Annotated in this window: 161 protein-coding genes, 1 pseudogene, 2 riboswitches and 1 other annotated feature; of the genes and pseudogenes, 37 read left to right on the forward strand and 125 right to left on the reverse strand. The window is 34.9% G+C overall.

The genetic code is table 11. The annotated features are described in order from the left end of the window. Window positions 1-663 (reverse strand): HAD-IC family P-type ATPase (locus ACTQ5K_RS03305; protein WP_441993699.1); only part of this gene is annotated, 663 nt, incomplete at its 3' end. Between the two features lie 332 nt (window positions 664-995). Between ACTQ5K_RS03305 and ACTQ5K_RS03310 the strand changes: the two genes are divergently transcribed. Then, window positions 996-2,708 carry an Rqc2 family fibronectin-binding protein gene (locus tag ACTQ5K_RS03310; protein ID WP_441993701.1) on the forward strand — a complete coding sequence of 571 codons (1,713 nt, stop codon included), beginning with the start codon at window positions 996-998 and terminating at the stop codon, window positions 2,706-2,708. A 281-nt stretch (window positions 2,709-2,989) separates the two neighbouring features. Here the strand turns inward: ACTQ5K_RS03310 and pyrE are convergent, their stop codons facing one another. From pyrE to ACTQ5K_RS03555, 49 genes are all read right to left on the reverse strand, one after another. Continuing rightward, complete coding sequence (gene pyrE, locus ACTQ5K_RS03315; protein ID WP_441993703.1) at window positions 2,990-3,607, reverse strand: orotate phosphoribosyltransferase; 618 nt, start codon at window positions 3,605-3,607, stop codon at window positions 2,990-2,992. After that, window positions 3,604-4,320 (reverse strand): orotidine-5'-phosphate decarboxylase, encoded by a 717-nt coding sequence (gene pyrF, locus ACTQ5K_RS03320; protein ID WP_235251046.1) that lies wholly within the window; start codon window positions 4,318-4,320, stop codon window positions 3,604-3,606. The genes pyrE and pyrF overlap by 4 nt, the downstream gene beginning before the upstream one ends. Further along, window positions 4,292-5,233 (reverse strand): dihydroorotate dehydrogenase, encoded by a 942-nt coding sequence (locus ACTQ5K_RS03325; RefSeq protein ID WP_235251055.1) that lies wholly within the window; start codon window positions 5,231-5,233, stop codon window positions 4,292-4,294. The genes pyrF and ACTQ5K_RS03325 overlap by 29 nt, the downstream gene beginning before the upstream one ends. After that, on the reverse strand, window positions 5,230-6,009 hold the full coding sequence (locus tag ACTQ5K_RS03330; RefSeq protein WP_031534348.1) for a dihydroorotate dehydrogenase electron transfer subunit: 780 nt from the start codon (window positions 6,007-6,009) through the stop codon (window positions 5,230-5,232). The genes ACTQ5K_RS03325 and ACTQ5K_RS03330 overlap by 4 nt, the downstream gene beginning before the upstream one ends. Next, window positions 6,006-9,218 (reverse strand): carbamoyl-phosphate synthase large subunit, encoded by a 3,213-nt coding sequence (carB, locus tag ACTQ5K_RS03335; protein WP_235251061.1) that lies wholly within the window; start codon window positions 9,216-9,218, stop codon window positions 6,006-6,008. The genes ACTQ5K_RS03330 and carB overlap by 4 nt, the downstream gene beginning before the upstream one ends. Then, entirely contained in the window at window positions 9,205-10,302 is a 1,098-nt protein-coding gene (locus ACTQ5K_RS03340; protein WP_285846349.1) for a carbamoyl phosphate synthase small subunit, read from the reverse strand. The genes carB and ACTQ5K_RS03340 overlap by 14 nt, the downstream gene beginning before the upstream one ends. After that, a complete protein-coding gene (locus ACTQ5K_RS03345; protein WP_235251215.1) occupies window positions 10,299-11,585 on the reverse strand; it encodes a dihydroorotase in 1,287 nt (428 codons plus the stop codon). Before ACTQ5K_RS03345 ends, ACTQ5K_RS03340 begins: the two co-directional genes overlap by 4 nt. Further along, window positions 11,551-12,489, reverse strand: a complete 939-nt coding sequence (locus tag ACTQ5K_RS03350; RefSeq protein WP_235251064.1) for an aspartate carbamoyltransferase catalytic subunit — start codon at window positions 12,487-12,489, stop codon at window positions 11,551-11,553. The genes ACTQ5K_RS03345 and ACTQ5K_RS03350 overlap by 35 nt, the downstream gene beginning before the upstream one ends. 264 nt (window positions 12,490-12,753) lie before the next feature. Next, a complete protein-coding gene (locus ACTQ5K_RS03355) occupies window positions 12,754-14,079 on the reverse strand; it encodes a solute carrier family 23 protein (RefSeq protein ID WP_031534338.1) in 1,326 nt (441 codons plus the stop codon). Between the two features lie 179 nt (window positions 14,080-14,258). Continuing rightward, window positions 14,259-14,801 carry a bifunctional pyr operon transcriptional regulator/uracil phosphoribosyltransferase PyrR gene (gene pyrR, locus ACTQ5K_RS03360; RefSeq protein WP_031534336.1) on the reverse strand — a complete coding sequence of 181 codons (543 nt, stop codon included), beginning with the start codon at window positions 14,799-14,801 and terminating at the stop codon, window positions 14,259-14,261. 195 nt (window positions 14,802-14,996) lie between these two features. Continuing rightward, window positions 14,997-15,908 carry an RluA family pseudouridine synthase gene (locus ACTQ5K_RS03365; RefSeq protein ID WP_235251066.1) on the reverse strand — a complete coding sequence of 304 codons (912 nt, stop codon included), beginning with the start codon at window positions 15,906-15,908 and terminating at the stop codon, window positions 14,997-14,999. Then, complete coding sequence (gene lspA, locus ACTQ5K_RS03370) at window positions 15,877-16,410, reverse strand: signal peptidase II (RefSeq protein ID WP_081836525.1); 534 nt, start codon at window positions 16,408-16,410, stop codon at window positions 15,877-15,879. The genes ACTQ5K_RS03365 and lspA overlap by 32 nt, the downstream gene beginning before the upstream one ends. A gap of 92 nt (window positions 16,411-16,502) precedes the next feature. Then, on the reverse strand, window positions 16,503-16,784 hold the full coding sequence (locus tag ACTQ5K_RS03375; protein WP_031534331.1) for a hypothetical protein: 282 nt from the start codon (window positions 16,782-16,784) through the stop codon (window positions 16,503-16,505). Between the two features lie 314 nt (window positions 16,785-17,098). Then, window positions 17,099-19,858, reverse strand: coding sequence for an isoleucine--tRNA ligase (gene ileS, locus ACTQ5K_RS03380; RefSeq protein ID WP_441993710.1), 2,760 nt, complete (start codon window positions 19,856-19,858; stop codon window positions 17,099-17,101). A gap of 125 nt (window positions 19,859-19,983) precedes the next feature. After that, window positions 19,984-20,213, reverse strand: a binding site (T-box leader). Window positions 20,214-20,271: 58 nt separating this feature from the next. Further along, on the reverse strand, window positions 20,272-20,769 hold the full coding sequence (locus ACTQ5K_RS03385) for a DivIVA domain-containing protein (RefSeq protein ID WP_016201026.1): 498 nt from the start codon (window positions 20,767-20,769) through the stop codon (window positions 20,272-20,274). 203 nt (window positions 20,770-20,972) lie between these two features. Next, a complete protein-coding gene (locus ACTQ5K_RS03390; protein ID WP_441993713.1) occupies window positions 20,973-21,746 on the reverse strand; it encodes an RNA-binding protein in 774 nt (257 codons plus the stop codon). 54 nt (window positions 21,747-21,800) lie between these two features. Then, complete coding sequence (locus ACTQ5K_RS03395; protein WP_349204081.1) at window positions 21,801-22,064, reverse strand: YggT family protein; 264 nt, start codon at window positions 22,062-22,064, stop codon at window positions 21,801-21,803. 6 nt (window positions 22,065-22,070) lie between these two features. Continuing rightward, on the reverse strand, window positions 22,071-22,562 hold the full coding sequence (locus ACTQ5K_RS03400; RefSeq protein WP_251627343.1) for a cell division protein SepF: 492 nt from the start codon (window positions 22,560-22,562) through the stop codon (window positions 22,071-22,073). A 12-nt stretch (window positions 22,563-22,574) separates the two neighbouring features. Then, window positions 22,575-23,252, reverse strand: coding sequence for a YggS family pyridoxal phosphate-dependent enzyme (locus ACTQ5K_RS03405; protein ID WP_031534322.1), 678 nt, complete (start codon window positions 23,250-23,252; stop codon window positions 22,575-22,577). Then, window positions 23,236-24,078 carry a peptidoglycan editing factor PgeF gene (gene pgeF, locus ACTQ5K_RS03410; RefSeq protein WP_441993716.1) on the reverse strand — a complete coding sequence of 281 codons (843 nt, stop codon included), beginning with the start codon at window positions 24,076-24,078 and terminating at the stop codon, window positions 23,236-23,238. The genes ACTQ5K_RS03405 and pgeF overlap by 17 nt, the downstream gene beginning before the upstream one ends. A 337-nt stretch (window positions 24,079-24,415) precedes the next feature. Continuing rightward, a complete protein-coding gene (sigG, locus tag ACTQ5K_RS03415; RefSeq protein WP_031534317.1) occupies window positions 24,416-25,195 on the reverse strand; it encodes an RNA polymerase sporulation sigma factor SigG in 780 nt (259 codons plus the stop codon). A 149-nt stretch (window positions 25,196-25,344) separates the two neighbouring features. Beyond that, on the reverse strand, window positions 25,345-26,064 hold the full coding sequence (gene sigE, locus ACTQ5K_RS03420) for an RNA polymerase sporulation sigma factor SigE (protein WP_016201019.1): 720 nt from the start codon (window positions 26,062-26,064) through the stop codon (window positions 25,345-25,347). A 45-nt stretch (window positions 26,065-26,109) separates the two neighbouring features. Further along, complete coding sequence (gene spoIIGA, locus ACTQ5K_RS03425; protein WP_031534315.1) at window positions 26,110-27,042, reverse strand: sigma-E processing peptidase SpoIIGA; 933 nt, start codon at window positions 27,040-27,042, stop codon at window positions 26,110-26,112. 478 nt (window positions 27,043-27,520) lie between these two features. Further along, a complete protein-coding gene (ftsZ, locus tag ACTQ5K_RS03430) occupies window positions 27,521-28,687 on the reverse strand; it encodes a cell division protein FtsZ (protein WP_031534313.1) in 1,167 nt (388 codons plus the stop codon). 173 nt (window positions 28,688-28,860) lie between these two features. Then, a complete protein-coding gene (gene ftsA, locus ACTQ5K_RS03435) occupies window positions 28,861-30,144 on the reverse strand; it encodes a cell division protein FtsA (RefSeq protein WP_235251091.1) in 1,284 nt (427 codons plus the stop codon). Window positions 30,145-30,488: 344 nt separating this feature from the next. Continuing rightward, complete coding sequence (locus tag ACTQ5K_RS03440; protein WP_031534310.1) at window positions 30,489-30,854, reverse strand: small basic family protein; 366 nt, start codon at window positions 30,852-30,854, stop codon at window positions 30,489-30,491. Next, window positions 30,854-31,561 carry a DUF881 domain-containing protein gene (locus ACTQ5K_RS03445; RefSeq protein ID WP_031534308.1) on the reverse strand — a complete coding sequence of 236 codons (708 nt, stop codon included), beginning with the start codon at window positions 31,559-31,561 and terminating at the stop codon, window positions 30,854-30,856. The genes ACTQ5K_RS03440 and ACTQ5K_RS03445 overlap by 1 nt, the downstream gene beginning before the upstream one ends. Window positions 31,562-31,616: 55 nt before the next feature. Further along, window positions 31,617-32,315, reverse strand: a complete 699-nt coding sequence (locus ACTQ5K_RS03450) for a DUF881 domain-containing protein (protein ID WP_284561008.1) — start codon at window positions 32,313-32,315, stop codon at window positions 31,617-31,619. After that, complete coding sequence (locus tag ACTQ5K_RS03455) at window positions 32,305-33,084, reverse strand: cell division protein FtsQ/DivIB (RefSeq protein ID WP_284561007.1); 780 nt, start codon at window positions 33,082-33,084, stop codon at window positions 32,305-32,307. Before ACTQ5K_RS03455 ends, ACTQ5K_RS03450 begins: the two co-directional genes overlap by 11 nt. Window positions 33,085-33,201: 117 nt before the next feature. Continuing rightward, entirely contained in the window at window positions 33,202-34,305 is a 1,104-nt protein-coding gene (murG, locus tag ACTQ5K_RS03460) for an undecaprenyldiphospho-muramoylpentapeptide beta-N-acetylglucosaminyltransferase (protein WP_284561006.1), read from the reverse strand. Between the two features lie 505 nt (window positions 34,306-34,810). After that, a complete protein-coding gene (gene spoVE, locus ACTQ5K_RS03465; RefSeq protein WP_031534299.1) occupies window positions 34,811-35,911 on the reverse strand; it encodes a stage V sporulation protein E in 1,101 nt (366 codons plus the stop codon). Window positions 35,912-36,220: 309 nt separating this feature from the next. Then, window positions 36,221-37,573: a UDP-N-acetylmuramoyl-L-alanine--D-glutamate ligase gene (gene murD, locus ACTQ5K_RS03470; RefSeq protein WP_235251121.1), complete on the reverse strand. Its 1,353-nt coding sequence runs from the start codon at window positions 37,571-37,573 to the stop codon at window positions 36,221-36,223. Next, window positions 37,573-38,547 (reverse strand): phospho-N-acetylmuramoyl-pentapeptide-transferase, encoded by a 975-nt coding sequence (gene mraY / locus ACTQ5K_RS03475; RefSeq protein ID WP_031534297.1) that lies wholly within the window; start codon window positions 38,545-38,547, stop codon window positions 37,573-37,575. The genes murD and mraY overlap by 1 nt, the downstream gene beginning before the upstream one ends. Before the next feature lies 1 nt (window position 38,548). Then, window positions 38,549-38,989 (reverse strand): hypothetical protein, encoded by a 441-nt coding sequence (locus tag ACTQ5K_RS03480; protein WP_048719127.1) that lies wholly within the window; start codon window positions 38,987-38,989, stop codon window positions 38,549-38,551. Next, window positions 38,973-40,454 (reverse strand): UDP-N-acetylmuramoyl-L-alanyl-D-glutamate--2,6-diaminopimelate ligase, encoded by a 1,482-nt coding sequence (locus ACTQ5K_RS03485; RefSeq protein ID WP_441993723.1) that lies wholly within the window; start codon window positions 40,452-40,454, stop codon window positions 38,973-38,975. Before ACTQ5K_RS03485 ends, ACTQ5K_RS03480 begins: the two co-directional genes overlap by 17 nt. Before the next feature lie 326 nt (window positions 40,455-40,780). Then, on the reverse strand, window positions 40,781-42,691 hold the full coding sequence (locus tag ACTQ5K_RS03490; RefSeq protein ID WP_031534292.1) for a stage V sporulation protein D: 1,911 nt from the start codon (window positions 42,689-42,691) through the stop codon (window positions 40,781-40,783). Window positions 42,692-43,060: 369 nt separating this feature from the next. Continuing rightward, the gene (locus ACTQ5K_RS03495) at window positions 43,061-43,966 is read right to left on the reverse strand and encodes a nuclease-related domain-containing protein (protein WP_441993725.1); all 906 of its coding nucleotides are present in this window, start codon (window positions 43,964-43,966) and stop codon (window positions 43,061-43,063) included. A 126-nt stretch (window positions 43,967-44,092) separates the two neighbouring features. Beyond that, on the reverse strand, window positions 44,093-46,216 hold the full coding sequence (locus ACTQ5K_RS03500; RefSeq protein WP_441993727.1) for a penicillin-binding transpeptidase domain-containing protein: 2,124 nt from the start codon (window positions 46,214-46,216) through the stop codon (window positions 44,093-44,095). A 3-nt stretch (window positions 46,217-46,219) separates the two neighbouring features. After that, window positions 46,220-46,579, reverse strand: a complete 360-nt coding sequence (ftsL, locus tag ACTQ5K_RS03505) for a cell division protein FtsL (protein ID WP_235251148.1) — start codon at window positions 46,577-46,579, stop codon at window positions 46,220-46,222. A gap of 24 nt (window positions 46,580-46,603) precedes the next feature. Next, on the reverse strand, window positions 46,604-47,536 hold the full coding sequence (rsmH, locus tag ACTQ5K_RS03510; protein WP_441993730.1) for a 16S rRNA (cytosine(1402)-N(4))-methyltransferase RsmH: 933 nt from the start codon (window positions 47,534-47,536) through the stop codon (window positions 46,604-46,606). A 63-nt stretch (window positions 47,537-47,599) separates the two neighbouring features. Beyond that, complete coding sequence (gene mraZ, locus ACTQ5K_RS03515) at window positions 47,600-48,031, reverse strand: division/cell wall cluster transcriptional repressor MraZ (RefSeq protein WP_031534283.1); 432 nt, start codon at window positions 48,029-48,031, stop codon at window positions 47,600-47,602. Between the two features lie 249 nt (window positions 48,032-48,280). Next, complete coding sequence (locus ACTQ5K_RS03520; RefSeq protein WP_441993732.1) at window positions 48,281-48,580, reverse strand: TIGR04104 family putative zinc finger protein; 300 nt, start codon at window positions 48,578-48,580, stop codon at window positions 48,281-48,283. Between the two features lie 326 nt (window positions 48,581-48,906). Then, window positions 48,907-50,541: a bacillithiol biosynthesis cysteine-adding enzyme BshC gene (gene bshC / locus ACTQ5K_RS03525; RefSeq protein ID WP_235251173.1), complete on the reverse strand. Its 1,635-nt coding sequence runs from the start codon at window positions 50,539-50,541 to the stop codon at window positions 48,907-48,909. Between the two features lie 337 nt (window positions 50,542-50,878). Then, window positions 50,879-51,274 (reverse strand): DUF3397 domain-containing protein, encoded by a 396-nt coding sequence (locus tag ACTQ5K_RS03530; protein WP_031534276.1) that lies wholly within the window; start codon window positions 51,272-51,274, stop codon window positions 50,879-50,881. After that, window positions 51,267-52,184 carry a 2-dehydropantoate 2-reductase gene (locus ACTQ5K_RS03535; RefSeq protein WP_235251182.1) on the reverse strand — a complete coding sequence of 306 codons (918 nt, stop codon included), beginning with the start codon at window positions 52,182-52,184 and terminating at the stop codon, window positions 51,267-51,269. The genes ACTQ5K_RS03530 and ACTQ5K_RS03535 overlap by 8 nt, the downstream gene beginning before the upstream one ends. Before the next feature lie 340 nt (window positions 52,185-52,524). Continuing rightward, window positions 52,525-53,091 (reverse strand): RsfA family transcriptional regulator, encoded by a 567-nt coding sequence (locus ACTQ5K_RS03540; protein ID WP_031534273.1) that lies wholly within the window; start codon window positions 53,089-53,091, stop codon window positions 52,525-52,527. A 152-nt stretch (window positions 53,092-53,243) separates the two neighbouring features. Further along, window positions 53,244-53,693, reverse strand: coding sequence for a DUF523 domain-containing protein (locus ACTQ5K_RS03545; RefSeq protein WP_235251184.1), 450 nt, complete (start codon window positions 53,691-53,693; stop codon window positions 53,244-53,246). Between the two features lie 173 nt (window positions 53,694-53,866). Then, window positions 53,867-54,040 (reverse strand): 50S ribosomal protein L32, encoded by a 174-nt coding sequence (gene rpmF / locus ACTQ5K_RS03550; protein ID WP_016200993.1) that lies wholly within the window; start codon window positions 54,038-54,040, stop codon window positions 53,867-53,869. A gap of 93 nt (window positions 54,041-54,133) precedes the next feature. Continuing rightward, the gene (locus tag ACTQ5K_RS03555; protein ID WP_441993735.1) at window positions 54,134-54,646 is read right to left on the reverse strand and encodes a YceD family protein; all 513 of its coding nucleotides are present in this window, start codon (window positions 54,644-54,646) and stop codon (window positions 54,134-54,136) included. A 475-nt stretch (window positions 54,647-55,121) separates the two neighbouring features. On the opposite strand from ACTQ5K_RS03555, the gene ACTQ5K_RS03560 reads away from it, so the two are divergent. Beyond that, the gene (locus tag ACTQ5K_RS03560) at window positions 55,122-56,336 is read left to right on the forward strand and encodes a nucleotidyltransferase (protein ID WP_031534266.1); all 1,215 of its coding nucleotides are present in this window, start codon (window positions 55,122-55,124) and stop codon (window positions 56,334-56,336) included. Window positions 56,337-56,417: 81 nt separating this feature from the next. Here the strand turns inward: ACTQ5K_RS03560 and ACTQ5K_RS03565 are convergent, their stop codons facing one another. After that, a complete protein-coding gene (locus tag ACTQ5K_RS03565; protein WP_031534264.1) occupies window positions 56,418-57,209 on the reverse strand; it encodes a patatin-like phospholipase family protein in 792 nt (263 codons plus the stop codon). Window positions 57,210-57,417: 208 nt separating this feature from the next. Here ACTQ5K_RS03565 and ylbJ point away from each other — a divergent pair, with 208 nt between their 5' ends. Beyond that, complete coding sequence (gene ylbJ / locus ACTQ5K_RS03570) at window positions 57,418-58,638, forward strand: sporulation integral membrane protein YlbJ (protein ID WP_031534261.1); 1,221 nt, start codon at window positions 57,418-57,420, stop codon at window positions 58,636-58,638. A gap of 161 nt (window positions 58,639-58,799) precedes the next feature. On the opposite strand, the gene coaD is transcribed toward ylbJ, so the two are convergent. From coaD to ACTQ5K_RS03630, 12 genes are all read right to left on the reverse strand, one after another. Then, complete coding sequence (coaD, locus tag ACTQ5K_RS03575) at window positions 58,800-59,291, reverse strand: pantetheine-phosphate adenylyltransferase (RefSeq protein ID WP_031534259.1); 492 nt, start codon at window positions 59,289-59,291, stop codon at window positions 58,800-58,802. A 4-nt stretch (window positions 59,292-59,295) separates the two neighbouring features. Continuing rightward, window positions 59,296-59,862, reverse strand: coding sequence for a 16S rRNA (guanine(966)-N(2))-methyltransferase RsmD (gene rsmD, locus ACTQ5K_RS03580; protein ID WP_031534257.1), 567 nt, complete (start codon window positions 59,860-59,862; stop codon window positions 59,296-59,298). A gap of 557 nt (window positions 59,863-60,419) precedes the next feature. Further along, window positions 60,420-60,695, reverse strand: a complete 276-nt coding sequence (locus ACTQ5K_RS03585; protein WP_031534255.1) for a YlbG family protein — start codon at window positions 60,693-60,695, stop codon at window positions 60,420-60,422. Between the two features lie 154 nt (window positions 60,696-60,849). Further along, window positions 60,850-61,296, reverse strand: coding sequence for a YlbF family regulator (locus ACTQ5K_RS03590; protein WP_031534253.1), 447 nt, complete (start codon window positions 61,294-61,296; stop codon window positions 60,850-60,852). Window positions 61,297-61,372: 76 nt separating this feature from the next. Further along, window positions 61,373-61,801, reverse strand: a complete 429-nt coding sequence (locus ACTQ5K_RS03595; protein WP_048717759.1) for a hypothetical protein — start codon at window positions 61,799-61,801, stop codon at window positions 61,373-61,375. A gap of 94 nt (window positions 61,802-61,895) precedes the next feature. Continuing rightward, window positions 61,896-62,135, reverse strand: coding sequence for a YlbE-like family protein (locus ACTQ5K_RS03600; protein WP_031534251.1), 240 nt, complete (start codon window positions 62,133-62,135; stop codon window positions 61,896-61,898). Between the two features lie 14 nt (window positions 62,136-62,149). Continuing rightward, on the reverse strand, window positions 62,150-62,572 hold the full coding sequence (locus ACTQ5K_RS03605) for a YlbD family protein (RefSeq protein WP_235252613.1): 423 nt from the start codon (window positions 62,570-62,572) through the stop codon (window positions 62,150-62,152). A 224-nt stretch (window positions 62,573-62,796) separates the two neighbouring features. Then, a complete protein-coding gene (locus ACTQ5K_RS03610) occupies window positions 62,797-63,855 on the reverse strand; it encodes a CAP domain-containing protein (protein ID WP_031534247.1) in 1,059 nt (352 codons plus the stop codon). A gap of 203 nt (window positions 63,856-64,058) precedes the next feature. Next, window positions 64,059-64,526, reverse strand: a complete 468-nt coding sequence (locus ACTQ5K_RS03615) for a DUF420 domain-containing protein (RefSeq protein ID WP_031534245.1) — start codon at window positions 64,524-64,526, stop codon at window positions 64,059-64,061. A 123-nt stretch (window positions 64,527-64,649) separates the two neighbouring features. Further along, complete coding sequence (gene cyoE, locus ACTQ5K_RS03620) at window positions 64,650-65,567, reverse strand: heme o synthase (RefSeq protein ID WP_031534243.1); 918 nt, start codon at window positions 65,565-65,567, stop codon at window positions 64,650-64,652. A gap of 410 nt (window positions 65,568-65,977) precedes the next feature. Then, the gene (locus ACTQ5K_RS03625) at window positions 65,978-67,216 is read right to left on the reverse strand and encodes an FtsW/RodA/SpoVE family cell cycle protein (protein ID WP_031534241.1); all 1,239 of its coding nucleotides are present in this window, start codon (window positions 67,214-67,216) and stop codon (window positions 65,978-65,980) included. 225 nt (window positions 67,217-67,441) lie between these two features. Next, window positions 67,442-67,723 (reverse strand): YlaN family protein, encoded by a 282-nt coding sequence (locus ACTQ5K_RS03630; protein WP_031534239.1) that lies wholly within the window; start codon window positions 67,721-67,723, stop codon window positions 67,442-67,444. Between the two features lie 249 nt (window positions 67,724-67,972). Here ACTQ5K_RS03630 and ACTQ5K_RS03635 point away from each other — a divergent pair, with 249 nt between their 5' ends. Further along, the gene (locus tag ACTQ5K_RS03635) at window positions 67,973-68,461 is read left to right on the forward strand and encodes a hypothetical protein (protein WP_031534237.1); all 489 of its coding nucleotides are present in this window, start codon (window positions 67,973-67,975) and stop codon (window positions 68,459-68,461) included. A 62-nt stretch (window positions 68,462-68,523) separates the two neighbouring features. Here the strand turns inward: ACTQ5K_RS03635 and ACTQ5K_RS03640 are convergent, their stop codons facing one another. Then, window positions 68,524-69,852, reverse strand: coding sequence for a PhoH family protein (locus ACTQ5K_RS03640; RefSeq protein ID WP_035415906.1), 1,329 nt, complete (start codon window positions 69,850-69,852; stop codon window positions 68,524-68,526). Between the two features lie 223 nt (window positions 69,853-70,075). On the opposite strand from ACTQ5K_RS03640, the gene ACTQ5K_RS03645 reads away from it, so the two are divergent. Together ACTQ5K_RS03645 and ACTQ5K_RS03650 are read left to right on the forward strand one after the other, a co-directional pair. Further along, window positions 70,076-70,684 carry a YhcN/YlaJ family sporulation lipoprotein gene (locus tag ACTQ5K_RS03645; RefSeq protein WP_031534233.1) on the forward strand — a complete coding sequence of 203 codons (609 nt, stop codon included), beginning with the start codon at window positions 70,076-70,078 and terminating at the stop codon, window positions 70,682-70,684. Between the two features lie 81 nt (window positions 70,685-70,765). After that, window positions 70,766-70,966 carry a YlaI family protein gene (locus tag ACTQ5K_RS03650; protein WP_031534230.1) on the forward strand — a complete coding sequence of 67 codons (201 nt, stop codon included), beginning with the start codon at window positions 70,766-70,768 and terminating at the stop codon, window positions 70,964-70,966. 394 nt (window positions 70,967-71,360) lie between these two features. Here ACTQ5K_RS03650 and typA read toward each other — a convergent pair whose 3' ends face one another. Further along, a complete protein-coding gene (gene typA / locus ACTQ5K_RS03655) occupies window positions 71,361-73,193 on the reverse strand; it encodes a translational GTPase TypA (protein ID WP_031534229.1) in 1,833 nt (610 codons plus the stop codon). A gap of 340 nt (window positions 73,194-73,533) precedes the next feature. On the opposite strand from typA, the gene ACTQ5K_RS03660 reads away from it, so the two are divergent. Further along, entirely contained in the window at window positions 73,534-73,728 is a 195-nt protein-coding gene (locus tag ACTQ5K_RS03660; RefSeq protein WP_031534228.1) for a DUF5325 family protein, read from the forward strand. Window positions 73,729-73,732: 4 nt separating this feature from the next. Here ACTQ5K_RS03660 and ACTQ5K_RS03665 read toward each other — a convergent pair whose 3' ends face one another. Then, window positions 73,733-74,533, reverse strand: coding sequence for an inositol monophosphatase family protein (locus ACTQ5K_RS03665; RefSeq protein WP_031534226.1), 801 nt, complete (start codon window positions 74,531-74,533; stop codon window positions 73,733-73,735). A 290-nt stretch (window positions 74,534-74,823) separates the two neighbouring features. Further along, window positions 74,824-75,018, reverse strand: a complete 195-nt coding sequence (locus ACTQ5K_RS03670) for a hypothetical protein (protein ID WP_031534224.1) — start codon at window positions 75,016-75,018, stop codon at window positions 74,824-74,826. A 260-nt stretch (window positions 75,019-75,278) separates the two neighbouring features. Between ACTQ5K_RS03670 and ACTQ5K_RS03675 the strand changes: the two genes are divergently transcribed. Then, window positions 75,279-75,899, forward strand: coding sequence for a DUF1054 domain-containing protein (locus ACTQ5K_RS03675; protein ID WP_031534223.1), 621 nt, complete (start codon window positions 75,279-75,281; stop codon window positions 75,897-75,899). 158 nt (window positions 75,900-76,057) lie between these two features. Here ACTQ5K_RS03675 and ACTQ5K_RS03680 read toward each other — a convergent pair whose 3' ends face one another. After that, entirely contained in the window at window positions 76,058-76,330 is a 273-nt protein-coding gene (locus tag ACTQ5K_RS03680; protein ID WP_031534221.1) for a UPF0223 family protein, read from the reverse strand. A gap of 380 nt (window positions 76,331-76,710) precedes the next feature. Here ACTQ5K_RS03680 and ACTQ5K_RS03685 point away from each other — a divergent pair, with 380 nt between their 5' ends. Both ACTQ5K_RS03685 and ACTQ5K_RS03690 read left to right on the forward strand, forming a co-directional pair. Further along, window positions 76,711-78,180, forward strand: a complete 1,470-nt coding sequence (locus ACTQ5K_RS03685) for an aminotransferase class I/II-fold pyridoxal phosphate-dependent enzyme (protein ID WP_441993736.1) — start codon at window positions 76,711-76,713, stop codon at window positions 78,178-78,180. A 111-nt stretch (window positions 78,181-78,291) separates the two neighbouring features. Continuing rightward, window positions 78,292-78,627 carry a hypothetical protein gene (locus ACTQ5K_RS03690; protein WP_441993737.1) on the forward strand — a complete coding sequence of 112 codons (336 nt, stop codon included), beginning with the start codon at window positions 78,292-78,294 and terminating at the stop codon, window positions 78,625-78,627. A gap of 190 nt (window positions 78,628-78,817) precedes the next feature. Here ACTQ5K_RS03690 and ACTQ5K_RS03695 read toward each other — a convergent pair whose 3' ends face one another. The 6 genes from ACTQ5K_RS03695 to ACTQ5K_RS03720 all read right to left on the reverse strand — a co-directional run bounded on the left by ACTQ5K_RS03695 (window position 78,818) and on the right by ACTQ5K_RS03720 (window position 85,571). Further along, window positions 78,818-79,063, reverse strand: coding sequence for a hypothetical protein (locus tag ACTQ5K_RS03695; protein WP_441993738.1), 246 nt, complete (start codon window positions 79,061-79,063; stop codon window positions 78,818-78,820). Between the two features lie 217 nt (window positions 79,064-79,280). Beyond that, window positions 79,281-80,690, reverse strand: a complete 1,410-nt coding sequence (gene lpdA, locus ACTQ5K_RS03700) for a dihydrolipoyl dehydrogenase (protein WP_441993739.1) — start codon at window positions 80,688-80,690, stop codon at window positions 79,281-79,283. Window positions 80,691-80,693: 3 nt separating this feature from the next. After that, entirely contained in the window at window positions 80,694-81,974 is a 1,281-nt protein-coding gene (locus ACTQ5K_RS03705; RefSeq protein ID WP_251627358.1) for a dihydrolipoamide acetyltransferase family protein, read from the reverse strand. A gap of 90 nt (window positions 81,975-82,064) precedes the next feature. Continuing rightward, on the reverse strand, window positions 82,065-83,042 hold the full coding sequence (locus ACTQ5K_RS03710) for an alpha-ketoacid dehydrogenase subunit beta (protein WP_031534209.1): 978 nt from the start codon (window positions 83,040-83,042) through the stop codon (window positions 82,065-82,067). Between the two features lie 3 nt (window positions 83,043-83,045). Continuing rightward, entirely contained in the window at window positions 83,046-84,161 is a 1,116-nt protein-coding gene (pdhA, locus tag ACTQ5K_RS03715; RefSeq protein WP_031534208.1) for a pyruvate dehydrogenase (acetyl-transferring) E1 component subunit alpha, read from the reverse strand. Between the two features lie 726 nt (window positions 84,162-84,887). Continuing rightward, window positions 84,888-85,571, reverse strand: a complete 684-nt coding sequence (locus ACTQ5K_RS03720; protein WP_251627360.1) for a YkyA family protein — start codon at window positions 85,569-85,571, stop codon at window positions 84,888-84,890. Window positions 85,572-85,866: 295 nt separating this feature from the next. On the opposite strand from ACTQ5K_RS03720, the gene def reads away from it, so the two are divergent. The 3 genes from def to rnjA all read left to right on the forward strand — a co-directional run bounded on the left by def (window position 85,867) and on the right by rnjA (window position 89,117). Beyond that, the gene (gene def, locus ACTQ5K_RS03725) at window positions 85,867-86,421 is read left to right on the forward strand and encodes a peptide deformylase (protein WP_031534205.1); all 555 of its coding nucleotides are present in this window, start codon (window positions 85,867-85,869) and stop codon (window positions 86,419-86,421) included. 816 nt (window positions 86,422-87,237) lie between these two features. Then, complete coding sequence (locus ACTQ5K_RS03730; protein WP_031534203.1) at window positions 87,238-87,450, forward strand: DNA-dependent RNA polymerase subunit epsilon; 213 nt, start codon at window positions 87,238-87,240, stop codon at window positions 87,448-87,450. Continuing rightward, window positions 87,450-89,117: a ribonuclease J1 gene (gene rnjA / locus ACTQ5K_RS03735; protein ID WP_251627362.1), complete on the forward strand. Its 1,668-nt coding sequence runs from the start codon at window positions 87,450-87,452 to the stop codon at window positions 89,115-89,117. Before ACTQ5K_RS03730 ends, rnjA begins: the two co-directional genes overlap by 1 nt. A gap of 172 nt (window positions 89,118-89,289) precedes the next feature. On the opposite strand, the gene ACTQ5K_RS03740 is transcribed toward rnjA, so the two are convergent. Together ACTQ5K_RS03740 and ACTQ5K_RS03745 are read right to left on the reverse strand one after the other, a co-directional pair. After that, window positions 89,290-89,949 (reverse strand): potassium channel family protein, encoded by a 660-nt coding sequence (locus tag ACTQ5K_RS03740; RefSeq protein WP_031534199.1) that lies wholly within the window; start codon window positions 89,947-89,949, stop codon window positions 89,290-89,292. A gap of 228 nt (window positions 89,950-90,177) precedes the next feature. After that, window positions 90,178-90,633 (reverse strand): TlpA family protein disulfide reductase, encoded by a 456-nt coding sequence (locus ACTQ5K_RS03745; RefSeq protein WP_031534197.1) that lies wholly within the window; start codon window positions 90,631-90,633, stop codon window positions 90,178-90,180. A gap of 130 nt (window positions 90,634-90,763) precedes the next feature. Between ACTQ5K_RS03745 and ACTQ5K_RS03750 the strand changes: the two genes are divergently transcribed. Further along, a complete protein-coding gene (locus ACTQ5K_RS03750) occupies window positions 90,764-91,615 on the forward strand; it encodes a mechanosensitive ion channel family protein (RefSeq protein ID WP_251627364.1) in 852 nt (283 codons plus the stop codon). Window positions 91,616-91,695: 80 nt separating this feature from the next. Here the strand turns inward: ACTQ5K_RS03750 and ACTQ5K_RS03755 are convergent, their stop codons facing one another. The 5 genes from ACTQ5K_RS03755 to ACTQ5K_RS03775 all read right to left on the reverse strand — a co-directional run bounded on the left by ACTQ5K_RS03755 (window position 91,696) and on the right by ACTQ5K_RS03775 (window position 95,744). After that, complete coding sequence (locus tag ACTQ5K_RS03755; RefSeq protein ID WP_031534193.1) at window positions 91,696-92,823, reverse strand: N-acetyldiaminopimelate deacetylase; 1,128 nt, start codon at window positions 92,821-92,823, stop codon at window positions 91,696-91,698. A 97-nt stretch (window positions 92,824-92,920) separates the two neighbouring features. Beyond that, entirely contained in the window at window positions 92,921-93,631 is a 711-nt protein-coding gene (dapD, locus tag ACTQ5K_RS03760) for a 2,3,4,5-tetrahydropyridine-2,6-dicarboxylate N-acetyltransferase (protein ID WP_031534191.1), read from the reverse strand. A 99-nt stretch (window positions 93,632-93,730) separates the two neighbouring features. Further along, the gene (locus ACTQ5K_RS03765) at window positions 93,731-94,624 is read right to left on the reverse strand and encodes a LysR family transcriptional regulator (protein ID WP_031534189.1); all 894 of its coding nucleotides are present in this window, start codon (window positions 94,622-94,624) and stop codon (window positions 93,731-93,733) included. Between the two features lie 107 nt (window positions 94,625-94,731). After that, window positions 94,732-95,178 (reverse strand): cyclic-di-AMP-binding protein CbpB, encoded by a 447-nt coding sequence (gene cbpB, locus ACTQ5K_RS03770; protein ID WP_031534187.1) that lies wholly within the window; start codon window positions 95,176-95,178, stop codon window positions 94,732-94,734. Window positions 95,179-95,507: 329 nt separating this feature from the next. Further along, window positions 95,508-95,744, reverse strand: coding sequence for a YkuJ family protein (locus ACTQ5K_RS03775; protein WP_016200943.1), 237 nt, complete (start codon window positions 95,742-95,744; stop codon window positions 95,508-95,510). A 412-nt stretch (window positions 95,745-96,156) separates the two neighbouring features. Here ACTQ5K_RS03775 and ACTQ5K_RS03780 point away from each other — a divergent pair, with 412 nt between their 5' ends. Continuing rightward, the gene (locus ACTQ5K_RS03780) at window positions 96,157-96,390 is read left to right on the forward strand and encodes a glutaredoxin domain-containing protein (protein WP_031534183.1); all 234 of its coding nucleotides are present in this window, start codon (window positions 96,157-96,159) and stop codon (window positions 96,388-96,390) included. 97 nt (window positions 96,391-96,487) lie between these two features. On the opposite strand, the gene ACTQ5K_RS03785 is transcribed toward ACTQ5K_RS03780, so the two are convergent. Further along, window positions 96,488-97,090, reverse strand: a complete 603-nt coding sequence (locus ACTQ5K_RS03785; RefSeq protein WP_048717754.1) for a DUF3993 domain-containing protein — start codon at window positions 97,088-97,090, stop codon at window positions 96,488-96,490. 92 nt (window positions 97,091-97,182) lie between these two features. Then, complete coding sequence (locus tag ACTQ5K_RS03790; protein ID WP_031534180.1) at window positions 97,183-98,400, reverse strand: EAL domain-containing protein; 1,218 nt, start codon at window positions 98,398-98,400, stop codon at window positions 97,183-97,185. A 353-nt stretch (window positions 98,401-98,753) separates the two neighbouring features. Between ACTQ5K_RS03790 and ACTQ5K_RS03795 the strand changes: the two genes are divergently transcribed. Next, complete coding sequence (locus ACTQ5K_RS03795) at window positions 98,754-99,473, forward strand: C39 family peptidase (RefSeq protein ID WP_031534178.1); 720 nt, start codon at window positions 98,754-98,756, stop codon at window positions 99,471-99,473. A 320-nt stretch (window positions 99,474-99,793) separates the two neighbouring features. On the opposite strand, the gene ACTQ5K_RS03800 is transcribed toward ACTQ5K_RS03795, so the two are convergent. Next, window positions 99,794-101,893 carry a sensor domain-containing protein gene (locus ACTQ5K_RS03800; protein ID WP_031534176.1) on the reverse strand — a complete coding sequence of 700 codons (2,100 nt, stop codon included), beginning with the start codon at window positions 101,891-101,893 and terminating at the stop codon, window positions 99,794-99,796. Window positions 101,894-102,183: 290 nt separating this feature from the next. Here ACTQ5K_RS03800 and ACTQ5K_RS03805 point away from each other — a divergent pair, with 290 nt between their 5' ends. Then, entirely contained in the window at window positions 102,184-102,651 is a 468-nt protein-coding gene (locus ACTQ5K_RS03805) for a YkyB family protein (RefSeq protein WP_031534174.1), read from the forward strand. 154 nt (window positions 102,652-102,805) lie between these two features. On the opposite strand, the gene ACTQ5K_RS03810 is transcribed toward ACTQ5K_RS03805, so the two are convergent. The 3 genes from ACTQ5K_RS03810 to ACTQ5K_RS03820 form a co-directional block, all read right to left on the reverse strand. Then, the gene (locus ACTQ5K_RS03810) at window positions 102,806-103,711 is read right to left on the reverse strand and encodes a chemotaxis protein (RefSeq protein ID WP_031534172.1); all 906 of its coding nucleotides are present in this window, start codon (window positions 103,709-103,711) and stop codon (window positions 102,806-102,808) included. Between the two features lie 309 nt (window positions 103,712-104,020). Then, complete coding sequence (locus ACTQ5K_RS03815; RefSeq protein ID WP_031534170.1) at window positions 104,021-105,325, reverse strand: MFS transporter; 1,305 nt, start codon at window positions 105,323-105,325, stop codon at window positions 104,021-104,023. 78 nt (window positions 105,326-105,403) lie between these two features. Next, window positions 105,404-105,928 (reverse strand): RDD family protein, encoded by a 525-nt coding sequence (locus ACTQ5K_RS03820; RefSeq protein ID WP_031534169.1) that lies wholly within the window; start codon window positions 105,926-105,928, stop codon window positions 105,404-105,406. A gap of 287 nt (window positions 105,929-106,215) precedes the next feature. On the opposite strand from ACTQ5K_RS03820, the gene ACTQ5K_RS03825 reads away from it, so the two are divergent. Together ACTQ5K_RS03825 and ACTQ5K_RS03830 are read left to right on the forward strand one after the other, a co-directional pair. Beyond that, window positions 106,216-106,389 (forward strand): hypothetical protein, encoded by a 174-nt coding sequence (locus ACTQ5K_RS03825; RefSeq protein ID WP_155986730.1) that lies wholly within the window; start codon window positions 106,216-106,218, stop codon window positions 106,387-106,389. 125 nt (window positions 106,390-106,514) lie between these two features. After that, window positions 106,515-107,669: an aminotransferase A gene (locus tag ACTQ5K_RS03830; protein WP_031534168.1), complete on the forward strand. Its 1,155-nt coding sequence runs from the start codon at window positions 106,515-106,517 to the stop codon at window positions 107,667-107,669. Window positions 107,670-107,707: 38 nt separating this feature from the next. Here ACTQ5K_RS03830 and ACTQ5K_RS03835 read toward each other — a convergent pair whose 3' ends face one another. The 4 genes from ACTQ5K_RS03835 to ACTQ5K_RS03850 form a co-directional block, all read right to left on the reverse strand. Then, on the reverse strand, window positions 107,708-108,583 hold the full coding sequence (locus ACTQ5K_RS03835; RefSeq protein WP_031534167.1) for an NAD(P)-dependent oxidoreductase: 876 nt from the start codon (window positions 108,581-108,583) through the stop codon (window positions 107,708-107,710). A 180-nt stretch (window positions 108,584-108,763) separates the two neighbouring features. Next, window positions 108,764-111,409, reverse strand: coding sequence for a cation-translocating P-type ATPase (locus ACTQ5K_RS03840; RefSeq protein WP_031534165.1), 2,646 nt, complete (start codon window positions 111,407-111,409; stop codon window positions 108,764-108,766). 688 nt (window positions 111,410-112,097) lie between these two features. Continuing rightward, window positions 112,098-113,819, reverse strand: a complete 1,722-nt coding sequence (gene ptsP / locus ACTQ5K_RS03845; protein WP_031534163.1) for a phosphoenolpyruvate--protein phosphotransferase — start codon at window positions 113,817-113,819, stop codon at window positions 112,098-112,100. After that, window positions 113,819-114,085: a phosphocarrier protein HPr gene (locus tag ACTQ5K_RS03850; RefSeq protein ID WP_031534161.1), complete on the reverse strand. Its 267-nt coding sequence runs from the start codon at window positions 114,083-114,085 to the stop codon at window positions 113,819-113,821. Before ACTQ5K_RS03850 ends, ptsP begins: the two co-directional genes overlap by 1 nt. Window positions 114,086-114,954: 869 nt before the next feature. On the opposite strand from ACTQ5K_RS03850, the gene ACTQ5K_RS03855 reads away from it, so the two are divergent. Then, window positions 114,955-115,323, forward strand: a complete 369-nt coding sequence (locus tag ACTQ5K_RS03855) for a PilZ domain-containing protein (RefSeq protein ID WP_251627367.1) — start codon at window positions 114,955-114,957, stop codon at window positions 115,321-115,323. A 328-nt stretch (window positions 115,324-115,651) separates the two neighbouring features. Here the strand turns inward: ACTQ5K_RS03855 and ACTQ5K_RS03860 are convergent, their stop codons facing one another. After that, window positions 115,652-115,846 carry a hypothetical protein gene (locus tag ACTQ5K_RS03860; protein ID WP_251627368.1) on the reverse strand — a complete coding sequence of 65 codons (195 nt, stop codon included), beginning with the start codon at window positions 115,844-115,846 and terminating at the stop codon, window positions 115,652-115,654. Between the two features lie 479 nt (window positions 115,847-116,325). Between ACTQ5K_RS03860 and ACTQ5K_RS03865 the strand changes: the two genes are divergently transcribed. Beyond that, the gene (locus ACTQ5K_RS03865) at window positions 116,326-116,499 is read left to right on the forward strand and encodes a YkvS family protein (RefSeq protein WP_065429081.1); all 174 of its coding nucleotides are present in this window, start codon (window positions 116,326-116,328) and stop codon (window positions 116,497-116,499) included. Between the two features lie 91 nt (window positions 116,500-116,590). On the opposite strand, the gene ACTQ5K_RS03870 is transcribed toward ACTQ5K_RS03865, so the two are convergent. Next, on the reverse strand, window positions 116,591-116,695 hold the full coding sequence (locus ACTQ5K_RS03870; protein ID WP_231512488.1) for a DUF6254 family protein: 105 nt from the start codon (window positions 116,693-116,695) through the stop codon (window positions 116,591-116,593). A gap of 220 nt (window positions 116,696-116,915) precedes the next feature. After that, window positions 116,916-116,999, forward strand: a riboswitch (glycine riboswitch). Between the two features lie 136 nt (window positions 117,000-117,135). Between ACTQ5K_RS03870 and ACTQ5K_RS03875 the strand changes: the two genes are divergently transcribed. Then, complete coding sequence (locus ACTQ5K_RS03875; RefSeq protein ID WP_441993740.1) at window positions 117,136-117,414, forward strand: ACT domain-containing protein; 279 nt, start codon at window positions 117,136-117,138, stop codon at window positions 117,412-117,414. Between the two features lie 17 nt (window positions 117,415-117,431). Next, the gene (locus ACTQ5K_RS03880; protein WP_031534153.1) at window positions 117,432-118,793 is read left to right on the forward strand and encodes a PFL family protein; all 1,362 of its coding nucleotides are present in this window, start codon (window positions 117,432-117,434) and stop codon (window positions 118,791-118,793) included. Window positions 118,794-119,200: 407 nt separating this feature from the next. Here the strand turns inward: ACTQ5K_RS03880 and ACTQ5K_RS03885 are convergent, their stop codons facing one another. Then, complete coding sequence (locus ACTQ5K_RS03885) at window positions 119,201-120,232, reverse strand: YkvI family membrane protein (RefSeq protein WP_031534151.1); 1,032 nt, start codon at window positions 120,230-120,232, stop codon at window positions 119,201-119,203. Between the two features lie 315 nt (window positions 120,233-120,547). Here ACTQ5K_RS03885 and ACTQ5K_RS03890 point away from each other — a divergent pair, with 315 nt between their 5' ends. Beyond that, a complete protein-coding gene (locus ACTQ5K_RS03890; protein ID WP_441993751.1) occupies window positions 120,548-122,707 on the forward strand; it encodes an AAA family ATPase in 2,160 nt (719 codons plus the stop codon). 38 nt (window positions 122,708-122,745) lie between these two features. Here the strand turns inward: ACTQ5K_RS03890 and ACTQ5K_RS03895 are convergent, their stop codons facing one another. Next, window positions 122,746-124,440 carry a M3 family oligoendopeptidase gene (locus ACTQ5K_RS03895; protein WP_031534147.1) on the reverse strand — a complete coding sequence of 565 codons (1,695 nt, stop codon included), beginning with the start codon at window positions 124,438-124,440 and terminating at the stop codon, window positions 122,746-122,748. Between the two features lie 164 nt (window positions 124,441-124,604). Beyond that, window positions 124,605-125,042 (reverse strand): MarR family winged helix-turn-helix transcriptional regulator, encoded by a 438-nt coding sequence (locus ACTQ5K_RS03900; RefSeq protein WP_031534145.1) that lies wholly within the window; start codon window positions 125,040-125,042, stop codon window positions 124,605-124,607. Between the two features lie 167 nt (window positions 125,043-125,209). Between ACTQ5K_RS03900 and ACTQ5K_RS03905 the strand changes: the two genes are divergently transcribed. Together ACTQ5K_RS03905 and ACTQ5K_RS03910 are read left to right on the forward strand one after the other, a co-directional pair. Further along, complete coding sequence (locus ACTQ5K_RS03905) at window positions 125,210-125,683, forward strand: hypothetical protein (protein ID WP_441993741.1); 474 nt, start codon at window positions 125,210-125,212, stop codon at window positions 125,681-125,683. Next, window positions 125,671-126,696: an ATP-binding protein gene (locus tag ACTQ5K_RS03910; RefSeq protein ID WP_441993742.1), complete on the forward strand. Its 1,026-nt coding sequence runs from the start codon at window positions 125,671-125,673 to the stop codon at window positions 126,694-126,696. The genes ACTQ5K_RS03905 and ACTQ5K_RS03910 overlap by 13 nt, the downstream gene beginning before the upstream one ends. 224 nt (window positions 126,697-126,920) lie before the next feature. Here the strand turns inward: ACTQ5K_RS03910 and ACTQ5K_RS03915 are convergent, their stop codons facing one another. Next, on the reverse strand, window positions 126,921-127,190 hold the full coding sequence (locus tag ACTQ5K_RS03915) for an aspartyl-phosphate phosphatase Spo0E family protein (protein WP_051640897.1): 270 nt from the start codon (window positions 127,188-127,190) through the stop codon (window positions 126,921-126,923). 353 nt (window positions 127,191-127,543) lie between these two features. Then, window positions 127,544-128,719 carry a pyridoxal phosphate-dependent aminotransferase gene (locus ACTQ5K_RS03920; protein WP_441993743.1) on the reverse strand — a complete coding sequence of 392 codons (1,176 nt, stop codon included), beginning with the start codon at window positions 128,717-128,719 and terminating at the stop codon, window positions 127,544-127,546. 324 nt (window positions 128,720-129,043) lie between these two features. Between ACTQ5K_RS03920 and ACTQ5K_RS03925 the strand changes: the two genes are divergently transcribed. Next, a complete protein-coding gene (locus ACTQ5K_RS03925) occupies window positions 129,044-129,829 on the forward strand; it encodes a carbon-nitrogen family hydrolase (protein ID WP_031534138.1) in 786 nt (261 codons plus the stop codon). 501 nt (window positions 129,830-130,330) lie between these two features. Here the strand turns inward: ACTQ5K_RS03925 and ACTQ5K_RS03930 are convergent. Both ACTQ5K_RS03930 and ACTQ5K_RS03935 read right to left on the reverse strand, forming a co-directional pair. Continuing rightward, window positions 130,331-130,903: a metalloregulator ArsR/SmtB family transcription factor gene (locus tag ACTQ5K_RS03930; RefSeq protein ID WP_251627372.1), complete on the reverse strand. Its 573-nt coding sequence runs from the start codon at window positions 130,901-130,903 to the stop codon at window positions 130,331-130,333. 215 nt (window positions 130,904-131,118) lie between these two features. Further along, complete coding sequence (locus tag ACTQ5K_RS03935; protein WP_031534133.1) at window positions 131,119-132,999, reverse strand: PAS domain S-box protein; 1,881 nt, start codon at window positions 132,997-132,999, stop codon at window positions 131,119-131,121. 406 nt (window positions 133,000-133,405) lie between these two features. Between ACTQ5K_RS03935 and ACTQ5K_RS03940 the strand changes: the two genes are divergently transcribed. Further along, the gene (locus ACTQ5K_RS03940; protein WP_441130672.1) at window positions 133,406-134,428 is read left to right on the forward strand and encodes an acyltransferase family protein; all 1,023 of its coding nucleotides are present in this window, start codon (window positions 133,406-133,408) and stop codon (window positions 134,426-134,428) included. Between the two features lie 51 nt (window positions 134,429-134,479). On the opposite strand, the gene ACTQ5K_RS03945 is transcribed toward ACTQ5K_RS03940, so the two are convergent. From ACTQ5K_RS03945 to ACTQ5K_RS03955, 3 genes are all read right to left on the reverse strand, one after another. Then, window positions 134,480-134,626: a hypothetical protein gene (locus ACTQ5K_RS03945; RefSeq protein WP_192840939.1), complete on the reverse strand. Its 147-nt coding sequence runs from the start codon at window positions 134,624-134,626 to the stop codon at window positions 134,480-134,482. Next, window positions 134,627-134,785, reverse strand: a complete 159-nt coding sequence (locus tag ACTQ5K_RS03950; protein ID WP_441993744.1) for a hypothetical protein — start codon at window positions 134,783-134,785, stop codon at window positions 134,627-134,629. 186 nt (window positions 134,786-134,971) lie between these two features. After that, entirely contained in the window at window positions 134,972-136,327 is a 1,356-nt protein-coding gene (locus tag ACTQ5K_RS03955; RefSeq protein ID WP_235250193.1) for a TrkH family potassium uptake protein, read from the reverse strand. 420 nt (window positions 136,328-136,747) lie between these two features. Between ACTQ5K_RS03955 and ACTQ5K_RS03960 the strand changes: the two genes are divergently transcribed. After that, window positions 136,748-136,942, forward strand: a complete 195-nt coding sequence (locus ACTQ5K_RS03960) for an alpha/beta-type small acid-soluble spore protein (RefSeq protein WP_235250218.1) — start codon at window positions 136,748-136,750, stop codon at window positions 136,940-136,942. 79 nt (window positions 136,943-137,021) lie between these two features. On the opposite strand, the gene ACTQ5K_RS03965 is transcribed toward ACTQ5K_RS03960, so the two are convergent. The 8 genes from ACTQ5K_RS03965 to ACTQ5K_RS04000 form a co-directional block, all read right to left on the reverse strand. Beyond that, window positions 137,022-137,795, reverse strand: coding sequence for a TerC family protein (locus ACTQ5K_RS03965; protein WP_031534127.1), 774 nt, complete (start codon window positions 137,793-137,795; stop codon window positions 137,022-137,024). A gap of 122 nt (window positions 137,796-137,917) precedes the next feature. Next, window positions 137,918-138,013: riboswitch (yybP-ykoY riboswitch) on the reverse strand. A 146-nt stretch (window positions 138,014-138,159) separates the two neighbouring features. Then, window positions 138,160-138,633 (reverse strand): hypothetical protein, encoded by a 474-nt coding sequence (locus ACTQ5K_RS03970; protein ID WP_441130669.1) that lies wholly within the window; start codon window positions 138,631-138,633, stop codon window positions 138,160-138,162. Between the two features lie 233 nt (window positions 138,634-138,866). Further along, entirely contained in the window at window positions 138,867-139,646 is a 780-nt protein-coding gene (locus ACTQ5K_RS03975; RefSeq protein WP_031534123.1) for an amino acid ABC transporter ATP-binding protein, read from the reverse strand. An 18-nt stretch (window positions 139,647-139,664) separates the two neighbouring features. Next, a complete protein-coding gene (locus ACTQ5K_RS03980) occupies window positions 139,665-140,864 on the reverse strand; it encodes an amino acid ABC transporter permease (protein WP_031534120.1) in 1,200 nt (399 codons plus the stop codon). 9 nt (window positions 140,865-140,873) lie between these two features. Then, window positions 140,874-142,046 carry an amino acid ABC transporter permease gene (locus ACTQ5K_RS03985; RefSeq protein WP_031534118.1) on the reverse strand — a complete coding sequence of 391 codons (1,173 nt, stop codon included), beginning with the start codon at window positions 142,044-142,046 and terminating at the stop codon, window positions 140,874-140,876. 91 nt (window positions 142,047-142,137) lie between these two features. Next, a complete protein-coding gene (locus ACTQ5K_RS03990; protein ID WP_031534116.1) occupies window positions 142,138-143,208 on the reverse strand; it encodes an amino acid ABC transporter substrate-binding protein in 1,071 nt (356 codons plus the stop codon). Window positions 143,209-143,896: 688 nt separating this feature from the next. Further along, complete coding sequence (locus ACTQ5K_RS03995) at window positions 143,897-145,477, reverse strand: peptide chain release factor 3 (protein WP_031534114.1); 1,581 nt, start codon at window positions 145,475-145,477, stop codon at window positions 143,897-143,899. A 171-nt stretch (window positions 145,478-145,648) separates the two neighbouring features. Continuing rightward, window positions 145,649-146,362, reverse strand: a complete 714-nt coding sequence (locus ACTQ5K_RS04000; RefSeq protein WP_441993745.1) for an NAD-dependent deacylase — start codon at window positions 146,360-146,362, stop codon at window positions 145,649-145,651. A 193-nt stretch (window positions 146,363-146,555) separates the two neighbouring features. Between ACTQ5K_RS04000 and ACTQ5K_RS04005 the strand changes: the two genes are divergently transcribed. Further along, window positions 146,556-147,323: a TatD family hydrolase gene (locus ACTQ5K_RS04005; RefSeq protein WP_031534110.1), complete on the forward strand. Its 768-nt coding sequence runs from the start codon at window positions 146,556-146,558 to the stop codon at window positions 147,321-147,323. A 67-nt stretch (window positions 147,324-147,390) separates the two neighbouring features. Here the strand turns inward: ACTQ5K_RS04005 and ACTQ5K_RS04010 are convergent. From ACTQ5K_RS04010 to ACTQ5K_RS04020, 3 genes and pseudogenes are all read right to left on the reverse strand, one after another. Further along, window positions 147,391-147,474: pseudogene (locus ACTQ5K_RS04010) on the reverse strand (YjcZ family sporulation protein); the annotation flags it as partial. Window positions 147,475-147,561: 87 nt separating this feature from the next. Beyond that, window positions 147,562-147,666, reverse strand: a complete 105-nt coding sequence (locus tag ACTQ5K_RS04015; RefSeq protein ID WP_081836530.1) for a YjcZ family sporulation protein — start codon at window positions 147,664-147,666, stop codon at window positions 147,562-147,564. 262 nt (window positions 147,667-147,928) lie between these two features. Further along, window positions 147,929-148,471 carry a GbsR/MarR family transcriptional regulator gene (locus ACTQ5K_RS04020; protein WP_031534108.1) on the reverse strand — a complete coding sequence of 181 codons (543 nt, stop codon included), beginning with the start codon at window positions 148,469-148,471 and terminating at the stop codon, window positions 147,929-147,931. Window positions 148,472-148,804: 333 nt separating this feature from the next. Between ACTQ5K_RS04020 and proV the strand changes: the two genes are divergently transcribed. Genes proV through ACTQ5K_RS04035 form a run of 3 tightly spaced genes read left to right on the forward strand, consistent with a single transcriptional unit; the run spans window position 148,805 to window position 151,770 of the window. Beyond that, window positions 148,805-150,049: a glycine betaine/L-proline ABC transporter ATP-binding protein ProV gene (gene proV, locus ACTQ5K_RS04025; protein ID WP_031534106.1), complete on the forward strand. Its 1,245-nt coding sequence runs from the start codon at window positions 148,805-148,807 to the stop codon at window positions 150,047-150,049. Next, window positions 150,042-150,887 carry an ABC transporter permease gene (locus tag ACTQ5K_RS04030; RefSeq protein WP_031534103.1) on the forward strand — a complete coding sequence of 282 codons (846 nt, stop codon included), beginning with the start codon at window positions 150,042-150,044 and terminating at the stop codon, window positions 150,885-150,887. Before proV ends, ACTQ5K_RS04030 begins: the two co-directional genes overlap by 8 nt. Before the next feature lies 1 nt (window position 150,888). Further along, window positions 150,889-151,770 carry a glycine betaine ABC transporter substrate-binding protein gene (locus tag ACTQ5K_RS04035; protein ID WP_284561291.1) on the forward strand — a complete coding sequence of 294 codons (882 nt, stop codon included), beginning with the start codon at window positions 150,889-150,891 and terminating at the stop codon, window positions 151,768-151,770. A 48-nt stretch (window positions 151,771-151,818) separates the two neighbouring features. Here the strand turns inward: ACTQ5K_RS04035 and ACTQ5K_RS04040 are convergent, their stop codons facing one another. Then, the gene (locus ACTQ5K_RS04040; protein WP_031534099.1) at window positions 151,819-153,333 is read right to left on the reverse strand and encodes a flotillin family protein; all 1,515 of its coding nucleotides are present in this window, start codon (window positions 153,331-153,333) and stop codon (window positions 151,819-151,821) included. A 27-nt stretch (window positions 153,334-153,360) separates the two neighbouring features. After that, window positions 153,361-153,882, reverse strand: a complete 522-nt coding sequence (locus ACTQ5K_RS04045) for a hypothetical protein (RefSeq protein ID WP_048717690.1) — start codon at window positions 153,880-153,882, stop codon at window positions 153,361-153,363. A 472-nt stretch (window positions 153,883-154,354) separates the two neighbouring features. On the opposite strand from ACTQ5K_RS04045, the gene ACTQ5K_RS04050 reads away from it, so the two are divergent. Then, window positions 154,355-154,669: a hypothetical protein gene (locus ACTQ5K_RS04050; protein ID WP_031534095.1), complete on the forward strand. Its 315-nt coding sequence runs from the start codon at window positions 154,355-154,357 to the stop codon at window positions 154,667-154,669. 85 nt (window positions 154,670-154,754) lie between these two features. Here the strand turns inward: ACTQ5K_RS04050 and ACTQ5K_RS04055 are convergent, their stop codons facing one another. The 5 genes from ACTQ5K_RS04055 to ACTQ5K_RS04075 form a co-directional block, all read right to left on the reverse strand. Continuing rightward, window positions 154,755-155,528 (reverse strand): Cof-type HAD-IIB family hydrolase, encoded by a 774-nt coding sequence (locus tag ACTQ5K_RS04055; protein WP_441993746.1) that lies wholly within the window; start codon window positions 155,526-155,528, stop codon window positions 154,755-154,757. Between the two features lie 17 nt (window positions 155,529-155,545). Further along, the gene (locus ACTQ5K_RS04060; protein WP_441993747.1) at window positions 155,546-156,337 is read right to left on the reverse strand and encodes an ABC transporter ATP-binding protein; all 792 of its coding nucleotides are present in this window, start codon (window positions 156,335-156,337) and stop codon (window positions 155,546-155,548) included. Window positions 156,338-156,608: 271 nt separating this feature from the next. After that, window positions 156,609-156,875 carry a phosphocarrier protein HPr gene (locus ACTQ5K_RS04065; protein WP_031534089.1) on the reverse strand — a complete coding sequence of 89 codons (267 nt, stop codon included), beginning with the start codon at window positions 156,873-156,875 and terminating at the stop codon, window positions 156,609-156,611. A 122-nt stretch (window positions 156,876-156,997) separates the two neighbouring features. Next, a complete protein-coding gene (locus ACTQ5K_RS04070; protein ID WP_441130658.1) occupies window positions 156,998-157,750 on the reverse strand; it encodes a gamma-glutamyl-gamma-aminobutyrate hydrolase family protein in 753 nt (250 codons plus the stop codon). 184 nt (window positions 157,751-157,934) lie between these two features. Then, complete coding sequence (locus tag ACTQ5K_RS04075) at window positions 157,935-159,491, reverse strand: bifunctional metallophosphatase/5'-nucleotidase (RefSeq protein ID WP_235250344.1); 1,557 nt, start codon at window positions 159,489-159,491, stop codon at window positions 157,935-157,937. A 256-nt stretch (window positions 159,492-159,747) separates the two neighbouring features. Between ACTQ5K_RS04075 and ACTQ5K_RS04080 the strand changes: the two genes are divergently transcribed. Beyond that, window positions 159,748-160,710, forward strand: a complete 963-nt coding sequence (locus ACTQ5K_RS04080) for a D-2-hydroxyacid dehydrogenase (protein WP_441993748.1) — start codon at window positions 159,748-159,750, stop codon at window positions 160,708-160,710. A gap of 52 nt (window positions 160,711-160,762) precedes the next feature. On the opposite strand, the gene ACTQ5K_RS04085 is transcribed toward ACTQ5K_RS04080, so the two are convergent. From ACTQ5K_RS04085 to ACTQ5K_RS04095, 3 genes are all read right to left on the reverse strand, one after another. Beyond that, window positions 160,763-161,611: a metal ABC transporter permease gene (locus tag ACTQ5K_RS04085; protein ID WP_031539913.1), complete on the reverse strand. Its 849-nt coding sequence runs from the start codon at window positions 161,609-161,611 to the stop codon at window positions 160,763-160,765. Beyond that, window positions 161,548-162,264, reverse strand: a complete 717-nt coding sequence (locus ACTQ5K_RS04090) for a metal ABC transporter ATP-binding protein (protein WP_235250365.1) — start codon at window positions 162,262-162,264, stop codon at window positions 161,548-161,550. Before ACTQ5K_RS04090 ends, ACTQ5K_RS04085 begins: the two co-directional genes overlap by 64 nt. Before the next feature lie 863 nt (window positions 162,265-163,127). Next, the gene (locus tag ACTQ5K_RS04095; RefSeq protein ID WP_441993749.1) at window positions 163,128-164,354 is read right to left on the reverse strand and encodes a coiled-coil domain-containing protein; all 1,227 of its coding nucleotides are present in this window, start codon (window positions 164,352-164,354) and stop codon (window positions 163,128-163,130) included. A 672-nt stretch (window positions 164,355-165,026) separates the two neighbouring features. On the opposite strand from ACTQ5K_RS04095, the gene ACTQ5K_RS04100 reads away from it, so the two are divergent. Further along, window positions 165,027-166,151, forward strand: a complete 1,125-nt coding sequence (locus ACTQ5K_RS04100) for an NAD(P)/FAD-dependent oxidoreductase (protein ID WP_251627381.1) — start codon at window positions 165,027-165,029, stop codon at window positions 166,149-166,151. A gap of 560 nt (window positions 166,152-166,711) precedes the next feature. After that, the gene (gene minD / locus ACTQ5K_RS04105; protein WP_048717691.1) at window positions 166,712-167,485 is read left to right on the forward strand and encodes a septum site-determining protein MinD; all 774 of its coding nucleotides are present in this window, start codon (window positions 166,712-166,714) and stop codon (window positions 167,483-167,485) included. A gap of 32 nt (window positions 167,486-167,517) precedes the next feature. Here minD and ACTQ5K_RS04110 read toward each other — a convergent pair. Next, window positions 167,518-169,082 (reverse strand): SH3 domain-containing protein (locus ACTQ5K_RS04110; RefSeq protein WP_441993750.1); only part of this gene is annotated, 1,565 nt, incomplete at its 5' end.

Here is a 169,082-nt window from a genome sequence, read left to right on the forward strand (position 1 = left end):
TGCGATTTGTCCCATCGCCGTCTTCATTCCCGTACCGATTACGACACCAACACCACTTCCACGCGAAACCATCGTACCCATAAAGCCCATATTCTCCATATCACCGAGCGCTAAATTATTATTCTTAATGGCTGATACGATTTTAGGAACAGGTACAGATTCACCTGTTAACGCTGATTCTTCGACCTCTAAACTTCTTGATTCTATTATTCTTACATCTGCACCGATTCGGTCCCCGCTAGCAAATTTAATGACATCCCCAGGAACTAATTCCTTTGATAAAATATTTATCCATTCCCCGTTGCGAAGGGCATGAACATGGGGCTGTGATAACTCCTTTAAAGCAGACAAGGATTTCTCTGCACGAATTTCTTGAAAAAATCCAAGAAAACTATTGAGAATGATGATTGCAATAATGGCAATCGCATCAATATATTCACCCAATAAACCTGAAACAAGCGTAGCAGCTAAAAGAACAAGTACCATAAAATCCTTAAATTGACTGAAGAAAATAAGCAATAGTGATTGCTTTTCTCCTTCCTCTAATTCATTAAATCCAAAATTCTTTCGTCGCTTTTCCGCCTCTTCATCCGTTAATCCAGCCGAAAAATCAGTATTCAATGTTTGTTCTACTTCTTTTTCGTTCATTTCATGATAGTTCATCCGGCCATCTCACTTCCCCCTTTTTCATTCACCGTTCGCGAATAGCACTTTTGCGAAATAATTACGTAGTAGTTCTGAACAAAGGTTAGCAATTCTAACTAACATACATAGTTGTCCCAACACCACTCTATGGAAATCATATTCAGGCTTGGCCGAAAAAATGCTATCAAGGTTAGATTTTTATTTCGTTTTAAAACTAAAAATAATTTTTTGGCCATTTCTTCTTATCACAAGATGCTAATTTTTCTTCATTAAGGCTACCAAATCCTTGTATTTCTTTGTAATTAAAGATAGAGTAAAGAGGGAAATTATTATAAATGAGGTTGTTAGTTATGTCATTTGATGGTTTATTTACAAGAGCAATGTCCCTGGAATTAAAAGAGCTGTTACTAGGAGGCAGAATTAATAAAGTTCAGCAGCCTTTTACAAATGAAATTATTTTATCTGTTCGTGCAAATGGAAAAAATCAAAAGTTGCTTTTATCTGCACATCCGAGCTATGCACGAGTTCAAATTACCGAGGAAACATATGAAAATCCGAAAGAGGCACCAATGTTTTGCATGCTTTTACGCAAGCATTTAGAAGGTTACTTTATAGAAGACATTTATCAGATAGACAATGAACGAATCATTGTTTTTGAGATTAGAGGAAGAAATGAAATTGGCGATACTTCCTATAAAAAACTGATGATTGAAATAATGGGACGACACAGCAATATTATTTTGATCGATCGCGACAAAAATACGATTTTAGATAGCATTAAACATATTTCCTATGCTGTTAATAGCCATAGAGCCATACTACCTGGCTATGAGTATAAGGCTCCACCAAAACAAGAAAAACAAGATCCTTATACAGCTACAGAGGAAGATGTTTTAAGAGCAATTGATTTTAATAGCGGAAAGTTGGACAAGCAGCTTGTACAGCAGTTCGCTGGATTCTCCCCTTTAGTTGCCAAAGAAATTTTCTATCATGCTGGTCTTGCGAACCGCGATACACTGCCAAAGGCTTTTCTGGCTATAATGGATCCAATAAAAAAAGGCAGCTATGCTCCTTCTATTATGGATACTCCCGAAAAAGAATATTTTTACTTTCTGCCAATAGAGCATGTGAAAGGTGAAATTAAAGCTTTCCCTACTTTAAGCAAAATGCTTGATCGATATTATTTCGGAAAAGCAGAACGGGATCGAGTAAAGCAACAAAGCAATGATTTAGAACGTTTCATTGTGAATGAACGGGATAAAAATAGCAAAAAGATTAAAAAGCTAGAACGTTCATTAATGGAAGCAGAGAACGCAGAGGAATATCAATTGCTTGGCGAACTCTTAACAGCAAATTTATATGCAGTTAAAAAAGGCATGTCAGAGGTAGAAGTTCTAAATTACTACGAAGAAGATGGGGTAATGATTAAGATTCCCCTTAATCCAAGACTATCTCCTTCTGAAAATGCGCAAAAATATTTTACGAAATATCAAAAGGCGAAAAACTCTATTGACATTATTAAGGAACAAATTCAACTAGCAGAACAAGAATACGAGTATTTTGAAACATTATACCAGCAAATTCTTGCTGCCTCACCGAAGGATATTCAAGAAATTCGTGAAGAGCTAGTAGAAGAAGGATACTTAAGAGAAAGGCAAAAAAAACAAACGAAAAAACAACAAAATGTAAAGCCAGTACTAGATTATTATTTATCTGATGATCAAACAGAGATTATCGTTGGCAAAAACAATAAACAAAATGATTATTTAACCAATCGTGTAGCTGCCAGGGATGAGATTTGGCTGCATACGAAGGATATCCCTGGATCCCATGTCGTTATCCGGAGCAAGGAACCTTCGGAGGAAACAATTCTACAAGCTGCCAAATTAGCCGCTTATTTCAGTAAAGCTCGCCAATCAAGTTCTGTTCCAGTGGATTATACCCTAGTCCGTCATGTGAAAAAGCCAAGTGGCGCAAAACCCGGTTTTGTTATCTATGATAATCAGCAAACAGTTTATGTAACCCCAGATGAGGAAACTGTGATTCGGTTGAAAGCGAAATAAAAAGCAAATCGCGAGAGGCAATGCTGCCTCTCGCGATTTGTTTTATTGGTTACACTGGTTTTAGTTTATGCATAAGGAAAATTCAGCTTGAAGGGTTGGCTTTTTGAGACTCTCATGCCTTTGATGAAGACCAGTTTTGTGTCTCCTCCTCTTCTTTTTGGTTTTCATCCACCTTATGAACACCATTTACCAACTAGTTATTTTCATTTATAGACTTTTATCCAAGCCCCAAAAAAAACAACACTTTATTTAACTGAAATGTCGTTATAAACATCATCCACTTACCACTTCTCCGGATTTTCCTTCCAAGCATTCAAGCTCGCTAAATCTCTTTCTTCAATATAGCCATTTTTCTGTGCTACTTCTAATAAGCTCGTATAATCTGTTAATGAGTATGCTGTAATTTCAGCCTCAGCAAGCAATTCTTTCCCCTTTGGCAATTCGTATGTAAAAATCGCAACAACCCCAAGTACATCACAGCCTGCTTCTCTTAAACTATTAACTGCTGTAATGACACTTCCCCCTGTTGAGATAAGATCTTCCACCACTACTACTTTTTGCCCTTTATCTACCTTGCCTTCAATCTGATTCCCTTTACCGTGGGCTTTTGCTTTGGAACGTACATAGGCCATCGGCAAATCAAGAAGGTCACTTACCCAAGCTGCATGAGGAATACCTGCTGTTGCTGTCCCTGCCACTACTTCTGTTTCTGGAAATTTATCTTTGATTAAACTAGCTAATCCTGTTGCGATATTTTTACGCACCTTCGGATAGGACAAGGTTAAGCGATTATCACAATAGATTGGCGACTTTAATCCTGAAGACCAAGTAAACGGATCATTTGGCTGTAAAAAAACTGCTTTAATATCTAGTAATTGTTCGGCAATTTCATGTTTCATAACGTGATGCCCTCCCACTCGGATTTAAATAATGAATAGCTTTCATATGGATTTGCTGCTCTTGTAATCGAGCGACCAACAACAATTGCTGATACCCCATTTTCTCTCGCAATCTTAGGTGTTGCTACCCGAACTTGATCCTGTACTTCATCTGTTTTTAAACGAATGCCAGGTGTTACAGTTAAAAAGGTATCCCCTAATCTTTCACGAATTGCGAAAGCTTCTAAAGTGGAGCACACGACTCCATCCAGTCCAGCCTCTTTTGTTATCGTTGCATAGTGTAATACCGATTCATGTAAAGGAACTTGAATTAATTGCTCTTTTTGCATGCTCGCTTCAGAAGTACTTGTTAACTGAGTCACACCAATACATTTCGCTCGTTTCATGCCAGATGGTGTACCTGCTTCAAGCCCCTCCACTGCACGAGCCATCATGTCGATTCCACCAGCTGCATGAACATTCACTAAATCAACGCCTAAGCTAGCAATATTTTTCATCGCACTTCCAACTGTATTTGGAATATCATGTAGCTTTAAGTCTAGGAAAATTTGGTGATTTTGTTCCTTTAATTCCTGAATGATGCTTGGTCCTTCTTTATAAAATAGTTCCATACCTACTTTTAAAAACAACGATTCTCCGTTAAATCCTTTTAAAAAAGAATGTACCTCGTCCTTACTTGCAAAATCAAGCGCGATGATAAGCGAATTGTTCATGCTTTCCCCAGCTCCTTCCCGTTACTTCTGAAATATGTTCAAATCCGTATTTGTCTAATAGCTCAGGTAATTCATCTATTATTTTCGGGCAAATAAATGGATCTACGAAGTTTGCTGTACCAACTGCTACTGCACTTGCGCCTGCATAGAAAAACTCTAATACATCTTCAGCAGTGGATACTCCCCCCATTCCGATAATCGGTAGGTTTACTGCTTGACTTACTTCATAAATCATTCGGATTGCTACAGGCTTTACTGCAGGACCAGATAATCCTCCCGTTTTGTTGGCTAGGATTGGCTTGCCTGTTTTTAAATCAAGACGCATGCCAACAAGGGTGTTAATCATGGTAATCCCATCTGCTCCTCCAGCTTCTACCGCTTTTGCCATCTCGACAATATTCGTTACATTTGGTGAGAGCTTTACATATACAGGAACTTCTGACACTTCCTTCACCTTTTTCGTTAATTCCTTAGCAACTTCTGGAATTGTTCCAAAAGCAATGCCTCCTGTTTTTACATTCGGACAAGAAATGTTTAATTCTAGTGCCTTAACATTCGATGCTTTTGATATCTCTTTTGCAACAGCAACATAGTCCTCTTCCACCGATCCAGCAACATTTGCAATAATTGGTACATCGAATTGGCTAAGCCAAGGTAATTCTTCGCCAACCACTTTTTTTAGTCCAGGGTTTTGAAGACCAATGGCATTTAGCATCCCAGAAGTAGTCTCAGCTACTCTTGGTGTTGGGTTACCAAAGCGTGGTTCTACCGTAGTTGCTTTTATCATGATGGCACCGAGCTTGCTTAAATCATATAAGTTACTGTATTCCCGTCCAAATCCAAAACAGCCAGAAGCAGGCATGATTGGGTTTTTAAGCTCTAATCCAGGAAGCTTTACTTGAAGTCGGTTCATAGGACAACCTCCCCTGTTCTAAATACTGGTCCATCTGTACATACCTTTTTATAGCTGAATCCTGTCGGATCATCTGCTGTGTGACATACACATGCAAAGCATGCACCAATCCCACATCCCATTCTTTCTTCTAGAGAAATAAACACCTTTTTAGTAGGAAATGTTTTTTCTAGATTTTTAAGCATTGGCGTTGGTCCACAGGAGTACAATACGTCAAACTCCAGATTTTCTTGAAAAATAACGTCTGTGACAAAGCCTTGTGTACCATGACTACCATCTACTGTAGCGATATACGTATCCCCAAATGAGGCAAACTTTTCTTCATAAAATGCAACGGATTCTGTTTGAAAGCCTAATACAGCAACAACCTTTACCCCTTTTGCAACTAGTCGATTTGCTAATTCATATAAAGGTGGCACACCAATTCCTCCGCCTACTAATAAGGCTGTTTGCCCTGACTTGCTTGCTTCAACGGGGAATCCATTTCCTAATGGACCAAGAATATCAACTGCTTCCCCAGCTGTTTTTTGGGCAAGAAGCTTTGTGCCCGCTCCTTCAGCGCGGTAAATCATCGTAAATGTTTTACTTTCCTGATCAATCCGGCAAATACTAATGGGACGTCTTAATAAAGGTGTAGCATTATCACTTACTTTTATATGAACAAATTGACCTGGCTCGTTCATTTCAGAGACAAGCTCACCTGTTAAGGTGAGCTCCATAATATTTTCAGCTATTTCTTTCTGTTCGACTACTGTACAGATTTCGTTTTTGATCATACTAACACTGCCTCCGGTTGCGTTTTGCTTGGCTCCATTGCATCTGTAGAGAATGTCATCGATTCTACTACTCGAAGGATAGCCTCTGCTGTATCTAATGAAGTTAAGCATGGAATGCCATTTTCAACGGATTCACGTCTAATTCGGAATCCATCTCTTGCTGGCTGGCTTCCTTTGGAGAAAGTATTAATGACAAATTGTGCTTCCCCATTGCGGATTACATCTATTAATGTATGTCCTTCTCCACCGATTTTACCGACTACTTTTACTGGAATGTTATTGCTTTCAAGGTACTCTGCTGTTCCACTTGTTGCCATCAAGCTATAGCCGATATTCGTAAATCTTTTTGCAAGCTGTAAAGCCTCTTCCTTATCTTTATCCCCAATTGTCAAAAGAACCGTTCCAAATGTTTTTATCTTCATTCCTGAAGCAATTAAACCTTTATACAGTGCTTTTTCTAGAGTAATGTCTTTCCCCATTACTTCTCCCGTTGATTTCATCTCAGGGCCTAATGTGATATCGACTCTACGTAATTTTGCAAAAGAGAATACTGGGACCTTCACATACACACCAGACTTCTCTGCTACTAAGCCCGATTGATATCCCTGCTCTTTTAAGGAAGTACCCAAAATTACTTTTGTAGCGATTTTCGCCATTGGCACATTCGTAATTTTGCTTAAGAAAGGTACTGTTCTACTAGAGCGTGGATTTACCTCTAGTACGAATACTTCACCTTTGGAAACAACATATTGGATATTTAGTAAACCTACGATTTTTAAACCTTTTGCAAGTCTCGTTGTATAATCTACTAACGTTTGCTTAATTTCAGCAGACAAGCTTTGTGGTGGATAGACAGCGATCGAATCGCCTGAGTGTACTCCTGCACGTTCGATATGCTCCATAATTCCTGGAATGACAACATCAGTTCCATCACAGATTGCATCCACTTCAATTTCTTTCCCTGTTAAATAACGGTCAATTAAGATTGGTTGACCTGGACTTGCCTTAACCGCGTTTTCCATATATGGAATCAGCTCTTCTTCTTTATATACGATTTGCATTGCTCTTCCACCAAGTACGTAAGATGGTCTTACAAGTACTGGGTAGCCAATTGATTTTGCTACAACAATTGCATCTTCAACTGTTAATGCTGTTTTTCCGTCTGGCTGTGGAATTCCTAATTCTTGCAGACTTTGTTCAAACTTATCACGGTCCTCTGCGCGATCTAAGTCTTCAAGTGATGTTCCTAAAATTTTGACCCCACGCTCTGCTAGTGGGCCTGCTAGGTTAATGGCTGTTTGCCCCCCAAACTGAACCACTACTCCTTCAGGTTTCTCTAAATCGATGATATGCATTACATCTTCAATCGTCAGTGGTTCAAAGTAAAGTTTATCTGAAATACTAAAGTCTGTTGAAACCGTCTCTGGATTGTTATTAATGATAATTGCTTCATATCCAGCTTCTTTAATCGCCCATACAGAATGAACGGTTGCATAGTCAAACTCTATTCCTTGGCCAATGCGAATTGGTCCAGATCCAAGCACAACAATGCTTTTCTTCTCTGTTACAATCGATTCATTTTCCTCTTCATATGTTCCATAATAGTAAGGTGTTTCAGATTCAAACTCAGCCGCACAAGTATCAACCATTTTATAAACGGGCACAATGCCTTTTTCTTTTCTCCAGTTATATACTTCAAGCTCTGTTGTATTCCAAAGCTTTGCAAGTTGAATATCAGCAAATCCCTTTTCTTTCGCTTCTTTTACATATTCCTCATCAAATGGATGATTGATTAACTCTTTTTCGAACTTTATGATGCCTTCAAGTTTGAAAAGGAAGAATAGGTCAATCTTGCTCCACTCATGAATCGTTTCAATACTCACGCCACGATTAAGTGCTTCTGCTATATAAAATAATCTTTCGTCTCCGGCAACTCTTATTCGCTTTTCGAGTAATTCGTCGCTTGTTTCATCTGCTGCATTTAAGGAGAAATGATATACTTTTGCTTCAAGAGAGCGAATCGCTTTTAGTAAAGATTCTTCAAAAGTACGACCAATTGCCATTACTTCTCCCGTTGCTTTCATTTGTGTTCCTAAGTTACGTTTTGCTGATTCAAACTTATCGAAAGGAAAGCGTGGAATCTTACTTACTACATAATCAAGTGCTGGTTCAAAGCTTGCATAAGTTTTTCCTGTAACAGGATTCATCATCTCATCTAATGTTAAACCTACTGCGATTTTTGCCGCTAGCTTTGCAATCGGATAGCCAGTTGCTTTACTTGCAAGGGCAGATGAGCGACTCACTCTTGGGTTAACTTCAATAATATAATATTGGAAGCTATCTGGGTCTAATGCTAGCTGTACGTTACAGCCACCTTCAATTTTTAGTGCACGGATAATTTTTAAAGATGTATTTCTTAATAATTGATATTCACGGTCACTTAACGTCTGACTTGGTGCGACAACGATACTGTCACCTGTATGAATCCCAACTGGATCGATATTTTCCATGTTACATACTACAATCGCGTTATCATTGCTATCACGCATTACTTCATATTCGATTTCTTTAAAGCCTGCGATACTTTTCTCTAATAAACATTGCGTTACTGGGCTATTTTTCAAACCACTTGTTACAATTTCTTCTAACTCCTGATCATTATGGCAAATACCGCCGCCTGTTCCACCTAGTGTGAAAGCAGGACGAACGATTACTGGATATCCGATTCTCTCTACAAATGCTCTTGCTTCCTCCATATTATGGATGATATCACTATCTGGAACAGGTTCTCCTAATTCATTCATCAAGTTACGGAAAAGATCTCTATCTTCCGCTTGCTGAATCGCGGAGAGCTTCGTTCCAAGTACTTCTACTCCGCATTCTTCTAACACGCCTGCCTCTGATAGCTCGACTGCAAGATTTAAGCCAGTTTGCCCTCCTAATGTTGGCAAGATAGCATCTGGTCTTTCTTTGCGAATAATTCTGCTGACAAATTCAAGTGTTAATGGTTCAATGTACACTTTATCGGCCATTTCTGTATCTGTCATAATCGTTGCAGGGTTCGAGTTTACTAAGATAACACGATAGCCTTCTTCCTTTAAAGCGATACATGCTTGCGCTCCTGCATAGTCAAATTCTGCTGCCTGCCCAATGATGATTGGTCCTGATCCGATTACTAATATACTTTTAATACTTTTAAGCTTTGACATATGCGGCACCTTCCTGTTTGTGAGATTGTATCATTTCCATAAAACGATCGAATAAATAGTTAGCATCCTCTGGTCCTGGTGAAGCTTCTGGATGGTATTGCACGGTAAATGCTGGGTATTCTTTATGCTGCAAGCCTTCGATTGTTCCATCATTTAAAGCAATATGTGTAACTTCTAAGTTTGTGTGATTAATAGATTCTTCTTCTACTGTATAGCCATGGTTTTGAGAAGTCAGACAAACCTTCCCTGTTAATAAATCCTTTACTGGGTGGTTTGATCCTCTATGACCAAACTTCATTTTCTCTGTGTTTGCCCCACTTGCAAGTGCGAACAATTGATGACCTAAGCAGATTCCAAACAGCGGCACTTGCCCAATAATTCCTTTAATTGCTTCAATAGACTCGGGCACATCCTTTGGATCCCCAGGTCCGTTCGATAGCATCACGCCATCTGGACTTAAATTTAGAATATCTTCTGCCGTTGTATTATATGGAACGACGATTACATCACAATCTCGTTTATTTAATTCTCGTAAAATTCCATGCTTCATTCCATAGTCTACTAACACAACGCGACTTCCACGGCCAGGACTTGGATAAGGTTTTCTTGTAGAAACTTGCTTTACTTGATCTGTACTTAACGTAATCCCTTTTAATTTTGCAATTACTTCCTCTGCATTTTCCTCGATGCTGCAAATCGCACCCTTTAAAGTTCCATATTGGCGGATAATGCGCGTTAATTTTCTTGTATCAATTCCCGCTATTCCTGGGATATTCTTTTGTTTGAAATATTTGTCTAATGAAAGCTCGTTACGCCAGTTTGAAGGAAAATCACACACTTCTTTTACAATAAATCCATGAATGGCTGGCGTTATCGATTCAAAATCATCTCGATTGATGCCATAATTTCCTACTAACGGATACGTAAGTGTGACAATTTGTCCACAGTAGGATGGATCGGATAGAATTTCCTGATAGCCTGTCATTCCTGTGTTAAATACTACTTCACCAAATTTTTCTGTATCGGCACCGAAGCCTTTTCCGATAAATACCGTGCCATCTTCTAGAATTAATTGTTTTTTCATGCGTGTACACTTTCCTTTCTCCAAGCAATCTTCCCACCAACAATTGTTGCAGCCGGCCAGCCCTGACATTCCCAACCAGCAAACGGGGTATTTCTTCCTTTTGATAAAAATGTTTCTGGGTCAATTTTATTTGTATCTTCTAAATCAAGAATGACGATATCTGCAGTTTTTCCTGCTTCTAAAGTTCCAGCATCCAATTTAAAGCTTTGAGCTGGTTTTATTGTTAGATAATCTATTAATTGTTGTAATGTCATCACCCCTGTTTTTACAAAGTTCGTATAAAGAAGAGGAAATGCTGTTTCTAAACCGACAATTCCAAATGGTGCAAGCTGCATCGACTGCGCCTTTTCTTCTGCTGTATGCGGTGCATGGTCTGTTGCAATAAAATCAATTGTTCCATCTAACAATCCTTCAAGTAAGCTTTTTCGATCCTCTGTTCCTCTTAAAGGAGGATTCATTTTATAATTCGTATCAAGAGAAGGAATATCTGTATCTGCTAATAGTAAGTGATGTGGCGACACCTCTGCTGTAACTCTAATTCCAGCTTTTTTTGCATCTCTTACAACGCGCACTGATTCTTTTGTACTGATATGGCATACATGATAATGACAGCCTGTCGCTTCTGCTAAAAGAACGTCTCTTGCTATTTGGACTGATTCACAAACACTTGGAATTCCATTTAAACCTTTCGCCTTTGAAAATTCTCCTTCGTGCACACAGCCTTTATTGATAAGGCTATTATCTTCACAGTGAGCGACAATTGCCATATCTAATGCAGCCGCTTGCTTCATCGCCTCGAGCATTTGACCTGCTTCTTGGATTCCTACACCATCATCTGTAAAAGCAAATGCTCCTAATTCTTTTAGTGCTTTAAAATCAGTAAGTTCAGTCCCTAATTGTCTAATTGTAATGGATGCATACGGTAAGACATTTACATTTGCCGTATTTCGAATTCTTTCATTTAAATTATGTAAATTTTCAACTGTGTCAGGAACAGGTCTTGTGTTTGGCATATTGGCAATCGTTGTAAATCCACCTCGTGCTGCTGCCATCGTCCCTGTTGCAATCGTTTCTTTCTTTTCGCCGCCTGGCTCTCTTAAATGAACATGTAGGTCAATAAATCCTGGCGCCACAACTTTTCCAGCAGCATCAATCACTTCATCTGCATTTGAAGTTATTTCCTTTGCAATCGTCTTAATTGCTCCATTTTCAATCAAGATGTCCTTCTGTTCTAATTCCCCTGTAGTATTAAGCAACTGGCCATTTTTGATAAGTATTGACATGTTCATTTCTCCCTCCGATATTTTCTAATGATCTTTTTAGCACACTCATGCGAATAAACACACCATTTTCCATTTGCTTAAAAATTCTCGAGCGTTCGCATTCAACCAATTCATCAGCAATTTCTACATCTCTGTTTACAGGTGCAGGGTGCATGATGATGCTTCCTGGCTTCATTTTTCTTTCTCTTTCTACTGTTAATCCATATAGTCTGTGGTAGCTTTCTTTGTCAAAAGCAGCTCTTTCATCTCCATGTCTTTCATGTTGGACACGTAGCAGCATGACAACATCGGATGTTTCAATCGCTGTATCAATATCTTCATAATTTGCATCTTGTAGGACTGTTTCATCAAACCATTCTCTTGGTCCAGAGAAAACGACATCTGCCCCCAGTCGTGTTAGGGCATCTGCATTTGATCTTGCTACTCGGCTGTGGCTGATATCACCAATAATACTTACTTTTAAGCCATTGAAGCGTTGGAATTCCTGCTGTATCGTCAGAAGGTCTAGTAGAGATTGTGTAGGATGATGACCACAGCCATCTCCTGCATTAATGACTGGTATGTTTACCTTCCCTACTAATTCATCAAAGTAATGATCCTTTTCATGTCTTATGACAATAGCATTTACTCCTACTGATTCCAGCGTTCGAACAGTATCATATAATGTTTCTCCTTTAACAACACTTGAGGTTGTCGTTTCAAATGGGATTACCTCAAGTCCTAACTTTCTCTCCGCTACTTCAAAGCTGCATTTTGTTCTTGTGCTAGCTTCGAAAAAAAGGTTTGCCACAAAGCTTTGATTTGCCGGTCTCCAAGTTTCTCCATTAGCAAATCTTTGTGCATCTCTTAAGATTTCTTTAATCTCTGTAACGGTTAACTCAGTCGTAGTTAATAAGTTTTCCATGATACTACCTCCCGTTATTTGCTGCTTTTAACTTAGCCCGCAGGCTAAAATACACTTCGCTTTCCGTGGGGCGAGCGGTGTCTACGTGTATTTTAGACTGCTCAGTAATTCTTTAATCCCCTAAAAAAACCACCCTAACAACTCGTTAGGGCGGCAAAAATCATGATTTTCCATAGATTTAGGCAAAGTGAACCTAGCACATACAATCTATGCATCATTTTTGACACCCTTATAAGTCTCTCTGTACTTGTTTAAAAGGTGTTATTATTTAGTTTCGTCTACTGCGATTGGTTCTTCGAATAAATCGTCCTTTGCTTTTTCTCTACCTGGCAATACTAAATTTAAGATAATGCCTAGGATTGCGGCAAAAGCCATTCCTTCTAGTTTAAAATTTTCTCCCATATGAATGGAGAAGCCTCCAATTCCTGTTACAAGGATAACGGATGCAATCACTAAATTGCGATTTTTATTAAAATCAATCTTTGCTTCTACAATAATTCTTAATCCAGAGGAAGCGATAATTCCGAATAGAAGGATGGAAACTCCCCCCATTACCGGCGTGGGGATGGATTGAATCAATGCTGCGATTTTTCCAATAAATCCAAACCCTATTGCAAGTACTGCCGCTCCTGCTAATACATAAACGCTGTATACTCTTGTGATTGCTAATACTCCAATATTTTCGCCATATGTTGTTTTTGCAGGACCTCCCATTAAAGCGGAAAGAATAGTTGCTGTTCCATCTCCCAAAATACTTCTATGCAATCCAGGATCTTTAATATAATCTTTACCAACAACTTTACTTAACACTAGCTGATGACCGATATGCTCTGTTAATGTAACAATTGCGACCGGTACAAAAATAGTTAGTAGCGCAAGATTAATTGTTACAGGATAATCTACAAACGGGAAGATAAAATCTGGCATTGCAAACCATTTTGCATCTAGCACTTCTTGGAAGTTAACAACACCTACTAGCAAGGCATATACGTAACCTACAACGATTCCTGCTAAGATTGGGATAAAGCTAAATACTCCCTTGCCAAACATGGTGAAAAGTATTGTTGCTAGTAAGGTTACTAGCGCAACAGAGATATAAAGCAAACTATATTCTTGATTCTCACTGCCATTATTTACATACATTGCTTGCCCTACTGCTGTGGAAGCTAATGCTAGCCCGATAACCATGATTACTGGTCCAACAACAATCGGCGGTAGGATATTCATAATCCAACGATAACCAGCTTTTTTGATGATTAAGGAAACGATGCCGTATACAATCCCGGCTATAAATGTTCCAATCATGGCTGCCCCTATACCTCCACCAGGCATTGTCTTTGCTGCAATTACCGGTGCGATAAAGGCGAAGGATGATCCTAAGTAGGCCGGAACCTTAAATTGCGTAATGATTAAGAATGCGAGTGTACCTACACCACTTGAGACTAAAGCAACCGCAGGGCTCATTTCTATTAAGAATGGTACTAACACTGTTGCACCAAACATAGCGAATAAATGCTGTAAGCTTAACGTTACCCACTGAAGGGCACTTGGTTTATCTTTAATTCCTAATAAGGGTTTTGATTCGTTCATTGCTGTCTCCTCTTTCTGTTTAAAAAAATTACTTGTATAATTGCTATTAATATCCCCTATTACATAAATAAAACCCCTTTTCAGTGCAGCTGAAAAGGGGTTTTATACAGGCTTAAAGAAACCTGACGAAAAAAACTCCCCTTCTCAGCCTCACAGGACTGCTATTAAAAGGGCTCTATTTAATTTTCAAAAATATTCACTTCATCATATCCATCCACTTCAGTAAGTTCTACCACAATTTTCTCCGAGCTGGAGGTAGGAATGTTTTTCCCGACATAATCTGCTCTTATTGGCAGTTCTCTATGTCCTCTGTCTACTAGGACCGCAAGCTGTATGGATGCTGGTCTTCCCATATCCATTAGTGCATCCATGCCGGCACGAACAGTTCTTCCTGTATACAAGACATCATCTACTAGGATGACCTTTAATCCCTGTATATCTTTCGGGATATCTGAGCCTTTTACTAATGGCTCCTCATTTTTCGTCTTTTTTGATAAATCATCTCGGTATAAAGTAATATCCAATTCACCAACTTCAATTGGCTTTCCTTCAATTTGAGCAATTTTCTCTGCAAGGCGATTTGCGATGTATATACCTCTTGTTCTTATTCCAACAAGAATACAATTCTCAATCCCTTTATTTTTCTCGATGATTTCATGAGCAATTCTTGTTAATGCTCGTCTTATTGCTTGATCGTCTAGTACAAGTGCCTTTTGTGACATCTCGCTCACCATCCATGCTGTGATTCAATCATATTTTCTAAAAAAAATCCTCTCACCCTTTTGGATGAGAGGATAGACGTATACCAATATAGCTATTGCTTAAAATAGCTAGGATCCGTTTCCTTCTCAACCTCACGGGATCGATTTAAAGGACTTATTCAACTAACGTTATCTTAATATAAAATTAAAAGCGTGTCAACGATTATTTCGTAATGTATCTAGAAGATTCTCATAGTCTTTAGGAAGTGGTGCTTCAAACTCTAAATATTCCCCTGTGCGCGGATGTTCAAATCCTAGAATTCCTGCATGCAGTGCCTGACCGCCGATATCCAATGTTTTTCTTGGGCCATATTTAGGATCTCCTACAAGTGGATAGCCAATATACTTCATATGCACGCGGATTTGATGGGTGCGTCCTGTCTCTAATTGGCATTCGATAAACGTGTATCCATCCATTCTTTCTAACACACGGAAATGAGTAACAGCATGCTTGCCCTTATCTATAACCGTCATACTTTGTCTATCTTTCGTATCACGGCCAATCGGGGCCTCAACCGTTCCATAATCATGGGGGATAGAACCATGTACCAATGCTTTATATTTTCTCGTTACTGTTTTTGCTACTAATTGATTAACAAGGCTCTCATGTGCAGCATCATTTTTTGCAACCATTAATAGTCCAGATGTATCTTTATCGATTCGATGAACAATTCCTGGTCTCATCACGCCATTTATACCGGAAAGATCTTTACAATGAGCCATCAAGCCATTTACTAATGTACCTGTCACATGTCCAGGAGCTGGGTGCACAACCATTCCTTTTGGTTTATTCACTACGATGACATCACTATCTTCATAATAAATATCTAAATCCATTTCCTCTGCTTCTACATCTAGTTCGATTGCTTCTGGTACTTCAATTGTAACTAAATCATTTAAAACACCTTTATACTTTGTTTTAACCGTTTGCCCATTAACTGTAACATGACCGTCTTTTATCCACGCTTGAACCTGTGTTCTCGACCAATCACTGTTAATCATTGAAACGATTTTGTCGATCCGTTCATTTACTTGCTCACTTTGAATGATATGTTCCTTTTTTTCCATGTTTCTTCTCCTTCTTTGCGTCTCTATCCTCCTTCAGCATAACTAGGATTAATAAAATAACGCCAATTACTAAAGATGAGTCTGCAATATTAAATATTGGGAAATCATAATTAAAGATATACGTATTGATAAAGTCTACTACATATTGATGGCGCGCGCGGTCAATAAAATTGCCGATTGCCCCCCCTAAAATAAGACCAAGAGAAACACCATAAAGAATTTTCCCTTTCGTACCTGTCTGAATTAAATAAATCAATCCAATTACAACGATAACAGTGATAATATAGAAGAACACCATTTGATTCTCAAGCATTCCCCAAGCTGCACCACTATTACGATGGGATGTCAGATAGAAAAAATCTTTTATTACTTCGATACTTTCTCCTAGTTCCATATTTTTTACAACTAACCATTTCGTCCATTGATCAAGAATAATAATTATAGCTGCAATTATGTAATAAAACACTAAAGTTTCCTCCAATTCTCGAGTCTCCTTTAGCATTTTAGCATAAACCAGTTGAAAACGATAGCTTGGTTCATTATTTTAAATGGCTGTTTTCGTAAAGTACCCCTTTTTGAATAAAAGCTATTCTCTTAATGAATGGACTTTCTATAATAGGATTGAATGCTATTTATATCCTCTTTCGTTCGAATCGTTGGAATCATTTCCAGCAAATCAACAGGAAGTAACTCTCCTGACATTTCGCACATTCCGAAATTGCCATTTTCTAGTTTTTGCATGGTTTCTTCTACATCTTTTAATTCCTCTTCAATATATTTATTAATTTTCGAGTCTCTTTTAACCCTTAATGTCGTTGCTAATTCGATTTGTGTTATACGGAGTTCTGTATAAAGCTTTTCAATAGTTGAATTCAATTCCATTACCTCCGTTTCTTTAATTATCTTTAGCATTTCCATTGAAGAATACAAAAACCGATTAAAGATTTAACAGCCATAACAACTATTAACGGAGGTGGAAGTATTTCTCTTTCTTACCTATGTATAAAAAACTCCACCAGCATCAAGATAATAGACAGACATAACTTTCTCACTATGTAATTATATATTCTTCTTTTCCTTTCCCAATAAAAGGCTTTTACAAAACTTTTTTCCTTGCATTTTTTCTTTGTTTTAAATTATCTTTTAAACACAAAAAAACCGACAAACTATTGAAAGTTTATCGGTTTCTCTTAATAATTTTCTTCTACTACATGTGCACATCTTTCACATAATGTTGGATGAGCTTCGACTGTGCCAATGTCTGTTGTAACAGTCCAGCATCTTTCACATGTTTCACCGTCTGCTTTTGATACAACTATTGCAGCATTTTCTAGCTTTAGTGCCTCTTCTGGTGCATTATCATATTTCCCAGCAATTTCAAAACCTGATACGATAAATAATTGGTGTAAGTTTTCTTGAATAGAATTTAGTAGTGTATCTACTTCTTCATTCACATACAGTGTTACTTTCGCAGCAAGGGATTTACCGATGACTTTTTGGTTACGTGCTTCTTCTAATGCTTTAAGCACATCGTCACGTACAACCAAGAATTTATTCCACTTTTCTTCTACTGCATCACTATTTTCATACACGGTAGATTCAGGGAAATCAGTCAACTGGACACTTTCTTCCTTTACAGAAGAAATATGATCCCAAACTTCGTCAGCAGTATGTGGTAAGATTGGCGCAACTAACTTTGTTAAGCTGATTAAACTTTCATAAAGAACTGTTTGAATAGCTCTTCTTTCTTTGTTATTTGTTGCTTCAATATAAAGGACATCTTTTGAGAAATCAAGATAGAATGCACTTAAATCCAATGTACAGAAATTATTAATATTATGATAAATAGTAGAGAATTCATATTTATCATAGGATTCTGTCACCGTTTTAATGAGCTTATTTAGCTTGATCATCATAAATTGATCCACTTCACGTAATTCCTCATAAGAAAGAGCATCTGTTTCTGGGTTAAAATCAGCAAGGTTTCCTAATAAGAAACGGAAAGTATTTCTGATTTTACGATATCCTTCTGTTACTTGTTTTAAAATAGCATCAGATACACGTACATCTGCTTGGAAGTCTACAGATGCTACCCATAAGCGTAAAATATCTGCACCTAATTGGTTCATTACTTTTGCAGGTATCATGACATTCCCTAATGATTTACTCATTTTTCGTCCTTCTCCATCTAATACGAACCCATGGCTTAAAACAGCCTTATAAGGCGCCTTTCCAGTTACTGCAACACTTGTAGATAGGGAAGAGTTAAACCAACCACGATATTGGTCAGAACCTTCTAGATATAAATCAGCAGGACGTTGCAGATCCTCTCTTTCTAACAATACAGCTTGATGAGAAGAACCAGAATCAAACCAAACATCCATAATATCTGTTTCTTTCGTAAATTCCCCATTTGGGCTGCCTGGATGTGTAAATCCTTCAGGCAATAATTCCTTAGCTGACTTTTCAAACCAAATATTGGAACCATTTTCTCTAAATAAATTCGAGATATGCTCAATTGTTTCATCAGTAATAATACTGTCACCATTTTCTGCATAGAATACAGGAATTGGCACACCCCAAGCACGTTGTCGAGAAATACACCAGTCCCCGCGATCACGAACCATATTATACAATCTAGTTTCGCCCCATGCAGGTACCCACTGTGTTTCTTTAATTGCATCTAATAGATCATTTCTAAAGTCTTTAATAGAAGCAAACCATTGTGCTGTCGCTCGGAAAATAACTGGTTTTTTCGTTCTCCAGTCATGTGGATAAGAGTGTGTGATAAATTGAAGCTTTAATAATGCGCCAACTTCTTCAAGCTTTTCTGTAATTGGCTTATTTGCTTTATCATAGAATAACCCTTCAAATCCAGGTGCCTCTTCTGTCATAACCCCTTTATCATCGACAGGACAAAGAACTTCTAATCCATATTTTTGACCAACTAGGAAGTCATCTTCCCCGTGTCCTGGTGCTGTATGAACACATCCAGTACCAGCATCTGTTGTTACATGCTCCCCTAGCATTACTAAAGAATCACGTCCATAAATTGGATGAGCTGCTAAAATGTTCTCGAGCTCTGCACCTTTTACTTCTTGAACAACATTCGCCTCTTCCCAACCAATCTCTGTTTTAACGCTTTCTAATAAATCTTGTGCAACAAGATACTTGCTTCCTTTTTCCTCGACGACTACATACGTCAAAGTAGGATGAACAGAAATACCTAAGTTTGCAGGAATAGTCCAAGGTGTAGTTGTCCAAATAACAATTTGTACATCACTTGCCAATACTCCTTTTCCATCCTTCACTTTGAATCCAACATATATGGATGGAGACTTTTTGTCTTTATATTCAATTTCTGCTTCTGCAAGAGCTGATTCACTTGTTGGAGACCAATAAACTGGTTTTTTGCCTTTATAGATATAGCCTTTTTTCGCCATTTCTCCAAACACTTTTATTTGTTGTGCTTCATAGGCAGGCTTTAGCGTTATATATGGGTTCTCCCAATCACCACGAACACCTAAGCGCTTAAACTGTTCTCTTTGACTGTCAATTTGTTCTAAAGCATATTCTTCACATAACTTACGGAATTCTGCAACGGTCATTTCTTTACGTTTAACGCCTTTATTCGTTAAAGCTTGTTCAATAGGAAGTCCATGTGTATCCCAACCAGGCACATATGGTGCTTGAAAGCCTGTCATGGATTTATAACGAACAATAAAGTCTTTTAAAATTTTATTCAGCGCATGTCCAATATGTATATCACCGTTTGCATATGGTGGGCCATCATGAAGAACAAACATTGGACGTCCTTTTGTACGGTCTTGAACTTTTTCGTAAATATTCATTTCTTTCCATTTCGCTTGCATATCAGGCTCGCGATTTGGTAAATTCCCTCTCATCGGAAAGGCTGTTTTTGGCATCAGCAACGTATCTTTATATTCCATTTTCTTCCTCCAGCATTATTATCTTTTTTTCATCATGTATGCAAGCAATATATTCCGTATTCTATTATAGACATTTCTGCTTTTTTAGAATCAGTATACACAGCAAAAAACCTTCTCATCCCCATGAAAGGGACGAGAAGGTTTTTAAAGGTTCCCGCGGTACCACCCTTATAGATAAAAAGAACTCTTATCCACTTAGACATTTTTTAACGGCAATGAACCGCCTTTTCTTACTTCTATTTCAGAAAAGGACTCAAGGGTGATTTTCAACTTCCAACTTATATCAGGCTTACACCGCCCCTGATTCGCTACTTTAAGTTTCACGGAAATCTACTATCCCTATCAACGCTACATGAATATCTATTTGTGAAAAATTATATTTCATCAATCCATCATTCGTCAAGACTTGGGAATTATTTTGTTGAATTTAATTCAGATGCATCTAATTCATATTCTAATAAATGATCCCAATCATCATTATTAAGCATATCTAATTGTGCTTCAATTAGCATTTTGAATCGAGTACGGAATACTTTTGATTGCTTTTTCAATTCTTCAATTTCAAGAGCAATCTTTCTAGCTTTCGATAGCGATTCATTGACAATGCGATCAGCATTTTTTTCTGCTTCTTTAATAATTAGTTTTGCCTCTTTTTGTGCATTTCGCTTAACTTCTTCGGCAGCTTCTTGTGCTACTACAATGGATTTATTTAACGTTTCTTCAATGTTATTATAGTGGCCGATACGGTCCGTTAACTCATTTAATCTTTCTTCTAGTTCTTTTTTCTCACGGATAATATTTTCATAATCTTTAATTACCTGGTCAAGAAATTCATTTACTTCATCTTCATCATAACCACGGAAGCCTTTGGCAAATTCCTTGTTATGAATATCTAACGGCGTTAATGGCATAAAGCCACCTCCCAAACTTCGATTTCTTTATGTATCATCCTAATTTCGACAGTATTACCGGATTTCCTGCATTATTTTTAAAAAATAAGAAGAAACGTGAAAAATAATGCTACTAAAAAATATTGTAACATATATAGACAATAAAAAAACTATGTTTTTTGTTTGCAGGAAAAATTATGGGACCTTATCTTCCTTCTTATTATCTATTTCAATTTACCTACCACTACCCTCCATTTATCTTTTTTCGTTTTTCCTTCAATGGATTTAATGGTAGCTCGTCCTTCTCCCCGAACAGAAAACACATCTCCTTCTTCACATATAAATGCAACATTTTCTATTAAAGTAAAATTCACTTTTACAAGTCCTTGTGCAATGTAAGTCTTTGCTTTTTCTCTTGAAAAATTATAGATTGCTGCAATTAGTGTGTCGAGGCGAAGGGAGGAAACAGTCGTCGTCATTTCTGTCCAATGTTCTTCTTTGAAAATTATTTTATCTAATGAAACTTCTGTTAGACTTATCTTCGCTTTCCCAATCGATTCAAGCTGAAGCCTTACATAATCCTCGACTTCTCCTGCAACAATGAATTGAATTTCCTCATCTACAACCAAAATATCACCGAATTTATTACGATTTAACCCAAGCGACATTAAGCTACCTAAAATATGGGGATGCTCAATAGTGACAAATTTCTTTGGATAATTCACTTCTAATAAAGTCAAGTTAAAATCCTTTATGTCTACCTCGTAATATTCAGGGTATAGAAGTGCCCGTTTTCTTTCTGCCTGATCATGTCCTCCAAAAAATTGAAACTTTACCTCATGATGCTCACCAATAATCATACCGAGGACTTTTTGTTCTCTTGGATCTAAAAAATCGGTTAATTTCGGGGCATAGGTATTCTCGACATAGCTTCGCCAATTTTCTACTTGATCGATAAAGTCTCTTTCTTCAGGACGAAAATGTTGATAGATTGACATGTTTTTAGCTCCTTTTTTGCATAGAAAAAGGGCTATATTAGCCCTCTTAAATACTTATATAAACCACATTCCTAATTGCTGAATTCCCATTCCAGCAAGGTTTAAAACAAAGATAGCAACAATCGGTGAAATATCTAGCATACCAATTGGCGGAATAACTCTCCGGAAAACTTCTAAGTAGGGCTCACAGACTTTTGCAAGAAAAACACCAATAGATGTTTCGCGTGCACTTGGAATCCAAGACATTAGAATGTAAATAATTAAAGCATAGGAGTAATACTGTAATAATCTAGCTAAAACTAAAATAATAAATGTCATTCGTTGTTACCACCTCGTATTTTCGTATTCTGCATCCTGCAGGATTTGCGATATATTTCCTGATACTTCCACATTATCTGGCGTACATAAAAATATATCTGTACCAATTTTTTGAATATCTCCACCAATCGCATAAACAGTCCCACTAAGGAAATCTACTATTCGTTTACCTTGGTCCTTTTCAATCCGCTGTAGATTGACAACGACAGCCCGACGGTTTTTCAACTGATCTGCAATATCCTGTGCTTCTGCATATACCCGTGGCTCCACCAAAAATACCTTTGATGATTTTTGGATACTTTGTAGGCTAACTACATTTTGGTTATTAGTTTTCGGCTGTTGAACATGTTGATTTTGCTGATTATGATAATTTTGCTGAACAGGCTGTTTATAATGTCTAGCAGGCTCGCTTGGCTCGTCTTGATAGTTAGCTTGCTCTTCTTCGTAATCTTCATCTTCTAAAAAAAAGAACGTTTTTATTTTCGATTTTATACTCATTTCACTTGCCTCCTATTTCTCGCTTCCTACTAAAGCAGTTCCAATTCTTATCATCGTTGCTCCCTCTTCGATCGCAATGGAATAATCATTCGACATGCCCATAGAAAGCTCTGTGCATGGAGCATATGGTAATTGTAATCCTTTTACATCTTCTTGAATGCTTTTTAATTTTTGAAAGCATTGACGAAGTAATAATTTATCTTCTGTAAATGGTGCCATTGTCATTAATCCAACTACTTGAACATTTGGATAGTTGGATAATTGTTTCACAAAATCAATTACTTCTTCTGGTTCCATTCCATGCTTCGATTCTTCTTTCGAAACATTAACCTGTACAAAACACTTTATGGTACGATTCGCTCTTTTATGTATTTCTTTTGCCAAAGATAGTCGATCCAAAGAGTGAATATAGTCTACATAATCTATAATACCTTTTACTTTTCTAGTCTGCAATGATCCAATAAAATGCCAAATTGGCTTGTCCTGAAGAACTTCATACTTTGCCAGTAAGCCTTCTTCACGATTTTCACCTAGATGAACAATTCCAGCATCTAACGCTTCTTGTGCTCGCTCTATTGTAACATACTTTGTCACAGCAATAAGTGTTATCTCTTCTGGATTCCGATTTACTTTTTCACACGCATGCGCAATTTCCTGCTTTATAACACTAAGATTATCTTTCACTAACATTTTCGTTTCCTTCTTCCTCTCTCCATCCAATATAACTCATCATTCTTCCTGTTTTCCCCTTATCCCTTCTATGAGAGAAAAAATAAGCGTCATCTTCATAGGTACAATAATTAGTTAGATGAATATTGCTTTCCAGCACTCCTGTTTCTAATAAAATCTGCTTATTTGCTTCTTGTAAATTCAGTCTGTATTGCCCCGGAGAAACAGTCGTATATGACTTCGCTTGAGAATGTAACACCATATCTATTTCATTGATGACTCGGTCATCCACTATATAATGACGATCTGTAATGGAAGGACCAATAACAGTAAGCACCTCATCAACAGGTATACCGTGTGAAGCAAATACATTGATCATTTCCCTAGCAATGCCTTTAACCGTCCCTTGCCAGCCTGCATGTGCAATCCCAATTGCCTTTGTAACGGGATGAATAAAATATAACGGAACACAATCTGCAAAACATAGAGTTAATAATATATTTTTTTCTAAAGTAAAAAAACCATCTGTATCCTTTAACGCACTTTCATAATCTTTAGCACCCATACCTAAATGATCATTTGTCACTTTGGCAATATGGACTTTATGCGTTTGTTCTGCACCAACCCATCGTTCCAAAGGAAACATTAACTTTCGCGCTATCTCATCGCGGTTAGCTATAACCGTTTCCTTCTGATCATTCACATGAAACGCCATATTTAAACTAGCATAATCGCCTTTACTTTTCCCATCATTTTTTGTTGTGAAACCAGCTAATAAATTTGGGAACTGCTGCTCCCATAAATCAAGATTGAAAAACTGTTTATTTTGTAAAGTAAAAGGTTCCATTATCTAACCCCATCTTTTTGTTTTAGTTTACCATATGGACCTATAATTGGTCACAGAAAAACATGATTTTCTTTGGAAATAAGATTGCATTTTATAAAATGGGGGTTATTTTTTCTAATCCGAGAATCTTCTAAATTAGCTATGCTAATTGGTGGCGTCTTTTTTAGTTACCTAATGGATAGCAAAGTCACTATTAGTTAAACTAGCACTCAAAACTCGCATGATCCATTTCTATAATTATTTATGCATTTTATTAAAAATAGCATTTTTCCAATAGAAAAGGTTAGACAATCATTAAAGTATCATACTTTAAGAAGTCTAACCCGCTATTCCTATTTTAGCTCTGAATATTTTTATTCATTTGTTTGATAGCAGCTTTTTCCAATCTTGAGACTTGCGCTTGTGAGATGCCGATTTCATCTGCAACTTCCATTTGTGTTTTGCCTTGGAAAAATCGCTTTCGCAAAATCATTTTTTCTCGATCATTTAATCGGCGCATTCCTTCTTTTAATGCCAATTCTTCCACCCATTGTATGTCCTTATTTTTTTCGTCACTTAATTGGTCCATTACATAAATCGGATCTCCACCATCATTATATATTGGTTCAAAAAGAGACACTGGATCTTGAATAGCATCTAACGCAAAAACAATATCCTCATGGGGAATGTCTAACTCTTTGGCAATTTCCTCAGCTGTCGGTTCTTTTGATGTTTTATTCATCAACCTTTCTCTGACCTGTAGTGCCTTATAAGCAATGTCTCTCAGAGATCTGGAAACCCTAATTGGATTATTATCGCGGAGATACCTGCGAATTTCACCAATAATCATCGGGACAGCATAGGTGGAAAACTTTACGTTTTGACTTAAATCAAAATTATCGATAGATTTCATTAGACCAATACAACCCACTTGAAATAAGTCATCCACGAATTCTCCTCGATTATTAAATCGTTGAATCACACTTAATACGAGGCGGAGATTTCCATTTACGAGACTTTCTCTTGCGGATATATCTCCCTCATGCATTTGCTTGAAGAGCAATCTCATTTCTTCGTTTTTTAACACTGGAAGCTTTGATGTATCAACACCGCAAATTTCTACTTTATTTCGAGTCAATCTATTTCCCTCCTCACAGGAGCTGCTGTACAAAAAACAGTATCTCCCCGAGAAGGAAAAATATGCATGAGAAGAATTTTTGTTAAATTTCCAATTTACGCTAATTTCAGTTGGAATTATGTGGGACAAGGATTTCTAAACAAAATTTTTTAAACCATTTTATTAAATTCTTTTTGAAGTCTCTTAATAATTCTCTTTTCTAATCTGGAAATATACGATTGAGAAATGCCTAGCATGTCTGCTACATCTTTTTGGGTTTTTTCTTCTCCTGTTCCTAAACCAAACCGTAATTCCATGATTTGTTTTTCTCTTTTAGAAAGTTGATGTAATGCTTTTACCAAGAGCTTTTTATCCACACTTGCATCTAAATCCTTCGTAATAATATCATCTTCTGTTCCCATCACATCTGATAGAAGTAGTTCATTTCCATCCCAATCAATATTCAACGGCTCATCAAATGAAACTTCTGAGCGAATTTTATTATTTCTCCGCAAATACATTAATATTTCGTTTTCAATACATCTGGAGGCATATGTGGCAAGTTTAATTTTTTTCTCTGGATTAAATGTATTAACCGCCTTAATTAATCCAATGGTGCCAATACTAATTAGGTCTTCAATATTAATACCCGTGTTTTCGAACTTCCTCGCAATATAAACAACAAGACGCAAATTTCTCTCAATAAGCATCGAGCGAGCTGCTTGATCCCCTTTTGGAAGTTTTTCCAAAAGCATTTCTTCTTCTTCTTTCGTTAACGGAGGAGGCAGTGCTTCACTTCCACCAATATAAAATACTTCGTCTGTTTTCAATCCAATTTTAATTAAAAATTTGTACCAATAATAAGATAAGCGAAGCTTCCATTTCTTCATGTGCATTTCCTCCTTCTAAACGATGTTTTTCGTGAGTATAGTATATTAACTAACCTTTTCCTCCACTGATTTTTTCCCTAATAGCATTTTCGGATGAACAATACAATCAAATGCATCCTCAGCAGAGAGAACTTGGTTTGTAAACGAAATCAATCCTTTTTCAACAATAGTTACTTCCTGCTCTTTTTTCAACAGCAAAACATCTGGTTTCACTGCTATAATTAGTTGGTGATCCTTGCCGACTACTTTATATGGAATAATGCGCATCTTACTTTCCCACTCTGGAGCAATTGGCTCACTTCCATAAATAACCTGTTCTGGCTGCTCTGATAAACGAATTAATTCTGCCGGCATATCATTTCCGATATTCTTCAAGGAAACAAACATAACCGGAAGACGAGAGATTGGATCATATACTTGATTTCCGCTATCCACCAATCCCTTTACCGAAAACTCTTTTCCACCAATTTGAAAAATCACATCAATTATTTGCTCATATTGAATCTTTGTAACTTCAATCCCTTCCACATTTCTGCGTGAAAAGTACCAGGCAACAGGAAAGCCAAGAAGGACAAATAGCCAACTAATAGGATCACCAAATCCTTTTACACTTGCAAGAAGGACGGAAGAAGACAGTTGAAAATCAAACTGTATAAAATAATGGGCGCCTATCAATGTTCCTCCAATTAAAAAGGTAGCTAAGTAAAAAATCATCAACGCTTGAAGATAGGTGCGAAATCGCTTATATCCAAAAGCAGTTGCTACCATGATGATCGAAAATAGTAGCTTTGATACAGGATGACTTGTATAGGGACTAAGCGATGTGATGGATAACAAAATAATTAGGGAACCAATGAATCCTCCAAGCAAAATTCTCCAATGAATGATTTTTTTCTTTAAAAGAATTCCAGTTAAATATAGTAATAAACTGTCAAATAGAAAATTTAATAGCCATATTACATCTAGATAAATGGCCAAACATGTAACTCCTCCTCTCCTTCATCGAAGCTTTGTAAATGACTGACCTTATCCTTATTCATCTGCATTATAACTAGAAAGCAATCAAGATCCTCACAGTTCTTGCAAATGAAAAAGGGATCATCGCCAAAGCCACAAAAGAAGTAAATCTTCTCTCTATTAATCTGTTACGAAAAAGTATAACGTACTTGTTCTTGAAATTCTGTCACTTTCTGTAATCAAAAAATCAGAAATTTCCTCTATTTCTAACGGTTTTTGTCACTATATCTCCTAACTGAATATTTTTTAGTTCTAGCGAAATATTATCAGTTTTTTTAATAATTCTAAGCAATATTAAATGGAAAATGAGAAAAAGGGATAATGGATGAATGCAATTAAAAAGGGGATTTTTATAGCTAGCTTAAAAAATCTAGCCTGCAAAATAAAAAACCTCTCCATTATTGTAAAAATAACAGAAAGGTTTTTGCTACAGAAGTAATTATCTTCTGCGGTTTCTATTTCTTAAGAAGGTTGGGATATCTAAAGTATCCTCTGTTTGTTGTACGTTTGTACTTCTCGGTTGTTCTTTTTGAACATTTGGTTCTTCTCTTTTAGGTTCTCTAGTATTAGCTTGATTGCTGTTTTGGCTTGCATTATTGGCATTTGGCTTTAACCCTCCAAATCCAGGTCTGCCTTGCTGTGGTTGAGATAAGTCTTGGTTGAAGCCTGTAGCAATTACAGTAACAACTATTTCATCTTTTAAATTATCATTGATAACAGAACCAAAAATCATATTTACATCTTGATCTGAAGCTGATGCAACAATATCTGCTGCCTCTTGTACTTCATACAAGCTTAAATTCGATCCGCCAGTGATATTCATTAATACCCCTTGTGCTCCGTCAATAGAAGTCTCAAGAAGTGGAGAAGAAATTGCTTTTTTCGCTGCTTCAGCTGCACGATTTTCTCCAGAAGCAACCCCTATACCCATAAGAGCTGAACCTTTGTTTACCATAATAGTTTTTACATCAGCGAAGTCTAAGTTAATTAGACCTGGTGTTGCAATTAAGTCAGAAATACCTTGTACACCTTGACGCAATACATTATCTGCTTCTCTAAACGCTTCAAGCATTGGAGTTGATTTATCTACAATTTCAAGTAAGCGGTCATTTGGAATTACAATTAACGTATCCACTGCGTCTTTTAGTGACGTAATACCACTTGCAGCGTGGGTAGATCTTTTTCTTCCTTCAAAAGTGAATGGTCTTGTTACCACTCCGACTGTTAAAGCACCTAAGTCATGAGCGATTTGAGCGATAACTGGTGCAGCACCTGTACCAGTTCCTCCACCCATTCCAGCCGTTACAAAGACCATATCTGCTCCCTTTAAAGCCTCTTCAATTTGTTCTTTGCTTTCCTCAGCAGCCTTCTTTCCTACTTCAGGATTGGCACCTGCACCAAGGCCTCTCGTCAACTTGCCGCCAATTTGCATTTTTATTTCTGCTTTCGATAAATTTAATGCTTGTGCATCTGTATTCACAGCAATAAACTCTACCCCTTGAACACCATGTTCAATCATTCGGTTAACAGCGTTATTACCACCGCCACCTACTCCTATTACCTTTATTACAGCTAGTGAATCTATATTTGTATCAAATTCCAACATGACAAATCCTCCTAATTCGTCGATATTCAGCAGTATCGAACTGTCCGCATCTCAAGTCTTGGTGATATGGAGTAACATACCATTTAAAAATATACCTAGACTGACCCTAAACGACTCTCAGCCTTCTCGAAGTTCTTTTTATTAAAACATGTCCATCCTATTAAAGCCATTCATTAATCGAAGAAATAACCCATAAATTTCTTAAACTTTGAAGGTTCCTTCTCAACTTGTTTTTTCTCATATGCTGGTTTTTGGGTTGCTTGTTTTTGAACTTTTTCCCTATTTTCAGCAGGAACGGTGACAGGATTATGGATATTTCCACCTTGAAGTTTACTATTTTTATAGGAGAATTTAATTAACCCAACAGCAGTAGTATATTGTGGCTCTCTTACTCCAATATAATCAGGAATAGCAATTCTAACACGGCTTTGGAAAACATCTTGTGCCAATTCTAAAATTCCTTTTGTACTAGCAACCCCACCAGTTAATACGAATCCTCCTGGAAGATCGTATACACTGTGTCTCACTAGTTCGTGACCAACCAGTTCAAAGATTTCTTCTAATCTAGCTTCTATGATATCAGAAATCTCTAATTGATTAAATTGTTGATGCTGATCGCTTCCTATAATAGGAACACTAAATACCTCCTCTTCAGAAGCATGATCATAAAAGGCATATCCATACTTTATCTTGATTTTTTCTGCATCTTCTGTCGTAGTACGAAGACCAATCGATAAATCTTTTGTGATGTGGTCTCCTCCTATAGGAATTACACTAGTTGCTTTAAGAAAACCATTTTCAAATACAGCAATTGTGGTGGAACCACCGCCAATATCTATTAAAGCAACCCCTAAGTTTTTTTCATCTTTTGAAAGTGCGAAGGAGCCTGAAGCAAGTGGCTGCAAGGAAATATCCTGAATTTCAAGTCCGGCTCTTTCCACACATCTTAAGGTGTTATGTAGTATGGTTTTACTCCCTGTTATTATGGTACCTTCCATTTCCAGTCGTACACCTATCATTCCTCTTGGATCGGTAATTTCGTCTAATCCATCAACAATAAATTGCTTAGGAATAATATCAATAATTTCTTTTTCTGGGGGAATGGAGACTACTTGTGCTGCATCCTTTACCCTAATTACATCCTCAATTGTAATTTCGCGATTTTCACTAGAAACTGCAACTACCCCACGTGAAGTTTGCAGATTTACATGATTTCCCGAAACGCCAACAATTACTTGTTTTATTTCCATCCCAACCATTCTTTCGGCTTGCTCTATTGCCTGTCGAATAGAATGAACGGTTTCATCTATATCCACAATTGAACCTTTTTTTAAACCTTCTGATGGAACGATGCCTACACCAATAATATTTAAAGATTCGTTAATCATCTCGCCAATGATAACTTTTATGCTGGATGTACCGATGTCTAGACTTACATAAAGTTCATTGCTGTTCATTCTCGGGCACCTCCTTTTGCATTTTAAATAAAGTGAACAACAAATTATGTCATACAGTAGAAAAATAAAATTTTAACATTTTTATTAAGAAGTAACGTCTTCTATTTTCATCGTTTTTTGATATACATAAGATATAAGATAAATTTCATCTTTAACTATTCTATTGTATACCAGGCAACACCATATTTTCACTAAGTTTTCACTTAGTGTCAATAAGATTTTAGACTTTTTTACTATAAATAGGACTAATTACTTATTCATTAAAGGAATTTCATCATTCACTTTGACATTTCTATTAATATTTAAATTATTCGCCAAAACTAATATATTCCCTTTTTTCTCTGTCAACTTTTTTCAATTTTTTCGGGAGAATTAGTATTTGATTTCTTTAAAATAATACTTCTAATTACAGCAATGTTTTGAAATAGTCTCACACCAAATGCAAAAATCGCCGCTAAGTATAAGTCTACACCAAGATGAACACCTAGAAAAGCTAAACTTGCTGCAAGGACAATATTAAAAAAGAAGCCTGTTACAAACACCTTTTCATCAAAAATATTTTGCAGATGTGCTCGAATCCCACCGAATAAGGTGTCCAATGCTGCTAAAACTGCAATCGATAAATAATTCGCATATTCTTCTGGTACTTTTATATCGGTTAATAGTCCAAAGACAAGCCCAACAATCAACCCAAATATAGGAAGCCACATTATGAATCGCCTCCTTCATTTGTATTTGCAGGCTCCATATTATGGATAGTAACAGCCTTACTGTATGCTGGAATCGTGATTGCCTTCTCTGGCTTTTCTACATTTAATAAAAGATTGGAAACAAAAAATTCATCTGCTGATTTAGAAACCTTCATGTAGTTAAACAATTTTTCTGCAGTACTAGCATCTTTCGCTATTACCTTTATTTCAATCGGCAGCTGATTAAGGGGATTTCCATCCATTTTCAACACATTATTTATTTCACGGATAACAGTTGTATTCACATAGCGATTATCATTGATCGCTATCTCCTCTGCCCCATATAAATTCAACTCATTTACCAATCGCTGTAATAATTCAGATGTCACTTCTCCAGGTTCTTCCCCTAATAGAATTTCTGTATTAACAGATGCAATTTTTAAGATGATTCCATTTCCTGTTACTTCTGTTAAACCAGCTTCCTGCTTTAATTCTTTTAGCGTATCTTTCAATACCTCTGCTTTACTTTCAGAGGTTTCATTTTCATACTCATCTAATTTTGCGTTTATCGATCGAATTTCATTAATAAGCTGCAATTCTAATTTTTTTTCATTTATTAAATCTTCTCTTAGTTCCCATGTATCTCTTGTATCCCGTACTACCGGTTCTTTTATTGTCTGAAATTGTACTGCAATCATAAATCCGACAATAAGCGTTATTCCAGTCATTGTTATAAAATTCTTATTCAAAGCGCATCATACTTTCTACTCATCATACTTACTGTTAATTTACTTTCAAAGGTTCCATTTGAATCGACCGTTTTTTTTCCAGGCTAAATCTAACATTATCATTTACTAACAAATCTTTTACACCACCATTAATATTGATTGCACCTTCTAATACATCGCTATCACCGATTGCCGTAATAACAAATGGTGCAGGGTGTTGGTAACCATCCACTTCAATTACCGGTCCATTACAGAGAATATATGAATTATGTGATAGTCTTTGCCCGTTGATACTAATTGCTTGTGCACCTGAAACATATAGCTCATTAATCACTTTAAACACATGATGTTCATGGACCAAGTAATTATTCACACTATCTTCCTTTGGATTATATTCTCCATCTTCTAAGGTAATTTGCACCCCTTCTCCTTTTACAGCAACTTTTCCTAAATAGATACGATACTTTTGGGCATCTTCTGCTAAGTTAGAATAGGTTTCTGCTTCATTCGAAAGATTCTTCTCTAATTGAACAAGTTTCTTTTGGGATTCCTTTAATTCCTTATAAAGATCGTTATTTTTTTCTTCCTGCTCTATTAATTCGTTCCGCAATTCCAAATCTCTTTCAAATTGGCTCTCACTAATTTCTTGCTTTTCGTCCTTTTTTGTATTTTGATACGAAAAGGAAATCATAAATCCAAGTACGAGAAAAACCAAGGAGAAGATAACATTTCTTCTTCTTTTATTAGTCTTCACTCTTCTTTTCCCCTTCCGAATCGAAAGCTTTGAAATAAGAACCTACTTCTAAATCAATTACTCCCTTTTTGTCTGTATTTAGCTGTGCAATAATGGATGGATAATGCTCCATTTTATCCGAAAAAGAAGCTAAAGAAGCTAATACTTGATTTCCGTCATTCATATAAACGGTAACATGCCACTTATCGGTATCTTTAGGAGTATACCTTATTTCAGAAATCGCATTATACACACTTGCTGGAAGTTTACTTAATTCCTCCCCTATTTTCGTTATGACAGTGTCATTTTCGCTCTTTATATCTTTGATAATAGGAGCATCGTAGGGACTGTTTGTCATCGCTCTATCATGTAGCATATCACCATTTTCTAGAAGCGGAATAAATTCATTCTCCACTTCAAAGTAAGCAATCTTCCTATATTCTTTTACGTCAATTTGAACAGTATTTGGAATAGAGATGGAAACTTTTGCAGACTTCATTCCACCAGCATCTTTCAGTTTTGATGCTAACTGATCTTTTTTGATTGTCCAAATATTTGTTTCGGTTGTAATTCCACTCATTTTCTCTAAGTCTTCATAAGTATATAAATGATTCCCAGTAATTTCGATTTTTTTTACATGACTTAAAGGTGATTGGAAATAGATAACGCAAACGATGATAAGGAAGAATAGAAGGAGAAGGAAAATAAGTCGACGATTCGCCTTTTTTCGTCTCTGTTCTTTTAATTTTGGAATTCGATCTTCTAAAGAAACAACCTTCCCATTTTCCAAAAAATCACCCCGGTATTTTTAAATAAGGAAATAGTAAAAAACCATTCAAAGGTTGTCCACCTTTTTATTCGCAAACCGAAAATTTGCTTTCTAATCAAATTTCCGATTTGCAATTTCCTACTTTTTCTTGTTATCGATAACTTCCTTCATTACATTATATAACCTCATTGCCGCATCAGGAATCCCTAGTTTTTTGGATGCCTCCTTCATACCTTTTAACACATTAGGATTCAGCATAATGGCATCCATTTCTTCCACTAATTTTTGTCCATTCATATCCTTTTCTAGAAGCATTTTTGCTGCTCCATTGCTTGTTAGTGCAGTCGCATTTTTTTCCTGATGATTGTTCGTCACATAGGGACTCGGCACAAGAATACTTGGAATGCCGAGCGAGGTTAGCTCGCTTAGCGTTGTTGCGCCTGCTCTCGCAACAGTCAGGTCAATGCTTGTTAATACTTCTGGCATATTATGAACAAATGGCTTGATAATTACATTTTTAGGATTTCCTACTAACTCTACTTCTTTTTTTACCGCTTCATAATGCACTTCTCCGGTTACATAAAGTACTTGATATGGTTTATCCCCTAATTGGGGTAACGCTGTAATAACAGCATCGTTTATCGGTCTAGCACCTCTGCTTCCACCAACAATAAGAACAGCTGGGGTTTTCAATTGTAAGCCAACCGATAATCTTCCTTTAATGCCATCCTGATTTAACACTTCTGAAGCTCTAGGATTCCCTGTCATCACAACTTTTTCTTCTGGAAAATAAGAATCCGCTTCTTCAAAGCAAGTAGCTACTTTATCAACATATTTGCTTAAAAATTTATTCGTTAATCCTGGAACACTATTTTGTTCATGAATGATGGTTGGTATCCCAAGCTTAGCAGCTGCATAAACAACCGGACCACAAACATATCCGCCTGTTCCTATTACCACATCTGCCTTAAACTCTTTTAATATCGCCTTACTTTTTTGTACACCAGCAATAAATCTCCAAACTGTTTTTAAATTTTCTGGAGACAGTTTCCGTTTAAAGCCTGTAATATGTATTGTTTTAAAGGGAATATTTTCCCTTCTGACTAATTTATTTTCTAGTCCTTGCTCTGTTCCAACATAAAGAAACTCAGCATCTTTCACTTCTTTTTTTATTTCGCGAATCAATGCTAATGCAGGGTATATATGTCCCCCTGTTCCTCCACCACTTACAACTATCTTCATTCTTTCCACCTCAAAATACTTCTCTTCTCTACTTTGAAAAATATGTTATTTTTCTTTTCTTTTTACATTATAGCTTCAATTAATGAAAAACAGAAATAATCTTCTGCTATTTTCTAAGAATTTTTTTACTTTCCGGTCAACCCCCAACTAATAGATACCTTATTGTACTATATTTTAAACACCCTTTATGAATATCTTGAAATTGATAATGAAATGTAACACATTCCCCTTTTCAGCACCATTTTTGTCATGATTGCAAAAAGTTTATCATATGTGCGAAAAAAATAAATTTTTGATATTCTCAGCTTTTTTAATGATGTTTTTCAGGTAAACAAGCTATTTATTAGCTATGGGAAGTATTTATATTAATCCCTTATGGCTTATGTGTGCCCCAAGGGAAGAGAATGGAATTACCTGCAAGTTCTTCCTTTTTAAAAAGGCAATAAAAAGAACCTAGTGATGGGAATAAGCACCCTACACTAGGTTTCAAAATTTTAAATAACGTTTAATACCTTGAAAATCTGCTGACATTTAAAAGAATACCAATCGCGATTAACATGAGGGTTAAAGAAGATCCTCCATAGCTTAGAAATGGAAGGGTAATCCCTGTTACAGGCATTAGTCCTGTTACAACTCCGATGTTAATCATAACTTGAATCGCAACCATAGAAATAATTCCAACCGCTACAAAACTACCAAACAAATCTTGTGCGCCTAGAGCGATTCTTATTCCTCTCCAAAGCAAGAGGGCGAATAATAATAAAATCAGCGAGCCACCAATAAATCCTAATTCTTCTGATAGAATCGCAAAAATGAAGTCTGTTTGTGGCTCCGGCAGGTAGAAAAACTTTTGCCGACTCTCCCCAAGACCTAAACCAAATAATCCACCTGGACCAATTGCATACAAGGACTGAATGATTTGAAACCCGCTTCCTAATGGATCAGACCAAGGATCAAGGAAGGAAGTAATCCTTTTAATCCGGTAAGGAGCACTCGCAACCAATCCTACAAACCCTGCAACACCAATAAGACCTAATATCACAAAGTGACGAATTCTAGCACCAGCAATAAAAATCATGACAATACTTGTACCAACCATAACCGTACCAGTACCTAAATCTGGCTGAAGCATTATCATTCCAAACGCCAGGAATACTAGCCCTAATGAAGGGAGCAAGCCTTTTTTAAATGAAGTAATATGCTTTTGATTTTCTGACAGAAACTTCCCCAGGAAAATAATCATTGCTATTTTCATAAATTCAGAGGGCTGAATAGAAAATGCACCGACTCCAATCCAGCTTTGTGAACCATTCCGAACTAAACCAACGCCAGGAATTAAAACGACTATAAGCAATACAAAACAAACAATAATAATCTGTTTAGCCCAAGAACGCCATATCCAGTAATCAAGATTCATTATAAATAGCATTGCTGCAATTCCGACGCCCGCAAAAAGCATCTGTCTTTTGGCAAAGAAGAAAGAATCACCTAAATTTCGTTCGGCCATTACCGCGCTAGCACTATACACCATGATTAACCCTATTGCCAGTAACGTAAATGTGAGAATCATTAGAATTATATCTGGAGTCGTTTTTTTTGATGGCACCATTAACACCTCGAATTGCAAGATTTGGGCTTGAAGAAAAGAAAAGCGCGTGGTATCCAAATTTCATGTGTTCTCGAAATCGATTCAAAAAAAGAAAGCTCTGTAAATTAACGGTTGAGAAGTAGCAAAAAGTTCAAAAGTCATTTCATTCCCGCATGGCATAAAATAAACTTTCTCCTTTTCTCTACTACCCTTGTTATCATTTACAGAGCTTACTTCAGGTAAGAACGTTTTATCCTGTTAGATCATTGATGTGTTTGTTCATACAAATCAAATTTTTTCTTTCAACGCCTACTTACAGACAAGCCCTTATTTAAGCATATGCACCGCATTAATAAAAATGTCTCCTCTGACCTCAAAAGTTTTGTATTGATCCCAGCTTGCACATGCTGGGGAAAGGAGAATTACATCTCCACTTTCTGATAAGTCATAAGCAACAGGTACTGCTTTGTCCACATTATCGACGCGTTTAATTGTTTTTATTCCTGCAAGTCTACCTGCCTTCTCCACTTTTTCAGCAGTTTGTCCAAAAGTAATCATGGCCTTCACATTTTTAAGCGATGGAATTAGTTCATCAAATTCATTTCCTCGATCCAAGCCACCTGCCAGTAAAATAACTGGCTCATTAAAGGCTGCAAGGGCATTTTGTGTTGCTAAAATATTGGTTGCTTTCGAGTCATTATAAAATTTTCGCCCATGTAATTCTTTAATAAATTGCAGACGATGTTTAACCCCTTTAAATGTACTTAGTACTTCAAAAATACTTTCATTTGACACTCCAGAAAGCTTAGCCGCAGCAACGGACGAAAGGATATTTTCTAAATTTAAGGCACTTAAGTATGTAATATCAGAAAGTTTCATTATTTTTTCCTCATTAAAATAGATGACATTATCTTTCACATATGCACCAAACTCTAATTCCCGTTTTGCAGAAAAAGGAATAATTGTCGCATTACTGTTTTTCGCGATATTCATTACTACCTCTTGCTCCACATTTGCAATTAAATAGTCATTTGCATCCTGATTCTTCGTGATATTCCCTTTTGCCTTTGCATATTCGTCTTTTGTTCCATGATAATCCAAATGCGCCTCATAAATATTCGTAATGATTGCAATATGTGGCTTGAATTTCTCAATACCCATTAATTGAAAAGATGATAATTCGATAACAATTTTATTATCTTCCTCTGCAACTTGAGCCACATTCGAAGCAACTGTACCAATATTTCCGGCAATGAGTGGCTTTTTCTTATCTGCTTCTAACATATCAAATAATAATGTCGTTGTTGTCGTTTTCCCATTTGATCCAGTGATGGCAAAAAACGGAGCTTCAGAAACTCTGTATGCAAGCTCTACCTCTGTAATAACGGGAATATCGCGTTCTATTGCCCCTTTAATCATTGGATTAAAATAAGGAATCCCTGGATTTTTTACAATAAGCTGGAATCCTTCTTCTAATAATTCAATGGGGTGGCTACCGCATATTACTGTTATCCCTTGCTCCAATAATCCTTGCGCCTCCGGATTCTCATCTAAAGGTTTACTATCATTTACTGTTACGAAGGCACCTAAATTATGTAGTAATTGAGCTGCGCTTACTCCACTTTTGGCAAGACCTAATACAAGTATTTTTTTATGATGATAATCGTTAATCTGTTTCATTATAACCACACCTCAATATAAATTCCTAAAGCGGCAAATAATAATCCAACCGTCCAAAATGTGACAACTACTCTCCATTCTGACCATCCAACCAATTCATAATGATGATGCAGTGGACTCATTCGGAAAATTCTTCTTCCTGTTGATTTAAAGGAAATAACTTGAAGAATAACGGAAAGCGTTTCGATAACAAATACTCCACCAATTAGTATCAGTAGAATCTCTAGTTTTGTCAAAATTGCAATGGCAGCAATCGCGCCACCTAGTGCAAGAGAACCTGTATCTCCCATAAATACTTTAGCTGGATGGGCATTAAAAACTAAGAATCCTAATACTGCTCCAACAATCGCTACAGAAAAAATACTAATTTCAAACTGAGATTGGCTCCAAGCAAGAACAGCAAATGCACCAAAAGCAACAGCAGATGTACCGGAAACTAAACCGTCCAAGCCATCTGTTAAATTAACAGCATTTGAAAATCCAACTAACCAGAAAATAATAAACAATGCATAAAACCAGCCTAATTCCAATGGTTTATCAACAAATGGAATCGAAATAGCGGTCGAGAATTCATTTTCACGTAATACAAAGTAAAAAATAAGGGAAATGATAATCTGACCTAGCAGCTTTTGTCGAGATGTCAATCCTAAGTTACGCTTCATCACTACTTTTATAAAGTCATCTAAAAACCCTAATAAACCAAAACCAACTAAAACTAATAATAATAAATATGTCTTAATTGTTGGCTCTGAGAATTTATTAATCATTACTAAAGTTGTTACAACAATAGAAAAGATAATCATTAACCCACCCATTGTTGGTGTTCCCGTTTTTTTCTGATGGGATTTCGGTCCTTCTTCCCTAATGCTTTGTCCGAATTTCAATCTTCGCAAGAAGGGAATAAAAAAGGGAGAAATCAATACGGTTATTAAAAAGCCTAAAAGAATCGTAAAAAAGATTACTTTCTCCTGCATTTTAGTTCCCTCCTTTCATTTGCGTGCTCGTTTTTAATACATGCTCTCTAATTACCGGTATATCATATGATTCCATCATGGAATGCAGACTGTTTTCTTTCAAAAAAATAAATTTTGTTGTACTTTCTTGTGTTTGCAATTGTTTCTCATAAATTTCAATCATTTTTAATATGCCTTCCTTTAAATCTTTTGTATAAAAAATAGGGAAATGATTAGGTGTATAAGATGGGAGATCCACCCCTTCTTCCCAAATCGCTCCTATTGCTCCATTCGCTATTGCAATGCTCAAATCACCAGAATTCTCCTCATAAAAAGGAATAAATAGCCCTTTCGACTGCTTCGTGTCTGCTATAAATGTCACGGTTTGAAAAAGTAAATCTTCCTTCACAAACCCTTTTGCTTTCGGTATTGCCTGAAGGATTACATTATAGGACAGTGTCATTTTTTCTCTCTCCTATCGCTTCTTTTGCAACTAAACGGTCATCAAAATCTAACACATCAGAACCAATAATTTGATATGTTTCATGTCCCTTTCCTGCAATTAAGATAACATCGCCATGCTGTGCTTGATTTACCGTTAAAGTAATAGCCTCTTTTCGATCAGGAATTATCGTATAATTTTGTTCTTCCTCCACTCCTGCTTCCATATCTTTTAATATGGCAATTGGATCTTCACTCCTAGGATTATCAGAAGTAAGAATAGCATAGCTCGCTTCCTGACAAGCAATTTTTGCCATTAAAGGGCGTTTTGTTTTGTCTCTGTCTCCCCCACAGCCTACAATGACATAAACTTTATTCTCGGCAAATTCCTTCACCGTCTGCAGGGCATTTTGTAAACTATCAGGTGTATGGGAATAATCAACAATCACTGAAAAGTCTTGCCCAGCATTCACCGTTTCAAATCTTCCTGCAACTCCTTCTACCTTTTCTAACGCTTTAATTGTTACTTCTAATGGAATATTGCTTGCAATCGCTGCACCAATGCTTGCTAACGAATTATACACATTGAATTTGCCAACCATTTTCAGTTGGACAGTTTGCGTTCCAAGCGGAGTATGTAAATCAAACGATGTACCAGCAGCTGTTATTTTTATATTTTTCGCCATAATATCCGCATCTTTATCAATTCCATATGTAAGTATATGAGCAGCTGTAATGGTTTCATACTCGTTCGCTGCTGCATCATCTTTATTTAGGATAGCAAACTTCGGCTTTTCCCCTTGAAAGGCATTTCCTAATCTTGTAAACAACAGCCCTTTTGCTTTTTTATATTCCTCCATCGTACCATGATAATCTAAATGATCCTGACTTAGATTTGTAAATACAGCAATATCATAATCACAGCCAAATACTCTGCCTTCTACAAGGGCATGTGAAGATACTTCCATTACAGCTGTATCCACTTTTTGTTCCACCATTTGATGGAACACCTTCTGAAGTGTCACGGCTTCTGGAGTAGTATTTTTTGTTTCTTGAATTTCCTCACCGATTTTTGTATACATGGTACCGATGATTCCTGTTTTTTTATGCGCCTCTTTTAAAATAGCATCTATTAAATGGCTCGTTGTCGTCTTTCCATTTGTTCCTGTTATCCCAATAAGCTTGAGCTTTTGTGTTGGATTTTGATAAAACACATCTGCAAGCACACTACTAGCCCTTTTGGTATCTTTTACTACGATAACTGGAATAGGCAAGGACAGTTTTCTTTCAGCAATGACAGCGACTGCGCCAGATTCATATGCATTCTGGGCAAAATCATGTCCATCGACTGTATATCCATTTATACAAATAAAAAGACTGCCTTCTGTTACTTTGCGATTATCATTCTCTATTGATTTTATTTCCACATCTTCTCCAACATAAGGAGTGTATGGCTGTAAACTCTCAATAAGTTTTTTTAATTGCATCGCTTTTTGATTCCTCTTTTCTCTAGCTCTATATGTACTCTAAATCACTCATAAATATTAATTATATACTAAATAATGAAGCAACCATATAGATTATACAATTTTCTTAGCGTATTTTATTTTACATGATTAAATAAAAATTATCTATGTTGTACCTTATTGTTGGAGAATTTATATTAGAAGAATAATTTTTTAATGGAGGGTATTTTTATATTTAATTTGCTCTCCCCTTTTCCTTTTAGAAAAAGCGCATAAGGGGGTCTACTTTCATTCCTGTCTGATAAAAAGAGAAGCGGCACGAAAGATACCGGCCGCATTCTATCCAATTAATTAAATTGAAGCAATATGGTTGATCCATCCTTTACTTTTGTACCTGGTTCTGGAGATTGTTTAATAACGGTATCCCCACTACCACTTGAATCAATTTTAAGATTAATAAACAATTCACTAATGTCTTTTTTCGTATAACCAACTAAATCCGGCACTTCGATTAATGGATTTTCCGGATATTTATATATTTTATCAATCTGGTCTTCACGAGGTTCTACGCCAAGGGCTCTTAAACTATCTCCCATAATCGCCCCAACGATTGGCGCTGCAACAGCACTACCAAATTGCACCGTTCCTTTTGGATTATCTACTGCAACATAGACGACTAATTCTGGGTCATCAGCAGGTGCAAAGCCGATAAAGGAAAGGATATAGTTATTTTCTAAATATTTTCCTCCTGATGCTTTTTGGGCAGTTCCTGTTTTCCCGCCAACTCGATATCCTTCCACAAAAGCTTTACCTCCAGAACCTTTTGCAACAACGTTTTCTAATGCTCTTCTCACTTCTTTTGACGTTTCCTCTGAAATAACCTTTCTTTTTGCAACAGGCTCTTTCTCCATAATGACGTCCCCTGTAGCTGGATCAATTAACTCCTTTGCTACATATGGAGTATACAAAGTTCCGCCATTAATTGCTGCTGATAACGCTGTTACTTGCTGAATTGGCGTTACAGCAACCCCTTGCCCAAACGCTGTAGTTGCTTGCTCAACTGGCCCTACCCTATCCATGTTAAACAAGATTCCTTTTGACTCTCCTTGTAAATCAATGCCCGTTTTCTGTCCGAATCCAAAATCGCGAATATATTGAAAAAGTGTATCTTTTCCAAGACGTTCCCCTAATTCCACAAAGCCAGGGTTACAGGAATTTTGAACGACTTCTAAGAATGTTTGCGAACCGTGACCACCTCGCTTCCAGCATTTCAACTTCGCTCCACCAACTTCTGCGTAGCCTTTATCATAAAAAGTATCCTTGTCTAAATCTACTTTTCCTTCTTCAAGTGCAGCTGCCAGTGTAATAATCTTGAATGTGGATCCTGGTTCATACGAACTCCAAATAGGTAAATTTCGATTATAGACAGTAGAATCTACGTTTTGGAAGTCTGCAGGGTCAAATCCAGGGCGACTAGACATCGCCAATACCTCTCCGGTTTTCGGATTCATCGCAAGTGCAATAATCGATTCAGGAGAATACGTTTGCTCAGCAATATCCAATTCCCTTTCTACAATCGTTTGGATCCTTGTATCAATTGTAAGCACTAAATCATTTCCATTGACTGGTGCCTCATAAGCATCCGCCATATCATTCATTCTTTGTCCTTTTGCATCAGAGTAATATTGAACAGATCCTTTTTTTCCCTTTAACTCATCATCATATTCTAGTTCCAAACCAATTAGCCCCTGATTATCAATACCCGCAAACCCCAACACATGGGATAAGTAATTTCCGAACGGGTATGATCGCTTGGAATCCTCTCCAATATAGACACCATCTATATCAAGCGCTCGAACTTTTTTCGCTTTTTCATGCGTAATTTTCCTTCCTTCTTTTAAACGAACACTCATCTCCTTTTGAATAATCTGCTTATAGACAGATTCCTTATCCGCTTCCAATACTGCCGCAAGCTTATCCGCTGTGCCCGCTGGATCTTTAATTTGGCGTGGTACTATATAAACCGTTGGCGCACTGACATTTGTTGCAAGCGCTATTCCATTGCGATCCAAAATTTCTCCCCGCTGTGGCTCAAAAGCAATTTGTCGACTCCATAAATTTTTCGCTTTCGTTGTAAGCTCGTCCCCCAGAAAAAATTGAACATACGCTAATCTTGCATCAATAATAAGAAAAATTATTATCCCAGCAACTAATGCTATCAATAATCGTTTCCGAACGGTTACGTTTGAAACCCGCATACAGATGGAACCCCCTTTATACTAGCTCGATTAAAATATATGCTTGTACGAAAAGGAATAGAACGTAGAGTATTTGTTGGGGGATAGGGGTGTTGAGTGGGGTGGAGATGTTTTAGGATATCTTGACTTAATTAGGGGTTTGCTTTTTTTGATGAACGCTGGTTTCTTTTGCGCTTTTAGGAATTTTGGTTTTCATTTCATTGATGAACGCCACTTTCTCTATGCTTCTATCGATTTTTGGTACTCATCCCCCTAATGAACGCCACTTTCTCTTGCGCTTCTGTCCATTTTGGTTTTCATCCCGATAATGAACGCCACTTCTCACATCTTCTTTGAATAACGGTTTTCACACCTTTTATAAAGAATCCTTCACTCATAATACGCCCATTGATGCACTCCAATAAGTGTATATTGCTTATCTAATATTCTCTTAATTCTTCGCATCTCTCCTAAAATCAGGCACCATTCATGCATTTCTTTTGTCGTTATCTTTCTTTCTGGAAAAAGCAGCTTAAACTCTTCTACACTTCGTAAAACCGCTTCCTCCAAGCTTTCTGTATATCCACATGCATCACATTTTATGATCGATCGTTCTGTTGAAACGGTCAATGAGTTACATTTATCACAAAGGATTCCTTTCTTAAGTTCATCAAAATTATAACTTGGAAGTCTTCGGTAAGGTGATTCATCCATATGGAGAGCAATCAGCTTTTCCGCTAAGTCAATATGCTGTTTTTTTACTTTTGTTATATTTTTTTCTAATGATTTAATGTAACGATTTAATGGAGTAGGGTAAAGACAAGGCAAATAAAGAGGAGCTTGATGTAAGGTGAATTCGGGGTTTACAAATACAACATGAGGTATAATTGGAATGGAGTAGCCAAGCTGATGAATTAGTTGTCTTAAGGAAGACTCTGTTCGTTTTAATTGAGTAATAGGATTATTCATTTCCATTTTATTATAACGCTTATAGAATCGATCCTTTTCATAGTAAAAATCTCCCTCATAGTTCTTAATTTCATATAGATGAAGTGCTTCTCCTTCGATCAGTATAGTATCAACTTGAAATGTTGTTTGGTTCGATTGCAGTAATAAATCATTTAATATAACATAATCTTCCGTGAATTTTCCGAGTAATGTATCAAATTTTCGCTCTCCTTCCCAGCCTTTTATTTGATTAGTGTATTTCCGCTTCCTTTCCTCTGATAATTCCATCCCGCTATTCAATGATTTTAACATAGCTAATTCTGGCGGTTTCTGTCTCTGCTTGTACAAATTTTATCCCTCCTGTTATTCTTTAGAGTGTAAAAACAACTCTTGTTTTTTAGTATACTATACCTTTTCCTACTCTACTAAAAAAAGCCCCACCACATCCCAAAAAATGTAGTGAAGCTTCCTCTCTTATTCCGGTTCCTTTAACTTAACCGTTAACGTATCATTTTCTTTTACCTTTGAACCTGCCTTTATGCTTTGGGAAGATACGTACCCGCTTCCTGAGCTTTCCAGCTTTAATTTATTTAGGTCTGCTACTTTTAAAACATCTCGTAAAGACCAGCCCTTCATATTAGGGACTGTTTCATTACCATTTGTTTTTAAGATTACCTTTTCCCCTTTTAGATAGGTTTCGCCTTTATCAGGAAGCTGTCCTTCAACTGTTTTACCTTCTCCGATAATAATAGCATTTAGGCCTTTATCTTTCAGGACTTTCTTTGCTTCTTCTGCAGTCATTCCACTTAAATTTGGAATTTCAATCGGATCAGAAACTTTTTCTTCCGTTGGAACAATATCCATATATTGAAGACTACTCTTCATAACAGAAGTAAAAATTTCTGCAACAGGCTCAGAACCCACTTCTGTATCTTTAAGTTCTGGCTGCTGTACAGCTACATACATAATCAATTCTGGATCATCTTTCGGAGCCATTCCTAAAAAGGAAAAAATATAATTTTCCTTGCCAGTTAGATAACCGCCACCGCTTTTTGGAATTTGTGCCGTTCCAGTTTTACCAGCAACAGAATATCCATCAATATCGAATTTTTTGTATCCTGTTCCCTTAGGACTAGTTATTACCGTTTCAAGAATATCACGCACCTCTTTTGCCGTTTCAGCAGAAATAGGAGTTCCCGTCACTTCTGTCTTGCCTTTTTTAATAATCTCGCCTGTATTTGGATCTTTGATTTGCTCGATTACGTACGGCCTCACCATTTTCCCATCGTTAGCAACAGCAGTGGCTGCTTGAATTTGTTGAATCGGTGTTAATGCTGTTCCTTGCCCAAAAGCCGTCGTGATTTTTTCAATTGGCCAGTTAAAAACAATGGAACTATTCGCTTCTCTTGGTAAATCAATACCTGTCGGCTGATCTAAACCAAATTTCGTCAAATATTCCCTAAACGTATCAAACCCTATTTTTTCTTTAGCAAGTTTTGCGAAGGCTACATTGGAAGATCGTTGAACCCCTTCCAAATAAGAAATAGGGCCCCAACCAACACCACCATTATGATCGCCAATTCCCTCATATCTACCTGACTTGTATTCTTCATTAGGTTTAAATACTCCTTCTTCCACAGCAGCTGCCAAAGTAAATATTTTCATTGTAGAACCTGGTTCATAATTGGTTTCAATTGCTTCATTATGCCAAGAATCTGTAATTCCATCCCTTGTTTCAGGATCAAAAGATGGTCTTTGACTCATCGCTAAAATTTCTCCTGTTTTCGGATTAGCTACAATTGCAATCATTTTCGCAGGATTATATTGATCATCCACTTTATTCATTGTATCTTCTAAAAAGGATTGAATTTTCTTATCAAGGGTCAAATAAACATCATCCCCATTTTTTGCAGGCTCAATTTTGTCCTTACTGTTTGGTAAAATATATCCCCAAATATCTTTGCTATACTCCATGCTGCCATCCGTACCTGTTAACAAATTGTTTAGACTTTCTTCAATGCCAAGCCTACCGGTTTCTTTGCCATCTGATTCTTCTAAATAGCCAATTACATGGGAAGCAAAAATCCCATTCGGATAAAATCGTTTTTTGCCTTCAACGATTTGTATGCCAGGGAGGTTCAAATCTTCAATTTTCTTTTTGGTTTCATAGGAGAGGTCTTTACCAGCATTCCCAAATTCCACTTGCTTGGCGTCCTCTTTTGTTAAAATTCTATAAATCTCTGATTCTTCTAAATCAATATATTTAGCTAGCTCTCTAGCCGTCTTTTCTGGATCATCCACATGAACCTTTTTGTCTAAATTCTTACTTAATGAGGCGTCTGTTACAGCCACTAGCTTATAGGAAACAGCATCTTCTGCAATCACTTCGCCATTACGGTCTAAAATACTGCCTCTTGATGCTCCTAACACACGAGATGTATTATGTTTTTTTTCTGCTTGAGCAGCTAGCTCAACTCCTGATACTTCTCCTGTTGCCTGAATATAAACAAAACGAATAACTAAAACAAAAAAGAGCAGACAAAATAAAATAAATAGGATGGCTGCTCCAAAATTAATATTAGGCTGCTTTCGAATCATTGCTTAATGCACAACCTTTACATTATCTTTACTAAAATCAAGTCCTAATTTACTAGCTACTTCGCGTAAACGCTCAAAGCTGCTTAATTCCTTTACTTGTGTGTCTAATTCCTTATTGGACTTTTCAATAGAATTAATGGAGCTTTGTGTCACTTGAATTTCTTTATTCACTTGATAAATTTCACTTTGATTGCTGACAATTTTCACACCGCCAAAACAAATAATCGCTATAAAGGCAATTCCTAAAACTTTCTCTCCAGGAGATAATAATGATTTTGTTTGTTTAATGACCTTTTTAACCGACTGTTTTTCCTCTTGATGCTGATACTGATCCTGTTGAATTTTTCTAGCTAAATTACTCATTTAATTACCTCCTGCATACATGGATTATTGTTTTTCAGCAACACGTAATTTTGCTGATCTCGCTCTGTTATTAAATTCCAATTCTTCCTCTGATGGAGTAATTGGCTTTCTCGTAATTAATTTCAATTCTGGTTTAAATTCATCTGGAATAATTGGAAGTCCTGGCGGCAATGGCGGCAGGTCGCTCGCTTTTTTTAATGTCGACTTACAGATTCTGTCTTCAAGGGAATGAAAAGTGATAACACTAATTCTTCCGCCTGGATTTAATAACTTCATTGCTTGCTCTAATGATGATTCAAATACACCTAGTTCATCATTAACCGCAATCCGTATTGCTTGGAATACTCTTTTTGCAGGATGTCCACCTTTTCTTCTTGCAGGTGCTGGAATTGCCTCTTTTATTAATTCAACCAGCTCTCCTGTCGTTTCGATTGGCTTACTTTCTCTTGCTGCCTCAATTTTTCTTGCAATTTGCTTAGAGAATTTCTCCTCGCCATAACGAAAGAATATTTTAACTAACGATTCATACGACCATGAATTAACCACATCATATGCAGTAACATCTGCTTCATTATCCATGCGCATATCAAGTGGCGCATCATGATGATAGCTGAACCCACGCTCAGGAGTATCCAATTGAGGAGAAGAAACACCTAGATCATATAGAACGCCATCAACATGGGTAATTCCTAAATGATGAATCTCTTCTTCCAAATAGCGAAAATTACTTTTGACAATTGTTAACCTGTCCTTGTAAGGAGCTAATTTCTCTTCTGCATTTTTTATAGCTACTTCATCTTGATCGAACGCTATTAATCTTCCACTCCCTGATAATCTCGAAAGAATTAACTCGCTATGCCCAGCTCCACCTAATGTACAATCTACATAGATTCCATCCGGCTTAATGTTAAGGGCATCGACCGCTTCATTGAGTAAAACTGTTGTATGATTAAACATGAATCCACACCTGTCTATAAATTTTCTTGTAAGTAATAATTAGTATGTACATGATGATAAAAATTAAATATCGAATCCAATCATATTCTCTGCAATTTCTCCAAAAGAATCCTCTGATTCTGAAAAATAATTTCCCCACTCTTGTTTGTCCCATATTTCAATACGATTAGAAACACCTAAAATAACACATTCCTTCTCTAACTGTGCATATTGAAACAGGGGCGTTGCAATATTTATGCGTCCTTGTTTGTCAATTTCGCATTCTGTTGCTCCGGAAAAGAAAAAACGGGTAAATGCTCTAGCATCTTTTTTCGTTAATGGTAATTGCTTGAGCTTTTCTTCTATAATCTCCCATTCGCTAAGGGGGTAACCAAAAAGGCATCGATCGAGGCCACGGGTTAGGATAAAGGTTTCACCTAAGTTATCTCTGAATTTAGCAGGCACAATAATACGTCCTTTTGCATCGACATTATGATGATATTCCCCCATAAACATACCCTTGTCCCCCACTTTCTAACCTCAATGTACCACAATCCCCCACTTTCCTCCACTATTAAATTTAATTCTAGCTATTTTGTTTATTTCCTGCAACAAAATTAATAATTTTGAAAAGACCGACAAAGCTTATTTCTACTGTTAAGAGTACATAAAAAGCTTGGCTAGAAAAAATTCTAACCAAGCTTTTTTGTATTTATCTACATTTTATTATTCTTAATCCATGGAGGCTTTATAGAAAAGGATCATTTACTTCCATAATGCTTCCTCTTCATTAGATAATTCCATTAGAAAAGGAAGTAGAACCATTACGATGATAAAGTAAGCAAGATAAATTCCAATTATTTGGTATGCTGAAATATTAAATAAACGGAGGAAAATAAGAAAGAGAGATAAAAAGGATACAACAACAGTTTTCTTCCGTGCTTTTTTAGAATAATACTGTTTTTGGCCACATTGAGGACAGTCTATAGCGGGATTTAAAGTAAACATCTTTTTAATGGTTTGTTTCCAGCTCCAATCTTTGCCGCATTTTTGACAAGTTGGCATTTAATTATCACTCCTTTTTCATTCATTTTCATCATAATAAAAATAGTATACCAATCCTTCTACTATTTGGCATACTATTTTCTCTTGTTTATTTAGGCTGTTTTCGTAAAGTTTGTTGCGATTACTCGCAGCCGGAATACACTTCGCTTTCCGTGTGGCGAAGCTTAAGCCTCCTCAGCTTCGCCTCCGGGGTCTCAGACTGTCTCGCTAATCCCACAGGAGTCTTCGTGTATTCCGGCTGCTAATTGTTTCCAACTAATTCTTTTTCCTATTGAAAAAACAACAATCCTTTAGAAAACAGCCTTTATATAAAAGGAAAAACTGCATTATAATTTAATTACTTTATGGGTTCCATCAAAATCCATCGGTAATTTCATGACATCTTCAAGAAAATCAAGACCATACTTGTTTAAGAAATAAGTAATGTTCCAGACTCTCTCTTGAGGAGAACCTTCTGGTTTTAAATTTTGCTCAATGCGGCTAAACTTATTTACAATGACTTCATGCTTTAATTTAACCGAATCATTCACTTTATTCTGTAGAAACTCGATTTGACTCCTTAAAAAGTCTTCATTTTTCTCCATAAGTGGGAGTAAACCTTTATACTCGGATGTCATTTCCTGTTCAAGCAAATCGTATTTGGTTTCAATAACACCTTTTAACTCATTCAGTAATTGAGCTATCTTTTCATTTGAAACAGACTGTAAAAATTGCTCACACTTTTCTGATGTTCCATTTATCAGAATATCCTTCATCGATAATTCTAATTCTGTGATATCAGCTTCTACACTTCTCTCTAATAAAGTAATATTTAGACGAGGTACGATAGGTGGCATTTTGATCCCTAAATGCTCAAACGCTCCTTTAAGTTCCGCCCAATAAGCTATCTCTCCTGGTCCGCCTATAAACGCTAGTGTTGGAAAGAGAAGATCTTGTGTTATTGGCCTGGTAACGACATTATTGCTTAGCTTCTGAGGAAATTCACTTGCCATTTCCCTTAATTCCTCGAATGTAAAAGATACGGTTTTATCTTTTCCGATAAAACGTCCTTCTGCTTTATCGTATTGCAATAATATTCTTTCTTGCTCCCCCTCATCATAATAAAACAAGTTAGCTGGATTTTCCGCCATTTCAATAACAAGAGAATAACCGCTATCCTGCACTAGTTTTTGCTGTTCTGAAACGGCATCCGCCAACTTGTGAAATTCATTGATTTGCTTTAGAAAAATTTCTTTCTCTAGCTTACGAATTTCTTTATCACCAGAATCAACCAAAAGTAGGCCGTAATCTTTAAATAAACTCATTGTCATATAGCTAAAAAAGTCAACAATTGTCTTGGATTCGTGAACAGCTGACTGTAAAAGCTGCAATAACGGCTTAGAATGCTCTGTTTCCCCATACGATTCCACCACTGTTTCCAGCCAGTCTATACAGACCTGTTTTTCTAGTGCTATATCGGAAGCCATTCTTTTATCCAATACTCTTTGCGGAAATACAACCTTTTTCATTTTTTCCTTATCAGGTGTATAAATATGATTAATTTCCAAGTAATCATGATCCTCTCCCGCTACCCAGAAAACAGGTACAACTGGAATGCCCAATTCTTTTTCTTTCTGTTGAGCTAAAAGAATAATGCTGATAACCTTATGAATGGAATATAACGGACCTGTTAAGACACCTGCCTGTTGCCCACCAATCACAACGACACTATTTTCCTGTCTCAATTTAGCAATTGATTGCCTCACTTTTTCACTTTGAGGAAAATTTTCCATATACACTTCAATATAGTTAGCAAGATCATTTCTCATAAAAGATCTTGTTTCCAACTCTTTCAATCTTTCCTCATAGCAACCGTTGTCAAGATAAGAATAATGAAAAAATTCCTTTGTGCTATTTTTTTGTTCTAAATAATCTGTTACAAACTTATTTGCCACAGGCAAAGAGAGATTTATCATCTCCATCTATGTACTTCCTTTCTCCAATTCGAGTTTTCCCTTTTATGTATTTTTCCCTTTATAATAAAGACTCTTTCATTAGTGGGAGCCCTGCCACAAGTTTTCCCTAGGCTACTTACTCTCTAAAAACATCTATTCATCCCTTTTATTTCGTTACATAGAAAAGTATAGCATCCCTTTTAAATAAAAGAAAAAAAGTTGCTTATGCACTTTTTTCTAGCTGGTATTTTTGCTAATTACAACTTGCTTCTAGCATCTACTAGTTAATTGCCCCCTATACATTTCAAGAAGGTCTTTGCTTAGAGGTTTTTGGAGATTCTCCAATGCTACACTATCTATAACTTTAAACCGTTCCCATTGCCTTTAGGATAGAAAGTACAAGGCCATAAATGACTAACACAACATACAAGGTGAAAAAGCATAGAAATGTTACACGCCAAATTCCTTTAAACACTTTTTTATACTCAATTTCCTCTTTCCATTTCCAATGAATAATAACAAATAACATTCCAATCAACAAAATAAAAATCACGATATATAATAATAGAGATGTATTCCAAATAGACCGAATAAGAAAATGCACGGAAAGGATAAAAAAGAAGGTGCTAATATCTAGTGCTAGATGTACTGAAAACCGCTGTTTTTTTGTCAACGACTTGCTTATGACAAATACAATAAACAACGTAAAGATTGGAAATACAACGAGAAAACTAATGAGCTGTGAAGTTAAATTAAGCATTTAAACACTCCTCTCTTCCTCGTTCTTTTCCTTTAATCATTAAATAAACAGTTGCAGCAATAGGCGAAGAGATTTTTTTCCTTTTCGCTTTTTCTACTATGTATCCTAAAATAGCGTCTATTTCTGTTGGTCTCCCAGCCTCTATATCCTTTAGCATGGAAGATTTATTCAAAGCAGTATTACGAATAACCTCTATACAATAATCTCGATAAAGTATTCTATTTTCTTTCGTTATCGATAAAATTTCCAACACTTCTTCTAAAAATAAACTCATTACTTGATAATAATAAGCATTTTGCAATAATTGGCCATTTTTGACCTGCAATATACTTGTTAAACTATTTACAACGCTATTTACCACTAATTTTTTTTGCATCATTGTCACATAATCGGGTTCATTGATGAATGGAAAAGCTTGATTATTTTCTGTTGTTAGGGAGAGTAAAATCTCTGCCACCTTTCCTTTGACACAAGCTAGTTTAATAGCTCCTATCCCCGTGTGAACAACTGTTTGCTCATCTTCCTTCATTGCACCGTGCTCTACTATGCCAATCATTAAATTGGGAATATTAGATTCCAAAATCGTCTCTATGTGACTCATTCCGTTTTGTAGAAAGCACATTGCTTTTATGCGACTCCCAAGTATCTCCATTTTTTCATAAATTGGTGCTAATTGATATTGCTTTACTGTTACAATTGTAAGGTCTTCTGCCCCATCCCACTCTGCAAAATAACGAACTTCCACCGTGCGAGACTGCTTATCCTCATTCACTTTATAATAAATACCTTTGTTCTTAATCAACTCATATTGCTTTGGGGACCGAACGTATAAAGTTACATCATGCTTTTCCTTTAACTGGTATGCACATAATAAGCCAATTGCACCAGCTCCTATAATTCCAATTTTCATCCGAAGCTCCTTTACCGTTTCAATTATTGTTAGTTCTATCTTAACATTTTCTGAAAAGTTTGTTAGTACGAAAAGCATAGGAAAAGGAATAAATTTATCAAAAAAACTTTTGATTTTTTTATATAGAGAATAGAATAAGGTGAGAAATGGTTAGAATAATAAATTGTAGAAGAGGAATAGAACGGTGAGATGTGATTAATTCTGTTTTTGCTAAAACCAGAAAATTTCAAAATATAGTTAAAGCAGGAGTCGAGCGAATACCTTTCGGAAACTATAGGCTCCCTCCTGCGTAAAACCAATTTATTTCTTGCTTATTTGAATTTTAAAAACTTTGGAGTAATTATACTTTGGGTAATTTATCTTCATCTTTAAACACGACCATTTGTCTTGCTTTTTCCATTAGCTCCACTAATGCCTTATAGGCACCTTCCATGGAGTCTAATTCACTTTGTAACTCTTCATTTTCTTTCTTCAATATAGTCAGTTTTTCTTCTAGTTCCTTCGTTTTCACTTTTACGGTGGATGAATCTATATTTTCTTGCTCCCACTTACTCGCTTTATCATATAAGTCTTTTAAATACAAAAGCATCTCATCAAATTGGTTTTGAACTGGGATGGGAGAAGCGGAAGGGCTGACGATCACTTCGTCTGTAGAATATTCCTCTGTTCCAGTTGACTTTTTTAATTGCTTTCTTTGTTTCTTGGCAAGCTCAATACCTGATTTATATTGTTTGCGTACATATGAATTCCACCGAAACCCACATGCTGCACTTGTTCTTGATAATAGCTTTCCCACTTCTTCAAACGCTTGAAGTTGTGTACCGCCTTCTCTAATATGACGAAGAACGATTTCTGCTAGCAGAATATCTTCATCCTTTGACCAAGCATCTTGTCTTGTTGTTGTCATCAGTAAACCCTCCTAGTGTTTTTTATTCATACATATGCATCTACTAGAAAAGATAGACTGATTATTCCTCATTGAAAAAAGAAAATTGACAGAATGCTTTTTAGGAATAGATAAACCTTTATAAAATCTGCACACACTTTAAAGATAGCGGATCACTGAAATAATTCGTTCTCTGAAATCACTTTAATGCCATTTCTTCTTAACATAGCTGTGGTAACACCCACCCCGTCCTTTTTTGTTCCATCAAAACAGCCTGTGTAAATAAAACTACTTCCACAAGAAGGACTATTTTCTTTTAAGACTACCATTTCTGCGTTCAAACTTTTAATAAATTCTAATGTTTTATAAGCTCCATCCATATACATTTGGGTAACATTATTTCCTGTACGATCCTGTACAACCGCTTTACCATCGAGAACATCATAACCATCCCCACCAATTATCTCTGCAGGTTCTCTTGGTGTAGAGAATCCATCCATTAACTCTGGACAAACCGTTCTTACCTTATTATCAGTTGAAAGCTTTTCTATCGTATCATCTAAACAATCGGTTCCATTATACCGAACTTTCAATCCTGCTAAACAAGAACTAACGACAATCATATGTCCTCTCCTTATCTTAGTAGTATTTACTCCTATTATTGTACAGGTATATTGTCTTTTTCTATTTATTCTACTCTCTCTATTTTAACGCATCTGTTTTTATAAAAGTAGCCATATATGGAAAAAAGCACAAGAACCTAAGTTCTTGTGCTTTTAATCAAACAAAAAAGATATTAGTTGCTTACAACTTCTTTCCCTTTGTATGTTCCGCAAGCGCTGCATACACGGTGAGCAAGTTTCATTTCACCACAGTTAGGGCATTCTACCATACCAGGCACTTGTAATTTAAAATGTGTACGACGTTTTCTCTTTGCAGTTTTAGATGTTCTTCTAAAAGGTACAGCCATTCGTCCCACCTCCTTAAAGAGTATTAAGAAAGTAATGAGAAAAGATAATTCCAATCTCACGTTTTTCTTTTGCATAATTAAGTATGAGTTTAATTACTCATTTTCAAAAAACTTAGCAAGCCCAGCAAGACGAGGATCTACTTTCTTTTCCTGTAAATCTTGCTCTTGGATAACTTCCCAATCATTACCTGATTGAGGAGCACCTTCTTCTTTAGTATCTTCACAGAAGACTTGCATCGGTACCTCAAGTAAAAGTATTTCAGCAATAATTGGCTTTAAGTCAATTACATCCCCTTTTACTTGATGAACTTCCTCTTCGTCTGTTTCATATTCTGAAACTTTTAATAGGAAGGTTTCTGTTGTTTCAACATTAATTGGATAATCCACGTCTACTAAAGTACGAGAGCAAGGTAGCACGAGAGACCCTTTTATATTTAAATGAAAAGTCACTTTCGTTGAATCAATATCTGTACGTCCTGTTATATGAATAGGAGATACTCTTCTTATGGTTGGATCTGTTTCTTTGATCTCATCCAAATTTATTGTTTCATCAATTGGCAATCCCTTACTTCGAAATTTTTGTAACTGGCTTAACGTCCATTTCATATATATCACCCCAAGGCAACAAAGGTAATTATAGCTTTCATATAATTATTTGTCAATATTTTTTCTTTACAGTAAATAATAAGCAATAAGTGAGTTAATCCCTTATTATTCGATTTCTTTTTTATTCTACCCATATTCAACAGAATTGCAACCAAAAGTTCAATAGAAAGATTCTTTTTCTTCTATATTTACTTTTTATTTATGCACCAAAATGGAACCCCTTTTTCAAACTAACAAAATTTCGTTTCCACCTAAAAGTACCTAAATGAGATTGTATTAGTAATCCTACCCTTTTCTTCTCCCAAAAAACAAATGAATGTTAGTAGTTTATAAACACCCTTCTCCCATAAAAAATAATAAAATGGTTGTTATTCCCTCATGTTTCTCTTTTACAACCAATATTTTTAGGATAAACTTTTACTAGTAAAAACATTGGAGCTAATGTTTTAAATGAATAATAATTAGGGAGAGTGTAATGAAAGCTGTTGGTATTGTTGTAGAATATAATCCATTTCATAATGGACATTTGTATCATATCCAAAAGGCAAAGGAACAAACAGATGCAGATATCGTAGTTGCTGTAATGAGTGGTCCATTTTTACAGCGAGGGGAGCCTGCCCTTGTATCAAAATGGTGCCGTGCGAAAATGGCACTGGAAAATGGAGTTGATCTCATAGTCGAGCTTCCCTACTCTTTTGCTACACAGCATGCAGCTGTGTTTGCTAAAGGTGCTGTAGATATTCTCCAAGGATTAGAATGTGATTATTTATGCTTTGGAAGTGAGTCTGGGGATATAAACGAGTTCTCTCATACTTTCATCCAGTTACAAAGAAAACAGGACGAAGAAGATTTACTCGTGAAAAAATTTTTAAAAAATGGGTCGAGCTATCCAAAAGCCAAATCATTAGCAATGCAAGAATTAACATGTAGGGAAAACGATAGGGGACTAAATCTTAGTTTGCCTAATAATATATTGGGCTATGAATACTACAAAGCCGTACATACTAATCATTATCCTATGGAGGTTTGCACAGTTGCCCGAATGAATGCAGACTACCATGATAAAATATTTACATCTGACTCGATAGCAAGTGCAACAAGTATCAGGCAAGCACTATTAAAGGAAGAAGGTTCCTTAAAAACAATTGAGCCCTACCTCCCGCTTGCAAGTCTTAATCTACTTCGAAAGTATAAAGAAACCTATTTATCTTACCACACTTGGGAGAATTACTGGAGTTACTTAAAATTCCGGCTATTGCAAACAACCGCAAAAGAGCTGGCCACTATTTACGAAATGGAGGAAGGGTTAGAATATCGGTTCCTTAAATATGTGAAAGAAGCTTCATCTTTTCAAGCGTATATCCGCTTACTAAAAACAAAGAGATATACTTGGACAAGACTGCAAAGAATCTGTGTACATATTTTAACAAATACAAAAAAAGAAGAAATGGCTGTCCATTCACAGCCTTCCTATATTCGTTTACTAGGTACAACTGCAAATGGTCGGTACTATTTAAAAGAAAAGAAGAAGCAGTTCGCACTGGACATTATTAGTAAACTTTCTTCTTTTGATAAAGATAAAATCGCACTGGACATTCGCGCCTCCCAAATTTACGCTCTAGGCGCACAAGCAACAGCTCAAGAGCAGTTACTAAATATGGAATACTTACAGCATCCCATTATAAAGTAACCTCCTGTTGCTTCAATTAGGGATTTGTATTTTCCGAAAAAAAACCGGGTGTTTTTGCCAATGCGCGCGGTTTTTTCCTATTTATTTCTTCTCATTTGTTCTTCTTTTCTTGATTTCCTTTTTAATTACATCGATATACTTTCTTGTTTCTGTTTCTCCTATTGCGATTATTTTCTCTAAATCAGTAAATGCTTTACTATTAAACATTTCTACTGGCGGTTTAATCATCACATCACTTGCAACTTCTCGCGATTCCACTAATTCCATCTGCATAATATCCAATGAACGCATAATTACATCATAAATATTTGAAATCTCAGCATTTACATTTACCTTTGCTACATCTACCGCAATAATGATATCCGCTCCCATCTCTTTTAAAACCGAAACAGGGACACGGTCAATTACTCCTCCATCAACAAGTAAACGCCCATCCATTTTCTCTGGAACAAATATGCCAGGAATAGATATACTTGCACGCACTGCATTAGCAATTGATCCTTTCCTAAAAACGACCTTTTCCCCTGTTAATAAGTCAGCAGCAACAACAGCAACAGGAATATCCAATTCCTCTAATTTTTTTCCGTAGGTGAATAAATGGATTAATTCCTTTACTCTATTCCCAGCAATAAAGCCCATTTTGGGGACAGTAAAATCTAAATAGTATTTCCGCTTAAAAAACTTCGATAATGTATATAGTCGCTGTATATCAGATCCTGCTCCATATAAGCAGCCCACAATTGCTCCTATGCTGCTACCGGCAATATAATCTATTGGAATATTCTCTTCTCTTAATACTTTGATTACCCCAATATGTGCAAATCCTCTCGCTCCACCTGAGCCTAGCGCTAACCCTATTTTTGGGCGTTCCATATCGTCTCACCTATTCTCTCTAAATTCAATCTACCTTAATCTTATGGTCTTTTTTTTCAGGTTATGAGTATATTGATTGGTAGAGGGATATTCTTTAGGCTAATTGTGTACAAGTATTGCTTCTACACGTTAAGGTTTTAAACCAGCCTTCCTTACATAGATGAGAATAAAAACCTACTATTATTATTTGAAGGGGGAGCAATATAATTTGTTACGCTCAAAATTTAAGACAGTCGCACTTGCATTATCCGCGTCTCTATTAGCTCTTGCCCTGATTTCTTTTCCTGGGGTAGCAGTTGACGCGTCAAAAAATGGACTGAATACTTGGTGGACGATTGTTTTTCCTTCACTTCTTCCTTTCCTTATCTTATCTGAAATTTTAATAGGTTTTGGTGTCGTTCGTTTTATTGGTGTTTTATTAGAGCCCATTATGCGACCGCTCTTTAAAGTTCCAGGAGTAGGCGGATTCGTTTGGGCCATGGGGATGGTATCCGGCTTTCCAACTGGAGCAAAATTAACAGCACGAATGCGTGAGGAAAAACAATTAACTAGAACGGAAGCGGAAAGGCTTGTTTCTTTCTCTAACGCTTCTAATCCAATGTTTATCATCGGCGCTGTTTCTGCCTCTTTTTTTCATAGTCCTAAACTTGGTCTCCTGCTTGCTTTCTCACATTACTTAGCCAATTTTACCGTTGGACTATTTATGAGATTTCACGGAAAAGATACAGAAAAGACAACAAAAGAGCCAAAAGAAAAAGCCTCCTTAAAAAGGGCGCTGCGAGAACTGCATCATACTCGTCTAAAAGACAAGCGCCCACTTGGAAAACTAATGGGAGATGCGGTAACCTCCTCGATTCAATCTTTATTAATGGTTGGTGGCTTTATCATTCTCTTTTCCGTTATTAATCGTTTATTATTTCACTTACATATTACTTCCTTTTTTGCAAAATTATTAGAATCTTTATTCCAGCTGTTTACTTTTTCAGGTGACTTAACGATACCCTTTATCGCCGGCATATTTGAAATTACATTAGGAAGTAAATTAACGAGTGATGTGGAAACATCTACCCTTATGCACCAAGCCATTTTAACGAGCTGTATCCTTGGATTTAGCGGATTAAGTGTACAAGCGCAAGTAGCAAGTATTCTCGCTCAGACAGATATTCGCTTTAAGCCTTTTTTCTTAGCGAGAATTATGCAAGCAATCTTTTCTGGCATCTACACTTTTATCGCATGGGACTTCTTTTACAAGACATTCTTGTCAAAAGATACACCAACAATTGCAATCCCAGGGATAAATAGGGAAGAAGTCTTCTTTCAGCAAATATTTGAAAATATAAGTACATGGGGGCCAATTGTAACAATTATTTCCTTAACAATCTATTGTTTTATTTTAGTAAAAAGATTAAGACCAAGAGGAGAATTATAAGACAATCTGGAGGAAAACTTCAAGACTCACATCGTTCACTGGGTGCCTAGAGATAAATTCAAACAAAAACTTCCTTAATTATAAATAAGACATCTTGCCACTATTTTGGCAAGATGTCCTTTTTTTGCTTGCTATAAAAAGAATTCCACTTTTTGAAAAACTTATTTTCCATCATAATGAAATTTTGCTCTTAATGCATCATTCACAATCTTAGGAACAAGCTCTGAAATGTCACCATCATATTTGCTTACTTCTTTCACTATGCTAGAGCTTAGGAAAGAGTATTGGTTATTTGTCATGATAAAAAATGTCTCGATATCGTCTGATAGTACACGGTTCATCGACGTAATCTGCATTTCATATTCAAAGTCTGATACTGCTCGTAATCCTCTAATAATTGCATTTGCATTTACGCTTTTTGCATAATCAATTAGAAGCCCTTCATAAGATGATACAGAGATATTCTGAATATCCTTCGTTACCTCTCTTATTAGCTCCAATCTTTCATCCACCGAAAAAAAAGGTTTTTTGGCAGAATTATTTAATACACATATGTATACATGATCGAATACTTTAGCAGCCCTTTTAATTATATCAATATGACCATAAGTAATCGGATCAAAACTACCTGGGCAAACTGCTACACTAGCCATCTTTTTAGTCCTCCGTACCATTTTGTAAGGAATAAATAGAAACTCCAATTATTCCATATTTTTCATGTCTCACTTGTTGAAGTCTATTTACTGCCACAGGTAAAGAAATATCCGAACCATGCTCACATACAATGACTCCTTCATCCTTTAACAGACCTGCTTCATCAATAAATGTTAACATATTTTCTAATTGTTGCTTTTTATATGGCGGGTCTAGGAAAATATAATCAAAGCTTTTTTCTCTTTTTTGCAATGCTTTTAAAGCACGATTCGCATCATTGCGAAATATTTCGGCTTGGCTGTCCAATTTACATGTAGAAAGATTTTCTTTAATCGTATGTATTGCTTTTCCTTCTTTATCTACAAAAATAACAAGATCTAACCCTCTACTTAAAGCTTCAATGCCAAGTCCGCCGCTTCCAGCAAATAAATCAAGGCCTTCTCCTCCTTGAAAGTAAGGACCTATCATATTAAAAATAGCCTCTTTCACTTTATCTGTAGTTGGTCTAGTCGAGTTACCAGGAACAGCCTTTAATGGAATCCCCTTATTCTTACCGGAGACAACTCTCATTTCAATCACCACAACCCTATTTTACTTAAAGTTATTTTACCTTCCCTATCCTACCATAAACCTATTAGAGAGCCAACATTTTAACGATTTATTCCTTTTATCTGTCAATTTTTATTCGTAAAAAGATAATCAAATCGGAATATTATTACCATTGCATCCTCTTTATATGGTATAGATTAAACCTAATAAATTTTGTTACCTCTAAAAAATAATTTGTTTTTATGTATAAGTGGTCACCGTATGGGGATAATGTAAGTAACAGCATCTATTCGAGGATGTTGTTGCCAACCGCGGAGAAGACTTACGTTTCCCCATAAGTTCTTCCTCCGGTTTCTCCTCTCCCTTTACCTTCTGTTCTTATGAATAATAAGAACGTAGAAGGACCCTGCAGGCATATGCTTGCAGGCTTTTTTTGTCTTTTTCATAGAAAAAACAGTATTCAATGAAGGGCATGGCGGATTCCACCTTTCCTTTACATAAAATACTGCTTTTGTTTTTCTTCAACTACTTATAAGGGATTGTCCTTAGAATGAACATTCCAATAAAGAACAATTTTCTTAAATCCCCATTTTATAATCATATTCTTTCGCTTTATCTGGTCGCGAATTTTCAAATTCCACTTTTAAAAATGGCTTATAGGAAGGCTCTACCTTTTTAACGAAAGAATGAGCATTAATTTTTTCCATTATGCCATCCACATCACTTTGATTCGTGTAGAGCACAACATATTTTAATCTTTTGGAAATAAAATGAACATTTCCATATCTTCTTAACATTTTTGCTTGCTTTAGTGAAAATAGCCAAACAATGATTCCCTGTCGTTGCCCTAGCATAATTTAACCCCTTTAAAATACCATTATTTATCATAATAGCATAGGCAACCAAAATAGAAAAGTCGGAATCTGCTTTTACGAACGCTAGTAAGCCATAAGAAACGTCAAAATAAAAAAGCAATGATCCTAGATTTGATCATTGCCTCTTCGTATATTATGCAGAACAACTACAGCTTCCACCACTTCCACAACCACCGGCGCAACCAGAAAGTTCATCAAAAAATGGATTTCCTGTTGGTACTTTAATAAAAGTAGAAACAGAACGTCCGATAATAACACTGACATCATCTAGAAGCTTTTGCAAACCATTCTCCGCTACTTTAAATGCTGCCACATTATCATCTACATCCATATCGCGTTTTAGCTGTCTAATTTCCATCATGACTTTTTTATATTCAGGATGGTATTTTCCAAAACGCTGAACCTCTTCATAAAGCTCTTTCATTTGGTTAAAAGAATGAATTTTTTGCTGTGTTTCCTTATTTGATTGTAAATTGGCCAAACAAATACGGTATTGTTCTGCAACATCTGAGTTTAATATCATTTCTGCAATGTCTTCTGCTTCCTCTTGAATAAGAAGTATTTCAGTTGTCGCAAGCACGTATTCGCTCACCTCCAATTCTTATTCTACATGAAAGACAGAAGAAAGAAAAGGCTTGTGACTTCCTTTTTCTTCCCTACTCTTTAATCATTACTTGAAATGACTTTTTAAACTTTGTTGTTTTGCTGGCAACATCCATAACAGATAAGTTCATTGTATGTTTTCCTGTTTTTAATCCTTCAATCACAAATGCAGCAGAAGAATATTCCTTCTTCTCCCCATTTATCTCCAAAACGATTTTTCCTAATTTCCCATTGCTATCTTCTCTAAAAGAATAGTCTCTCACTTTACATTCCACAAATACTTTATTTCCTTTAACAATATGACGCACATCAAATTCCTCTTTTGCTGTAGGGGAGAAAGAGGCTTGTACATCTGCAGCCGTAGGTATGGCAGAATAAGTTGCAGCTTCTTTATTTGTCTTTACTTCTGGATCTGGAACATCATCACCACATCCGGTTAAAAGGAGAAAAGCAGGAATACAAATCATTCGGATTTTTTTCAAAGTAAACACTCCTGGTAATTTTTAATGAATTTTCATTTCGGTTAGTATTACCATTCATGCTTTTTTTACTCTAAATAATGTTTATCTTAAAAAGTTATGATTCGGCATTCATTGCTTGAAACATACTAACCATCATGGATGCCATTTGAACACCATTTGAAAATTTTTGTACGTGATCTGGAATGGTTTTCTTATAATAATGAAGAGATGCTATCTCAAAGGTTTCCAACTGATTTGGATTTCTGCTTAATTGTCTATACCATTGCGGCTGTTCTCTTATAAATTGTTGTAATTCTGGATTCTGCGCAATATATTCTTTAATGCTTTGTCTCATATCCATCCTCCTACTTAATCTTTTCTAAAAGAAAACGGCCCAGAAGGTTTTTGTTCTTTTGGCGCAGATGATCCACTAGAACCACTATTAGGAGCAAATTGTGAAATGACACCTTGAATCGTTCCTAAAGCTTGATTTAAGTTTGCTAAGTATCCCTGTATTTGATTTTGATCCATCTTTTTTAGTGTATCAACAATATTAGACATCCAGACAGTTCGATTTGCTTCTGTCTCTTCTTCCTTTTTGCTAGAAGATTCAGAAGCACCTTCTCGTAATCCGTCCCATCTTGCATCATCAGAACCTAATAAATACCAATCTTCATATAATTCTTGTAATGTCACCTTGCCACTTCTCGCTTCTTTTAATATTTTGGGATTTGCTTTCACAAATGCTTTAAATTCTTCTACAGAAGGATGAAGTTCTTTATTAGCCATCATTATTTCACCTCTAATTTGATACATCTGCCTATATTACTTTATGATGCACTTTAGAAAACGTGCAAATCCTCTGTGTCATCCTGTAAATTTTATTGCTATAAACCCGTGGCCTATTTTATTTATTTTTCCTATTGAAAAAGCAATAATCTTTTAGAAAAACCAAACCAAAAAAGCTGACAACCAATCAAATGATTGTGGTTGTCAGCTTCTTTCATACTATTATTTCACCATTTTTCAATAAAATTCTGTGTATAGTATTTATCAAATACGCCTACTCCAAGATGAGTAAATTTCTCATTCAATAAACACTCTCGATGTCCTTTGCTATTTAACCAGCCTTCGATTACTGCAGGGGCATCCGCATAGCCTGCTGCAATATTCTCTCCAGCAACTTGATAAAATACGTCTCCTGCCTTTAAACGGTCCTCTAGATCTCCATACTTCTCTGATGTATGGGAGAAATCCTCGGTTTCAAACATATCTTTACTATGGCCTAATGCGACTTCAGCAGTAGGTTGATCCCATTCTACTTTATTTAATTTAAATCTTTCTCTTAACACATTTGTCATATCTAATATTTGTTTTTCATTGCCTTCTTGAATTTCTTCACTATATTCCACATTATTATCTGTTTCTAATAGTTCTCCTCGATAAACTAATTCATAAGGCCTTAAATGAAGTAATGTTCGTGCATCCATGTAACGAACACTTGATAAAGTTCCATTAAATTTATCAAAGTATAGCTGTGCATAATAATCACCTATCTGAATTAATGGACGGTTATTTATTTCATCCTCCGATAATTCGAATCGGTAAGAAGAATTTTCATAATTAAAGCTAATATTTGTTTCAATTGGTGTCATCGTATATATATCCCCAACTTCTTGTCCGATTTTATAAGGATTAATATTCACAGCACTACCAATTGCATAGACAGTCACCACTTTGTCATTTAGAATTCCCACCTGAAAATACTCAGATACATTCTTATTATAAATCCACCAATCGTATTCATAGGCTGACGGATCGATTCTAGTTGGTTCACCATATTTCTCTTTTAGTTCATTGACACTTTTACCAATCAAGCTCCCTAATCCTTCTTTAGGAACTGGTAGAATTTGCGAATTCTCTGCTGCTTCATTGAGATTATCCTCCACTTTTGTAGGGTTATCTCCATTTTCAACTAGTACGTCTGGCTGTTCCTTATCATCTGTTATATTAAAATAGAATCCAATTGCTGATAATACTGCAATAATTACGACAGTTCTTAATAAGATTTTCAGAGGATTCCCCCCTCTCTAGCATTGTTTCTATCAATATATGTTGACTTCTTACTAAATAGTATAACTTAATTTAAATAATTTTAATAGAATAAGTAGTTTTTCCATTTTTAGTCCACAAAATAATAAAAAAACTGAAAACAGAGTCCTTTTATTCCAAGGAATTTGTCTTCAGTCTGAATGCTTCTATTCTCTCGAAGCATTTATTAAAATCCTAATATTGCCTTTATAACAGACGTTGTTTCTCCACCATGATAGAAAACATAGAGAAGTAAATAGACGGCTGTTCCTGTAATAGCGGTAATAAACCAGATAATGCTTGTCATTGGACCTAATTTACGATGTTTCGCATATTGTTTTTTATAGCCTGTATACAACATAATAATTCCTAACACCGCCCCGATTGTAGCTAGTGTAATATGAAATATTAAGAAGATTGTATAATAAATCTTAATATCATCTGGTCCCCCAAAAGAAGTATTGCCAATAAAAACCGTTCTTGATGCATAGATAACAAAAAAGATTACGGCAAAAACAGCTGCAAAAAGCATTACCATCTGATGTTCTTTTCTTTTTCTTTTCTTGATTAACCCCCAGCCAATAGCTACAAAAATGCCACTCAAAACGATAAATGTAGTACTTATTGTCGGCAAAATCGGTAATGTAAATTCCATTAAACTACCCACTCCATATAGTATTTACCTCTTTGTTTAACTAACTCCCCAAATTCCCTTATTTCTATTAAAACAAGTCATTATTCTCGAAACTCGTTTTTCCCCTAAAAAAGCGATTTTTCTTTAGAATAATGTAAATACCACCATTGATACAAATAGTATTGTTAAATATTGAATGGAATAGATGAACATTGCTGTAGCCCATTTATATTCATCTTGCTTTTTACTTGCTCGAATTCCTGTAATAACCCAGCCAATATTTAGTAACGTTGCTAAAACTAAAAATGGGATACCAATTTGATATAACAAAAATGGTAGTGGAAATAATGCAACAATCCATATATACGTATGTTTCTTTGTTACTTCAAATCCTTTTACAACAGGTAACATCGGAATTCCTGCTGCTCGATACTCTTCTACTCTTCTAATCGCTAAAGAATAAAAATGCGGTGGCTGCCAAACAAACATAATTAAAAATAGGCTCCAAGCAATAACATCAAGTCCAGGATCAATTGCGGCCCATCCAATTAGTGGAGGCACTGCTCCTGAAAAACTCCCGATAACAGTATTTGATACCAATCTCCGCTTAGACCACATTGTATAAATCACAACATAGCTAAATGCTCCAACTAAAGCAATAACTGTAGCAGTGATAGTTGTTAGCAATAAAAACAAAGTACCTATTAAAAGAAATCCAAAACCTAGGACTGCAACATTTGAAGGCTTTGCTTTTCCTGTTACAGTCGGTCTTGCCTTTGTTCTTTCCATTAATGGATCAATATCACGATCAATAAAATTATTTAACACACACGACCCAGCAATAATTAGTCCTGAGCCAATCAAAGTATATAAAATGATATCAATGTGCTCTAAAAACTTTGCATCTGTAAAGACAATTGCAAGCCAGATACCTGTAAATACCGTAATTAAGTTTGAATTCACAATTCCTATTTTAATTAATGCAAGAAAGTCCTTCCAGGCACTTGTTTCGGCTTGCTTATCCGTCAATTTGGCATTTGAATATGCACGAAAATTAGCCATTGATTATGTCTCCCCCTTCTATTACATAGTAAAGAAAATACTATTTAAATAACCGTTCATTTCCATTTGTGTCATTATTCACATTTAACAACATAGTAATGTTAAAAAAGACTCTTTTGCTATTAAAACATATTTTCACAGAGATTTCTCTCTTTTTTTTGAAAAAACTTCAGTTTTCACATTATTGGAAAATTTGTCCATTTTAGATAAACACTTCGAAAGCGTTTTAGGAATAAAAGACACTCTTTTTATTATAGCTTTTTTTTACAAGGAAGCAAATTAATTAACCTTTTAAATATCAATGTTCAGATTTTAAAATATAAAAAAGATAGCACCAACTATCTGTGCTATCTTTTATGAATCTATTAATTAGGCATTTTTCGTAAAGTTTGTTACTAGGAAGCCCTTTGCTATAAAGGTCTGTTTGTTCGAACAAATGGGGAAGTAGGTTGATTCGCCTGTGGAATATCAGCAACATCTTCAACTTTTGGTTTATAAACCCTCTCATATTTTACAAACATCGAAACATTCACTAAAATCCCCATTCCAATAGATAATTGTAAAAGGGACGATCCACCATAACTTACAAAAGGTACTGGCACACCGGTTAATGGGATTAATCCAGAAATCCCGGCAATATTAATAAACGCTTGAATCCCAACCATACTCGAAATCCCTATCGCTAGTAAGCTTCCAAAAGGATCTTTGCACTTTAATCCCGTATAAATGCCCCGTAAAACAATATAGCCAAGACCTAATACTACAAAGCCTACACCAAAGATACCTAGTTCCTCCGCTATTACAGCCATAATAAAATCGGTGTGACCATCTGTTAAATAGCCAAGCTTTTGTACTCCTTGTCCCAAGCCAACTCCTTTAAGACCACCAGAGCCAATCGCAATAAGTGAATTACTCATATGATAACCAGAATCTTGCACAACATCTTCGCCAAAAGGGGAATCCATAAACACAAATATTCTCGCCATTTGCTTTTCCGTAAACACACTTTTACCAGCCAGCTGCATACAAAGTAGCAATAGGAGTATAAATCCTAATCCAATAAGCATCAGCTTCGATAAATTCTTCCAATTCATTCCTGAACAGAGAATAATTGTTGCACCAATCATCAGAATAATAACCGCTGTCCCAAAATCTGGTTGAACCATAACTAAAGCACAAACAATAACTAAATAGGCTAGTGGTGGGACAACACCCCTATTGAATTCATTAATATAAGACTGCTTTTTTGAATAGATAGCCGATAAATAAATGATTACAGATAGTTTAACAAACTCTGCCGGCTGAAGACTTGAGGTTCCAATTTTATACCAACTTTGCGCATTTCCGTAAACACTACCAAACAAAAATATTCCACCTAAGAAAAAAATAGACCCAAACACCATTGGTACTAATATTCTATTGCTTAGTAGGGCCTTGTATGGAAAAAGTGCGACAACAATGAATGCAGCACCCGCTACTATAATATTCATAATCTGCTTCTTATAATAAAAATCACTACTATCATGTCCATAATATTGGACTGCTGAAACCATGCTCGCACTATAAATCATAATTAAGCCAAATAAAATTAACAGCACCATCGCTATAATAATTGTGTAATCATACGATTTTAATATCTTCTTTATCATTCAACCGCATCCCTTATTCATTCTCCTCATTTAGAGTATTCGTTGTCTCTTATCTATTTCCTGCTGAAAAGGATAAAACTTCTATTCATTCTCTTAAAATATCGGGCGTAAACTTATATATATTTTTAACTAATCCTATTTCGTATGTACTTCCCTTATTTTAGAATAATACACCTAACCACTAAAAAAACTCAAACAATGAATGCTTTTGTTTGAGTTTACTTTTTATTTTCTTATAGAAGCTTCATGCAAATTCGATAATTCTTTTTCCAACTCATCTAAAATCTTCTTGCCAACATGCTCTTCTACTAATCCTAATCGAATAGCAAAATCTATCTCTTTAGACAATCCATACATTTGCGTATCCAATACCTCTTCATATAGAGGACATTGAGGCATTGTTAAATTATCCATCTGAACTTTAATTAGTTTTAATATCTTCTCAGCATCAGCTTTCAATAGCTCATTTGCTTTTTCTTTATGATTAATAATCATTTCAGAAGTCAATCCTATCCCCCCGTTTCCGAGCGATTATCCTATCTATAAAGTTTAAACTCAACCTAGGAAAATTGCAAGAACAATCCCCCTTAAAAAATCTAAAATTTCGTTTCTAACCTTCTAAATGACAGAAAGACAAGAAGAAGCTATACTTAAATTAATATTGTTTTTAGACTGCTAATTATAAATCAATCATGTCCTCATTAATTAGCAGAATTTTAATACAATCAACGAATAAAGAATAAGGAGGAGAATTTAATGAATACTATTATTCAAGTTACCGGATTAGTAAATTTTCCGATAACCATTGATCCGACTGTATGGATATTTGATGATCGTAAACAAACCGCTGAGTCAGTATTCGCGCCAGTCGAAGTAAAGGATGAATTAGAAGCATATACAAAAGAAGCATCCAAGCACTGGGATCAAGAGATTACAGAAGGTGCTAAAGTGCCAGAGCAATCCACAAAAACTTATAAAAAAGTAGAAATGCTAACTGGTACCTTTTATATGCCTTTAGCTCCTTTTATAAAAAATACTGAACCAAAGGAAGTAGCAAAAAATCTGTTAATCACAACAGATGAAGAAGAATATACTATTCCACTAGAAGAAATCGATTCGATTTTCTTATTATTTTGCGTAAAAGGAAAACCGCTTACAGAAGATGGTCCTGTATATATTTTTGATAATACAAAAGCCAAGAAACAAACGCCTATCAAAAATGTCAAAGCATTTAAAATTACATAATAGAGCATCCATCCACATTTACGCCATCTAGCAATTGCTAGATGGCGTAAAAAAGCTAAAGTTTATAATAAATCTGCAGCTAACTGTGCTAGAGACGATCTCTCTCCTTTGACTAATTTTACATGTCCAGCTATTGGCTGGTCTTTAAAACGTTCTACCACATAGCTTAATCCATTATTAAAAGCATCTAAATAAGGATGGTCGATTTGTTCTGGGTCTCCCATTAAAACAATTTTACTTCCTTCTCCTACCCTTGTTAAAATCGTTTTCACTTCATGCTTTGTTAAGTTTTGTGCTTCATCAATAATAATAAATTGATCAGGGATACTTCTTCCTCTAATATACGTTAATGCCTCTACTTCTATTGAGCCCATTCCTGCAAGAATTGCTTCTAATTCACCAGGTTTCTTTGTATTAAACAAATACTCGAGATTATCGAAAATCGGCTGCATCCATGGCCTTAATTTCTCTTCCTTCTCTCCAGGAAGAAAGCCTAGATCCTTCCCCATTGGTACAATAGGTCTTGCAACTAATAATTTTTTATAATCGCCAAAATCTTCTGTTTGCATCAATCCTGATGCTAATGCCAATAAAGTTTTTCCTGTTCCTGCTTTCCCTATTAGCGTAACTAACGGCATGTCTTTCTTTAATAACATTTCAATTGCCATTGTTTGCTGCACATTTCTTGGGCGAATTCCCCAAATATGCTCATGATCAAACACTAGCTTTTTCACATATTTTCTTGATGAATCAACAATTGCTAACGCAGATGACGAAGACCCTAATACATCCTTTAAGATGAGAAACTGATTAGGATAATAACTTCCATTGCCAATTTCCGTGACAGGAAGCTGTCCAATCTCATAAAAGCGATTTAATACATCAATCGTTACTTGTACATCCATAAAACCGGTATACAAATCTTCATTTTCAACAACTCGGTCACTTAAGAAGTCCTCACTCATAAGCCCAATTGCATCTGCTTTAACACGGACTAGTGTATCTTTACTTACTAAAATAACGGTTCGTCCATTTTCTTTTTTGCTTTCTTCTATTGATAAATTTTTTGCAACTGCTAATATTCGGTTATCATTCGTTTTTTCCACAAATATTTCTTGAAGCTCATGAAAAGATCGGTGATTTAGTTCAATTCTTATAGTTCCGCCATTTTCCAAAGGAATCTTATCATGCAACTTTCCTGCTTCTCTTAAATTATCGATCAATCTAGATATTTGTCTTGCGTTCCTTCCGATTTCATCCATGTACCGTTTTTTGCTGTCTACCTCTTCTAATGCTACTGCTGGAATTACTACATCATTGTCACTAAAAGAAAAAATGGAATATGGATCCTGTAACAAGACATTTGTATCCAATACGTAAATTTTACTCAAACCGATGCCCCCTGCTCTAAAACGTCATATATTGCTGCACTATCCGTGTAACGGAAAGAACCTTGGTAAAATATATGTTTTATCGCATAAAGATAGAAGATATTTCTCACAATAAAGAGAGAGGAAGTATAAAAAAACATAAAAATGCTCATTTCCACCAACAAATCAGGTGAAAATGCACACTTTTAGAAGTTATTCTTCAATATTAAAGGAGGTAATTTTTATGAAAAAAGGATATTTGTTCATTGCAATCCTTTTTCTGCTTGCTGGATGTAATAACAATAATGTAGAAAATAGCCAACAATCAGAGAATAGAGATGATACCCCTCATGTTACAAATGTAAAAAATTCTACTATCGAGGAAGTTGACCGTAAAACAGGACAGGATATTGCCAAAAGACTCGTTTCCCTTGCAACAAGTATCGAAAATGTCAATGATGCAACAGCAGTAGTCATCGGTAAATATGCCCTTGTAGGTGTGGATATTAACGCTGACTTAGATCGTTCAGAAGTCGGTTCCATCAAATATTCTGTTGCAGAAAGCTTAAAGAACGATCCTGATGGGGCAAATGCTGTCATTATTGCTGATCCTGATATGAATGCAAGACTAAAAGAAATTGGCGAAGATATACAAAATGGGAAGCCAATCCAAGGTATCTTTAATGAATTGGCCGATATTAGCGGAAGACTAATCCCTGAAGTACCTGCTGATATGATTAAAAATGAGCCAGATGGGGATATGAAAAAGCCGAATGAAAAATTGAATGAAGAAGAAGAAAAAGAACTGAAAAATGACCAAGATGAGCAATCGAATAATCGTATAAGAGATTAAAATTCGATTTTCTATACGATTTTATATATAATGTGCCTATAATCTATTTTTTTCGATCTTATAGGATTAGAGGTGCAGCTGTTGAAAGTAAAATGTGTAATATGTGATAAAATTGAAGATATAGACGAAAATTCCTTTCAGGCAAAACGACTACGAAATCGGCCGATTCATACGTATATGTGTAAAGAATGTGAAGAACGAATTGCGGAAAATACAAAGAAACGAATAGATTCTGGCAACTTTGTTCTTTATCAAAACAAAACGCAAGAAGATGATTGGTAAGTAGACAAGCAGTATCAATAAAAAGAAGATCTTTTAGCTAAGGTCTTCTTTTTTTTACATACTTCTTTTTTAACTGCTTCGTTATTTAGAGGTTATTTGTTGGAAACACGAATTTATGCTTCTATTTTTATTACGTTTGGTTTTAGATCATGGTAGCTAGTATGAGATATTCTCTGTTACCTTTCACTTTGGATTTTCTTGCTCAATGGAAAAAAGTGGGGGTTATGAACACCACTTTTCTCTTTCAACTTGCGAAATCTGGTTTTCATCTCCAATAAAAACACTATTTTTCCACCTTACTCACTCTAAATGACAATTTCCAGCGAAATCCCTACCTCCGCCCTACTCTAAACACAAAAAAGAAGCCATCAACAGATGACTCCTTTTCTTTTATTTATTCAGCAGATTTTTTCTTCTTGCCAGCTCTTTCACGTTCTGCTTTATTTAAGATTTTTTTACGTAAACGAATGGATTCTGGAGTTACTTCACAATACTCATCTTCATTTAAGTATTCTAAAGATTCTTCAAGTGTCATAATTCTTGGTTTTTTCATTGTTGCTGTTTGGTCTTTGTTTGCTGAACGGATGTTTGTTGCTTGTTTTACTTTTGTGATATTAACAGTAATGTCATTTTCACGTGTATGCTCACCAACAATCATCCCTTCATAAATTTCAGTCCCAGCTTCTACAAAGATAATTCCGCGGTCTTCTACTTGCATAATCCCATAAGTAGATGATTTTCCAGATTCCATACTTACTAATACACCTTGACGACGTCCACCAACTTGGCCTGATGCCATTGGTTGATAGCTATCGAATGTATGGTTGATGATACCATATCCGCGTGTTAATGTTAAGAATTCAGTTGTATAACCAATTAGTCCACGAGCAGGTACGTTAAAGATTAAACGAACTTGTCCGTTACCATTATTAATCATATCTAACATTTCACCTTTACGAGCACCAATTGACTCCATTACAGAACCTGTATGCTCTTCAGGAACATCAATTTGTACACGCTCGATTGGCTCACAACGAACACCATCGATTGTTCTAACAATAACTTCTGGTTTTGAAACTTGAAGCTCATAACCTTCACGACGCATATTTTCAATTAAGATAGATAAATGAAGCTCTCCACGTCCTGATACAGTCCATGCATCTGGAGAATCTGTATTTTCAACACGTAAACTTACGTCTGTTTCTAATTGAGCGCGTAATCTTTCTTCAATTTTTCTTGAAGTTAAATATTTACCTTCTTTACCTGCAAATGGAGAGTTATTAACTAAGAAAGTCATTTGAAGAGTTGGCTCATCGATACGTAAAACTGGAAGTGCATCTTGATGTTCAAAAGGACATACAGTTTCACCAACGTTAATATCTTCCATTCCTGATACTGCGATTAAATCTCCAGCGTATGCTTCTTCGATTTCTTGACGTTTCAATCCGAAGAAACCAAAGATTTTTGTTACACGGAATTGTTTAACAGTTCCATCTAATTTCATTAAAGCTACTTGTTGACCAACTTTCATCGTACCGCGGAATACACGACCGATACCAATTCTTCCAACATAGTCGTTGTAGTCTAAAAGAGCTACTTGGAATTGTAAAGGCTCTTCGCGATTATCAACTGGTGCAGGAATATGCTCTACAATTGAATCATATAATGATTGCATGTTTTCATCTTGTTTTTCAGGGTTTGTGCTGGCTGTACCATTAATAGCTGATGCATAGATAACAGGGAATTCTAATTGTTCTTCTGTTGCATCTAATTCAATAAATAAGTCAAGAACTTCATCAATTACTTCAGCAGGACGAGCAAAGTCACGGTCAATTTTGTTAACAACTACAATTGGAGTTAAGTTTTGCTCTAATGCTTTTTTCAATACGAAACGTGTTTGAGGCATACAACCTTCATATGCATCAACAACAAGTAGAACACCGTCAACCATTTTCATGATACGTTCTACTTCTCCACCAAAATCAGCATGTCCTGGTGTATCTAGGATATTAATACGTTTATCTTTATATTGAATAGCAGTATTTTTCGCTAATATTGTTATTCCACGTTCTCTTTCTAAATCATTGGAATCCATTGCACGTTCTTCCACATGCTCGTTTGTACGGAATGTGCCGGATTGTTTTAGCAGCTGGTCAACCAACGTTGTTTTACCGTGGTCAACGTGAGCAATAATAGCAATGTTACGAATATCTTCTCTAATTTTCAAAAATTTCACTCCTACCTAAATATGTCTATCTTGATTTAATTTATTTTTTTAATAATATTATAACTGAGTCATTATATCACATAATTCCGAAGAAACCTAAAAGCTTTTATAAAAAACACTGAATGAAAACGCTATTTTCGAAAAATATTTTTTAAACTAACCTTTTTATCCGATAATTATCAATTTCTTTACATTTTTTCTGTTCTTTCCAAGCCATCCCATTGTATTATAGAAGGAGAAAATAGATAAAAAACCCACATCTAGTCGCTGTGGGATCATTTAATCATTATCATACGCTATTATTTCCGATTAATATATACCATAATAAAGGAAGATAATCATGAATTTTGATAAATATCCATTTTTTTACTATAACATCTATGGAATTTCAAGTTTTATTGGTATCGGTATATGTATTGCTGAAAAAACATTAGTTGGCACACTCATTTGTTTTTTCTTAATGTGTGGGATTTGGTCACTTCGATCCCAAAAGAAAAAGAAAATGCAACAAATATTGGAAAAACAGCAGTGTTAGTCTTTTACCAGTTACCATCCTTTAAATATTTTTCGAGTATTTCCTCATGTAATCCAGGTTTAGAAGCAAAAAAAGATTGTTGTGTTAATAAATCAAGAGGCTCATTTTTTAAAGTTGTTACCTTTCCTCCAAGTTCTTCCACCATTATCTTGCCTGCTGCGTAATCCCATGGCGATAATCTTAAAGTGAGATAAGCATCCATTCGTCCAGCTGCAATATAGGCAAGTTCTAAACAAGCTGACCCGAAAGATCTCGTTCCTCTAGATTCCCTTACCAGTGGTTCTAAAATGCTCGGATCTATACGTTTATTTTTCGTAACCCATGTTGCATTTAATCCAATAATAGCCTCATCAACAGCGGTGTCCTTTAAAGGGAGTAGCTTTGTTTCGTTCATATATACCCCATTCCCCTTTTGAACATGGTATAGTTCATCTGCAACTACATCATAAATTAAGCCGATTTTCCCTATTCCATCCTCATAAATACCGATTGAAATCGCGAAATCCCGTTGCATATGGACAAAATTCATCGTTCCGTCAATTGGATCAATAATCCAGACAATCCCCTTTAAATCTTCTAAAGATTCACTTACTCCCTCTTCTCCTAAAATTCGATGAGCAGGAAAAACATCATTTATTTTATTTATCAAAAACTCTTCCGTCCCCTTGTCTATTTGCGTAACTAAATCATTTTTATTAGATTTTGTTTGAATAATGAGCTCAGATGAAAAAGACTTGATGATCCTTTCCCCCGCTTCTTTTATCCATTCTTTTGCATACTTATCAATTTCAAGCCAATTTGTCATTTTCTCAACCTTCTTTACATTCTTTTTTCCAGCACTTCCTATATTTTAGCTAATATAATCTCTAAACATACTTCAAAAGAAGCTATCTTATTCTCTATAGTATCATAAAATAAGAAAATTCTATAAATTGCAGTGCTATAGAATAACTATTTAAAAAGTCGATTGCCATTAAACAAGTTTCCTTCCTATCATTCCCTAAATAATGTAGCAAGCAAAATCATGCAGCTGACTCTATAGGAATTCAAATTTCCTTCCTATAGAGTCAGCTGCATGATTATCTATTATATTCCTTATAATGCTTTAAGTCTTAGAAGTTCCTGCCTGATTCTTTCTAGTTTTTGCTTACTTAATTTTTTTTGTTTTTCATCTTTTTCATTGATTGCATCGAATAAGGTAGCCAATTCATAATCCATTTCTAGACGAAGAACAGCCCTTTTTTCCTTTTCCACTTCCATTTTCTTCGCTAAATTCATCAATTGTTTCACTGACAGTACACCCCTTTCATCGACTTGCATTTCTGTGATTTCATATATATTATGTGAAAACCAATTAGCTTGCTCCTTTTTTGTGCGATAACCTAGTGCAATCCAAATTTCTTCATAATATTATTTATGTATGCTACAATATTGGCGAAAAGCATATCAAAAGATGAATATACAAGAAAATAACTAAATAGCTTACTTGATTATATATAAACTATTTACCCGGAAACATAAGAGATAAACTCAAAAGGAGATAAGAAATAATGTCGTTCACTGGTTTTATACAAAAAGATTTTGATACATTTAAGATTGAAGGACTGGATTCAAGAATGGAAGCAATTCAAGAGAGAATTCAGCCGAAATTCCTCGAAATTGGCGCAGAGCTTACAGATGAACTTTCAGGTAAACTCGGAATGGAAATGTTCCTCCATATTGCCAAGCACGCAAGACGGACCGTGAATCCCCCAAAAGATACATGGCTTGCGATTGCAAATAATAAGCGTGGATATAAACAACATCCACATTTCCAAGTTGGCTTATTTGATGACCATCTCTTTATATGGCTAGCTTATATATACGAACTTCCAAAAAAGAAAGAAATTGCACAAGGCTTTTTAGAAAATTACGAGCTAATACAGTCATCTCTGCCGAAAGATTATTTCCTTTCCATGGATCATATGAAAAAAGAGGCTATAAAAATAGAAGAAGCCGATTTAAAAGCAGCTTTAACAAGGTTCCGCGATGTAAAAAAAGCTGAATTTTTAGTTGGTCAGCAAATCCCAGTTGGTAATCCGATTCTTTCAAATGGAGAAGCATTACTCTCCTTAATTGAACATACATATGATACATTACTTCCAATTTATAAATTATCAATGGAGTATTAAAGAGGACAAAAAAACTTGGGTATACCAAGTTTTTTTGTCTATTAAGAATCACTCTACTAGCCTTCAATAGATGCGGAAAAAAAAGCACCCTAATTAGCATCATGACTTTACAGTTAGCAAGATTGCTCTTAGAATGCTTTTTATGTATAACCCTTTTCCTATGGCATCTTTATTCTGCTATTCTCTGTAGCATCTTTCGCCTTTTTGATTGTTCGATATGTAGAATATCCACTTACTTCTTCAAATTCATCACAGACATTCTTTTCTTGCGCTTTCCCTGGGACAATTTTTTTAAATGCTCGATATTGTTCCATTAATTCAGCTTTTTCTACACCTTTTTCATAGGCTTTCTCAATACATTCAAAAAACTTAACTACCGTAATGATTTCATCTGTTGACCAATCGATATCGATTGGGTATTGATAATCCATTTTTCCACATCCTATTATTTAAAGTATTTTTCAGATAAAATCTATTGTAATTTAAGTAAGTAAGAAAGTAAAACTTGTTTCTTCATACTAACTTTTTCCTTTGTTTTATAAGCTTATGCACCCAAAAAGGCATGTAAAAAAATAATTCTTTTTGCTATAGTAAAAACTAATTGTATGCAAAGAAAATAAAAAATGCTATAATTCTTTTGTTTTATGATTTTTATAATTTGAAATTAGGGTAAAACTTGTTAAGAGTAACGAAATTAAAGACAAAAGGGCGACAAATAGGTACAATAAATTTCTAGCACGTACATAAGAAATTTCAATAAAGTTCGCTAATGTTTGCATAAAAATACTTAATAAAGAGGTGTGGTAATAAATTGTCACAACACGAAACACCGTTATACCACGGATTATTGGAACATGTTAAAAAAGATCCTATACAATTTCATATACCTGGGCATAAAAAAGGGAATGGAATGGATCCAGAATTTAGAAACTTTATCGGAGACAACGCCCTTTCGATAGACCTTATTAATATTGGTCCTCTTGATGATCTTCATTATCCAAAAGGGATGATTAAACACGCCCAGCAACTTGCTGCTGAAGCGTTTGGAGCAGATCATACTTTCTTTTCCGTTCAAGGCACAAGTGGTGCTATCATGACAATGATCATGAGTGTTTGTGGCCCAGGAGATAAAATAATTGTTCCAAGAAATGTTCATAAATCTGTTATGTCTGCGATTATATTTGCCGGAGCTATTCCAATTTTTATCCACCCAGAAGTAGATAAAAACCTTGGTATTTCTCATGGAATCACAATTGAGTCTGTTCAGCATGCTTTAGACCTTCATCCAGATGCAAAAGGACTACTAGTTATTAATCCAACTTATTTTGGCATTTCAGCTGATTTAAAAACGATTGTGGATTTAGCTCATTCCTACAATATTCCTGTTCTAGTGGATGAAGCACATGGAGTTCATATTCATTTTCACGAGGATTTGCCCATGTCTGCAATGCAAGCAGGTGCAGATATCGCAGCAACAAGTGTACACAAACTTGGTGGTTCTATGACACAAAGTTCGATTTTAAATATGAGAGGCGACCTAATTAGCTACAAACGAGTACAGTCCATTCTAAGTATGCTGACAACAACAAGCACATCCTATCTGTTGCTAGCATCATTAGATGTTGCGAGAAAGCGTCTTGCAACAGAGGGAAAACAACTAATAGATAAAACGATTAATCTTGCACAATACATTCGAAGACAAATTAATGACATTGAACATTTATACTGTGTTGGAGAAGAGATTCTTGAGTCAGACTCTGCTTTTGATTATGATCCGACTAAACTAATTATTTCCGTGAAAGATCTTGGCATAACAGGCCATGATACAGAAGAGTGGCTTCGTAAAAATTATCGTATAGAAGTGGAAATGTCAGATTTGTATAATATTCTGTGCATTATTACACCTGGAGATTCAGAAAAAGAGGCCCATATTTTAATTGATGCCCTAAAAGCTCTAGCTGAAGAAAGAAAAGATAAAGCTTCAAAAGTGGAGGCCCGAGTAATGCTGCCAAACATCCCTCTACTAGCGCTAACACCGAGAGATGCTTTCTACTCTGAGACAGAATTAATTAATTTTGATGATTCAGTTGGAAGAGTCATTGCGGAATTTATTATGGTATACCCTCCAGGAATCCCTATATTCATCCCTGGCGAAATTATTACAGAAGATAACCTTGCCTATATAAAACGAAATATGGAAGCAGGATTGCCTGTTCAGGGGCCTGAGGATTACGATTTCAAAAAGCTTCGCGTTATTAAAGAGCATCGCGCGATAAGATAATAGTTCTTTAGATAACAGGAATGCCAAATGAAGGTATTCCTGTCTTCTATTTGGATATAAAAAATGCTAAACATTTATTTCTATAGGTAAGAACAGATTGGAGTTTTCTTTTTGAAAAAATATTTGATTATGGCGATTATAAGTTTACTAATTAGTCTTGCTACCCCGTTTCTCTTTAAAAATTACATAGTACAAAAACCGGCGCAATTAACACAATCCTTTCGTTTTGGTGGTCCCATCCCATTTGCAGAACAACAAAAGCTATTGCCTGCTTCATCGAATGCCTATCCATTAGAAATTTCATTCGAATCTCCCATGCAAACGAAAACTATTTTTCATCCCGTTTCGTTTACGTTTAGCTTTCTTGTGTTTTTCTTATTAATACTATCAATCTTCACTGTTCTTAAAAGCTATTTTGGAAAAATACCATCAAAGCGGAGACAATAAATAGTTGCGTGGTTTTTAGTTCTATTTAAATAAAATGCTTTTGATAATCCAAGGGCATTTTTTGTATTGTATTACTGTTTTGTTTATAAGGAAATGGCAATGATAACAGAGATTGGCTCTCTACTTTCTTCTTATCCAAAAAAGCAAGTCCAAATGATACAAAGCAAAACACTTTATGTTTATGTTATATTTAGACTACAGAAATAATGGTCATAATTAAATGGAAGGAGCCGTAAATAGATAAACTAATCATCGTGGCTAACATCGTTTTTCTTGTTGATTTTATGATTGTATTTCCTGTGATAATCGCTAAATAAAAGAACACCCCAAACATAAACACTTTATAGAGGATTAAATCATGTCTTGATAACCATTCTATAATCGAAAAGCTACTCCAAATGATTAGTTGAAATAAAATTGCCGTATAAATCTTCAAGAAAAACCACCACCCTTCCTTCCTAACACTTAACGATTAATACTAGTATATGTATCGATCTGTTGTTTTATTTTATAATTATTTTCTTCAAACTAACAGTAATATGGCTGAACGGAATAAAGCTGACTATATTAAAAACGCTTAAAATTAATAGATTTCTTTCCTTTTTAAAGTCAAAAAAAAGCCCTCTTATAAAGAGGACTTCTTTTTTTAGCAATTAACGTAAGATATGAATTGGGTTACCAATTGCAACTTCCGCTGCTTCCATTGTTACCTCACCTAAAGTTGGGTGAGCATGGATAGTCATAGCTAAATCTTCAGCTGTCATTCCAGCTTCAATTGCTAAACCTAATTCAGCGATCATATCAGATGCACTTGGACCAGCGATTTGAGCACCGATTACAAGACCATCTTCTTTACGTGTAACAAGCTTCATGAAACCTTCAGCATCATTAAGTGCTAATGCACGTCCGTTTGCTGCAAATGGGAATTTAGCAGCTTTCACTTCGATACCAGCTTCTTTAGCTGATGCTTCTGTGTGACCAACTGTAGCTAATTCTGGCTCAGAGAATACAACTGCAGGAATTCCTAAATAGTCGATTTCTGAGTTATGTCCAGCAATAACTTCAGCAGCAATTTTACCTTCATAAGAAGCTTTATGAGCTAATGGAGGACCAGAAATAACATCACCGATAGCAAAGATATTGCTTACAGTTGTACGGCATTGCTTATCTGTTTTAATGATTCCGCGTTCCCCTAATTCAATACCAACTTGTTCTAAACCAAGTTCGTCTGTATTAGGTTTTCTACCAACCATTACGAATACATAATCAGCTTCAACTGATTTTTCTTCGCCTTTAACTTCATATTTAACAACAACGCCAGTGTCCGTTTCTTCTACACCTTTAGCCATTGCTTTAGTGATGATTTCAGCACCTTTTTTCTTTAAGTTACGAGTAACTAATGAAGACATTTGTTTCTCGAAACCACCAAGAATTTCGTCAGCACCTTCAAGGATAGTTACTTGAGTACCAAAGTTAGCGTAAGCTCCACCTAATTCAGTACCAACATATCCTCCACCGATTACAACGATTTTCTCTGGAATTTCTTGAAGTGCAAGAGCACCGGTTGAATCAAGAACTCGCTTAGAGAATTTGAACGTAGGGATTTCGATTGGACGAGATCCTGTTGCGATAATCGCATTTTTAAAAGTGTAAGTTTGAGATGATTTTTCATCCATTACTTTTAATGTGTTAGCATCTACAAAATATGCTTCACCATAAGCAATATCAACTTTGTTTCCTTTTAAAAGTCCTTCTACTCCACCAGTAAGCTTTTTAACAACACTTTCTTTCCAAGCTTGAACTTTTGAGAAGTCAACTTTTACATTTTCAGTTGTAATACCCATGTCTGCAGAATGTGCAGCATGCTCATAACGGTGACCAGCAGAGATTAAAGCTTTAGAAGGAATACATCCAACGTTTAAGCAAACTCCACCTAATACGTTTTTCTCAACAATTGTAACTTTTTGTCCTAATTGTGCTGCGCGAATTGCTGCAACATATCCACCAGGACCCGCACCAATGACTATAGTATCTGTTTCAATAGGAAAATCTCCAACTACCATGTTTTACGCCTCCATTAACAATAGTTCTGGATCGTTCAATAAACGCTTAATATGATTCATTGCATTTTGAGCAGTAGCTCCGTCGATCATTCTGTGGTCAAAGCTTAAAGAAAGTGCTAATACAGGAGCAGCAACAATTTCTCCATCTTGAACGATAGCTTTTTCAGCAATACGACCAATACCTAAAATAGCAACTTCAGGATGGTTGATTACTGGAGTAAACCATTGTCCACCAGCAGAACCAATGTTAGAAATTGTGCAAGATGCACCTTTCATTTCAGCTGGAGCTAATTTACCGTCTCTTGCTTTAACAGCAAGTTCATTAATTTCGTTAGAGATGTTAAAGATACCTTTACGATCAGCATTTTTAACAACAGGAACTAATAAACCTTTTTCTGTATCAGCAGCAATACCGATATTATAGTAATGCTTATGAACGATTTCGCTTGTAGCATCATCTAATGATGTGTTTAAAGCAGGGAATTCTTTTAGTGCACTTGTTAAAGCTTTTACTACATAAGGTAAGAATGTTAATTTAATACCTTTTGCTGCAGCAACTTCTTTATATTTCTTACGATGTGCAACTAATTTAGACACTTCCACTTCATCCATCAATGTTACGTGAGGAGCAGTATGCTTAGAGTTTACCATTGCTTTAGCAATCGCTTTTCTAATTCCACTCATTTTCTCACGAGTTTCTGGGAAATCACCTTCTGGAATAGCAAGTGGCTTAGGAGCTTCCGTTGCTGTTTCAGCTGGAGCAGCTTCTGCAGCTGGTTGGCTAGCAGGTGTTGCACCACCATTTAAGTAAGCATCAATATCTTCTTTTGAAATACGTCCGTTTTTACCAGAACCAGAAACAGCTTGAATTTCTACGCCTTTATCACGAGCATATTTACGTACAGAAGGCATTGCAATAATGCGTCTGCTTGGATCAACATCTGCTTCTTGTGCTTTGCTTTCTTCAGCAGCATCAGGTTTTGCTTCTTCAGCATCAGCTGGAGCTTCATCACCATGATCGCCTTTGAATTGAAGATTTTCATATCCAGGAGCATCAAATGTAATTAAAATATCGCCTACAACTGCTACTGTTCCTTCTTCAACCTTAACTTCTTCTACAGTACCTTCAACAGGAGAAGGTATTTCTACTACTGCTTTATCATTTTGCACTTCACATAATACATCATCTTCTTGAACTTTATCGCCTGGTTTAACAAACCATTTTACGATTTCGCCTTCGTGAATACCTTCACCAATATCAGGCAATCTAAATTGAAAAGCCAATGTGACAACCTCCTAATAATCTTATGAAAAAATTTTCTTCGTTCAACTAACTTATCTTCTAATTGTTGCGTAAATATTATTCGGTATTAATTAGAAAGTTAGAACTTTTTTAGCTGTTTCAATAATATCTTTAAAGTTTGGAAGCCATACAGTTTCAGCTTGTGTAAATGCAAATACAGTATCTGGTGCAGTTACACGTAAAACTGGAGCTTCTAAGCTTAGAATTGCACGATCATTGATTTCAGCAACAACATTAGCCGCAATACCAGCTTGTTTTTGTGCTTCTTGAACAACAACTGCTCTACCTGTTTTTTCAACAGATCCAATGATTGTATCGATATCAAGTGGGCTTACAGTACGTAAGTCAACTACTTCCACTGAATATCCTTCTTTTTCTAATTCTTCTGCTGCTTTAATAGACTCTTGAACCATCGCTCCATAAGTAATGATAGAAAGGTCTTTACCTTCACGCTTTACATCCGCTTTTCCAAGAGGAATAGTGTACTCTTCTTCTGGAACTTCTTGACGGAATGAACGGTATAATTTCATATGCTCTAAGAAGATAACAGGATCGTTATCGCGAATAGCAGAAATTAACAAACCTTTAGCGTCATAAGGAGTAGATGGGATAACAACTTTAAGACCAGGTTGTTGTGCCATTAATCCTTCTAAGCTGTCCGCATGAAGTTCAGGAGTATGAACCCCACCACCAAATGGTGAACGAATAGTTACAGGTGCGTTGTAACGTCCACCTGAACGATAGCGCATACGAGCCATTTGTCCAGAAATACTGTCCATTACTTCATATACGAAACCAAAGAATTGAATTTCAGGTACTGGACGGTAACCTTGAAGTCCTAAACCGATTGCTAAACCACCAATTCCAGATTCAGCTAATGGAGTATCAAATACACGATCTTCACTGAATTCTTTTTGAAGACCTTCTGTCGCACGGAATACACCGCCGTTTACACCTACGTCTTCTCCAAATACTAATACATTTGGATCATTACGTAATTCTGTGCGTAACGCATCAGTGATTGCTTGAATCATTGTCATTTGCGCCATGGCTTACTTCGACTCCTTTGCTGCATAAATTTCATATTGTTCTTGAAGATTAACTGGTAGCTCTTCATACATGATGTTCATTAAGTCAGTTACTTTTTGTTTTGGAGCTTCGTCAGCAATTTTGATTGCTTCTTTAATTTCTTCTTTAGCACGCTCAATTACTTCGTTTTCTTTTTCTTCGTTCCAAATGCCTTTGTTTTCAAGGAATTTACGGAAGCGCACTAATGGGTCTTTCTTTTCCCACTCGCTGTCAAGATCAGCTGTACGGTAACGAGTTGGGTCATCTCCAGCCATTGTATGTGGACCATAACGGTAAGTTAAAGTTTCGATTAATGTTGGACCTTCACCATTGATTGCTCTTTCACGAGCTTCACGAACAGCAGCATAAACTGCTAAAGCGTCCATACCATCTACTTGAATTCCAGGGATCCCTGCAGCAACTGCTTTTTGAGCAATTGTTTTCGCAGCAGATTGTTTCTCAACTGGAGTAGAAATTGCAAAACGGTTATTTTGTACAACGAAAATTGCAGGAGCTTTGAATGCACCAGCAAAGTTAATTCCTTCATAGAAATCACCTTGTGAAGCACCACCATCACCTGTATACGTAATTGCAACAGATTTAGCACCACGTTTTTTCATTCCTAATGCTACACCAGCAGTTTGGATGTATTGTGCACCGATAATGATTTGTGGAGAAATTACGTTTACACCTTCAGGAATTTGATTTCCTTGGAAGTGACCACGTGAGAATAAGAATGCTTGAGATAAAGGAAGCCCGTGCCAAATAATTTGCGGAACATCACGATATCCTGGAAGAATAAAATCTTCTTTTTCTAATGCAAATTGTGAAGCTAATTGAGAAGCCTCTTGTCCTGCAGTAGGTGCATAGAAACCTAGGCGACCTTGTCTGTTTAATGAGATAGAGCGTTGATCAAGAATACGTGTATATACCATACGAGTCATTAATTCTTGTAATTGCTCATCACTTAAATCAGGCATTGCAGATTCGTTTACAACTTCGCCCTCTTCATTTAGAATCTGAAGTGTTTGAAATTGGTTTGCCACTTGTTCAAGCTGTGCTTGCACATCAAATTGTGCCTTCTTTGTTTTAGAAGCCATTAAAGCCACCCTTTCCTTTCATATTAAAAGACTTTTTTCTGTAAAAACAAATAGATGTTTACAATGTGTTTGAATGTGGTAAACATTCAGTTGGGTAACGCTTTCTATTACTTACAGCATATCACTTTAAGTAACAAAAAAAACCATACTAAAACAGTTTTCCACAAATTACGCAAGAAAAAACGTCTTATAAATTAATTCGGTTTCCGTATAGACTGTATCAATTATTAATATGTAAATATTAATACAACTGTTCAATACATTTATAAGTTTAATATACTTAAATATTATCCGTCAATCTTTAAGCTCTAAGTTTTTATTATTTTTTTACATAAAATTAATACAACTGTATTATTTATAAAACTACATCTGTATTATACAGATACCACTATTTACAACTGTTTTATAATAATTTTCCTCCTTGTCGAATAAACACATTATTGCGATTAAAGAATACAGAAGTACAGTAACAACAGTTTCTATCATTAAATGTATTTTAATTCGCAGGAATTTCCGTAAAACTTTTGCTAATTCTCACCTCCACCATTGTGCCATGTTGGTCCATCTTTAGACAGCCACGTATTTCAAAAAAATTTATTTTCCCCTATAAAAAAACCACAGTAACAGTTTGTCCAATTCAGCAATTTTCTTGCTCCTTGACAGATTCTGTTCCTGCGGTAAATGAAAATAAAACTTGGAAGACATAAAAAAATATAAAAAAGCTACTTACTCCTCTTCCTTCTCATCACTCATCTTAATTTTTATTCCTGCTTCATTATAGAAGTCTACTTTTAGTTCATTATATTTTTTCGTCAGTTCATTAAAGGTTTGATTATTTTCATACACTTTTTCATATGTTTCATTTATTTTCTTTACTTGCTTTTCTAAATCATCCATATTCACATCTTCATCTTTAAACATTTCATATAGTTTTTTATCACTGTTAAGCCCTTCTATGTAATTAGCGTATAATTTATCATGTTCTTCATAACGGGCCATCATTGTTTTATAAAGTTCGTCTGCTTTTTCTTTTAGCTCTTTATCTTCTTTTTCTTCTAGTTCTTCCATATCAGTTGTAATTGTCTCAAACTTTTCTTGCGACTGTTTAATGCTTTCTGCTTCTTTATCCATATATTCTTTTCTCTTGGCAATAGATTCTATGGCCTCATCTGATAATTTTGTGATTTCATCCATATCTTCTAAGCCAAGACTAATTATTTCGGAATAGATGTCTTGTTCTTTCTTCTCTAAAGTCACAAGAGGCTCTTGCTGCTCTTCAAAGCCAATTTCAATTTCAACCACTTCTTCTAGTTTTTCATACATTTTCTCACTTGGAGACTGAAAATTACATCCAGCAGCAATCATTGCAAATAGCAAGATTGTACTAAACAATAGCATACTTCGTTTCATCTGTTTCCTCCTCACTTTCTTATTACTATATCGATTCTTCTGTATTTTTACAATAACGGTTGGCTTATTATTACTCCCTTTGCCTTATTACTAACCCTTTTTAATTCCGTCATAATATAGTGTTATTCAATTTAAGTAAAATGAAACGGTTTATATATTAAACATATTAGCCTGTCCTATAATATATTATGGGTATATATGATTATCTTATTGCATAAAGTACTATTCTCTTGTATTAACTTTTCATTCTTTCTCTGTTAGACTACTTTATAGATAGAACAAGGAAGTGATTATGATGATAACAATGGCAGATATTATTCGGGATGGTCATCCAACATTAAGAAGAGTAGCAGCAGAAGTTACAATGCCACCAAGTCAAGAAGATAAAGAAATTTTAAAAAGCTTACTTGAATATGTAATAAATAGTCAAGACCCTGAATTAGCGGAAAAATATGGTTTAAGAGGCGGTGTTGGATTAGCTGCACCACAAATAAATGTTTCCAAACGAATGATTGCTGTTCATGTTAAAGATGAAAATGGCAAGCAATATAGCTACGCCCTTTTCAATCCAAAAATCATTAGCCATTCGGTTGAAAAAGCCTATTTAACTACAGGAGAAGGTTGCCTATCTGTAGACGAAGCCATCCCAGGATTTGTGCCAAGATATGCAAGAATCACATTAAAAGCTATTGATTTAGATGGCAAGGAAGTAAAGCTACGACTAAAGGGCTTACCAGCTATTGTATTCCAACACGAAATTGATCATTTAAATGGTGTCATGTTCTATGATTACATTAATGAAAATGATCCTTTTCTTCCTATTGAAAATGCAATTCCAGTGGAAAGATAGAGTTAAGAACATTCCTTCTTTCCTCCTGGTTCGATCATTTAATAAATTTCTTCGAGCCTTCTTCTCCCTTCCACTCCTAAACAATTACAATAGAAAAAAATCAATCTTCTTGCTTCCCCTCTTCCATTAGAGGGGACCCATTCGCTTTCATATAAAGTTAATTATTACGAAATAAAAGCCTATTTTACAATTACCAACATTAACCATGAGAATCCTGCAATAAATTTCATATACTATTACTATAAAAGGCTGTTTTTAATAAGATTGTTGTTATCATATATAAAAAAGCCTATTAAATGAACGAACCATTCGATGTGATTTAACACATGTAAAATCACCTTCAGTTTAAAAAAAAGAAAGAATCGGTAAAAAAACAACATCTCAAAAAACTATTTTTTTACAAAAAGAAAATATAAAATGTGAAGATGACTTTACTTTGTACAAGAATGGTTTAAAATAGAATTAAGGAGATGATCCACTATGTTAAAGAAGCTAAGAAAAAAGCTCTTAAAACAGTGGAAAGATTTACTGCGTAAAAAAACAATAGCTTAAAAAAATTGAAGGGTATTCTTATGGTCCGACCTATGCCACGCTTTGTTAAATATAGTGGTTATTATACCACTATATAAACCAAGCTTAGTGGGAAGAGTCTGACCTTTTATTTTATAAAGATTTAAATATATTTTACATAATAAAGTTGATTATCTTTCAAACAATGGATTTTGATAATAATTGCTATTAAAAGAAAAAACATGAAAAACATGTTATTTTTTTATATAATAATTTTAGATATAAATGATTAAGGAGCGAATTACCATGATATTTAAAGTATATTTTCAAGATTTAAAAACAGAGGTACCAGTAAGAGAAAACACAAGAACAATATATGTTAAAGGTGTTTCTGAAAGAGATGTTAGAACAAAATTGGCAGAAAAACCATATAATATCGAGTTTATAACTCGTGTAGAAGGTGCATTCTTAGAGTATGAACAACAAAACGAAGACTTTACAGTATTGGAGATTGAATAATGAAATTTGTAAAAAATGATCAAACTGCTGTATTTGCCCTCGGTGGACTAGGGGAAATCGGTAAAAATACTTATGGTGTCCAGTTTCAAGACGAAATTATTTTAATTGATGCTGGTATTAAATTTCCGGAGGACGAGCTTTTAGGAATTGACTATGTTATTCCCGATTATACTTTCTTGGAGAAGAATGTAGACAAAATTAAAGGCTTATTTATCACGCATGGTCACGAAGATCATATTGGTGGTATTCCTTACCTTTTAAGACAAGTTAATATCCCTGTATATGGTGGAAAATTAGCATTAGCACTTGTTCGTAATAAGTTAGAAGAGCATGGACTATTGCGTCAAACTACGATGCATGAAATTCAAGAAGATGATGTGATTAAATTTAGAAAAACATCTGTTTCCTTCTTTCGAACAACTCATAGTATACCTGATTCCTATGGTATTGTCGTGAAAACTCCACCAGGAAACATCGTACACACTGGAGATTTTAAATTCGATTTTACGCCCGTTGGGGAGCCTGCCAACTTAACAAAAATGGCTGAGATCGGTAAAGAAGGCGTTTTATGTTTATTATCTGACAGCACAAATAGTGAAGTGCCTAATTTCACAATGTCCGAAAAAAAGGTTGGCAAAAGTATTCATGACATATTTATTAAAGCAGATGGTAGATTGATTTTCGCTACTTTCGCTTCTAATATTTATCGTTTACAGCAAGTAACAGATGCTGCCGTAGAATTCGGTCGTAAAATCGCTGTTTTCGGAAGAAGCATGGAGGCTGCCATTAATATTGGCTTAGAGCTTGGGTTTATAAAAGCTCCAAAAGAAACCTTTGTAGATCCTCAGCAAATTAATCGTTTACCGGCTAATCAAGTTGTGATTTTATGTACAGGAAGTCAAGGCGAACCTATGGCTGCTCTTTCAAGAATTGCCAATGGAACACATAGACAAATCCAAATTATTCCTGGTGACACAGTTGTTTTCTCATCTAACCCTGTACCAGGTAATACACTAAGCGTTAATAAAACAATAAACATGCTTTTTAGAGCTGGTGCTGAAGTTATTTCTGGGCCACTTAGCAATATTCATACTTCCGGTCACGGTGGACAGCAGGAGCAAATGCTAATGCTACGACTAATTAAGCCTAAATTCTTTATGCCAATCCATGGAGAATTCAGAATGCAAAAAACACATGCCCAGACTGCTGTTGACTGTGGCGTCAAGGAAGAGAACTGCTTTATCATGGATAATGGTGAAGTATTGGCACTTTCGAGTGATACAGCGCAAGTTGCTGGTAAAATCCCATCCGGAAACGTTTATATTGACGGAAGCGGAATTGGAGATATAGGCAATATTGTATTACGCGACCGCCGAATTCTTTCAGAAGAAGGCTTAGTCGTTGTAGTAGTAAGCATTAACATGACAGACTTTAGAATCGCAGCTGGACCAGATCTTATTTCAAGAGGATTTGTATACATGCGCGAGTCTGGCGATTTAATAAATGATGCACAGAACTTAATAAGCAAGCATCTAAATAAAGTAATGGAACGCAAAACAACACAATGGTCTGAAATCAAAAACGAAATTATTGATACGATTTCTCCATTCCTTTACGAAAAAACAAAACGTAGACCAATGATTCTTCCAATAATTATGGAAGTATAACGGTATATAAAAGGCGCTGTATGTTCAATTCTTGAACATACAGCGCCTTTTTTTCGGTTATGAAAGTATTTTTAAAAAACTAAATAATTATAAGTCTAGCACCATAAACCCAATATCTTTCTTTCATTTGTACTGTATTTAGGCAAGAGTCCTCGCTTTTTCTTATTAATGATTAAGACATTACCTTTTTTTCAAAACGATTAATATCTGAATCCGCACCAATAACAATCAAAATATCATTTTCTCTTATTGGTTCTGATGCCTGAGGAGAAACAATAATCTCCTTGTCTCTTTTTATAGCAACAATCGTGATTCCATATCTCGCACGAATATCTAAATCAATAATGGAACGACCATCTAATTTGTGGCTAGCCTTAATTTCCACAATACTATGTTCATCAGAAAGCTCCAAATAATCAAGGACATTATTAGAAACAATATTATGCGCAATCCTCTTCCCCATATCTCTTTCTGGATGAACTACTGCATCTGCTCCTATTTTACTCAACACCTTCTCATGATAATCATTTTGAGCCTTTACCGTTATATTTTTAACACCTAGCTCCTTTAACATTAAAGTAGTTAAAATACTCGCTTGTATATCCTCGCCTATCGCAACTATAACGTGATCAAAATTACGGATTCCAAGACTCTTTAATACCGTTTCATCTACTGCATTACCGACCACTGCATGTGAAACTAGATTTGCATATTCATTTACTTTTTCTTCACTTTTATCAATTACCATAACATCCATACCTAGTTCCGTTAATTCCCGACAAATACTGCCTCCAAATCTTCCTAGGCCAATTACCGCAAATGCTCTTTTCACTATTAAATCCTCCAACTATCGTATAAATTTTATCTCGCATCACATGTATTATTATCTCCTATAATAAACATTCATTTTAAGCGAGAAGCAACACCTATTCATAACTATCTTATCAATGCCAGTTAAAACTCCTAAATAATGATGTTTCCCGTTATCTAATGAAACGCCATTATTATAACATTAATTGAAGCTGTATTGATATACTTTCCAGATGCCAAATTATATTCGCTAAGTTCTGTCTAATTGGCCATTTAATACTCGACTTATTCGGGTATCTAACATTTTCAAATTAATCCCGCCAGCCTGATAGTATCGTAATTTCCCAGCCTGATCAAATAAATAATAAGATGGCACATATTCATTTGAAAATGCTTTGGCTAGCTGAAATTCATGATCTACATAAATGGATTGTGTCATCTTATATTCCTCCACCGTTTTTTTCACTAATTCTATGTTCAAATCATGTTCCGAACGAGGAAAATGTACAGAGATAACAGTCAAATTTTCTTGATAAAAATCTCTGTATTGGTTTAGTTCTGACATAGCCCTTTTACAAAAATAACAGCTTATAGACCAAAAGTGAATTAAAGTTACTTTATTTCCACCTTTCTCCATTCCTTTTGTTTCTCCATTAATCCATAGTGTCGGAGCACCCCATTCGGGAAGTGGATCACCTATTTTCACAGTAGTATTTACCCTCTTTCCTTTTCTCTCTAAAAAATATTAATATAACCTCTAGTTTATCAAATACATATAAGGGAATAAAAAGAAAATACTTGGCTAGTTAATTTTTACAAAAGGAGTACAGCATTAAATGTTCTATTTAAACAATTTAAAAACCTATATACAAACCATACATTGGGGAGACTTCTTCTTAAATACTGCCCTTGTAGCAATAAAAATACTGCTTATCCTTCTTAGCTATCTTCTAATTAAAAAAATGGCTAAGCAGCTAATAAATAAATTATTCGAATCCTATATTAAAAAAAACTCTATCTCTAGAGGTAGAGCTTTTACACTGGAGAGCCTGATTAATAACCTAATTACCTATGTACTATTTTTCATTCTCATTATAACCATACTCCAATTGCTCGGTATCGATGCTACAGCAATATTGGCTGGTGCAGGAATTATAGGATTAGCAGTCGGCTTTGGAGCTCAAGGACTTGTTAGTGACCTAGTGTCAGGATTTTTTATCCTATTAGAAAAACAATTAGATGTTGGGGAACTTATAACGATTGGAGAATTTTCAGGCACAGTAGAACAAGTTGGCCTTAGAACAACCCAAATACGAGCAGCAGATGGCACTTTACACTTTATCCCGAATCGAGAAATTACACAGCTTAGTAATCATTCCCGGGGAGAAATGCAAGCTCTAGTGGATATAGATATTTCAGTCAACAATGATTTGCAGAGAACATTAGAAATACTACAGCAAGTTTGTGAACGTATTGCAGACGAAAACGACACTATAACAGATGGCCCAAATCTAATTGGTATACAAAATTTAGGTGCAAATACGATTACAATAAGAATAATTGCAAAAACAAAAAATATGGAGCAATGGGGAATGGAACGCTTGATTAGACAGGAAGCGAAAGTCGCGCTTGATGAAAATGGGATTCAATTCCCACAAGCACCCCTAGTGATTGAAAAAGAAAATTAATGCTTTAAAAAAGCTTACTGCTATTATTCCAATATAAAGCAGTAAGCTTTTTGTTTACAAATAAGCAACCGTCCGAACAATTAATTTCCTTTTTTCATTAAATACGCAGTTAAAACATTAACAGCTACTTGTAATGCGTCTTCTTTCGGATTAAGCTTGCTATGATGTAAACCATATGGAGAATCAACACCTAGCCAAAACATAAACCCTGGAATGTCCTTTAACATATAGCCAAAATCTTCGCCCGTCATTGCTTCTTTGCATTCCAACACATTTGCTTCTGTTTCGTATTCAATAAAATCCATAAACTCTCTTGTTAATGGCTCATTATTATAGACTTGATAATAACCACTACCGAAATCAATCGTACTCTCACAGTCATAGCCAATTTCAATACCATTCACCAAAGCTTGGACACGTTTCTTTACTTTATCCATTGCCTCACTTGAAAGGGTTCGCATTGTCCCTTCTAGTCTTGCATTTTCAGCAATGACATTTTGCACAGTTCCACCTGTGATTTTTCCGATGGTCACAACAGCACTATCGAGCGGATCAATATTCCTGGATACAACAGACTGAAGCTGGGAAACCAGACTACATGCTGCAACTACCATATCATTAGTAAGATGTGGGTATGCTGCATGCCCGCCTTTCCCTTTTAAATCAATAAAAAGCTCAGAAGTGTTTGCAAATAGCAAGCCCGGCTTTACTGCGATGGTGCCTACTGGATATTCAGGAGCTACGTGAAGAGCCAGGATAATATCAGGCATCCATTCTTTAAGCTCCTTACTTTCAAGCATAGGCTTTGCTCCGCCTGGTCCTTCTTCAGCAGGCTGAAAAATAAACACAACATTATCTTTAATAGGAGTTTCCATTATATTTGCAAGTAAGCCTAAAGCAATGGTCATATGAAAATCATGTCCACAAGCATGCATTTCTGTAGGGTGCTCAGATAGAAATGGTAATTCCGTTTCTTCAACAATTGGCAATCCATCAATATCTGCTCGGTAGCCAATCGTTTTCGTTGGGTTAAGTCCATGAACCTTAACAATAATCCCCGTTTTCCATGTTCTTATTTCTACTCGTTCATTTGAAAAGCTTTGAATTTTTCCGAGTAAATATTGTTGTGTTTTAAATTCCTTAAATCCAAGCTCTGGAATTTTATGCAAATCTCTGCGGATTTGGATTAAATCAATCGTATTCCCCATATAAATCCCCTTCTCTTCCTATTTTCTGATGAATGCTTTCCTTTTCTCTATTTCTAAAACAAAAGCGTGGAAACTTCTCCACGCTTTACACTGAAAATTATAGTTGACGTAGCTCTTGCATAATTTCCGTTTTTGATTTAGTTTTATCATCAATTTCTTTAACTACACGTGCAGGAGCTCCTGCAACTAATGTGTTTGCTGGGACATCTTCTAGTACAATAGAGCCTGCAGCTACTACAGATCCTTGACCAACTGTAACTCCTTCAACGATAACTGCATTTGCGCCCACTAATACATCATCTTCAATGATAACTGGTTTAGCAGAAGGTGGCTCAATAACACCTGCTAATACTGCACCTGCACCAATATGGCAGTTCTTCCCTACGGTAGCACGTCCACCCATAATAACGCCCATATCAATCATTGTACCTTCGCCAATTGCAGCACCAATATTTATAACTGCACCCATCATGATTACTGCATTGTCGCCAATATCCACTTGATCACGAATAATAGCACCTGGCTCAATACGCGCTTTAATATTTTTTAAGTCTAGTAAAGGAATTGCAGAGTTTCTACGATCATTTTCAATCACATAATCTGTAACTTTGTCCTGGTTTCCTTCGATGACACTTTGAATATCAGCCCATTCTCCGAAAACTACACCAGAATTTCCACTGATAAAGGTTTGAACATTTTCACCAAAATCAACTGCAGATAAATCGCCTTTCACGTATACCTTTACCGGTGTAGATTTTGTACTATTTTGAATAAATGAAATAATTTCATTTGCATCCATCATTTTCATAAACTAATACCTCCATTATGTATATATGCAATACTAAAAATTACTTTACCAAACAAAAGTGATGAAAACAAGCCATAAATACTAACTTTTATCTTCGATTCATCCCTTTCCCCTTTTTTCTTCTTCCAGATATTCGTGAACAATTTCTAAAAAAGCTTGTACCTGTTTTAATTGAAAAGTTGCTTCATAGCCAATTAACCAAGTTCCTCTTGTGATTGGCTCATTATAATCATTAAATAACGGAATTCGGGAAAGTGCATCATCTACTTTTTTTAAGGCAATAGAAGGAAGTATACTATAACCAATCCCATTAAAAGAAAGCTGTTTACATGTTTCAATCTGATCCACGACAATAGTATTGTTCGGAGGCAGTTGAAAATTCCGATGCCACCAAACCTGTATTTCTTCGTAATAGTTTGAATCACTTTTAAATTGGATAAACGGCCGATTCGTTAAAGCAATATCCTCAAGCTTCGCAATTTCTCGATCCACTAAATAAAGGGGGTCATCAAATAAATGAATTTTAATTCCCTTCCAATCGGATACTCCTCTTACAATACCTATATGCATACTATCCTCAGAAACAGATTTCATCATATCGCTACTCCAGCCTGTTACTAATGATACCTTTGCCTGAGGATAGCGCTCAACAAATCGTTTTAAGACCTCCGGAAGCCAGTTCTGTCCTACGATACTTGCAACAGCTATCTTTAATGTTCCATACACTTCTTCTTTGAAAGCATGAATGGATTCTTTCACTTCTTCTTCTTTCTTTAGCGTTTCCATTGCGAATTTCGTTACTAATTCGCCAGCAGCAGTAAGCGAAAGCCCTCTTTGTGACCTAATAAATAATGGTGTCCCCCAATCTTTCTCGATATTTTGCAGCCTTTGAGAAAGGGCGGGTTGTGTGACAAAAAGTCTTTCTGCTGCTTTTCTCATATTCATTTCTTGTGCAAGAACGGTTAATAATTTTAATTCAGAAATCGTTGACATGATAGTATCCTCATATAAAAAATTTGTTATCAAAAGAGGGAAAGAACTCTAATGAAGAGGTGAATAAGAGCGGCTACAGTAGGTGAAAGGAATTTAATTGTTATAGATTATTGGTGATTGTTTTGATGTAAATAATTGTTAAGTCGCTTTAATATTGCTCTTCTCGTTAAAATCCCTTCAAAATAGCCATCTTCTGTTTCTACACAAATAAAAGGATGGTCTACCAAATGTTTAATCGTATGTAATACAGAACTATTACTCTTCACTCTCGGCATTACAGTGTTCATAATTGTTTCTACTTTTATTTCTTCTAATTTTTCAAATTCAATTCTTTCTAGTCCAAGTATACTCTCCATAATAATTGGCGTACTCACCAATCCATGGAGCTTATAATGTGCATCTAATACAGGGATTGCTGAGTATCCACTTTTTGTTAAGACTAGCAGAGCGTGTTCTAAACTGTTTCCTACCTGTACATGTGCAACCCGTTCAGACGGAATTAATAAATCATTTAAAGTGATGTTTAAAAACTCTTCGCTGTGCATACTTATCATAGCCGAAAACTCCTCACAAAATATATTTATACCTCATTTTATCACAGTTTCCGGCTTAATGCTCCTTTAACCCTTACTCGTTTTTATATTCCTTACAAGTAGTTGACAATGAGGGCATTGAAAGATTACATTTTGATTAGATTGAGCTGTCAGTACATTCTCTAATTTTTCCTCACGAGAGCATTCTGGACAAATAACCGTTGGCATCATGTTTATCACCTCAACTATTAGTATGGATTCACTTGCTTTTTTCATGTAGTAAAATTAAAAGTATAAAAAAAGCTTTCTGCATTTGGGTATCCGTAAATGCAAAAAGCTTCTTAAAAATCTTACTGAATTAAATCAAAAATCTCAATTGTAATCATATCAACATTATCAAATTGATATCTTTTTGGTTTTTCTTTGTCATTATAGACTTCTAGTTCAAACGTTTCTGTTTTTGGATGAAATGTAACTTGACACTTTCTCTCCCCATTTACCTCGAAGAAACGTTGAGTTGGTTCTCCCCCAGTTGCCTGCTCTTGCAGATTCTTTAATCTTGTTAATATGCCTTGTAATTGTGACATGCTCTCTCTCCTTTCAAAACAAACCTTTTGTTAACAATAGGTTTCACTATTAGCATGTTTCTATACACTTTCTTCGTTAAATAAAGTACCATTCGCCTCTTGTGTAAAATGCCAATACTAACAGAATAAAAGATTGTCGAGAGTTTGTCCAAGTAAAACTAAAAAAAACTAGTTGTTTTTTTATTATTTATTTCATCTGAATATTCTAACATATAAAATCATAACAAAAAAACACCTTTCTTATAGCAAAATGGAAATAATCATTTGTCTAATTCCGCACATCTACAGCTCCCTCAGAATCCAAAAAGTAACCTTTCCTGTTTAAACCTATTCCTATCATTTGCTAAAATGAATTGCACGAAAAAAGCTTTCTTTGTATGATTAGAAGTAGAATGAATGTAGGAGGAACAAAATGCACCAAATCACGTTATATACCCAGCCTGACTGTCCCCCTTGCGAATATTCCAAGCTCTTTTTAAAAGAACATGGATTTGACTTTGTAATAAAAGATATTCAAAAGGATTCGCGTGCGAAAACAGAATTAATAAAGAAATACCAATCCTTTTCAACCCCAACTTTTGTGGTAGATGGAACTGTAATTTATGGTTTCGATTTGGAAAAACTTAAAATTGCTTTAAATCTTTAACAGCAAGTCACCAATGTGGCGTACACTATACGTAAAAAAGTGCGCCACACTTTCATTATAGCTAATACCTCAAAATCTAGAAAATAACTCTTACAAGCTATTTTAGCGTTTGTACATTATGATTTTTCCAATTGTTACTGATATAAGTTACTTGATTTTCTATTGCAAACAAGGGCATATAAACCAATGTACTATAGTTATTTTCTTTGTTATTTATAATGGTTCTTACCTCTTTATCTGTCAGCATATTCGTAACAATCCAATTCTCATTCACCTTTCTTATAAGCACTCCTTCATAGGCTCCTTCATATACTTTTTCTCCAAATATAATTGGTTCATAATATTCATATAGAAGAATACTATTTTCTTCTGTTTCTATAAAGGTTTGATCGGATAACTGATAAAAAGGCAGATAATATTTTCCGAATTCATTACCGTATGTATAAAATGCCCCATTTTCTCCAGTCAAGTTTTCATTAAGAAATAAATAGATTAGTTTCTCCGAAAAATAAGGTGCCAATATTTCTTGTATCTCCTCCATATCCCTCGCTTCTTTACTTAATGACACCTGTGCTCGAAATGCCTTTTCTACAAAAGCAAAGACTTCATCCCTACTTGTCAAATGGCTGGTAGCATGTGCGGAATATGGAAATATACCAAGAAGCAAAATAATCACTATAGTAAAGAAGCTTTTATTCATCCTACTCTCTCCTTCTCTATTTATTTCATTTAAACTTTACCCTTAATTTATGGCATAAAAACAAGCTGAAGAGAAAATCTCTTCAGCTTGTTTTAACTAAGTAGCAATTTCTTTCGATCAAGAAAATTATAAGATAAATCAATAAACAAATATTCCTTGGCGTTTAATGGGTATGAATAAGTTCTTACTGTTTCTCCTGTTTCGATATCACTATATAAATCAGACAATATCCCTCTTTTTTCATTCCTCATTTTTATAATATTTTCTAGGAAATATGGTCGCCAACTCCAATTTTTGTGTGCATATTCAGGCTGAATAATCCAATCACTATCGTATTTAATAATATTTGCAGATTTTTGAAATCCATCTTCATCACATACATACATTCGAAAAGCAACATCTGTTAAATCAGCAGTAAGTAATTTCAAAAGCTCTTCATAGGAAGAATATTTCTTATATTTAACAAGCAATGACTGTAATTGAACTTGAAAATCCTCTGTTAATTCAAAAATTGTTGATAGTTTTTTCTTTTCTGAAAAAATGAACTCATGAAACAAATCTCTTAATATTTCTTTTCTACAATTGCGATCAACGAAATTTGCCTCAGGATAGTGTAAATAGTATCCTTGATAAAATCTCCCACCATTTTTCCAAGCAAATTGAAGCTGATATACCATCTCAATATTTTCAAATAATAAAGTAGCACCAATTTTTCGAGCAAGCATAGATAGCGAATATAAAACATTTTGGTAAGCATGCGAGGTAGATGTAGATCGCAAAGCTAATAAATCAATTTTTAGGATATCAGGTGCTAAATCACCGAGTCTGTCTAAATAGCTACTATCACTTCCCATTTTATCAATGGCAATTTTAATGCCATATGTTCGATAATAAAGTAATAAATGATCTAAATGATAAAATTGCCCATGATAATTTCGCTCTGAAATCTCCAGAACGATTCGATCTAACTTGAAGCCTTTCCCTTCATATTCCAGCAATGTTTCTAAAAATGATTCTCCATCATCCTTCATCAAGATTTCAGCATCTCTATTGATAAAGAGCAATACATCCTCGTCAAGGGACAACGCTTTATCCAGCGCCTTCGTTAAAATAACTTGATCTACCTCAATTTTATATTCATCAGGAATTCCTTCATCAAAAAAGAAATCTCCAAGGCTTTCAACACCATCTGCTCCATTATATCTTCCTAATATTTCATAACCGATTACTCGATGTTCATCAGCGCTAAATATAGCTTGAAAATAAGGGATGACATTTTCTAAATCAGTCAAAATATCCAAAGCATCCATATTTTGATAGCCTCCCCACAAGAAAAGCAAACTCCTTTGCTTATCGCTTCCGTTATAAATCATTTCGTCCTTTTTTTGATGATATTTATTTTTAGACAGTAAGTAGGCAAAGGTTCTTCACTTTATTCTAAGAATTAAAATAAACCTTATTATATCATATAAATCCTTAGCTAAAGAAACATTGATAGAAAATTCTTTCAATTTTTAGCTGAAACACAGTTTCATCCGATGATATCATTCCACAGGCAAGCACAATAAAAAAAGGATAAGGTGTTGGTAATAATATGTCCTTATAATTTTGTTTGAAATTTCGTATGATAAAAAATAGGAGTTGGCAAGAAAGAGGTAGTAAAATGCAGTTGTGTAAGCTATTACTGTTGCTCACTCCCTTTTTCGGGTCCGAGCAAACTTGGGAATATTTCCATATTGAAGAGAGTAAGCCAAAAGTAGAACAACTACATCAAGAATCTAGCACGAACAAAAGTGTATTGCTTGATGTTCCTTTGATAAAACAAAATCCTGAACTAAAATATGGATGTGAAGTGACCAGTTTAACGATGGTTTTGAATTACGCTGGTGTTAAAGTAAATAAAATGGAGCTTTACAAAAATATTCAGAAGGACATAGACCCATTGATTCGAAAAAATGGCAATATTATCGAATGGGGAGACCCCTCTATTGGATTCGTAGGTGATATGACTGGAAAAAAGCCTGGGTATGCTGTATTTGATAAGCCAATGGAAGATCTAGTTAACAAATACCTCCCAGAAAGAGCCGTTAACTTAACGAAATATTCTTTCCATGATTTAGAGAAACATGTTCAAAATGGTTATCCAATTGTAGTTTGGACAACAGGTGATTATCGTTTACCAGATAGATGGGAATCATGGAAACACAATGGAAAAACAATTAAAACACCATTAGACCTACACGCTGTTGTATTAGTTGGCTTCAGTAAGAATCATGTTTACTTAAATGACCCCTTATCAGGTAAAAAGAATGTTAAAGTCGATAAAAAGACTTTTATTAAATCTTGGCATGCTTTAAAGTCCAGAGCTATTAGTTATCGGTAAAAGTGTATAAAAAGGATAATAAATAGAACGTATTCATAATTTGTTTGCAACAACATTTAACGATTAGCGTTGATTGCATCCACCTATTGATAATTGTTAAAGTAAAGAAGGGATTCCGAGTGTAAATCCAAATTCCCTTATTCTTTTCCTCCAAAAAGCAATTATCTGTGCGCTGCAATCAACGTGTTTCTTTCAAATAGACTCAACCCTACATTTTTTTAAGTACTAACAAAAAGATATGCGTCCAGCTATCCTTCTAGGGTCTTCCTTTTTATTAACTCGCTTAATATAAGTTTATGTTTCCATCTTTCTATTCATGTTTAAAAATCCTTAAGAAATTGCTCCGCCTCTTCACAAGTCAATGGTCGAGAATAATAAAAGCCTTGTGCTTTTTGACAATTTGCCTCTTTTAAGAAGTCTTCTTGCTCTTTCGTTTCCACACCTTCTGCAATAACTTCTATCCCTAAATTTTGTCCTAAGTGAATAATCGTTGTCGTAATGGCAGCATCCTTTGCATTTGTAACCACATCTTTTACAAAGGATTGATCAATTTTTAATACATCAATCGGAAATTGCTTAATATAGCTTAGAGAAGAATAACCAGTTCCAAAATCATCGACAGAGATAATAACCCCTAAATCCTTTAGTTTTCGCAAAATAGGAATTGCTTCTTTAATATTCTCCATAACCCCTTCTGTAATCTCAATCTCCAGCAAGGACGGTTTAATATTAAATTTTTGAATAGAGTAACGTATCATTTCAACAAAATTGGGTTGTTGAAATTGCTTTGGTGAGATATTAACTGCTATACGCACATCCTTATGGTATAAAGTTTTCCATGTATTTATTTGCTCACATGCCTTTTCGATTACCCAGTTTCCAATAGAAATAATGAGACCTGTGTCTTCAGCAAGTGGGATAAAATCATTGGGTGCAACTAGTCCCAATGAAGGACTCTCCCATCTTAATAATGCTTCAAAACTATTAAATGTATGACTCTTTAAATCAATTTGTGGCTGATAATACAATTTTAGTTCATTTTTTTGGACTGCTTTTCGCAATTTTGTTTCTAATGATACTACATTTGTTAAATTTGAAGTCATATCAGAACGATAGAATTGATAATGTGCCTTACCTCTTTCTTTCACGCGAAAAAGTGCCTCATCCGCGTTCTTAATGATTTTCTCCATGTCATCTCCATCATATGGATACATACTAATTCCGATGCTCGGGCTAATATAGTATTCATGAGAGTTTAAGTAGAAGGAATTTGCAAAACTTGAGATAATACGTTGAACTAAGCTTGCTGTTTCTTGTCTATTTGTATTGGACAGGAGAATATTAAATTCATCTCCTCCCTGTCGATATACATGGCATTTATGATTTTTAAATTCTAATAATCGTTCCGCAACTTTTATGAGAATTTGATCTCCGACAATATGACCAAATGTATCATTGATATATTTAAACCGATCTAAATCAATCGTCATTAAGGCAAACGTAACTTTCTCTGTTTCAGCCTTCTTAATCTCCAGATTTAAATCTTCAACAAGGGCTCTTCTATTATAAAGACCCGTTAGCTGATCATGAAAGGACATATAGCGAATTTTTTCTGCCGTTTCCGCACGTTCAGAAATATCCCTTAAGATAACATAAATACCTCTAATGGTATCATTCACTTTAATGGGAACAAATTTTGTATGAATGGACAGTTTTTTTCCATTTTTGCTTTTTAACTTACAATCTAGCGATTGGGATGTTTCCGTTAATTTGCATTTTCTAAAGCTATCGTAAAATAAGGTATTACCCTCATCTATGAGTTCATACAGTGAAAACAGTGGCAGTTTTACATCACTAAAGTCAATTAACTTTAATCCAGTTGGATTCACTTCTTGAATAACCCCATCTAAGCTAACCGTGAATACGGCATCTAAATTATTTTGAACTAATGAACGATATTTCTGTTCGCTTTCATGCAACAATCGTTTTTCTTTAATGGACTCTGTAATATCTCTTGTGATGGATACAATATACTTTACTTCATTCTGTTCATCTATAATAGGCGTCAAAACAGATTCCGCATAAATGATATCGCCATTATCTGTCAGTATTTGATCTGTATAAATATGATTCTTCTTTGTTTCACATACAATCGTATATTCCTGTTGTAATCTATCAGCTATTTTCTTAGAAGAGACATCTTGAAACCCTTTCCCTATGAAATCAATTGGTAATTGAGAAAATAAAAAGGCAGCCTCATTGACAAAGATATACCGAAAAGTATTGTCTTTTTCTGCTTTCATAATAAATACCATATCTTTTATATACATAAAAATAATTTCAAAAATAATATTTTCTATATTTGATTTAGATTGTGCTATCATTTTCTTACTTGCATTATTCTTGTTAAATTCGTTCATCCATCTCATTCCTAACATGCAGCGATATATTATTTTGTTTCGAATAAGATTAACTCTATTAACAATCGCTATCCAATCTAATTTTCTTTTACTACTTTTATCGGCATATATATGAAAGTTTGTACTTAAATAGATAAAAAATTTAGTTTATTCGTATAAAAGGGCTAATCCTAGATTATTATTCTAATTTTAAAGAAATAACGGAAAAGATATTCTCTTTTTATTTCCTTTTCTCTCGTAAAAATAGTATAATAACTTGTACAATTTAGTAAGAAAGGAGCATTAACCGATTGAATAAGCAGCAAAAATATCCACCACCAATACAACCTACTGTTGAAAATCTTCTCCAAGCAATTTCTGTTGTAAATCGTCATGCAAAAACTGCTCCAAACCCAAAGTTTTTATATAAATTGAAGCATGACAGTTTACATAAGCTATTAGCAGAAGGCAAAGCAAAAAAAATGGGTCTACACTTCTCAAACAATCCAAAATATAGCCAACAACAATCAGATCTATTAATTGCATGTAAAAACTATACTTTTCATCTACCTCCAACTAAAAAGGATTTTGAGGAATTGCCACATTTAGGATCTCTCAATCAAAGTGTTCGAAATCCCAAATCAACTCTATCCTTAACACAATCAAAAAAGCTTTTATCCGTTTACACTGGTTTAAAAGAAGATTCGCCACCTAATCAAACATTCCGCAAAAAGCAATACCAAAAACCAGTATTTAAAAAGCTCGGTGAAAGCTATTAATTTTTGCTCTTTCTCAACTATTTGCAAAGGGGCTAATCCCTCTAATCAACTTATCTCTTTAACAAAGAAAAGCTGCCAAGCTATTTTGCTCTTAAGGTCAAAATAGCTTGGCAGCTTTCATTAAATCACATACTTTTCTTTTAAAACATAAGTATTATAAAATGATGTCGTCGATAATTTGAATTAATTCGTTAATCTCTGGTTTACTTACTTGGGCATTTGCTCCAACAACCTGCCCCTTATGTCTTAAACCCTCTGTAATTAATGACGAAAATATAACGACAGGTAACTTAGATAAGTTTGTATTATCTTTAACTAGCTTTGTTAGATGATGCCCGTCCATTTGTGGCATTTCAATATCTGTAATCATTAACTGGGCAACCTCGTCTATAGAAGTACCATTCTCCACATTTTTTGTTAAATAAGCTAATGCTTCACGACCATTTTCAAAAAATGTAATGTATTGAAAGCCTGCAGCGCTCAACGTATCTTCCAGTAATTTTCTTAGAAGGGCAGAATCTTCCACAACAATTAGTTTCTTATCACTTCTTGCTCTTTCCCCTAATTTTTTCACTTGTTGTACATTAATTCCGGATTCAGGATTAATATCTACCACTATTTTTTCAAAATCCAGCAGTAAAATCATCTCTCCGTTTAATTTAACTACACCAATTATTTGGCTTTCTGATCCATAATAAGTCTCAGATGGTTTCTCAATATTTTCCCATGATATCCGGTGGATTTGTGTAACATTATGAACATGGAAAACAATTTTTGTTTTATTGAATTCAGAAACAATATATTTATCTTTTTCAGGAGTATCAGAAGGAGCATATCCTAATACGTTTGCAAGATTAACTACTGTTAATACTTCTCCTCTTAGTTCCATTATTCCTTCTACATAGGGATGGGCATGTGGTATTGGAGTAATCGGTACTGGATTAATAATTTCCTTCACCTTAATAACATTTATACCAAAATTGTTCTTTCCAACACTAAATTCCACAATTTCAAGCTCATTTGTTCCAGATTCTAAAAGTATTCCTTTGTCGTTTTTCATTTATTTCTGTCCTTTCGTGGTTCTAAAAATTCGTTCATTTATGAAATCCACTTTTCAGTTATTTACCTATTCTTTATATCGGACTATTTATCTATTCTTAAAGTAAGTTTATTCAATTTTCTCCAATTAGAAACTATCTTTGCTCGCTAACAATATCCTCTTTTTTAATCCATCTAGCCAACAATTACTATACCTAATACAGTTATATTAAAAAAGACTGTTCCTAAAGGCAACAATCAAGCAGCTTTTTCCATTGGTTTCACCATTTACGGAATATCTGCTTTCGTTAGCCTTCTTGAACAGCCTAGCCTACCATTCTTCTTTTACGCGTGCATGGATTACTAATCCAATAATAGTTAAAATAATTAACGAGCCTAGCGCCATCCTGCTCGCTATATTTCCTAAATCAGCAAATATGAGTGTAATCGTACCATATACAAATGGACCGATAATGGAAGATACCTTACCAGAAAAGGCAAATAGTCCAAAGAACTGGCCTCTCTTCTCTTCTGGAGTAATATCAACAATATATGTTCTTGTCGTTACCCACATACTCCCTAGAGCAACTCCAAAAAGACTCCCAGCAATCCAAAATGCCCCTTGATTCCAAGCAAATGTTGCAATAATCAAAGCGATAACTAATAATATCCCTACATATCGTACAGCTCGATATGCTCCAACTTTTTTTGCAATATATCCAAAGATAAAGGATCCAATGATGCTTGCAATAGTTGACACAAGATATAGAATAATGAATTTACCTGAACTTATTTCAATAACTGTATTTGCATAATCTGCCATCATAGCAATTGTAGTTGCTAAGGCATCATTAAGAAAAAAATAGGCAAGCATAAAAGTAAAAATCTTTCGATAATTCCTCATCTGCTTAAAGGTTTCCACTATTTCACCATAGCCTGAGAAAATAGATTGCTTTTGGACATTTTCTTTTGGTTTGTCTTTAATGAAAAAAAATAATGGCAAGGATAAGAGCAAAAAGAGAATCCCAGTTGGTATAAATGATTGATTAAAAGCCCCGTCATCTATAAATAAATAAACAGATAATCCAATAAGTGTTCCGATATAACCTACTGCGACACCAAATCCGGAAATTAACGGGATTTGTTCCTTGCTACCTAAATCAGAAATCATTGAATCATAAAATACTAAGCTAGAATGATACGTAAATTTCGATAGTACAAAAAAAAGAACCACGAAACCTAAGGACAATGGTATTCCAAGTATCGTTTGTGAAAACTCAATAGACGAAAAGATCCCCATTGCAATTGTTCCTAGCACTGTTAATAGTGTCAGGATTACAATATATTTCTTCTTTTTTCCTGTTCTGTCCATAATTACTCCAAATAACGGTGTAAAGATAACTAATAAAATGCTTGCAAGGGCATTTGCATACGAAATAAACGTGGATGCTATTTGTTGCTGTACCTCACCTGAACCAATCATTCCCTTTAAATAGAAGGGGAAAAAGACTGTATTAATATTAGACGAAAAAATGGTATTAGCAGCATCATATAATGCCCAAGAAAGAATGGGCAAGGAAAAATACAACGCCCATCCTTTTTTTTCCATTTGAACTTTATTTGTTACTGACTCCATCCATCAAGCTCTCCTCTCCAAAAAGCAAGTATGACATTTTATTTACTGTTCGTTGTCCCCGATAGGAAATAAAACGCATTATTTTCTCACCACAAGAGAACCAACAATTAAATCATGTAATGCTTGTTTTTTCTCTGTAAAAGCAGCCAAAATAAAACCAATCAAAAGGATTCCCGATAAAAGACTTGATACTACATATCTTCCTAGGCTTCTCCAAAAAGATAATCTATTCCCATTTTTATCTGTTACCTTTAACCCTAAAAGTTTTTTCCCAATTGTCGCTTGCCATTTTGATGAATGAAGTAGCGAATAATAAAAAAGACTAATAAGCAAACATATACCCATTGTTCCAAAAAATGCGGTCATCATCGGTCCTATTATCGATAACATTTCTGCATCAGATAATGTGTCTACACTTGCTGGATCCATTAATAGCTCTTCCGGGATTTCCATTGAATTTACAAACAAAGCAAAAATGACATTTGAAAGAATTAATAAGGGAATCCCGATAATAATACTATCGATTACCCATGCTCCAAAGCGAATCCAAAATCCTGCATATTCAGGTTGTTCGTTTTTTTCTATATGTATTGTTGTTACCATTTAATTTCCCCCTCCTATTCTTATGATAAATGGAATTTATTATCTAAACAACCTTTTTTATGTAATAGGTGAAAGGTTTACAATTTTTATACAATTAATGAATTCCTTTGTTTCCTTCCTTCTTTAAATATTCATAAAATGTTTATATTTTTTTTACTATTTCGTGAAAAGTATAACAAAGACCTAGACGATTTAGTGCAATTGGAATAATCTAAAAGTGTAAGCAAGTGAAGGAGAGAATGAAAAGATAATTGCTAAAATATATTTAAAGAGAGGACGAGTACACAATGAAGGGTACTGCAATTCTTTTTCATGAAGACTTATCTGTAACTTTTTTAGAAAATATTGACTTAGAAGCATGGAAAAAACACGAAGAAACTGTACAAATAACGGAAAAATTAGAGAATCATGAGCAATTATTCCTAATGGAAGAAGACGTTGATTGGGATTATGGTTACTAATTCACGATAAATAGATAGAGCTGTGATTGATTTTTTTGTCACTGCTCTTTTTTATTTTGTCTATGGTTTTCAATAATCTCCGCTTTTGATATCATAATAGAATACATTATGATGGGAGACTTAATATGGAACATTTAATCAATAAAAAAGTTAAAAATATTGAGATTTCTGGCATTAGGAAGTTCTCTAATATGGTCGCTGGAAAGGAAGGGATGATTTCTTTAACGATTGGTCAGCCAGATTTTCCGACACCTCTTCATATTAAAGAAGCTGCTAAAACGTCTATTGACGAAAATTTCACTTCCTACACACATAATGCTGGGGAGCTAGAATTACGGAAAGCAGCATCACAGTTCGTACATAATAAATATAATCTTTCTTATGATCCTTCTAATGAAGTGCTTGTTACAGTTGGAGCTAGTGAAGCAATAGATGTTACCTTTCGAACCATTCTCGATAAAGGAGTCGAAGTAATACTCCCTGGTCCTGTATATCCTGGATATGAGCCAATTATCCGTTTATGTGATGCTATTCCAGTATATGCAGACATTCGTGATACCTCCTTTCGTTTTACAGCTGACGTAATAAAAAAATACATCACAGAAAAAACTAGATGTATTGTCTTGCCATACCCATCCAATCCTACAGGAGTCAGCTTATCGAAAGAAGAATTAATGGAAATTGCTGCTCTTATTAAGGGTAAAGACATCTTTATTTTAGCAGATGAAATATATAGTGAATTACTCTATGATCAAAAGCATGTATCTATTGCTGAGTTTCTCCGTGAACAAACCATTGTCATTAACGGACTATCTAAATCCCATAGTATGACCGGCTGGAGAATTGGACTATTATTTGCACCAGCATATCTTAGTCAGCAAATTATTAAAGTACATCAATATAATGTAACTTGCGCCTCCTCTGTCTCTCAGAGAGCTGCACTAGAGGCGTTAACAGTTGGTATAAATGATGCCGAGCCAATGAGAGATGACTATCGAATGCGAAGAGAATATGTATATAATCGCTTAACTTCTATCGGATTGGACGTAGTAATGCCAGATGGTGCTTTTTACTTTTTCATAAAAGTACCGACAACAAAGTTGAATTCCTTTGACTTTTGTCTCGATTTAGTTGATAAAGTAAATTTAGCGGTTGTTCCTGGCAGTGCTTTTTCTGCATTAGGAGAAGGATATTTCCGGATTTCATTTGCCTATTCAATGGAAACATTAGAAGAAGCATGTAATCGATTAGAGAAATATATGACAACGTATATGAATTAGAAGCAAAGAGCTTCCACAGATGTGGAAGCTCTTTATTATCAATCCCAATATTTAAATAAAGCTTGTGTGCCGCTTTCTTCTTCTCCTTTAGCAGATAAATGGCTATATAATGTTTCTGCAAGAGATAGACCAGGTGTTTCCATATTCATTTCTTCTGCTTCTTTAAGAGCAATCCGCATGTCTTTAATAAAATGCTTTATATAGAAACCTGGTTCAAAATCGCCTTTTATCATTCTTGGCGCAAGATTACTTAAAGAGAAGCTTCCTGCTGCACCAGTTGATATGCTTTCTAGAACTTTCTCTGGATCTAATCCTGCCTTCTTTGCATAAACAATTGCTTCTGAAACGCCAATCATGGTAGAGGCTATAGCAATTTGATTACACATTTTTGTATGCTGACCAGAGCCTGCAGGTCCTTGATAAACGATATTTGTGCCTAATATCTCAAAGATGGACTGAAGTTCTTTATACACCTCTTCGTCCCCACCAACCATAATAGATAATTTTGCATCTCTTGCTCCTACATCTCCACCGCTAACTGGCGCATCCACAGCATAAATATTTTTCTTTTTTGCTTCTTCATATATTTTCTTCGCAAGGCTAGGAGTAGATGTTGTCATATCGATTAAATAGGTATTTTCACTTGCATTGTTAACTAATCCATTCTCCCCCAAATAGACTTCTTCTACATCTTTTGGATAACCAATAATCGTAATAATTACATTCGCCTTTAAAGCCATCTCGTATGGACTGTCTACCCATTCTGCACCTTCTTCTACAAGGTCGCTTGCTTTTTCTTTCGTGCGATTATGTACAATAACAGGATAACCTGCCTGTAATAAATGTCTTGCCATACTTTTCCCCATTACTCCTGTACCGATAAAGCCAATGGTAGTAGTTTCTTTTGCCAACATGCTATTCCTCTCCTTTATACAATGTTCCAATTTTATTTAAACATTGTTTTTCTTTATAGTAACATGAAAACATTTATAAATGTCTAAATTCTCTTCTAAAGTCGTACTCACAATGACTGAAAAACTACCCATTATACAAATCTTTACACCGATTTTATATAAAGGGTAGTTTTTTTCAACTTATTTACGTAATATCCTCACTATAAGGACTTTCATTATTTCCATTGCAATTACAGCAGCGATTGCTAAGCCAGTTGCTATTAACCATTCATTCATGCCAAACGAAGCTGGAATAGCAAAGACTTCTCTAGCGAATGGCAAGATAGTAATCAAATATAACAAGAAGCATATTCCAACAGCACCTAATACATATTTATTGGAAAATAACCCAACACCAAAAATCGTTTGTGTACTAGATCTTGCAGCAAAAGTCTGCAAAGAACGTGAAAGAATTAAGGTGGTGAAAGCCATAGCGACTCCTAATTCATCCGAATGTTGTAATCCAATATAATGGGAGATAATAACTGCTATACCAATTAATACTCCTCTTACAACGACTGCTCGAAGTGTTCCGCCGGCAAAGATTCCCTCATTAACATCCCTTGGTTTGCGCTTCATTACGCCTGGCTCTGATTTTTCCATGCCAAGGGCAATCGCTGGTAAGGAATCATTCACTAAATTAATAAATAACAGCTGTAATGCTGTAAAAGGATTAGCCCAACCTGCTATTACCGCAAATAATATAGCAATAATTGCTCCAAAATTCCCTGCAAATAAATAACCAATTGATTTTTTTATATTATCAAAAACAGTTCTTCCTACACCAACAGCATTAACAATTGATACAAAATTATCATCTGTTAAGATCATATCTGCTGAATCTTTGGCCACATCGGTTCCACTTCCCATTGCAATACCGATATCAGCCTGTTTTAAAGCTGGCGCATCATTGACACCATCTCCTGTCATAGCAACAATTCGATTTTTCTTTTGCCACGCTCGAACAATTCGAATTTTATTCTCAGGAGACACACGAGCATAAACAGATATATCCTCCAATTTATGGTCTAATTCTGCTTCCGATAAAGCATCTAACTCTTGACCAGTTAAGGCAATATCGTTCTCTTCCATTAAACCGATTTTGCGACCAATTGCCTGGGCAGTTGTTTTATGATCCCCAGTAATCATCACAGTACGTATACCTGCATTCTTTGTTTGTTCAATTGATCCATATACTGCCTCTCGGGGAGGATCCATCATGGCACTTAACCCTACTAGGATAATATCTGCTTCCTCTTCTTCCGTAATCGTCATTTTATCTTTCGGCATGATTTTATATCCATATGCTAGTACTCGTAATGCTTGACGGGAGAAATCTTCATTTGCTTCCTGAAATTTGTTTAACCATTCATTTGTAAAAGGTTCTTCTTTTTCATTGACTAGCACTTTCGTAGCCCGACTGAACATTACATCTGGGCCACCCTTTATAAGCATAAGCCGTTGATTATCAATCGTATGGACGGTAGACATTAACTTTCGATCTGAATCAAACGGTAGTTCTGCTTCTCTTGGATATCTTAAACGAATTTCTTCATAGCTTCTTTTTCCATCATTATAGAAATTAATCAAAGCAACTTCCGTTGGATCTCCTACTTCCCTATTTTCTTTATTAATATAAGAATCATTACATAAAACCGCTATATTTAAGAGTAATCTTTCTGATTGATTCCAATGGGCGGGATCTTCTGGGAGATGCTCTCTTTCTCCTTCTGGAATGAAGTAATCTGTTACGGTCATTTTATTTTGTGTCAATGTCCCTGTCTTATCTGTGCAAATCACACTTGTAGAACCCAATGTTTCTACTGCAGGCAATTTACGAATTATAGCACTTTGTTTAGCCATTTTATTTGTTCCAACAGACAGAACAATCGTAACAATGGAGGATAGAGCCTCCGGAATAGCGGCCACCGCCACTGCAACTGCAAATAATAATGCATTCAAAATAGACGTGGTGACATCTACCGTTTCATCTCCCAACCATATTCTTAATGCTTGGATGGCAAAAATAAGAATAGATAAAAGAAGAATTCCTACTCCTAATTTCTTACTAAATTCTGCAAGCTTCTGTTGTAATGGTGTCTGTTTTTCTTCAGCAGTATTTAGCATATCTGCAATTTTACCTATTTCCGTTTTTTCTCCAGTACCTGTTACTACAAAAGTACCTCGTCCATAAACAACCAGCGAACTACTATAGACCATATTAATACGGTCACCAAGCGCAGATTCTTCTAATATAACCTTATCTTGTTTCTCAATCGCTTCTGATTCCCCTGTTAACATCCCCTCATTCACTTTTAAGGAACCACTTTCTACAATTCGTCCATCAGCTGGAACATAGTCACCAGCTTCTAGGAAAACAATATCACCTGGAACTAGCTCACGGGCTGGAATTGTACTATTCGTGTTATCTCGTCTCACCTTAGCCTCTGGTGCACTCATATTTCGCAAGGCATCTAATGAACTTTCTGCTTTTTTTGTTTGAATAACACTAATAACCGAGTTAAGCAATAGTACTAAAAATATGATTAAGGATTCGACAAATTTACCCATTATCAATTGGATAATGATTACTACTAATAACACAATAACCATCGGATCTTTAAACGTTTCTAAAAAGAGCTTCCATGTTGGCACTTTTTCTTTATCTTGGAGCTCATTATATCCTTCTTTTTCCAAAAGTGACTTTACTTTGTCTGATGATAAACCTTGTGCAGATGACTGTAACTCTTTTAATACGACGTCTTTTTCCTTTTGATAAAAATCCATGTGACTTTATTCAACTCCTTATTGTTCTGTCCTGACTTTTTTTGCACTTAACATAAACGAAAAAGCAATTCTTTGTACATATGTATAATAAAAAATCCTTTTTTAAACCACTTCCCATTATTTATTCTCCATAAACCTGTCCAATAATATGGAAAAACTATTTTCGTAAAGTTTGTTATACGATAACAGCTAAAAGTACTTTACATCCTTGCGAGAAAATAGAGCCTACTCGGTATAACTCAGTGGCCACTGAAAAAGTGAATTACCTGGTGAATGGTAGTTACCAAACCATTCTAACTTAGTGTAGGTTTTTGTTTTCCGAGGCTTATTATTCACTTTCAAATAAATAAAACCTCATTTTATTTGGAAAACTAGACTTTTTCAGTGCCCTGATAACTCATGAGTGAGGGCATTTACCTCAAACCACTCGGACCCTTTAAAAATAGTCGAGTTGATTTCCCACCTATTTTCCTTACTCATTATAGTCATAGAGTTTAAGAATGAATATACGAATATTTTACCTCTATCCTTTGCTTTTCATGTATGAATCTTTATAACCACATAAAAAACTGACTAGAATCATCTAGTCAGTTCAAATAAGGGGAAAATGAGAATAGCGTTAAGCTAACTTGTAAAAGAGCTTATGCTATTTTTATTTATACCCACTATTTTTAAGGATAAACCTATTTTATTCAGAAAGTTTTGCTGCAGCTTTAACTGCTTCCATAACTTCTTCTGTTGTAGACATTTGTAATGCTTTTTCTGCTAATTCTTCCATTTCCTTTTTAGAAAGGTTTAGAATTTGTGATCTTGCTTTTAAGATAGATGTAGCACTCATAGAGAATTCATCTAGGCCTAATCCTAATAATAAAGGAATTGCTGTTTCATCTCCTGCCATCTCTCCACACATACCTGCCCATTTACCTTCTTTATGCGCTGCATCGATAACCATTTTAACAAGACGTAAAATAGAAGGATTGTATGGTTGGTAAAGATAAGAAACACGCTCATTCATACGGTCTGCAGCCATTGTGTATTGGATTAAGTCATTTGTACCAATACTGAAGAAGTCAACTTCTTTAGCAAATTGATCTGCAAGAACTGCAGTAGAAGGAATTTCAACCATGATACCTAATTCAATTTTTTCTGCTACTTGAACGCCTTCACTTGTTAAGTTAGCTTTTTCTTCTTCTAAAAGAGCTTTTGCTTGGCGGAACTCATTTAATGTAGCAATCATTGGGAACATGATTTTTAGATTTCCATATGAGCTTGCACGTAATAATGCTCTTAATTGCGTACGGAAAATATCTTGCTCCTCTAGACATAAACGAATTGCACGGAAACCTAAGAACGGGTTCATTTCTTTTGGTAAATCTAAATATGGAAGCTCTTTATCTCCACCAATATCTAATGTGCGAACTACAACTGGCTTCCCTTTCATTCCTTCAAGGACAGCTTTGTAAGATTCAAACTGTTCATCTTCTGTAGGGAGCTGATCTCTACCCATGTAAAGGAATTCAGTACGGTATAAACCAACTGCTTCCCCACCGTTATTAATAACACCTTCTAAATCATTTGGTGTACCAATATTTGCTGCAAGCTCTACATGAACACCATCAGAGCTAACTGTTTGTTCATTCACAAGTTTTGCCCATTCTGCTTTTTGTTGTTCATATTGTTCTGCAGTCTTTTTATAGCTTTCTACCATTTCAGGTGTTGGATTAATATGGATTTCTCCTTTTAATCCATCAACAATTACTAAATCGCCATTATTAATTTCATCTGTAGCCTTTTTAGTACCGACAACAGCAGGAATTTCTAAAGAGCGAGCCATGATTGCTGAATGAGAAGTTCTACCGCCAATATCAGTTGTGAATCCTTTAACAAATTGACGGTTAAGCTGTGCAGTATCAGATGGTGTTAAATCTTCTGCGACTACCACTACTTCTTCAGAAATCATACTTGGGTTTGCTAAATGTACGCCTAAAAGATGAGACATTACACGCTTTGTAACGTCACGAATGTCAGCAGCTCTTTCTTGCATATATTCATTATCCATCGATTCAAACATAGTAATAAACATATCTGTTGTTTCTTTTAATGCATATTCTGCATTCACTAGGTCTGTTTTAATTTTATCTTCAATAGGTGCAATTAATTCTGGATCACTTAATACTAATAAATGTGCTTCAAAAATCGCAGCTTTATCCGCACCAAGCTCTTTATTAGCTTTTTCCCGAATAGCTTCTAATTCTGATTTTGCTTTCGTTAAAGCATCTTGAAAACGAGAAATTTCATTTTCAGCATTTTCTACACTAGTCTTTTCAAATGAAAGATCTGGTTCAACTAAACGATAAGCTTTTGCAATGGCTATTCCACTAGATGCAGCAATTCCTTGTAAAAAACTCATTATTCTGCTAAACCTTCTTTATTTAACGTTTCTTGTAATCCATTAATAGCTTCTTGCTCGTCATTACCTTCTGCGATAATTTTAATTTCAGCACCTTGAGCAATTCCTAATGACATAACACCCATAATCGATTTAAGATTTACTTTTTTCTCTTTGTATTCTAATTGAATATCTGAATCAAATTTGCTAGCTGCTTGTACTAAAAGTGTTGCTGGTCTAGCATGAATTCCTGTATCTGCAATAACTTTAAATTGTTTTTCTACCATAATAAAATCATTCTCCTTTATCGATTAAGTTATAAGATGTAACCATATAGATAAACTTTTCAAACTTAAACAACCTTAATATAAATTAACAATTGTTTATCATTAATAATATATAATTTTTATATTACAATTGTAAACTGAAAGCTATGTATTTTGTCGAAAAATATCGCTGTCTATGCACACAAACTTTCTTCACAACCATTTATAGCATCTTCTAAGAAGAAGAGAACATGTAATGACCTGTTCAAAATAGGCAGGCAATTTAAGTTTTTGAAAAAGACATCTCAAATGAAAGAATAGCATTTCTTTCTTATATAGACAATCAAAATTTATTAAACGACAAAAATTTGTTCACTTTATGGCGAAAATTAGCATTTTTTATTTGATAAACCTACACTTGGTGTAAAGTTACTGCCTGTTTAGTAAAATCCCCTAATTATCAACTTTTATACAATTAAAAATGGTGACTGTCCACTTAAAAAGATTATTGTAATTGAATGGGACATCTTATGAAAACAGTTAAAATGTGAACAAAGCTCTGTAACAAATCCTTCAAACATTTGTATAGAAAACTTTTATTAGTCGAAAAATATATTGCAATCTCTCGTTAAACAAGCTTTAATATTATTGAACTTTCAAATATGAATAGTTAATCTAATAAAATTAACCGTTTCAGTGGTATGCGTCATTTATCCACTGATTGTTAGTTGGAACGATTCAGCTTTGTATGGACAGTTGATTCCCATCTATTTTCCTCGAATACCATAAGCTTACGGTTAAGATATAAAGCTAGCGTATTCGTCAAGTTCACGCGATTTAACATGATAAATATAATTTTTATTGGAGAAAAAAATAAAGGGAGGGAGAATATGAGATACAAACGTAATGAAGCTTTTCGTTACCAATTGAATGATTCTCTTGACGCTATATTTACACTAAAGGTTGAGGAAGACACACTTTCTAGTAAAGGGCATGCTCTTATCTATAATATAAGTCCCAATGGATTAAGATTTCGGACAGAATATGACTTACCTGTTGGTGATTCGCGCTTATTATTACAACTTCAGTTCATTTTAAATGGAAACGAGATAATTATGCCTGGCCATATAACCTGGAAGAAAAAAATCGGGATTCTATTTGAATATGGTTTTGAAGGAAAGGAAAATAATGAAGCAAAACAGAAGATAATCAACGGCTTAAAAGAACTTTCTCGAATAGATAATAAAGATACGCTTTAAAAGAGTGCGTATTTATTACACACATCTAAATATTCTTCCACTTCACTCGACCACTGAACTTTTGCAGTGGTCTCCTTTTTTTGTTGCGGTACTTTCCGTCCTTGCTAATCTCCTCAACAAGTTGATCTATATTTTTTACTCCCCAAAGTTAACATTTCACCTGTTTAAAATCTTTTAAATAAACTCATTTTCTATGTTAATTTGGATAGAAAGGAATAAAAAGATTTCCATCAGTGGAGTTGCCTTAAAACTCCACCGATGAATAATTAGCAAACAGTTTTTCAGTGTCCGTCGTTTAAAATGGATCTAAAGCTAAGTGCCCTATTTTTCAACTTCTTGGCTCGTCCATATATTTATATGTAACATCTCCGCCAATTTCTGCAATTCCTTTAAAATGCTTAAAGTCTTCTCTCTTTACCAATTCTGATCGAAAAGTGAGAAATTCCTCTTTTTTAACTCGATAACTTTCTATTTCTTTATTCTTTAACTGTTCTAATATTTTTTCTGCCAATTCCTTATTCATGCCACTCACCAATTACCCTTTCTATCTTTTTTTCAGTCCATATTTTAATTTATTGTAATATTTTAAGCAAAGAATTCTACACTTTTCCTTTTTTAATATTATTTTTTGATATTATTATGGATATTTTTTTTAATTATGTTATAATATCATCTAATATTAGGATAGTGTAACCATTAGTGATAGTCAAAAAAATAGGATAATGAAGTCCAAATTACTTCCTTCACTTTCTTTTATATTAAAAATACATAATTTTTCGATAAACAGCATTTCCCTTTATTTCATCATGCTAGGTAGAACTTACCTTCAAGCAGCAACGAAAAAAGACTATTTCAAAAAAGTAAATGATACACATTTTATTTGCAGTTTCATAGTATATATTTATTAAGATTACTATACTGCTATTTTTTACGAATAAGTTCTAATAGTGCAAACTATAATCAGAATTTATATAAAATTTGGAATGATAAGGAGAGATTTGAGTGAAAAGAGCTGAGGTTGGAAATATAATTGAATTTAGAGGGTTACAAGGAATTGTTGAAAAAGTAAATGAAAATTCAGTTATTGTAGACTTAACTTATATGAATAACTATCGTGATTTAGAATTAGAGCAAAGAACAGTTGTTAACCACAAAAACTATCGTATCATTAAATAATGTTCAAAAAAGAAGTCTATATAGGGATTGCCTCCTTTTATTGACTTCTTTTTTGTATGCGCTTTATTTCTTCCTTATAATAAGGAAGAAACTATTCTTCCGCCAATTCTTTTTTTGTTTTTACTTTCCCATGAGGCTTTTGTTTCTGCTTACGAACAGCCCATTCTCTTTCTTTTTCTCTATGTGCTTTTGACATCTTCTTCACCTCCATCCTTCGTTATATAATAAACATTATCACCTTTTTTATCCCTATTAATAGCTACAAACTTATCCCATTTTCCAAGTGAATTTCCGCTCCAATATTCCATGCGCTTAAAAGAAATATTTGGTTGACCACATGAAAAAAAACTGTTAACATCACATTATATTTCTTAAATAAATTACATGCTATGAATGTTATGGATCAAACTATAACAGGAGCAGCTTCTGGAGAGACCGTTTGGATTCCTAAACGGCACCGAAGGATTCACAATCTCAGGTAAAAGGACAGAAGAACAACCAATACATATTTATAATCATGTCCTGGTTCTTCTTATCCTTTGAAACAGATTGGTGTATCCAATCTGTTTTTTTCATACATTCATTAAATCGTTTTATTTGAGAAGCAAACAAAATTGCGAGGTATGAGGTGAAATAATGGTTCAACAACGTCGAGCAGTCGTAAGTGTCATTGGAAAAGATCAAATTGGGATTATCAGTAAGGTAACAACAATCCTTTCTAATAATCACATTAATATTCTAGATATCAGTCAAACCATTCTACAAGATTTCTTTACAATGATGATGTTAGTAGATATTACCGATAAAGAGAACTTGGATAACTTAACACAACAGTTTGATGAATTAAGCGAGCAACTTCATTTAAAAATTAATATCCAATTAGAAGAAATTTTTCAATCCATGCACCGTGTTTAAGAAAAGAGGGTCAGAAAATGAAAATTGCATTGAATGAAATGATGGAAACCATTAATATGGTACAGATGGAAAATCTTGATATTCGTACTGTTACGATGGGAATCAGCCTTTATGATTGTGCTGATTCAGATTTTCAAAAGTTAAATGAGTCTGTCTATAAAAAAATTACAAAGTATGCAAGCAAATTAACCGAAGTAGCAAATGCTGTTGAAAAGGAATATGGAATTCCCATTATTAATAAGCGTATTTCTATCACTCCAATTGCAGAAATTCTAGGAAATAGTACAGTAGAACAAGCAGTAACCCTAGCAAAAACATTAGATAAAGCCGCAAAAGATTTAAATGTAGATTTTATAGGTGGGTATTCTGCCCTTGTACATAAGGGGATTACTAAAGGTGATCAAACATTATTAGCTGCCCTTCCAGAGGCACTTTCTGTGACAGAACGCGTTTGTGCCTCCGTATCTGTTGCTACGACTAGAACCGGTATTAATATGGATGCAGTAAAACAAATGGGTGAAATAATTAAAAAAGCTGCTGAAAATACAAAAGATCAAAATGGTCTAGCATGTGCTAAGCTAGTAGTTTTCTGTAATCCTGTTGAAGATAACCCATTTATGGCTGGAGCCTTCCATGGAGCAGGTGAAGGAGAAGTTGTAATCAATGTTGGTGTTAGTGGACCTGGCGTTGTATTAAGTGCATTGAAGAAATATCCTGAAGCTGATTTAGGAGAAGTCTCAGAAATCATCAAAAAAACAACTTTTAAAATAACTCGAGCTGGGGAATTAATTGGACGAGTAGTTGCGGAACGTTTAGATGTACCATTTGGAATTATGGATTTATCCCTTGCACCGACTAATGCTATTAATGATAGTGTTGCAGAAATATTAGAAGAGATTGGTTTGGAACGTGTCGGAACACATGGGACCATTGCAGCATTAGCTTTAATGAACGACGCAGTTAAAAAAGGTGGAGCAATGGCAAGTAGTTATGTTGGTGGATTAAGTGGCGCCTTCATTCCAGTAAGTGAGGATAATGGAATGATTAAAGGAATTTTAGATGACAGCTTAACCCTTTCTAAACTGGAAGCAATGACTTGTGTATGCTCTGTTGGACTTGATATGATTGCCCTGACTGGAGATGTTACAGCAGCTACGTTATCAGCAATCATTGCCGATGAAGCAGCTATTGGAATGATTAATAAAAAAACAACAGCTGTCCGTGTCATTCCTGTCCCTGGAAAGAAAGAGGGAGAAATCGTAGAATTCGGCGGTCTTTTAGGTCGAGCACCTGTAATGGGAGTTAATCCATTTAGTTCAGCTAAACTCATTGACCGAGGCGGACGTATACCATCTCCCCTACAAGCATTAATTAACTAATAGTATCTTTACATGACAAATACATGAGGCTGGGACATAAGCATTTCATTCAACAATAAACACGAACTATTATGTAATTAATTTGCATGAAAATTCGTGTTTATTGTTTTGAAAAAGGTTTAAAAAACGAAGTGTAATGGAGCGGAGGATGCTCGACTCCTGCGGGAAATAGAGGAAAGGCTGAGACCCCGCAGCGCAGCGAGGAGGCTTAGCTTCCTCCCCGGCGCATCGTGCGTCCGTAGCGCAATGGAACGACTTAGTTTTTACACCTGACTATATTTAAAAACATAGAAAACCATCATGAGAAAGTAGCTTTATTTAAAAGCTACTTTAGAGATTATTCGTCTTTAAAGATTAGTTTTTTAGTTTTGTCCCAGCCTCACCTTCTTGTTAGAAGCGAAAACCAATTATTTAGGCACAGGTTTAATCCATAAGAACAGCAAGAATACTAAGCTTATGTAACCAAATATAGGATATAAAAAGGATAATAATGTGCCATACTGTACGAAACTAATTAAATAGGAAACCAAAATAATTCCACCGATTATTACCATACTTGGTAAAGGAATGAAGCTCCGCAACTGCCTCTCTAACCCATAAATATTCCCGATTACCGAACTGAAAATTTCTCCATATATGACTAAAATATAAACCCATGAAAGCTGTGGAGCTAAATTTTTCATAATAATAGCCATAGGAATAGAATACAGATAAACATCCTTCAGCATAATAAGGGAAAAATGACTGGATATTAGAATCATCATTAGAGCAATTCCACCTAAAATACCTCCCCATTTAACCACTTCTTCATCACCAATTTCAGAGGCTGCAGGTACTAGCACAGCAATTGCTAAAGCCAAATTTAAGGCAGTATACGAAAACGGAGAGCTGATCGTTTTCCAAGTAATGGTCTCCATTTGAAATATCTCTCCCAAAAATCCTGGCAAAGAAATAGAAAGTATAAAGAGAATAAAGCTGAAACTGATCATAATAGGTACAACAAATGTGTTTACGGCAAATAACCCTCTTGTTCCTACCATCATAACCATTAAAGAAAGGACAATTGTAAAAATGACGCCAACCGTTTTATCTAGGCCGAGCTGCTCTTCAAATACAGCACCAGCTCCTGAAAACATCACAGCACAGACTCCTATTAGCATAAGTAATAATAGAATGTTAATCATTGTTCCTATGACATTACCAAATAAGTAAATAGTAAACTCTTGATAGGAAGATGCCTTTATTTTGACCGAAATACGCATTAGTTTCGCCCCAAAATACGCAAAAATAAATCCACTTACAATGATTCCTAACAAGCCGATAAATCCATATTGTGAAAAAAAGACTACTATCTCTCTTCCTGTCGCAAATCCAGCACCGACAACAGTACCTACATACACCGCTGCTAGCTGTATTGCAGCATACCATTTATTTTTCACAGATTTCCCTCCCTACATCAACTATATGTAGAAATGGACAAACAATGACGAGCATTTTCTCTAAATAAAAAATAAATTTTTAAATGAAATAGCTTCCTAATTTTGAACAAGAATATTTACATTTGGATTAGGAAGAACCCAGTCTATCTTCCTCCCATTCTGTATGCAAGTAAAGAGTCTTCAGGAGATTTTTAAACGGAATAAAATTCCATTAATATTTTTTAAGCAAAAAACTTGAAAGTCAAAAAAGGTCAAAGTATAATCATAATTACAAAAGGTCAATATTAGTCAAAATCAAAAGGAGGATATTTAATGATGAAATGTGAAATTTGCCAACAAAACAGTGCCACAATCAGCTTACGATTTGTATTAAACAATATGGAAAGCACAATGAATATTTGTCATGTTTGCTATCAAAAAGAAAAGCAAAAAATGACAGCACAAAACGGCCCAATGTTTTTCCAACCTTCCCCTTTTGACGAGTTATTTCAATCACTTAACCAATCAAATTCATTAGGGGGAGCTAGTGCTTCAAAGGAAGCTCCTTTTATTAATAACAATAAAAAAGCTGGCATTCTCGATAAACATGGGAAAAACTTAAATCAAATGGCTAATGCTGGTTTGATTGACCCAGTTATCGGAAGAGAAAATGAAATTGAACGTATAATCGAGATTCTAAATCGAAGAAATAAAAATAATCCAGTACTAATCGGGGAACCTGGTGTCGGGAAAACAGCGATAGCAGAAGGATTAGCTTTAAAAATTATGGAAGGCAATGTTCCAAAAAAATTACAAAATAAAGAAATTTACTTATTAGATGTGGCTTCCCTTGTATCAAATACAGGTATTCGCGGTCAATTTGAAGAAAAAATGAAGCAAGTCATTCAAGAAGTACAAGCTAGAAAAAATGTTATTGTCTTTATTGACGAAATCCATCAGTTAGTAGGTGCAGGCTCTGCAGAAGGCTCTATGGATGCTGGGAATATTTTAAAACCAGCATTAGCTCGCGGCGAACTGCATATCATTGGGGCAACAACCTTAAAAGAATATCGTCAAATCGAAAAGGATGCTGCCTTAGAGCGACGATTCCAGCCAGTGCAAGTAAGTGAGCCATCTGTGGAAGCTACATTATCGATTTTAAATGGCATTAAGGATAAATATGAAAAATTCCATGAAGTTTCTTACACGGAAGATGCAATAAAAGCATGTACTGAGCTATCCCATCGTTATATTCAAGACCGCTTCTTACCAGATAAAGCGATTGACTTAATGGATGAGGCTGGTTCTAAAATGAATCTTTCTTCTACTTATCAAAACACGGAAGAAATCGAAAATCGTCTTGCTATGATAGCAAAAGAAAAAGAAAAAGTATTAAAAGAAGAAAATTATGAAAAAGCAGCTCAACTGCGCAAAGAAGAACAACAGCTTGAAAAGGCATTAAATGAACCAAACAATGATGATAAGCCGATTGTGGATGTTGCCCTTATCCAGCAATTAATCGAAAAGAAAACGGGCATTCCAGTAGGAAAATTACAGGAAGATGAACAGCAAAAAATGAAGTTTTTAAGTGATCGATTAGCAGCAAAAGTAATTGGACAGGATGAGGCTGTTCGCAAAGTGGCTAAAGCCATTAAACGTAGTAGAGCAGGACTTAAATCAAAAACGAGACCAATTGGTAGCTTCCTTTTCGTCGGTCCAACTGGTGTGGGGAAAACGGAACTTACCAAAACACTAGCAGAAGAATTATTCGGCAGCAAGGATAGTATGATTCGCCTAGATATGAGTGAATATATGGAGAAACATAGCATTAGTAAAATCATTGGTTCTCCTCCAGGATATGTTGGTCATGAAGAAGCAGGACAATTAACAGAAAAAGTTAGAAGAAATCCATATAGCATTATTCTGCTAGATGAAATCGAAAAAGCACATCCTGATATTCAATCCATCTTCTTGCAAATTCTAGAAGACGGACGCTTAACAGATAGCCAAGGACGCACTGTCAGCTTTAAAGACTCTGTTATTATTATGACAAGTAATGCAAGTGTCGCCCATAAACATAGGGTTGTTGGCTTTGGAAATAATGATGCAATCGAAGAAAGCAATCTTTTACAAACATTAGGAAACTTCTTTAAACCAGAATTCCTTAACCGCTTTGATGCGATTATCGAGTTTAAATCATTGGAAAAAGAACACTTACTACAAATTACAGACTTATTATTAGAGGAACTTTCTCATAATTTACAAGAACAGCAAATCACTTTACAAGTAACCGAAACGGCCAAAGAGAAAATCGTAGAATTAGGAACACATCCAAGCTTTGGTGCTCGTCCTTTAAGAAGAGTAATTCAAGAGCATTTAGAAGATCAATTAGCAGATGTTATTCTCGATGAGCCAACAGTTAAAGAATTAACTGCAGTTATTGAGGATGACCAAATTAAGGTCAAACCAGTGCAAACACAATCTATTAGTCAGTAAATAAAAAGAAAACCGTGGGGCAATCCCACGGTTTTCTTTTATAGATTTCGGTCATCTACAGAACTTAACCACTCATCAATTACGCCGACAACTGACTCTACACAGCCATTTTCAAATGGAGAGATTAAATTAGCCTCTTTCACTAATTCCGTAAACGGCATGCTTCCCCCTAATTTGCATAGCTTAACATAATCAGCCCAAGCATCTTCTTGATTCTCTCTTGAACGTTTCCAGAATTGGAATGCACAGATTTGCGCCAATGTATAATCAATATAATAAAATGGAGAACTAAAAATATGCCCTTGCTTTTGCCAGAAGCCACCATTCTCTAGAAACTCATTTCCATCATAATCAAGATGTGGACTATATTTTTTTTCGATATTTCTCCAAGCCTGTTTTCTTTCTTTTGGAGTAGCGGTCGGATTTTCATATACCCAATGTTGGAATTCATCCACTGATACTCCATAAGGAAGGAATAAGAGTGCTGAGCTTAAATGAGAAAACTTATATTTCTCTACATCTTCTTTAAAGAATAATTCCATCCATGGCCATGTAAAGAACTCCATACTCATCGAATGAATTTCTGCAGCTTCATATGTCGGCCAATAGTATTCAGGAATATCAAATCCACCACTAGAGTACACTTGGAATGCATGACCTGCTTCATGTGTTAATACATCAATATCTCCTGAAGTTCCATTGAAGTTAGAAAAAATAAATGGCGCTTTATAATTTTCAATAAAGGTACAATATCCTCCCCCTGCTTTTCCTTTTTTAGCAACCAAATCCATTAATTCTGTTTCTCTCAAATAGGAAAAGAAATCACCAGTTTCTTTTGATAGTTCCTTATACATTTTTTGACCATTTTCAACTATCCAGGCTGGATCTCCTTTAGGAGTAGCATTCCCCGTTAAAAATTCGAATGGTTCGTCATAATATTTTAAGGAGTCGACCCCTATTCTTTTTTGCTGTCTTTCTTTTAATTTTGTTGTTAATGGGACGATATGTTCTTTTACTTGATCTCTAAATGCGGCAACCATTTCTGCATTATAATCGGTACGATACATACGATAGTATGCTAGCTCGACAAAGTTTTCATATCCTAGCTTTTTGGCAATTTCTGTACGAACCTTTACCATATCATCATATATTCTATCTAACTGCTCTTCATGCTCACCAAAGAAAGCAAAACGGGCTTCACTAGCAGCCTTTCTAGTATCACGGTCTTTTGATTCCGTAAATGGCTGCAATTGTGCAAGTGTTCTTTCTTCTCCCTCAAACATTATCTTTGCAGAAGCTACAAGCTTTGTGTATTCTGTTGATAGTTTATTTTCTTGTTGCAAAAGCTCTACTACTTCTTCTGAGAACACTTTTAATTGGGCTTCCGCTAATGCAAATAGCTGATGTCCCCATTTTTCTTCCAATTGTTCTTTAAACTTAGATTTTACAAGCGCTTCGTAATATTTAGTAGTAAGCCCCTCCACCTTAGGAGATACTTCATCCATATAATCTTGTTCTTTTTGATAAAATTCATCATTTGTATCAACAGAGTGTCGAATATAGCATAAATTAAACATTGTAGAAACATCATTTCTTAGCTCGTTTATTTTCTCTATCGCAGTAATTTGCTGCTGAACATGTTCTGCATTATTAAAATCTACTAATAGTTCATTCATCTTAACTGCAAACTCTTCAATATTTGGTCTTTTGTATGTAAATTCCGAAAATTTCATTTATATACCCCCTATTTCTTCTATGTATCACTATAATTATACATGAATATTAACAACACAAATACATAAAAGCGAAATTCGTAAGGAAGATTTATTTCAAATAGTTCCTTCGAAATAAACCTTTATCCTATTTATGAATACTCGCTTTTTACATTATACAATGACTATTTTCCAACTGATAAACCAAGGCGTTTAATTAATTCAATTGCCACATCTTTTTCTCCTGGTGATAGTTCAGACATGATTTCATGGATTCTTTGTTCGTGATTTGGAAAAATGCTTTCAATCAACTGTTTGCCATTTTCCGTTATTTGAGCGAATGTGACTCTTCGATCTGTTGGACAGGCAATTCTTCTTAAATACCCTTTTTCTTCCAGTTTATCAACTACATAGGTAATACTTCCACTTGCTAATAAAATCTTACCTCCTATTTGCTGTAACGGTTGATCTCCTTTATGATACAACAATTCGAGAACAGCAAACTCAGTTGGATTCAATCCATTTGCAGTAATTAATTTATTCACATTTTCATTGATTGCTCGAAATGCTCGAGACATAACAATATATAATTTTAATGATTGTTCAATATCTTTTTTTTCCATATAAAACTTCCCTTATTAGAATAATTCATTATCTCGAATTCAGATAAATTATAGTATTCTCCCTTAGATTTGTCAATTTCTGTAGAACTCCGCCTGTCATTGAGCTTTTACCATTTCATGTTATAATGAAGTTTATACATTGGAATTTCGTTATGGAGAATCTATTAATGAAAATAACTACACAAAAAAAAATTTCGTATATTGTAATCGTTGTTATTCCTATTATGATTACTGCAGTTCTTTTTTTTAATTACCAAATAAATAAAGAAGAAGCCAAAAATAAAGCTCATGCAGAATGGGTTGCTTCCATCCACCAAAAGCAATGGGACTCTTATATAAACAAAGTAGTATCCTCTTTAAATATATTAAGTCTATCTATTCAACCAAATATTGATACACCTAATGAGATGGATAGCTTACTTAAAAAAGTATTTACGAATGAGCATATCTATGGGGGTTTATTTTTACTCGACAGTAAAGGGAAAACGATTGCAGGGGTAAATGATACTTATGATTCCATTGATATTTCAGAGGAAGATTATATATTGGAAGTTATAAACTCAAAGGATTTAGTGATTTCTAATCGAGAAGAAGTATTAAGTAACGGACAGAAGGTATCGGTATTGCAATGCCAATATTAGGTCAACATAATAGACTAGACGCGATTATAACAGCATATCTTCGTGTCGATTACCTTATTAATTTAACGAAGATGTTATCCTCAAAGGAAAATATTGCGATTATGAATGGGCAAAAAGAAACAATTCTCTATATAAATGATGGTGCAACTTTAGGCGAAAATGTCATTAACATGCCGATTGACCGTTTACCTTGGTCAATCATGGTTGAATTAGTAAAACCGAATATTTGGAACATTGTCAAAGCAAATATTTGGATACCTCTGTTCTTCATTCTCATTTTTCACCTTATTTATCTGATTATGATTCTTTACTATCAAAGAAAAGTAAGAAAGGAAGAAACAAAAGAGAATGAAATCCAAAAATTAGAGCTTGTTGGTAATTTAGCTGCTAGTTCAGCTCATGAAATTAGAAACCCTTTAACAGGAATCAAAGGATTGATCCAATTATTAAGTGAAAAACATCAAGATCAAAAGGATCAGCTATACTTTTCCATTATCCAAAAAGAAATTGCTCGAATAAATGAAATTGTAAGTCAATTCCTCATTTTAGGAAAGCCTACAGCACAAAAAAAACATAATATGAATTTAAAAATGATTATAGCAGAACTTAATCCACTTATTATTTCAGAAGCAAATTTATATAATGTAAAGTATATTGAAAAAGTGCCTGATGAAGACATTTATGTACTTGGAATAGCAGATCAAATGAAACAAGTACTGTTGAATTTAACAAAAAATGCACTTGAAGCAATGGAAAATGGTGGTCAATTAGAGCTTACAGTTCGTCCTATTCGTTCAAACGTACTTATTTCAGTAACGGATAATGGTATAGGCATGTCCAGCCGTCAATTAAAGAAAATATTTGAACCATTTAACACTTCGAAGGAATCAGGTACCGGCTTGGGGCTTGTTGTATGTAAAAGAATCATTGAATCATTCGATGGTGAAATACAAATATCTAGTAGAGAAAAGAAAGGAACAAGGGTGAATATTATTTTACCTTTAATAGACTAACAACCTACTTCTTCGCTTCTTGCATGTTCCTTTATATTTCCCTTCTTTCCACAAAGAGGGGAATAACTATTGAACAAAAGATGCTTTTTTCTTTATCCTGATCGTGGACACATGCGGAATAATGGGGTATTAACATCATTTAATTACAGAAGGGCATTGATTTAGATGAGATATTATTAGGTAATTACTGCCATTACCCTTCACCAATATTATTTAATAGTATATTATCTATATACAACCTCAGAATAATTTTTGCGCTTATATTGACTAGCATTAGACCAAAAAATTCGAGTGTTTTTATATTTTCTTTTTATTTGTTTTCTTTTTTCTCGTTCGTAACGAAAAACAAGCTGATATTTATAGATTAATTCATCAAGCTCTTGACTTAACCTAATCGTCTCCGCATCAATAGTACCAAGCTCTTTTGCTGTTTTTATCATTACCTCCCTCTTCTCTTGAATTTCATCTAACAATTCTGTTTTCTTACAATACACCTTTTTCTTCCTCCTAATCAAATTCCAACTTTCAAACAATTCATTATTGTTTACTTGATGAATTATTACAATAAAACAAATAAAAGTAAATAGATTCGCAATATTAGACATTTTTTTAAGAAAAAATAGGTAAAAAGACCTATTTATCTATCTAACCATTACTGTTGTTCGACAAGAAACGTGACGAAAATAGTCGAATGGTATGACTAAAGTAAGCAAACGCTTTCTTTTTGGTTATTTCCGCCCATTATTTCCCCTCATATAAAAAAAGCTAGTACTCTTTATATTAAAAAAGGATTAAATAGATAAAAATCTATTCAATCCTAAATGAAATTTTATAGCTTTATTCCATCTTATTTAAAAATCGGAAGTGTACTTAATCTTTCAATGGCCTCTTGTAATCTATCCACTTCTGTTAATAACCCCACTCGAACATATCCCTCTCCAAATTGACCAAAACCCGATCCTGGAGCCATTGCAATATGTACTGTCTCTAATAAATAATCACTAAATTCTTGTGACGTAAAACCATCTGGTATTTTCAGCCAAGCAAAGAAGGATCCCTCTGGCGCCTTCACTTCCCAACCAATTTCGTTGAGTCCTTTTATTAATATATTTCGTCTCTTTTCATAAAGCTCATTCATCCTTTTTACTCTCTCTTGAGATTCTGTTAATGCCGTGTAAGCAGCTTCCTGTATCGCACCAAATAAACTTACATACAGATGGTCTTGGTAAAGATTAATAGCTGAAATAACACTGCTATTTCCAACTGCAAAGGCTACTCTCCAGCCTGCCATATTAAACGTCTTTGACAATGTATATATTTCAACTCCAATATCCTTTGCTCCATCAGCTTGAAGAAAACTAATTGGTTTCTTTCCATCAAAGCCAATCGCACCATATGCAAAATCATGGACAACACAAATGTCATGCTTTTTACTTAGAGAAACTGTCTCATCAAAGAATTCCTTTGTTGCTATCGCTCCTGTCGGATTGTTTGGGTAATTTAAAAACATTAACTTTGCTTTCTCTAAATCCTTTTCTGCTATATCCTTATAATTGGGCAAAAACCCATTTTGTTCTCGCAACGGCATCATAACTGTTTCTGCTTGTGCTAAAGAAATCCCAGATAAATAGTCGGGATAGCCAGGATCTGGAACCATTACTGTTTCTCCTGGATTTAATAGACATAACGGAATTTCAACAAGACCTGCCTTCCCCCCAAATAAAATAGCCACCTCTGTTTCAGGATTTAAATCTACATTATATTCTTGCTTGTAAAATAGAGAAATGGCCGTTTTTAAATGAGGATAGCCTCTAAAAGGTGAATACTTATGGTTTTTCGGTTCTTCTGCTGCAGCTTGCAGGCTCTGGATAATAGTAGAAGGAGTCGGTTGATCTGGATTACCTTGTCCTAAATTAATCACATCATAACCTCTCTCAATATAGCTATTAACTTTTGTAACTAATGAAGCAAAGAATTGTTCTGGCAAATTTTTCAATAACTGAGATTGTTCATATTTCTTCATATAACTCACACCTTCTTTAAACGATAAAGTGAAACTTCCATCAGGGAAATTTTTCTTCTTTTTCCCCGCTGATGTTAATGGAATCATTCAACCTTTACAAACAGTTGATTATCAAATCTCCTACAAAAAGAAATGAGCGTATTCCTGTCCGTTAATAGTGGGATAATCGCTAAAAATATTTCACTTACTTAAATGATGCAATACAAAAATAATCATTTAATAATTCGCTTTTTTATGATATAACCAAATTACCTTAATAATTGGATTTTTTAGTTGATTATCATTATATAGGAAAATAACGAAGATGAATAGAGGTGTTAGCTTTTGAATTTTCGAATTAGTTTGATTCAAATGGATATTGCATTCGGTAAACCAGAAGATAATTTTCAGCAAGCAGAAGAAAAAATTACGGCCGCTTGCAAAGATAACTGCGATATCATTGTATTGCCTGAGCTATGGTCAACGGGCTATGACTTAGCAAGACTTTCATCAATTGCTGATAATCATGCCAAAAGAACTATCTCTTTTTTAAGTGAATTAGCACTTAAACATCAAGTTCACATCATTGGTGGATCTATTGCGAATAAGAAGGAAAATGGCATATTTAATTCCCTTATTGTTATAGATAAATCAGGAAATGTCGCCCACACCTATGACAAGCTCCACCTTTTCCAATTAATGGATGAACATTTATATTTAAAAAGCGGAACATCAAGTGGATTGTTTTCTTTAGAAGAGAGAATGTTTGCTAGTATGATTTGCTATGATATTCGCTTCCCAGAATGGATAAGAGCACATACAACAAAAGGGGCGGAAGCAATCTTTGTTGTTGCTGAATGGCCAAAGCCAAGATTGGCACACTGGAAAAGCCTCCTTATTGCTCGAGCCATTGAAAATCAATGCTTTGTAATTGCTTGTAATCGCGTTGGTGCAGATCCTGATAATGTCTTTGCAGGACATAGTATGATTATTGATCCATGGGGAGAAATCGTAGCAGAAGCCGGTGAAGAAGAAGAAATTCTAACAGCCTCTGTTCATTTAGATAAAGTTACAGAAGTTCGGAAGACTATCCCTATTTTTACCGATCGCAAACCAGAATTTTATAATTGATTTTAGCATTTTTATAAAAATATTCTAAGTAGAAATAATGAGCAGCCTGAATACACATAAACTTAGACTCCTCTTGGATTTGCGGAGGGCACTGAAAAAGAATAGTATCTCCAAATTAAATAAGAATTTATTTATTTGAAAGCGAATATTAAGTTGGTTTGGAGAGGCGTCCGCTCGACTCCTACGGGAGATGCGAGAAAGTCCGAGACCCTGGCTGTGAAGCGGCTCGGCGCTCGCCCCTATGAGTCACGTGGGCACCTCGGAAAACAATTTGCACATCTAAGTTTAAAAGGCAGTTACTATCAATCATCAATAGCTATCACTTTTTCAGTGATCTCGATTTGCGAGAGTGAGATCCTATAGCCGAAACACGGGGATTAAAAGCTTTCCCATTTGAAAGCAAAGTGTATTTAGGCAGCGGATTATAGCAAAAATATTAACAAAAATACCGATTATTCTTTTAAGGACTGTTTGACTCTGTTGATCAGTCCTTCCTATTTTTTACTTTGCCCACATTTCCTCTGGATTAAGTTCATATATATTATTTTCTCTATACATAAAATGATTAATGATAAATTCTCTTCTAATAGTGGCATAATCATCAAAGTACTGTTTTATATGTTCATTTATTTCTTTTTCCTCATATTTTCTTCCAAAAACTAATCCTTTTAACATGTATTTGAATACTATTAATTTCTTCTTTCTTTGAGCAGGGATATTCTTAAGTCTCCCCTCTGCAGTAAAGAAGTTTTCGATAATTTTTGTTTGTTCCTCATTGTTAACAGTCATTACACTTTCCTCCATTCCTATAGCAAGTTTTTTTAAGGCTTCTGTTTGCTGCAAAATAACAGATTTGTTTAAATAAAAATAAATCGTGTTCTTATCTCTTCTATCATAGACGATATTTATTTCACGCATTTTCTTTAAATGATGTGTAATCGTAGGGGCAGATAAGCCTAGTTTATCTGCTAAAGCTTGCCCATTCCATGGTTTGTTTGCTAATAAAGAAATAATTCTTATTCTCGTTGGGTCTCCCATTGTTTTATAAAAAGCAACCAATTTATCTAATTGCATTCAACCACCTACTTTCATAACCTTCTAATTAGATACTAATAAAAGTAGTTGGTTGTGTCAAGAAAGAAAATCAGTATTAACTAATTCTTTTTTCCTATTGAAAAAACAACAATCTTTTAGAAAACGGACAAAGTTTACGAGATGCTTTCCCTTTTACCTTACTTCAACAAAAAAAGACCTAGTTTACATTAACGGGGTCTTTTGTAATAATTCCATTAGTCTATTTTGTTTATGTTTATTGGAAGTAGGAGGTGAAAAGTCGTACCAATGCCCAGCTCCGACTCTACTTTCACTTTCCCTTTATGGTCTTCTATTATTTGATAAGATACTAATAAACCTAATCCTGTTCCTTTTTCTTTTGTCGTATAAAAAGGCTCTCCGATTCTAGCTAGCTTTTCTTTACTCATCCCTTTTCCATTATCCTGGATTGATATATGGAAGTAATCTTGTTTTACTTCCATCGAAGCCTCGATTTCTCCGCCATCTTCTAATACCTCTATTGCATTTTTGATAATATTTATAAATACTTTTTTCATTTGATTAGGTTCACAGTAAATCATTGGAATTTCTTCTTCGTATTTTTTTATAAATTGAACATTTTGTAATACTGCTTGAGCATGAAGTAATTCCATCGTTTCATTCATAATCTGCCTTAAATCACTTTTTACATATTTGACTACCTGTGGCTTAGCAAGCAATAAAAATTCATTAATAATGGATTCAATTCTCGTTAGCTCCGATTTTATTACCCCAAAGTACATTTCATTTTCAGGAGAAGCCACATCTGTTTCTAATAGTTGAATAAACCCTTTTAAAGCTGTCATTGGATTACGAATTTCATGTGCTATTCCTGCTGCCAATTCTCCTACAACATTTAATGTAGATGATTTCCTCAGTTGTTCTTCCAAGATGGCATTCTCTGTAATATCACGTAGCGTAGTAATACTTAAGCCAGAATAAACATTAAATTTATTTCTATATTCTAGCTGTGTGTACTCCCATTTATTCTGAAATTTCACTGTATATAGTCCTTGATTTTGTCCTTCTTCCTTCAAATGAATTAATTTAGGCTTGATATCTTCGCCTATCGATTTAGCAGGAGGAAGAGTGGATAATAAATCTAGACCGATTACTTGCTCTTTATTTTTGCACAATAGACGTTCTGCCGCTTTATTCATATCTATTATTGTAAATTTCTGATCCCAAATAATAATACCATCAAAAACTTCTTCAAAAATATTTTCGAACATCGCCTTACTTTCTCTTATTTCCTCTTCCATTTTGTATCGTTCCGTTACATTGCGAAAAATACTCATATTTAAACCTTCCACCGAATGGAGTTTTGTTGTAAATTCCAGTATTTTCTTCTGCCCATTTGGCATCAAAAACATTAATTCATCACGATTTTCCTTTTGATGATATAAATTCATGACTATTTCAGCATATTGCTTATCTTTTTTATAAATATAGTCACTAATCTTCGAAGTCAGCAATTGTTCCTTCGTGCTTTCAAAAATTTTAAGAGCAGAGGCATTAGCTGCAATAATTTGCCCTGTTTCTTTCCATAGCATTATCCCATCTAGTGCTTCTGTAAAAAATTCATTATACAAAATTTGTGTTTCTTCTTTTTCTTTCTCTTTCTCTATTTCTTCTGTAATATTTTCGATGATTGTTACAAACCCCATATCATATGGCAAGCAACTTGTTAAGGTTTCAAAATAATGTAATTTATTATTAATTGTTAACGGTAATATGCTACGTTTTGAATGCAAATCAGATTTGGTTATTAGATTGTTAATATTATTTCTTATCATCGAACGCTCTTCTTGTTGAAGGAAGTGGGTTATATTTCTACCGACAACTTGATCAACTTTTAAGTTAAAGTTATCACAAAGAAATGTATTGATATCGCGAATAACACCATTTTTATCAAATATAATGATTCCTACATTTATTGTTTGGAAAGCAGTTGATCGCCTATCCTGTATATGACTCTTTTCCTCTAGTTTTTTTCTCAGAATTGTATTCTCTTTCTCGACTTCGCTTAGTTTCTTCTGCAATTGGCGATATTCTTCTGAATAGGATATACGATCCATCCTAGTGTTACCCTCCTTACAAACGTAGTGTTTACATTATTCTACATAATTTCCGAATTTCCTTTACTTCTGGAAAAAATAAGAGAATAAAACTATTTTTATAAATAGGAAAAGGAAGCTCCCTATTTAAAAGAAACAAATGAATTGTCACAATCTATCCAATATATCCCTTTCTCCCCTATTATTTCTTAATAGAGACCCACAAAAAATTAAACAAATTTAAAGTTTTACCTGCTATGATAAATAAGATTTTTTCTCTTTGGGTTGTTCACCAGTTCATTTCATTTTTGTAATAAATAAAAGTTATTTATTTAACAGATTGACTACATGCGATTAAAACAAGGGATTTTGTGTTATATATAGTTAGTGAAATATATGATATTTCCATTCATGAAAGGATGAGTTTATGAAACAACGGGATTACTACTTTGATAATGCAAAATTTATTTTGATTTTTTTCGTTGTCTTCGGTCATTTTATCCAATCATTTATAAATGACAATCAAAATATTTATACGTTATATAAAGTAATTTACACTTTTCATATGCCGGCATTTATATTAATTTCGGGATTTTTTGCTAAGGGGATTGCGGAAAAGGGCTATATAAAAAAATATGCAAAGAAGCTGATTATTCCTTACCTGATCTTTCAATTAGTATACAGCATTTTTTATTATTTTCTTTATGGAAAGTCGACTTTTGCCATTGAACCGTTAACACCACATTGGTCATTATGGTTTTTAATTAGTTTATTTTTTTGGAACATCTTCTTATTAGCTTTTGTGAAATTAAAGCCGATACAAGGGATTATTATATCCCTACTTTTAGGACTTGCAATAGGTATGATTGACTGGACATCAACCTATTTAAGTTTAACAAGAACATTCGTTTTCTTCCCTTTATTCTTAATGGGCTTTTATATGAAGAAGGAACATTTCAATTTAGTTAAAACGAGAAAAGCTAAAATTAGCGCTATTATCATTTTCGCTCTTGTTTTTATCGGTTTTCATTTCTTTCCGTCGATTAATTATCAATGGTTATTTGGTTCTAAATCTTATGAGACATTAGGAGAAGGGTATATTGCAGGAATGGCAATGCGAGTATTTTTCTATATATTAAGCTTTCTAATGATTTTTTGTTTTTTCACATGTGTACCAAAAAGGGAGTATTTTTTTACTAAATTTGGTAAATCAACGTTATATGTATATTTATTACACGGTTTCTTTATTCGTCTTTTTAGACAAAGCGATTTGCCGGATATATTTGTATCTCCGAGATCCTATGTGATGATTGTCGTTGTATCATTCTTAATAACGATGCTGCTTTCAAGCAATATAATCATTTCTTTAACACAGCCGCTGATTGAGTTAAGAAGTTCAAAATTGAAACAACTACTCTTTAAACGGTCGACATATACTTCGAATAGATAGATTTTGAAGAATCTTCCCATCAGTTACGGATTCACTGATGGGAAGATTTCTTTATTTCCTTCTAGCTTTTCCCTTTACTTTATCTTTTGTTAACGCTTCTGTATCAAAGAATTTGCTTGCATTAACATCGCCAAATTCTTGACCAAATTCTACATTTGAGCTCTCTGTTTGTTTACGATTCTTTTGTTTTTTCGACATTTAATTTCCCTCTCTTCCTTGCTTAGAATTTCGATTAGCACCTTTGATTGGGTTCTCGCCTCTGCTAAATTCAGCAGAAAATTCCGTTTCTTGGATGTTTTTCTTCGGAGTTTTACTATATTTTTCTACACTATTTAATTCAGCCTTGCGCTTTGCCATTTTTGTCATCTCTCCTTTCACACTTACATTCTTATTATTCACAAGCAAAAAGAAGATATGCTTCCCTACATTTGTTAAAACGGAATAAGGTACACAAGTATTCTAACTATAAAAAAACCCAAACAAGTACAATCCTTGTTTGGGTTTTTAATTAGTTAAATAGGGTGTTTTCGTAAAGGTGGTGTTTCACCCAATAATGATTCGTTCTTTTGGATAGTGGAAATTATCTTTTTTCTCTTTTCCACCGATGATATAGATGAATGAAGTCAATCCAATTCTTCCGATAAACATGAGGAGCATAATCACACATTTTCCAAAGTTAGATAATTCTGGAGTCAAGCCTAAGGAAAGCCCTGTAGTACCGAAAGCAGAACAAACTTCAAAAAGGATTGCAATAAGAGGGGCATTTTCAGTTATGGAAAGAGCAATAACAGCGACAATACAAATTCCAGTTGCAAATATTGTTACTACTAATGATTTTATTATATCCTCTTCATGTATTTCTCTTTTAAAGATCTTTATATGTCTGTTTCCATTTGCATAATGATAAATAAATAATATGTTTAAAGCAAAGGTTGTCGTTCGTATTCCACCACCGACTGAACTTGGAGAAGCACCGATAAACATAAGAAAACAAAAAATAAGCAATGTCGTAATAGAAAATGCATTTAAATCCATTGTTGCTAACCCACCGCTTCGTGTAGACGTAGAATGGAAAAAGGCATTAAAGAATATTTGGTGCCAGTTCATTCCTGCATAATAATTACCCCATTCTAAAAGAATAAACATAATTGTTCCAAATAACAAAAGAAAACCAAACGTCATGGTCGTTAACTTTGTAAATAAAGAAAATTTAAGATTCACATTCCCTTCTTTTGGAAAAAGATAATTCTTTCCTTCAATTAATACAGGAAAACCGATTGCTCCCAATGTAATTAGAATGATATTTACCAACTGTACAAAATAATCATCCTTAAATGGAATAAGAGATTGTCCTGTTAAATCTAAACCTCCGTTTGTTGTAGCACTAACGGACGCAAAAGCTCCATGTAAAAGAGATTCTTTCCAGGTAGGATAATAATTATGGAATTGCAATGTAAGAATAATAGCTCCAACAACTTCAATGATTACAATAATTTTAAAGATTTCTCTAATTAAATTGACTAACCCTGACAGATTAGACTGATTGTGATCAATCATAATTAACTGTCTCTCTCTTAATCCTATCTTCCTCCGAAAAATCATCCAGAAAAATGTTCCTATAGCCATAACGCCAATTCCGCCAAATTGTAAAACAAGCATTAAGATGATAATTCCATATGTACTATATGTCTCTGCGATATTAATTACCGTTAGTCCTGTTACACTTACTGCTGTTACTGCAGTAAAAAGTGTATCCATAAACGATACCGTTACTCCTTCTTTATGTACACCTGGTAAACTCAATAACAGAACAGATATACTAACTGCTAATATATAATAGCTGGTTATCATTTGCGCAGGAGTTAGGTTTTGAAGGACTAACTTAAACTTCTTGCCCATTAAAAAACAATCCCTTTCTTTCAAAGCTAATTAATAAAGAACCTCTTTAATAAGATCTTTTTTTCTATGCATGAATAATAAACAGTATAAGTTATCTATCCCTAGTCGTACAACCTTATATTATAATTGTTTATTTAACTTTTATAGAGGCACTGTAACATTATACGATACGCAAATGTAGTTGGGAAAGATTCATTTTTTTGAAATTCTTTTCATAAAGCAAATGACAAGAACAAATTTTTCAAAAAATTTATGTTGATTGTAATTTATCCTATTTTCTCCCATATAAACAAACATTACCACTAATGAACTTCAATAAAATCCATATATTATTAATACAGAATCATTTATCATTTCCATATAAATTGCAAATGAATTTGATAAATAATCACTGTACTATTAATAAGGAGGAAGAAAAGAATGGCTTCTAGTAATAAATTATTAGTTCCGGGAATTGAACAATATTTAGATAGTGTGAAATATGAAATTGCACAAGAATTTGGAGTAAATTTAGGATCAGATACCGTTTCTCGTGCCAACGGCTCTGTTGGAGGAGAAATTACAAAAAGACTTGTTCAACAAGCACAAGCAGAACTATCAGGTAAAACACAGTAATATCGCTAATCTAGCGTAGTTTGTTGAATAAATTATTAGAAAAAGCCATTCCAAAATATGGATGGCTTTTTCTAACCTTTTATGCATTGCTTTCCTTTGTTTTAACAGCTTCTTTATTGGAAAAGAAATATCCCCCAATTGCAATTGCTACTAATACAACCCAGAAAATCCCTTTCCATATTTTAGATTCTGGAAAATGTTCATCTAGGAATCCTACAGATGGATGTGCTAAAGTAAATACAGCCAATTTCACACCAACCCAACCAACAATTAAAAATGCTGCTGTTTCAAGAGACGGGCGGGAATGAAGTAACTTGACAAACCAGTTTGCTGCGAAACGCATGATGATTAATCCAATCAAACCACCCATGAACATAACTAAAAATTGTCCGCCATCAATTCCACCAAGCGAAAACCAATTTGTTTTTGGTAAGGTAATTGCAAGCGCAACTGCCGCTAACATAGAATCGATTGCAAAAGCAATATCTGCTAACTCTACTTTTAAAACAGTCATCCAAAAACCAGATTGTTTCTTCGTCTTCTTCTCCTTATCCCCTTCATTCTTCTTCGCATATTTGCCATAAATATTATGCACCGCAATGAAGAGAAGATAAATGGCACCTATCGCTTGAACTTGCCATACGTCTACCAAAAACGAAATCATAAATAATGTAGCAAAACGGAAAACAAACGCACCCAATAGGCCATAAAAAAGCGCCTTTTTTTGTTGCTCAGCAGGTAAATGTTTAACCATAACCGCCATAACTACTGCATTATCTGCTGCCAATAACCCCTCTAATACAACTAGAATTAATAAAACCCAACCATACTCTAATAACATGCTCGCATCCAATAATTTTTCCCCCTTTAGGTATTTATTTGTATACTTCCTATTAGCAGGTTTTGCTACAACTCTCGTTATTATGTACAAAAGTGCGCAAAAAAGACCTTTGCCAAATAGGCAAAGGTCTTGCTAAGCACTAATATGCCAACAAAGCCGATGGCAAATGCCATGAACTGACGACTTTGTTTTAGGTATCAACCTAAAAGCTACTCCCCTTTGAGTAGTATACAAATATTAATATGTATTAATTATATACATAGTTGAGCTATTTTGCCAATAGTTTTTTCTATATTTTTTTATTTTACTGATAATTTTTTGAATAAACATAATGAATCCTATGCTTCCACCCTATATCTAGGATCTAGCATACGTTTCACAAATGTCTCTTTTTCCTATAATAGATTAAACAATACTTTACTATATGACCGCAAATGATACCAGGTATCAAAAAAACCATCGGTAAAAAAACAGGACCGAACAATACGCCAAATAGCTTCAACTTTGTTGAATAAAAAACGCCCACCGTAACAAAATATGCGCAAAAAACAAATGGCAAAAATGCGTATTCATTGTCTGTATCCATTACTTCTTTATAAGCATCCCACATCGCAAACATATATAAACACGGATAAAACAATATCCATTGAAAGTCTATTACGTTTATCGCTTCTTGGATATTGCCACAAAAACTAAGCATAATTGCCATATTGAAGTTACTTTTCGCATTTATAATAAACTCTAAAATAACAAACAATGTTCCTTTCCAATATTTTTTCAATAACAACTGACTAAAACCTGGAAGTGCAATACTCCACATGATTGCTTCAAGTCTACTTAGGCCCTTCATTGGTATCACCATCTATTTTTCTGTACCTACTTATATAATTATCAAAATAGTGATTTTTTATACAAAATGAATTTCTAAATTTTTACATCATTAAAAAACTTACTATACTGCACCAATATTCTTATTTATCCACCCCTCTCCTCTTGCTTATGAGAATTGCAGAAAGATAGTTGGTGATGAAGTTGCGTTATATTAAAATAGAATAAACAAAAAAAAGGCCAAATGGCCTTTTTTTAAAGTATCTGAGATAAGAAAGCTTTCGTCCGTTCATGCTTAGGATTGTCAAATAATTCTTCTGGTTTACCCATTTCTACAATTTCTCCTTTATCAAAAAGGATAATACGGTCTGCTACTTGTCTTGCGAATCCCATTTCATGTGTTACGACAAGCATAGTCATACCAGATTCTGCCAGAGTTTTCATAACATCTAATACTTCTTTTACCATTTCTGGATCGAGTGCAGATGTAGGTTCATCAAATAGCATTATCTTAGGCTGCATCGCTAATGCTCTTGCAATTGCAACACGCTGCTGTTGCCCACCTGATAATTGTCCAGGGTATTTATTCGCTTGTTCAGGAATACCTACCCTTTCTAGCAAATCCTTTGCAATTTGCTCCGCTTTTGTTTTCTTCCACTTTCTCACCCAGATAGGAGCTAAAGAAATATTTTTCAAAATTGTCATATGTGGAAATAAATTAAAGGATTGAAATACCATTCCCGTTTCTTTACGAATCTCTTCAATATTTTTAACATCATCGGTTAATGCAATATCATCAACAATGATTTCACCTTTTTGAAATTCTTCTAAAGCATTAATCGTACGAATAAAGGTTGATTTGCCTGACCCAGATGGTCCTAAAATAACGATAACCTCTCCTTGCTTAACCGTAAGATCTACATCCTTTAATACATGATGATCTCCATACCATTTATTCAATTTATTTACTTTAATAATATCTTCTCTCTCCGTTAAAGGGGTTGTTAATTTATTTACTCCAAATACACTTTCCATATAATCCGATTCTCCTTTCTATCTCGTTCCAACACCAAGTGATTTTTCGATATGTTTACTTACATGGGACATTAAAAAGCAGAAAATGAAGTATATAAACGCAATGACAATGTATAACTCCATATATTTTCCTAGATATTCAGGGTTGGCAGCGATTTTTTTCCCCATACCAAGGAAATCCGCTAATCCTATCACCGCAACCAATGATGTATCTTTAAAAACAGAAATAAATTGTCCAACCATTGCAGGAATAACGGCTTTTAAGGCTTGTGGCAAAACAACAAAAATCATTACTTTGACATTATTTAACCCAAGTGCCTGTGCTGCTTCGAATTGTCCTCTCGGAATCGATTGTAATCCACCGCGAATATTTTCTGCTAAATATGCGGCACTAAATAGGGTGAATGCAATCATGGCACGAACAACATTGTCTAATTGAATACCTCCAAGAAACATAGGAAGCAATAATTGTGCAATAAATAAAACCATAATGAGAGGCATTCCACGAATTAATTCTATATACAGAATACAGCAATACTTTATTATAGGCAGTTTACTTCGTCTACCTACTGCAAGTAATAAACCTATTGGAAAAGAACAAATAATTGCTACCGACGCAATTACTAAAGTTAATAAGAATCCTCCCCAAACATTTGATTTTACAGGCTCTAATACTCCAAATCCGTTAATGATAGAAAGACAGATTGGAATATATAATATCCATAGTACAAGCATAGGAATTTTTAATTTTGGAACATATTTCCCAACGAAATAAAAAACAACAATCGTAGCAATACATGAAAACAAGTATACTTTGGATTCATTTTCTGTATACGGAAGAATGCCGAATACTAATAATAGAGCACCAAGACTAATTGCTACATGACCGATTATCCCTCTCCAAACTCCCCAAGAAGTACCTAATAACACAGACATAAATAAAAGGGATACCCACAATCTCCAAATTTCTTCTATTGGAAATTGCCCAACAAATAGTAGTCTCAAATTATCAGTGACAACATTCCATTCACTGGCAAATAAAAATTTCCCTATATTTGCAAGTAAATAAATTGTAAACATTAGGGTCACAATCGTTACTATTGCATTTTTCCAGTCTTTAAATAAATTATTTTTAAGCCATAACTGTAGTTTTTTCTGACTATTTAATTTTGTGGTTTCCATAACTGGTTCCGTGTTTTCTAATTGTATATTATCCAATTCGCTTCCCTACCTTTCTACCAGCTGGAATTTTTTGTTGAAAAGATTCATTAACAGGGATGTAGTTAAGCTAAACAGTAAATATACAGAAATTACAATTAATAGTGTCTCTAACGTATGTCCCGTTTGATTAATGATTGTATTTCCGATTCCAACAATATCTTGATATGCTACCGCCATCGCTAAGCTTGAGTTTTTTATTAAATTTAAATACTGGCTTGTCAACGGCGGGATAATTATTCTGATTGCCTGTGGAAAAATAATTAACCGAAGCGCAGTGCGACTTTTAAAGCCAAGTGCTTTTGCAGCTTCTGTCTGTCCTTTTGGAACGCCCATAATTCCAGCACGGACAATTTCTGAAATATAAGTAGATGTATAGATAGTTAGTGCCACGAGCACAGACATAAACCCAATAGATAAAGATGTTCCACCATCAAAAGAATTTCCATTAAAAACTGGAACAGATAGACCAAATGGGCCATTTCCTAAAACAAGAAAAGTAATAATCGCGCCAATTACTATTAATCCGATACTGGAGATTAGTGGATATGTAGATTTACCTGATTCTAATGATACCTTTGTTAATATTCTGAATAAAAATACACTACCTACAATGAGGAGAATGAGTACGATTAACCAAATAAGCGTATTATCTTGTAATGTAAACCATGGGATGGATGCCCCTCTATTAGAAAAATAGAAAGAACCGATAGAGAGTGCTTCTTGTATTTTTGGCATCGGTAAAAATACGGCAAAATTCCATATAAATATTTGTACCAAAAGGGGAGTATTTCTAAAAACCTCTACATATACAGTAGCCACCTTGCTTACTAACCAGTTATCAGATAAACGTGCAACACCCACTATAACTCCGATAATACTTGCAAATATAATTCCAAAGATAGAAACCTTAAACGTATTTAATAATCCTACCAATAATGCACGTATATATGGATCATCAGGTGTATAGCTAATAATAGATTCTGAAATCGGAAAAGATGCTTTTAAAGTTAAATAATCTAATCCTAATGTCAATCCTATTTGTTCAAGACCAGATATCACATTATTGACCATAAAAATAATCACTGTTCCTACTATAATGACAAAGAGGATTTGAGCAATAATCGGTATTATTTTTCTATTTCTCCAAAGAGGAGTCGATGTTGTCTTTTTTACTTCCACTCTTTCTCACCTCTCACCTAAAAGAATAGGGGGAACTCAAAAGGGTATGACAATTTGAGAACCCCCTTATTTTTCAACTTAATAATTCATATTAACGGAACGGAATAGAGTACAATAATCCGCCATCGCTATATAATGCATTTTGTGTACGTTCTAATTTGAACACTGTATCAGGACCTAAGTTGCGATCATAAATTTCACCATAGTTACCGACTTGTTTAATTACTTGGTAGGCAAAGTCATTAGATAGTCCTAATTGTTCACCAAGGTTTCCTTCTACTCCTAATAAACGTTGAATTTCTGGATTTTCACTAGTTAAGAAATCATCTACGTTTTGAGACGTAATACCAAATTCTTCTGCTTGAATTGTTGCAAATACAATCCAAGTTACCGCATCTGCCCATTTTTCATCTCCATCTTTAACAGCTGGAGCTAAAGGTTCTTTTGAAAGTGTTTCATCTAAAATAATGTGCGCATCTGGATCTTGTAATGTAGACTGACGAGAAACCAGTCCTGATTTATCAGTTGTCCATGCATCAATAGAACCTTGCTCATATGCAGCTATAACAGCATCAGCGTTATCAAATGTTTGAGCTGTATAATTAACTCCTGCAGCTTTCATTTGATCCGCTAAGTTTAATTCAGTTGTTGTTCCTGTTTCTACACCAATTGTTTTTCCTTCTAAATCTTGTAACGTTTTGATATTACTATCTTTCGGTACCATAATTCCTTGCCCATCGTAGAAAATTACTGGAGCAAAGCTTAAGCCTACTTCGGCATCACGGTTTGTTGTCCAAGTTGTGTTACGTACTAACACATCAACTTCACCAGACTGAACAGCGGTGAAACGGTCGGTAGCTGATAATGGTCTAAATTCAATTTTCGTTGCATCTCCAAGTACTCCTGCTGCAATTGCTTTTGCAAAATCAACATCAAAACCAGTATTTTCTCCATCTGATCCTATGTATCCAAAGCCAGGAAGTGCATCATTAATACCAGCTTTTAAAGTTCCTCTTTCTTTAATAGTATCAAGTAGACTGCTAGAATTTGATGTTTCTCCACTGCTACCATCCTCGTCAGATCCTGTCTTACTTGAACAGCCGGCTAAAGCAAGTACAAGCACTAGTAAAATGCTAAGAGTAAGCGAAAAACTTTTTTTCATGCAACATATCCCCCTATTATCTATTTTGTTATCATACTATCAGACTTCCATTTAACGAATATTCAATCTTTTTAACTTAATAGAATACTCTTATTGCATCGAAAGATAGTATCATCATTGCTAAATTGCTAACAAGTCAAATATGTTAACATTTGTTTGTTAACTTTTATAACAACTTGTTTTTATTATACCTATTTTTTTTCTAAATACAAATAGTTTTTTGAAAACTTTTAATTTTTATAATTATCGAGTGTTAATTATTTATTTAGGCAAACAAAAACTATATATATCAGTAATTCGACTATCGAAAGACTTTTATTCCTACTATTAAAACAAATAATTTATTAATTATTTTAATAATTATCAGAAAAAACAAATAGTATTCTTCTGAAATATATTATATTAACATAACATTCCCTCTCCTTTTTCAATAAACACTTGTTTTCTTCATCTATTTTTCTTCCTACATTTGTTCAAAAACCTGACATACTCTTTTGACAGATATCCTCCTTTCTATAATATCTATTTATTTATTTATTGATTGACCCTCCAAATGAATCTATCTAAATAGATTACATCAGGTCGCTTGGAAACAAGGATTATTCCAAATAAAAAAAAGACTGTTCCAGCCATGGAACACCCTTAACCAAACGGGGGGATATCCATTTGAAACAATCTTATTTCTATCTTATTCTTGTTCATCCATCGGATTAAATAATTTCACTTCTGGATTTTTATCTTGGAACCATCTTAAGGCAAATTCATTTTCAAATAAAAATGCTTTTTTACCGAAACGATCCTCCACCAATAAGCTTCTTCCACTAGAAAGATTTTCATTCACTTCTTCATCTACTAGCCAACGAGCAATTTTAGAGCCAACATGTTCCATAATTACTTCAACATTGTATTCATTTCTCATGCGGTGCTCAAACACTTCAAATTGCAATTGACCTACTGCTCCAAGAAGATAATCTTCTGTTTTAACAGTCTTATACAGCTGAATTGCTCCTTCTTGAACAAGCTGCTGAATCCCTTTATGAAAATGCTTTTGTTTCATTACATTTTTTGCTGTTACCTTTACAAAAAGCTCTGGTGTAAACTGTGGTAACTTTTCATACTGAAAGGATGTTTTACTAACGGTTAACGTATCTCCAATTTGATAAAACCCTGGGTCATATAATCCAATAATATCCCCACTAACTGCTTCATTTACAGTGCTTCTGTCATCTGCCATAAATTGAGTCGATTGAGCTAACTTCACTTGTTTTCCAGTTCTCGGTAAATTAACAGTCATTCCTCGTTCGAATTTCCCAGAACAAATCCGTAGGAATGCGATACGATCACGGTGAGCTGGATTCATATTCGCTTGAATCTTAAAAATAAACCCTGAGAATTCCTCAGAAAGCGGATTAATCTCGCCAACAGAAGAGTTTCTTGCTTGTGGCGATGGAGCAAATTGCAAGTAGGTTTCTAAAAACGTTTGAACTCCAAAGTTACTTAAGGCACTCCCAAAAAATACTGGTGTTAAATCCCCATTGTTAATTTTCTCCTCAGAGAATTCATTCCCCGCTTCATTTAATAGCATAATTTCTTCTAACGTTTGATCATATAAGGAATCCCGTTTAATTGGATGGTCTCCCTCAATTTCGCCATCTTCATTCAGCGGAATATACTTATCAGTATCTTCTACACGGAACTGTTCAATCCGCTTATAAAATCGATCATATATTCCTAGGAATTCTTTTCCCATTCCAATTGGCCAATTCATTGGATAGGACTCTATTCCCATCACTTCTTCCAATTCTGCAAGTAACTCAAGAGGTGCTTTCCCTTGGCGATCCAATTTATTTATAAAAGTAAAAATAGGAATACCCCTCATTTTACAAACTTTAAATAGCTTTAATGTTTGTTCCTCTATCCCTTTTGCAGAATCAATAATCATGACAGCACTATCAACTGCTGTAAGTGTACGATAAGTGTCCTCACTAAAGTCTTGGTGACCTGGTGTATCCAAAATATTTACGCGTGCATCTTGATAATCAAATTGCATCACACTGGAAGTAACAGAGATTCCTCTTTGCTTTTCTATCTCCATCCAGTCACTTGTTGCATATTTCCCTGTCTTCTTCCCTTTAACAGTTCCAGCATCGCGAATAGCGCCACCGAATAGTAATAATTTTTCCGTTAATGTCGTTTTACCAGCATCCGGATGGGAAATAATCGCAAAGGTGCGACGTGACAGTACATCCTGTTTAAAATTCTTTGACATGTTACTTTCCTCTCTTTTTACGCTTTCAAATTTAGTCCATTCCCTTATATTATCTCGATATATCAAAGTTTGCAATGGGTTTAAATGTATTTAAACTAGTTTTATTTCGACTATTTTCTTCTATATTCTCAAAGAAGCTTTAATTTCTTTTGCTCTCCCCCATACTGTTCATTATAGCTTAGAATTTATTTCCTCTAATACGCTGCCAATTGGTTCATGAATAACGATATCTGCAATCCCATCCATTTCTGTTGGTTCTTTGTTTACTATAATTAACTTAGCTCCCGTTTCACTTGCTAGCATTGGAAATTGATTTGCTGGTGATACTGATAAAGAAGAACCTAATACTAAAAAAACATCTGATTTAATGGCAGCTTCTTCTGCCGTTAAAAAAGGCTGTTCTGGGAGCATTTCACCAAAGAGTATAATGGAGGGTCTCAATACACCACCACAGCCACATGTATAATTATCATGTAGATATTCTTCACTTAGATAGCTTCTTCCACACGTTTCACAATGAACCTTTTTTAGTGTCCCATGTAGTTCAGCGACTTTCTCACTTCCTGCTTCTTGATGAAATCCATCAACATTTTGGGTAATGATTTGTTTTAAATACCCCTTTCTTTCCCATTCAGCCAGAATTTCATGCCCTTTATGTGGCTTGAAGTCATGGATACCTTGTACTCTTTTTCTATAAAAATCGGTGAATTCTTGTAAATGATTATTTAAGGCATTCGTACTGGAAAGATATTGCTTTTGTTCGGTTGTCCATAATCCACGGTTAGCTGACCGAAAATCTGGTAATCCACTTTCTGTTGACATACCTGCACCTGTAAATACAACTAAATGATTTGCAGACTTGATTAATTTTACTAATGAAACCATCTTACACTCCCCCTTACGTACCTCTTATCCCTTCATTTTATCAAATGGATGAAAGTACTCAAAATCAATGTTCTTTCCTATTAATTTCGATTGGTTTCCTACTCTTTCCTTCTGTTATAATGAATGAAAGAAAATATCTATTATTGGAGACTATAAGTCATTTCTCCAATCTAACATTTAAAGGTGATGAAAGATGAAACAGATAATAGATGCACATATTCATTTAGATCAGTACAGCAGAGACGATATACTTCGTTTTGCTATGGAAGAAACAGTGCAATATGCCATCAGTGTTTCAAGTAATTTAGAATCATGTAAAAAAACGAAAAAACTGAGCCAGGAGTTCGCTTTTATTAAAGCCGCATATGGATATCATCCCGAACAATCTATCCCTTCTGACAAATCCTTATCTGCTCTATTTACATGGATGCACGAAAATCAAGAAAGCATGACTGCAATTGGTGAAGTTGGTTTGCCCCATTATATACGGAGAAAATCTCCTTCTTGCATTCCTTTAGAACCTTATATGGAAATTTTGGAGCTATTTATTATATTTGCAAAAAAATTAGAAAAACCCGTTATTCTACATAGTATTTACGAAGAAGCAGATATCGCTATTCATTTACTTGAAAAACACAGCTTCTCAATGGCACATTTTCACTGGTTTAAGGGAAATCCCAAAACAATTGAACAAATGATATCAAATGGTTATTCTATTTCCATTACTCCTGATTTATTATATAAGGAAAAAACTCGCCAACTTGCAAAACTATACCCAATTGAAAATATAATGGTAGAAACAGATGGCCCTTGGTCACTCGAAGGACCTTATCACCATCAAAAAACTGTTCCAATGATGATTCACGATACCGTTCACTATTTATCGGCAATTAAAAACATTACATTACCAGATATGTACAACCAGCTTTTGAAAAACACGAAAAATTTTTACTCCATTTAATTGATCGCTATAGTAGTAGAGAAAAGGAGACTGATCCCTTCGAATCAGTCTCCACCTTTTCAACATTTTACCATTTGAAACAAGCTGCACCTACAATGATTAAAAGAATGAATAAAACAACGATTAAGGCGAAACCTCCGCCGTAACCTCCACCACCATAGCCATAGCTAGGATATCCACAACCACCATATCCGTACATTCTAGTTCCTCCTTTTACATTCTATTCAGTTACGGATTATTAAAATCCGCCGTAACCCCAAGAAGCACCGATAATCACCAATAAAATAAATAATACTACTAAAAGAGCGAAACCTCCGCCGTAACCTACTCCAACTTCACCCATGAATAAAAACCTCCTTTTTTTGATTCCATATATCCTATTCAGGAATCTAAAATGTGCGATAGACAAATGCACATTTTTTAGGTTTTTTAACCAGTTTTGACTTTGAGCAAATTGTTCTCCCTTAGATTTCCTTTTCTTTTTTACTTTATTTGCGTAAATCCAAAAGGTTTTATTATCGTCAAAAAAACAAAAAAATGTTTTCATATATGGTTTTATATCAAACCGTATATGAAAACACCCTTTTAGTAAAATTTACTTAGATTTATTTTTCGTCTTCTTTTTTTGGTACTAAATGAAATATTTCATGTGATTCCAAACTATCTACAAACCGATCTAGCCAATTATAGTAATTGATTGCATAATTTAATTTTTCTAAGTCATTTTCCGCATCTTTCTTAACATCTTCAGAAATATCGTCTTTATTTATTAAGACTCTTAATTCATTAATGGACTTTTCAATGGCATACACATTTTCCGTAATTGCCAATCTCCATTTGATCGTGAAAAAATCGATAAATGATTGATACCAATCTTCTTCCGCCTTATATAAATCTTTTCGAACACCTTTTCGCCAAACTTTGTCCACCATTTTCAATTCAAGTAAGGTTCGAACCGATGTACTCATACTGGTTTTACTCATCCCCAGCTCTTCTTTCATTTCGTCAAGAGTCATTGGGTCTTGCTGGAACAATAACATCCCATATAATCTACCAATTGATTCTGTTACACCATATAAATCCATATTTTGTGCTACAGAATCAATTACTCTCTCTCGAGCAATATTTAACTGCTCCCTATCCGTCATTTATCATTCACATCCATATTTTATGTTTACTTAATCATTTTAATAATGATTATTTCAATAATCAAGGTGAATCAATAATCAAAAACTTAAATGTATATTCTGTTTATAGATTAACATGAATGAAAAAAAAGTAAAGTAACATCAACTATAGGAAAAGGAAGCATTTGGGCGCATTATTAAGAATTAAGCACCTACAGTTCGTTCAGTTTTTTCTGTACGTTCAGAATGAATGATTTCAACTGATTATACCGTTTGAAATACTTGCTAATTATCTCCTATAATAAGTGAGGGCTCGATATACAATAGAGCGGTTAGAATTAAAGAGGTGAAAAAATGGAAAGTATGGCAAAATTAAAAATCGAAAATGTAACAAAAATTTTCGGGAAAAATGCAAAAAAGGCCATTCAGCTATTAAATAATGGTGAATCAAAAAAAGATATTCTTAAAAAAACAGGAGCAACAGTCGGGGTAAATAAGGCTAGTTTTGAAGTGAATCCTGGAGAGATATTTGTAATCATGGGACTTTCAGGAAGTGGTAAATCAACATTAGTTCGTATGTTTAACCGTCTGATTGATCCAACCATCGGGAATATTTATATTGATGGGAAAGACATTGTACGTATGTCTAAAGAAGAGTTACGCAATGTTCGTAGAGAAAAAGTAAGCATGGTCTTTCAGAAATTTGCATTACTTCCCCATCGAACAATCTTAGAAAATGCTGAATTTGGTTTAGAAATTCAAGGTGTAGATAAAGCGACTCGCAAAGAACAAGCCTTAGAAGCTCTTAAACTAGTTGGTTTAACAGGTTACGAAAATCAATATCCAGACCAACTAAGTGGCGGGATGCAACAAAGGGTAGGTCTTGCTCGTGCATTGGCAAATGATCCAGATATTCTTTTAATGGATGAAGCATTTAGCGCACTTGATCCTTTAATTCGTAAAGATATGCAGGACGAGTTATTAGACCTGCAATCAAATATGGAAAAAACAATCATATTTATTACACATGATTTAGATGAAGCATTGCGAATTGGTGATCGAATCGCATTAATGAAGGATGGGTCTATTGTCCAAGTAGGAACGCCTGAAGAAATTTTAATGAATCCTTCCAATGATTATGTAGAACGATTTGTCGAAGATGTTGATTTATCGAAAGTTTTAACGGCAAATCACATAATGAAACGTGCAGAGGCAGTCAATATAGAAAAAGGTCCTCGTGTTGCATTACAAATGATGAAGAAACTAGGAATCTCAAGTATCTATGTTGTAAATAAACGTAGAGAGCTTCTTGGAGCAATTACTGCCGATGATGCACGTATAGCCAGCGAAAAAAATGAAGGAATCGAAGCCATCTTACAAAAAGATGTTATTACGGTAACAGGTGATACATTATTATCTGACCTATTCGATAAAGTTTCCACTGCAATCATTCCAGTTGCTGTTATAGATGATCAAAATAGATTAAAAGGAATTCTTGTAAGAGGTGCAGTTATTGGTGCTCTTGCTGGTAATAATGAACTTATTAATGCACCTACACCGACAGAAACCGTACCAGTTGGGGGGGAAAATAATGAATAATCTATTTCCTAAACTGCCTGTCGCAGATTGGATCGATTCCTTTGTTGACTGGCTTACAACTACTTTTGAAGTATTATTTGATGGAATTACAGCAGTACTAGAATTTGTAGTTAATATTATAGTTTCTTTCTTTGGATTCATTCCTCCTATTCTATTAATCATTTTATTAGCATTACTGGCTTGGAAATTAGCGAATAAGAAGATTGCACTATTTACGCTTATAGGCTTATTACTTGTTGATAATTTAGGCTACTGGGAACCAATGATTGATACATTAGCCCTTGTTCTTTCAGCTGTATTTATCTCGATTGTTATTGGTATTCCGCTAGGCATTTGGGCTTCTCAAAACAATACAGTCCGCAATATCGTAATCCCGATATTAGACTTTATGCAGACAATGCCAGCTTTTGTATATTTAATACCGGCCATTTTCTTCTTTAGTATCGGGGTAGTGCCAGGAGTAGTTGCTTCTGTAATTTTTGCAATGCCACCTACTATACGCTTAACAATTCTTGGTATCCAACAGGTACCAAGCGATATTACAGAAGCTACCGAAAGTTTTGGTAGTACTACATCTCAAAAATTATTAAAAGTTCAATTACCACTTGCAATGCCAACTATATTAGCTGGTATTAATCAAAGTATCATGCTTGCGCTATCAATGGTAGTAATTGCTGCAATGGTTGGTGCGCCTGGATTAGGTGCAGATGTCTATCGTGCTGTAACTCAGATTCAAATTGGTCGTGGGTTTGAAGCCGGTATTTCTATTGTAGTACTTGCAATCATTTTAGATAGAATTACCCAAAATGTGGGCACAAAAAAAAAGGGGGCAAATTAATATGAAAAAAATGACAAGCTTACTAGGAGCAATCACGCTTACTTTAGGGTTAGCTGCCTGTGGTTCTGACAGTGCAGATAACGAAAATGCTACAATTGGTGAAAAGGTCGATTATGAAATTATTGGGATTGACCCTGGAGCAGGATTAATGAAAGCAACAAATCAAGCAATTAGTGACTATGAATTAAGCGATTGGACTTTAGTAGAAGGATCAAGTGCGGCTATGACTGCAGCGCTAAAAAAAGCATATGATAAAGAAGAACCTATCATTGTAACAGGCTGGACTCCGCACTGGATGTTTACTGCCTATGATTTGAAATACTTAGAAGATCCAAAAGGCTCATATGGTGAAGATGAAAACATTCATTCCATTGTACGTAATGGCTTAAAAGAAGATATGCCTGAAGCATATGCAGTATTAGATAATTTCCATTGGACAACAGAAGATATGGGAGTTGTTATGATGGATATTTATGAAGGAGAGTCACCTGAAAAAGCAGCCGAAAGCTGGGTTAAAGAAAATGCTGATAAAGTTAGTGAATGGACTGACGGTGTAGACAGCGTTGATGGTGACAAAATTAAAATTGGTTACGTTGCATGGGATAGCGAAATTGCAAGTACAAATGTTGTTGGCCAGGTATTAACAGATTTAGGCTATGATGTAACATTAAGTCAAGTAGAAGCAGGTCCTATGTGGACTGGTGTTGCTGACGGCAGCTTAGACGCACATATCGCTGGCTGGTTACCAATTACACATGAAGACTATGCAAGCAAATATGAAGGCCAATTCGAAGATTTAGGCGCTAACCTAGAAGGAACAAAATTAGGACTAGTCGTACCAAGCTATATGGATATTGATTCCATTGAAGATTTGAAAGAATAATAGCATATTGAAAAAGGGTCCGATTATAAATCTGACCCTTTTTCTTCGTTATTCTGATTTATTACTTAAATTATCATTCAATTCATTAATACTTTGACGAATATTCCCTTTACCAGATAAATTCTCCAATAATTCTTTAACATCAATCCCAGCTGAAGCCTTTAAAGATTCCTGCATTGTTGACATGAGGTTTGTCGCATAGCCAGTAACTTTATTTGCTCCACCATTACTACCATCACTTCCTGTATCAACAACTGTAATCTTATCAATATTCGCTAATGGGCTAGCCACTTGTTTTGCATATTCCGGTAACATGTCAAGCACCATATCTAAGATTGCCGCTTGGCCGTATTGTGCATATGCTTCTGCAATCTTGCGTTTCGCTTCCGCTTCTGCCAAACCTTTTAAGCGAATGATGTCTGCTTCTGTTTCCCCTTTTGCTTTTTCCGCTTCCGCTTTCGCTAAACCGTCTACACGGACTTTTTCTGCCTCGGCTTTCGCTTGTGACTCAATACGATATTGATTAGCATCTGCTTCTGCAATTTCACGACGTTTATTTGCCTCAGCTGCCTGTTCCATTGCATAGCGATCTGCATCAGCTTTCTTTTTAACCTCTGAATCATATTGCTTTTCTCTTCTTAAAATTTCTTTTTCTTCTAATTCAATTTGTTTCTGTCTTTCAATGATCTTAATTTGCATTTCTTGTTCGGTAACTTCTTGCTTAGAACGAGCACTTTCTAAATCATACGCTTGGTCAGCACGCGCTTTTGCAATATCTTGATCTCTTCTATAATCAGCAATTTTCATTTGATTTTCTTTTTCTGCTTCGGCAATTTCCGTAGCTCTTTCTAATTCAGCCTTTTTAGCATCCTTATCTGCTTCTGCCTTTTTAATTCTTGTTTCTTTATCGGCTTCTGCAGTTGCTATGTCTGCATCTCTTTTTACTTGTGCAATACGCGGTTTACCAAGGGATTCTAAGTATCCATTTTTATCTCTTACATCTTTAATGGTAAAAGAGACAATGACCAGACCCATTTTTGCCAAGTCATGTGAAGCAACTCTTTGCACTTCTTGTGAAAACTTATCTCTATTTTTATAAATTTCCTCTACTGTCATACTACCAAGGATAGAACGCAAATGTCCTTCTAATACTTCTCTTGCTTCGTTTTCACGATCTTGTTTGGTTTTCCCCAAAAACTGTTCAGCTGCTGTTGCAATTTCACCAATAGAACCACCAATTTTAATAATTGCTGTACCATCTGCCATTACTGGAACACCTTGCTCTGTATATACTTCAGGTGTCGAAACATCTAATTTGCTAGATAATAAGCTTAAAGGCTCTGATTGTTGGAAAACAGGGAGAATAAATGCCCCTCCGCCTCTAATGATCTTAATTTTATTTCCAGATTCATCAACATGAACATTTTTTGATCCTAAATAGCTTCCTGTTACAATTAGCGCTTCGTCAGGTCCTGCTGTTTTATACTTTGCCATAAATATACTAATAAGTGCGATTAGTAAAATTGCTACAATTCCTATTACAATCCAAATCTCCATTTGCATCCAGTTTTCCTCCTCTTATTAACTTTCCTAAATTCCGTTATTACGGACTACATAAGCAACATTCTCTTTAATCTCTACTACAACCGTTTCCTCACCAAAGCCAATTTCTTCATTATAAAAGCTTGCTGCGGTCTTTGAAATATTACCGCTTATACTCTCAATTAAAATTTCTCCATATCCATCTTTCGGAATAGCAGTAATCACTCTGCCAATTCTCCCTTTTAATGATTCATCATTGTAAACCAATGACTCCTCTGCATTGGCAAGTGGGATAAATACAAAAAAATGTAAACAGCTAGAAACAATGAGTGCAATAACTGCTGAAATAGATAGAATCATAACACTATTGATATCGGAATACTTTTCCATCAAATAGCCACTTGCTGCTAATATCGTAAAAAAAGCAAGGATTAAAGTGGGATTGAAGACACCAATATCTCCGCCAAATAAATCTGATAATAATAATGTTAAAATGACACATATTCCCGATCCTATTAATACGGTTAAATAAATGGTGGGAAGATCAAAGCCGAATATTTCCATATACATCATTCACTTTCCATTTTTTAAATTTTATTATGTGGTCACCTAATCATTCCTCCTTCATGTTATTTCTTATCAAATATACGATTAGAAATAAAAAAGGTTTCAGGAATATTTATAAAAAACAAATTCACCCTATTCATTTTTCCTTTCCATATCCATTATGCCTCATATGTTGTAAGAATCGATCTTTCTCGCAGTTCCCCTAGAGATGCTACGATTATTCAAGCGGTTCCGTTATTCTCATCAATTGCTTTTCCTATAAAAAGCAACATTCTTTTAGAAAACACCTTTCCTAACAATAAACTACATCAAAAAAGGGAAAACGATATTACATTCAAATTTTCGTCATCTTTATGTTTTTGTTTCATATCATAATTTAGAGGGAATTTCATATATATCAACCTATTATTACATCTGCCATTGATACCGTTTTAGCAATTATTTTTAACGAAAAGGGGATATTGTGGAGGCGCATATGAAAAGTACGGAAAAACACGACGAAAAGAAAAATAGTATTAGCAAAAAAATCATCTATTTTTTAGGTTCCATCTTACTCTTAACTACCCTATTTGGAGGCTATATTTTCTCAGATAAATATTTTGCTAGTGAGCCCAGAACAGGAAAAGAAGAATTCGGAGAAAAAGTAGTTATCACCTTACCAAATGGAAAAAAGGTATTTACCTACGAAAACCTAATCGTGAAAGAAGATGGCAAACTTCTTTATAAAGGGGAACGTAATACCATCGATTTATCAGGTGGAGTAGTAGTGTATGAAGATTGGAAAGACTAGATTATCCTTTTCATTCTAAGCTGTCAAAAGACCAAAAAATAACATTTGACAGCTTTTCTTCTATGTATAAAAAAAATGTCCCATACTAGATTAAACCAATTTCTTTCAAACCATAAGAGAGACCGCCTTCATTCACATGCTTTGTGACCATTTTCGCAAATGGTTTAACATCTTCATGAGCATTTCCCATCGCTATCCCCATACCTACATACGAGAGCATTTCTTTATCATTTAACCCATCTCCAAATGCCACAGCCTCCTGAGGATCGATATTTAATCTATTTAAAATTTCCGCTATTCCTGCTGCCTTTGACCCACCAGTCGGGATAACATCCATTGATAAAGGATGCCAACGTACAAAGTGAATCGTTGAAAATGTTTCTTCATATAAATTTTCATCTTTTTCTTCGCAGAAAAGTAAGCATTGATAAATATCTCCCTCCTTCCAAAAATCTTTTCGATAGGATGGCGCATTTAATTTCAATGACTGAAAGGATTCAATTATATGAGCATGCTCTTGATGATTTGCACAGCATTCCTTACTTCCTTGAAATACTAACGGATGATCATTTTTTAAAGCAATTTGTTCTAATTTCTCTAGCGTCTCTATCGGAATCGGTTTTTTATATACCTCCTCTTTCTCATGAACAACGTACGAGCCGTTAAAAGAGATATATGATGTTAAATTTAATTCAGCTAATATATCTGAAAAGAAATACGGTGCTCTTCCTGTTGCTAAAACGATGGGAATATTGCGTTTCTTTAACTCATTAATTGCTAATTTTGCATCATGAGGTATTTTTTTCTCCTCATTCACTAACGTTCCATCTATATCTATAAAGACAATTTTATAAGCCACAATCTATTCTCCCTTTCCTAATTTTCGATCAGTGAGCGCTTTTTTCTAGCCAAAAGCGGCCGTTCGTTATTCCAAATAACTTCAACTGGTAACGAAAAAAAGCTACTCATATTTTTGCTCGTTAATATATCCTTTGTATAGCCAGAGGAAAATTCCTTACCTTCTTTCAAGAGAAAAGAGTGGGAAAAAACTGGCAATACCTCTTCCACATGATGTGTAACATAAATGATGCTTGTGTCCTCGTTTACTATCTTTGAAATGGTGTCCAATAATTGTTCCCTTGCCAAAAAATCCAAGCCAGTTGCTGGTTCATCCAAAATAATAAGCTCCGGATCCAGCATTAATGCTCTTCCAATAAGAACCTTTTGTCTCTCTCCTTGCGATAAACTATTATATGATCTGTCAGCATATTCCAAACTACCTAACTGCTTCATAATAGCAATAGCTCGATTTCTGATTTCAGTTGTCGGTGACTCATATAAACCAATAGATGCATAAGCGCCACTTAGCACGATTTCAAATGCACTGTCAGATTCGTATAATTTTTGTTGCAGACGATTTGATACCAATCCAATTCTTCTTCTCAGTGCTCCCCCTAATTCAGATTTCCCAAAAACCTTTCCTAGAACTTCCATCTTACCTTCTGTTGGATGATAATAGGCACAAATCATATTTAACAAAGCTGTCTTACCGGCACCATTAAGACCATATAAAATCCAATTCTCCCCTTTTTTAATTTCCCAATTAATATGTTGTAGAATCCACTGTCCATTTCTTTTTAAGCCAACATCATCTAATTTTACAATCATGCCAATCCTCCTATTCCCTTTTCATTTTACTAAAAATTCTCATATTATGTACAGAGAGAAATGGAGATAGCGAATATATAGAAACGAACGCATCCATGAAATGCGCTATTTTATCATTGAAAAAAAACAAAAAAAGATCTAGCTTTTGTAATGTAAAGACAACAAAAGTCAGATCTTTTTTTGTTAACATCGAAATGTAAACGCTTTAATAATGATACAAAAAAATAAATGAGAGTGACCCCCATCTCAGAGGGCCATTGAAGTATATAGATTAACCAACTAATCCTTCTTTTTTAAGGACAGCTTCTACACCTTCTACTGCTTCTACTTCATCTTCACCAGTTGCAGAAATAGTAATTTCTCCACCCTTTGGTACACCTAGTGACATTACGCCCATAATAGACTTTAAGTTTACAGATTTACCTTTGAACGAGATTTGCATATCAGATTTGTATTTACTAGCAGTGCTTACTAATAATGTTGCTGGTCTTGCATGAATCCCAGTTTCATCAATTACCGTAAATGTTTTTTCGCTCATTGTTATGCCTCCTAAGAAAAAATTGTCTTACCTTATTATTTTAGCTGATTTTAGATGTTAATACTAACTTTTTTTCATCTTTTTCTTTTTTTGCCTTTATCTTTTTCTTCATGACTGTTTTTTTATGACTTCATTTTATGTAACATGTTCACTTTTTCTAGATTTGCACTTTTTATAAATTCAGCAAAAATTTGATTCATCTTTTCATTGGTAGATGCCATAGATTCAGGATGCCATTGTACTCCCAACAAGAAATTTTGATAACTCTTATGCTCGACCGCTTCAATGATGCCATCCTTACTTCTTGCAACCTCCACTAAATCCTTTGCTAACATATCAATCGCTTGATGGTGAATGCTATTTACCCTTGTTTTCGTTTCTCCTATTATAGATGCTAATTGACTATCTTCTTTTATGGTTACAAAATGAGTATCCCAGCTTCTTTTCACAGATTGAGTATGTTTAATACTATCTTTCACTTGAGAAGGAATATCTTGAATTAGTGTTCCCCCTAAAGCAACATTTAATATTTGAATCCCTCTGCATATTGCTAGTATTGGTTTATTTGTCTCCATCGCTCTGTTAATTACATTTATTTCCACTTTATCCCGCAGGAGAATTGTATCCCCGATATTTTGATGTGGATCTTCTCCAAATGTAATAGGATCTATATCCTCTCCACCACTTAGAATAACGGCATCACATAGATCTACCATTTCTACTGCAAGATTCTCTTCTACAAACGGAAGAATGATCGGCAACCCACCATTGGCCGCAATTGATTTTTGATAATCATGATGAACGTATGTACCTTCCATGAATTTATTTTTAAATATATAAGCACCTGTTATCCCTATTATCGGTTTACTCAACATCTTCATCCCCTGACGCTTCTATTTTTTTAATATTAACAATATTAAAAATGAAATAAAAGGGCATGTCAATACACTTGTCTAAAAGAATAATAAAAAATCAGCTATTATCGATAGACCCACATATATTCTCTCGAAAATAGCTGACTATTTTACCCTATAGACTTGTTTTCAGCCCTAAATATAATCACCAAATAACTTTCCAATTATGATTACAAGTGGCGGGCACAATTTTTCGCTCCATTATATAATTTGCAAGTAATTCTGAAGCATCAAATTGAATCTCTCGGACAACAGGTTTATTCTTAAACATAAAGAAATCACCGCCACCCCCAGCTCGATAATTATTCATTACCACTTCATAAATAGCTTCCTCATCTATTGGTTTGCCTTCAAAATCTAGCTGAATGACTCTTTGTCCATGAGGTTTTGTTATATCAAGTGTATATTCAATCCCCTCCCACATATCATAGTTATAATGCTGTGGTTTAGGATAAACAAAGGAAGGATTTACTATTGGTTCACCTTCCTCATTCAAAGCAAAATATTTGGCGCTTTGCTCAAGTGCTGCACGAATATCTTTCCCAGTTAAAGCTAGTACTTTGAATGTATTAGGATAGATATAATTGGAAACAATGTCCCTCATTGTCACATTTGGTTTAAATCCAGGGGATTCATTATTAAAGAGTGCCGTATTACTGATTTTTACATTCGCAGCTTCCATTTGCACTTTATTAATAAATTCAATGAGCGGACTATCTGCTAAGCGAATCTCCATTGGATCTTTTACAAGCATATCTCCATCAATATGTCCTATTGGCGTATCCAGCCATTTTTGTGTACTATCTTCATATTCTTTTGCTAACATAAGGATTTCTTCATCTGCATCCACATCTGCTACTGATAATAATTCGGAGTCTTTCTTTATTACCTCCCCGTTTTCATCAAGCACCAATGTTATTTTGCCCACAAATTTTCCATTATTGCTTGGCTGTATAATTTCTGTGCCATTTATATTACCAGTTAATTCTCGATGTTGATGGCCAGTTAATAGCACATCAACACCATCTATCTGTTTGCAAATGCTATATCCCTGATTCTCCCTAGTCAATACTTCCGTTGGCTCTCCCGTTTCCAGATTCCGTTCAAATCCACCATGATAGGAAATGACAAGAACATCTGGCTGTTCTTCTTTATTAATAAAATCTACCCATTTTTTTGCACTATCGAATGCATCATTAAATTGAAGTCCTTTGATATTCTTAGGGTTTTCCCAATTCGGAATATAGTGCGTTGTCAAGCCAAGAATTGCAATTTTAAAGCCATTAATTCTTTTAATCAAATAAGGGGTACCTAAAAACGGCTGATTTGTTTTTTCTTCGACAATATTCCCACAAAGCCAAGGAAAATTTGATTCTTTTACAGCACTTTTTAAAATAGTTAAACCGTAATTAAATTCATGATTTCCAATAACAGCCCCATCATATTTTAATTGATTTAAGATTGTTATCATTGGATTTTTTTTATCTGCTAAAAAATTCACATAATGGTATGTTAAAGGCGTACCTTGTATTAAATCACCATTGTCTATTATAATCGTATTTGGATTCTTTGCCCTTTCCTTTGCTATAATAGTAGCAACTTTTCCTAGGCCCACATCAGATGGCGCATTATTCCCATAGTTCACTGGAAATATATTTCCATGGACATCACTTGTTAATAAAATAGTTACTTCTGTATTCAAGATTTCATCTCCTGTTACTTTATTTCATCATCTACTTCCATTCATTAACTTCCACGTACTTACTCATTAATAGCATTTTCATTATAGCAAGTTCATCCTTCAATAACTACTTATAATTCTTTATATTTCAACTAAATTAGTAATTCCTCCAAATAGAAAGCATAGAATTATTTAAAATAAGCAAAATAGTTCCAATTATCTTATTATTTGTTACAATAGTAATAATACAATCAAATAATAAAGGAGTGTCCTCCATATGAATAGCAGAAAAATATTAATTACCCACCCCCTCCATCCTTCTCTATTGGAAAAAGTTAAGTCCCAATTCTCTGCATGGCAAATTATTCATGCATCAAAACAGGATGAATGGCAAGAGCATTTGATTGATTCTGAAATAATTGTTGGTTGGAGAAACAGTTTTGATATGCAAAGCATTAACCAGAATGACCAGCTCAAATGGATTCAAACATGGAGCGCTGGTGTTAATAGCCTTCCATTAGATCAATTAAGTAAAAAAAATATTTTCATTACAAGCGCAAATGGAGTACATAGCTATCCAATTTCTGAAACGATTTTCGCTCTCCTACTAGGATTAACAAGAAATATTCATACATATGTTCGAAATCAGCAAACAAAAAAGTGGGATGGTACCGATATCAAGTTGGAAGCTCATAAAAAAACGATTGGTATTATTGGCGTAGGGGCAATCGGGCTAGAAACAGCTAAAATTGCGAAAGCATTTGATATGCATGTCATCGGTGTACGAAACTCGCTGAAACCGACAGACTATGTGGATAAATTATACACTTCCAATCAACTAGCTGAAGTACTTCCAATATGTGATTATGTTGTTGTCACTCTTCCATTAACTGATGATACATACCATTTATTCCAAAAAGAACAATTTCAGCAAATGAAAAAGTCAGCATTCTTTATTAACATCGGACGTGGAGAAATTGTGAAAGAAGATGATCTAGTTGAAGCATTAATAAGTGGAGAAATATTAGGTGCGGGATTAGACGTCTTTGAAACAGAACCATTACAGCAATCAAGTCCATTATGGGATTTAGAAAATGTCATTATTACTCCTCACACATCTGGTTCTACAGAGCATTATAGCAGTAGAGTGATAGAAGAAATATTTCTGCTGAATGCAATTTACTATCTAAAAGGAGAACCACTCCCGATTAATTTAGTAGACTACCATAAAGGATATTAACTAAATAGATAAAAAGAGGAGCCAGCTATTAATAGCACTGACTCCTCTTTTTTTACCCTACTTTTTTATAATTTTTCTGGCTTGATGCACGACGAACTATCATATAAACCTTTTGACTTAAGAAACCTATAAGCAAGATAACTACCAATAATAACGTTATCGTTGCTCCAGGAGGAGTTCCTAAATGATAGGATGAAAATAAACCAGTAAAAATACTAACTGCCGCTACTAAAATGGCAACAATAAACACCCATTTAAAACCTTTTACTAATTTAATGGAAAAAGCAGAAGGTAGTACCAACAGGGCAGAAACTAATAATACTCCAATAGTTGGTATAATAACAGAAATTGCAATACCCGTTAATATGCTAAATGCAATAGATAGCATACTTGTATTAATCCCACTAGTTGTAGCAGTATCTTGATCAAAGGTCATAATATACATTTGTCTCGTAAAGAAAAGAAAAAATAAAAGAATAATTCCAGTTACAATTGCTAACACATTTACTTGCTGTTTACTTATCGTAATAATACTCCCAAATAAATACTGATCCATGCTTGCCGTCATTCCACCACTTGATAAGCTCATAAGAAATAACGCAAATGATAGACCAGCAGCCATCAAAATAGCTATCGATACTTCTGAATAAGTATGATATGCACGACGCATATATTCAATCCCAATCGCCCCAGCGACAACGACTAGTAGACTAGAGAGTGTCACATTTGTTTGAAAGAAAAAACCAATCGCAACACCAGCTAATGAGATATGGGACAAAGTATCGGCCATTAACGCCTGTCTTCTTAAGACTAAATAAATCCCTATGATTGGTGCAATTATTGCAATGAGCCCACCTGCCCAAAATGCTCTTTGCATGAATTCAAGCTCAAACATCTCCATCCACCTTTTTCTCCTTTCTCTATATGAATAATCTTATCTAAATAACCTTCTACTTCATCTTGATCATGGGTTACCATGACTACCGTTCTATTATGTTCTCTAACCTGATGCTTCATAAATTCATAAAATCCTTTTCTACTATCCGCATCCATGCCTGTTGTCGGTTCATCTAAAACAAGTAAATCCGGTTCTGACGCTAGTATTCGGGCAATCACAATCTTCTGTTTTTGTCCTCCAGATAACTCTCCTATTTTCTTATTTCGATACTCCCACATTCCAACCATTTCTAAAGACTTCTTCACTGCCTCATGATCAACTTCCTTCAGTCTCTCATAAAACTTTTTACGCTGATATCTACCTGAACGAACAAGTTCTATCACCGTGCTCGGGAATCCAACATTAAAAGAAGAGATTTGCTGCGGAACATAACCAACTGTTAATTTTTTTTCCTTCGAATTAAGCTTACTTATTTTCACACTGCCTGACCAAGGTTTAAGCAAGCCCAATAATAACTTTAAGAGTGTAGATTTACTTGCACCATTCGGGCCAGTAATCCCAACAAACTCACCACTTTCTAATTCAAAAGAGACATTTTCAAGAGAAGGGACATGCTCATATCCAAATGTAATTTTTGATACTGTCGCCAGTTTCATAGTAATTACTCCTTTCCATTTGTAATTCACGTCATCAATTCATTATTTAAATAAAAGCCGATTAATCTAAGATATAAAACCATACCATGTCAAAGAGGCTAGCTTGGTTATACCGATTTTTATATCAATGATTGATATAACATATATCTCCGTGTCCATCCACTGTCGAGACACATCTAAACTTTTATAATTTTTGCCATTTCCTACAGGTATATACTCTATAACATATATTGAGTAGCTTACTTTCCTAGTTTGAGAAAGTAAATCTATCCTTTAACCATTTCGTATTCATTACGATTTAAAGAAGAAATGGAACACACCTAGTTATTCATTTATTTAGATTAATCATAAATGAAAGCTATTCCTACCTTTTTCTTTTATATATTATACATGACACTTAATAATAGACTTTTCCCATTAAGGTGTCAACATAAATCCAAACGATTCCGATTAAAAATTTTATAATAAACTTTTTAATTGGTCAAGAATTTTACCTTCTTAAGAATACTCGCTTTTATCTTCCATCATATTATCCATTTAATAATAGAGGGAAACAAATTACTATTACACTAATAATAAAAATGTCGTGAATCCTTTTAGAAAAATTGTGGTCCTTCATCCTTCACTAAAGGTTAGTTCTAGCTTAGAAAACCATTTAGGGGCTATTTACTCTCCCACCTATCCTTCTTAAACGCTCACAAGCTTGTAATTAATGTCTAACTGAAGTTGGGAGATAAATAAAAAATTAACGCATCTTTCAAAAAAAAGGAATATTTTTTTTACTAATGGGTATTATATAAGTAAACAGAACAAAAGCATTACCAGATAAAACTCACTAGTAATGCTTTCCTGAAATGATTCTATTAGAAACGAACAACTCTTCCATTAAATACAGATTTCCAATACCCGCTATTCATAGATGCTATTGCAACACCAGTAGAGCTTTGTGAACCGATAAACTTACCTCCACCAATATAGATTCCAACATGACCATCTGTTTTATATGTGTTAAAGAACACTAAATCTCCTGGTTGCATATCGCTTGTAGACACACGCGTTCCGGAGTTCTTTAAAGCATCCGTACTTGCAGGAATGCTATATCCAGCTTGTGAATAAGCCCAGCTAACAAATCCAGAACAATCAAACAATCCGTTTGCTACATCTGAAGCAGTTCTTCCACCGCCAAATTTATAAGTTGAATTCCCAATGTATTTATAACCAGCAGTAATTGCTTTTGATTTACTACCGCTTGCTTTTTCACTTGAAATCTTACTAGCACTCCCACTGTCATTCGTTCCAATTGTGGAAGCAACCAATTGATTTAAGTTATCTTCTTCTTTTTGTTGAATCATTTTTTTTATTTGTGGCTCTACAGATTGTAAAGAACCGTATTTCTGTTCCAATTCTGCTTTACGCTCTTTATTTTCAGCTTCTTTAGCCTTTAAATCTTTTTTGGATTGCTCATTTTTCTTCTGTTGATCTTCATTTTGCTTTTGCATTTCTTCAAGATCTAACTTCGTATTATTCAACTCATCATATTTATCTTTTATTTCATTTTGCTTTGTTTCTAAATCTTCTTTATCTTTCTCATTGCTTGCAATTAAATCTTGATCTGCTTCCATAATTGTAGCAACTGCACCTACACGGTCAACAAATTCCTTAAAACTAGCAGCACCGAATAATACTTCAATATAATCAACACTTCCTCCATTTTCTTGGAAAGAACGTGCTCTTTCTTTTAATACATCATTACGCTTTTCAATTCTATCTTCTAATTCTTTTATTTTTTTCTCAAGAGAGTCAATTTCTTTCTCCGTAGCTTTCATTTTAGCCTTTGTTTCCTCAATAAGACTTTTATTTTCCTCAATTGCTTTATCTACTCTTTTAATTTGAGCCTCTAATTTTTTTAACTCTTCTTGCGTTTCTACAATTTTAATTTGAGCGTCAGAAATTTGGCTTTTTAAAGATGCTTGTTGTTGCGTAATGCTAGTTGGTTGAATCGCATGAGCATTTATTCCTGGGATCGCTAAGCTAGTACCCAATCCAAGTAATATCGTCGTATTTAGTACCACTAGTTTCTTTTTTAACATTCCATTTTCCCCCTGCACATTTATCTAATGTAGAATTCTTCTAATTTATTTATCTATGTATCTTCTTTATGTTTATGATGTAATTGGTAGAGAGACTCTTATAATATAGTATTCTCTACAGTGTAAATCAAACAATAACCCTGTTTTCGACGAAAGTTCTTTATATAAAACATCTTTCGCCACAAATAGAAGTATAACATCATAATTTGTCATTTAAGTAATAGAAATATTACAATTATATTTCAATTGTCATTTTTCTTCGTTTGTTCACATTTTTTTCACACTTTTTTCCTATATATCACTCCAAAAAATGGAAGCGACTAAATAATATTAAAATAATGAACCGTTCTTAATAGAAGTATTTTATCGTTTTATTTCGACACAACTCAACATTTTTCTTTTTTGTTAAAAAATGCGAATTTCTTTCTATTTGAACCACTATGTTATATTAGAAATAGCTCTTTACCTTGGCTGTTTTTCAATAATTGGTTTTTTAAAAGAAAATTAATACATGACAAGAAGGCATTTTAGGGATAACTCAAAGGCTAGCCCCCCTTTGCAAACAATAGGGTAACCCTTCCCATAATTTGTGATGACAATATACTTTCAAATTACGACCAACAAACTTTGAAACCAGTCCTAACTTAATATATAGAAGGAATTGATTAATACATGAAAAAAGTAATTGTAGTAGGCGGAGGGATACTTGGCGCCTCTATTACATTTGAATTAGCAAAGCGTGGAGCAGAGGTTATAGTCATTGATCGAGAAGACCAAGGACAAGCAACAAAGGCAGCAGCTGGCATCATTTGCCCTTGGAATTCCCAGCGTAGAAACAAAAAATGGTATGTATTAGCAAGAGAAGGTGCGAAATACTATCCATCCCTTGTTGAAGATTTAAATAGCTATCATCAATTACATACTGGTTATAAAAAAGTTGGTGCTCTTAGCCTTCATTCCGATCTTACAAAACTAGAAGCTATGAAAGAGAGAACATTAAAAAGAAAATTAGAAGCACCAGAAATTGGAGATGTAAATATTCTTACCTCATCAGAAGCAAAGGCATTGTTCCCGTTATTAGCTCCAGGATACGGCGCTTTACATATTAGTGGAGCAGCAAGAGTAAATGGCTGGGCATTACGAGATGCTCTTATAGAGGCTAGCAAACAATTAGGTGCAACCTTTATCCAATCATCTTGTACGCTAATTAAAGAAAAAGATACGGTAAAAGGAGTTACACTTAGTGACAACACGACCATTTATGCGGATGAAGTAGTAATTGCCGCTGGTGTTTGGGCGAATGAATTACTAGAGGCACTTCGAGTATCTTTTGACGTGAAGGCACAGAAGGGACAGATTCTGCACGTAAAGTTAAAGGATGTTGAATGTTCAGAATGGCCTGTTGTCATGCCACCACATGATCAATACTTATTATCATTAGAAAATAATAATATTGTTATAGGAGCAACACACGAAAATACGACAGATTTAACTGCCAACATTACAATTGCCGGAATACAAGAAATTATCGATAAGGCTTTATTATTTGCCCCTGGCTTGTCAGACGGGATTTGGAGTGAAGTAAAAGTTGGCTTTCGTCCATTTACAAATGACTTTCTTCCTGTGTTCGGAAGACTACAGCAATATGAAGGGATAACAATTGCTAATGGTTTAGGGGCATCCGGCTTAACAATGGGTCCTTTTATCGGGCAACAACTGGCCAAATTTGTCCTTGGATCTGCATGTGATATCGATTTATCTCCATATTCTATCGATAGTTCCGTTCAAGAGATATAATTGCCTTGTTTTAAATACGCTGCTCGATTATATTTTGTTTATTTAATTAATACCATCCGAAAAAAAAAGGATGCCTGATCCCAGCTACCTTTTTGGGAGATTCAAGCATCCTTTTTCTTTATAAGGATTACCCTTCCTTAAAATAATTTTTTTCAGATACAATATTAGGTAATTGTCCTTATTTTTTTCGTTCACAGCTAATTATATATGCTCTGTTCCAAATAAAGTGAGCCCATTAACCGTCACTCTTCACTAGGCTTTTTTCCTATTACCCATCCAAAACTCTTACAAATAGAACTCTCTCCCCTACATTAGGTTGAAATTCAATAGAATAGATAGTATTTTCTACATATGGTTCTTCGCCAATTTTCATATTAAAATTGTTCTATATTACGTTCACTTTCATTCTATTAAACGTTCTTTCTTCATTATTATTTAGGAATAATCTAGTTAACTGCAATTAGTGATTTATTGTTCGTTCACTAATGGATCATTACGAACTTACTGTTGAGAGACTGCCCTCTTTCATCAGCCTTTTTACATTTTAGGGGGATTAAAAAATGAGTCGAATAATTACTATTACTTCCGGGAAAGGTGGGGTTGGAAAAACTACAGTTACTGCTAACATCGGTATTTCCCTTGCATTAAAAGGCTATAAAGTGTGCTTAATTGATGCAGATTTTGGTTTACGAAACCTTGATATTCCATTAGGCTTGTCTAATCGAATTATTCTAGATATTTCGGATTATTTGCAAAAGCTATGTTCCTTTAATCATATAGTCGTTAAACACCGTACATTAAAGAACCTTCATTTAGTACCCGGTAGTAAAAAGCAAGTGACAGAGGTAGAATTTCTCTCGTTTGTGGAGATGCTCCAAGAAATTGATTCACTGTATGATTTTATCTTAATTGATTCTCCCTCAGGATTGGAAAGTGGATTTTTCTATGCAATAAACGGAGCCGATGAAGTTATTATTGTAGCTACACCTGATAAAACTGCATTACAGGATGCAGACAGGGTAATTGGTATACTGGAATCACAAAATAAACAGCCATTATCTCTCCTTGTAAATGGTTATAAACATAACCAGGAAGTTGATAATATCTTGCAATTATTGAATATAAATATTCTAGGAGCCATTCCTTCTGATGCAGATATTATCGCAGCTAATAACAAAGGCAATCCAATTGCATTAAACCCAAGTTTACAATCTGGAGTGATGTTTAGAAAGATTGCAAGTAATCTTTCCAAACACCATTATAACCAGAGAATTGATTTACCTTCTTATAACCAGAACTTTTTTACACATAGAAATTTAAAGCTGTCTTTTTAAAAACATTTATGATTGAAAGAACTTATAGTCTCTTACTTAGCGTTTACTTGATAGGTTGGAATTTCATAGTTTAATGTATATGTACTTATTAAACTATATAAATTATAAATTTGATTTACCTGTTTTGTTGCCCAGCCTATATCGGAAGCATACTGATGTGTTGCTGTCCCTGTTTTTTCAGCTGCATCAGGATTCCATCTCATTTTATATAAAGTATCTTGTCCAGCATTGATATAACCTTGCGCAATAAATTTTGCACCACCTATAATCGCAGCTTCAGGTGTAAACCAGCCAGCATTATAGGCATATTCGGCACCACTTGAAATAGCAGATCCATCATAGGCACCAATACCATACATGTTATAAACCATTTTACCATTAACTTCAACACCATTTGCCAAAGTAGAAGTACCATTTCCAGTCTCTAAAAGAGCATGAGAAATCAAGTATAGTTCATTAATTCCGTAAGCATTAGCCGCAGTGACAAAAGCAGATGCTTTACCAGCTAATATACCTTTACCAGCTAATATCTTACTATCTACTTCTTTATCATCCACATTTGCTTTTGCAGACAATTTAAGAAATTGCAAAGATTGGATATCACTATTAATAAAGTTATCGGGGTTTAGATAATAGGCAGTATCTTCTTTACTAGCACTAACCCAAGCCTGTGAATAATCTACTTTATACCAGTAGTATCCATCCGTTCCTTTTACTTTGGAAACAACCGTTAATACCTGTCCACTCGTTAAAGTACTAACAACAGAATAATCGGTTCCAGCACCTCCACGCAATCTCCAGCCACTACCAAGTACAGTTCCTTTTGTGGAATCAGATGTTTTGAATACAATCGCATCTTCTCTGATATATGTATCATATTTTGTATCCGTTTGTGGATTGACTTTTAATTGAATATTAGTCATGTCTTCTAAAGTCAGATTGTAATTAACATAACTCTTATTTATTGTTACATTAGTACTTCCATTATCTTTAGCCGTTAAATATTCTGTACTAACATACCCTTCCAGATTATTCACTATTATTTTGGACCAACCATTTTCTTCTGATTGAACAGTTACTACTGTTCCTGCTGCAAGCTTGCTTAAGATTGTCCCACTCGTTGATGGTGTAGCTCTCATATTTAAGCTAGAACCCGCTTGGACATTAACAATCTTTTCCACAGCTGTTGGTGCTTCCTCTGACTGCTTGTCTTCCTCTTGATCTGTTTGGTCGTCTGTTCCATTTTCAGGGGTAGTAACACTTGTTAAGTACTCACTGCTTACATACCCTTCTAGATTATTCGTCTTAATTTGCGACCAGCCATTTTTCTCTGATATTACTGTTACTACCGTTCCTGCTGTAAGCTTTCCTTTTATTACTCCACTTGTTGATGCTGTGGATCTCACGTTTAAGCTTGATCCTGCTTGAACATTGACTTTCTTTTCCACTGTGGTTGGTGTTTCTTCTGGCTGCTTGTCTTCCTCTGGATCTGTTTGGTCGTCTGTTCCATTTTCAGGGGTAGTAACACTTGTTAAGTACTCACTGCTTACATACCCTTCTAGATTATTCGTCTTAATTTGCGACCAGCCATTTTTCT

The organism is Niallia sp. Sow4_A1, from assembly GCF_052116745.1.
Classification (GTDB): Bacteria; Bacillota; Bacilli; order Bacillales; family Cytobacillaceae; genus Niallia; species Niallia hominis.

Coding starts and splice junctions, on each gene's coding strand:
- ACTQ5K_RS03310 (WP_441993701.1), top strand. CDS start 996: ATGTCATTTGATGGTTTATTTACAAGAGCAATGTCCCTGGAATTAAAA.
- pyrE (WP_441993703.1), bottom strand. CDS start 3,607: ATGAAACATGAAATTGCCGAACAATTACTAGATATTAAAGCAGTTTTT.
- pyrF (WP_235251046.1), bottom strand. CDS start 4,320: ATGAACAATTCGCTTATCATCGCGCTTGATTTTGCAAGTAAGGACGAG.
- ACTQ5K_RS03325 (WP_235251055.1), bottom strand. CDS start 5,233: ATGAACCGACTTCAAGTAAAGCTTCCTGGATTAGAGCTTAAAAACCCA.
- ACTQ5K_RS03330 (WP_031534348.1), bottom strand. CDS start 6,009: ATGATCAAAAACGAAATCTGTACAGTAGTCGAACAGAAAGAAATAGCT.
- carB (WP_235251061.1), bottom strand. CDS start 9,218: ATGTCAAAGCTTAAAAGTATTAAAAGTATATTAGTAATCGGATCAGGA.
- ACTQ5K_RS03340 (WP_285846349.1), bottom strand. CDS start 10,302: ATGAAAAAACAATTAATTCTAGAAGATGGCACGGTATTTATCGGAAAA.
- ACTQ5K_RS03345 (WP_235251215.1), bottom strand. CDS start 11,585: ATGTCAATACTTATCAAAAATGGCCAGTTGCTTAATACTACAGGGGAA.
- ACTQ5K_RS03350 (WP_235251064.1), bottom strand. CDS start 12,489: ATGGAAAACTTATTAACTACGACTGAGTTAACCGTTACAGAGATTAAA.
- ACTQ5K_RS03355 (WP_031534338.1), bottom strand. CDS start 14,079: ATGAACGAATCAAAACCCTTATTAGGAATTAAAGATAAACCAAGTGCC.
- pyrR (WP_031534336.1), bottom strand. CDS start 14,801: ATGTCACAAAAGGCACTTGTACTAGACGATCAAGCAATAAGACGAGCA.
- ACTQ5K_RS03365 (WP_235251066.1), bottom strand. CDS start 15,908: ATGGAAAAAAAGGAACATATCATTCAAAGTGAGCAAGTAAATGAACGG.
- lspA (WP_081836525.1), bottom strand. CDS start 16,410: ATGCTAAAGGAGACTCGAGAATTGGAGGAAACTTTAGTGTTTTATTAC.
- ileS (WP_441993710.1), bottom strand. CDS start 19,858: ATGGAATATAAAGATACGTTGCTGATGCCAAAAACAGCCTTTCCGATG.
- ACTQ5K_RS03385 (WP_016201026.1), bottom strand. CDS start 20,769: ATGCCATTAACGCCGTTAGATATTCATAACAAGGAATTTGCCAAAGGC.
- ACTQ5K_RS03390 (WP_441993713.1), bottom strand. CDS start 21,746: ATGTCAATCTATCAACATTTTCGTCCTGAAGAAAGAGACTTTATCGAT.
- ACTQ5K_RS03395 (WP_349204081.1), bottom strand. CDS start 22,064: ATGACATTTATTATTTTAGTTTTAGCTAGATTATTACAGTATTACTCC.
- ACTQ5K_RS03400 (WP_251627343.1), bottom strand. CDS start 22,562: ATGAGTATAAAATCGAAAATAAAAACGTTCTTTTTTTTAGAAGATGAA.
- ACTQ5K_RS03405 (WP_031534322.1), bottom strand. CDS start 23,252: ATGTTAGTGAAAGATAATCTTAGTGTTATAAAGCAGGAAATTGCGCAT.
- pgeF (WP_441993716.1), bottom strand. CDS start 24,078: ATGGAACCTTTTACTTTACAAAATAAACAGTTTTTCAATCTTGATTTA.
- sigE (WP_016201019.1), bottom strand. CDS start 26,064: ATGAAGAAATGGAAGCTTCGCTTATCTTATTATTGGTACAAATTTTTA.
- ftsZ (WP_031534313.1), bottom strand. CDS start 28,687: ATGTTGGAATTTGATACAAATATAGATTCACTAGCTGTAATAAAGGTA.
- ftsA (WP_235251091.1), bottom strand. CDS start 30,144: ATGAACAGCAATGAACTTTATGTAAGTCTAGACATCGGTACATCCAGC.
- ACTQ5K_RS03440 (WP_031534310.1), bottom strand. CDS start 30,854: ATGTGGCTTCCTATATTTGGGTTGATTGTTGGGCTTGTCTTTGGACTA.
- ACTQ5K_RS03445 (WP_031534308.1), bottom strand. CDS start 31,561: ATGACTGGAATAACGCTTATTGTCGGATTTATGATTGCAGTACAATTT.
- murG (WP_284561006.1), bottom strand. CDS start 34,305: ATGAAGATAGTTGTAAGTGGTGGAGGAACAGGGGGACATATATACCCT.
- murD (WP_235251121.1), bottom strand. CDS start 37,573: ATGAAACAGATTAACGATTATCATCATAAAAAAATACTTGTATTAGGT.
- mraY (WP_031534297.1), bottom strand. CDS start 38,547: ATGCAGGAGAAAGTAATCTTTTTTACGATTCTTTTAGGCTTTTTAATA.
- ACTQ5K_RS03480 (WP_048719127.1), bottom strand. CDS start 38,989: ATGACACTGTCCTATAATGTAATCCTTCAGGCAATACCGAAAGCAAAA.
- ACTQ5K_RS03485 (WP_441993723.1), bottom strand. CDS start 40,454: ATGCAATTAAAAAAACTTATTGAGAGTTTACAGCCATACACTCCTTAT.
- ACTQ5K_RS03490 (WP_031534292.1), bottom strand. CDS start 42,691: ATGCGGGTTTCAAACGTAACCGTTCGGAAACGATTATTGATAGCATTA.
- ACTQ5K_RS03500 (WP_441993727.1), bottom strand. CDS start 46,216: ATGATTCGAAAGCAGCCTAATATTAATTTTGGAGCAGCCATCCTATTT.
- ftsL (WP_235251148.1), bottom strand. CDS start 46,579: ATGAGTAATTTAGCTAGAAAAATTCAACAGGATCAGTATCAGCATCAA.
- rsmH (WP_441993730.1), bottom strand. CDS start 47,536: ATGTTTAATCATACAACAGTTTTACTCAATGAAGCGGTCGATGCCCTT.
- mraZ (WP_031534283.1), bottom strand. CDS start 48,031: ATGTTTATGGGGGAATATCATCATAATGTCGATGCAAAAGGACGTATT.
- ACTQ5K_RS03520 (WP_441993732.1), bottom strand. CDS start 48,580: ATGCCAACTTGTCAAAAATGCGGCAAAGATTGGAGCTGGAAACAAACC.
- bshC (WP_235251173.1), bottom strand. CDS start 50,541: ATGGAGATGATAAATCTCTCTTTGCCTGTGGCAAATAAGTTTGTAACA.
- ACTQ5K_RS03530 (WP_031534276.1), bottom strand. CDS start 51,274: ATGCTTAATTTAACTTCACAGCTCATTAGTTTTCTCGTTGTATTTCCA.
- ACTQ5K_RS03535 (WP_235251182.1), bottom strand. CDS start 52,184: ATGAAAATTGGAATTATAGGAGCTGGTGCAATTGGCTTATTATGTGCA.
- ACTQ5K_RS03540 (WP_031534273.1), bottom strand. CDS start 53,091: ATGACAACAACAAGACAAGATGCTTGGTCAAAGGATGAAGATATTCTG.
- ACTQ5K_RS03545 (WP_235251184.1), bottom strand. CDS start 53,693: ATGATTGTCGTTAGTTCTTGTTTAGCAGGATTGAAAGTTCGGTATAAT.
- rpmF (WP_016200993.1), bottom strand. CDS start 54,040: ATGGCTGTACCTTTTAGAAGAACATCTAAAACTGCAAAGAGAAAACGT.
- ACTQ5K_RS03555 (WP_441993735.1), bottom strand. CDS start 54,646: ATGAAATGGACGTTAAGCCAGTTACAAAAATTTCGAAGTAAGGGATTG.
- ACTQ5K_RS03560 (WP_031534266.1), top strand. CDS start 55,122: ATGAAAGCTGTTGGTATTGTTGTAGAATATAATCCATTTCATAATGGA.
- ACTQ5K_RS03565 (WP_031534264.1), bottom strand. CDS start 57,209: ATGGAACGCCCAAAAATAGGGTTAGCGCTAGGCTCAGGTGGAGCGAGA.
- coaD (WP_031534259.1), bottom strand. CDS start 59,291: ATGGCTAGTGTAGCAGTTTGCCCAGGTAGTTTTGATCCGATTACTTAT.
- rsmD (WP_031534257.1), bottom strand. CDS start 59,862: ATGAGAGTTGTCTCCGGTAAGAATAAGGGGATTCCATTAAAGGCTGTT.
- ACTQ5K_RS03585 (WP_031534255.1), bottom strand. CDS start 60,695: ATGCTAGGGCAACGACAGGGAATCATTGTTTGGCTATTTTCACTAAAG.
- ACTQ5K_RS03600 (WP_031534251.1), bottom strand. CDS start 62,135: ATGAGACAAAGCATTAAAGAATATATTGCGCAGAATCCAGAATTACAA.
- ACTQ5K_RS03605 (WP_235252613.1), bottom strand. CDS start 62,572: ATGATGGCTAATAAAGAACTTCATCCTTCTGTAGAAGAATTTAAAGCA.
- ACTQ5K_RS03615 (WP_031534245.1), bottom strand. CDS start 64,526: ATGGAATTTACATTACCGATTTTGCCGACAATAAGTACTACATTTATC.
- cyoE (WP_031534243.1), bottom strand. CDS start 65,567: ATGGCTAATTTTCGTGCATATTCAAATGCCAAATTGACGGATAAGCAA.
- ACTQ5K_RS03625 (WP_031534241.1), bottom strand. CDS start 67,216: ATGATAAAGAAGATATTAAAATCGTATGATTACACAATTATTATAGCG.
- ACTQ5K_RS03635 (WP_031534237.1), top strand. CDS start 67,973: ATGAATACTATTATTCAAGTTACCGGATTAGTAAATTTTCCGATAACC.
- ACTQ5K_RS03645 (WP_031534233.1), top strand. CDS start 70,076: ATGAAAAAAGGATATTTGTTCATTGCAATCCTTTTTCTGCTTGCTGGA.
- ACTQ5K_RS03660 (WP_031534228.1), top strand. CDS start 73,534: ATGAATTTTGATAAATATCCATTTTTTTACTATAACATCTATGGAATT.
- ACTQ5K_RS03665 (WP_031534226.1), bottom strand. CDS start 74,533: ATGACAAATTGGCTTGAAATTGATAAGTATGCAAAAGAATGGATAAAA.
- ACTQ5K_RS03675 (WP_031534223.1), top strand. CDS start 75,279: ATGTCGTTCACTGGTTTTATACAAAAAGATTTTGATACATTTAAGATT.
- ACTQ5K_RS03680 (WP_031534221.1), bottom strand. CDS start 76,330: ATGGATTATCAATACCCAATCGATATCGATTGGTCAACAGATGAAATC.
- lpdA (WP_441993739.1), bottom strand. CDS start 80,690: ATGGTAGTTGGAGATTTTCCTATTGAAACAGATACTATAGTCATTGGT.
- ACTQ5K_RS03710 (WP_031534209.1), bottom strand. CDS start 83,042: ATGGCGCAAATGACAATGATTCAAGCAATCACTGATGCGTTACGCACA.
- pdhA (WP_031534208.1), bottom strand. CDS start 84,161: ATGGCTTCTAAAACAAAGAAGGCACAATTTGATGTGCAAGCACAGCTT.
- ACTQ5K_RS03720 (WP_251627360.1), bottom strand. CDS start 85,571: ATGAAACGAAGTATGCTATTGTTTAGTACAATCTTGCTATTTGCAATG.
- def (WP_031534205.1), top strand. CDS start 85,867: ATGATAACAATGGCAGATATTATTCGGGATGGTCATCCAACATTAAGA.
- ACTQ5K_RS03730 (WP_031534203.1), top strand. CDS start 87,238: ATGATATTTAAAGTATATTTTCAAGATTTAAAAACAGAGGTACCAGTA.
- rnjA (WP_251627362.1), top strand. CDS start 87,450: ATGAAATTTGTAAAAAATGATCAAACTGCTGTATTTGCCCTCGGTGGA.
- ACTQ5K_RS03750 (WP_251627364.1), top strand. CDS start 90,764: ATGTTCTATTTAAACAATTTAAAAACCTATATACAAACCATACATTGG.
- ACTQ5K_RS03755 (WP_031534193.1), bottom strand. CDS start 92,823: ATGGGGAATACGATTGATTTAATCCAAATCCGCAGAGATTTGCATAAA.
- dapD (WP_031534191.1), bottom strand. CDS start 93,631: ATGAAAATGATGGATGCAAATGAAATTATTTCATTTATTCAAAATAGT.
- ACTQ5K_RS03765 (WP_031534189.1), bottom strand. CDS start 94,624: ATGTCAACGATTTCTGAATTAAAATTATTAACCGTTCTTGCACAAGAA.
- cbpB (WP_031534187.1), bottom strand. CDS start 95,178: ATGATAAGTATGCACAGCGAAGAGTTTTTAAACATCACTTTAAATGAT.
- ACTQ5K_RS03775 (WP_016200943.1), bottom strand. CDS start 95,744: ATGTCACAATTACAAGGCATATTAACAAGATTAAAGAATCTGCAAGAG.
- ACTQ5K_RS03780 (WP_031534183.1), top strand. CDS start 96,157: ATGCACCAAATCACGTTATATACCCAGCCTGACTGTCCCCCTTGCGAA.
- ACTQ5K_RS03785 (WP_048717754.1), bottom strand. CDS start 97,090: ATGAATAAAAGCTTCTTTACTATAGTGATTATTTTGCTTCTTGGTATA.
- ACTQ5K_RS03790 (WP_031534180.1), bottom strand. CDS start 98,400: ATGGATGCTTTGGATATTTTGACTGATTTAGAAAATGTCATCCCTTAT.
- ACTQ5K_RS03795 (WP_031534178.1), top strand. CDS start 98,754: ATGCAGTTGTGTAAGCTATTACTGTTGCTCACTCCCTTTTTCGGGTCC.
- ACTQ5K_RS03800 (WP_031534176.1), bottom strand. CDS start 101,893: ATGAACGAATTTAACAAGAATAATGCAAGTAAGAAAATGATAGCACAA.
- ACTQ5K_RS03810 (WP_031534172.1), bottom strand. CDS start 103,711: ATGAAAAACGACAAAGGAATACTTTTAGAATCTGGAACAAATGAGCTT.
- ACTQ5K_RS03815 (WP_031534170.1), bottom strand. CDS start 105,325: ATGGAGTCAGTAACAAATAAAGTTCAAATGGAAAAAAAAGGATGGGCG.
- ACTQ5K_RS03820 (WP_031534169.1), bottom strand. CDS start 105,928: ATGGTAACAACAATACATATAGAAAAAAACGAACAACCTGAATATGCA.
- ACTQ5K_RS03825 (WP_155986730.1), top strand. CDS start 106,216: ATGAAGGGTACTGCAATTCTTTTTCATGAAGACTTATCTGTAACTTTT.
- ACTQ5K_RS03830 (WP_031534168.1), top strand. CDS start 106,515: ATGGAACATTTAATCAATAAAAAAGTTAAAAATATTGAGATTTCTGGC.
- ACTQ5K_RS03835 (WP_031534167.1), bottom strand. CDS start 108,583: ATGTTGGCAAAAGAAACTACTACCATTGGCTTTATCGGTACAGGAGTA.
- ACTQ5K_RS03840 (WP_031534165.1), bottom strand. CDS start 111,409: ATGGATTTTTATCAAAAGGAAAAAGACGTCGTATTAAAAGAGTTACAG.
- ptsP (WP_031534163.1), bottom strand. CDS start 113,819: ATGAGTTTTTTACAAGGAATTGCTGCATCTAGTGGAATAGCCATTGCA.
- ACTQ5K_RS03850 (WP_031534161.1), bottom strand. CDS start 114,085: ATGGTAGAAAAACAATTTAAAGTTATTGCAGATACAGGAATTCATGCT.
- ACTQ5K_RS03855 (WP_251627367.1), top strand. CDS start 114,955: ATGAGATACAAACGTAATGAAGCTTTTCGTTACCAATTGAATGATTCT.
- ACTQ5K_RS03860 (WP_251627368.1), bottom strand. CDS start 115,846: ATGAATAAGGAATTGGCAGAAAAAATATTAGAACAGTTAAAGAATAAA.
- ACTQ5K_RS03870 (WP_231512488.1), bottom strand. CDS start 116,695: ATGTCAAAAGCACATAGAGAAAAAGAAAGAGAATGGGCTGTTCGTAAG.
- ACTQ5K_RS03875 (WP_441993740.1), top strand. CDS start 117,136: ATGGTTCAACAACGTCGAGCAGTCGTAAGTGTCATTGGAAAAGATCAA.
- ACTQ5K_RS03880 (WP_031534153.1), top strand. CDS start 117,432: ATGAAAATTGCATTGAATGAAATGATGGAAACCATTAATATGGTACAG.
- ACTQ5K_RS03890 (WP_441993751.1), top strand. CDS start 120,548: ATGAAATGTGAAATTTGCCAACAAAACAGTGCCACAATCAGCTTACGA.
- ACTQ5K_RS03895 (WP_031534147.1), bottom strand. CDS start 124,440: ATGAAATTTTCGGAATTTACATACAAAAGACCAAATATTGAAGAGTTT.
- ACTQ5K_RS03900 (WP_031534145.1), bottom strand. CDS start 125,042: ATGGAAAAAAAAGATATTGAACAATCATTAAAATTATATATTGTTATG.
- ACTQ5K_RS03905 (WP_441993741.1), top strand. CDS start 125,210: ATGAAAATAACTACACAAAAAAAAATTTCGTATATTGTAATCGTTGTT.
- ACTQ5K_RS03910 (WP_441993742.1), top strand. CDS start 125,671: ATGCCAATATTAGGTCAACATAATAGACTAGACGCGATTATAACAGCA.
- ACTQ5K_RS03920 (WP_441993743.1), bottom strand. CDS start 128,719: ATGAAGAAATATGAACAATCTCAGTTATTGAAAAATTTGCCAGAACAA.
- ACTQ5K_RS03930 (WP_251627372.1), bottom strand. CDS start 130,903: ATGCAATTAGATAAATTGGTTGCTTTTTATAAAACAATGGGAGACCCA.
- ACTQ5K_RS03935 (WP_031534133.1), bottom strand. CDS start 132,999: ATGGATCGTATATCCTATTCAGAAGAATATCGCCAATTGCAGAAGAAA.
- ACTQ5K_RS03940 (WP_441130672.1), top strand. CDS start 133,406: ATGAAACAACGGGATTACTACTTTGATAATGCAAAATTTATTTTGATT.
- ACTQ5K_RS03945 (WP_192840939.1), bottom strand. CDS start 134,626: ATGTCGAAAAAACAAAAGAATCGTAAACAAACAGAGAGCTCAAATGTA.
- ACTQ5K_RS03950 (WP_441993744.1), bottom strand. CDS start 134,785: ATGGCAAAGCGCAAGGCTGAATTAAATAGTGTAGAAAAATATAGTAAA.
- ACTQ5K_RS03955 (WP_235250193.1), bottom strand. CDS start 136,327: ATGGGCAAGAAGTTTAAGTTAGTCCTTCAAAACCTAACTCCTGCGCAA.
- ACTQ5K_RS03960 (WP_235250218.1), top strand. CDS start 136,748: ATGGCTTCTAGTAATAAATTATTAGTTCCGGGAATTGAACAATATTTA.
- ACTQ5K_RS03970 (WP_441130669.1), bottom strand. CDS start 138,633: ATGAAGGGCCTAAGTAGACTTGAAGCAATCATGTGGAGTATTGCACTT.
- ACTQ5K_RS03975 (WP_031534123.1), bottom strand. CDS start 139,646: ATGGAAAGTGTATTTGGAGTAAATAAATTAACAACCCCTTTAACGGAG.
- ACTQ5K_RS03990 (WP_031534116.1), bottom strand. CDS start 143,208: ATGAAAAAAAGTTTTTCGCTTACTCTTAGCATTTTACTAGTGCTTGTA.
- ACTQ5K_RS03995 (WP_031534114.1), bottom strand. CDS start 145,477: ATGTCAAAGAATTTTAAACAGGATGTACTGTCACGTCGCACCTTTGCG.
- ACTQ5K_RS04000 (WP_441993745.1), bottom strand. CDS start 146,362: ATGGTTTCATTAGTAAAATTAATCAAGTCTGCAAATCATTTAGTTGTA.
- ACTQ5K_RS04005 (WP_031534110.1), top strand. CDS start 146,556: ATGAAACAGATAATAGATGCACATATTCATTTAGATCAGTACAGCAGA.
- ACTQ5K_RS04015 (WP_081836530.1), bottom strand. CDS start 147,666: ATGGGTGAAGTTGGAGTAGGTTACGGCGGAGGTTTCGCTCTTTTAGTA.
- ACTQ5K_RS04020 (WP_031534108.1), bottom strand. CDS start 148,471: ATGACGGATAGGGAGCAGTTAAATATTGCTCGAGAGAGAGTAATTGAT.
- proV (WP_031534106.1), top strand. CDS start 148,805: ATGGAAAGTATGGCAAAATTAAAAATCGAAAATGTAACAAAAATTTTC.
- ACTQ5K_RS04030 (WP_031534103.1), top strand. CDS start 150,042: ATGAATAATCTATTTCCTAAACTGCCTGTCGCAGATTGGATCGATTCC.
- ACTQ5K_RS04035 (WP_284561291.1), top strand. CDS start 150,889: ATGAAAAAAATGACAAGCTTACTAGGAGCAATCACGCTTACTTTAGGG.
- ACTQ5K_RS04040 (WP_031534099.1), bottom strand. CDS start 153,333: ATGCAAATGGAGATTTGGATTGTAATAGGAATTGTAGCAATTTTACTA.
- ACTQ5K_RS04045 (WP_048717690.1), bottom strand. CDS start 153,882: ATGTATATGGAAATATTCGGCTTTGATCTTCCCACCATTTATTTAACC.
- ACTQ5K_RS04050 (WP_031534095.1), top strand. CDS start 154,355: ATGAAAAGTACGGAAAAACACGACGAAAAGAAAAATAGTATTAGCAAA.
- ACTQ5K_RS04060 (WP_441993747.1), bottom strand. CDS start 156,337: ATGATTGTAAAATTAGATGATGTTGGCTTAAAAAGAAATGGACAGTGG.
- ACTQ5K_RS04065 (WP_031534089.1), bottom strand. CDS start 156,875: ATGAGCGAAAAAACATTTACGGTAATTGATGAAACTGGGATTCATGCA.
- ACTQ5K_RS04070 (WP_441130658.1), bottom strand. CDS start 157,750: ATGTTGAGTAAACCGATAATAGGGATAACAGGTGCTTATATATTTAAA.
- ACTQ5K_RS04080 (WP_441993748.1), top strand. CDS start 159,748: ATGAATAGCAGAAAAATATTAATTACCCACCCCCTCCATCCTTCTCTA.
- ACTQ5K_RS04085 (WP_031539913.1), bottom strand. CDS start 161,611: ATGGAGATGTTTGAGCTTGAATTCATGCAAAGAGCATTTTGGGCAGGT.
- ACTQ5K_RS04090 (WP_235250365.1), bottom strand. CDS start 162,264: ATGAAACTGGCGACAGTATCAAAAATTACATTTGGATATGAGCATGTC.
- ACTQ5K_RS04095 (WP_441993749.1), bottom strand. CDS start 164,354: ATGTTAAAAAAGAAACTAGTGGTACTAAATACGACGATATTACTTGGA.
- ACTQ5K_RS04100 (WP_251627381.1), top strand. CDS start 165,027: ATGAAAAAAGTAATTGTAGTAGGCGGAGGGATACTTGGCGCCTCTATT.
- minD (WP_048717691.1), top strand. CDS start 166,712: ATGAGTCGAATAATTACTATTACTTCCGGGAAAGGTGGGGTTGGAAAA.